Annotated in this window: 156 protein-coding genes, 2 tRNA genes and 2 pseudogenes; 114 read left to right on the top strand and 46 right to left on the bottom strand. The window is 71.9% G+C overall.

Annotated elements, in window-relative coordinates; genetic code table 11:
• Positions 1–690 (top strand): annotated as a pseudogene (locus tag ACZ7RU_RS32440) (hypothetical protein); the annotation flags it as partial.
• A 531-nt stretch (positions 691–1,221) separates the two neighbouring features.
• Positions 1,222–2,112 (top strand): tetratricopeptide repeat protein, encoded by an 891-nt coding sequence (locus ACZ7RU_RS32445; RefSeq protein WP_470344696.1) that lies wholly within the window; start codon positions 1,222–1,224, stop codon positions 2,110–2,112.
• A 103-nt stretch (positions 2,113–2,215) separates the two neighbouring features.
• Here ACZ7RU_RS32445 and ACZ7RU_RS32450 read toward each other — a convergent pair whose 3' ends face one another.
• On the bottom strand, positions 2,216–3,586 hold the full coding sequence (locus ACZ7RU_RS32450; RefSeq protein WP_470344554.1) for a DUF1015 family protein: 1,371 nt from the start codon (positions 3,584–3,586) through the stop codon (positions 2,216–2,218).
• Between the two features lie 92 nt (positions 3,587–3,678).
• Here ACZ7RU_RS32450 and ACZ7RU_RS32455 point away from each other — a divergent pair, with 92 nt between their 5' ends.
• Together ACZ7RU_RS32455 and ACZ7RU_RS32460 are read left to right on the top strand one after the other, a co-directional pair.
• On the top strand, positions 3,679–4,320 hold the full coding sequence (locus tag ACZ7RU_RS32455; RefSeq protein ID WP_470344555.1) for a tetratricopeptide repeat protein: 642 nt from the start codon (positions 3,679–3,681) through the stop codon (positions 4,318–4,320).
• Between the two features lie 132 nt (positions 4,321–4,452).
• Positions 4,453–5,490 carry an HAD-IIA family hydrolase gene (locus ACZ7RU_RS32460; protein WP_470344556.1) on the top strand — a complete coding sequence of 346 codons (1,038 nt, stop codon included), beginning with the start codon at positions 4,453–4,455 and terminating at the stop codon, positions 5,488–5,490.
• Positions 5,491–5,545: 55 nt separating this feature from the next.
• Here ACZ7RU_RS32460 and ACZ7RU_RS32465 read toward each other — a convergent pair whose 3' ends face one another.
• Positions 5,546–5,893, bottom strand: coding sequence for an alkyl sulfatase C-terminal domain-containing protein (locus ACZ7RU_RS32465; protein ID WP_470344557.1), 348 nt, complete (start codon positions 5,891–5,893; stop codon positions 5,546–5,548).
• A gap of 177 nt (positions 5,894–6,070) precedes the next feature.
• On the opposite strand from ACZ7RU_RS32465, the gene ACZ7RU_RS32470 reads away from it, so the two are divergent.
• The 4 genes from ACZ7RU_RS32470 (at position 6,071) to ACZ7RU_RS32485 (ending at position 9,046) form a co-directional block, all read left to right on the top strand.
• Complete coding sequence (locus tag ACZ7RU_RS32470; protein WP_470344558.1) at positions 6,071–6,967, top strand: hypothetical protein; 897 nt, start codon at positions 6,071–6,073, stop codon at positions 6,965–6,967.
• Positions 6,951–7,205 (top strand): hypothetical protein, encoded by a 255-nt coding sequence (locus ACZ7RU_RS32475; RefSeq protein ID WP_470344559.1) that lies wholly within the window; start codon positions 6,951–6,953, stop codon positions 7,203–7,205. Before ACZ7RU_RS32470 ends, ACZ7RU_RS32475 begins: the two co-directional genes overlap by 17 nt.
• Before the next feature lie 36 nt (positions 7,206–7,241).
• Positions 7,242–8,048 carry a TlyA family RNA methyltransferase gene (locus ACZ7RU_RS32480; protein WP_470344697.1) on the top strand — a complete coding sequence of 269 codons (807 nt, stop codon included), beginning with the start codon at positions 7,242–7,244 and terminating at the stop codon, positions 8,046–8,048.
• Between the two features lie 92 nt (positions 8,049–8,140).
• Positions 8,141–9,046: an NAD kinase gene (locus ACZ7RU_RS32485; RefSeq protein WP_470344560.1), complete on the top strand. Its 906-nt coding sequence runs from the start codon at positions 8,141–8,143 to the stop codon at positions 9,044–9,046.
• Positions 9,047–9,073: 27 nt separating this feature from the next.
• Here ACZ7RU_RS32485 and yczR read toward each other — a convergent pair whose 3' ends face one another.
• Complete coding sequence (gene yczR / locus ACZ7RU_RS32490; protein WP_470344561.1) at positions 9,074–10,573, bottom strand: MocR-like transcription factor YczR; 1,500 nt, start codon at positions 10,571–10,573, stop codon at positions 9,074–9,076.
• Positions 10,574–10,702: 129 nt separating this feature from the next.
• On the opposite strand from yczR, the gene yczE reads away from it, so the two are divergent.
• The 3 genes from yczE to ACZ7RU_RS32505 all read left to right on the top strand — a co-directional run bounded on the left by yczE (position 10,703) and on the right by ACZ7RU_RS32505 (position 14,582).
• On the top strand, positions 10,703–11,416 hold the full coding sequence (yczE, locus tag ACZ7RU_RS32495; protein WP_470344562.1) for a membrane protein YczE: 714 nt from the start codon (positions 10,703–10,705) through the stop codon (positions 11,414–11,416).
• A 64-nt stretch (positions 11,417–11,480) separates the two neighbouring features.
• The gene (recN, locus tag ACZ7RU_RS32500) at positions 11,481–13,238 is read left to right on the top strand and encodes a DNA repair protein RecN (protein ID WP_470344563.1); all 1,758 of its coding nucleotides are present in this window, start codon (positions 11,481–11,483) and stop codon (positions 13,236–13,238) included.
• A 165-nt stretch (positions 13,239–13,403) separates the two neighbouring features.
• On the top strand, positions 13,404–14,582 hold the full coding sequence (locus ACZ7RU_RS32505; RefSeq protein ID WP_470344564.1) for a glycosyltransferase family 4 protein: 1,179 nt from the start codon (positions 13,404–13,406) through the stop codon (positions 14,580–14,582).
• 63 nt (positions 14,583–14,645) lie between these two features.
• Here ACZ7RU_RS32505 and ACZ7RU_RS32510 read toward each other — a convergent pair whose 3' ends face one another.
• Positions 14,646–16,640, bottom strand: coding sequence for a glycoside hydrolase family 15 protein (locus ACZ7RU_RS32510; protein WP_470344565.1), 1,995 nt, complete (start codon positions 16,638–16,640; stop codon positions 14,646–14,648).
• 761 nt (positions 16,641–17,401) lie between these two features.
• Between ACZ7RU_RS32510 and ACZ7RU_RS32515 the strand changes: the two genes are divergently transcribed.
• The 10 genes from ACZ7RU_RS32515 to ACZ7RU_RS32560 all read left to right on the top strand — a co-directional run bounded on the left by ACZ7RU_RS32515 (position 17,402) and on the right by ACZ7RU_RS32560 (position 30,592).
• The gene (locus tag ACZ7RU_RS32515; RefSeq protein ID WP_470344566.1) at positions 17,402–19,039 is read left to right on the top strand and encodes a CTP synthase; all 1,638 of its coding nucleotides are present in this window, start codon (positions 17,402–17,404) and stop codon (positions 19,037–19,039) included.
• Positions 19,040–19,147: 108 nt separating this feature from the next.
• Positions 19,148–19,795, top strand: coding sequence for an NUDIX domain-containing protein (locus ACZ7RU_RS32520; RefSeq protein WP_470344567.1), 648 nt, complete (start codon positions 19,148–19,150; stop codon positions 19,793–19,795).
• A 281-nt stretch (positions 19,796–20,076) separates the two neighbouring features.
• Positions 20,077–22,236 carry a tetratricopeptide repeat protein gene (locus ACZ7RU_RS32525; protein ID WP_470344568.1) on the top strand — a complete coding sequence of 720 codons (2,160 nt, stop codon included), beginning with the start codon at positions 20,077–20,079 and terminating at the stop codon, positions 22,234–22,236.
• Between the two features lie 260 nt (positions 22,237–22,496).
• Positions 22,497–23,612, top strand: a complete 1,116-nt coding sequence (gene ald, locus ACZ7RU_RS32530; RefSeq protein WP_470344569.1) for an alanine dehydrogenase — start codon at positions 22,497–22,499, stop codon at positions 23,610–23,612.
• Between the two features lie 425 nt (positions 23,613–24,037).
• A complete protein-coding gene (locus ACZ7RU_RS32535; RefSeq protein ID WP_369808367.1) occupies positions 24,038–25,105 on the top strand; it encodes a ParA family protein in 1,068 nt (355 codons plus the stop codon).
• A gap of 41 nt (positions 25,106–25,146) precedes the next feature.
• Positions 25,147–25,734, top strand: coding sequence for a hypothetical protein (locus ACZ7RU_RS32540; RefSeq protein WP_470344570.1), 588 nt, complete (start codon positions 25,147–25,149; stop codon positions 25,732–25,734).
• Positions 25,735–26,111: 377 nt separating this feature from the next.
• Entirely contained in the window at positions 26,112–26,978 is an 867-nt protein-coding gene (locus ACZ7RU_RS32545) for a segregation and condensation protein A (protein WP_470344571.1), read from the top strand.
• A gap of 308 nt (positions 26,979–27,286) precedes the next feature.
• Positions 27,287–27,880, top strand: a complete 594-nt coding sequence (gene scpB, locus ACZ7RU_RS32550) for an SMC-Scp complex subunit ScpB (RefSeq protein WP_470344698.1) — start codon at positions 27,287–27,289, stop codon at positions 27,878–27,880.
• Positions 27,881–27,942: 62 nt separating this feature from the next.
• A complete protein-coding gene (locus ACZ7RU_RS32555; protein WP_470344572.1) occupies positions 27,943–29,265 on the top strand; it encodes a pseudouridine synthase in 1,323 nt (440 codons plus the stop codon).
• A 319-nt stretch (positions 29,266–29,584) separates the two neighbouring features.
• Positions 29,585–30,592 carry a helix-turn-helix domain-containing protein gene (locus tag ACZ7RU_RS32560; RefSeq protein WP_470344573.1) on the top strand — a complete coding sequence of 336 codons (1,008 nt, stop codon included), beginning with the start codon at positions 29,585–29,587 and terminating at the stop codon, positions 30,590–30,592.
• An 80-nt stretch (positions 30,593–30,672) separates the two neighbouring features.
• Here the strand turns inward: ACZ7RU_RS32560 and ACZ7RU_RS32565 are convergent, their stop codons facing one another.
• From ACZ7RU_RS32565 to ACZ7RU_RS32575, 3 genes are all read right to left on the bottom strand, one after another.
• Complete coding sequence (locus ACZ7RU_RS32565; protein ID WP_470344574.1) at positions 30,673–31,035, bottom strand: DUF952 domain-containing protein; 363 nt, start codon at positions 31,033–31,035, stop codon at positions 30,673–30,675.
• 115 nt (positions 31,036–31,150) lie between these two features.
• Positions 31,151–32,716: a mucoidy inhibitor MuiA family protein gene (locus ACZ7RU_RS32570; RefSeq protein WP_470344575.1), complete on the bottom strand. Its 1,566-nt coding sequence runs from the start codon at positions 32,714–32,716 to the stop codon at positions 31,151–31,153.
• 3 nt (positions 32,717–32,719) lie between these two features.
• On the bottom strand, positions 32,720–34,909 hold the full coding sequence (locus ACZ7RU_RS32575) for a DUF4139 domain-containing protein (RefSeq protein ID WP_470344576.1): 2,190 nt from the start codon (positions 34,907–34,909) through the stop codon (positions 32,720–32,722).
• Positions 34,910–35,191: 282 nt separating this feature from the next.
• Here ACZ7RU_RS32575 and ACZ7RU_RS32580 point away from each other — a divergent pair, with 282 nt between their 5' ends.
• The 3 genes from ACZ7RU_RS32580 (at position 35,192) to der (ending at position 38,848) form a co-directional block, all read left to right on the top strand.
• Positions 35,192–36,277, top strand: a complete 1,086-nt coding sequence (locus ACZ7RU_RS32580) for a prephenate dehydrogenase (protein ID WP_470344577.1) — start codon at positions 35,192–35,194, stop codon at positions 36,275–36,277.
• A gap of 231 nt (positions 36,278–36,508) precedes the next feature.
• On the top strand, positions 36,509–37,222 hold the full coding sequence (cmk, locus tag ACZ7RU_RS32585) for a (d)CMP kinase (protein ID WP_401118832.1): 714 nt from the start codon (positions 36,509–36,511) through the stop codon (positions 37,220–37,222).
• A 171-nt stretch (positions 37,223–37,393) separates the two neighbouring features.
• A complete protein-coding gene (gene der, locus ACZ7RU_RS32590) occupies positions 37,394–38,848 on the top strand; it encodes a ribosome biogenesis GTPase Der (protein WP_470344578.1) in 1,455 nt (484 codons plus the stop codon).
• Positions 38,849–39,002: 154 nt separating this feature from the next.
• On the opposite strand, the gene ACZ7RU_RS32595 is transcribed toward der, so the two are convergent.
• Positions 39,003–39,854: a hypothetical protein gene (locus ACZ7RU_RS32595; protein ID WP_470344579.1), complete on the bottom strand. Its 852-nt coding sequence runs from the start codon at positions 39,852–39,854 to the stop codon at positions 39,003–39,005.
• Between the two features lie 272 nt (positions 39,855–40,126).
• Positions 40,127–41,011 carry a hypothetical protein gene (locus ACZ7RU_RS32600; RefSeq protein WP_470344580.1) on the bottom strand — a complete coding sequence of 295 codons (885 nt, stop codon included), beginning with the start codon at positions 41,009–41,011 and terminating at the stop codon, positions 40,127–40,129.
• 602 nt (positions 41,012–41,613) lie between these two features.
• On the opposite strand from ACZ7RU_RS32600, the gene ACZ7RU_RS32605 reads away from it, so the two are divergent.
• The 8 genes from ACZ7RU_RS32605 to ACZ7RU_RS32640 all read left to right on the top strand — a co-directional run bounded on the left by ACZ7RU_RS32605 (position 41,614) and on the right by ACZ7RU_RS32640 (position 49,755).
• On the top strand, positions 41,614–42,402 hold the full coding sequence (locus tag ACZ7RU_RS32605; RefSeq protein WP_470344581.1) for a transglycosylase family protein: 789 nt from the start codon (positions 41,614–41,616) through the stop codon (positions 42,400–42,402).
• A 393-nt stretch (positions 42,403–42,795) separates the two neighbouring features.
• Positions 42,796–43,155, top strand: coding sequence for a transglycosylase family protein (locus ACZ7RU_RS32610; RefSeq protein ID WP_470344582.1), 360 nt, complete (start codon positions 42,796–42,798; stop codon positions 43,153–43,155).
• Between the two features lie 26 nt (positions 43,156–43,181).
• A complete protein-coding gene (locus ACZ7RU_RS32615; protein ID WP_470344699.1) occupies positions 43,182–43,871 on the top strand; it encodes an alpha-ketoglutarate-dependent dioxygenase AlkB family protein in 690 nt (229 codons plus the stop codon).
• 226 nt (positions 43,872–44,097) lie between these two features.
• Positions 44,098–44,967, top strand: coding sequence for an acyl-CoA thioesterase (locus ACZ7RU_RS32620; RefSeq protein ID WP_470344583.1), 870 nt, complete (start codon positions 44,098–44,100; stop codon positions 44,965–44,967).
• A 193-nt stretch (positions 44,968–45,160) separates the two neighbouring features.
• A complete protein-coding gene (locus ACZ7RU_RS32625) occupies positions 45,161–45,952 on the top strand; it encodes a DUF1684 domain-containing protein (RefSeq protein ID WP_470344584.1) in 792 nt (263 codons plus the stop codon).
• 78 nt (positions 45,953–46,030) lie between these two features.
• On the top strand, positions 46,031–47,404 hold the full coding sequence (locus tag ACZ7RU_RS32630) for an MFS transporter (RefSeq protein ID WP_470344585.1): 1,374 nt from the start codon (positions 46,031–46,033) through the stop codon (positions 47,402–47,404).
• A 136-nt stretch (positions 47,405–47,540) separates the two neighbouring features.
• Positions 47,541–47,614: transfer RNA gene (locus ACZ7RU_RS32635), tRNA-Pro, on the top strand.
• 224 nt (positions 47,615–47,838) lie between these two features.
• Positions 47,839–49,755 carry a hypothetical protein gene (locus ACZ7RU_RS32640; RefSeq protein WP_470344586.1) on the top strand — a complete coding sequence of 639 codons (1,917 nt, stop codon included), beginning with the start codon at positions 47,839–47,841 and terminating at the stop codon, positions 49,753–49,755.
• A gap of 275 nt (positions 49,756–50,030) precedes the next feature.
• On the opposite strand, the gene ACZ7RU_RS32645 is transcribed toward ACZ7RU_RS32640, so the two are convergent.
• The 5 genes from ACZ7RU_RS32645 to ACZ7RU_RS32665 all read right to left on the bottom strand — a co-directional run bounded on the left by ACZ7RU_RS32645 (position 50,031) and on the right by ACZ7RU_RS32665 (position 54,848).
• Positions 50,031–51,392, bottom strand: coding sequence for a restriction endonuclease (locus tag ACZ7RU_RS32645; RefSeq protein ID WP_470344587.1), 1,362 nt, complete (start codon positions 51,390–51,392; stop codon positions 50,031–50,033).
• Positions 51,393–51,719: 327 nt separating this feature from the next.
• The gene (locus tag ACZ7RU_RS32650) at positions 51,720–51,905 is read right to left on the bottom strand and encodes a hypothetical protein (protein WP_470344588.1); all 186 of its coding nucleotides are present in this window, start codon (positions 51,903–51,905) and stop codon (positions 51,720–51,722) included.
• Between the two features lie 94 nt (positions 51,906–51,999).
• Positions 52,000–53,250, bottom strand: a complete 1,251-nt coding sequence (locus ACZ7RU_RS32655) for a tyrosine-type recombinase/integrase (protein ID WP_470344589.1) — start codon at positions 53,248–53,250, stop codon at positions 52,000–52,002.
• Positions 53,251–53,415, bottom strand: coding sequence for a hypothetical protein (locus ACZ7RU_RS32660; RefSeq protein ID WP_470344590.1), 165 nt, complete (start codon positions 53,413–53,415; stop codon positions 53,251–53,253). It lies immediately after the preceding gene.
• A gap of 845 nt (positions 53,416–54,260) precedes the next feature.
• Entirely contained in the window at positions 54,261–54,848 is a 588-nt protein-coding gene (locus ACZ7RU_RS32665; protein ID WP_470344591.1) for a hypothetical protein, read from the bottom strand.
• Positions 54,849–55,099: 251 nt separating this feature from the next.
• On the opposite strand from ACZ7RU_RS32665, the gene ACZ7RU_RS32670 reads away from it, so the two are divergent.
• Together ACZ7RU_RS32670 and ACZ7RU_RS32675 are read left to right on the top strand one after the other, a co-directional pair.
• Positions 55,100–55,993 (top strand): SRA domain-containing endonuclease, encoded by an 894-nt coding sequence (locus tag ACZ7RU_RS32670; RefSeq protein WP_470344592.1) that lies wholly within the window; start codon positions 55,100–55,102, stop codon positions 55,991–55,993.
• Positions 55,994–56,147: 154 nt separating this feature from the next.
• Positions 56,148–56,315, top strand: a complete 168-nt coding sequence (locus tag ACZ7RU_RS32675; RefSeq protein ID WP_470344593.1) for a hypothetical protein — start codon at positions 56,148–56,150, stop codon at positions 56,313–56,315.
• A gap of 74 nt (positions 56,316–56,389) precedes the next feature.
• Here ACZ7RU_RS32675 and ACZ7RU_RS32680 read toward each other — a convergent pair whose 3' ends face one another.
• Positions 56,390–57,712, bottom strand: coding sequence for a M14 family zinc carboxypeptidase (locus tag ACZ7RU_RS32680; protein ID WP_470344594.1), 1,323 nt, complete (start codon positions 57,710–57,712; stop codon positions 56,390–56,392).
• A 314-nt stretch (positions 57,713–58,026) separates the two neighbouring features.
• Here ACZ7RU_RS32680 and ACZ7RU_RS32685 point away from each other — a divergent pair, with 314 nt between their 5' ends.
• Both ACZ7RU_RS32685 and ACZ7RU_RS32690 read left to right on the top strand, forming a co-directional pair.
• A complete protein-coding gene (locus tag ACZ7RU_RS32685) occupies positions 58,027–59,202 on the top strand; it encodes a HesA/MoeB/ThiF family protein (RefSeq protein ID WP_470344700.1) in 1,176 nt (391 codons plus the stop codon).
• A gap of 20 nt (positions 59,203–59,222) precedes the next feature.
• On the top strand, positions 59,223–60,422 hold the full coding sequence (locus tag ACZ7RU_RS32690) for a PqqD family protein (protein WP_470344595.1): 1,200 nt from the start codon (positions 59,223–59,225) through the stop codon (positions 60,420–60,422).
• A 257-nt stretch (positions 60,423–60,679) separates the two neighbouring features.
• Here the strand turns inward: ACZ7RU_RS32690 and ACZ7RU_RS32695 are convergent, their stop codons facing one another.
• The 7 genes from ACZ7RU_RS32695 to ACZ7RU_RS32725 all read right to left on the bottom strand — a co-directional run bounded on the left by ACZ7RU_RS32695 (position 60,680) and on the right by ACZ7RU_RS32725 (position 68,134).
• Positions 60,680–61,825 carry a DegT/DnrJ/EryC1/StrS family aminotransferase gene (locus tag ACZ7RU_RS32695; protein WP_470344596.1) on the bottom strand — a complete coding sequence of 382 codons (1,146 nt, stop codon included), beginning with the start codon at positions 61,823–61,825 and terminating at the stop codon, positions 60,680–60,682.
• Positions 61,822–62,844 (bottom strand): NAD-dependent epimerase/dehydratase family protein, encoded by a 1,023-nt coding sequence (locus ACZ7RU_RS32700; RefSeq protein ID WP_470344701.1) that lies wholly within the window; start codon positions 62,842–62,844, stop codon positions 61,822–61,824. Before ACZ7RU_RS32700 ends, ACZ7RU_RS32695 begins: the two co-directional genes overlap by 4 nt.
• Positions 62,845–62,916: 72 nt before the next feature.
• Positions 62,917–64,254: a hypothetical protein gene (locus tag ACZ7RU_RS32705; RefSeq protein WP_470344597.1), complete on the bottom strand. Its 1,338-nt coding sequence runs from the start codon at positions 64,252–64,254 to the stop codon at positions 62,917–62,919.
• The gene (locus tag ACZ7RU_RS32710) at positions 64,251–64,994 is read right to left on the bottom strand and encodes a hypothetical protein (RefSeq protein WP_470344598.1); all 744 of its coding nucleotides are present in this window, start codon (positions 64,992–64,994) and stop codon (positions 64,251–64,253) included. The genes ACZ7RU_RS32705 and ACZ7RU_RS32710 overlap by 4 nt, the downstream gene beginning before the upstream one ends.
• A 16-nt stretch (positions 64,995–65,010) precedes the next feature.
• Entirely contained in the window at positions 65,011–66,018 is a 1,008-nt protein-coding gene (locus tag ACZ7RU_RS32715) for a Gfo/Idh/MocA family protein (protein WP_470344599.1), read from the bottom strand.
• A gap of 79 nt (positions 66,019–66,097) precedes the next feature.
• Positions 66,098–67,177, bottom strand: coding sequence for an NAD-dependent epimerase/dehydratase family protein (locus tag ACZ7RU_RS32720; RefSeq protein WP_470344600.1), 1,080 nt, complete (start codon positions 67,175–67,177; stop codon positions 66,098–66,100).
• A gap of 33 nt (positions 67,178–67,210) precedes the next feature.
• Positions 67,211–68,134, bottom strand: a complete 924-nt coding sequence (locus tag ACZ7RU_RS32725) for a class I SAM-dependent methyltransferase (protein WP_470344601.1) — start codon at positions 68,132–68,134, stop codon at positions 67,211–67,213.
• Positions 68,135–68,372: 238 nt separating this feature from the next.
• Between ACZ7RU_RS32725 and ACZ7RU_RS32730 the strand changes: the two genes are divergently transcribed.
• Entirely contained in the window at positions 68,373–69,707 is a 1,335-nt protein-coding gene (locus tag ACZ7RU_RS32730; protein WP_470344602.1) for an XRE family transcriptional regulator, read from the top strand.
• 34 nt (positions 69,708–69,741) lie between these two features.
• Here ACZ7RU_RS32730 and ACZ7RU_RS32735 read toward each other — a convergent pair whose 3' ends face one another.
• Positions 69,742–70,629: a glycosyltransferase family 2 protein gene (locus ACZ7RU_RS32735; RefSeq protein ID WP_470344603.1), complete on the bottom strand. Its 888-nt coding sequence runs from the start codon at positions 70,627–70,629 to the stop codon at positions 69,742–69,744.
• A 168-nt stretch (positions 70,630–70,797) separates the two neighbouring features.
• Between ACZ7RU_RS32735 and ACZ7RU_RS32740 the strand changes: the two genes are divergently transcribed.
• Positions 70,798–71,346 (top strand): GIY-YIG nuclease family protein, encoded by a 549-nt coding sequence (locus ACZ7RU_RS32740; protein WP_470344604.1) that lies wholly within the window; start codon positions 70,798–70,800, stop codon positions 71,344–71,346.
• A 78-nt stretch (positions 71,347–71,424) separates the two neighbouring features.
• Positions 71,425–71,688, top strand: a complete 264-nt coding sequence (locus ACZ7RU_RS32745; protein ID WP_470344605.1) for a hypothetical protein — start codon at positions 71,425–71,427, stop codon at positions 71,686–71,688.
• Positions 71,689–71,781: 93 nt separating this feature from the next.
• On the opposite strand, the gene ACZ7RU_RS32750 is transcribed toward ACZ7RU_RS32745, so the two are convergent.
• The gene (locus ACZ7RU_RS32750) at positions 71,782–73,023 is read right to left on the bottom strand and encodes a hypothetical protein (protein WP_470344606.1); all 1,242 of its coding nucleotides are present in this window, start codon (positions 73,021–73,023) and stop codon (positions 71,782–71,784) included.
• Between the two features lie 424 nt (positions 73,024–73,447).
• Complete coding sequence (locus tag ACZ7RU_RS32755; RefSeq protein WP_470344607.1) at positions 73,448–75,460, bottom strand: site-specific integrase; 2,013 nt, start codon at positions 75,458–75,460, stop codon at positions 73,448–73,450.
• 452 nt (positions 75,461–75,912) lie between these two features.
• On the opposite strand from ACZ7RU_RS32755, the gene ACZ7RU_RS32760 reads away from it, so the two are divergent.
• From ACZ7RU_RS32760 to ACZ7RU_RS32775, 4 genes are all read left to right on the top strand, one after another.
• Positions 75,913–76,137 carry a hypothetical protein gene (locus ACZ7RU_RS32760; protein WP_470344608.1) on the top strand — a complete coding sequence of 75 codons (225 nt, stop codon included), beginning with the start codon at positions 75,913–75,915 and terminating at the stop codon, positions 76,135–76,137.
• A 73-nt stretch (positions 76,138–76,210) separates the two neighbouring features.
• Entirely contained in the window at positions 76,211–77,353 is a 1,143-nt protein-coding gene (locus ACZ7RU_RS32765) for a hypothetical protein (RefSeq protein ID WP_470344609.1), read from the top strand.
• Between the two features lie 2 nt (positions 77,354–77,355).
• Complete coding sequence (locus ACZ7RU_RS32770; protein WP_470344702.1) at positions 77,356–77,628, top strand: hypothetical protein; 273 nt, start codon at positions 77,356–77,358, stop codon at positions 77,626–77,628.
• 67 nt (positions 77,629–77,695) lie between these two features.
• Positions 77,696–78,886 (top strand): AAA family ATPase, encoded by a 1,191-nt coding sequence (locus ACZ7RU_RS32775; protein WP_470344610.1) that lies wholly within the window; start codon positions 77,696–77,698, stop codon positions 78,884–78,886.
• Here ACZ7RU_RS32775 and ACZ7RU_RS32780 read toward each other — a convergent pair.
• Entirely contained in the window at positions 78,880–79,353 is a 474-nt protein-coding gene (locus ACZ7RU_RS32780) for a hypothetical protein (protein ID WP_470344611.1), read from the bottom strand. The genes ACZ7RU_RS32775 and ACZ7RU_RS32780 overlap by 7 nt on opposite strands.
• Before the next feature lie 185 nt (positions 79,354–79,538).
• Here ACZ7RU_RS32780 and ACZ7RU_RS32785 point away from each other — a divergent pair, with 185 nt between their 5' ends.
• Positions 79,539–81,248 (top strand): hypothetical protein, encoded by a 1,710-nt coding sequence (locus tag ACZ7RU_RS32785; protein WP_470344612.1) that lies wholly within the window; start codon positions 79,539–79,541, stop codon positions 81,246–81,248.
• Positions 81,249–81,389: 141 nt separating this feature from the next.
• On the opposite strand, the gene ACZ7RU_RS32790 is transcribed toward ACZ7RU_RS32785, so the two are convergent.
• Both ACZ7RU_RS32790 and ACZ7RU_RS32795 read right to left on the bottom strand, forming a co-directional pair.
• Entirely contained in the window at positions 81,390–82,655 is a 1,266-nt protein-coding gene (locus ACZ7RU_RS32790) for a cytochrome P450 family protein (protein ID WP_470344703.1), read from the bottom strand.
• 288 nt (positions 82,656–82,943) lie between these two features.
• Positions 82,944–85,727, bottom strand: a complete 2,784-nt coding sequence (locus tag ACZ7RU_RS32795) for a helix-turn-helix transcriptional regulator (protein WP_470344613.1) — start codon at positions 85,725–85,727, stop codon at positions 82,944–82,946.
• A gap of 615 nt (positions 85,728–86,342) precedes the next feature.
• On the opposite strand from ACZ7RU_RS32795, the gene ACZ7RU_RS32800 reads away from it, so the two are divergent.
• The 8 genes from ACZ7RU_RS32800 (at position 86,343) to ACZ7RU_RS32835 (ending at position 92,937) form a co-directional block, all read left to right on the top strand.
• Positions 86,343–86,711, top strand: a complete 369-nt coding sequence (locus ACZ7RU_RS32800) for a hypothetical protein (RefSeq protein ID WP_470344614.1) — start codon at positions 86,343–86,345, stop codon at positions 86,709–86,711.
• 26 nt (positions 86,712–86,737) lie between these two features.
• A complete protein-coding gene (locus ACZ7RU_RS32805; RefSeq protein WP_470344615.1) occupies positions 86,738–86,956 on the top strand; it encodes a hypothetical protein in 219 nt (72 codons plus the stop codon).
• 7 nt (positions 86,957–86,963) lie between these two features.
• Positions 86,964–89,021 carry a phage portal protein gene (locus ACZ7RU_RS32810; RefSeq protein ID WP_470344616.1) on the top strand — a complete coding sequence of 686 codons (2,058 nt, stop codon included), beginning with the start codon at positions 86,964–86,966 and terminating at the stop codon, positions 89,019–89,021.
• A 59-nt stretch (positions 89,022–89,080) separates the two neighbouring features.
• Positions 89,081–89,326, top strand: a complete 246-nt coding sequence (locus ACZ7RU_RS32815) for a hypothetical protein (protein WP_470344617.1) — start codon at positions 89,081–89,083, stop codon at positions 89,324–89,326.
• 365 nt (positions 89,327–89,691) lie between these two features.
• The gene (locus ACZ7RU_RS32820; protein ID WP_470344618.1) at positions 89,692–90,501 is read left to right on the top strand and encodes a hypothetical protein; all 810 of its coding nucleotides are present in this window, start codon (positions 89,692–89,694) and stop codon (positions 90,499–90,501) included.
• A gap of 80 nt (positions 90,502–90,581) precedes the next feature.
• Positions 90,582–91,619, top strand: a complete 1,038-nt coding sequence (locus ACZ7RU_RS32825; RefSeq protein ID WP_470344619.1) for a hypothetical protein — start codon at positions 90,582–90,584, stop codon at positions 91,617–91,619.
• A gap of 67 nt (positions 91,620–91,686) precedes the next feature.
• Positions 91,687–92,826, top strand: coding sequence for an HK97 family phage prohead protease (locus tag ACZ7RU_RS32830; protein WP_470344620.1), 1,140 nt, complete (start codon positions 91,687–91,689; stop codon positions 92,824–92,826).
• Between the two features lie 34 nt (positions 92,827–92,860).
• Positions 92,861–92,937, top strand: a tRNA-Met gene (locus ACZ7RU_RS32835).
• Positions 92,938–92,994: 57 nt separating this feature from the next.
• On the opposite strand, the gene ACZ7RU_RS32840 is transcribed toward ACZ7RU_RS32835, so the two are convergent.
• Positions 92,995–93,696, bottom strand: coding sequence for a hypothetical protein (locus ACZ7RU_RS32840; protein WP_470344621.1), 702 nt, complete (start codon positions 93,694–93,696; stop codon positions 92,995–92,997).
• A 307-nt stretch (positions 93,697–94,003) separates the two neighbouring features.
• Between ACZ7RU_RS32840 and ACZ7RU_RS32845 the strand changes: the two genes are divergently transcribed.
• Both ACZ7RU_RS32845 and ACZ7RU_RS32850 read left to right on the top strand, forming a co-directional pair.
• Positions 94,004–95,314, top strand: a complete 1,311-nt coding sequence (locus ACZ7RU_RS32845) for a phage major capsid protein (RefSeq protein ID WP_470344622.1) — start codon at positions 94,004–94,006, stop codon at positions 95,312–95,314.
• Entirely contained in the window at positions 95,314–95,754 is a 441-nt protein-coding gene (locus ACZ7RU_RS32850; RefSeq protein WP_470344623.1) for a hypothetical protein, read from the top strand. The genes ACZ7RU_RS32845 and ACZ7RU_RS32850 overlap by 1 nt, the downstream gene beginning before the upstream one ends.
• Before the next feature lie 71 nt (positions 95,755–95,825).
• On the opposite strand, the gene ACZ7RU_RS32855 is transcribed toward ACZ7RU_RS32850, so the two are convergent.
• Together ACZ7RU_RS32855 and ACZ7RU_RS32860 are read right to left on the bottom strand one after the other, a co-directional pair.
• The gene (locus ACZ7RU_RS32855) at positions 95,826–96,560 is read right to left on the bottom strand and encodes a 5-formyltetrahydrofolate cyclo-ligase (RefSeq protein ID WP_470344624.1); all 735 of its coding nucleotides are present in this window, start codon (positions 96,558–96,560) and stop codon (positions 95,826–95,828) included.
• An 11-nt stretch (positions 96,561–96,571) separates the two neighbouring features.
• Positions 96,572–97,717: a helix-turn-helix domain-containing protein gene (locus tag ACZ7RU_RS32860; RefSeq protein WP_470344625.1), complete on the bottom strand. Its 1,146-nt coding sequence runs from the start codon at positions 97,715–97,717 to the stop codon at positions 96,572–96,574.
• Positions 97,718–97,921: 204 nt separating this feature from the next.
• On the opposite strand from ACZ7RU_RS32860, the gene ACZ7RU_RS32865 reads away from it, so the two are divergent.
• The 41 genes from ACZ7RU_RS32865 (at position 97,922) to ACZ7RU_RS33065 (ending at position 134,395) form a co-directional block, all read left to right on the top strand.
• Entirely contained in the window at positions 97,922–98,359 is a 438-nt protein-coding gene (locus ACZ7RU_RS32865) for an ATP-binding protein (RefSeq protein WP_470344626.1), read from the top strand.
• A 334-nt stretch (positions 98,360–98,693) separates the two neighbouring features.
• Positions 98,694–98,837, top strand: a complete 144-nt coding sequence (locus tag ACZ7RU_RS32870) for a hypothetical protein (RefSeq protein WP_470344627.1) — start codon at positions 98,694–98,696, stop codon at positions 98,835–98,837.
• 13 nt (positions 98,838–98,850) lie between these two features.
• Positions 98,851–99,351 carry a hypothetical protein gene (locus ACZ7RU_RS32875; RefSeq protein ID WP_470344628.1) on the top strand — a complete coding sequence of 167 codons (501 nt, stop codon included), beginning with the start codon at positions 98,851–98,853 and terminating at the stop codon, positions 99,349–99,351.
• Between the two features lie 465 nt (positions 99,352–99,816).
• Positions 99,817–101,670: a glycoside hydrolase family 15 protein gene (locus tag ACZ7RU_RS32880; RefSeq protein ID WP_470344629.1), complete on the top strand. Its 1,854-nt coding sequence runs from the start codon at positions 99,817–99,819 to the stop codon at positions 101,668–101,670.
• A 140-nt stretch (positions 101,671–101,810) separates the two neighbouring features.
• Positions 101,811–103,073, top strand: a complete 1,263-nt coding sequence (locus ACZ7RU_RS32885) for a tetratricopeptide repeat protein (RefSeq protein WP_470344630.1) — start codon at positions 101,811–101,813, stop codon at positions 103,071–103,073.
• Positions 103,074–103,266: 193 nt separating this feature from the next.
• On the top strand, positions 103,267–103,851 hold the full coding sequence (locus ACZ7RU_RS32890) for a hypothetical protein (protein ID WP_470344631.1): 585 nt from the start codon (positions 103,267–103,269) through the stop codon (positions 103,849–103,851).
• 125 nt (positions 103,852–103,976) lie between these two features.
• Positions 103,977–104,192: a hypothetical protein gene (locus tag ACZ7RU_RS32895; protein ID WP_470344632.1), complete on the top strand. Its 216-nt coding sequence runs from the start codon at positions 103,977–103,979 to the stop codon at positions 104,190–104,192.
• Complete coding sequence (locus tag ACZ7RU_RS32900; protein WP_470344633.1) at positions 104,192–104,662, top strand: hypothetical protein; 471 nt, start codon at positions 104,192–104,194, stop codon at positions 104,660–104,662. The genes ACZ7RU_RS32895 and ACZ7RU_RS32900 overlap by 1 nt, the downstream gene beginning before the upstream one ends.
• Positions 104,663–104,775: 113 nt before the next feature.
• Complete coding sequence (locus ACZ7RU_RS32905; RefSeq protein WP_401106639.1) at positions 104,776–105,027, top strand: hypothetical protein; 252 nt, start codon at positions 104,776–104,778, stop codon at positions 105,025–105,027.
• Complete coding sequence (locus ACZ7RU_RS32910; RefSeq protein WP_470344634.1) at positions 105,020–105,448, top strand: hypothetical protein; 429 nt, start codon at positions 105,020–105,022, stop codon at positions 105,446–105,448. Before ACZ7RU_RS32905 ends, ACZ7RU_RS32910 begins: the two co-directional genes overlap by 8 nt.
• 115 nt (positions 105,449–105,563) lie before the next feature.
• Positions 105,564–106,133 (top strand): phage tail tube protein, encoded by a 570-nt coding sequence (locus tag ACZ7RU_RS32915; RefSeq protein ID WP_470344635.1) that lies wholly within the window; start codon positions 105,564–105,566, stop codon positions 106,131–106,133.
• A gap of 394 nt (positions 106,134–106,527) precedes the next feature.
• On the top strand, positions 106,528–107,121 hold the full coding sequence (locus ACZ7RU_RS32920) for a hypothetical protein (RefSeq protein ID WP_470344636.1): 594 nt from the start codon (positions 106,528–106,530) through the stop codon (positions 107,119–107,121).
• Positions 107,122–107,126: 5 nt separating this feature from the next.
• A complete protein-coding gene (locus ACZ7RU_RS32925) occupies positions 107,127–107,390 on the top strand; it encodes a hypothetical protein (RefSeq protein ID WP_470344637.1) in 264 nt (87 codons plus the stop codon).
• Entirely contained in the window at positions 107,383–111,021 is a 3,639-nt protein-coding gene (locus tag ACZ7RU_RS32930) for a hypothetical protein (RefSeq protein ID WP_470344638.1), read from the top strand. The genes ACZ7RU_RS32925 and ACZ7RU_RS32930 overlap by 8 nt, the downstream gene beginning before the upstream one ends.
• On the top strand, positions 111,021–111,848 hold the full coding sequence (locus tag ACZ7RU_RS32935; protein WP_470344639.1) for a hypothetical protein: 828 nt from the start codon (positions 111,021–111,023) through the stop codon (positions 111,846–111,848). Before ACZ7RU_RS32930 ends, ACZ7RU_RS32935 begins: the two co-directional genes overlap by 1 nt.
• A 13-nt stretch (positions 111,849–111,861) precedes the next feature.
• Positions 111,862–114,690, top strand: a complete 2,829-nt coding sequence (locus ACZ7RU_RS32940) for a hypothetical protein (protein ID WP_470344640.1) — start codon at positions 111,862–111,864, stop codon at positions 114,688–114,690.
• A 17-nt stretch (positions 114,691–114,707) separates the two neighbouring features.
• Positions 114,708–115,397, top strand: a complete 690-nt coding sequence (locus ACZ7RU_RS32945; RefSeq protein WP_470344641.1) for a hypothetical protein — start codon at positions 114,708–114,710, stop codon at positions 115,395–115,397.
• Positions 115,394–115,765, top strand: coding sequence for a hypothetical protein (locus tag ACZ7RU_RS32950; RefSeq protein WP_470344642.1), 372 nt, complete (start codon positions 115,394–115,396; stop codon positions 115,763–115,765). The genes ACZ7RU_RS32945 and ACZ7RU_RS32950 overlap by 4 nt, the downstream gene beginning before the upstream one ends.
• 696 nt (positions 115,766–116,461) lie before the next feature.
• Positions 116,462–117,697 (top strand): recombinase RecT, encoded by a 1,236-nt coding sequence (locus tag ACZ7RU_RS32955; protein WP_470344643.1) that lies wholly within the window; start codon positions 116,462–116,464, stop codon positions 117,695–117,697.
• Between the two features lie 79 nt (positions 117,698–117,776).
• The gene (locus ACZ7RU_RS32960) at positions 117,777–119,051 is read left to right on the top strand and encodes a hypothetical protein (protein WP_470344644.1); all 1,275 of its coding nucleotides are present in this window, start codon (positions 117,777–117,779) and stop codon (positions 119,049–119,051) included.
• A gap of 444 nt (positions 119,052–119,495) precedes the next feature.
• Complete coding sequence (locus ACZ7RU_RS32965; protein ID WP_470344645.1) at positions 119,496–120,332, top strand: ParB N-terminal domain-containing protein; 837 nt, start codon at positions 119,496–119,498, stop codon at positions 120,330–120,332.
• Entirely contained in the window at positions 120,329–121,228 is a 900-nt protein-coding gene (locus tag ACZ7RU_RS32970) for a hypothetical protein (protein WP_470344646.1), read from the top strand. Before ACZ7RU_RS32965 ends, ACZ7RU_RS32970 begins: the two co-directional genes overlap by 4 nt.
• Entirely contained in the window at positions 121,225–122,160 is a 936-nt protein-coding gene (locus tag ACZ7RU_RS32975; RefSeq protein WP_470344647.1) for a hypothetical protein, read from the top strand. The genes ACZ7RU_RS32970 and ACZ7RU_RS32975 overlap by 4 nt, the downstream gene beginning before the upstream one ends.
• Positions 122,157–122,516: a hypothetical protein gene (locus ACZ7RU_RS32980; protein WP_470344648.1), complete on the top strand. Its 360-nt coding sequence runs from the start codon at positions 122,157–122,159 to the stop codon at positions 122,514–122,516. The genes ACZ7RU_RS32975 and ACZ7RU_RS32980 overlap by 4 nt, the downstream gene beginning before the upstream one ends.
• A complete protein-coding gene (locus ACZ7RU_RS32985) occupies positions 122,513–122,986 on the top strand; it encodes a 6-pyruvoyl trahydropterin synthase family protein (RefSeq protein WP_470344649.1) in 474 nt (157 codons plus the stop codon). Before ACZ7RU_RS32980 ends, ACZ7RU_RS32985 begins: the two co-directional genes overlap by 4 nt.
• A complete protein-coding gene (locus ACZ7RU_RS32990) occupies positions 122,983–123,717 on the top strand; it encodes a 7-carboxy-7-deazaguanine synthase QueE (RefSeq protein ID WP_470344650.1) in 735 nt (244 codons plus the stop codon). Before ACZ7RU_RS32985 ends, ACZ7RU_RS32990 begins: the two co-directional genes overlap by 4 nt.
• Entirely contained in the window at positions 123,714–124,307 is a 594-nt protein-coding gene (gene folE / locus ACZ7RU_RS32995) for a GTP cyclohydrolase I (RefSeq protein WP_470344651.1), read from the top strand. The genes ACZ7RU_RS32990 and folE overlap by 4 nt, the downstream gene beginning before the upstream one ends.
• A gap of 99 nt (positions 124,308–124,406) precedes the next feature.
• Positions 124,407–124,877, top strand: coding sequence for a hypothetical protein (locus tag ACZ7RU_RS33000; protein WP_470344652.1), 471 nt, complete (start codon positions 124,407–124,409; stop codon positions 124,875–124,877).
• 994 nt (positions 124,878–125,871) lie between these two features.
• Complete coding sequence (locus tag ACZ7RU_RS33005; RefSeq protein ID WP_470344653.1) at positions 125,872–126,441, top strand: hypothetical protein; 570 nt, start codon at positions 125,872–125,874, stop codon at positions 126,439–126,441.
• Between the two features lie 177 nt (positions 126,442–126,618).
• Positions 126,619–127,707, top strand: a complete 1,089-nt coding sequence (locus ACZ7RU_RS33010) for an AcrVA2 family anti-CRISPR protein (protein ID WP_470344654.1) — start codon at positions 126,619–126,621, stop codon at positions 127,705–127,707.
• Positions 127,708–127,875: 168 nt separating this feature from the next.
• A complete protein-coding gene (locus ACZ7RU_RS33015) occupies positions 127,876–128,418 on the top strand; it encodes a hypothetical protein (protein ID WP_470344655.1) in 543 nt (180 codons plus the stop codon).
• A 113-nt stretch (positions 128,419–128,531) separates the two neighbouring features.
• Positions 128,532–129,497, top strand: coding sequence for a LysM peptidoglycan-binding domain-containing protein (locus ACZ7RU_RS33020; protein ID WP_470344656.1), 966 nt, complete (start codon positions 128,532–128,534; stop codon positions 129,495–129,497).
• A gap of 152 nt (positions 129,498–129,649) precedes the next feature.
• The gene (locus ACZ7RU_RS33025) at positions 129,650–130,273 is read left to right on the top strand and encodes a hypothetical protein (RefSeq protein WP_470344657.1); all 624 of its coding nucleotides are present in this window, start codon (positions 129,650–129,652) and stop codon (positions 130,271–130,273) included.
• Between the two features lie 64 nt (positions 130,274–130,337).
• Positions 130,338–130,571, top strand: coding sequence for a hypothetical protein (locus ACZ7RU_RS33030; protein ID WP_470344658.1), 234 nt, complete (start codon positions 130,338–130,340; stop codon positions 130,569–130,571).
• 86 nt (positions 130,572–130,657) lie between these two features.
• Positions 130,658–131,014: an HU family DNA-binding protein gene (locus ACZ7RU_RS33035; RefSeq protein WP_470344659.1), complete on the top strand. Its 357-nt coding sequence runs from the start codon at positions 130,658–130,660 to the stop codon at positions 131,012–131,014.
• Entirely contained in the window at positions 131,011–131,469 is a 459-nt protein-coding gene (locus ACZ7RU_RS33040; RefSeq protein ID WP_470344660.1) for a hypothetical protein, read from the top strand. Before ACZ7RU_RS33035 ends, ACZ7RU_RS33040 begins: the two co-directional genes overlap by 4 nt.
• A gap of 600 nt (positions 131,470–132,069) precedes the next feature.
• Positions 132,070–132,354, top strand: a complete 285-nt coding sequence (locus tag ACZ7RU_RS33045; protein ID WP_470344661.1) for a hypothetical protein — start codon at positions 132,070–132,072, stop codon at positions 132,352–132,354.
• An 82-nt stretch (positions 132,355–132,436) separates the two neighbouring features.
• Positions 132,437–133,021: a hypothetical protein gene (locus ACZ7RU_RS33050; RefSeq protein ID WP_470344662.1), complete on the top strand. Its 585-nt coding sequence runs from the start codon at positions 132,437–132,439 to the stop codon at positions 133,019–133,021.
• Between the two features lie 8 nt (positions 133,022–133,029).
• Positions 133,030–133,581, top strand: coding sequence for a hypothetical protein (locus tag ACZ7RU_RS33055; protein WP_470344663.1), 552 nt, complete (start codon positions 133,030–133,032; stop codon positions 133,579–133,581).
• Positions 133,578–133,910: a single-stranded DNA-binding protein gene (locus ACZ7RU_RS33060; RefSeq protein ID WP_470344664.1), complete on the top strand. Its 333-nt coding sequence runs from the start codon at positions 133,578–133,580 to the stop codon at positions 133,908–133,910. The genes ACZ7RU_RS33055 and ACZ7RU_RS33060 overlap by 4 nt, the downstream gene beginning before the upstream one ends.
• Positions 133,911–134,035: 125 nt before the next feature.
• Positions 134,036–134,395 carry a hypothetical protein gene (locus ACZ7RU_RS33065; protein WP_470344665.1) on the top strand — a complete coding sequence of 120 codons (360 nt, stop codon included), beginning with the start codon at positions 134,036–134,038 and terminating at the stop codon, positions 134,393–134,395.
• A gap of 338 nt (positions 134,396–134,733) precedes the next feature.
• Here ACZ7RU_RS33065 and ACZ7RU_RS33070 read toward each other — a convergent pair whose 3' ends face one another.
• From ACZ7RU_RS33070 to ACZ7RU_RS33095, 6 genes and pseudogenes are all read right to left on the bottom strand, one after another.
• A complete protein-coding gene (locus ACZ7RU_RS33070; RefSeq protein WP_470344666.1) occupies positions 134,734–135,432 on the bottom strand; it encodes a phosphatase PAP2 family protein in 699 nt (232 codons plus the stop codon).
• A complete protein-coding gene (locus ACZ7RU_RS33075) occupies positions 135,417–136,034 on the bottom strand; it encodes a phosphatase PAP2 family protein (protein WP_470344667.1) in 618 nt (205 codons plus the stop codon). The genes ACZ7RU_RS33070 and ACZ7RU_RS33075 overlap by 16 nt, the downstream gene beginning before the upstream one ends.
• Positions 136,031–136,678, bottom strand: coding sequence for a DedA family protein (locus tag ACZ7RU_RS33080; protein ID WP_470344668.1), 648 nt, complete (start codon positions 136,676–136,678; stop codon positions 136,031–136,033). Before ACZ7RU_RS33080 ends, ACZ7RU_RS33075 begins: the two co-directional genes overlap by 4 nt.
• A 185-nt stretch (positions 136,679–136,863) precedes the next feature.
• A pseudogene (gene uppP, locus ACZ7RU_RS33085) lies at positions 136,864–137,684 on the bottom strand (undecaprenyl-diphosphatase UppP).
• Between the two features lie 330 nt (positions 137,685–138,014).
• Positions 138,015–138,290: a hypothetical protein gene (locus ACZ7RU_RS33090; protein WP_470344704.1), complete on the bottom strand. Its 276-nt coding sequence runs from the start codon at positions 138,288–138,290 to the stop codon at positions 138,015–138,017.
• On the bottom strand, positions 138,191–138,706 hold the full coding sequence (locus ACZ7RU_RS33095; RefSeq protein ID WP_470344669.1) for a hypothetical protein: 516 nt from the start codon (positions 138,704–138,706) through the stop codon (positions 138,191–138,193). The genes ACZ7RU_RS33090 and ACZ7RU_RS33095 overlap by 100 nt, the downstream gene beginning before the upstream one ends.
• Positions 138,707–138,842: 136 nt before the next feature.
• On the opposite strand from ACZ7RU_RS33095, the gene ACZ7RU_RS33100 reads away from it, so the two are divergent.
• Entirely contained in the window at positions 138,843–139,517 is a 675-nt protein-coding gene (locus tag ACZ7RU_RS33100) for a response regulator transcription factor (RefSeq protein WP_470344670.1), read from the top strand.
• A complete protein-coding gene (locus ACZ7RU_RS33105) occupies positions 139,510–140,991 on the top strand; it encodes a sensor histidine kinase (protein ID WP_470344671.1) in 1,482 nt (493 codons plus the stop codon). Before ACZ7RU_RS33100 ends, ACZ7RU_RS33105 begins: the two co-directional genes overlap by 8 nt.
• A 182-nt stretch (positions 140,992–141,173) precedes the next feature.
• Here the strand turns inward: ACZ7RU_RS33105 and ACZ7RU_RS33110 are convergent, their stop codons facing one another.
• The 5 genes from ACZ7RU_RS33110 to ACZ7RU_RS33130 all read right to left on the bottom strand — a co-directional run bounded on the left by ACZ7RU_RS33110 (position 141,174) and on the right by ACZ7RU_RS33130 (position 144,529).
• Entirely contained in the window at positions 141,174–142,316 is a 1,143-nt protein-coding gene (locus tag ACZ7RU_RS33110; protein ID WP_470344672.1) for an alpha/beta hydrolase, read from the bottom strand.
• A gap of 320 nt (positions 142,317–142,636) precedes the next feature.
• On the bottom strand, positions 142,637–142,852 hold the full coding sequence (locus ACZ7RU_RS33115; protein ID WP_467572095.1) for a transposase family protein: 216 nt from the start codon (positions 142,850–142,852) through the stop codon (positions 142,637–142,639).
• Positions 142,849–143,475, bottom strand: coding sequence for a transposase family protein (locus ACZ7RU_RS33120; protein WP_470344673.1), 627 nt, complete (start codon positions 143,473–143,475; stop codon positions 142,849–142,851). Before ACZ7RU_RS33120 ends, ACZ7RU_RS33115 begins: the two co-directional genes overlap by 4 nt.
• Before the next feature lie 32 nt (positions 143,476–143,507).
• Entirely contained in the window at positions 143,508–143,996 is a 489-nt protein-coding gene (locus ACZ7RU_RS33125; protein ID WP_470344674.1) for a hypothetical protein, read from the bottom strand.
• A 161-nt stretch (positions 143,997–144,157) separates the two neighbouring features.
• A complete protein-coding gene (locus ACZ7RU_RS33130) occupies positions 144,158–144,529 on the bottom strand; it encodes an RICIN domain-containing protein (RefSeq protein ID WP_470344675.1) in 372 nt (123 codons plus the stop codon).
• Between the two features lie 418 nt (positions 144,530–144,947).
• Here ACZ7RU_RS33130 and ACZ7RU_RS33135 point away from each other — a divergent pair, with 418 nt between their 5' ends.
• The 16 genes from ACZ7RU_RS33135 to ACZ7RU_RS33210 all read left to right on the top strand — a co-directional run bounded on the left by ACZ7RU_RS33135 (position 144,948) and on the right by ACZ7RU_RS33210 (position 160,845).
• Positions 144,948–145,985: a DUF932 domain-containing protein gene (locus ACZ7RU_RS33135; RefSeq protein WP_470344676.1), complete on the top strand. Its 1,038-nt coding sequence runs from the start codon at positions 144,948–144,950 to the stop codon at positions 145,983–145,985.
• 107 nt (positions 145,986–146,092) lie between these two features.
• Positions 146,093–147,067, top strand: coding sequence for a DUF4192 family protein (locus ACZ7RU_RS33140; RefSeq protein ID WP_470344677.1), 975 nt, complete (start codon positions 146,093–146,095; stop codon positions 147,065–147,067).
• A 197-nt stretch (positions 147,068–147,264) separates the two neighbouring features.
• Complete coding sequence (locus tag ACZ7RU_RS33145; RefSeq protein ID WP_470344678.1) at positions 147,265–148,311, top strand: DUF4192 domain-containing protein; 1,047 nt, start codon at positions 147,265–147,267, stop codon at positions 148,309–148,311.
• Positions 148,312–148,368: 57 nt separating this feature from the next.
• Entirely contained in the window at positions 148,369–149,487 is a 1,119-nt protein-coding gene (locus tag ACZ7RU_RS33150; RefSeq protein ID WP_470344679.1) for a DUF4192 family protein, read from the top strand.
• A gap of 82 nt (positions 149,488–149,569) precedes the next feature.
• Positions 149,570–149,899, top strand: a complete 330-nt coding sequence (locus ACZ7RU_RS33155) for a hypothetical protein (protein ID WP_470344680.1) — start codon at positions 149,570–149,572, stop codon at positions 149,897–149,899.
• Between the two features lie 114 nt (positions 149,900–150,013).
• A complete protein-coding gene (locus ACZ7RU_RS33160; protein WP_470344681.1) occupies positions 150,014–150,385 on the top strand; it encodes a hypothetical protein in 372 nt (123 codons plus the stop codon).
• 127 nt (positions 150,386–150,512) lie between these two features.
• Entirely contained in the window at positions 150,513–152,168 is a 1,656-nt protein-coding gene (locus tag ACZ7RU_RS33165) for an IS1182 family transposase (RefSeq protein WP_470344682.1), read from the top strand.
• 386 nt (positions 152,169–152,554) lie between these two features.
• Positions 152,555–153,865 carry a helix-turn-helix domain-containing protein gene (locus ACZ7RU_RS33170; RefSeq protein WP_470344683.1) on the top strand — a complete coding sequence of 437 codons (1,311 nt, stop codon included), beginning with the start codon at positions 152,555–152,557 and terminating at the stop codon, positions 153,863–153,865.
• A 103-nt stretch (positions 153,866–153,968) separates the two neighbouring features.
• A complete protein-coding gene (locus ACZ7RU_RS33175) occupies positions 153,969–154,148 on the top strand; it encodes a hypothetical protein (RefSeq protein ID WP_470344684.1) in 180 nt (59 codons plus the stop codon).
• Between the two features lie 95 nt (positions 154,149–154,243).
• Complete coding sequence (locus ACZ7RU_RS33180; RefSeq protein ID WP_470344685.1) at positions 154,244–154,981, top strand: LbetaH domain-containing protein; 738 nt, start codon at positions 154,244–154,246, stop codon at positions 154,979–154,981.
• A 2-nt stretch (positions 154,982–154,983) separates the two neighbouring features.
• Entirely contained in the window at positions 154,984–156,273 is a 1,290-nt protein-coding gene (locus ACZ7RU_RS33185; RefSeq protein ID WP_470344686.1) for a UDP-N-acetylglucosamine 1-carboxyvinyltransferase, read from the top strand.
• 2 nt (positions 156,274–156,275) lie between these two features.
• Positions 156,276–157,319 (top strand): serine hydrolase domain-containing protein, encoded by a 1,044-nt coding sequence (locus tag ACZ7RU_RS33190; protein ID WP_470344687.1) that lies wholly within the window; start codon positions 156,276–156,278, stop codon positions 157,317–157,319.
• A 9-nt stretch (positions 157,320–157,328) separates the two neighbouring features.
• Positions 157,329–158,366: a UDP-N-acetylmuramate dehydrogenase gene (locus ACZ7RU_RS33195; protein WP_470344688.1), complete on the top strand. Its 1,038-nt coding sequence runs from the start codon at positions 157,329–157,331 to the stop codon at positions 158,364–158,366.
• A gap of 169 nt (positions 158,367–158,535) precedes the next feature.
• Positions 158,536–159,105 carry a hypothetical protein gene (locus ACZ7RU_RS33200; protein WP_470344689.1) on the top strand — a complete coding sequence of 190 codons (570 nt, stop codon included), beginning with the start codon at positions 158,536–158,538 and terminating at the stop codon, positions 159,103–159,105.
• Between the two features lie 55 nt (positions 159,106–159,160).
• Complete coding sequence (locus ACZ7RU_RS33205) at positions 159,161–159,934, top strand: hypothetical protein (protein WP_470344690.1); 774 nt, start codon at positions 159,161–159,163, stop codon at positions 159,932–159,934.
• Between the two features lie 93 nt (positions 159,935–160,027).
• A protein-coding gene (locus ACZ7RU_RS33210; protein ID WP_470344691.1) for an IS5 family transposase occupies positions 160,028–160,845 on the top strand; the annotation gives its coding sequence in 2 pieces (ribosomal slippage) (positions 160,028–160,376 and positions 160,376–160,845; 819 coding nt in all).
• Between the two features lie 422 nt (positions 160,846–161,267).
• Here ACZ7RU_RS33210 and ACZ7RU_RS33215 read toward each other — a convergent pair.
• Complete coding sequence (locus ACZ7RU_RS33215; RefSeq protein WP_470344692.1) at positions 161,268–162,299, bottom strand: ribosome-inactivating family protein; 1,032 nt, start codon at positions 162,297–162,299, stop codon at positions 161,268–161,270.
• Between the two features lie 104 nt (positions 162,300–162,403).
• Between ACZ7RU_RS33215 and ACZ7RU_RS33220 the strand changes: the two genes are divergently transcribed.
• Positions 162,404–162,688: a hypothetical protein gene (locus tag ACZ7RU_RS33220; protein ID WP_470344693.1), complete on the top strand. Its 285-nt coding sequence runs from the start codon at positions 162,404–162,406 to the stop codon at positions 162,686–162,688.
• A 29-nt stretch (positions 162,689–162,717) separates the two neighbouring features.
• Here ACZ7RU_RS33220 and ACZ7RU_RS33225 read toward each other — a convergent pair whose 3' ends face one another.
• The 3 genes from ACZ7RU_RS33225 to ACZ7RU_RS33235 all read right to left on the bottom strand — a co-directional run bounded on the left by ACZ7RU_RS33225 (position 162,718) and on the right by ACZ7RU_RS33235 (position 164,808).
• On the bottom strand, positions 162,718–162,957 hold the full coding sequence (locus ACZ7RU_RS33225; protein ID WP_470344694.1) for a hypothetical protein: 240 nt from the start codon (positions 162,955–162,957) through the stop codon (positions 162,718–162,720).
• Positions 162,958–163,576: 619 nt separating this feature from the next.
• Complete coding sequence (locus tag ACZ7RU_RS33230) at positions 163,577–163,933, bottom strand: tyrosine-type recombinase/integrase (RefSeq protein WP_470344705.1); 357 nt, start codon at positions 163,931–163,933, stop codon at positions 163,577–163,579.
• Positions 163,825–164,808, bottom strand: a complete 984-nt coding sequence (locus ACZ7RU_RS33235; RefSeq protein WP_470344695.1) for a tyrosine-type recombinase/integrase — start codon at positions 164,806–164,808, stop codon at positions 163,825–163,827. Before ACZ7RU_RS33235 ends, ACZ7RU_RS33230 begins: the two co-directional genes overlap by 109 nt.
• Between the last annotated feature and the right edge of the window lie 264 nt (positions 164,809–165,072).

Below are 165,072 nucleotides of genomic sequence, written 5' to 3' on the forward strand. Positions count from 1 at the left end.
CGTCGTGACGACCGTCCGTCCGGTGGTTTCAACCGTGACCGCGGCGACCGTCCGGCCGGTGGCGGCTTCCGGCGCGATGACCGTCCCTCCGGTGGTTTCCGTCGTGACGACCGTGACGACCGTCCGCGTCGTGACGACCGTCCGTCCGGTGGCGGCTTCAACCGTGACCGTGACGACCGCGGTGGCGAGCGCGGTGGCTTCCGTCGCGATGACCGTCCGGCCGGCGGTGGTTTCCGTCGTGACGACCGTCCGTCCGGTGGTTTCAACCGTGACCGCGGCGACCGTCCGGCCGGTGGCGGCTTCCGGCGCGATGACCGTCCCTCCGGTGGTGGCTTCCGTCGTGACGACCGCCCGTCGGGCGGCGGCTTCAACCGTGACCGTGACGACCGTGGCGGCGAGCGCGGTGGTTTCCGTCGCGACGACCGTCCGTCTGGTGGCGGCTTCCGTCGTGACGACCGCCCGTCGGGCGGCGGCTTCAACCGTGACCGTGACGACCGTGGCGGTGACCGCGGTGGTTTCCGTCGCGACGACCGTCCGTCCGGTGGTTTCAACCGTGACCGCGGCGACCGTCCGGCCGGTGGCGGTTTCCGTCGTGACGACCGCCCGAGCGGCTTCAACCGCGACCGTGACGACCGTCCGCGTCGTGACGACCGTCCGTCGGGCGGCGGCTTCAACCGTGACCGTGACGACCGCGGTGGCGACCGTGGCGGCTTCCGCCGTGACGACCGTCCGGCCGGCGGTGGTTTCCGCCGCGATGACCGTCCGTCCGGTGGTTTCAACCGTGACCGCGGTGACCGTCCGGCCGGTGGCGGCTTCCGTCGCGACGACCGCCCGAGCGGCTTCAACCGCGACCGTGACGACCGCCCGCGTCGTGACGACCGTCCGTCGGGCGGCGGCTTCAACCGTGACCGTGACGACCGCGGTGGCGACCGTGGCGGCTTCCGCCGTGACGACCGACCGAGCGGCTTCAACCGCGACCGCGGCGACCGCCCGTCGGGCGGCGGCTACGGCCGCGACCGTGACGACCGCGGCGGCGACCGCGGTGGTTTCCGCCGTGACGACCGCCAGGCCGGCGGCTTCCGCCGCGACCGTGATGACCGTGGCGGCGACCGCCGGGACGACCGCGGCCGTCGGGACTACGACGACCGCCGGGGCAACTACGAGCCCGTCAAGCGCCTGCCGATCCCGGAGGACGTCACCGGCTTCGAGCTGGACGCGGACGTGCGCCAGGAGCTCAAGAGCCTGCCCAAGACCCTCGCGGACGACGTCGCCCGCAACCTGGTGATGGTGGCCCGCCTGCTCGACAGCGAGCCGGAGGAGGCCTACCAGTTCTCGCGCGTCGCGCTCCGTCTGGCCTCCCGCGTGGCGGCCGTCCGTGAGGCGGCCGGTTTCGCCTCCTACATGACGCAGCGTTACTCCGAGGCGCTGACCGAGTTCCGCGCCGCCCGTCGGATGACCGGCCGGGCGGACCTGTGGCCGGTGATGGCCGACTGCGAGCGCGGTCTGGGCCGTCCGGAGCGGGCACTGGCGATGGCCGGCGAGCCCGAGGTGAAGCAGCTGGACAAGGCCGGCCAGGTCGAGATGCGTCTGGTCGCGGCCGGTGCCCGCAGCGACATGGAGCAGTACGACGCCGCCGTGGTGACGCTGCAGAGCCCGGAGCTGGCCTCCAGCGCCGTGCAGCCGTGGACCGCGCGCCTGCGCTACGCCTACGCCGAGGCCCTGATCGCGGCCGGTCGCGCCGACGAGGCCCGTGACTGGTTCGCCAAGGCCGCCGAGGCCGACACCGACGGCAGCACCAACGCCTCGGAGCGGCTGGCCGAGATCGACGGCGTGGAGTTCACCGACACGCTCGACCCGGAGCTGGCCGAGGACGAGACCGAGTCGACGGACGCCCCGGCGAAGAAGCGCACCGGCGGCGACAACGCCGACGACCGCGTGATCTTCGAGGACGAGGAGGACGTCGAGGAGTTCTACGACGAGGACGACCTCGAGATCGACGAGGACTTCGACGGCGTCGTCCCCGCGCGCGCCCAGGAGGCCCGGGACACCAAGGCCGAGGACGCCGAGGCCAAGGAGGCGAAGGCCGCCGAGGCCGACGCCGACAAGAGCTGAGCGGTCTCCCGCGCAACGCCGTGAGGCCCCGCCGTTCCCCGAGAAGTCCGGGAACGGCGGGGCCTCACGGCGTTCCGGCCCGTGGTCGGGCCGGGCGGTGGTGTCAGCCCAGCGCGAGGTTGCGCAGCACCAGCCCGGTGGCCGGCTTCGGACCGAAGGAAGTGGACTTGCGCGGCATGGTGACGCCCTGTTCCGCCAGCCGTCGGACCACGGACTCGCGGACCGGGTGCAGCAGGACGGCGGTGCCGCCGGTGCGCGCGGCCTCCTGCTCGGCGGCCACGGCGGTGTGCAGGTAGCCGATGTCGTCCGGGCCGTCGGGGACGTGCCAGGTGTGGTCCAGCAGGGTGGCGTGCAGGACGGTGGCGTCCAGGTGGCGCCACTCCTCGGGGCGGCCGTGCGGCACGGTGGCGTCGAGCAGGGACTCCTCGGGCTCTCCGAGCAGCCAGTAGACGCCGTCGCCGCCGGTCACCACGAAGCCGTTGCCGCCGTGCCGTTTCTGCTCGGCCAGGGCCTGGAGCGCGGCGGACAGCGGCCCGGGGACCTCCTTGACCTTCCACTGGTCGCCGAGCCGCTCCAGCGCCTCGGCCACCGGCAGCCGGTACAGCACGCGGTGGATGGCGCGGACCCGCAGCGGGTAGCGCGCGGTGTCCACCAGGAGCACCATGCCGCGGTCCCAGGGGCTGCGCGGCAGGTGGCGGTGCTCGCGCTGGAGACGCAGGTACATCTCCCAGCGGTGGTGGCCGTCGGCGATCAGCGCCCGGCAGGTGGCGAGGTCGCGGCTGATCTCGGCGATCTCGGCGGGGTCGGTGACCGCCCACAGCCGGTGGTGGGTGCCGTCGCTGGTGGCGGTGGAGAGCAGCGGCTCGCCCCCGACCGCCCGCTCGATCACGTCGGAGGCGCCGCCGTTGCCCCGGTAGGTGAGCAGCAGCGGTTCCAGGTTGGCCCGGGTGGTGCGCATCAGGCCGACCCGGTCGGCGACCGGCCGCGGCATCACGTCCTCGTGCGGGAGCACCACGCCGCCCTCGCGGCCGCTCACCGCGAGCGCCCCGATCAGGCCGCGCTGGAGCAGCTCGGGGGAGTCGGCGGTGGCCGGCACCCGCTGCTCGTAGACGTAGAGCGCGGGCTCCGGGTCGGCGGCCAGGACGCCCTCGCGCTGCCAGGCGGCCAGCAGCCGGGCGGCGTGCCGGTAGCGGGTGTCGCGGTCGGGGCGGTCTCCGGCGTCCTCGGGCTCGGGCCTGGGCAGGATCAGCCGGACCACGTTGTGCGGGTCGCCCGTCTCCAGGTCGAGCCGGCGGCCCGGGTCGACGACGTCGTACGGCGGGGACATCACCGCGGCCAGGGCGCCGACCCGGTCGGGGACGTAGCGCAGGCCGCGGAAGGGGGACAGGGACAGGCCGGCGGTGGCGACGTGCCCGGGATCGCCGGGGCCGCCCTCGGGAGTCTCGACTCCGTCTTCTGCACTGGGTGTGCTCATTCTGGGCATCGTAACCGGGTACGCGTTGTTGAGAGATCGGAATGCCCGTGCCGGATCGTGGGCCGGGTGTGCGACCGAGGGCGAGGTACGGCATGGAGGACGGGCAGGAACGGGCGGAGAACGGCGGCCCGGCCGAGTCGGGCGGGCCCGTCGGCGCCACCCACGGGGACGGCCCGGTCGACGGCGCGCCGGACCGCACCGCGGGTGACGACGGCCCGGCGGCCGGGGTGCCGCGGCAGAGCCGCTCGGGGGAGCCCACCGGGGACGTGTACGACTGGTTCCGCCGGGGCGCCCGGCTGCTGGCCCAGGGGCACCCGGCGGCCGCCGAGCAGCTGCTCAGCCGGGCGGCGGCGGCCGAGCCGCACTCGCGCAGCATCCGGGAGGCGCTGGCGCGCGCCCAGTTCGACGCGGGCGCGTACGCGGCGGCGCTGGAGAACTTCCGGGCCGTGGCGCTCGCCGACCCGGCCGACGACTACGCTCAGTTCGGGTGGGGTGTCGCGGCGGCCCGGCTGGGCGACTTCGAGACCTCCGCCGAACACCTGGCGCTGGCCGTGGCGATGCGGCCGGAGAACGACCACTACCGGCAGGCGCTGCGGCAGACCCGGGCGACCCTGGCGGCCCGCGCCGGGGCGTACGGACCGCTGCTGCCGGGAGCGCCCGGGTACCTGGCACCCTCGGCGGACGACGGCGGCGCCGACGGCGGTGCCGGCAACGGTGCCGACGGCGGGTCCTGACCGGCCGGGACGCCCGGCGGGTGCCCTGACAGGCTCTGGCGGGGGACGTGCCGCACGAGGGCGTGCGGGACGGACGGCCGCGGTGAACGACGGCGCAGTGAACGACGACGCAGTGAATGAGGTAGCGCAGCCATGACCGAGACGGCCAACCCCGTGCGACGGACCGCCCCCGGCGGCAGCGAGCGGCCGCTGACCGACGCCTACGACACGGCGCTGCTGGACCTGGACGGCGTGGTCTACGCGGGCGCCCACGCGATCGAGCACGCGGTGGACGCGCTGGACGCCGCCCGGACGGCCGGGATGCGGCTCGCGTACGTGACCAACAACGCCTCCCGCCCGCCGCGGGTGGTGGCCGAGCACCTGACCGAGCTGGGCGTCCCGGCCGAGCCGACCGACGTGATCAACTCGGCCCAGGCCGCCGCCCGGCTGGTCGCCGAGAAGGTGCCGGCCGGGTCGAAGGTGCTGGTCGTGGGCGGCCTCGGGCTGGAGGAGGCACTGGCCGAGCTGGGCCTGGTCGCGGTCCGCTCGCTGGCCGAGGGGCCGCTCGCGGTGGTCCAGGGCTTCGACCCCTCGGTGGGGTGGGCGGAGCTCGCGGAGGCCTCGTACGCCGTGCAGAGCGGACTGCCGTGGGTGGCGTCCAACCTGGACCTGACGGTGCCGAGGGCCCGCGGCATCGCGCCGGGCAACGGCACCCTGGTGGCGGCGGTGCGGGCGGCGACCGGGGTGGAGCCGGAGGTGGCGGGCAAGCCGCTGCCGCCGATGCACCGGGAGACCGTGCTGCGCACCGGCGCGGAGCGGCCGCTGGTGGTCGGGGACCGGCTGGACACCGACATCGAGGGCGCGTTCAACGGCGGGGTGGACAGTCTGCTGGTGTTCACCGGGGTGACCACCCCGGAGCTGCTGCTGGCGGCCCCGGTCGAGCACCGGCCGACCTATCTGGCGGCGGACCTGCGCGGACTCCTCGTCCCGCACCCGGCGGTGGCGGCCGTGGACGGCGGCTTCGGGTGCGGCGGCTGGGTCGCGGGCGTCGACTCCGGCGCGCTGCGGCTGTCCGGGGCCGGGGACCGCTGGGACGGCCTGCGGGCGCTGTGCGCGGCGGCGTGGACGGTGCTGGACGCGGGGGGTGCGCCGGTGGACGGCCGCAAGGCGCTGGCCGGCCTGGGGTTCTGAGCACCGGTCGACGGCCACCGGGGGCGCCCTCGGCGGTGCGGCCCGGCGGCCGGGGTCAGAGCAGGGTGCGCAGCCGCAGCAGGTCGCGGAAGCCCGCCTCCAGCTTGACCCGGCCGCTCGCCCACGCCGAGGCGAAGTTGAGCCCGCCGCCGACCAGCGCGACCAGGTCGTCGCTGCTCATGGTGAGCCGGATCTCCGCCTTCTCGGCCGGGGCGCCCGGGGACGCCACGACGTCCTGGATCCGGCCGTCGCGCAGCTGCCCGGTGAAGGTCAGGTCGAGGTCGGTGATCCGGCAGCTCAGCGAGCGGTCGAGCGCCGCGGCCTTGCGGACGTCGCCGGTGGACTTCGTCATGTTCCGGCTGAGCTGCTCCAGTGCCTCCTGGCACTCCTCGGCGTTCGCCACGGGGCGGGCTCCCTCCCCCGGTCGCTACGGTGCTGACTGCGGGCCACGGTACCGCAGGAGGGTTTTGGCGGTAGCGTCGTCGGTGGGTGCCCGGAAACGCCCGGGTACCGAGGGCGACGCAGCGACGCGCGTAGGCGATTGGGAGGCACCCGGATGCTGCCGAGGACGGTTCGGGGAGTGGTGGAGACCACCGCCGGGGTGGTGGAGGAGGTCGGCAGGCTGGTCGTCGGGACGGCGAGCTCGATCCTGGAGAAGGCCGGGGTCGACGTCGCCGAGGTCGAGCGCCGGTTGGGCGGTCAGTTCCCGCCGTCGGTGGAGACCCTGCAGACCCTCGCGGGGGAGGCGGTCACCGCCGGGCGTGCCGGGGTGGACCTGGCGGTCGGCGTGGCGCGCAACGAGGCGGAGAAGGTCTTCGAGAAGGTCGGCGACCAGGTGACCAAGGTCGGCGTGGTGCTGGCGTACCTGGAGACCAAGCTGCGCGAGGTCGAGGAGGAGGCCCCGGAGGCCGCGTCCGGGCCGGGGCCGTACGAGCCCGAGGAGCCGGTGCCGGCGCCGCGGGCCGCCGACCTGTTCGGGCGCGGCTGGGAGTTCGAGGAGGAGCGGTCGGCCGCCGGGACGCCGGGCGAGCCGATAGTGGCCGAGCGGGTGGAGGTGGACGAGCCGGTCGAGTTCGATCCGCCGGTTGCGCCCGTCCCTCCGGCGGCCGTGGTCACCCCGGCCCCGCCGGCGGAGCCTGCGGCGAAGGAGGAGCCCGCAGCGCCGGGGAACCACGCCGCAGGGAAGAGCACGGAGGCGAGGAGCACGGCCGGGAAGAGCACGGCCGGGAAGTCCGCGGCCGCGAAGAGGACGGCGAAGAAGCCCGCTGCCGGGAGGACCGCGGCGAAGAAGACGTCGACGGCGAAGAAGCCCGCGGCCGAGAAGTCCGCCGCGAAGAAGACGACCACCGTCAGGAAGACCGCCGGCGCCGCGCAGGCCGAGACCCAGCCGGGGACGCCCGTGAAGCGGGCGGCGACCAGGAAGACCACCGTCCGCAAGGCCACCAGCGCGAAGAAGCCCGATGCCCGCGACGAATGAACCGCCCGAGTCCGCCTGCCCGCCGGAGCCCGTCCGGGACGCCGAGCCGCTGGACGCCGAGTCGCTGGACGCCCAGCCGCTGGGTGTCGAGCCGACCCCCACCGGCCACCCCGGGGTGGACGCCGGCCTGGCCAGGCTGGAGGCTCTGGACGGGGCCCCGGCGGAGGCACACGTCGCGGTGTACGAAGATGTTCACCAGCGGCTCGTCGACACACTGGCCGCGCTCGACCAGGAATGACCCGCAGGATCCGTAGGAGCTGAAACACCAGTGGCAGTGGCACGACGCCGACTCGACGCGGAACTGGTCCGCCGCAAGCTGGCCCGATCGCGTGAGCACGCGTCCGAGCTGATCGCCGCCGGCCGGGTGACCGTCGGCGGCACCACCGCGACCAAGCCGGCCACCCAGGTGGAGACCTCGGCGGCGGTCGTGGTGGCCAAGGACGAGAGCGACCCCGACTACGTCTCGCGCGGCGGCCACAAGCTCGCCGGCGCGTTCGCGGCCTTCGTGCCGCAGGGCCTGGTGGTCGAGGGCCGCCGGGCGCTGGACGCGGGCGCCTCCACCGGCGGGTTCACCGACGTGCTGCTGCGGGCCGGGGCCGCCCACGTGCTGGCGGTGGACGTCGGCTACGGGCAGCTCGCCTGGTCGCTGCAGAGCGACGAGCGGGTCACCGTGATGGACCGCACCAATGTGCGCGAGCTGACGCCGGAGCTGATCGGCGGCACCCGGGTGGACCTGGTGGTGGGCGACCTGTCGTTCATCTCGCTGGGCCTGGTGCTCCCGGCTCTCGCCTCCTGCGCGGCCGAGGACGCGGACCTGGTGCTGATGGTCAAGCCCCAGTTCGAGATCGGCAAGGAGCGCCTGGGCAGCGGCGGGGTGGTGCGCAGCCCGCAGCTGCGCGCCGAGATGGTGCGCCAGGTCGCCGGGCAGGCGTGGGAGCTCGGGCTGGGCGTGCGCGCGGTCACCGCGAGCCCCCTTCCGGGGCCGTCCGGCAACGTCGAGTACTTCCTCTGGTTGCGCCGGGACGCTCCGCGGCTGGACCCCGCGGAGGCGGACCGGGCTGTGGCGGAGGGCCCCCGGTAGGGTGCCTTGCGAGCGTCCGGCCCGTCATGTCGTATGGCGTGGCCGCACCGGGCCAAGGGCGACCCGGCAGGCGTTAGGGAGAGGGCAGCGGCATGAGCGATGAAGCACGTACGGTCTTCCTGATCGCGCACACCGGCCGGGAGGCGGCGCTGCGCAGCGTCGAGGCCCTGGTGCACGGGCTGCTGAAGGCCGGGCTCCGGATCAGACTGCTGGAGGCCGAGGCGGTCGACCTGGACCTGCCGGAGGGCGTCGAGAAGGTGGCCGAGGGCCCCGGGGCGGCGGACGGCTGCGAGTTGATCCTGGTGGCCGGCGGGGACGGGACGCTGCTGCGCGGGGCGGAGCTGGCGCGTTCGCACGGGCTGCCGATGCTCGGGATCAACCTGGGCCGGGTGGGCTTCCTCGCCGAGGCCGAGCGGGACGACCTGGCCGTGGTGGTCGAGCGGGTGGTGGACGCCGACTACGAGGTCGAGGAGCGGATGACGATCGACGTCATCGTCCGCACCAACGGCGACGTGGTGCACGAGGACTGGGCGCTGAACGAGGCCTCGATCGAGAAGGCGTCGCGGGAGCGGATGCTGGAGGTGGTGACCGAGGTGGACGGCCGCCCGGTCTCCAACTTCGGCTGTGACGGCGTGGTGTGCGCGACGCCGACCGGGTCCACCGCGTACGCGTTCTCCGGTGGCGGGCCGGTGGTGTGGCCGGAGGTGGAGGCGCTGCTGATGGTGCCGATCTCCGCGCACGCGCTGTTCGCCCGCCCGCTGGTGACCTCGCCGGAGTCGGTGCTGGCGGTCGAGGTGCAGCCCAAGACCCCGCACGGCGTGCTCTGGTGCGACGGGCGGCGTTCGGTCGAACTGCCCGCCGGGGCACGGGTGGAGGTCCGCCGGGGCCGGACCCCGGTGCGGCTGGCCAGACTGCACCGGGCGCCGTTCACCGACCGGCTGGTCGCCAAGTTCGCGCTGCCGGTGACGGGTTGGCGCGGCCGGGCCGACCACCACTAGCGGGGGCGGAGCGGCGCTGACGATCCGTCAGACCGCCAGCGGCTGGGCCTCGTCGGCAGGTTCGAGCCTGCCGCCGGCCGCCGCCCGGGCGGCCACCGCGGCGAGGCGTTCGACGGCGGCGGGGACGGTCGCGGCGGGCACGGTGAGCGGGATGCGGATGTGGTGCTCGAAGGCGCCGTCCGACCCGAAGCGGTTGCCCGAGGCGATCCGGACCCCGCCGCGCTCCCCGGCCCGGGCCAGCGCGGCGCCGGACAGGCCGCCGGTGGAGACCCACAGCGCGAGTCCGCCGGGCGGCATCGTGAAGGTCCAGTCGGGCAGCCGTTCGGGCAGGGCGGCGGCGAAGGCGTGCGCGCAGGCCCGCAGCCGGGCCAGCTGGTGCTCGCGGACCTCGGGCAGCGGTTCGCCCAGCAGCTCGGCGGCGATCAGCTGGTCCAGCACCGGGGTGCCGACGTCGCTGTGGACCCGCTCGTTGGCCAGTCGGCGCACCAGTGCGGGCGCGGCCCTGACCCAGCCGATCCGCAGGCCGCCCCAGAGCAGCTTGCCCGCCGAGCCGACGGTGACCACCTGGGCGGAGCGGTCCAGGGCCGCCGTCGGGCGCGGCAGCGGCGTGGACGGCGGGACGCCCCAGCCGAGTTCGGCGGTGGTCTCGTCGACCAGCACGACGCTCCCGGCGGCCCGGGCGGCGGCCAGCAGCTCGCGGCGCTGCTCCTCGCCGACCAGCGCGCCGGTCGGGTTGTGGAAGTCCGGGATCACGTAGGCGACCCGCGGCCCGGCGCCGCGCAGCACCCGCCGCCACTCGTCGGGGTCCCAGGCGGGCCGCGGCGTCCAGGCGTACGGCACCGGGACCAGCCGGGCGCCGGTCAGCCGCAGCGCCGACAGGGTGTGGGCGTAGCTGGGCGCCTCCACGGCGACCCGGTCGCCGCGGCCGATCAGCGCCCGCTGGACGAGGTGCAGGCCGCCCATCGCGCCGGTGGTGATCAGGATCTGGTCGGGTGTGGTGGGCAGGCCGCGGTCGGTGAAGCGGCGGGCGACGGCCTCGCGCAGCACTGGGACGCCGGTGGGGTAGTGGCCGTGCCCGGAGGCGTAGTAGGGCAGCTGTTCGACGGCCCGGGCGGCGGCCCGGCCGAACCAGGGCTGGGGGGCGGGCGGGGCGGCGACTCCGAGGTCCAGGATGCGGTCCTGCTCGTCCGGCGGGACGGGGTGCAGGGCCTCGCCGGGCGGCGGGGCACCCTCGGGCAGGGCGGTCCAGCTGCCCGCGCCGCGCCGGCTGTGCAGGTAGCCGTCGCCGCGGAGGGTCTCGTACGCGGTGGCGACGGTGGTGCGGCTCATCGCGAGGGCGGTGGCCAGCTCGCGCTCGGCGGGCAGCCGGGCGCCGACCGGCAGCCGGCCCTCGGTGACCAGCAGCCGGATCTGCCCGGCCAGGGTGCGGTAGGCGGGGCGGCGGGCGGCGGCCGGCTCGGGGAGCCGGGCGGTGGTGAGCAGCCGGGCCAGGGCGGGCGGGGTGACGGTGGTGTGCCAGTCGGCCATGGCGATCAGTCCACTCGCTCGGGATTGGCCCTGGAGCGGGCCGTTTTGGCCTGGCCATCATGGCAGGGCGGCCGTACCGGCCGCCACCGCCGGGCCGACCCGGGGTGCAGCACCACCGCAGGAGCAGCATTGGCCACCCCGACCACCACGGCCCCGACCACCCCCTCCACCCCATCCACGTCCACCCCGCCCGCGACCGCCCTGTCCGCCGCGGCCGTCCGGGTGTTCGGCGACACCCACGCCCTGGGCCGCCGGATCCCCCAGCTGTTCGTCGGCCTCGCCCTGTACGGCGTGAGCATGGCGCTGATGCTCCGGGCCGGCCTCGGCCTCGACCCCTGGGACGTCCTGCACCAGGGCCTGCAACGCACCGTCGGCCTCTCGGTCGGCGCGTGGGTCACCATCTGCGGCGCCCTCGTGCTGCTGCTGTGGATCCCGATGCGCCAGCGCCCGGGCCTGGGCACCGTCGCCAACGTGCTGGTGATCGGCGTGACCATGGACCTCACCCTGCGGGTGGTCGGCGGACCCGGCGCCCTGCCCGCCCGGATCGCCCTGACGGCGGCGGCGATCGCGCTGAACGGCCTGGCCAGCGGCCTCTACATCGGCGCCCGGCTCGGCCCCGGCCCGCGCGACGGCCTGATGACCGGACTGCACCGGCGCACCGGCCGCTCGCTGCGGCTGATCCGCACCGGCATCGAGGTGACGGTCCTCACCGTCGGGCTGCTGCTCGGCGGCACCGCCGGAGTCGGCACCGTCGCGTACGCGCTGGCCATCGGCCCGCTGGTCCAGCTCATCCTGCCCTGGTGCACCGTGCCGACACCCGCGGAGGACTCCCGGAAGGGATGAAATTCGGGGCACGGAGTTGCCGCGCGCCGTTGCCGCTCGTCGCGCGCCGGGGGTGGAACCTCGTATGGTCGTCTCCGTGTTGGACGAGATGCGGATACGGGATCTTGGGGTCATCGACGACGCGGTGGTCGAACTCGCCCCCGGCTTCACCGCCGTGACCGGTGAGACCGGTGCAGGAAAGACCATGGTGGTGACCAGCCTCGGCCTGCTGCTCGGCGGCCGGGCCGACCCGGGCCTGGTGCGCAACGGCACCGGGCGCGCCGTCGTGGAGGGCCGGCTGGAGCTGCCCGCCGACTCCCCGGCGGCGGCCCGCGCGCTCGAGGCCGGGGCCGAACTGGACGACGGCGCGCTGCTGATCAGCCGGACCGTCTCCGCCGAGGGCCGCTCCCGGGCGCACGTCGGCGGCCGGTCCGTCCCGGTGGGGCTGCTCGCCGAACTCGGCGAGGACCTGATCGCCGTGCACGGCCAGACCGACCAGCAGCGCCTGCTGCGCCCGGCCCGCCAGCGCGGCGCCCTGGACCGGTACGCGGGCGCCTCGGTGGCCGAGCCGCTGGCCCGCTACCGGGAGACCTACCGCGCCCTGCGCGAGGTCTCCGCGACGCTGGAGGAGCTGACCACCCGGGCCCGCGAGCGCGCCCAGGAGGCCGACCTGCTGCGGTTCGGCCTGGACGAGGTCGCCGCCGCCGAGCCGGTGGCCGGCGAGGACGTGGAGCTGGCCGCCGAGGCCGAGCGGCTCGGCCACGCCGACGCGCTGTCCTCCGCCGCGACCCTCGCCCACGCCGCCCTGGCCGGCGACCCGGTCGACCCGGAGGCGCTGGACGCGGGCACCCTGCTCGCCCAGTCCCGCCGGGCCCTGGACGCCGTGCGCCACCACGACGAGCGGCTCGCCGCCCTGGCCGACCGCCTCAACGAGGTCGGCTACCTGCTCGCCGACGTGGCCGGCGACCTGGCCGGCTACGCGGACGACCTGGACGCCGACCCGGTGCGCCTGGCCGCCGTCGAGGACCGCCGGGCCGTGCTGGCCCAGCTGCTGCGCAAGTACGGCGGCGAGGAGAACACCCTCGCCGAGGTGGTCGCCTGGGCCGAGGCGGGGGCGGCACGACTCGCCGAGCTGGACGGCGACGACGACCGGATCGACGAACTCGGCGCCCGGGAGACCGAGCTGCGGGCCGAACTGGCCGAGCTGGCCACCGAGGTCTCGCGGGCCCGGCACGCCGCGGCCGGCCGGTTCGCCGAGGCCGTCTCCGCCGAACTCGCCGAACTGGCCATGCCGCACGCCCGGGTGACGTTCTCGATCAGCCAGGTCGACGACCTGGCCGGGATCGAGGTCGGCGGGCGCACCGTCGCCTACGGCCCGCACGGCGTGGACGAGGTCGAGGTGCTGCTCGCCCCGCACCCCGGCGCCCAGCCGCGCCCGATCGCCAAGGGCGCCTCCGGCGGCGAGCTGTCGCGCGTGATGCTCGCCGTCGAGGTGGTCTTCGCGGGCGCCGACCCCGTCCCCACCTACCTGTTCGACGAGGTGGACGCGGGGGTCGGCGGCAAGGCGGCGGTCGAGATCGGCCGCCGGCTGGCCAAACTGGCCGAGTCGGCCCAGGTCGTGGTGGTCACCCACCTTCCGCAGGTGGCCGCGTTCGCCGACCGGCACCTGGTGGTGGAGAAGACCAACGACGGCACCGTGACCCGCAGCGGTGTCAAGGTGCTGAACGACGAGGAGCGGGTGCGCGAACTCTCCCGGATGCTGGCCGGTCTGGAGGACTCCGAGCTGGGCCGTGCCCACGCCGAGGAGCTGCTGGCCGCCGCCCGGGCCCCGCGCCGCCGGTAGTCGGAGCCGGCGGCCCCCTCGGACACCGGCGACGCGCCCCGTGGCGCCGACTGTCCAAGAGGGCCGCCGACCTGGCATGGTGGCGGCTGGACACTGGCTTCCCAGCCCCGAGCGCCGCCCGGCGGGCAATCCTCGCGAAGCGGCGCGCGAACCTGATCGAGTCGGATGCGAGACGACGTGGACCATTCCGCCGCCCGGGCCACCGCGGCCGTCCCCGAACCGGGGCAGCTGCAGGTGGTACTCGTCCTGGCCGCCAGCACCGGCGGCATCGGTGCGCACGTGCGCTCCCTGGCCCAGGGCCTGGTCGCGCACGGAGTGAACGTCACGGTCTGCGCGCCGGCCGGTACCGACGCCCTGTTCGGTTTCTCCCGTACGGGGGCCAGGTTCCACACCGTCGACATCACCGCCACCGCGGGCGCCCGCAGCGACGCCACCGCGATCGGCGAGCTGCGCCGGGCCTTCACCGGCGCCGACGTGGTGCACGCCCACGGGCTGCGCGCCGGGCTGCTCTCCGACCTGGCGCTGCGCACCGCGGGCCGCTTCCCTGGCCTGCGCCCGGAGACCCCGCTGGTGGTCACCTCGCACCACGCGCTGCTGGCCACCGGCATGGAGCGCCGGTTGCAGCGGCTGATGGAGCGCCGGGTGGCGCGCGCGGCCGACCTGGTCCTCGGCGCTTCCTCCGACCTGGTCGCCCGGGCCCGCGAACTGGGCGCCACCGACGCCCGGCTGGGCCCGGTGGCCGCCCCGCCGATGCCCGAGGGCCGGCTCGGCCGCCCCGAGGCACGCGCCGCGCTGCTCGGCGACGGCCCGGACCGCCCGCTGGTGCTGGCGGTCGGCCGGCTCGTCCCGCAGAAGGCCTTCGGGCTGCTGCTGGACGCCACCCGGGAGCTGTCCGCGCTGGACCCGGAGCCGCTCGTCCTGCTCGCCGGGGACGGGCCCGAGGCGGGCGCGCTGCGCGAGCGGGTGGCCGCGGAGAAGCTGCCGGTGCGGCTGCTCGGCCACCGCACCGACGTCCCCGACCTGCTGGCCGCCGCCGACGTGGTGGTGGTCTCCAGCCGCTGGGAGGCCCGCTCGCTGGTGGTGCAGGAGGCGGTGCGGGCCGGCGTGCCGGTGGTCGCCACCGCTGTCGGCGGCATCCCCGAACTGGTCGGCGACGCCGCCGTGCTGGTGCCACCCGGCGATCCGGCGGCGCTCGGCCGCGCGGTGCGCGACCTGCTGGCGGACCCGGCCCGCCGCGAGCGGCTGGTGGCGGCCGGCCGGCAGCAGGCCGAGACCTGGCCGGACGAGGCCGCCACCGTCGCCCAGGTGCTCAGCACCTACGACGAGCTGGTACAGCGCGGGTAGGTACGGCTCGCTGGGGCCTGTCTTCGAACGCCCCGCAGACGCGAGTTCGAAGACAGGCCCCAGCTAGACGGTGGCCCGCTCGACCCGGTCGGCGGCCGGGCCGTCCGGCTGGGCGGACAGGTACGCGGCGCCGCAGGCGGTCAGCCGCAGGGCGGTGTCGATCAGCGGGACGTGGCTGAAGGCCTGCGGGAAGTTGCCGACCTGCCGCTTGAGCCGCGGGTCCCACTCCTCGGCGAGCAGGCCGAGGTCGTTGCGCAGCGAGAGCAGCTTGTCGAACAGCTCGCGGGCCTCCTGCACCCGGCCGATCATGGCGAGGTCGTCGGCCAGCCAGAACGAGCAGGCCAGGAAGGCGCCCTCGTGGCCGGAGAGGCCGTCGACGTTGTTGCCGGACTCGTCGTGGGTCGGGTAGCGCAGCACGAAGCCGTCCTCGGTGGACAGTTCGCGCTGGATCGCCTCGATGGTGCCGATCACCCGCTTGTCGTCCGGCGGCAGGAAGCCGACCTGGGGGATCAGCAGCAGCGAGGCGTCCAGTTCCCGGCCGCCGTAGTACTGGGTGAAGGTGTTGCGCTCCGGGTCGTAGCCCTTCTCGCAGACGTCGGCGTGGATCCGGTCGCGGAACTCGCGCCAGCGCTCCAGATGGCCGCCGGCCGGGGCGTCCTCGGGGGTCTGCTCCAGCAGCTTGATGGTGCGGTCGACGGCGACCCAGGCCATCACCTTGGAGTGGACGAAGTGCCGGCGCGGGCCGCGGACCTCCCAGATGCCCTCGTCCGGCTCCTGCCAGTGCTCCTCCAGGTACTCGATCAGGCGCAGCTGGAGGTGGTGGGCGTGGTCGTTGCGGACCAGGCCGGTCATGTGGGCCAGGTGGAGGGCCTCGACGACCTCGCCGTAGACGTCGAGCTGGAGCTGGCCGGCGGCGCCGTTGCCGACCCGGACGGGCTGGGAGCCCTCGTAGCCGGGCAGCCAGTCCAGCGAGGACTCGGTGAGCTCGCGCTCGCCGGCGATGCCGTACATGATCTGGAGGTTCTCCGGGTCGCCGGCGACCGCGCGCAGCAGCCACTCGCGCCAGGCCTTGGCCTCGTCGCGGTAGCCGGTGCGCAGCAGCGAGGAGAGGGTGATGGCGGCGTCGCGCAGCCAGGTGTAGCGGTAGTCCCAGTTGCGTTCGCCGCCGATGTCCTCGGGCAGCGAGGTGGTGGGGGCGGCGACGATGCCGCCGGTGGGGGCGTAGGTGAGGCCCTTGAGGGTGATCAGCGAGCGGATCACGGCCTCGCGGTAGGGGCCCTGGTAGGTGCACTGGTCGGCCCACTCGTGCCAGAAGTCGGCGGTGGCGTCCAGCATCTCCTCGGCGTCCGGGGGCCGGGGCGGGTCGAGGTGGGAGGCCTGCCAGGTGAGGGCGAAGGCGATCCGCTCGCCGGCGGTGACGGTGAAGTCGGCGTAGGTGGTGAGGTCGCGCCCGTAGGTCTCGGCCTCGCCGTCCAGCCAGACCGAGTCGGGGCCGGCGACGGCGACGGTGCGGTGGCCGCCGTCGGCCTGCTCGACGCGGTGCACCCAGGGCACGATCCGGCCGTAGGAGAAGCGCATCCGCACGGCCGAGCGCATCCGCACGGCGCCGGAGACGCCCTCGACGATCCGGATCATCTGGGGGACGGCGTCCTTTCCGGCCAGCGGGCGCGGCGGCATGAAGTCGATCACCCGGACGGTGCCGCCCCGGGCGTCCCACTCCTGCTCCAGGATCAGCGAGTCGCCCCGGTAGCGGCGGCGGTCCGCCGGCACGGCGGGGGCGGCGGCGGTGGGCGGGGGGACCCGCAGGTCGGTGTCGGTGATGCGGGCCCGGTCGGCGGCCGGGGGCGTGGCGGCGGCCGGGGCGGAGACCTCGGTCGGGCCGACCTCGGCCGGGCCGATCCGCCAGAAGCCGTGTTCATCGGTGCCGAGCAGGCCGGCGAACACGGCCGGCGAGTCGAAGCGGGGAAGGCAGAGCCAGTCCACCGCCCCGTCCCTGCTGACCAGGGCGGCGGTCTGCATGTCCCCGATGAGTGCGTAGTCCTCGATACGGCCGGCCACGTGGATCTCCAGTTCGCAATGTGGTCAGGGCATCGGCGAGCGGAGGGAGCGAGCGGGCTGCGGGGCCGGAGGTCCACCCCGGGACGTCCGGCCTGCCGGGGGTGGTGGCGGGCCTTGCTGGAGTGTCCGCGGGGCTCGGTCGAGCCCCTGGAATGGGTGGGGATGAGCGGAAATACGGGGAGGTCCGGTCGCGCATCGGGGACCGGGAGTCGTCCTGACCCTCCCACGCCCTCCGCGTGCTCGTGCTGTCGGCGATGCGTCCGAGCAGCTTACGACGGACGAAAGGGGCGAAGCACGCGGGCGCAGCCCGGTGTGGCGCCGCAATTCGGCGGAAATGCCGTGCATCGCGAGGGCGCGGCGCAGGATGGTCCGGAAGGATCACCTCCGCCTGGCCCGGCCGGAGGAGCCGCCATGGTCCGGACGGGCACCGCCTTCTGGCCCGGTCCGGCGGGTAGTGCGACCGGTGTGACACGTGCGGCCCGTGATGCGCCGGTGGTGCGCCCCGCGCGCGCTCCCGGCGCGACGCGCGTGGCCCGAACGGCGACCGGGTCGACGCACTGATACCCTGGTATCCCGTGGACCGGCGGGATCAAACGCCCCGGACCAGCCGAACCGACGACCCAACGAGCGCCGCGCACCGAGCCGGCCTCCCGTCGCCCGGCGAACCCCGAGCCTCCCGCCCACGTCTGCTTCGACACGCGACCCACGGGAGCCCCCTCTTGGCACAGCCCCATTCCGGCAAGGCAGCGAACGGCCGCGCCGTGACGACCAAGCACCTCTTCGTCACCGGGGGTGTCGCCTCTTCGCTCGGAAAGGGGCTGACCGCCTCCAGCCTCGGCGCGCTGCTCAAGGCCCGCGGCCTGCGCGTGACGATGCAGAAGCTCGACCCGTACCTCAACGTGGACCCGGGCACCATGAACCCGTTCCAGCACGGTGAGGTGTTCGTCACCGACGACGGCGCCGAGACCGACCTGGACATCGGCCACTACGAGCGGTTCCTGGACACCAACCTGCACGGCTCGGCGAACGTCACCACCGGCCAGGTGTACTCGACCGTCATCGCCAAGGAGCGCCGCGGCGAGTACCTGGGCGACACCGTCCAGGTCATCCCGCACATCACCAACGAGATCAAGTCCCGGATCCGCCGGATGGCGACCGAGGACGTCGACGTGGTGATCACCGAGGTCGGCGGCACCGTCGGCGACATCGAGTCGCTGCCGTTCCTGGAGGCCGTCCGCCAGGTCCGCCACGAGGTCGGCCGGGACAACGTGTTCTTCGTGCACGTCTCCCTGCTGCCGTACATCGGCCCCTCGGGCGAGCTGAAGACCAAGCCGACCCAGCACTCCGTCGCCGCGCTGCGCAACATCGGCATCCAGCCCGACGCCATCGTGCTGCGCGCCGACCGCGAGGTCCCGCAGGCGATCAAGCGCAAGATCTCGCTGATGTGCGACGTGGACGAGGAGGCCGTGGTCGCGGCCATCGACGCCAAGTCGATCTACGACATCCCCAAGGTGCTGCACGGCGAGGGCCTGGACGCCTACGTGGTGCGCCGTCTGGACCTGCCGTTCCGCGACGTGGACTGGACCACCTGGGACGACCTGCTGCGCCGGGTCCACGAGCCGCAGCACATCGTCAAGGTCGCCCTGGTCGGCAAGTACATCGACCTGCCGGACGCCTACCTGTCGGTGACCGAGGCGCTGCGCGCCGGCGGCTTCGCCAACAACGCCCGGGTCGAGATCAAGTGGGTCACCTCGGACGACTGCGAGACGCCCGAGGGCGCCCGCGAGCAGCTCGGCGACGTGGACGCGATCTGCATCCCCGGCGGCTTCGGCGACCGCGGCGTCAACGGCAAGGTCGGCGCGATCACCTTCGCCCGCGAGAACAAGGTCCCGCTGCTGGGACTGTGCCTGGGCCTGCAGTGCGTGGTCATCGAGGCGGCCCGCAACCTGGCCGGCCTGCCGGAGGCGAACTCCACCGAGTTCGACGCCGCCGCCAAGCACCCGGTCATCTCCACCATGGCCGAGCAGCTGGCCATCGTCGACGGCAAGGGCGACCTGGGCGGCACCATGCGCCTGGGCCTGTACCCGGCCAAGCTCGCCGAGGGCTCGATCGTCCGCGAGGTCTACGGCGGCGAGCAGTACGTCGACGAGCGCCACCGCCACCGCTACGAGGTCAACAACGCCTACCGCGCGGACCTGGAGAAGACCGGCCTGGTGTTCTCCGGCCTCTCGCCCAAGGGCGACCTGGTGGAGTACGTCGAGTACCCGCGCGAGGTGCACCCCTACCTGGTGGCCACCCAGGCCCACCCGGAGCTGAAGTCCCGTCCGACCCGCCCGCACCCGCTGTTCGCGGGCCTGGTCAAGGCGGCCATCGAGATCATGACGGCGGACTCCGAGTAGTCCCCGGCCGCCGTAGACAGCGGTCGTTCACCGGACGGCGGCCCCGCGATTCCCGCGGGGCCGCCGTTCGGCGTTAGATTGTGTCGTACTGACGAAAAGGGGAGAGCGATGGACGAGCAGAGCCGCCAGGGGATCGCCGACGTGGCGGAGGAGTGGGAGGTCCGGGCGAGCGGGACGCCGTTCCAGGGCAAGGTCACCGGCGTGCGCAGCGAGGAGGTCCGGATGCCCGACGGCAGCTGGGCCCGCCGCGACTACCAGACCCACCCCGGCTCGGTCTCGGTGCTCGCCCTGGACGACGAGCAGCGGGTGCTGGTGCTGCGCCAGTACCGCCACCCGGTGCGCCAGCGGCTGTGGGAGCTGCCGGCCGGCCTGCTCGACGTGCCCGGCGAGAACCCGTGGCGCGCCGCGCAGCGCGAGCTGTACGAGGAGGCGCACTGCAAGGCCGGTACCTGGCGGATCCTCGCCGACTACTACACCTCCCCAGGCGGCACCGACGAGGCGCTGCGGATGTTCATCGCCACCGACCTGGCGCCGGCCGACGGCGACCGCTACGCGGCCGAGGGCGAGGAGCAGGAGATCGAGGTCGCCTGGGTGCCGGTGCCGGAGCTGATCCGGCTGATCCAGGCCGGGAAGCTGCACAACCCGACCCTGATCACCGGCACCCTCGCCGTGCACGCCGCGCTCACCGGCCCGGACGGGCTGGACGCGCTGCGCCCGGCGGACTCGCCCTGGCCGGCCCGCCCCTTCGAGGGCTGAGCCCGCCCCCTCGGGGAGCGCGCGGCCCCCGCGTTGCCCCTGGCACCCCGGTGTCGCCCGGCGCGTCGAGGCGGGCGTTGAGTCGTTGGGGTGATTTGCCGATTCGTACGACCGGATGTCACCTCGGCTGAGCTGGACGGTCGAACTACGCTTCGCAGACAGGGCGCCCGTACCGGGCCGCCCCCGCTGAGCTCCGGGGGCTGGGCACCGGAAGCCGAGCGTCGGATGCCGAGCGCGGGATGACGTCGGGAGTGGCACGGGTGGCGAGGAAGACGGCGACGATGGATCCCGGCCCCGGCGCGCCCGCCGGGGCCGTTCCCGGCTTGGAGCGGCTGCCGGCCGGGCCTGCGCTGTTCGTCGGGCGGCGCGCCGAACTGGCCGCGCTGCGGGCGGCCGCCGCCCGCCCGGCGAGCGGACGCTGCCCGGTGCTGGTGCTGGCCGGGCGCCCCGGCTCCGGACGGACCACACTGGCCGCCCGCTTCGCCCGTACCGTCGCCGCCGACTTCCCGGACGGCGTGCTGTTCGTCCGGCTGTCCGCCCCGGACGGCGGCCGGGTGCCGCCCGCCCGGGCCGCCCGGCTGCTGCTGGAGCAGCTCGACCCGCAGACCGCCGTGCCGCTGCCCGGGGCGGGCGAGGACGGGCGCGACGAGCCCGGCTGCGTGGCGCTGCGCGAGGCGCTCGCGGGGCTGCGGGTGCTGCTCGTGCTGGACGACGTCCGGGACGCCGGACAGGTGTGGCCGCTGCTGGCCGACGAGCCCGGCTGCCTGGTGCTCGCCACCACGGCCGGGCCGCTCACCGGGATCGAGGACATCGACCCGGTGATCCTCGGCGGGCTGGACCGGCAGGCCTCCGGCGAGCTGCTGGCCGACCTGGTCGGCGGCACCCGGATCTCCTGCGACCCGGTCGGCGGGGCCGACCTGGCCGAGGCCTGTGCCGCCCGGCCGGCCGCGCTGCGGTTGATGGCGGGCTGGCTGCGCGGGAACCCGAAGATCGCGGTCACCGACGCGGCGCGCGAGCTCAACCGGGTGGTGGGGGAGGAGACGGGAGCCACCGGGGCCTCGGCGGAGCCGGCCGCGGCCGCCGCGGTGAAGGAGAAGGAGAAGGACAGGGACAGGGAGAAGGAACGGGCCGGGGCGCCGAAGAAGAAGGAGAAGGAGGGGGAGCGGGCGGCGAAGCCCCCGGGTAACCCTCCCGCCGGGGCCGCTGGCGCTGCCGTCGGGCCGTCGGCGAAGCCGGGGAAGCCGGGCCCGGGGAAGGCGGCGGAGGGCCGCGCCGGTGGGCCCGCCACGGCGGCCGCCGCCGCGGTGACCGGGTCGGCCGGTGATCCCGCGGCCTGGGTGAAGCCCGGCCCCGAGCCGGCCGAGCCGGTACCCGTCCCGGACAACGACCCGCTGCTCGGCGCGTTCACCCTGCTGTACCGCGGGCTGCCGGCCGCCCAGGCGCGGATGCTGCGCACCCTCACCCTGGCCCCGGCGCAGACCGCCGACCCGCGCACCGCCTCCGCCCTGGTCGGCTGCCCGGTGCCGGACGCGGCCGCGACGCTGGCCGCGCTGGCCGAGCGGGAGCTGCTCGGCGAGGAGGCGCCGGCCGCCGACGGGACCCCGCGCTACCGGGTGCCCGGGCGGCTCTACCCCCGGCTGGTCCGGCTGCGCGAGCAGGAGGACCGGCCCGCCGAGACCGAACTCGCCCGGGCCCGGCTGCTGGAACGGCTGGTCCGGCTCACCGAGTCGGCCCGGGCGCTGCTCGACCCGGCGGCCGGCCCCGGCCCGGACCCGCTGCCCGCCCCGCTGCGGCTGCGCTCGGCGGCGCACGCCCGGGAGTGGCTGCTCGGCGAGCGGGAGCTGCTGCTCGGCGCGGTGGCCGACGCGATCGGCCAGGGCGACCTGGACGGCTCGGCCGGGCGGCTGGTCACCGCGCTGCTGCGGACGCTGCCGCTGACCGGCGCCGCCGCCCCCACCGACCTCTACCGGCTGCACGAGCTGGTGCTGACCGTCGCCGAGCGCGGCGCCCGGCCCCGCCGGGCCTCGGCCGCGCTGCTCAACCTGGGCGACCTCCAGGCCTCGGCGGGCCGCTGGGAGCCGGCCGCCGCCCACTACCGGGCCGCCCTGGAGCACGCCCGGAAGGCCGACGACGAACCGCTCTGCGCCCGGGCCCTGGAGAGCGCCGCCAACTGCCACCGGGCGCTCGGCGACGCGGTGCGGGCCGCGGACTGGTACGGGCGGGCGCTCGGTCTGCGGCAGGCGCTCGGGGACCACGCGGCCGAGGCCCGGCTGCTCGCCCGGGTGGCCGAGGCGCACACCGCGCAGCGCCGCTTCGACGAGGCCGACCGGGAGTACCGGGCCGCGCTCGCGGTGCTGCGCCGGCTGGGCGACGAGCGGGGCCGGGAGGCCGTCGCCGTGGCCCTCGCGGACCTGCGGGAACGCGTCGACGCCGGGTGGTGACGGGCGTTTCGGAGGTATTGTCGAAGATGCCCGGTTAAGACGTCTTTGGCGGGTAAGTCGCAGGGGAAGCCTACGAACCTGCCAATGTGTGCGGGAAATTTATTCACTTTGGAAGGCTGACACGCCGACTGGGCTTCATTACACTCGGACTCAGTCGCGCAGCGATCCCCGCCCCGGGCTGCCCGGAGGCTTCCCCACGTGCGCGTCGCCCACCGGTCTTCTCCGGTCGGGACCCCCATGGCAAGAGGACGTGTTCAGTCGTGAAGGTCGGCATCCCCCGCGAGGTCAAGAACCACGAGTACCGCGTGGCCATCACGCCCGCCGGCGTGCATGAGCTGGTCCGCAACGGACACGAGGTCTACATCGAGGACAACGCCGGTCTCGGCTCCTCGATCCCGAACGAGGAGTACGTGGCCGCCGGCGCCACCATCCTCCCCACCGCCGACGAGGTGTGGGCCACCGCCGACCTGCTGCTGAAGGTCAAGGAGCCCATCGCCTCGGAGTACCACCGGCTGCGTAAGGGCCAGACCCTCTTCACGTACCTGCACCTGGCGGCCGACCGGGCCGGCACCGACGCGCTGATCGCCTCGGGCACCACCGCCATCGCGTACGAGACCGTGCAGCTGTCGAACGGCGCGCTGCCGCTGCTCGCCCCGATGTCCGAGGTCGCGGGCCGCCTGGCCCCGCAGGTCGGCTCGTACCACCTGATGCGTCCGGCCGGCGGCCGCGGCACCCTGCCGGGCGGCGTGCCCGGCACCCACCCGGCCAAGGCCGTCGTCATCGGCGGTGGCGTCTCCGGCTGGCACGCGGCCACCATCGCCGTCGGCATGGGTTACGAGGTGACCCTGCTGGACCGCGACATCAACAAGCTGCGCGAGGCCGACCGCATCTTCGGCACCAAGGTCAAGACCATCGTGTCGAACGCCTTCGAGCTGGAGAAGGCCGTCCTGGAGGCCGACCTGGTCGTCGGTGCCGTGCTGATCCCGGGCGCCAAGGCGCCGAAGCTGGTCACCAACGAGCTGGTCTCCCGCATGAAGCCGGGCTCCGTGCTGGTCGACATCGCGATCGACCAGGGCGGCTGCTTCGAGGACTCGCACGCCACCACGCACGACGAGCCGACCTTCAAGGTCCACAACTCGGTCTTCTACTGCGTGGCCAACATGCCGGGCGCCGTCCCGAACACCTCCACCTACGCGCTGACCAACGCCACCATGCCGTACGTGCTGGAGCTGGCCAACCGCGGGTGGAAGGAGGCGCTGCGCCGCGACGCCGCGCTCGCCAAGGGCCTGAACGTGCACGAGGGCCAGATCACCTTCCCGGCCGTGGCCGAGGCCTTCGGCCTGGAGTCGGTCTCCCTGGAGAGCGTGCTCGCCTGAACCCCCTGACCGCCCGGCGGTCGTTCGCCCCCGACCCGATCCCTTCGGGCCGGGGGCTTCGCCGTGCCCGTGATCAGCGGGTCGTCCGGGTAGGTCGCTCTGTCGTCAATGTCCGTCGGTCATGTCACCCGCCCCCGGAAACGTCGGGGCCGGTGACCCTCTCATCCCTTGACAGCAGCCCGCTCGATAGTCGACACATCCTGCCCACTACCGTGGATTGTGTTGCTGCGAACGCCTTGAACGGCCTAGAGTCGCAAACCGTCGGCATGCTGCCACGCTGACGAATCGACATAGAGTCCTGGATGCCCAAGGAGGTAAGACGACTTGTGAATGAGTCGACAATTGCTCCCGGGGGTGGTCAGCCAGGACTGGCGGAACTCACCGCCGGCCAGCCGAGTGAGGAGCCCGGGGCCCGGCAGCCCTCCGTGGGCTCGGCCGAGGTCGGCTCGGTCGCACTCCGTACCTTCGAAGCACGCCAGAACACAGCACAGGTGACCACGGTGACCGATCACGACGCCGACTTGGCGGCCTACGGCCTGGCCTACGGCGAGTTCGCCTACGGCGCCTACGACGACCCGGACGCCGAGTACGAGCCGGACCCGGAGTACGCCGCCACGCTGGCCCCCGACGCCGCGCGCCAGCGCCGCGAGCGGGTCGGCCCGACCGGCCGCCCGCTGCCGTACTTCCCGATCCCCGCGCCGGTGGCCGAGCACGGCCCCGCCCAGATCATCGCCATGTGCAACCAGAAGGGCGGCGTCGGCAAGACCACGTCGACCATCAACCTGGGCGCGGCGCTGGCCGAGTACGGCCGCCGGGTGCTGCTCGTCGACTTCGACCCGCAGGGCGCGCTCTCGGTCGGCCTCGGCGTCAACCCGATGGAGCTCGACGTCACCGTCTACAACCTGCTCATGGAGCGGGGCCTGACGGCCGATGAGGTGCTGCTCAAGACGGCGGTCCCGGGGATGGACCTGCTGCCCTCCAACATCGACCTCTCCGCCGCCGAGGTTCAGCTGGTCAGCGAGGTGGCCCGGGAGTCCGCGCTGGCGCGCGCCCTGAAGCCGCTGCTGCCCGACTACGACTACGTCATCATCGACTGCCAGCCCTCGCTGGGTCTGCTGACGGTCAACGCGCTGACGGCCGCTCACAGCGTGATCGTCCCGCTGGAGTGCGAGTTCTTCGCGCTGCGCGGTGTCGCGCTGCTGACCGAGACCATCGAGAAGGTGTGCGAACGGCTCAACCCCGACCTGCGCCTGGACGGCATCCTGGCCACCATGTACGACTCGCGCACCGTGCACAGCCGCGAGGTGCTGGCGCGCGTCGTCGAGGCGTTCGGCGAGCACGTCTTCCACACCGTCATCGGGCGGACCGTGCGCTTCCCGGAGACCACCGTCGCCGGCGAGCCCATCACGACGTACGCGACCAACTCGGTCGGTGCCGCCGCCTACCGTCAGCTCGCCAGGGAGGTGCTCGACCGGTGCCGCCCCGCCGAGTGAGTCTCCCGGGTGCCGACGAGCTGTTCCGGACCACGGGGGGGATGGCGCTGTCGCCCTCCCTCGCGCCGCGTCCGGCCGCCGAGGCAGCCAGACCGGAGACCGCGCGGACCGTCACCGGCCAACCGGACGGCGCCGAGGCCGCCACGGCCGCCCAGGGAGCCCAGGACGACCGGCAGGTGACGCCGGAGCAGCAGGCGGCCGCCACGGTGCCGGCGCCCGCGCAGCCGCCCGTCCAACGGCCCGGCACGGCCGTCGGGCCCGCACCCGCCGCAGGCGTCGCCGCGGCCGGGAAGACCGTCTCGGGCGGCCGCGGCGCCGGCTCCGCCCCGGCGCCCCGGATGCACCAGGGCGCCGCCGAGGAGCAGCCCGGTGCCGCCGGGCGAGCCCGGCCGCGCGGCCGCGCGCCGCGCCGGCCCAGCGGGCGCGAGCGGCACGACGAGAAGATCACGGTGTACGTGTCCGCCGAGGAGCTCATGGACCTGGAGCACGCCCGGCTGGTGCTGCGCGGCGAGCACGGGCTGGCCGTGGACCGCGGGCGGATCGTCCGGGAGGCCATCGCGGTCGTCCTGGCGGACCTGGAGCAGCGGGGCGAGGCCTCGATCCTGGTCCGGCGGCTGCGCGGCCGGTAGGCGGCGCGGAGGGCGGCCGGCGGTTTCCGCCGGGCGTCGAGGGGGGCCGCCGCCCCGGCGTGGGGAGGCCGCCGGTCGGGCGGCAGGGCGCCGAAGGCGCGACAGGACCCCGGAGGGGCGCCGAGAGGGACCGGGCGGGGCGAGGAGCCCGGGTCGGGCGCCGCAGGGGCGTTCCCGGGCCTGTGGGGCCTGCTGGGGAAGCGGAACCCGGTGACAGGTCCGGTGGGGCCGGATCGACGGGGCGGGCGCGTCTGAGGCCCTGGACGGGATCGTGGATGAGACGGACGCCGGGGACGCCGGTCACGGGTCCGGCGGAGCGGCGTGTCGGGTGGCCCCGGGACGGGGCCGGGGGCGGGGACGGGTGAAGATGGACCGTCATGCCCAGGACCGCCGAACCAGCCGCCACCGCCGAGAGCGCGACCGAGGACGAGTCGCGGGGCGGCTTCCGGGTACGGCTGGACAACTTCGAGGGCCCCTTCGACCTGCTGCTCAGCCTGATCGCCAAGCACAAGCTGGACGTCACCGAGGTGGCGCTGGCCACCGTGACGGACGAGTTCATGGCGTACATCCGGGCGATGGGCCCGGACTGGGACCTGGACGCGACGACCGAGTTCCTGGTCGTGGCCGCCACCCTGCTCGACCTCAAGGCCGCCCGGCTGCTGCCCGTGGCGGAGGTCGAGGACGAGGCGGACCTGGCGCTGCTGGAGGCCCGCGACCTGCTGTTCGCCCGGCTGCTCCAGTACCGGGCGTACAAGCGGGCGGCGGCGCTGTTCGGCGAGCGCTGGGCGGCCGAGCTGCTGCGCCGGCCCCGGACCGCCGCGCTGGAGCCCCGGCACGCGGAGCTGCTGCCCGAGGTGGTCATCACCATCGGGCCGCGGCGGCTCGCCGAACTGGCGGCCAGGGCGATGGCGCCCCGGCCCGCGCCGGTCGTCTACGTGGACCACATCCACACCCCGCCGGTGAGCGTGCGCGAGCAGGCGGGGCTGGTGGTGGGGCTGCTCACCGAGCTGGGCGAGGCCTCGTTCCAGCGGCTGGTCGAGGACGCGCCGGACGACCTGGTGGTGGTCGCCCGCTTCCTGGCGCTGCTGGAGCTGTACCGGGAGCAGGTGCTCGCCTTCGAGCAGCCGGAGGCGCTCGGCGAGCTGCTGGTGCGCTGGGTGGCGGAGGAGGGCCGGGTGGCGGTCGAGGTGACGGACGAGTTCGACCGGCCGGTGGGCGAGGTCGGGGAGGACGGGCGGCGATGAGCGGCGGGAACGAGGGCGGGCGGCCGGTGCGGCGCCCGCTGGGGCTGCCGGGGCGGCCGCGGGCCCAGGAGTGGCTGGAGCCGGCCTTCGAGCTGCTGCCGGACCCGGTGGAGGCCGCGGAGCCGGTGCGGCCGGCAGCGGACGACCCGGCGGCGGAGGCGGCGCGTGTCGTGCACCAGAAGTCGGCCCCGTCGACTTCCGGTGCCTCCGGTGCCTCCGGTGTCCCCGCTGCCGCCGGAGCCGCGGGCGCGTCCGGGGCCGAGGGGGCCGCCGACGCCGGGCTGCGGGCCGAGCTGGAGGCCGTCCTGATGGTCGTCGACGAGCCGGTGGCGGAGGAGCGGCTGGCCGGGGCGCTGGAACGGCCCCGGGCCGAGGTGGCGGCCGCGCTGCGCGAACTGTCCGCCGAGTACACCGCCCAGGGCCGCGGCTTCGACCTGCGGCTGGTCGCGGGCGGCTGGCGGTTCTACAGTCGGGAGAGCCGCTCCGCCGCCGTCGACCGCTTCCTCCTGGACGGCCAGCAGGCCCGGCTCACCCAGGCCGCGCTGGAGACCCTGGCGGTGGTCGCGTACCGGCAGCCGGTGTCCAGATCGCGGGTTTCCGCCGTCCGTGGTGTGAACTGTGACGGCGTGATGCGTACCCTGGTACAGCGAGGACTGGTGGAAGAGGCCGGATCCGAGCCCGAAACAGGTGCGATCCTGTATCGGACGACGAACTACTTCCTGGAACGGATGGGGCTCCGCGGCCTGGACGAGCTGCCGGAACTCGCTCCCTTCCTGCCCGAGGTCGACGACGTGGAAGCGGAGTCCCTGGAGGGCACGATGATCGCGGAGGCGGTCGCCGCCGCTGCCGGGCAGGCCGCGGACGGCAGTGGCGAGGCCGGTCGGGCCGGGCCCGATCGGTAGGGGGCGGTGAGGTCGGCCGAAACGACCGCACATCCCAGACGGAACGACGTACGGACACTTTGATGCGTAGCAGTGGCAACGGCAGGAACAGCAGCGGCGGCGGGAGCGGTCGAGGCGGACAGGGCGGGGGCCGGGGCGGCGGCTCCTTCGGCGGCGGCAGCGGCGGCGGTGGCCGTGGCGGCTCGGGTTCGGGCGGGGGTTCGTACGGCGGTGGCCGTGGCGGCTCGGGTTCGGGCGGGGGTTCGTACGGCGGTGGCCGTGGCGGCTCGGGTTCGGGCGGTGGCTCGTACCGCGGTGGCCGCGGCGGCTCGGGTTCGGCTTCGGGCTCGCGCGGCGGCTCGTACGGTCGTGACGACCGGCGCGAGGGCCGCCGGGACGACCGGCGTGACGACCGCCGCTACCCGGACCGCCCGCTGCGGCCCGAGGAGCGCAGGTACGACCGTCCCGAGTTCGGCGGCGGCCCCAACGCCACCCCGGCCCGCGGCGGCTTCGCCGGCCGGCGACCCGGCCCGGCCCCGCGCCCGCGCCGTGAGGGCCAGGGCGCCCCGGGCGACCCGCGCCGCCAGCCGCAGCGCTCCCGCGAGCTCCAGGCCAAGATCGAGGACGCCGTCCTCGCCCGGCACGACAAGCCGGCCGTCAAGCTGCCCAAGACCTTCGGCGAGCCCGAGGGCGAGCGCCTCCAGAAGGTGCTGGCCCGGGCCGGCATCGGCAGCCGCCGCGCCTGCGAGGAGCTGATCGAGCAGGGCCGGGTCGAGGTCAACGGCAAGCGCGTCACCGAGCAGGGCAAGCGGGTCGACCCGGAGAAGGACGAGATCAAGGTGGACGGCCTGACCGTCGCCACCCAGTCCTACCTGTTCTTCGCGCTGAACAAGCCGGCCGGCGTGGTCTCCACCATGGAGGACCCGGACGGCCGCCAGTGCCTGGGCGACTACGTGACCAACCGGGAGACCCGGCTGTTCCACGTCGGCCGCCTGGACACCGAGACCGAGGGCATCATCCTGCTCACCAACCACGGCGAGCTGGCCCACCGCCTCACCCACCCGCGGTACGGCGTGACCAAGACCTACCTGGCCGCGATCCAGGGCCCCATCCCGCGCGACCTGGGCAAGCAGCTGGCCAAGGGCATCGAGCTGGAGGACGGCTACGCCCGCGCCGACAGCTTCAAGGTCATCTCCAACGTCGGCAAGAACTACCTGGTCGAGGTGACCCTGCACGAGGGCCGCAAGCACATCGTCCGCCGGATGCTGGCCGAGGCCGGCTTCCCGGTCGAGAAGCTGGTGCGCACCCACTTCGGCCCGATCGCCCTGGGTGACCAGAAGTCGGGCTGGCTGCGCCGCCTGACCAACCCGGAGGTCGGCCAGCTGATGCGCGAGGTCGGTCTCTAGGGTCTGTCGTCGACGGGCCCCGGGCCCGTCCGCTCCGCCGGAGCCCCCGGTCGCACCCGCTGCGGCCGGGGGCTCCGGCGTTCCCCGGCGGTGTGAACGTCCGCACACGGGTGTCCACGTTTCGGACGGGTCGTGTGAGCCGGGACGCAACCGCTGGTCACGGCCTTGTCAGCGTCATGATCCGTGGCCGAGGATGGCCACCGGAGCGCCCCCCCGCCGCGTGGCGGGACTGCGCCAGCACGGTGCGTGCCGGCCGGGGTGGGTACGGGCCGCCGGGAACGGGCCGGCGGAGAACGGGCGAGCAGGGGGAGAGGGCGTCGTGTCCGATGCAGCACTGGGGCGGGTCGGCGGACAGGCCCTCGGCGCACTGGGACTGGCGGAGCCGGACGGGCAGGTCTACGCGGCGCTGGTGGCCAGCCCGCAGTCCACGGCGGAGGAACTGGCGGAGAGCTGCGGGCTGACGTTCCAGCAGAGCGTGCGCGCCCTGGACCGGCTGGCGCAGCAGGGCATGGCCACTCGGGCGCCGGTGGACCGGCACCGCTACCTGCCGGTGCCCCCGGACGTCGCGATCGGCACCCTGATCGGCCACCGGGAGTCGGAACTGCGCTACGCCCGGGCCGAGATGCACCGGCTGATGGACGCCTTCCGGGAGGCGTCGCGGTACACCGACCCGGCGCACTCGGTGGAGGTGCTGACCGGCGGCGAGGCGATCGCCCAGCGGCTGGAGCACATCACCGAGACCAGCCGGTACCAGGTGCGCGGCTTCGACCGCCCGCCGTACATCCAGGACCCGGGGGCGCCGATGCCCCTACAGCGGCGGCGGCTGCGCGAGGGGGTGAAGTTCCGGACGGTCTACGACCGGGAGGCGGTGGCCTGGCCGGGGCGGCTGGAGAAGAACATCCTGGTCGGCGTCGCGGACGGCGAGGAGGCGAGGGTCCGGCCGACCCTTCCGATGAAGATGATCATCTCGGACGACCGGATGGCGATCATCCCGATCAGCGTCGGCGACAGCGTGCTGGACGCCGCGTACGTGATCCACCCCTCGGCGCTGCTCCAGGCACTGGACACGCTGTTCGAGGCGGAGTGGGAACGGGCCGTCCGCCTGCAGGCGGCGGTCGGCGCCGAGGACGCCGGGGCGGAGCCGGAGGCCGACCACCGCAAGCTGCTGGGCCTGCTGGCGGCCGGGCTCACCGACGAGTCGATCGCCCGCTCGCTCGGCTGGAGCGCCCGGACCACCCAGCGCCGGCTCCAGAGCCTGATGCGCTCGCTGGGCGCCACCACCCGCTTCCAGGCCGGGATGGCGGCCCGGGAACGGGGCTGGCTGTAGGGCCGGTCGGCCGGCCCGGACGCGGAACGACCGGCAGGGCGGGCCCGGGGAGGTGACCTCGCCCGGGCCCGTCCGCGCCGTCAGCTCCAGGGGCTGAGCGAGGCCCAGCGGCCGTCCGGCCCGCGCTCGACCTTCTCCAGGCCGACCACGGCGGTGCGGTTCAGCCGCCCGTAGATGTGCGGGAACAGCACGCCGGGGGTGGCCCCGGGCGGCGGGGCGCCGTTCGGGGCCTCCCACTTCACCATCGGCTCCACCAGCGACTCCTCGATCAGCAGCACCATCAGCGGGTCGGGGGTGTCGGCGAAGAAGGCGTTGGCCACCGCCAGCGCCGTCGGCTCGTCCGCCGAGCAGTGGATGAACCCGTCGGTGAGCAGCGACGCGGTGGCGTACGGGCGGCCCGGGTCGGTCAGCCAGTCGTCCAGGGGAGCAAGATGGAGGATCATGCTTCCTTTTCTACCCGTTGTCTCCGGTTTGGACCTGAGCGGCCGTCATCGGCACGGCGGTGTCCGCCGCCGGTCCGCCCCCGCCGGTCCGCCCCCGCCGGTCCGTCCTCGCCGGTCAGAGCCCGGCCACCTTGGCGGAGGCGGACACCTCGTACACCAGGGTGAGGGTGCGCCGGGCGCCGGGGGCGAGCGGGACGTCCCAGCGGACGATGCCCTCGGCGTCGAAGGAGTCCGGTGCCGGGGAGCACTCCTCCTTGCGCAGCCGCACCTCGACCGCCGACACCTCGGAGACCGGCACCCGCTCGCGTACGGTCACGATCCGCTCGTCGTGCTCCTCCGGGCCGGAGAAGCGGGACAGGTGCAGCCGGACCGTCCGGGTGGTGGTCCGGCGGCCGGTGAGGCCGGCGGTGGCCTGGCGCTCCTCGACCTCCCGGACCACCCGGTAGCCGTCCGAGCTGCCGAAGGACAGTTCGGCCTCGGCGCCGGCGGCGGTGAAGCGCAGCTCGCCGCGGCCGGTGAAGCCGCTGCCGCGCACCAGCTCGACCGGGCCGGCCAGCAGCGGGTGCCCGGCCGCGTTGCGGAACCGGACCACCTGGGTGACCAGCGGGGACAGCTCCGGGGCGCAGGCGTACTCGCCGGCCGCCGGGACGGTGAAGGCCCCCAGCGGCACCCGGTGCGCGCGGCCGTCGGAGGGCACGGTCGCGGGGGCGGGGGCGGGCAGCACCCGGACCTCGCCGCCGTCGTCCACGCCCGGCACCCCGGAGGACGGGCCCAGGGTGGCGACCGCCTCCTCGCGCAGCTCGACCTCGACCGTGCGGCGCTCCTCCTCGGTGCGCTCGCGCAGCACCAGGACGTCCTCGGCGACCGCGGGCGGCGCGGTGGCGAGGGCGGAGCGGGCGGTGGAGAAGGTGAGCCGGGCGTTCGTCCAGTCCTCGCCGGTGCGCTGCCAGACCACCGCCTCCGACTCCAGGCGCAGCTCGCCGCCGTCCAGGACCGCCCGGTAGGAGGGGCGCCACAGCGCGCAGGGCACCAGGTGGGAGACGGTCAGCTCGGCCGGGCCGGGGCGCGCCGCCTCGACGGTGAGCTCCAGGTGGGCGGTCAGCTCGGCCGGGTCCTCCTCGGCCTCGTCCAGCGCGATCAGGGCCTGCGAGCGCTGCTGCTCCAGGCGGCGCAGCCGGGAGTGGGTGGCGCGCAGCTCCTCGCCGTAGCGCTCGCGCTCGGCGTCCACCCGGCCGAGCTCCCGCGCCCAGCGGTTGGGTTCGAGCTCGCCGAGGCCGGCGCCCTCGCCGATCTCGCGCAGCAGGTCGGCGGAGAGCTGGGCGAGCAGGGCCAGCCGGGCCTCCAGCCGGGCCCGGGTCCGGTCGGCCAGCCGGGTCTCGGCGTCCAGCCGGTGCAGCCGGTGGCGCAGCTCGGAGTCCTCCGGGCCGGGCGGCAGCGGGGCGCGCGGGGCCCAGCCGCGCACCAGCCGGGCGTCCAGTACGCGGACGCCGTCGGTGGCGGACTCGGCGCGCAGGGTGCGGTCGACGGCGAGGGCGGTGAGCGGGCCGAGGCGCAGCCGCTGCACGCCCGCGGCGAGTCCGACCGTCGTGCCGCGCTCGACCTGGCCACGGTCCTCCAGGCAGGTCACGGCGGTGACGGGGAGGGGGGCGGTGACGGGGTGGGGAAGGGTCTCGACGGTCATCGCTCAGTTCCTCCGGTTTCCGCCGACGATGGCCTTTCCGGCCGGGATCTTGATCAGGTAGCCGCCGTCCAGCTCGGCGCGTCCGCCCGGGGGGAGGTCGACCCGCCAGAGCCGGGTGCTGGGCGGGCAGTCCGGCGTGGAGACGGTCGGGGCGTGCCAGTCGGCCCGCTCCTCGATCCGGATCTCGGCGTCGGAGGTGACCGGCACCCGCTCGCGGACCTCCACGGTGACGGCGCGTCCGAGCCGGTTGGCCAGCTGGACGTGCACCCGGTGGTCGAGGACGGTGCTGTTGCCCTTCAGCATGCCGGTGGCGGCCTCGTGCAACTCGGTGCGGCGCGCCACCTCGACGCTCTCGGCGACGCCGATGCCCAGCCGCCGGGTGCCGCCGGGCGCCAGGGTGGGCAGGGCGGCGGTGAGCAGGAACTCGTCGTCCACGGTGACCTCCACCGGGCCGGCCAGGACGGCCCGGTCGGTGCGGTTGGCGAGCACCAGGGTCGCGTACACCTTCTCCTCGACGGCGGGGACGGTGACGTACTCGGGGCTGACGGCGAGCGGGATCTCGTCGACGGTGACGGTGTGCCAGGTGCCGTCGGACGGGATGTCGGCGGGGGCGGCGGCGTCGAAGCGGTGGTCGAAGGAGCCGGCCGACTCGCGGGGCGGGACGGCGTGGCGGGGCAGGGTGAGGGCGCGGAGCTGCGCGGCGCCGCTGCCGCCGGGCGGCGGCCAGGCCTGCTCGGTCCGCTCGGGGCGGGGGTGCAGGGTGCCGCGGCGGGCGGCGGGCTCCTCGGGGCCGGCCAGGACCAGGTCGGGGTAGTCGAGCAGGGTGGCGTCCGGGACGACGCCGGGTGGTGGCGGGGGCGGGGCGGCGTGGCCGACGCGTCGGCGGGCCTCCGCGGGCGGGAGGCCGCCCGGGGCCTGCGGCAGCGGTGGCGCCGCGGCGGCGACCGGCGCCGGCGGCGGGCCGCCGTAGCCGGCGAAGCCGCCCGGGGCGCCCGGGGGTGGCGGCATCGGCTGGTCGGCGTTGAGCAGGCCGCCGCCGTACCCGGCGGGGGCGATCCGCTCGTCGGCCGCGAAGGCCTCGGCCCGGGGGCCGCCCGGGCGGGCGCCGCCGAGGTGGGCGGAGCGGGCGGCGGCGGGCGCCGGGGCGGAGGCCGCGGCCGGGTGGTACGGGGCGTGGTGGGGGTGGCGGCGCGGGGCGGGGCGGTCGGCGTCGGCCGCGTCGTAGCCGGTGAAGAGGTCGTTCAGGCCGGCCGGGGGCTCGCGCCAGCCGGAGGGCGGCGGGGCGGGCTGGCTGCGGCCGATCCGCAGCGAGGTGAGCCGGGGCAGGTCGGTGCGGCGGTCGAGGTCGGCGGTGGACAGGGCGAGGCGCACGCCCGTCCAGTCCTCACCGGTGCGCTGGGCGACGGCGGCGCGCAGGACCAGGTGGGCGGTGTCGGCGCCGGTCCGGTAGGACAGCCGGTAGGCGGGCACCCAGCGGGCGGCGGGGACGCCGTACTCCAGCTCCAGTTCCAGCGCGGGGGCTGGGGCGGGGTGGGCAGCGCCTTCGGCGGTGTCCGTGGTGGTCAGGGTGAGCAGGACGGTGGTGCTGGTCCCGACCGGCTCGGCCCGGTCGGCGGTGGACGCCCGCTCCAGCCGGTCGGCGGCCAGGTCGCGCTCGTGGTCGGCGAGTTCGAGCTCCTGGGTGAGCGCCTCGGCGCGCTCCTGGAGCCGGGCCAGCCGCTCGTCGACGAAGTCGGCGAGCTCCAGCCAGGCGTCGGCGGGTGTCCGGCGCAGCGGCTCGTCTCGGCGGCGCTGCGGCGGTACGGCGCGCAGCGCGGCGGTCTCGGCGATCGCGGCCAGGACCAGCCGTTGCCGCTCGGCGAGTGCGCTGCGGTGCTCGTTGGCCTCGTCCAACGCCCGTTGGAGCTCCGGGAGTTCGTCCGCTTCGCGGAGTTCGGCGAGCAGCTCCAGCCGGGCCTCGGTGACCGCGGTGCCGGCCGGTCCGGAGAGCACCCGGGCGCGCAGCGAGCGGCCGTCCAGGGCGGCGGGCAGGCCGGTCAGCCGCAGCCGTCCGCCGGGCGGGACCGGGACGGTGGCGCGCCGGCGGCACACCGCGCCCTCGGCGTACACCACGACGGAGTCCAGGACCGACGGGTGGGCCGGTACGGCCGGCGGTTTCGACTGCCCGCTCCGGCCGCTGTGCTGATCGTCCATGCGCAACCCCTTCGTTCGCGTGTCGCCCCCGCGCCTTCCCCCGGGCGGCCAGTCTGCCCGGCTTCGGGGCGGGCGTCGCAGGTTTTCCGGGTGCGGCGTGTGCACTGGGTGGGACGGGGACGGGCCGGTGGCGGTTGCCCGAGCCGGAAGCTGCCGGGCCGCCGTACCGGTTGCCGGGTGGAGGATGGGGACTTCGGCGGGGCGGATGGGGGAGGATGGGGCGCGGGTGCTCCCGGACGGTCCCGGCACCTTCGAGAATCGTGATGAGGAGAGCGACCCGCCATGCGCACTGCCGTCGTCGTCGGCACCGGACTGATCGGCACCTCCGCCGCGCTCGCGCTCACCGCCCGCGGGCTGACGGTCCATCTGGAGGACGCCGACCCGGACGCGGCCCGCACGGCCGAGTCGCTCGGCGCGGGCACCACCGACCCGGCCGACGGCCCGGTGGACCTGGCGATCATCGCCGTGCCGCCCGCGCTGGTCGGCAAGGTGCTGGCCGACTGCCAGCGCCGCAACCTGGCGCACTGGTACACCGACGTCGCCAGCGTGAAGGCGGGCCCGGGCAGCGAGGTCGCCGAGCTCGGCTGCGACACCGTCCACTACATCGGTAGTCACCCGATGGCCGGCCGCGAGCGCTCCGGCCCGCTGGCCGCCCGCGCCGACATCTTCGAGGGCCGCCCCTGGGTGCTCACCCCGACCGCCGACACCGACACCGAGACGCTCAACGCCGCGCTGGAGCTGGTCGCGCTCTGCGGCGCGGTGCCGATCGTGATGGACGCCGCCGAGCACGACCGGGCCGTCGCCCTGGTCTCGCACGCCCCGCAGCTGGTCTCCTCGCTGGTCGCGGCCCGGCTGGAGAACGCCGACGAGACCGCCATAAGGCTCTCCGGCCAGGGCGTGCGCGACGTCACCAGGATCGCCGCCTCCAACCCCGGCATGTGGGTCGACATCCTCTCCGCCAACGCGGGCGCGGTCGCCGACGTCCTGGAGGGCGTCGCCCGCGACCTCGGTGAGACGGTCACCGCGCTGCGGGCCATGGAGGCCGCCGAGGAGGACGAGCGCCAGGCGGGCGCGGCCGGGATCGAGGCGGTCATGCGGCGCGGCAACACCGGCCAGGCCCGCATCCCCGGCAAGCACGGCGCGCCGCCCACCCGGTACGAGACCGTGGCGGTCGTGCTCGGTGACCAGCCGGGCGAGCTGGGCCGGCTGTTCGGGGAGGTCGGCGACGCCGGGGTCAACATCGAGGACGTCGCCATCGAGCACTCGACCGGGCAGCAGGTCGGCTTCGTCCAGCTGTCGGTGGCGCCGACGGCGGTGAAGCGGCTGACGAAGGCGCTGCGGGCGAGCGGCTGGAGCGTCCGGGACTGAGGCTCCGGGGGGTGTCGGGCCGCGCCGTCGGGCCGGGGTGGTCGGGCCGGGGTGGTCGGGCGGTGCCGGTTGGTCGGACGGTCGCCCAGGGTCGACTAGTCTGGGTCGGTTGATCGGCCCGGACGGCTGCGGAGTCCGTCACAGCGGCGGTCCATTAACCTTGAGGGAGACAATCCCCGGCCGTCCGCCTGCCCAGGCTCCGGCTCCCGTGTTCAGAGAGAGGTTCGCCCCGTGGATACTGCCGACCGAGCGCACGCCCCGGTCGTCGTCGCCATCGACGGACCCTCCGGCTCCGGCAAGTCGACCGTCTCGCGGGCGGTCGCGGCCCGGCTGGGCCTGAGCTTCCTGGACACCGGCGCCATGTACCGGGCGATGACCTGGTGGATGCTGGCCAACGAGGTCGACGTCGAGGACGCGGAGGCGGTGGCCGTCGCGTGCGGCAAGCCGGTGATCGTCTCGGGCACCGACGCCGACGGCCCCACCATCACGGTGGACGGCCAGGACGTGTCCGGCCCGATCCGCGGCCCCGAGGTGACCGCCAAGGTCAGCGCCGTGTCCGCGGTGCCGGCCGTACGGTCCCGGCTGGTGGAGCTCCAGCGCGGCTGCGCCGAGGTCGCCGAGCGCGGCATCGTCGCCGAGGGCCGGGACATGGGCAGCGTGGTGTTCCCGGACGCCACCGTCAAGGTCTTCCTGACCGCCTCCGAGGAGGCCCGGGCCACCCGCCGGGCCGCCGAGCTGCGAGCCAAGGGCGTGGACGAGGCGACCATCACCGCGATGGCCGCCGACCTCGCCCGCCGGGACGCCGCCGACTCCTCCCGGAAGACGGCGCCGCTGACCCAGGCCGCGGACGCGGTCCTGGTGGACACCAGCGACCTCACCCTGGAGCAGGTGATCGACCGGATCGCCGGGCTGGTGGAGGAGCGGGCCGGACTGTCCGCGGTCTGACCGGCTGCCGTCGGTCCGACCAGGGCCGGTCCGAACCCCTTCGGGCCGACCCACGAGTGAACCGCGGGCCGTCGAGGTGCCGCGGAGACAACCATCGCGCTGCCCCGAGCGGGGCAGGTACGCACGGCACGCCCCTGGGAAGGGCCGGGCCGGGAAACGGAACAGACGAACATGACCGCAGAGCACGCCGCCACCGGCCCCGGTGAGCTGGACGCCGCCGACTACGCCGAGTTCATGGCGCTCGCCGCCGAGGAGGGCTTCGACCTCGACGGCTTCGACGCCGTGGACGGTGCCGAGCACGTCCGACTGCCGGTGCTGGCCGTGGTCGGCCGCCCCAACGTCGGCAAGTCCACTCTGGTGAACCGCATCATCGGCCGCCGCGAGGCCGTCGTCGAGGACAAGCCGGGCGTCACCCGCGACCGGGTCACCTACGAGGCCAGCTGGAACGGCCGCCGCTTCAAGGTGGTCGACACCGGCGGCTGGGAGATCGACGTCCTCGGCATCGACGCCATGGTGGCCGCCCAGGCCGAGCTCGGCATCGAGCAGGCCGACGCGGTGCTGTTCGTGGTGGACGCCACCGTCGGCGCCACCGACACCGACGAGGCCCTGATCAAGCTCATCCGCCGGGCGGGCAAGCCGACCGTCCTGTGCGCCAACAAGGTCGACGGCCCCTCCACCGAGGCCGAGGCCGCCTACCTGTGGTCGCTCGGCCTCGGCGAGCCGTTCCCGGTCTCCGCCCTGCACGGCCGTGGCTCGGGCGACCTGCTGGACGCCGTCATGGACGCGCTGCCCGAGGCCCCGCCGCAGACCTTCGGCGACGCCGCCCCCGGCGGCCCGCGCCGCATCGCGCTGATCGGCCGCCCCAACGTCGGCAAGTCCAGCCTCCTGAACAAGGTCGCCGGCGAGGAGCGCGTCGTCGTCAACGAGCTGGCCGGCACCACCCGCGACCCGGTCGACGAGATGATCGAACTCGGCGGCAAGACCTGGAAGTTCGTGGACACCGCCGGCATCCGCCGCCGGGTCCACCTGACCGCCGGCGCCGACTTCTACGCCTCGCTGCGCACCTCCTCCGCGCTGGAGAAGGCCGAGGTCGCAGTCGTCCTGATCGACGCCAGCGAGACCCTCGCCGAGCAGGACACCCGGATCATCTCGATGGCCGTCGAGGCCGGGCGCGCCGTCGTCATCGCCTACAACAAGTGGGACCAGCTCGACGAGGAGCGCCGCTACTACCTGGAGCGCGAGATCGAGCGCGACCTCGTCCAGGTGCAGTGGGCCCCGCGGGTCAACGTGTCGGCCAAGACCGGCCGGCACATGGAGAAGCTCGTCCCGGCGATCGAGACCGCGCTGGAGGGCTGGGAGACCCGCATCACGACCGCGCGCCTGAACGCCTTCCTCGGCGAGCTGGTCGCCGCCCACCCGCACCCGATCCGCGGCGGCAAGCAGCCGCGCATCCTGTTCGGCACCCAGGCGGGCATCCGTCCGCCGCGCTTCGTGCTGTTCGCCTCGGGCTTCCTGGAGGCCGGCTACCGGCGCTTCATCGAGCGCCGGCTGCGTGAGGAGTTCGGGTTCGTGGGGACGCCGATCTCGATCTCGGTGCGGGTGCGGGAGAAGCGCAAGAGGAAGTAGTAGGGGAGAGGGGAACGGTCGGTCCGCGGCCGGTCCCCTGACCGACGGCCGGAGGGCCTCGCCACGGTGGTGGCGGGGCCCTCCGGCGTGTTCGGGGATGCGGTGGGGTGGGCCGGGTGCGGCCGGGATCCCTGTGCGGGGCACGGGCCGGGCGTCAGCGGAGGTCGACGGCGGGGCCCGGGGGCAGGGAGAGCATCTGGCGGTGGCGGCCGCCGGAGGGCCGGGTGGGGACGAGCCCGGTGACCGTACCCGTCACCGGGGCGGGCGCGGGCGGCGCCGGGGGCACGGGCGCGGGGACCGGCATCGGGTGCGGGGCCGCGCCCAGGTAGCCGGCCGCGACCCAGCCCTGGCCGTTGGTGAACTGGGCTGCGGGGGCGGCTGGTTGGTCCTGGGCGGGGACCGCGGTGGCGCGGCCGGGGTCGTCGCCGGCGGGGGTGGTGGAGGCGGCGGGCTCGGGGTGGCCGACGGAGTGGCCGTGGTGGTGGCCGGTGGTGTGGGTTCCGGCGCGGGGGGCGGCGTGGCTGCCGGTGTGACCGGCGAGGAGGCTGTCGGTGGTCTGACTGCCGGTGTGGGTGTGGGTGTGGGCGTTGGCGGGGGTACCGGTGTGGCCGCCGGTGTGGCCGTGTTGTTGGGCGGCGGCGTGGCCGTGCTGGTGGCCGCCGGTGGGGCCCGAACCGTGGTGCTGGTGGCTCGGCATGAACTGGGGGAGGCCCGGCGCCTGCCCCGCGAGGGTGTGGAAGGCCTGCTGCTGGGGCGGGTGCGGGCGCTGCTCGCCGACCGTCGGGTAGCCGTCGCGGACCGCGAAGCCGGTGAACTTCAGGTCCTCCTCGCCCGAGCGGTCGCCGGGCAGGGCACGGAAGAGGCGCCGGTACTCGGAGTACAGCTCGTCGTAGATCGGCGTGGCGGAGTGCGGGTGCTCGGCGTCGTACGACGGGCGCATGCCCGGGATCGAGCGCGAGGCGGTGGCGGACCGGCCGGGGGACGCGGAGACGTCGTAGCTGTACACGTAGGGGCCAACGAGTGAGAGGGGCGGGGGATGCGGGGCGCGGGAGCGTGGGCGCTTCCACACGCCGGAGCACGGGACGGGCGGGCGCGCCGGGTGGAGAGCGGGCACGCCGGGGCCCGGCGAGGTTCGGCGCGGGTGCCGTGGCGGGTGCCGTGCGGGTCGCGGTAGGGCGGGGCGGGGCGGGTCGCGGGGGTGGTACGCGTTCGCCGGAAGACGGCCACGGGGGTGGTGGCCGCCTTCCGGCGGGTCGGGGCACGGAAACGCGGGGTGGATCAGGTGCCGGCGAGCGGGAGGGAGGCGGCCACCACCTGGCCCAGCGCCACCGCCCGCTCCAGCGCCTGGCGCAGCAGGTCCTCGCGGGGCTGGCGGCCGACCATGCCGGCCGGGACGGCGTACATCGTCACCTCGGACAGCTGGCTCGCGGCCATCCGCCAGGCGTCGGTGACCTGGAGCGGCTGGTGCGCCTGCCACCAGCCGGTGCTGCCGCCGGCCGCGGCGGGCTGGAGGATCGCGTGCAGCTTGCCCATCGCGACCAGGACCGACCAGCCGGGCAGCTGCTCCGGGGTCTCGTCCAGGTCGGTGACGGGCTGGAAGCCGGCGTCCTGGAGCAGGTCCAGGAACTCGTCCTCTCCCGAGGTGCTGCCGGGGCGGCCGACCGGCCCGGTCGGCTCGACCACCAGCGAGGCGTGGCCGACCTTGCCGTGCAGCACCAGCCCGCAGGTGATGCCGAGGATGGCGGCCTGGCCGGGGGCGGTCGGCTGGGTCGGGGCGGGGCCGACGGGCGCGGCCGGGGTCGGCACGGGGGCGCTCGGTGCGACGGCGGGGCCACCGGGGAAGCCGGGGCCACCGGGGACGCCGGAGGCGGCGAGGTCCGGGCCGCCGCCCGGCTGGGACTGGCTGATGCTGCGGACGGCGCCGACCAGCTGCTCCTCGGCGACCGGTACGACCTGGGAGGGGATGCAGCGGGCGTGCGCGAAGGCGAGGACGGCGGTCTCCTCGCCGACGAAGAGCACGGTGCTGGTGGGCTCCACGTGCGTGTCGCCGGGGGTCCGGCAGGAGGTGCACTCGTAGCTGTCGGGAGCGCGGTCGCCGCCTAGCAGGCGGTCGGCCTCGTCGTCGCCGATCTCGGACCGGACCTCGTCGCTGACGTCGAGCATGCGCGGCACAGGGTCTCCTCGGATGGGGTGTGGATGGCGGTTCGCGGGCGGACACGGGGAGGTCGCCATGCCCAACGGACCCTTGTGTCAGGCGTCACGGGTGCCCGTCGAGGCTGACGGGAATTGCCTCGGATCCGACCGCGTGGCGTGTTCTCGTGGTCGCAATCTGTCGATGTCGGGGCCGGGACTGCCGGAATCAAAGAGTGAGGTGAGTCACGGGACCCGGATGTTTGATCTAGGAAACAACGGCTAAAGCGGACATTTCGGGCACAATTCCCTGGTCATTACCGCCGGTAACCCTTGGCTGAGCTGGGCGGACCGTTGAAGTTTTGGCTTCTCCGTCGCCCGGCTCGTAGCTTCTTGGTCGGCGCAACGAGCGCCACCCGGGTTCACCCCCGACGCACAGCCCCCCGGTCCGCCGGGCGCGGCAGGTGCCCGCCGAGACGATCGCTCGAACAGATCGTCGGCGAGTGGCTGGGTGACCGGGGCGGCAGCGGCACGTCCGATACGTGCACGGCCGTCCGACGGACGCGGCAAGCGAACGCGGCCCCTCACGGGGTCTGGTTCCGCATGCCCGCCCCGGGGCTGTCGAGAGGAACCTCATGACCTTCCGTAACGAGACCGCCGCTGCCACCACCTCCACCGCCACCAAGCGCAACCGCGTTCGGATGGCCGTCGTGGCGGGCGCCGCTGTCGCGGCCCTGCCGGTGGCCGGCCTCGTCACGGCCACCTCGGCCTCCGCCGCCTCCGTCGCCACCTGGGACGCCGTCGCCCAGTGCGAGAGCGGTGGCAACTGGGCCATCAACACCGGCAACGGTTTCTACGGCGGTCTGCAGTTCACCTCCAGCACCTGGGCCGCCTTCGGTGGCACCGCCTACGCCTCGCAGGCCAACCTGGCCACCAAGGCGCAGCAGATCGCCGTCGCCGAGAAGGTCCTCGCCTCGCAGGGCCCGGGCGCCTGGCCCGTCTGCTCCGTCAAGGCCGGCCTGACCAAGGGCGGCACCCCGGCCGCCGTCGACACCTCGGCGGGCTCGACCGCCGCCAAGCCGGCGCAGGCCCCGAAGCCCGCCGCCAAGCCGGCCGAGGCCCCGAAGGCCGCCCCCAAGGCCCAGACCGCGCCGAAGAACGACGCCGTCGCGCCGAAGGCCGCCGCCCCCAAGGCCGACGCCCCGAAGTCCGCGCCGAAGGCCGACCAGGGCGCCAAGTCCTGGAACCGCTCGAACGACGCCAAGCCGGCCGCCAAGGGCAGCTACACCGTCAAGACCGGTGACACCCTGAGCTCCATCGCCGCCGCGCAGGGCCTGGACTGGCACGACCTGTACCAGAACAACGCCAAGGTCATCGGTGGCAACCCGGACCTGATCCTCCCGGGCCAGACCCTCAGCATCTGAGGTCTCCCGGGGCACCTGGGCCCTGCTGCGTAGCCGGCATCGGCTGCGCGGGCTCCAGCGGCACGTCGGTGCTGCCTGCTCGGGCGGCGACGGGCTGACGTAGCGATGTGCCCGGCTTTCACGGCCGCTTCTCCGCCGCGCGGGTTCCTTCCGCCGGTCGGGGGAGCGGCCGTCGGCGTTGCCTGGCGTTGCGGGGCGTTGCCCGGCTCGCGTTGCGCGGTGGCTCGCGTCGGTGGCGGTGCGTGCGGTGTTCACGTCGCTTGCGGTGTTCACGGCGTCTCGTGGCGTTCGGCCGAGTGCGCGGGCGGCGGGCGGGTGGCGCGCCTATGGTCGGCTGCCATGCCACATTCGTGCGATGAACGCATAGGTCTGGGTCGGGTCGTGGTGGTGGGCGTGGGCGCCGCCGTGGCGGTGCTGCTGGCCGTCCCGTCGGGCGGGGCACGGGCCGGGGCGGCCGTCCGGGTCGCCGACCTGGTGTGGGACGAGCTCGCCGACTGCGAGAGTGGCGGTGACTGGCGGGCGGACACCGGCAACGGCTTCTACGGCGGCCTGCAGATCCGGCCGTCCACCTGGGCGGAGGCCGGCGGTCCGCGCTTCGCCGACCGGCCGGACCACGCGAGCCGACGCGAGCAGACGACCGTCGGCGAGGAGATCGTCCGCCGTCAGGGGTGGGAGGCCTGGCCGTCCTGCGCCCGGGAGTTGGGGCTGCTCGGCGGTGCTCCCGCGGCCGGCGCCGGGGCTGGGCCCGGGTAGCCGCGGTGCGGGAGGATGGTGGGGTGATCCAGGACGAGCTGTTCAGCGACCCGGGCGGGTCCGCGGGCGCGCGCGAGCGCTCCGAGCCGGCCCCCGGCGCCGTCCTGCTCCCCGGCTGGCTGGACCTCGACGCGCAGCGCCGCCTGGTCGCCGCCTCCCGGGAGTGGGCCCGCCCGCCGGCCGGTCTGCACACCGTGCGGATGCCCACTGGCGGGATGATGTCCGTCCGGATGGTGAGCCTCGGCCTGCACTGGTACCCGTACGGGTACCGGCGGGTCGCCGAGGACGGCGCGCCCGTCAAGCCGTTCCCGCCGCTGCTCGGGGACCTGGCGCGCAGGGCCGTCGCCGAGGCGTACGGGGACGCGCTGGGGGAGGTCGCGGGCGCGGCGTCGTACGAGCCGGACATCGCGATCGTCAACCACTACGCCCACGGCGCGAGGATGGGCCTCCACCAGGACCGCGACGAGCGGGCGGACGCGCCGGTGGTCTCGCTCTCGCTGGGCGACGGCTGCGTCTTCCGGCTGGGGAACACCGAGACCAGGACCCGGCCGTGGACCGACCTGGAACTGCGCAGCGGGGACCTGCTGGTGTTCGGCGGCCTGGCCCGGTTCGCGTACCACGGGGTGGTGCGGACGCTGCCGGGGACGGCCGATCCGGCGCTGGGGCTGGTCGGGCGGCTCAACATCACGGTGCGGGAGTCGGGGCTGGGGGAGTAGTAGGGGAGGGTGGGATTGCTCGTGGGTGCTTGCCTTCTCGTCCCCCCGTCCCCCCGTCGACTCGTCCGCTCCTCCGCTCGTCCACTGGCGCCCTCGTCTCCCCGTCCACTCGTCTACTCGTTCGAGTGAACTGGAGGCTTCGGACCGATGCGCGGGAATGACCCGGGTCGCCGGAGAATTCGAGTGAGCTGGAGAATTCGTTCGGAGTCCGAGAGGAAGCGTGCGCATGGGAACCCCCGTCGACGACCTTGTCGACCTGCTCGACCTTGAGCAGATCGAACTCAACATCTTCCGGGGGCGCAGCCCCGAGGAAGCGCTGCAACGGACGTTCGGCGGTCAGGTCGCCGGGCAGGCGCTGGTCGCGGCGGGGCGCACGGTGGACGACGAGCGCCCGGTCCACTCGCTGCACGCCTACTTCCTGCGCCCCGGGGTCCCCGGCGTGCCGATCGTCTACCAGGTCGACCGGATCCGCGACGGCCGCTCCTTCACCACCCGCCGGGTGCTCGGCATCCAGGGCGGGCGGTCGATCTTCGCCCTCACCGCGGACTTCCACAGACCCGAGGAGGGCGGCATCGAGCACCAGTACCCGATGCCGCACGTCGCCGCCCCCGAGGACCTGCCCAGCGCCCTGGACGAGGTCGGCTCCCGGCTCGGCGAACTGCCCCCGTTCATCAGCCGCCGCCAGCCCTTCGACATCCGCTACGTCGACCGGCTGCGCTGGACGGAGGAGGAACTGGAGGGCGTCGAGGCGCGCAGCGGCGTCTGGCTGCGCACCAACGGCCCGCTGCCGGACGACCCGCTGATCCACGTCTGCGCCCTCACCTACGCCAGCGACATGACGCTGCTGGACGCCGTCCGCGCCCCGGTCGAGCCGCTGTGGGGCGAGCGGAACTTCGACATGGCCTCGCTCGACCACGCGATGTGGTTCCACCAGCCGTTCCGGGCGGACGACTGGCTGCTGTACCAGCAGGAGTCCCCGATCGCGCACGGCGCCCGCGGCCTGGCACGCGGGCAGATCTTCGACCGGCACGGCCGGCTGGTCGTGTCCGTCGTGCAGGAGGGGCTGTTCCGGCCGCTGAAGCGCCGCGACGGGTAGGTGGTCGTGTGGCCGGCGGTGTGCCTAGGCGTTGCCTCGTGTTGTGCCCCGTGTCGGCGCGCCGCAGCCGTGTTGCGGTTTCGGTGGCTCCGGGTCGACGGGAATGATCCGTCCGCATGGACGGCGTTGTGGATGACCGAGACGGGCGGCCCGAACCGCGGGCCGTCCGCGGACCGACCGGGAGGGTGAACCGATGACGGCGACGGCCGCGGAGGACTGGAAGCACTGGAGCGACGGCCGGGCGGCGACGGTGAGCGCGCCGCACGGCCAGCTCGCACTCACCGGCACGCACTGGCTGGAGCCGGAGCCCGCCGAGATCCCGGGCCTGCCCGGGCGCTGGTGGGCCGACGCCGAGGGCGTCCGGGTCCGGGCGGAGACGTCCGACGGCATCACGGTCGACGGCGCCGACGCCCCGGTGGACGGCGAGGCGCTGCTCCGCCCGGACAGCGACCCGGCCGCCGACACCGCCACCCTGGGCGCCCTGCTGCTCGTCCCGATCGAGCGCGAGGGCGAGCTGGCCCTGCGGGTCTTCGACCCGGCCTCGCCGCGCCGGGCCGCGTTCGCGGGCATCTCCGCCTACCCGTACGCGCCCGAGTGGGCCGTGTCCGCCGTCTTCACCCCGTTCGAGGACGGCGACGCGCGGTCGGTCGTGGTCCCGAACGCCGACGGCCGGGAGCGCCCGCTGGCCGTCTCCGGGCAGATCGCCTTCACCGTGGCGGGCGAGCACCGGACCCTGACCGTCAGCCGGTCGGGCCGACGGCTCAGCGGCGTGATCGCGGACGCGACCAGCGGCATCGACACCTACCGCTTCCGCTTCATCACCCTGCCGGAGCCGGACGCCGACGGCCGCACCGTCCTCGACCTCAACCGGGCCTACCTGCCGCCGTGCGCCTTCTCGGACCACTTCATCTGCCCGTTCCCGCCGCCGGGCAACCGACTGGACTTCGCGGTGGAGGCGGGGGAGAAGCAGGTGCTGAGCCGGTAACGGGCGGTGGGGGGGCGGGTCTGTCGGGGCGGGCCCCGGTGCGGGTCCGCCCCGGGGTGGAGCGGAGCATGGGGGGCTATGTCGAACCATCAACATTCCACTCCGTCCCCCTCATCCGCCCCGTTCGGCTCCGCCCCCTCGTCCTCCGCACCCGCCGCCTCCGCTGAACCCGATCCCGGGCCAGGGGGCGGACCGGGGCCGGAGGCGGCCGCCGACTCACCCTGGTACCGGCGGGCCTTCGCCGACCTCAGCCCGCTGCGCGACCACGCCGACTACCGCCGGGTCTGGGCCGGGCAGGCCGTCTCCTCCATAGGCCAGCAGATGACGGCCGTCGCCGTATCCGTCCAGGTCTACGACCTGACCGGCTCCGCCTTCGCGACCGGCCTGGTCGGCATCTTCTCGCTCGTCCCGCTGGTCGCCTTCGGCCTCTACGGCGGGGCGATCGCCGACACCGTCGACCGGCGCCGACTGGGCCTCATCGGCTCGGCCGGTCTGGCGGCCGTCTCCGCCGTCCTGGCCGCCCAGGCGCTGGCCGGCCTCGGCCTGGTCGCCGTCCTGTACGCCGCCGTCGCCGTCCAGGCCGCCTTCTTCGCGATCAGCTCGCCCGCCCGCTCGGCGATGATCCCCCGCCTGGTGCCCAGCCACCAGCTCCCGGCCGCGAACGCGCTGAACACCGTCAGCATGAACCTCGGCCTCACCGTCGGCCCGATGCTCGGAGGCGTCCTCATCGGCACCTACGGCGCCCAGGCCGCCTACCTGATCGACACCGTCGCCTTCACCGGCACCCTCTACGCGATGTGGCGCCTGCCCGCCATGCGGCCGCTCGGCGACCGCAAGGGCCGCGCCTCCGTCCTCGACGGCCTCCGCTTCCTGCGCGAGCAGCCCAACCTGCGCACCAGCTTCCTCGCCGACCTGGCCGCCATGGTCTTCGGCATGCCGCGCGCCCTCTTCCCGGCCATCGCCGTCACCTTCTACGGCGGCGACGCCGGCACCGTCGGCCTGCTGGTCTCCGCCCCCGCCGTCGGCGCCCTGATCGGCGCGCTCTTCTCCGGCTGGGTCGGCCGCGTGCACCGCCAGGGCGTCGCCGTCCTCGCCGCCGTCGCCGCCTGGGGCCTGGCCATCGCGGCCTTCGGCGCCCTCCACAACCTCTGGCTCGGCCTCCTGCTGCTCGCGGTCGCGGGCTGCGCCGACACCGTCAGCATGATCTTCCGCAACACGATGATGCAGGTCGCGGCCCCTGACGAGATGCGCGGGCGCCTCCAGGGCATCTTCATCGTGGTCGTGGCCGGCGGCCCCCGACTCGGCGACTTCGAGTCCGGCACCGTCGCCGCCCTCACCAACCCCGCCACCTCCGTGATCACCGGCGGCCTCGCCTGCGTCGCCGCCGTCCTCCTCCTCGCCGCCCGCCGCCCCGCCTTCCTCACCTACGACGCCCGCCACCCCACCCCCTGACCCCACCCACCCCCGAACCTGGCAGCGAGCACCCCCCGACGTGCTGTATTGTTTTCCACGTCGCCGGGACAACCGGCGACAAGGTCGAGAAGCCCACAGCAGAGCCCCCCAGGCCCCGCTGCAGGCACCGAGACCACGGGACGTGGCGCAGCTTGGTAGCGCACTTGACTGGGGGTCAAGGGGTCGCAGGTTCAAATCCTGTCGTCCCGACAGTATGTCGGAAGGCCGTTGGCCGGGAGAAATCCCAGGTCAGCGGCCTTTTCCATTGGCGAGTCGTTGGTACCTGCGCTCTCTGTGCCAGGCCTCAGGTGATCTTGCCAGGGACCAGCAGGGGACCACGCTGTTGTGCGAGGGCGGACCAGCGCTGGGTCGGGGAAGACGAGGAGGGCGGAGCCTCGTTGGAGAAACGGCAGCACGAAGGTGGGCTGAAGATGATGACCGATTACAACGTCAGCGACCATTGGTCCGCTGGCGATCCGGACTGGCTGAAGTCCCTCGTCTCGTCGCTCGACCGTCGCCACGGCGTCAGCACCGTTCTGCCGCTCACCGTGATCGTAGAGGAGGTCTTGGAGTGGCTTGAGCTTGCCAGTGGTGTCGATGCTTGGAAGAAAGCCGCCAATCGAACGTCGCTGCGCCGGGACCTCGATGAGTCCGTTGATGCGCTCGGCGCCTCTCTCCGAGCACACATCACTGCGTCGTTCGCACAGTTCCAAGCCGCTTTCTCGCAGCTCGACCGTAGCCCCGCAGCGGTTTTGACGCAGGCACCGGGGACCCGCACCGACGCCGTCTGGACCGACGTCGCCACGGCCGCGAAGTGTCTCCTGGAAGTGCTCGACACGGACGAAGCAGTTCGCGCCAGCTGGGATGACCTCGTGGCTGCGGCTCAGGACCGCACGCTGGAAGGTCGAGAGTACCGCCCCATCGCTGAACTGCTCTTCGACCAGTTGGGCAGGCGCGGCCTCAGCGCAGAGACGACCTTCCGTGACCTTGTCTCGGTGGTCGCGTTCGGCCGTGAGCCCGAAGACATTCCCATCGGTTCGACGAACGTACTGCTGGAGAAGCGGATTGCGAGCGCCCGAACCTATGTCAGTGCTCCGGTGGAAGCCGAGGCGATCGTGGTGTGGCTTGGCTACCAGGGCCGGGCTTTCCCGCGTCTCTCCGTCGGGGGTGTGTCCTTCGTGGATGCCCATTGGGCGGTGCCCAATGCCGAGCCCGAGGGGCAGGACTTCGAGCACAAGGCAGAGCTCTGGGAAATAGTACGGCGTGGGGGCCACTTCAAGGTCGCAAAGATGGTCGACGAGAAGTCTGATGTGGACTTCCTGGTTCGCGTTGACCTTGGCAGAACCACGGCGGCCGGCGCGTTGGACCGTGCTGTTCGCATCGTGAACACCATCCTCAACGTCTCGATTCACAACTCTGGCGGGATCCGCCCACACCTCGTTCAGCACGGGCTCCTGCGCTCCGGTCAGGTCGGCTCATTTGGCTTCCAGGTATCGTCGCGCGAGACGGGCTTCCCTGATGATCACTACGGTGCAGACATCACCGGACGAGCGATCGAGGAACACGGCCCGCGCATCGCCTTGGCTTTGGCCCGTGAGGAGCTTCCCCGATTTCTCGCGGCCGCACTCGAAGTGCAGACCGCAGCCGACCATCCGTTCAGTCGCGACATGATGATGCGCAAGCCTTCCGAGTCAGACATCAGCAGCGTGGTCCCTCTCGCGGATCGTGTGGTGCAACACGTGGCGGCGCACGCAGCACTCGCTCCGAACGAGTTGTTCGACCTCCTTGGCGAGCGCTGGCCGCATGCTCGGTGGCTTGCCGATGTGCGGCGAGCCGTTCATATGTGTTTGGTTGGCGGTGGAGATCGGAACGAACTGCGCCACGAGCTGACCTGTGAGTGGCTTGCGAGCAACCCGTTGCGCCCGTGGATACTGTTCGTCACCGATCGTTCTGACGATCTACTCTCGGTCTGCCGTATTGAGTCCGAGCGCGCCTGGATCAGGCGGATGTTTGAGAGTGTGAGCGACCACGCTAAGTACGTTGCCCTAATTGAGTATTACACCGCCGAAGGTTCTGTGTTGGAGGCCAGGCGTCGCCGGGTCCGGAATGCCCTGGCGCACGGCAATCCCGCGAGCTTCCCGATTGTGGAGTCCGTGCGCGAGTACGCCGATTTTCTGAGTGGTAGCGCCCTCAGCCTGGGCCTCGAGTCCTACGTCGAGGACATAGAGCCTGCCGCCGCGCTCGCGAAGCGGACTGATGAGTTCACCGGGATGCAGGCGGGTCGGGACGCTGCCAGCTACTGGCGCGCTCGAAACACTGCCAGCACTGCGTCGAGTGTGTCCTTGTCGTAGGAGTGGGCTTCGGCGCACCGAGGCTACCCGGCTGGTTGAAGCAGGCGTACTGCGGTATGTGTTCAGGATGTACTCGGACACGCGTCCACCAAGCCCTGCAGCCACCATCTTTCTGGTGACCGGTATTTGGCCTCGGCCGCTCAGCAGGCCGAGGTCTTCCTCGACTGAACAGCCTGTTGGGGGCAACGAGGATCGATTGGCAGGCTCATTGGTCCGGCCGAGGGTGGCGGATGGGGCTGCCACCGGGGTTGCCCCGGAGAGGTCCGTATCCGATTTCACGCGAGGTCGTCCGCCCGCCAGCCCGGGGGGACCTTGGGCAGTCCGACCAGGGCGTCGATGCTCAGGTGTTCGGCGAGCAGGGATTTGAGGTTGCGGCCGTCGATGAGGCGGAGGCGGCCGTTGCGGTGGGCGAAGTCGTAGCTGTCCTTGCCGAACCACGAGGTGGTGACGACGATGCCGTAGCCGGCGTCCTTGTCGTGCATGACGCCGGACATGGCGCGGACGGTGTTCACCGGGACCACGTTCTTGGAGCGTTTGGCCTGGATGGCGAAGATGGTGGATCCGGTCGGGTCGGTCAGTGTCGCGACGGCGTCCACACCGTCGTCGCGGGAGCCCTGGGTGCGCCAGGTCTCGTAGCCCATGGCTTCGAAGAGTTCGCGCACCAGGCGTTCGAAGTCGTAGGGGTTCATCTGGAGCAGGTCGGGCCGGCTGTCCAGGGTGGCGACCACGGCGGTGTCGGTGGTGATGCGGTAGCGGGACAGGTCGGCCTCGACGACGGGTGTGACCGGTTCCAGGTCGTGGGGGTGCTTGGAGACGGTGGCGCCGAGGCGGTGGAGGCACTGCTGCGGGTCGAGCCTGGGCTCGTCCAGGATCAGTTCGGCGAAGTCCTTGCGCTCGGCGACGACGCTGACGACGCAGGCCCTGACGGTCTGGCCGGTCGCCCGGTCGGTGGTGTTGACGCGGCCGTTGAGGATGACGGTCTCCACGAACGAGGCCGGGGTGGCGGAGAACGCCTCGTCCAGCGCACGGAGGGCCAGGCGGGCCACGAGCTGGGCGTAGGCCTTGTGGATCTCGGCTTGCTTGGCGGGTTGGGGGATGACCTGGGCGCGCTGTGCGATGTAGTGGTAGGAGGCCACCGCGGGGACGATCTCGTGGTTGGGCAGCTCGACGTCGATCAGGAGCTGCTGGGCCTCGGGGACGTAGACCGCCTGGGCCGCGGTCCGGCAGCCCCGGGGGACAGGGGAGCGCTGGAGCAGGTCTTCGATCCGCTCGGCGACGCCCTGAGGACCGTCGTGGGCGAACGCTTCTTCGACGTGCGGGTGCCACGCCTCCAGGCCTTCGGGGCGAAGTAGCAGGACTGATTCCAGTTCCTCGCGGCGCCGGTTGCACTCGGCGGTGCCTTCCTCGGCCTGGGCTTTGAGCCGGGTCGTCTCGGCTTGCCGGGCTTGCCGTTGGGCTTCTTTCTCGGCCAGGGCGTCCGCGCGCTTCTTCGCCTCCTCCTCGCGGCGCCGAGCCGTCAGGCGCTTGGCCAACTCGGCTTCCACGCGGGCGGCTTCCTTGGCGCGGGCGGCCTCTTCGCGCTGGAGGTGCTTCTCGCCGGCGGCCAGGAGCCGGGCGTGTTCGACGGCGGGGTCCACCTTCCGCTTCCTGGGACGGGGTTGAGCCGGCGGGGCGGCAGCGCGGCCGGTCGCCTGTTGGGTCCCGCCCTGCGCTTGCGCGGCTCGCGCCTGCTGCTTCAAGCGGTACGCCTCGGCAAGGATCTCCGCCACCGTCTCTCGGCGTGCCACCCGGTCCACCCCCTGGTCCACGACAGCGCGGCCCCACGCGGGGCCGCGCTGCCTGCGCGATATGCCAGCAGCACTACCCGGCTGGGGCCGCCGAGAATCCGCGGCTCCGAGCCGAGTAGGGGAGCGGAAGCCGGTACGGGGGCACAACCTGCCGCCGCGGCTGGGGAGATGAAGTGATCACTCACGCGGGAGCGGAGAAGGGCCTGCGTCGTACATCTCGACCGGGCGGTTGCACAGGTCGCGTACGTCCTCCAGCGGCGCGGCGATTCCAGATGCCTGGAGGATGCCGTGGATGTTGCGCGCGGTCTGCTCGCGGAGCAGCAACCGGACCCAGGGCGGCGCATCTTCTTCATCGTCTGCCACAGGCGACTTCTACAGCACGGTGGTTGACGATGACGAGCCCGCCGTTGCGGGCAACGTGCCAGTGGGGGTCTCCGGCGGATGCCCGGTGGGGCTGCTACTGGACGAGGCGCAGATGGCGCACTGTCGCCTCGGCCGGTGCCGGCGTCGGCGACGAGGTGTGCCGGTCGGCCGACAGGTGCCTGCTGAGGGTCTGGCTGGCCTTTGCGATGGAGCTCTTGTCCGGGTGGAGGTATCGCTGGGTGGTGGTGATGTGGCCGTGTCCGGCGATCTTCTGGAGGACGTGGATGGGGACGCCGGCGTCGGCGAGCCAGGTGAGGCCGGTGTGCCGGAGGTCGTGTCGGCGGAGGTACTCGTAGCCGAGGCTGACGACGACTTCGTCCCAGTGGGTTGCGTCGCGCAGGATGGCGGTGGTGACGCGGCCGCCGCGTGGTCCGGTGAAGAGGCGAGCCATGGGGTCGTTGCCGACGACGTTCATGCGCCAGTTCACGAGGTCGCGGATCTCTTCGATGATGGGGACGGTGCGGCGCCGTTTGCCCTTGGTGCCTTTGTCGATGAGGCCGCCGGGGCCGGTGGTGGTCTGGCGGCACAGGTCCCAGGTCCAGTCGAAGCGGTTGATGTCCTTGACGCGGACGCCGGAGACTTCGCCGATACGGGCGGCGGTGCAGGCGGCGAAGCGGACGATATCGCCCCAGCCGCGGTAGTGGTTGTGGGAGCGTTCGACGAGGGCATTGGCGAGGTCGTCGAGGGCGTCCCAGTCGGCGAGGGCGAGGGAGCGGGGGTCGTCGAGTTCGTCCTCGGCTTTCTTGTAGAGGCGTTGCCAGCCGCTCGTGCGTGAGGGATTAAAGTCGATGAGGCCGTCGCGGACGGCTTGCTCCATGATGCGTACGAGTGGGGCGAGGCTGTTCTTGACGGAGGAGATGCTGAGTCCGTCGGCGATCCAGGAGTGGAGGGCCCGGTCGGTGATGCCGTTGGTGATGCTGGTGACGGGTATGTGGCCGAGGACCGGGGTGACGCGCAGCTTCCAGCCGGCGGTGTAGGGGTCGAGGGTGGTGGTCTCCAGGCCGCGCATCGCCAGGTCCCAGTTCTCGTCGCCGTACTCGGCGAGGGTCATGGTGAGGGTCTTGGGGGTGATGCCGCGTGCTGCGGCCCGCTGCATGCGGGCGATCCAGGCCTCGGCTTCCTCCTCTGTGGGGACGGAGGAGGAAGCCGACTTGCGGCCGCCGCCGTTGGGGTCGGTCCAGCGCACGCGGGCGCGGTAGCGGAACTGCGGGCGGCGGTCCGGGCGGTGCTCGATGTCGTCGGTGAGGTCGACACCCATGGGGATGAGCGGGGTGTGGTCGGGCATTCAGGCTGCCTCGGATGGGTCGGTGCGCTTCTGGGCGAGCCACAGCTGGGTGTCGGGAATGCTGTACAGGTAGAGCCGGGGCGCGATCTGGACGAAGGGCGGGCCCTGCGGGGGAGTGGCGGAGCGCCAGCGCCGCAGGGTCGAGGGGTCGACCTTCAACAGCAAGGCGAGTTCCTCGGTCGAGTACCAGCCGCTGTGCAGGAGGTCGAACTCCGGCGCCGGATTGACCTCGTGAGCGGGACCGGCAGGGGTCTGGGTCGGAACCGAAAGCCGGCCTGTGGCGGGAACGTGGGGTCGGACGTGCATGGTCTCCCTCTGATGGGGTGGTGGAGCCGCTCGGGCTCGGCCGGGCACGCCCACAGTCACCTGTCCGCCTGGACGGGCGGAACAGGGTTTGGCGTGCTGAACGGGGCAGACCGTACGCACGGGTCGTTCTTCGACGCGCGTCGAGCCCCGGTGGGCATGCCGGGTGGAAGGCGCCCTGATGTCTGCGACTGCTGACGAGGGCCTGCTGCCGCGGGGAGTTCGTGCAGGTCGCCAGGGGAGGAGGGGCAGTTCTCGGCGCCGGCGTCGGTGCACGCTGGAAATGGCGTCCTTGCCCGGTGGGTCGCGGCCGGAGCGCCGCGCGATGGCCCGGAGTACCCTGAAAGTGACGGCAGACGAGGGACGGCAGCTACGGTCTGTTACGAACGTAAGGAGTCCAGGGCCGTCGGTCCCCTACTTCGCGCCGACGCTAACTCAAGAGCTGCGGACTTTTAATCCGTAGGTTCAGGGTTCGAGCCCCTGGTGGCCCACGAACGAGAGAGCCAGGTCAGACACCAACTGACCTGGCTCTTTTCACATTTGACGCTTCCTCGCGCCCCGCATCGGCGTCCCGTTCGGCCTTCAATTTGCCCGCTTTGTCCTCCTGCGGGGATGAAGCGGGGATAGCGCCCCCAGAGCGCCCCCGACTGGCCCCTCTCCACCCACGTCCGGGGCAATCCAGCAAGATCCACCTCCGGACCGACTCCTCACCCCTCGTGTGCATCTGCGATGGGGACGGCCGGACGCACTCCCCGCCCGTCATGAACCAACCAGGCGACCTGCTTGTCCTCTCCCCAGCGGCAGTAGGCGATCCACGGCATCGTCGGAGCCGGCCTCCGGACGGCAGTTATCAGTCCGGACCGCCACGCGCCGCCAGCCCTGATCCAGGCCAACTGCCAACGCTCCCGATCACCCGGATCGGCGCCTGGGGGCGGTGCGAGTTCGCGGGGCACGGATGCAGCATCGCGCCACCGGCCGAAGAGCGGTGCGCCCGTCGGCGCCGCTTCGCCGGGGTTCGGCAGCGGGCGGATAGTCGCATCCGAGTACACAAACCAGCCCCATCCGTGGTCGGGGTCGGGGCTCCACATCACGTGGACCACCCACAGAGGACTCCCTGGGGGTCGCCGCCAGACGGTCAGCATGGCCGGCTGCCAACGCCCGTCCCGCCGGATCTCGATCATCCGCCATCGCCTGTGGTCACGGCTGGCCCCCGGCAGCGTCATCAGGGCGGTGGAGGCGATCTCGGCGTCGCGCTGCTCCCCATCGGGTACGGCGGGCGTGTCGTTCGGTGCCATAGGCCCATTATTCGATCGCACGTTCGAGTGACCAACTGTCACAGGCTTGGGCGGTCGGGCATTCGATAACGAAATGGTCTCTCTCTTCGGGTGGATGGCCGGGGGTTGTCCGGATGGCTGGCGTGAAGCAGCAGGTCAGTGGCACTGTGGCTCGCCCGCTAGCTCCTGGGTGGTGGCAAAGCGTGGCCATATACCGTCACGCTTCTGTGCCGTGCTAGTCTCGACATGTCGCCGAGGGTGGGAGGAGTGAGATGAGTCGACGACCCAAGCCAGGCGAGGTGCTGCCTCGACCCGAGCTGCATGAGCTGTACGGGGGCAACCGGCAGAGCGGCATCGCGATCTCTGGACGGGCGGGCATGATCCACCTGTTCTCCGACCCGATCGCGGCTGAGAAGTACGGGCTGATCGACGGGTTCGATGAGGACGGGACCTACCTCTATACCGGAGCCGGGCAGAAGGGCGACCAGGCACTTACCCAGGGCAACAAGGCGCTCCTGACGCACAGGGACGCCGGCCGTGACGTGTACGTGTGGCAGAGAGTGGACCGGGCGGCCTGGCGCTGCCTCGGCCAGTTCGAAGTCGACCAGGAGCAGCCCTACATCTCCGAGGACGCCATCGACGTCGATGGCGATCTCCGCACGGTGATCGTCTTCCGCCTCCGGCCGGTGGGTAACCGGGGAGCCGCCACCCCTGTGGCGACCGCGCTCACGGGCCTGGAGGACAGCATCGCGGAAGAAATCGCGGTGATCGGAAGCCGGAGTCTCAGCCAGCGAGTGGTCCAGGCGAACCGGGACTCCGAAGCTGGCCTTTCCCGTCGATACCGTGCGTACCTTGAGCGCCTCGGTCACGAGGTCGTGCGATACCAGATTCGGCCGCCGGGTGAAGTGCGGCCGTTCACCATCGACCTCTACGACCGAACCGACAACGTACTGCTCGAGTGCAAGACGAGTCCGACGCGGCAAGCCGTGCGGCTGGCGATTGGCCAGCTCCTCGACTTCCGGCGGTTCCTCTCGCCCACGCCGAGACTCGCCGTCCTCACCAGTTCCAAGCCCCGCCAGGACCTCATCGACCTGTGTAGCTCGATGATGATCGAGGTCATCTGGCCGGGTGAGGACGGAACAACCTTCACTTCAAGCTTCGACTGAGGTCGGGGCGCTGGCCGTGCCTGGCCGAGCCCCGACCCCGTCGTAGAACGTCGCCCGCAGAGTTCATCAGGCGCTGCGGGCGATGACTGTCCTGCCCTCTCGTGAACAGGAGCCCTTCCAATATGGCTGAACCCCGGACCAGCAGAACAACGTCGTGCCGGCCGCAGCGGCCGGACGGCCCGACAGCCCGGTGCGCGCCGGCGTGTACGGCGCCGCGCTGGCGGCTGGCGTACTTCTCGTGATCGTCGGCCACGCCACACCGGTCGAGGCGAGTGGGTTCGTCACCCCGTTCCTCGTGTTCTTCGAACGCCGGCGCATGTGAGCCGAAGGCCGGGGCGGCCCCAGCAGGGCAGCCCCGGCCCCGCCGGTCATCGTCCCCGGAGGCAGCAGCGGCCGTCATACGTCGCGCAGGCCGAGCTCCACAGCCGCGAGGACAGTGTTCGCCTGGTGGGCCGCCTGGTGGGCCACCGGGATCCACACGGGCCGGAAACGCTGCTCGTACTCGCCGGTCCACTCCCGCAGCAGGGCATTGAATCGTCCGGCGACCAACGCGGTGCGCGGGTTGTCCGGGCCGAGGGCACGGTGCAGCAATGCGGCGGCGCGTACGGGTAGGCGGTGGGCCCAGAGTTCGATGCCTTCGAGGCGGGCGGGGGTCATGAGACCGGACTGGAGAAGGCGTTGGCCGCCTGTCTGCGGGTCCCACTGGTCAGCGAGCTGGCGCAGGGCGGTCAGGGGGGTCTGGGCGGCGCGCAGCAAGGGGCTGTCGGTGAGGTGGGGTTTGGCGGTGTGGAGGAGTTCGGTGATCTGGCGGCCGTGGTCGCGGAGTCGGTCGGCGCAGGCGGTGAGGTGGGTGTGGGCGTCGGGGGCTGTGAGAGTGGAGTCCGGGCGGCTGGCCCAGACGGGGACCTCGATGATGAGAGTGTCGCCGCCGTGGCGCTGCGGGGTGAACCAGGGGGTGGCGCGGACGCCCGTCTCAGTTGCGTCCGGTGTGCTGGGAGTGGCCAGCATGCCGGTGGTGCTTTCCTGGCGGTCGATGTCGCCGGGGTCCATGACGAACACGCCCGGGCCAGGTTCCGGAAGCCAGAAGGTGTCGAAGCTGCCGGAGTCGAGGGGGATGCCGAGGTTGTTGGCGGACTTGGCGAAGGGGCCGGCGAGGCCGGGTAGGTCGCGGGTGGCCTGGACGAAGGTGCCGCCGACGTCGGTGGAGTGGAGGGTGAACTGTAGGCGTGGGCGCAGTTCGTCAATCAGGTTCAGGAGGATGCGGCTCTCGGGCAGGTCGATGCCGACGGCCGGGGCCCATTCGGGCTGTTCCTCGGCAGCGGGGCGGAAGAACGTCGCGAAGTACTCGGGCAGGGTCCGGGCGTGGCGGCTGTCCTCGGCGACGTGTGCGCCGTCGGGGTCGAGGCAGAGCAGAAAGTTCCAGGTGACCGTCGGGAGGGCCGGCTGGGCGAGGGCTCGGTGGGCCAGTTCGAGGACGCTCGCGCGGGCGGAGAACTCGTCGGCGTGGGCGCCGGCGACGACCAGCACCTGGTCGTCATCGTGGCCGATGGTCAGGAGCAGCAGCGGGCGGCCGGCGCGGGAAGTGCCGAGGGTGCGCACGCGGCACAAACCGGGATGGCGGGCGGCGAGGCGATGCGCGGCGTCAGCGAGTTCGTCCAGCGCGGGGTAGCGGTCGTGGAGTACCGCGGTGCCCGCAGTAGTCGACGTGTCGGTGAACATGGTGGTCCTCCCCGGTGTGCGCCTGTCCTGGTCTTGTCCATGCGAAGGGGCGGCCGTCGGCGTGTGCCGATGGCCGCCCCGGGGCGCGGGTCGGGCGTGCTAGCTACGCCCGACCCGGCCTGTCGGTCAGCCCCCGCTGGGGCCGCTGACCGCGGTGGTCTTCTTCTTCTCGAGCGGCTTGATCGTGATCTGGTTCATGCCGTCCCCCAATCTCGGTTGAGAAAGATCAGCCGTAGGCGCACGGTTGACTGTACGTCAGTAGGCCATGTTGGTTGTTTTGCGTCAAGCGGTTTCAGGGGGAGGAGCGGTTGCTCATGTTGGTGCGTCCGCGGGTCAAACCTGAGCATTCCGGCTACCGGGCCAAGGACGGGACGGTGCGTCTGGGTAGCGTCGTCTACGGCATCGGGGTGGAGATCGAGGACCCCGACGGGTGGGTCTGGACGCTGGTGGATGCCATGGACGGCACTCGGACGGTTCCCGAACTCGCGGAGCTGGTCTGCGGCGCCCACCCGCAGGTCAGCGTGGCCGATGCTGCCGGAGCGGTCGCGGCGCTGTACGAGGCTGGCCACCTGGAGGACGCCGACGCCCCCGTGCCTGACCTCACGGCGCGCGAGCAGGAGCGGTACAGCCGCGGCGTGCCGCTGCTGCGCTGGCTGGACCGCACGCCAAGGCGCAGCGCCTGGCATATGCAGGAGGATCTGCGTCGATCCCGGGTTCTGCTGGTGGGGCTGGGTGGGACCGGCGGCTACGCGGCACAGGCCCTGGTCGCCTCCGGGGTTGGGCATCTGCACTGCGTCGACCCCGACACCGTCGGCCTGTCGAACCTGAACCGGCAGCCGCTGTACAGGGAGAGAGACATCGGCCGATCCAAGGCCGAGGCGGCCGAGGAGGATCTGCGGGCGCTGAACTCCGACGTCGAGGTCACCTGCGAGCGCCGCCTGGTGGAAGGGCCCGGTGATGTCGCGGACCTGCTTGGCTCCGGCGCCGAGCCGTACGACCTGCTGCTGATGTGCGCCGACGAGCCGCCCGAGGTTCGGCGGTGGACCAACCAGGCCTGCCTGGAGTCGGGCACGCGATGGGTCGACGGTGGCTACCGCGGCCCGGTGACCACCGCCGGGGTATACGTGCCCGGGACCGGGGGCTGCTGGGAGTGCGTGCGCACCAGCGAGATCAACCGCCGCGACCTCGGGCTCGCCCCCGGCCAGGACCCCGCCGTCGCCTCACCGCGCAGGCCCTGGAACCCGGTGACGGCCGTCACCGCCGGCATGTCCGGCCTGCTGGTCGCCCACGCCGCGATCACCCTGCTCACCGGAGCACCGCCGCTCGAACCCGGCGTCATGTTCGGGATCAACCTCGGCGCCCTGGATGACCCGGTCCTGCTGCGCTCCCCGCGCCTGCCCGACTGCCCGGCCTGCGGCACCGGCGCGGGCCCAGCGGTCGATGCTGGCGCAATCGCCAGGCAGCGGCCGGACGACCGGACGACCGGATGAGCGCCTCACCAGCGCTCCCGGTGATCACCGGCGCCAGCCGTGTGATCTTGCATCAGCTGCGTACACGTCCCACGGGCGACTCGGTGATCGTCGGACGCCTCGAGACCGGCGAGGTCGTTGAACTGCCCCCCTCCGGAGCGAGGGTCATTGAGCACCTCGGCCGGGGCCTCACCGTGGCGGAGACGGCCAGGCTCATCGCTGCCGAGACGGGCGAGGACGTCGACGTCGCCTCCTTCGTCACGGCCTTGACCCAGTTCGGCTTCGTCGCCCGAGTCGACGGCAGCGAGGTGCCGGGGCCCATCCCCCGACGTCCGGCGCTGCCCTGGATCACCCCGCGCCGCGCCGCGTGGTCGCTCAACCCGTTCCTGCCCTGGGCCGTCGTCGCCATCGCCGGGACCGCGGCCGTCACGATGACTGTCGACCCCTCGCTGGCGCCCGGCTATCAGAGCCTCTTCTGGAGTCGGTACGGCAGCCTCGTGCTGCTCGCAGTATTCGGCGTCGGCTGGCCCCTGGTCTTCCTACACGAACTCGCCCACCTCGTCACTGCCCGCGCCACTGGCGTTCCCGCCTACCTCGAGCTCGGCACCCGCTTGCAGTTCCTCGTCGCCCAGACCGATATGAGCGGTATCGAACTCGCCCCACGCCGCCACCGCCTCACCGCCTACCTGTCCGGTATGGCCGTCAACCTCATCGCCGCCTGCCTCGCCATTCTCACTGCCGCCACTTTCGAACAAGCCTCTGCCTGGCGCCAGGCACTTCAAGCCCTGGCGCTTCTCGCGCTGATCCCGCTCGCCTGGCAGTTCCTGATCAACATGCGCACCGACCTCTACTACGTCCTCCAGGACCTCACCGGCTCCGCGGACCTGTATGCCGACGGCGTCTCCTACACCCGACACCTCACCCATCGGGTGCTGCACCCGCGCCAGGACCCACCGCCCACCGACCCCACCCTGGACCTGCCGCCAGGCCAACGCCGCGCTGCCCACCTCTACAGCGCCGTCCTTGTGACGGGAACGACGCTGTGCCTCGCCGCACTGATCTTCATCACCGCACCCGCCGACCTGACCCTGCTGATCCATGCCGTCCGACAACTCGGCCCCGATCACGGCACCCTCGAACGTCTGGACGGCGCGACCGTGGTTCTCCTGCTGGGCGGCTCGCAGGCACTGTGGGCCCGGACCAAGTGGCGGCAGTGGCGCCGCAGGACTACGAGAACTTGAGGCGGAACGAGCCTGCGCCCGTACGCCGCGGACCTTGTTCGCGGCGATGAAATGGTGGGTGGCCGCGGGAAAGGCAGCGCGTCCATAATCCCCGGGGTACCGGTGGCGCGGGAAGGAGCGCGGGTGCTGCCCTTCCGGTGCTTTGGGCAGCAGCGCGGGAGCCACGGGTCCGGCTCTTCCTGACGCGGTCCAGCTGCGCTACCGCCGCAGCCGAGGCCAGCCGCCGATCTCCTGACGGCTGGCCCCGGTCGGGGCGGTCAGGACCAGAGGGCGTGCAGGGCGTCGATGACGCGCTGCACGTCATGGGCGGTCATCGCCGGGTAGCAGGGAAGGGACAGCTGCCGGGCCGCGGTGTGCTCGGTGATCGGCAGGTGGTGCGGGGTGTGCCGATAGGTGGCCAGGCGGTGGACGGGCTGGAAGTGCACGCTGGTGCCGATCCCGGCCTCTCGCAGCGCGGTGGCCACCCGGTCGCGGTCGCGGCCGGGGACGGGGCCGATCAGCACCGGGTAGAGGAACCGGCCATGCTCCACGCCGTCCAGCACGGTCGGCAGCGTCAGGCCCGGCAGCCCTGCCAGGGCCTTGTCGTAGGCGGCGGCGATGGCGGTGCGGGCGGCGGTGAAGTCGGGCAGCTTCTCCCACTGCTTCAGGCCGATCGCGGCGGTGATGTCCGGCATCGTGTACTTCAGGCCGGGCTCGGTGACCTCGTAGTCGGCGGTGCTGCGTGTGCCGTGGCGCTGCCACACCGAGGAGTCGATGCCGTGGCGGCCCAGCAGCCGGGCCCGCTGTACGAGGTCAGCGCGGCCGACGAGCATGCCGCCCTCGCCGGTGGTGATGACCTTGTTCGCGTAGAAGGAGAACACGGCGAGGTCTCCGACCGACCCGGCACGCTGGCCGTCGCGCCAGGCGTGAAGGGCGTGGGCGGCGTCCTCGATGAGCAGCAGGCCGTGGTCGTCTGCGAGCTTGCGGAACGCCGCCAGGTCGCAGGGCTGGCCGCCGTAGTGCATGACGACGATCGCCCGGGTGCGGGCGGTGATCGCCTCGGCGGCGGCCTGCGGGTCGAGGTTGAGAGTCGCGGGATCGATCTCGGCGAAGACCGGGGTGCCGCCGCTCTGGAGGATCGCGTTCGGGGCGGCGCAGAAGGTGAAGCTCGGCGTGATCACCTCGTCGTCGGGGCGCAGCCCGGCCGCCAGGAGCGCCAGGTGCAGTGCGGCGGTGCAGGAGGACACCGCGAACGCGTCCTGCTGTCCCAGCGCGTCGCGTACCGCCTGCTCGAACGCGGCCGCGTTCGGGCCGGCGGTCAGCCACCCGGAACGCAGCACCCCGAGTACGGCGGCTTCCTCCTCCTTGCCGATCGAGGGCCGGTTCCATGGCAGGAACGGTGCCTTCGCGGCCGGGGCGCTCACCGCGTGCCCCAGGCGGCCCGGTAGCCGGCCCAGTGCTGCTCGCAGTCCTCTCCGTCCCGCCGCCGGACCTTCCCGGCGGCGACGGCGGCGACCAGGCCCTTGTGGTTGTCGTACTGGTCCTGGGTCGGATTGCCGACGACGCCGGCCAGCACCAGGTCGGCGACCTCCCGGGCCCCATCCTTCAACGGCGTCGGGCAGGCGCCGGGCAGGACCTTCTGCAGCTGGGCGAAGGACACCCGGTAGTCGCGGGCGTCGGCCTCGTCGCGTTCCGGGCCGCGGTCGATCACCGCGCCGGGCACCACGCTCGCCACGGCCTCGGCGATGTCGGCGATGGTGTGGTTCTCGGCGTCACTGCCGACGTTCAGCGCGCCGGTGATGCGCTGCTCCACGACGCCGGCGAGCACCCGGGCGACGTCGCGGACGTGGACGAGGGGGCGGCGCTGCCCGCCGCCGTTGAGGGGGATGCGGCCGGTGGCGGCGGCGGTGGCCGCCATCTTGTTGACCACGGAGTCCAGGCGCTGGCGCGGCGAGGATCCGTGCACGGTCGCCAGCCGGAGGCTGGTCAGCGCGGCGTGCTGGCCCAGCATGCGGAGCAGGTGCTGCTCGGCGAGGACCTTGGTGCGGGCGTAGATGCCGAGCGGATTGGGGGTGGTGTCCTCGTCCACCGTGCCCTCGTGCATCCCGTACACGCTGCACGAGGAGAAGAACACGAAGTGGCCGGTGCCGGCCCGGCGGGCGGCGTCGGCGGCGATCAGCGGCGAGGCGTAGTTCAGCTCGACCGCGAGCCGCTCGTCGACCTGGCTCGCGGGTTCGCCGACCACGCCGCCCAGGTGCACCACCGCGTCCGCGCCGTCGGCGGCGGCGAGGAGCGCCTGCGGGTCGCGTAGGTCGGCGCGGACGAAGTCAGCTGCAGCGGGCAGGAGGCGGGCCGGGTCGTCGCTGGGGCGGTAGATCAGTCCGTCCACCACGGTGACGTGATGGCCGAGGTCGATGAGGTGGCGGGTGGCGGCGGTGCCGATCTAGCCGGCGCCGCCGAGCAGCACGATGCGCATGGGGATGGGTCCTTGATTCGTGGGCGGTCGTGGGAGGAGTCAGTGGGCGGGCTGGAGTGCCGGGTGAGTGGTGTGCGGGGTGAAGGCGGCCTTGCCAAGCGCCGTGCTCTGTAGGTCGGCCAGGCGCGGGTGGAGGGCGGCGGCGATCTGGTCCTGGGGGTGGAGCAAGCCGCGCTCGCAGGTTCGGGCAGTCCAGAGGGTGACGGGGGCGGGGGTGGCGAGGTTGACGCCGATCTCGCCCTTGGGCAGGAAGCCGTTGTACGGGGCGGTGATGCGGCGGCTGTTCCAGTAGGCGTAGACGCCGTGGGCCTTGGCCTGCTCGATTAGGGAGAACAGCTGCGGGTAGCGGGGGTGGGCGCGCAGTTCGCGGAACAGGAGCTGGCCCAGCAACCGGGGGGCGGCTTCGGCGAGGTCATCGAAGTCGGCGCCGTGGAAGGTAGCGGTGCGCACGTCCTGGCCAGCGTCCAGGGCGGTGGTGGCGAAAAGGTGGGCGAGGCGGCGGCGCACGTACGCCGGGGCGGCCTCGGCCAGGCCGGGTTCGATCGCACCGATCAGCTCGGCCAGTCGCTGGTGGCCGGGCCGGAACAGCGCCAGGTCGAACAGCCGGTCCATGGTGGGGACGGCGTTGAACGCCAGGCGCTTGTACAGACGGTTGTTCATCTCCCCCAGCTCCGCGCAGGCCCGGCTCTCGGGCGAGGCGGAGTGGAGCATCAGGTACTCCGACAGCACCTCGAAGTACAGGTAGCCGAGGAACGGGAAGCCGGTGATGGCGTGGGAGAGGCGGTCGAGGAACTCGGCCCCGTCGGTGGTGGTGCCGGAGGCGTTGGCGAGCAGCAGGTTGAGGAAGTCGGCGCTGTCGCGCACGCGTCGTACGGCGGCGGCGCGCAGCCGCTCGTCCTCGGCCGCGGTCAGTGCGTACTGGTGCTCGCGGTAGGTGTCCAGGTGGATGCCGCCCAAGCGCAGGTAGTCGACGCCCTCGGGCGGGGCGGGCGCGGCCGGGGTGATCTCGATGACGACCACGTCGCGGTGGCCCTTGGTCTCCATGAGGTAGGAGCCGAGGTTGTGTGGGCGCAGTCCGGCGGCGGTGGGGGTCAGCGGCGCGCAGTACAGGGCGCCGACCAGACAGCCGCCAGCGCCGAGGACCTGCCCGCTGGAGCGGATGGCGTCCAGCGCGGCGGTGGTGTGCATCAGGTACAGCGGGCCCCCGCTGGCCAGGGCGTGGAGCTGGGCGTTGCCGCGGCCCATCAGCGCGCCGTTGGGCGTGCCGTGGTGCAGGTGGTGCTGCCAGTCGGCGTCGGTGTCGGCCAGCCCGGCGGGGGCGGGCCGCTGCCGGTAGGCGGTGTGGTCGGTGTGGGCGTACTCCCATTCGGGGTTCACTGCTGCTCCCGGGTCGGGCGGTCGAGGGCGTGGTGCAGGGCGTCGCTGTGGCTGGCGCCGTCCAGGCGGGCGTGCTCGCTGTCCAGCACGAGCCGGAAGGCGAGGGCGTGCGCCGCCTTGGGCAGCGGGGTGCGCACGCGGGCGGGGTCGGGCCACCAGCGCAGGGCGGGCAGGCGGTAGCGGTCCAGGGCGTCGGCGGCGGCCAGGAGGTCGGTCACCGTCCGGGCGCGGGGGTCGGCGCAGCGGCGGTGCGGCGGCGTAGCACTGGCGGGCAGGTCGTGCAGGGCGATGGCGGTGGTGGCCGCTGCGAGGAGCTGCTCGGTGAGGTCGGGTAGGCGGAAGAAGGTGGTGACGGCGCCGTGCTGCTCGCTCAGCCATCGGGCCGCGCGCTCGCCGTGGCCGGCGTCGGTGCGGTCGTCCAGCCTTCGGCAGTCGTGGACGGCCGCCGCCACCGCCAGGGCCAGGGTGGCTTCGGCGTCCAGGTGGTGCCGGGCGGCGAGGACCTGGGCGAGAACCGAGACGCGGGCGTTGTGCCGCATCCCGTGCAGGCCGTCGGCCAGCGTCGGGTCGGCGAACCAGTCCTCGGCGGGCACCACGACGTGCAGCCCCGGCGGGAGGGCGCTGGCCGGGCCGGACGCGATCGGTGGGCGGTGGGAGGCGATCCACTCCAGGGTGGCCCGGTCCATCACCTGGTGGTCGGGCAGGCGCCGCTGGTCGGCGAGCTCGTGCAGGGCGGGCATCGGCGGGGTCTGGTGCTCAGGCGGCGGCGAGCGAGCGGGCGGCGACCGGCGTCGTACGACCGGTGGCGGCGGCCGCGAGGACCGCTTCGGCGGCGGCGACCGCGGCCGCGCCGTCGGCCAGGGTGACCAGGCCGCCGTCGCCGTGGCCGAGCAGCACATCGCGCAGTAGCGCGTGTTGGACGGTGAACGGCGCGGGCCGCTCGGCCACGGGCAGTGCGATCGACGGCCCGCTACTCACACCCCGGAAGCCGCCCTGCCCGTCGACGGGGGCGCTGTTGGCGTGCAGGCTCAGCGTGCCGGCGATCGCGTCCGAGATCAGCAGGCCTGCCTCGGTGCGCACCTGCACAATGCGGGCCTTGTACGGGCTGATCCAGTCGGCGTGGACGCTCAGCAGCGGGCCGCCGCCCAGGCGGGCGGTGACGGTGACGAGGTCCTCGTGCGGACCGGCGACGCGCACGGTGTCGGCGCTCACCGACTCGATGGGCGCTTCGGCCAGCCACGCGCCGAGGTCGAGGTCGTGTACGGCCAGGTCGAGGGTCACCCCGACATCGCGGATCCGCCCCGAGTAGGGGCCCTGGCGGCGGGCGTCGATGTGCCACAGCGCGCCGAACTCCCCGGCGTGGAGCAGGCGGGCGAGTTCCGCCACGGGGGCAGTGTGGCGTTCGGTGTGGCCGACGGCGGCGGGGACGCCGACGGCGTGGAACGCGTCCTCGATGCGCCGGGCGGCGGCCGCGGTGGACGCGAGGGGCTTCTCCACGAGCGCGGGGATGCCGGCGGCGGCGAGTTGGAGCGCGAGGTGTTCGTGGGCGGCAGTCGGCGCGGCGACGACGCAGTAGTCGAGGTCCATGAGCAGCAGGTCCCGAAGGTGGGGGACAGTGCAGTGCCCGGGGAACCGGGCGCGGCGACGCGGGTCCGGGTCGGCCAGGGCGACGAGGTCGACGCTTTCCAGCGCGTCCAGAGTGCGGGCGTGGACGCCTCCCGCCCATCCAAGGCCGACGACTGCGGCCCTCAACTTCCTTGCCATGGTGGTTCCTTCCAGGAGGTAGGAGGTACTGGGCATCGCCGGTCGGGTCCCCGTGGGCCGACCCGACCGGCGATGGGGATCAGGAACGGACGGGGGCCGCGCCCGACCAGGCGGCCAGGCGGCTCTCGGCGGTTTCGGCGCGCATCCACTCGGGCACGGCCTGGGGGTTGGCGTCGACCCACTCGACGTAGCGGGTGATGCCGTCGGCGACGGTCACCGCAGGCGCCCAGTCCAGCGCGGCGTGCATGAGAGCGGTGTCGGCCCGCCCGCCCCGCGGGTCGCCGGCGGCGGGCGGCGCGATGCGGATCTGCGTGCCGGGGAAGTGCGCGATCACGTGGTCGGCGACGTCGCGCACAGAGGTCTGCACGCCCGTGCCCAGGTTGAGCGCGCGCCCGGCCGCGCCCGGGGCGGTCAGGGCCCGCGTGATCGCCTCGGCCGCGTCGTCGCGGTACAGGAAGTCACGCACCTGCACGCCGCCGCCGTTGAGCAGCAGCTCCTGGCCCAGCACGGCGTACATCGCGAACTGCGCGACCACCCAGGACGCGGCCCCGGGCTTGGGCACCTGGCCGGGCCCATAGACGGAGAACGGGCGCAGCACGGTGAAGTCGCGGCTGGCGGCTTGCAGCAGCTGGCGGGTGTGCTGCTCGGCCCAGGACTTGGCGCTGGCGTACGGGTTGAGTGGCTGGTGGGGCTGGGTCTCGGTGAACACACGCGGGCGTGTCGAGCCGACGTCCTCGCCGCCGTGGCCGTAGACCTGAGCGGTGGACAGCAGCACGAGGCGGCGCACGCCGGGGGTGTCGGCGACGGCACGCACCACGGTGTCGGTGCCAGCCATATTGGAGCGGAACGCGGTCTTCGGGTCGGCAAGGCAGCCCTGGACGGTGGAGTGCGCGGCGGCGTGGACGACGTAATCGGCGTCCGCGACGAGGTGGCGTACGAGGGTCTCGTCGCCGACGTCGCCGAGGACCAGGTGCGGGTCGCTGCGGCCGGTGCCCAGGAGGGCGAAGACGGCGGGGTCGTAGGCGGACAGGTCGTCGAGCAGGACGGGGCGGGCCCCGGCGCGCAGCAGGGTGTCACGGACGGCGGTGCCGATGAAGCCGGCGCCGCCGGTGACCAAGACGCGCGCACCGGCCAGCGGGCTAGGGACAGGGTGGGCCATGGGACCCTCCTTCGGGATCGGGGGGACGGGTGGTCAGGAGCAGATGAAGGTGCCGGAGAGCTTCGTGACGGCGAAGTAGCCGCGGGCGTCGATCGCGTCGGCGACGGCCGCCGCCACGTGCTCCTCCAGAGCGGTGAGCAAGGCGGGCGAGGCGGGGTCCGGGCCTGCGGAGGCGGAGCAGTGGTAGGAGGCGCGGTAGAAGGCCAGAAACGGCGCGACGTCGGCGAACTGCAACTGGTCCTGCCACTCCAGGAGTCGGATCTGCTCGAAGTGCCCGACCAGGTGCCGACGGCCGTTGGTCAGGGAGATCCGGGCCTTGGACGACGCCTTGGCCAGGTGGTCGGGGCCGTCCAGGGTCCGTAGGGCGTGCAGGTGAACGTCGTACATCTCGACCATCGAGTCGGGCCGGTCGGTGGTGAGCAAGAACCGGCCACCCGGGCGCAGGACCCGCCGAACTTCGGCGAAGCACCGCTCCAGGTCGGCGACGTAGTGCGCGGTGTAGACGCACATGACGCGGTCGAAGGTGTCGTCTGCGAGAGCGTCGAGGCGGTCGGCGGTGCCCTCGATCCACTCGCACGGCGTTGCCACCCCCGCCAGGCGGTGCCGGGCGGCGGCGAGCATCGCCGGGGAGATGTCCAGGCCTGTGAGATGGCCGGCCGCCAGGTGCGGGCGCAGGCGCTCCAGCACGAAGGCGTTACCGCAGCCCAGGTCCAGCAACTCCTCGGTGCCGCGCAGGGCGAGGGCCTCCAGCAGGTGGTCGTGCAGGGCCTTCGGGTTGGTGCGGAACCGGTCGTGGATGCTCTGCTTGACCTCCAAGGCGTCGGCGTCGCGGAAGTAGGTCGCGCGGGCGTCCTCCGCCGTCAGAACAGCGTGCTCCTCGGGAATCACCTTGTCGGCCAGTTGCTCCAGATACGCGGTGGCGAAGGTCTGCGCTCCGGTGACGGCACTCGTCAACATGCGCTCCGATCAGGGGGATTCGGACCGGTGCTGAGATCAGTGCCACCGGAACCGTCCCGGCGTTCAGCCGGGAGCCCTACGATGCGTCCCCGCCATGAGTCGCCGGAAGCACCCAGGACGGTGCTGCGCCGGTGCGCCGACGAGCAGCACCGGAGCAACACCCGAAGGGGTGTCGGGCATACGGCGGGAGCCAGTAGCGTCGGGCGGATCGCTGTCACGCGCCCAAGGGAGGGACAGGTTGGCTGCGGAGCCGCAGGACCATCCGCTGATCCGTGTACGCATGGCCAGGAACCTTGAACGATCTGCCTTCGCGCGGAAGTTGTGCGATCGAAGCGCCGAACTGGGCACGCCTCTAGGAACGGGCCGGGACGGCGTCTTACGCTGGGAGAAAGGCCGTACCCCCGACAACCTCACCCAGTTCGTCATCGCCGACCTGATCGGCGTCGACAGCGTCCTGGTCGAATCCCACCCGTGGCCCCAGTGGCTTCAGTACGACCCGCTTCAGCAGCCGAACGAGCACCCGTGGACGGGCCCCGGCACCGTGGGCGCCCTCAGAGAAGTGATCGGAAGTCCCATGGACCGTCGGACGTTCTTCCTCGGCTCGACCGCGATGACCGCCGCCCTGCTCTCATGGCTCACCGCCGACCCGGTGGCGGCTGCGCAGCTCACGACGGGCCGGCGCATCGGAGAAGGCGCCGTCACAACAATCGAGCGTCGGGTGCGGGAACTGCGGCTGGCCGACGACGAGGACGGCGGCGGCACGCTGATCCGGGACACGGCCGCGGCGCTGGAAGCCGTCACCGAACTGCTGACCAACCGCAGTTACACGCTCGCCCACCAGAGTCGGCTGTACGCGGCCGGCGCGGACCTCGCCCGGATGCGGGCCTGGGCCGCATTCGATGTCAACGGCCGGTGCGACGACGTGGCGTTCAAGGCCGCCCTACAGGCCGCGCATGCCGCGGACGACCCGGCGCTGGGCGCCCACATCCTCACCTTCTGGGCCGCGGCCGCGTACAACTGCGGACGTCCCGTCGAAGCGGAGGCACTGGCCTGCACCGCGGTGGCCGCTGTACGGGGCAAGGCCACACCACGCGTGGAGGCACTGGTTCTCGCACGACGGGCACGAGCGCGCTCCCACTTGCGTAATGAAGGCTGCTGGAGCGACCTCGAGGCGTCCCGGGCCAAGCTCGATGCTGCCGAGCGAGACCGGACGTACGAGCCGGACTGGGCGTACTGGTTCGACGGTTCCGAGTACGCCGGCAGCCTCGCCTCCACCCAGCTCGCCATGGGCCGAGCCGACCAGGCGGAGAAGGCGTTCGCGCTCAGCGCCCGTGAGGCCGCAGGCACAGTACGGACCCAGGCGATCTACCTCGTCCGGGCAGCTGATGCACAGCTCCAGCAAGGCCACGTCGAAGGTGCCTGCGCCACCGCGCACCATGCGCTCGACATCACTGCCGAGATCAGCTCCCAGCGCACCACCGGCCCCCTGCGGGACCTGGCCTCCGCCCTGGCCTCCTACTCCCATGTGCCCGAGGCCGCAGAGGTGCGAGAGCGAATCTCCGCCACCATCTGATGCCCCGCAGGCAGGGAGCGCTGAAGGCCGTCGGTCAGATGATCGGCGGCCGGCCGGCGCGGGTGAGCCTCCACACGGTGCGCCAGCTCATCGGGCGCCGCTCGCCATGCCCGCCGCGCAGCCCCTCCGTGAGGCCCTTGAACCACACCCCGAGCTGCCCCGTCGATCGGAAGCGGTAGGCGCTGATCAGCGTCCACGCCGCCAGGTACACCGGGACGAGCACCAGTGGCAGACGCCGGTAGGCCACCCACACCCTGTTGCGCGCGACCATGCGGTAGAACGGGCCGTGCCGGGCCGGATTGGTCGCCGGGTGATGCACCTCGACATCGGCTGCGTACCAACCGATCTTTCCGAGGTCCCACAGGCGCCACGACAGGTCGATGCCTTCGTGGAAAAGGAAATAGTGCCCGGGCCAGCCGCCAACAGCGTCGAAGTCCGCGCGACGGATGAGCACGATGCCCTCGGCCATCACCGTCACCACGCCCGGGCGCCGGGCATCGGAGGACTTCAACCGCGGCACCCACCGCCCCAACGTCTCCCCCGTGGTGGGATCCGCGATGCGGGGCTGGACGTACGCCGCCTCGGGATGCCGGTCGAACTCGGCCACCAGGCGTGCAACGGTGTCGGTCTCCGGCAGGATCGCGTCGTTGTCGAAGAACAGCAGAAACTCTCCGGCGTCCGGGCCGATCAGTGCCCGTGCCCCGACGTTTCGCCCCTCGGGAATCCCGGTGTTCTTCGGCAGGGCTACGGAGACCACCCCGGGCGGTACGTAGTCCGGCTCGACGCCGTTGCCCACGATCACCGTCCGCAGGCTGACCCCCTTCTGGGCGAGCACCGACGCCATTGCGTCACGGAATTCGGCGTGTCGGTCGTTCATCGTGAGGACGACGACATCGACAGCCCGTTCCGTGTCCTCGCCCATGAACTTCCGCCTCCCAAGCTGGCCTATCCGTACGAGCTCACCATAAGGGTTGTCCTGGAAACGATGGCTGCTGCCCGCCTCCTCGCCCGCATCGGAACCGCCCGGGCTGAATGTGGGGAACGACCAGACCAGATTGGCTAGTTGTGGAATCCTTCTGAGATGGCGCCCTTGTCCGAGTCCCAGTACGCCGCCCGGCTCGCGCAGCGGGAGATTGATCCCGAGATGTTGTTGGACCACCTCGGTGAGGACCAACTCCGCGAGGTGCTACTGGGCAGGCTCCGCACCGATGGAACGGACCGAGCGTCCGAGGAAGTCGTCGCCCTGGTGTGGTTCGCGGAGTGGCGTGCGTTGCGGGGACTTGGGGCCGGTGCGGAACAGCCCCGGCTTCCCGGCCGGGACCAGCTCTACCTGCTGTCGTTCGTCGGCCCGACCAACTCGTACGTGAAGGTCGGACGTACCACCCGCTTCGGTGCGGGGCGGCTACGTGAGCTTCGGTCCGGAGCGGAGAGGGGCGGGTACGTGCTGTTCGATGCCTGGGTGTCCGAGCCGGTTACCGACGCGCACCCCTGGGAGCAGGTGGTGCTCGGAGAGCTTCGGCGCAGGCACCCGGGCGAGCGCAGGAGCGAGTACTTCTACGGGCTCGACTACGGCGAAGCGTGCAGCGTCGTGGATCAGCAGCGGATTCGGGTCGCACCTTGCTCAGCCGGACTCGAGTAGGCCGATAGGCACGGTGGAGACGGAGTCGAACGGCGCACCCGGGATGTGCTGGTGGACCGGGTGCCGCATCCTCGGGGCATGGCCTCGATCGTCGTCCTCTACGAGTTGGACCCCGCGGATGGGCTGGCGCCCGACGATGGCGAACCGGTCGTCGTGGCGGTGCACGCCGCAGGTGCCGACCCCGACGTGCCGCAAGATCCGCTGCCCGGGACCCTGTGCGGGCTCGACAGCACGGAGATGGAGCACTCCCACTACCAGGGCGGCTACGGCCAGCCGTGGTATCCGCCCGCGCTGGCCGAGCTGCGGTGCCGGGAGTGCGAACGGGCGCTGCGGGCGTTGTGAACGCCGCCCGGCCCGGCACGGACCCCACGCAGACTGAGCCGGCAGGTTTCACCGCGGTGGCCGACGCGCTCTTCTCCCGGCCGCCGACCGAGTTCACCAAGGCCCGCGACGAGGCCGCCGCCCGCGCCCGGGCGGCGGGTGAGCGGGCGCTCGCGGCCCGACCTCGCTCGGTCCGGCCGACCGAGTTTCGACGGCGGCCAGCCGGAGAAGGAACGGCGGCGCGAGACGGTGCAGTGTCTCGTGTCCGTCCGCGTCCGTCGTGGCGAGCACCTTGTTGATCGCGTCGAAGGAGAAAACCAGCTCCAGTGCGGTCAGTGCCTGTTGGCCGGGGGTGGGGGAGGGCTCGGCCAGTCCCTTGATCAGGTACATCCTGCCGATGCCGAAGAGCTGGCCGAAGACCCACTCGAGGCACGCGTCGCCTCCCGGGGGCTCGGACGACAGCTCGGTCTCGACGGCCTGGCACAGTGCCTCGGCCCAGCCAGCCATTTCCCCGGCGGTGGCCCAGCCGGCCCGTAGCCGCTCCAGCGGGGCTTCCCGGGCCACCGAGAGGAAGTGATTCACGACGCTCTCGGACGGCAGCCCCGGCAGTTGGTGGGGCGGCGTGTGCCGGATGGCGATAAGAGGATCGAGCGGGTCGGTCTCCAGCAGGTGGGCGGTGTACTGCGGAACCTCTCGGCCTGCCTGAGCACGGGCGATCCGCGCGACCACCTCCGGGGCGATCCCGTCGGCCCCGCCGACGGCCGCCGCCAGACCGTGGAACAGTACACCCGTGTTGTCCAAGGGCTCGATGTCGGCGCGGTCCGGGTCAAACCCGGCGGCGAACTTCCACAGCTCGGCGACCGCGGGCAGCTGCCGCAGCTGCTTGTCGATCGCCCTGATCCGGCGGTTCACCCCGGTCAGCCGACGTGCGCCCTGCTGCGCGATCTCGTCGGCCCGGTCGCTCACCCACTCCTGGACGTCACCAGTTGCGGGCACTGGGCCGAGCTGGTCGGTCATGCGTTCCGCGAGCCGGACGACCTGCCGGGTGAAGGCTTCACGGACGGTCTCCTCCGGGACGGGTAGCTCGGCGCCGAACGCGCCCAGCGCCAGGTAGAAGGGATCGGCGCCGGGCCGGCTGTGCTGGCCGAGCCACACCACGAGATCGACGACCGCGGGGTTGGTTGTGGAGGTGCTTCCGCCGACGGGGCGGCCCGGGCGGGAGCGGGGGTTGGCTGGCAGCAGGGGCCATGGACGAGCGCGCCAGCGCTCCAGCTGGCGGCCGGACACCTTCGTACCGCAGTCGGCGACGAGCTGGAGCAGCAGCTGGTCGGCCGCGCTGGGTGGAGTTCTCACCATGAGCTCACGCTACTGGCCGGGGAGTTGGCGTGCCGCGCTGACGTGGTGCGTGCTTAACCGGCAGACCTAGAGGTACCGAGGCGGACGTAGAACCCCCCGAGGTCTACCGGAAACCGCGGGTGGGGCACCTGGTCTGCTGGGTGCAGCGGCCCGCACAGGGCGGCCCGCGACCTCGAACAAGACGAAGCAAGGAGGCTCGATGGTGGGCAAGTTGAAGGCACCCATCCAAACCCCGGTGGCTGGCGAAAGCCGTCGCAGAACGGTAGTCAGGCGCAGCCTGCGGCGGTTCTGCTGGGGCGTGCTGGGCGGTTCCGGCCATGCACTGGGCAGCACCGTCGTCGTGTGGCTGGCATGGTGGGTGCGCACCAGGTAACGGGGCCGGAGCGGAGGCCGCTCCGGCCCCGCGGGGTCGGGCCAAGGGTCGTCACGTCGAGACGGTCTCACCCGGGGGCTGACCGTCGTTGGCACCGGGGGAACTGGTGGTGAGGAGCTGCGCGGCCTGCTCCAGGGCTTGGTCGAACGCGCCCTTCACTGCCGCCGCGTCGGTGCCGCGGGCCACGACTTCGATGGTGCCGCGCAGGCCGTGACGCAGCTGCACCGAGCTGACGGCGGCCTGGTCGGTGTACAGGTCGCGCTCGAACTCGAAGCAGGGCTGTTCGGCAAGCGGCAGTTCGTAGATCACCGTGCCGGAGCGCCGGTCGATGCCGGTCACGGCGGAGTGCAGCTGCTGGTGCCGGGGCTGCCGCTCCCACAGCACCCCGCGGCCGGTCCAGCGGGTGCGCTTCGTCGGTATGGTCGCGGGGCGTTCCCTCAGCCCGGGGTAGCCGTGGGCCAGGAGTTCGTTCCACAGGTCCACGAGGGCGTGGGCGTCCTCGGCGTTGGTCATGGCGACCTCGATCCCGCCGAGCACCAGCAGGTACACCAGTGGGGCGCTGGTGTTGCTGCGGGACTTCACCGGGACGAGCGCGGCGGCCTTCTCGGCGTTCTCGCGGTCGAGGGACGGCAGTACGGAGGTGTAGGTGTCGGCGGTCAGCACGAACGTGGCGTGGCCGAGTACCTCCTGCACGACTTTGAGGTCGGCGCCCGCGCCGAGCAGCAGGGTGGCCGCGAGGTGCCGCAGGTCGTGCAGGCGTACGGGCGGCAGGCCCAGCTTGTTGCACAGCAGCTCGAACCTGTCGGTGAGGTAGTCCGGGTTGATCTCGGTGCCGTCCTCGCGGACGAACACCTTGTCGGTGATGGGCCACGGCCGTCCGGCTTCGGCCGCGTCGTGGCGCGCCTCAGCCATCCGGTCGCGGTGGTCCCGAAGTTCCTGGAGCGTGTGGCTGTCGAGGGCGAGCGTGCGTTCGCTGTCGGCCTTCGGCTTCTTCCCGAGGGGCTTGCCCTTCACGGTGACCACCTGCCAGTCGACGGTGATGACCGCGGCCTGGAGGTTGGCCTTCGGCCATTCGAAGCCGGCGCCTTCGCCACGGCGCAGCCCCCGGAAGATCGCCAGGTGCCAGAACGCGCGCAGCCAGTCCCTCTCGATGCCGTCGAGGAACTGGCCGGCCTGCTCCGGGGTCCACACCATCACCTTCGACGGCTTCTCGCCGGTGCGCCGCCACTCGTCGACGCGCTCCGGCGTCCACAGCAGTGCCTTCGGCCGCTTGCCGGAGGGCAGGTCGACCAGGCTCGCCCAGTTCCGGCTGACCTGGCCTTTCTTGACCGCCGCCGTGAGGGCGGAGCGCAGGGTGGCGCGGATGCGCTGCATGGTCGCCGGGGCGACGATGCGCATCTGAGGGTGGGGCTCGCGCTTGGGGATCTCGGGCGCGGGCACCGGCGGCGGTGGTGCGTTCCTCTTCGGCCGGCCCGGCTTGCGCCCGTAGAGGACCTTCCACTCGGCGTAATCGGCTCGGGCCTTGGCGATCAGCGCCAGCTCGTACGCGACGACGATGTTGCGGGCCTCGATCGCGTCGAACATGTCGGTGATCGGCTCTGCGGTCAGGTCCTCCAGCTTGATGTGGCCGAGTGCGGGGATCAGGTAGATCCGGATGTGGCTCTCGTACGAGCTGACGGTTGTCGGTTCCAGGGTCTTGCGTTGCTCCAGCCACTTGAGCAAGTACTGGGCGACGGTCGTGCGGTGGTCGATCACCTCGCCGCGGTCCACCTTGCCGATCGCCTTCTTCAGGGCGGCGACGGCGGCGTCCTTGTCCGGGTAGCCGCCCCTGCGGTCCCGCCCGGGCTTGCCGTCGGGACCGGGCTTCAGCCTGAGGTAGTACCACCACGTGCCATGAGCCTTTTTCCCTTTCAACTTCGGGCACTTGGCGCCGAGTTCTCGCATCTTCGGCTTGCCCTTGGCGTCCAGCACGGGCTGCCTGTTCTCGTCCAGGACGGGCTCGCGGCAGGTGCAGCGGCGATACACCGACCCGGGACTGTCGTTCTTCGACTCGCGCTCGCTCATCTCTCTCAATCAGCGCTCAGCGCCCGGTGGTTGGGGCGGCGGTCAGGTCGTCCCCACAGTCACCAGCCCGCGCCTGCCGGGGCACAGGTCGGTTCGGTCGTGGCGGAGTTGGCCGTGACCGTACGGTGCTGAGCACGACTGGGTCGCGCCGAGCTGGACGGGATCGTTCGCGCGCTCGCCGACGTGGACGGCTCTGGACGGAGAAAGACACATGGGTGGGCGGCGCGTCATCGCGCCGGGACCGCTCCCCAGCGTTCGCGCGCTCCCCGACGGGCCTGTCCGCGAGGAGCCGCAGTTCACGGCAAGGCTGCCATTCGCGGCGTGCATTCATTCTGACCTGCACGAACGTGGCCCTTGGTGTACTGGCGCGGCCGGTGCCACACGCACGGGGACAGGCTGAGCCGACTGTGGACGGCGGGACGGTAGACCCGGCCCCGGGCCAGGGTGCGGGCATGACGACAAGCCCCGTTCCCGCCCTCCCCGACCCGCAGGTCCAGCCGACGATGACCGTCCCCGAGGCTGGCCGGCTCTTCGGCCTCGAGCGCGCCGCCAGCTACAACGCCGCCCGGCGCGGTGACATCCCGACGATCACCGTCGGCCGTCGCGTGCTCGTGCCGACGGCGAAGCTGCGCGTCCTCCTGGGCCTCGAAGCTCAGGTCACCGACACGGCGGCCTGAGCGCCGCCACCTCTCTCCGATCGTCATGCCGGCCTGCGGACCCGGCACCCCACCTTGGTAGGAGACCACCGGCATGCCCTGGTTCGCCGTCGGCGACAACACGGACGACCACCCCAAGATCCTCGCGGCAGGCAACGCGGCCGTCGGCCTGTGGGTGCGCTGCGGTGCCTACGCGAGCGCCCACCTGACCGACGGGGTGATCCCGGCGGCGGTCGCCGCGAAGAACGGCACCGTCACGCAGATCAACAAGCTCGTCGCTTCCGGACTATGGCACGAGGCCGGTCACGCGTGCACGCGCTGCCCCCAGCCCCGGCGCGGCGACTACGTGATGCACGGCTACATGGACGCCAACCCGAGCCGACGCCAGGTCCAGGAACGGCGTCGGCGCGCGGCCGAGAAGAAGCGCCAGCAGCGCAACCCGCCGCCGGACGGCGACGATTCCGCCGATCAGCGGGGAACAAAATGTGCCCCAGCCGGCGGCGAATGCGCAGGCCAGCCGCCCGCGTCCCCCGGGGACCGTCCTCGTCCTCGCGCGCACCCGGCCCCTCCCAGCCCCTCCCGCAGGGAGGGGGCTGGTGTGGGTGAGGAGGGCACAGGTGGATGGGGGCCGGCGCGCCGGCACCCCCTGCCCGACGGCTTCGCACCGGACCCGTCGGCGCTGGCGTGGGCGGCGGTCGAAGGCCATCTGGACCGCCTTGGCGGCCCGGCCGGGCTCGCCGCCGTGACGGCGGTGTTCACCGACTGGCACCGAGGCCGTGCCACCCTCGCTACGGACTGGCAGGCGCTGTGGCGCAAGTGGGTGCGCGAACAACGGGAACAACCCGGGCACAGCGGGTCCGGCCGCCACGCCAAGCGCGGACACCGTGCTGCGCCACGGCGAGGACCGGCCTACGCGGCGCACGTGAGCGTGGCGGCCCGGCTTGCCTCGATCGAGACCGAGATCGCCCGCGACCAGGAACCCGGTGCCGTCGACAGGCCGTTGACGCTGCTGCCCGCGCGGCCCGACGACGGGGCCCGCCCCGGTGGCGCGGCACCGATGCCCGGGCAGCGGCCGCTGATGGCCGCGCTTCCTGGGGGTCGCACACAGGCCCCCGACCCGCTGGAGGTGCTGGAGGCGATCGCCGAGCACGGCCAGGCCCACGCCGTCGCCCTCTTCGGCTGGCGGCCCGTGGCGGCGCTTCTTGTCGGCGTCACCGCAGCCGCCGGAGAGGCGTGAGCATGCTGCCGAAGCGAGGCCTCGCCCGGTGTCGGCTGTGCGGAACGGCAGTCCACTGGACCATCACCGCCGCCGGCGCGCGCCTGGCTGTGGACGCGGCCCCGTGCGCGCTCGGCAACACCGCGGTGTTCCGCGACGGCACAGGCACCATCCGCTCGCGTCGACCGAACGCGGAGTTGCCGCTGCTGTCGTACGAGCGGCTGCACCTGCCGCACGCGGCCACATGCCTCGCGCGGTCCTCGGAGGGCAACGCTTTGCGGCGTCGCGTGTCTTGAGGAGTGGGGGCAACTCGGGCTGCCAACTAGCCGGTTGGTTGAGGTCGGATCAACGAAGGAAGGGCGCGTGCAGGAGTACGAGGCGGTGTTGGCGGCGCTGCGCCGGTGGGGGAACGTCTGGCCGACCGAGGGCGGCTGGTTGGCGCGCTGCCCCGCGCACGATGACCGGCAGGGGACGCTGCTGGTGCTCGCCGCCGGGGACGGTCGTGTGGAGCTGGACTGCCTGGCGGATGGATGCGAGACGCAGGACATCGCGGCGGCGCTTCGGCTGAGCCCGGAGTGTGTGGTCGTCGCGCCGCCGGCCTTCGAGGACGGTCCCGGCTGGATCTGGCCCGGGTACGTGCCAGCGTTGGGGGTGAGCCTGATCGACGGCGAGGACGGCGTAAACGCGTTGGCGGTGGCCCTGGACATCGCGGCCCGCTCGGCGGCCGGCGGGGCTTTGCCGGACGGGCAGCAGCCCGGATCGGCACGTCGCGTGCTGGTGCTCGCATCTCCGCAAACGGTCGAGCACGCCGCGGAACTGCTGGCGGCGTGCGGCCCGGGCAGCGAGGATGTGGAGGTTGCGGCGGTGCTCGGCGGTCGGGGCGGCCAGCGGGGGCTGCGCCTGCCCGCGGACGCCGACCGCCTGGAGCAGCTGCTGCGCGAGCGCCGCCCTGACCTCGTGGTGTTGGACTTGATGACGATCTGCCCGTACCGAGTCCCCGTCGAGATGGCGCTGCGGGTGCTCGCCGACGTAGTGCAGCGCGTCGGCACGGCTGTCCTGGCGGTGCGGGAGGCCTCCAAGCGGGCCGGCTGGTCGTCGTCGCGCAGAGCGGTGGAGGCTTCGCAGTCCCGGCTGACGGTGGCGGTGCACATGGTGGTCCACGGGGAGGGCGGGGCGATGGCCCTGGTGCCGGTGTCCACGAGCTCGTGGGCGGTCATGGGCGGTTTGGAGTTCCACCAGGCCGAGGGGTTCAGGCCTGTGGTGTGGAGCCGCTTCGCGCGGGGCCGCGACGAGGCGATGAGCGGCGCGGACCTGCGGCGGCGGCGCCCGGCTAGTACCAGTGCCCGCAGGTTCCTGAGCAGCATCTTGACGGCGGGACCGGCGCCGGCCCGGGAAGTGCTGGCGGCGGCGACCGCCGTCGGGCTCGCTCCGCGTACGGTGCAGCGGGCGCGGCGCCAGCTGGGAGTGGTGGCGGTGAAGACGGCGACCGGCTGGGTGTTGTCCATGCCGGTCCGGGGCCCCTCGAGTGGAGGAGCCCCGGGATCAGGTCAGTGACTCGACTGAGGGCTGCGCGGGCTGCTCTGGGCCGGGGAGGGGGCCGAGGTCGGGAGCAGGGTGCTGGTTGCGGGCGGGGCCGGGGAGGGGGCCGTCGGGGCGGTCACGATCTGCGTGCTGGTGATCGTTACGGTGACGGTCGGGGCGGGCTCAGTGATTGTGGCCGCCGGGACGGTGACGGTGACCGTGGCGGGCGGCTCGGGCAGGGTGATGGCGGCCGGGCTCGGGGCGTCGGCGGGCACGGGGCAGATGGCGGCCGGGGAAAGGGAAACGTCTGGGGCCGCAGTGGGGGCTGTCGGGGCGGTGGAGGTCAGGGCCTGGGCCTGGGCGGGGCTGACCGTCACGGCCACCGGGTTGGCCGGGGCGGCGGTGGGTCGGATGCTGATGACCATGCCCGTGGTGAAGGCGGTGGTGAGGGCGAGGGTGACTGCCGCGTGTCGGGCGGTGACTCGGCTGGTCAGGGCCATGGTTGGTCTCCTTGAGGTTCGGGCCAGGGGTTCGCGGTCCCCGGCTGGCGGAACCAGCCTCGCAAATAAGTTGACTTAGGTCTATAAAGATGGCCATGGGATATTCGTGATGGCGTCCTCAGCGCGACGCTCCGCTGCAAGTCAGGCACCGTGACCAGCCGACCAGCGTGAACAAGGGGGAGAGCGTGACCAAGCCACTGCCCGCGATGCCCGCGTCCCGCTCCGGCAGGCTCGGCCGCCGCCTCTATGCGGAACTCGCCGACGCGCCCCCCGCCGTCCGCCGGCGCTTCTACCAGACCCTCGACGCTGCCGACTGGCAGCAGGTCCTCGCCGCAGCCGACACCGACGCAGGCACCCCCTACGCCCTATGGGCCGACGACCCGGTCGGATTCGTGGAGGACGTCCTCGGCGAATCCCAGTGGAGCCGCCAACGGGACATCCTCGAGGCCCTCGTCGACAACCGCCGCGTCGCGGTGCCCTCGTGCTTCGGATCCGGCAAGACCCACATCGCCGCCCGTGCCGCCGTCTGGTCCGCCGTCGTCCACCCGCCCGGCACCGCCCTCACGGTCACCACCGCCACCCGCGCCCGCCAGGTCCAGCGCCAGATGTGGCCGCACATCCGCCAGATCGTCGCCCGCGCCGGTCTTCCCGGCGACGTCGGCGTCGCCCAGTGGAAGATGCCCGACCGCCACGGCTCGGACACCGTCATCGCCTACGGCTTCAGCGCCCCGCCGCACGACGAATCCGCCGTCCAGGGCATCCACGCGCCCCGCCTGATGGTCATCGTGGACGAGGCCGGCGGCATCGGCCGGATCATCGGCGCCGCGATGCGCGGCCTGCTCACCGGCGAACACACCCGCGCCCTGCTGATCGGCAACCCCGCTACCGACGACGAGGGCAGCTGGTTCGAACAGACCTGCGCCGACCCCGCAGTTCTCGTCCTCCCGATCAGCGTCTACGACACCCCGCTTCTATCCGGGGAACGCACCCGGCGGTGCCGCGCCTGCCCTGCTCACGCCCCTGCCCACCTACTCGCCACTCATCTTGTGGACCCGCAGTGGGTGGAAGAGGCCATCCGCGACCACGGCGAGGACGCACCGTTCGTCCAGGCGAAGGTGCACGCCAGATTTCCCCGCGGAGGCCAGGCCCGCGCGATCCCCTCCTCCTGGGTCGAGCGCGCCATCGACAGCCCCGAACCGGACGGCCCCGACTACGTCGCGCTCAACGCCCTCGGCCTGGACAGCGAAACCAGCGCCTACCGGGTCCGGCGCGGTGCCTGGGTCAGACTGGGCGTGGACGTCGCCGCCGACGGGGGCGACGAGTTCGCGATCGCCCGCTCCGTCGGCGACCTGGTCGAGCTGCGCCACGCCACCGCCGGCCACGAGAACGCGGACGCCGTGGTCGTCGCCGGAGTGGTGCTGCGGGAGATCAAGGCCGCCCAACTGCTCGCCGCCACGATCGGAAGCACCGCCGACGTGAGAGTCAAGATCGACGGTGTCGGCATCGGCTGGGGCGTCGCCGGCCTGCTGGAGGCCTGGCGACGCGAAGGCCTCCACCACGCCGAGATCGTCACCGTGCTCGCCAGCGAGGGCACCGGCCGAGACGACGAGGCCGCGACGCTGCGCCCCTCCACCAAGAGGGATGAGATGTGGCTCGCGATGAGAGCTCTCCTCTCCCCGCACGGGCAGGGCACGGTACGGCTACGCGTCGACCGCCGAACCCAGGCCCAGCTGTCCACCCCGAAGCTGGAGACCAACTCGGGCGGGCGCACCATCATCGAGTCCAAGAAGTCGATGAGAAGGCGCGGCATCAGCTCGCCCGACCGTGCGGAGGCGGTCCTGCTCGCCCCCTACGAGCCGCACACCGGTCGGCGACGGGTCCGTGTGATCGCCTGACCGCGACCAGCAACGAGCCGCCCCCCCCGAGGAGCATGCACCCTTGTGTTCTGGCAACGCCGGTGCTGGCCGCCGTCGACCCAGCGCCTCGACCGGTTGACGGTCCAGGGACACGCTCCCCGGGCCCGGCCGGAAATTGAGTCATTTGACGGTGGCGGACCTGGCCAGAGACGGCCCGCGCCTGACGACGGCCGCTAGCGCGGGCGCGATTCGCCCGCGCAAGCGAGTGCGGTAGCGGACTGGGAGAGACAGCACCCCGCGGATGATGCCTGAGCCGATCCAGGAGAGGGATTCAAGCGGGACTGCGGGTTCGAACTCCGGTAGGCGCGAGAGGAGAACACGCAGGGCGATGGTCGTCTCCAGCCGGGCGAGCGGGGCGCCGAGACAGTGGTGGATGCCGTGGCCGAAGGCGAGGTGGCGGGCGTCCGGCCGGGCCACGTCGAGAGACGCCGAGGCGGGGCAACCAGCCATGGGGGCGTCGTGGCCAGCCGAACCGAGGGCGACGGCGAGCACGGCGCCCCGGGGGATCACCACGTCGCCCAGCTTCACATCCTGGGCCGCGTAGCGGTTCGTGGAGCGTTCCACGGACGTGTCGTACCGCAGAAACTCCTCCACCGCGCCGGGCAGCAGCTCCGGCCGGTCACGCAGCAGCTGCAGCTGGTCGGGGTGCCTGAGCAGAGCCATTTCGGCATTGCCGAGCAGGTTGACGGTGCTCTCGTGGCCCGCAACGATCAGCATCAGGGCGGTGCCGACCAGTTCCTCCTCGGAGAGCTCGCCGGCTTCCTGGTCACGGACGCTGACCAGGGCAGATAGCAGGTCGTCCTTGGGACAGCGGCGCTTGTCCGTGACCAGGTTGGCGAGCAGGCTGTGCAAGGCGGCCAGTGAGGAGCGGTGCTCGGGCGAGGTCGGCCGCAGGGCCTGTGCCGACCAGCGGCGGAAGTCCTGATGGTGTTCCGTCGGGACGCCAAGGAGTTCGGCTATGACGGTCGCGGGCAGCGGGGCGTTGAAGGCCTCCACGAGGTCTACCTCGCCCGAGCCGGGCATAGCGTCGATCAACTCGTGGGCGATCTGCTCGATTCGGGGTGCCAGTTCCGCCGTTCGACGTGGAGTGAAGGCTGCCGCGGCGAGACGGCGTAGCCGGGTGTGCTCGGGCGGGTCAGCCTCCAGCATCTGCGCGCCGAGGCCGACGGAGGGCTTGTGGAGCACGAAGCCGACGGCGTCGAGCACCTCTGCAGCGGGCGTGGCGTCCTTGAGCAGCGAGGGGTGGGTCAGCGCCTCGCGGGCGAGGTCGTAGCCGACGACAATCCACCCCTCCAGACCGGGCTGTAACTCGGCTCGGTGGATGGGGCCGAGTTCCCGTAGGCGGGCATAGCGGGCGGGGGCGTCGGCCTTGAAGGCGGCGTCCATGACCACGGGAGCAGCGCAGGAAGGCACGTCGTGAGGGTTAATGATGCGTCTCCTGATGACGGTGTGAAGGCGCCGGCGCTGCCCGCCGCAGGGCGTCGGCACGTCAGGTCCATGGGTTAGGCGGGCTGCTCAACTCTTTCGCCTGCCAACGGACTTCCACATCCGTCATCTGACGGTAGAAGCCCGGGCTGCACGTGGCGCCGCGCATCGGCCGTGTACGGCGTTCATGAAGAGTTCCGGGAAGGCCCGGGTAGCGGCCGGCTGAGGCTGGTGCTGTCGTGGAGAGGGTCACGCGTCGGGGGCGGCGGGCAGTCGGTCAAGGGCATCGCGCAAGGCGGCGCGGGAGGTGATGCCGAGCTTGGGAAAGACGCGGTAGAGGTGGGAGCTGACGGTGCGCGGCGACAGGTGGGTTTGGGCGCCGATCTCCTTGTTGGACAGTCCGCTCGCCGCGAGATCGGCGATCCGGCGCTCCTGGCGGGTCAGGGCTTCGAAGTGCGGCGCGGCGTCGAGCGGGGATGGGTGGGTGGTGAGCAGTTCGGTGCGGGCGCGTGCGGCCCAGGTGGAGGCACCGATGCGTTCGAACACCTCGACGGCGCCGGCCAGCACCGGTTGCGCCGTCCTCGGGCCCTTGGTGCGGTGCAGGTGCACACCGTGGGCGAGACGGATGCGGGCGAGCTCGAAGGGGAAGGTGTCCGCTTCCGGAAGGCCCTCAGCCCGGCGGTACCACCTCGTGGCGTGCGCTGGGTCGGTGGCGGTCATGGCCAGCGCACCGTAGGTAACCAGGGCGAGGCGGGGCGAGATCTCGGGCAAGCCGGCCTCTTCGGCAGCCAAGGCGTGCTGTCGTGCCTGGGAGACGCGGCCGGTATGCAGGGCTGCCTCGACCAGGTCAAGCAGGGTACGGGAAGCCTGATGGGCGTAGGGGGTGAAGGTACCGGGTTCGGTGATGCCGACGGCGTACTGGTAGGCGGTCTCGTAGTCTCCCTCGGCTAGGGCGGCGGCGGTACCGACGGCATCGGTGATCTGGGTGAGGAAGCCGATTCCTCGGGGCCGCGCCCAGGCGTCGACGGTGGTCTGGCAGTCTCGCGCGAGATCACCGCTGCCGCGCACCGCCGCCAGCAGCCCGAGGTACGCGCGGGCCTGGTGGGCGAACAGCGGGTGGTGGTGCGTCGTCGCCAGCTCCAGACAGCGCTTCCCGGTCCGCTCCGCGTCATCCCACTCTCCGACGGCCAGCTGGTCGAGCATGACCAAGTGCAGCATCGTCAGGCCGACTACGGCGGCCCCGGTCGCCATCTCGCGGTCGACGGTGCGCCGCAGGTGCGGCCGGAACAGGACGAGCGCGTCGACGTGGTACGCGGAGACAGCCAGCCGAGTGAGTTCCCACGGCTCCAGCATGCGCAGCCCGCCGAACGCTTTCTCGAGCCGCTCCCGCGCTCCGGAACCCCGACGAACCACATCGCCCCACGTGTCCTCGTAGAGGCGCGCTAGCGGTGGCACCAAGTCGCCTAAGGAAGCGAGCAGCTCATGGGTGTCCGCCCACGCGGACTCGTCTGCCCCGTACTGGTCGACGGCCAGCAGCAGAGTGACGAGCCGGGCGACCACCTCGGCCGGCGCACCCTCACTGCTGTCGCGGATGGCTTCTATCGCGCCGACCACCTGGCTGCGCGCGAAGCGTACGTTCCCGTCCTCGTAGAACGCGGTGTACGCCGATGCGAGAACGGCGGCGGCAGACTCGCCCGCGACACAGTCTGTGTCGGCTAGGGCAAGCTGCTGCGCACGCTCCAGCAGACCGGCGTGACCAGCGATGAAGGCTGCTGCGCCCAGTCGGCGGGAGCGTTCGGTGTGGGTCTCGCTCAGTTCTGCAGCCCGGGTCAGCCAGGCGACGGCGGCCACCGCTCCGCCATGTCGGATGACGGACTCCGCAGCGTTCTCCATGGCGGCCGCGGCCTCCTCGTCGGGGCCAGACACCGAGGCGGCCAGGTGCAGGGCATGCCGTTGCGGGTCCTCGTGATGCACACGAGCGAGAAGCGCGTGCGCCGAGCGCCGCTCCTCGGGCGCGGCGCTCTGGACGACCGTCGAGCGCACCAGTGGATGCCGGAAGACGAACTCGCCGCTGAACGGGTCGACCTCCAGCAGTCCGTTGTCGACGGCAGCCATGGCGTTCGTCATGCGGTAGCGCGGGCGCAGGCGGCGGCCGGCAGTCGCGCTCGCTGCGACGCCGTCCAGTGCCCCACGCAGCAACTCGACGCGGACCGTGTCGTCGAGCGCCTTCAGCCGGACGTCGTACACCTGCTGAAGTCGACGCGGCACAGGAACACCCAGGTAGCCGGGCACGTCCGGGCCACCCGTGACCGGGTCTTCGCGAAGTACCTGGGGCGCGCTCAGCATGTGCGGCGGCAGTTCCCTCAGGGCCAGAGGGTTGCCCTGGGCCTCGTCCAGGACGATTCGGCGCAGGTCGGCTTCCAGACCGGGGTAGTGCAGTTCCAAGAGTTCCTCGGAGGCCTGCGCCGACAGCGTGGTGACCGTCAGCGGGGGAAGCGCGGCGGTGTCGAAGCCGCAGGACACATCGGAGCGCACCCCCACAAGGAGTTTCACCAAGCTGCCGGTAAGCCGCCGTCCCACGAAGCCGAATACCTCGATGCTGGGGGTGTCGAGCCAATGCCCGTCGTCCAGGACCAGCAGCAGGGGACGGTCCGGCACGGCGAGGGAGAGCAGGTCAAGGACGGCGATGCCGAGCGTCATGACCGACGGAGGTGTTCCGTCGCCCCGGCCGAACACGGCGTCCAGCGCCCGCGAGCGGCCCTCGTCCAGCCTGCCGATGTCGGAGAGCAAAGGGTGGAGGCACTGATGAAGGCCGGCGAACGGCAGCTCCCACTCGGCCTCCGCCCCGTACGCCCGGACCACCCGGTGATTCCGGGCGACAGCGATCTCGGCGGCGTAATCCAGCAGGACGCTCTTGCCGACCCCCGTGTCACCGCGTAGAACAAGCGCGCGGCCCCCGTCGGCCGTCACGAACTCGGACAGCTCCTGCTGCTCACGATCGCGGCCGATCATCCTGTAGCTGATCGATTCCACCGCGCCCCCACTCACCCTTCCCAGGCCACCCAGGCCCAACATCCCCTGCGGCCCGTACGCGGGACCGACTACGTCGCGGCAGGACGTGCCACAGCAGCCACCCGGAAGGCCGCGTCGCCCATCACCGCCCAGCCGTGACCGGCGCTCCCCATACCTGCCACGACGCAAGAGACTAGATGCCGTATGGCAGTTCGTCACCTGACAACCGTGACTGCCCTCTCCGGTGGCCACCCTGCGGGCGGTGCAGCCGCAGGAGAACGGGGTGCCCACAGGCCGGGCAGGCGCCTGCTGGCCGACGGGCAGCAGACGGTCGTATCCGAGCTCCAGTGCGCGGCAGCATCGACCAGCTTCTTGACTCAAATTCGCTGACTTGGGTCATGTGACTGAAGCTCCGGTTCGTGCCGATGCGGCACAGTCAACTCCTCGGCTCGTACGTGCGGCCCGGATCGGAACACCTGGCGTGCCGCCACCCATCCGACCAACGCACAAGGGGAGCGGGCCTGACGAGGACGACGAGGGCCGCCTGTACTGCGGGGCTCGCGTAGAACCGGACGAACAATCGCTGCTGCCACTGGCGCCCACCCACTGGGCATCCGCTGGCGAGGGGAGTGCAGCTTGACCACCGACCGCACCACGACCGACGACGCCAACACCGACATCCACGAATGGGTGATCGCCGCGTACGTTCCCGTGGACACGCAAGGTGCCGCCTACGCGCGCCGCCGCGGTGTCTACCGCGTCCCGGCCACCACCAAGATCCGGTCGGCAGATGTAATGTGCATCCGCTGCCGCCGGCCCTATGACGAGGTCTACCAAGCGCCGTGCGCAGGCTCCGACCCGATGCTGCACGGCGGACCGATCGGGACCCGCAAGCGCAGGCCCGCGCCCGAGTACCGCCACCAGGTCGACGCGGCCGAGAACTTCCGCAAGCCCGATCCAGGAGACCCGGGAACTCGGGCCGGGAAGAGGCCGCCAGGACGCTAGACACCGAAGTGCCTAGCCTGCGTGCCGTGACGATACCCAGCAGGCACCAGCCCCACCTGAACGACGACGTCGCACACCTGACCGCACGCCAGGTGCGCGACGTCGTCGCCGTCGTCCTGCTCGTACTCGGCGCCCTCGGCCTCAACGCGGCCGCCTACGCCACCGACCCGCGCCTCGGCCTCGCCTGCACAAGCCTCTCGGTGCTCGGCAGCGCCGCCGCCCTCGGCCAGACCGACGAGGAGTAGGAGCCCCATGCCACGCCGCTGGTTCCCCACCCTGCGCCGCCCCGCCCCGGCCGCGAAGTCCCTCCCGGACTTCTCCCCGGGCTGGACCCCTGTAGGCGTCGATCGGGCCCGCCCATGGTCCGTCGAACGAGCCGTGCGCGACGGCATGGAACGAGCGGTGTGGATCTACAAGGCCGTCGATACGATCTCCAACCACGCTGCGGACAGGTTGCTGCGGGTCCGCCCACGCAGCGGCACCTCCGACGAGCAGCTGCCTCCCCACGACACACACCCGCTCTACCGCGCGATGAACATCAGGGCCAACCCTGCCGAGGGCGCGTTCACCTTCAAGAAGCGCATCAGCATGCAGTTGATGTTGTCGAAGCGAGGAGTCTTCCTCGAGCCGACATTCTCGCGAGGCGGTGACCTGTTGCGGATCGACCTGTTGCCACCGGGCCGCACCCGGCCGGTGCCGTCCACCAGCAGCGACCTCATCTCCCACTTCGAGACCGTCACCATCACCGGCGAACTGCGCCGCCTCGACGTGGAACGGGTGCGGTGGATCAGGAACCCCCACCCGCTCGACCCCTACTCCGGCATCACCCCGCTGGAGGCCGCCGGCCTGTCCGCCGACCTCGACTTCTTCACCCGCCACTACAACCTGTCGTTCGTCAACAACGACGCCAGGCCCGGCGGCGTGATCGGCATCGACGGCGACATGGACGATGACGAACTTCGCCTGCTGCGCGCCAGGTTCGGCACTGGGCCGTCTGCTGCCGGCTCCTGGACGGTGCTCAACGGCGGCAACGTCACCGTCATGGACACCTCCGTGACGCCCCGGGACATGGCCTACGAGACCGTCGCCGCCCTGTCCAAAGTCGAGCTACTTGCCGCGTTCGGCGTCCCGGAGTCCCAGCTGGGCAACGCGAGCGGCCGCACGTTCGACAACGCCCGCGCCGAGAAGACGATGTTCTGGGAGATCACGATGCCGCCGCACCTGCGCCTGCTCGCCGACGCCTTCCAGGACGATGTCGAAGAGGGCGACGAGGTCTACTTCGACACCTCCGACATCGACGTGCTGCGCGAGCCCCGCAGCAAGCGTCTGGCCGAAGCCCGCGAGGAAGTCGCCGCCGGCGTCCGCTCGATCAGCTCCTACGCCGAACTCGCTGGATACGCCGACGAGATCGAGGAGACCCCCGAGACCCGGGCCCTGTGGCTGGCCTCCGGCCGCACCGCCCTACCCAGCCGCACCGCAGACGCCCCAGCCCTCGGCACCCCGGCACCGCCCCCGGCGCCGAACCCAGGAAAGGCCCTGACGTCCACCTTCGACCTCGTCTTGGACGAAACCGCGGCCGACGCCCTCCGCGAGCGTCTGGACGACGCCCTCCAGACGCTCACCACCCGCTGGACGGAACGCACCGTCGCCCGACTCAACTCGCCCCGGTACCGCAAGGGAACCCGGCACTGGGACGACCGCGGCCACACCGTCGCCGGCACCGCCGTCAAGGACCTGCCCGTCGACCTGGTGATCGACGTCGCCACCTGGCAGCGAGAGGCCGCTCAGGCACTCCGGCCTCTCATCGAGCAGGCCGCCGCCAAGGCCGCGACCGAGATGCACGACGCCCTCGGCTCGACCGGCACCGCAACCGTCTCCGTCTGGCCCGTGACTGCCCCGCTGCTCACCACCTGGCTCGCCAAGCAGGCCGAAGCCCTCTCCGATGATGTCGTTGGTGCCGATCGCGAGGGCAAGAGCCTGACGGGCATCGCCGACGCAACCCGCGACTGGGGCCGTTCTTTCGCGAACCGGGCGAGCGTCAAAGCGGGCCACCTCGCCACCGCCGCCGTCGAGAGCGCCCGCGACCAGGCGGCCGCCGCCAGCGCCCGCACTGGCCTTGTCCGCCGCTGGGTCGCCCGCGATGACGGTGGCGCCAGGCCCGACCACGACGCGGCCGACGGCCAGACCCAGTCCTACGGCCAGCCGTTCATCATCGGCGAGGACGTGCTGCGTCACCCGGGCGACCCGACCGCCCGACCCGTGCAGCCCGTCAACTGCCGTTGCCGCCTCGCCTGGCAACTCGAGCGCTGACCCACCACCGGCCGGCGAAGCGCGGGCACCCCGCCCGTACCCCCGTGTGAGGATGAAGCATGACCACCGGAACACCACCCAGCGACCGGCAACAACTCAACGAGGACTGGCTGCGCAGCAGGCGCTGGGACGTCCGCTACGCGAACGGCGAACCCGTCACCACGCTCGACGGGCTCTCCCAGGTGCTCCGCGTCGACAGGCAGGAGGCCGCCCGCCGGGTGCTGGCTCAGCCGTTCGGCAATGCCGCCCCGCAGCAACTGCGGGACGAAGCCGAGCAGGAGAATGGCGGCAGCGCGAGGGTGTGATCGTCGGCCAGCACCATACGGGGTTGAGGAGAACAGCACCCGGCATGCGTTGCTCCTCAGGCCCGCCGCCGGGCCGCAGCGACGCTAAGGCGCGCCGCTGACAGGGTGCGCTGCATCAAGCTGCCCCACCACCGGAGGACCGCGTGGGCCACCCGACCCGAACCGTCCGACTTGTTCACCTGCGCCTGCGCGCGAAGCACAAGCCGTTCCAGGAACACCTGCACCCACGAGACGGCCGAGGCCGGTTCGCGCACGGCCCCGGCGCGGGACTCCTCCCGCAGCTGGAGCGCATCCGAGCGGCCGCGAGCCGGCCGTCCAGGGCCCCACGTTCCGAACCCCGCTTCGATGAGGAGCAGCACGGCCTGGTGTTCCGCGACGGGCAGAGCGAGCGCGTCGCCAAGGCGTACAAGGTGAACGTGGTGGAAGGGCTCCTACGCGACCTGCGCGACATGCCGGACGAGACCCTGCTGCTGGACTCCGACCGGGCCTGGCTCGACAAGGTGCGCACGGGCGAGGCGCACGCGTACGAGGACCTCGCGACCGGCATCGCCAACTCCGTCCTGCCGGGCACCTCCCCGGCAGACCCGTCCTGGACGCACGTCGATGCCGACCGGGCACGCGAACTCCTGCGGCGCGACGCCGTCAACCAGGTGGTTGCCACTTGGGCGATGACGTCCAACGACGAAGACGCCGGAGCCCTCGCCCTCCAGGAGACCGCACGGGACGCCTTCGGGCTGCACCCGGCCGCCGACTGGCCCAGCACCGACCAGATCGCGCGGGAGATCGCGGAACAGCAGGCCGCCTTCGGTACCGGCTACGCGGCGATGCTGGCGGCGATGTGGGAGCGCACCCAGACCCACCTGGCCGAAGCCCAGCTCGGCTCCCTGACCGTGTGGCGCGGGGTGGCCACCCCCGACGGTCGGCCACCCGCGGACTGGACGGCCGACAGCAGCACTGTCTCCGATCCGCTGCTGCGCCCGCTCTCCGCGTTCTCCCTTGACCCGGAGGTAGCCCACGGGTTCGCCGCGTACGAGGGATCTGGCTTCGTCATGAGCGCGGTCGTGCCCGCAGAACGGGTGCTCGCGACGCCGGCCACGGGCCTCGGCTGCCTGGACGAGTCGGAGGTGGTCATCCTGGCTGGCCCTGGCACCTGGCACTGGCAGACCGCGGAGTAGTCCCGCACGGCTCGGCGCGACACCATCCTCAGCCGGGTGCCACGCTGCCGCCGTCCTGATCCTCGGCAGAAGGCGGTGCGGTGCACGACTTCCTCACCGTTACCCTGCGGCTACGCCGCAAGGACCGGCTCTGGGATGAGGCCCGGCATGCGCGCGACCATCAGGGCCGTTTCGCCCACCACCCGGGTGCCAGCCGAGTTGGCCTGCCGGGCACCCTCGCGGACGATCATGCGGCAAGCCAGGCGGACTTGCTCGGCAAGCGGCAGAGGTCCGCCAGCAAGGTTAAGGCCGCCATGTGTGACTCGCTTGCCAGGCGGATGGACGGTGTCTCTGACGAGGAACTGCTGTCTGACCGCCAGCGCGACCGCCTCACCCGGGTCCGCACCGGACAGCTTGCCGCGTATCGCCCGGAGGCCGGCGCCAACGGCTACGCCGACTACGTCGAGCAAGCGGACCTCGACAGTGGCGCTCGCCGTGAGCCCTGGGGCTACGCGAGGATGAACGCCGAGGAGTATCGGGACTTCGCGCGGGCTGAGGCCGTCTCCCACCTCGTAGCCGGCTGGGCGGCGACCTCCAACGACCACGACGCGGACGCCCTCGCTCTCCAGGAGACCGCCCGCCGGACGTTCCACCTGACCGACACCATGGTGTGGGAACACGGCGATGCCGACCTCGAGGCCGAAACCGCGCAGGCCTTGGCCGACAATGCGCCTCTGCTGCGCGCCTTCCTGACCGCCATGTGGGAGGCAACCCAGGAGCACTTCGCCGACCTCGGCGTCACCCACGTCACCGTGCACCGCGGCTTCACCGGCGGCTACGACGACACCCACGTCAGCGAGATCGACGGCCGGGGCACGGTCACGGACCTGCCACTGCGCCCGCTGTCATCCTTCACCACGGAAGAACATGTCGCCGCCGACTTCGCCACGCACGGCGGCGAGGTCCATGTCGGCTACACGATCAGCGGCGACGTGCCGGTCACCCGCATCCTGGCCGTGCCGGGAACGGGCATCGGCTGCCTGGACGAGTCCGAGATCGTCATCCTCGCAGGCCCCGGTGATTGGCACGTCCAGCAGGTGTATGCCGAACACGAGGACGACGGCTGGTACGACGAGTAGAACGAGACCCAAGCCCGCCGTCCGCCTACCGTTGCCGCCACCAACCCAGCGAACCGGGAGCGAGACGGTGGCACCGACCCCCAGCAGCACGCTGGACCACAAGCAGGCGATGCTCGGCGTGCTGGAGACCGACGACCAGGGCACCTTCACCACGCTCGTATCGATCACCGGGCTGCGCGACCACGACGGCGACGTGATCGAACCCGGCGCCTACGCCCGCACCCTCGCGGAGATCACGCCGAAGGGTGTCTGGTCGCACGACTGGAACGTGTGGACAGCCCGCACCGAGCACACCGAGGAGCTGCTGCCCGGCGACCCCCGGCTGCCCGCCACCCTGCCGAACGACCAGCCCTGGCCCGCCGAGGCCGGCGCGCTCCTCGTCAAGGGCCGCTGCAACCTGGCCACCCAGGCCGGGAAGGACATGTACGCCAACCTGCTGTTCTTCGGCGACCAGGTGCAGTGGTCGATCGGCTACCAGGTCCGAACGGCCAAACGTGCCAAAGGCATTCGCCGCATCACCGACCTCGACCTGTACGAGTACAGCCCGGTCCTTTTCGGCGCGAACCCCTACACCTCGACCCTTGACCTCAAGCAGCACACCCGCGGGGTCTTGGGCGACACCCAGGTGGAACTGGCACCGCTGGCCGGCACGCTGGAGGAGCGGATCGACGCCATTGCCTCCGCCGTCGGCCACCGCCTGCGTCCCAGCGAGGACGACCGCTTCGAGCACGGCATGGTGCAGGTCATCGGTACCTACCCGGACCGGGTCATCGCGACAGTCTGGAGGTACACCGAGGACGGCTTCACCTCGACCAGCTGGGAGGTCCCGTACACACTTTCCGGGGACGGCGTCCCCTCCGTCGGTCAGCCCAGCCGCGTGCGCCTGGTCCTCGATGTCGAGGGCACCAGCCCCGACGCGGCGCTGGCCGCCCTCGCACCCGACGTCGAACGGGTCGCCTCCCAGATGAAGACCTTGGCAGACCTCCAGAGCAAGGCGGGACGCGTCCTGTCCGGAGAGAACGCCGACCGCCTGGCCTCCGCCGTACAGCACCTGGTCGCCGTGCTCACCGCCGCCGGCATCGACTGGCAGTCGCCCGAGCCTCCGACTGACGAGAGAAAGACCCAGGCCACAGCGACGCTCCAGCCCGGGGAGCTCAGCAGTGCCCTCGCCCTGTTCGCCGACGCCCGGGCCGAACCGAGTTTGTGATCACCGACTGGTGCCGTACAGTCGGGACCACCGACGCGGGGTGGAGCAGCTCGGTAGCTCGCTGGGCTCATAACCCAGAGGTCGCAGGTTCAAATCCTGTCCCCGCTACCACGAACGCTGAAGGGGCGGACACAGACATGTGCCCGCCCCTTCAGCGTTCCTCGACTTCTACAGGCGCCGATTCCGGTTCGCCAGCACACCGGTTGACCTGTTGATCGTGGGATTCCATCCGGTTCCGGACGCGGCGCCGGAGATTGCCGATGGCGAGACGCCGAGCCGCTCGGCCAGGTTGGTCGGCGAGTAGTTGCCGCGCCCGAGTTCCTGGCCCCGGTAGGCGTCGCGGGTGATCGTTCCCAGATCGGCCGTGGCCCACGTCGCCAGTACCCGGTAGCCCTCCCGTACCCAGAACTGCGTCTCGATCGCCCGGATCGCCGACGGCAGGCTGGTGTCGTGCACGGCCGACCACGCGGCCGGGGTGATTAGGTGACCGGCGACGCACACCTCCGCGTCCTGCACGCCAAGGTGCGGCTGGACGGCGGGGGGCAGTGCCGTGTGCGCCAGCGCGGTCATCCAGCCCTCCGAGGCCTTGACCAGGCATCCCCAGGGCCCGCGGGTCCGGGTCAACGGCCACAGCCGCCACGCCGCGTACCGGCACAGCCACTCCTTCGTCTGCTCGAAGCTGTCCGACGGCCCGTACAGCTCGACCGAGGAGGAGGAACGGATCCGCAGGGCCCATCCGGAGGAGGTCCGAACGACGTGGAACTCCGTCCCGTCGACGGTCAGGGCCAGCTCCGCCTCGCGGTCAAGGTCGGACGGCGGGCACGAGGCGGCATCCATGAGCGGCAGTTGGGGCTTGGGGAAGGGGTACACGCATGTCTCCAACGCACTGGCCGGCGGTAGCCGGATGTCCGGCGCCCTGCCGGACACCACCACACTCACCCCCGTGGCGTAGGCATGGGAACATCCAAATCATCTGGCAGAAAGGCGACTTGAAAGAGAGCGGCCCGGTGTTCAATCCTGCCGGACACGCGCCTCGGCGCTCGACGCGACACTAACGATCAGCTCTTCCTACGGTGTGCCGATCGCCGTGCCGACCCGGTGCTGACCGGTCGCACGGCTGGACCCCATCCGTCCCGCGCTGGCGGGGTGGCCCGGCAACATTCCAAGGAGCCACACCGTGCCCACCGACAAGTCCCGGCTCAAAGAGCTCAACAACGCGCTGCGCTCCAAGGCCGCCGAACTGGACGGCATCAGCCAGTCGTTCACCATCGAGGACGGCGGAGTCACCGTCTCGGCGGAGAAGGCGGCCGCCTTCCGCAAGACCCTGGCCGAGGCGCAGGAGATCAAGCGGCTGATCACCGACCTCGAGGGCGCGTCGGCCATCGAGGCCTTCCTCAACGAGCCCACCACAGTGCCCGTCGCGCCGCACGACGCAGCTCTCGCGGCCCGGCTCGGCAACCAGGCCAAGACACTCGGCCAGCGATTCCTGGACAGCGACGAGTTCAAGGCCCTGGGCGCCGCCGGCTTCCGCGGCTCATTCGACCAGATGGTGACCATCGACGGCACCGCCCTGGACCAGTTCGGCCGCAAGGATGTGTTCAGCCGCTCCGCTGGCACCGCCCCCGTCCTCGGCTTCGGCACCGCCGAGCACCTGGACCTCGTGTCCCGCGCTGTGCGACCCGGCCGCATCCGGGACCTGTTCCCGTCCCAGACCACCACCGCGAACCTGCTCTACGGGGTGCGCGTCACCGGCTTCACCAACGCGGCGGCGATCGTGCCCGAGCGGGCGATGGAGGTGCCGCCCGGCGGCGGCGCGGCCGTCGAGGTGTACGCGCGAGCCCCGCAGTCCGAGCTGACGTTCAAGACCGTCACCTACCCGGTCGCCGAGATCGCGACCACGATCCCCGTCCACAAGAACACCTTGGCCGACGAGCCGCGGCTGCGCGACATCATCGACACCGAACTCGTCGACGGCGTCAAGATGACCGAGGACAACGAGATCCTCTACGGCGTCGGCGGCGACGAGAAGATCACCGGCATCGTCAACACTCAGGGCGTGCAGACCTACGCCCAGGCTGACACCGACAAGCAGTCCGCCGCGATCCGCCGCGCCGCGACCCGCGCCTTCCTCGCCTACTTTCCGCCGAGCGGAATCGTGCTCCACCCGTTCGACTTCGAGGACCTGGAACTGGAGACTGACGGCCAGGGGGCATACCGGGTCGCCGTCAACGTCGCCATCGGCGCGCAGAAGGTCGTCTGGCGGCTGTCCGTCGTGGACTCCATGGCGATCAACCAGGGCAAGTTCCTCATCGGCGCCTTCGGCCTCGGCGCGCGCCTGTACGACCGGGAGCAGGTCTCCGTCCAGGTCAGCACCGAGAACCGCGACAACTTCGAACGGGGCGTCGTCACCATGCGTGGCTCCGAGCGCATCGGCCTCGAGGTCCCGCGCCCCGAGTCCTTCGTCTACGGCACCTTCAAGGCGCGCTGATGGCAGCCCGCAAGCCCACCCCGAAGTCGGCTGCCGCCCCCGCGGCGGAGACCGCCGCCGACGCGGACGGCGCGGATCTGGAGACCCCGCCCGCCGAACTGTCGGCCGCCGCGCCGCTCGACCCGCCGCCCGGCCCGACGGCCCAGCCGGAGCCGCACCGGACGGAGCCGACAACGCCGGGCATCACCGCCCATCAACCCCTGGCCACCGGTCACATCGATCTGGTGGGCGAGGACGGCGCCCCGCTGCCCCACGACCTCGGGGAGCTGTTCGACCTCACCCACCCCGAGCAAACCGTCGTCGTCCCCCGGCTGCGGATCTACCAGACCCGGATCTACCCCCGCACCAACCGGGCGGTCACGCAGCTGCTCTACGTGCCGACCCAGTCGATCCCGCGCGACGAGTTCGAGCGTCTTCGGCTAGCACTCGGCTGGGAGTAGTCCCCTAGAGCCGAACGGAGCCCGTCACCTTCGGGGGACGGGCTCCCGGCGCATGACCGGCCCGGCTCCGATCACTCGGCCGTCCGGCCGTGATGAAGCCGCCGGTCCACAAGGGCAGGAATCGACGCGATCTTCGCCTCGGTGAGGTGGTCCCACAGGATGCCGGCCGGGCGAGGGCGAGGCGGGCACGTGATGACCTCGGTAGGTGTGATCACCAGGTCCACGTAGACGTCGTGCTCCGTCGTCGGGACACGGTCCACCACTTGCAGCTGGTGGACCGTTGTTGCGATGACGGTGTCCGGCCCTACCAGCCCGGCCTCCGCGAGCAGTGCGTACTCCAGGTCCGAGTAGCCGGCCCCCTTGCCGATCCGGGCTCCGGAGCGATCGGCTGCGACGCTCCCGAGAACGATCAGGTCGACGGGCCGCATCCCGTCCACGTCGATCGTTGGTGCGACGGTCGCCGCCGTGCGACGGTCCGCCGCCGCCTCGGCGGGACTGGGCAGCTCAGCCGGGTCTAGGACGAAGAACGGGTGTGAAAGGGCGAGCCGGGGGACCGCCATGTAGACCAGGCGTCCCTCCCGCAGGGCTATCGCCCGAACCGGTTCCTGCGCCGTGTCGGGCACGGCCTTGACCACCGACGCGGTTCGCCACTGTGGGAGCTGGGCGAGTAGTTCTGCGGCATCGCGGGAGCCGTGGAAGTCCGGAATGCCGCCATGAGCGGTGCCACGGGCGGCCCCTGCGGCATCCAGTGCATCCCACACGCGCTCGCGTACCGAAGTCTTCTCCGCCTCGATGTTGTTGGGCATGGGCCCTCCTTCTACGGCGCAGCCATCAAGTCGACCAACCTGTCCTGCACATCCTGCACCTGCCGGACTGTGCGCCACGGTCTGAGCTCCTTGACGGCGGTGACGACCACCCCGATTCCGCCGCCGCTCATGGTAGTTGCGAGGTCGTCGATGGCCTGGTTGATGGCGAAGACGGCTCCGTCGACTTGGCCCTGCCCGATGGCGGCCCGGGCCAGGTTGCCCAGGACGATCGGCCGGCTCTTCGGGCCGATCGAGATGGAGCGGGCTGCGGCTTCCAGGTTCCTCTGCGCGGCGCGGTGCTGCCCGAGTTCGAGGTAGCACGACCCGGCGAGTCGCTCGACCTGCTCGACGGCGCCGAGGTCGCTGGCGATGTCCGTGGCGTCCGCCGATTCGAGGGTGCTGATCGCCTCGCCGAGTGCCTGGTCGCACTCGCGCCCCTGGCGAAGCATGGCGTGGGCCTCGCCGGTGTGGAGCAGCGCGAGACCAGCCAGAGCCGGGCTGATGGGAGCCGCCGCAGCAGCGGCTTCTCGGGCGAGAGCCAGTCCCGCGGCGGCATCGCGGGTTCCGTACAGCTCGACGTAGCTCGCTCGCAGCAGGGCGTGACCCTGTACGGAGGGATCGCGCAGCTTCTCGCCGATCCGGGCGGCTTGGTCGTAGTACGTGCGGGCTGCTGCTGACGCCCGGCGCTGGCTTGCGTCCCAGACGATCTTCCCTACCAGGATGGCGGCGTCGGCCTGCAAGGCGAGCAGGTCTCGCTTGAGCCTTCCGGGCTGGGACTGCTGAGTGAGTTGCTTGAGGTGCGCGAGCTGATCGCTCCCCTCCGCGAGCAACTCGGCACCGGGAACCAGGTCGTAGCGCGCCGACAAGCCGAGATGCGCCTCCCGTAGCTCCAGGACCGTGGTGAGATCGGCGATCGCCGGTGCGCTTGGCAGCTGACTGTTGTCGCCGTCCGCGATCGGGCCGTCGAAGAGCGCACTCAAGTCGGCCACCTGGACCTTGAGCACCCTCGCGAGCGCCGGGTACCTCCACGGCCGCGGCTTGTCCTGGCCGCGCTCCCACCTGCGCACGGTGGAGAGGCTCACGTTCAAGAGTTCGGCCAGCCGCTCCTGCGTGAGGCCGGCAGCCCTGCGCCATCGGACAAGCTGTCGTCGCTCCATAAGTCCCCTGCAGATCCATGCCGAGTAACAGTGCAGGCCACGGGCCGCTTTGAACCCTAAGCGACTCATTTTCGCACCAAAACCGGCCTGGTGATCAGAAGTTGAGGGTGATTACGTAAGACGCGCGTCGGGCGTTCCGTGCCTTCTGCACGAAGGCCGTTGGCCCACGACCCGCAGCCTCTTCGCCCGGTGGGAGCGATGCACATGGTGGCCGTCGAGCAGGTGAGGTCCGTCCGCCACTGGGAGGGCGTCTTCCCGGCGGATACGGACGTGGTCCCCGTGGCGCGCCACAACGTGAGGTCGGAGCTGAGGAAGTGGGGATGGAACGTGGACGGCGGCCGAGCCGGCGATCTGCTGCTCATCTTCACGGAGTTGGTCACGAACGCCATCCGGCACGGCAGCAGCCAGGGCGATGTCGTCGTGGTGCGGCTGGACGAGCGCGGCGATGTCTGCCGGGTCGAGGTCGAGGATTCCCGGCCCGACCGGCTGCTCCCCGAGGACTTCGCCGCCTGCGGAGAAAACGGCCGCGGACTGATCCTTGTCAACGGCCTGGCGCTCGCCATGGGAGTGGCGACGGCGGCCACAACCAAGAGGGTATGGGCGAGCGTTCTCGCCGACGACGAGGCGGGAGCCACACGGTGAAACTCAGCAAACTCGCCCAGATATTCGCGCGGCGGCCCGCGACCGGTCGCCGACGGAGACCCGCACCGACGCATTCGGGCGCGGCACCGCAGCGCCGCCGAGCGGCCGGTCAGAACGTGTTCCTCCGGGACCGTCCCTGGACGGCGCCGCCGTTCTGGTGCACCGTCACCGCCTACTACCAGTACGGACAGCCGATGAAACTGTGGAGCGGAGGTGCGGACAGCCCCCGCTTGGCCGTCAGGCGATGCGCGCTCGCGTTCAAGCACTCGCTGTCGACCTCGACCTCTCCGAGGGCGAGGAGCAACGTCTCTGGCTGGACACTCCGGCTGCCGAGGTGCGGGCAACCGAAGACCTGGCTAGGGGCCGCTCCCATGCCATCGCGATCACCCACCACAAGGTCGTCTACATCATCAACGCCACCCCGTCCTCTCACGCCGAGACCGGGACTGCGACTCACGACCTGTTCTGCTCGGCCTGACGGGAACGACGACATGACCTACACGAGACTCAGCCACCCCCGACGGAGCCCGAACTTCAACAGCGGCGCGACCTGGCTCGCCTCCGCGAACCGAGAACCCGAAGCAGCCATCGAGCGATGGCGGGCGGGACAGCTCGCCGACATCGAGACCGGCCAACTCGTCAACGTCGTGCGGGTCACTGGCGTGGACCGTGGTGTGGCCGCGCTCAAGGACCTGTGGCAGGCCGACGTACCGGTCGGCCCGGTCCTGCACAACCGCGCCGACAGCTGCATCGAGTTCCTGGTCTCGACCCGGGCGAGCGCAGGGTGGGACATGCCGTACACGCATCTGATCGGCTGCTCCGCAGACGAAGCCCAGCCCCGCACGGTCCCCATGCCGGCCCCCGGCATGCAGCGGGTTTCGGGGAGGATCTGGCTCGTCCTCCCGGACGGTGAACGACGACCGACCGACCTCGAAGACCTGGCGGTGGCCTTGCGGCGCGCCGACGCCCGCCTGCGCCAGGGCACCTCCTGAACTCCCGCTCCGGCCCCGGGCTACAGCCGGAGCGGGTACCTGGTCGGCCGTGTCGTACCCCGGCGAACGGCCTGGCCAGATGGGATCGGTAACAGTCGATCCCACGCCGACCGTCCCCAGGCGCGGGCGCGCGCAAGGTGGTGCTGCTGCGCCCCCTGGGGACGGTCAGCACCAAGCCACGTCCACTTGCGACCAGTACGGCCGAGACATCTCTCAGCGCTGCAGCTGATCGTCGCCGGACCTCTACCGCCACTGGCCGGCCTGGACGCGAAACCGTTCTCGGTCTGTGACCGGACGAACACCCACTCCAGAAGGCCCGCACAACGCCTGCTGCAGACCGCCGCGGCCCGCGCCCCGGCGACGACACCGCGCTCACACACGTCGTACCGCACATACCACCCATGGCGGCCGTCCGGGTCAGGGCCGCACTCCCACCAACTCGTCATCTCACCAAGGAGGTACACCATGCCCGATCCATTGATCGAGGCCCACGCGTTCCTCAGCAACACACGGACCGCCGCACTCAGCCGATCTGACGGCACGATGACGTGGCTGTGCCTGCCGAACTTCGACTCCGGTGCAGTCTTCGCGAGCCTCCTCGACACTCCCTCGGCCGGGTTCTGGCGAGTTGGCCCGGCGACCTACACCGCCACGCCGACCGAGAGCCAGCGGCGCTACATCGGCGACACCCTCGCTGTCGAACAGGTCTGGGACACCGGCAGCGGCATGCTGGAGGTGATCGACTTCCTGCCCGGGGCGGACGCCACCGGGTACGCGCCGCCGATGCTCATGCGCATCGCCACCTGCCGCAACGGCACGGTGCGCCTGGCGTCCGAGTTCCGGCCCCGCCCCGGCTACAGCTCCCTCACCCCCGACCTGCGGTACGTCGGCCCCGGCACCCCCCGGCTGCGCGTGACCGCCGGCAGCGACACGTACTGGCTGGACGGCCCCCGCCACAGCGTCAACCTTGGCGGAACCGCCACTTGCGACATCCCGCTGAAGGCCGGGCAGAGCATCGTGATGGCCCTGACATGGACCCGCACCGGCAGTCCGGCACCCGATCCGATGACGGACACTACGGCGCTGGAGACGACGATCAGGTGGTGGACACAGTGGGCGTCCGCATGCGCCTACGAAGGTCCGTACCGGGAGGCCGTCCTCCGGTCGGCGCTCACTCTCCGGGGCCTGTGCGATGTCGGCGGAGCCGCAGTCGCGGCCCCGACAACATCGCTTCCCGCCCCCATCGGAGGTGTGCGTAACTGGGACTACCGCTACACCTGGCCGCGCGACACCGCGTGGATGATGCAGTCCCTCCTGTCACTGGGCTACACCGAAGAGGCCACCACCTACCGGGACTGGCTGACGACCCACATCGACCCGGCCGCTCTGCAGCCCCTGTACAGCCTGGTCGGCGGTGCGGTGCCGGCCGAGGAGCCCCAGCTCCACCTGCGGGGCTACCGCAGCTCCAATCCGGTCCGGGTCGGCAACGCCGCCGCGGAACAGCACCAGCTGGACGTCTACGGCGAACTCGCGGACCTGCTCGCGCAGATGGACGACGCCGGTATCCCGCCCTGCCCCGACGCCGACCGGCTGCTCCTCGGCCTCGCGCTCAAGGCCGAGGAACTGTGGGAGCAGCCCGACGACGGGATGTGGGAGAGCAGGGGCACGCCGCGCCGCTACGTCTCCTCACTGGTGTGGGCATGGGTGGCCCTGGACCGGGCGGTGCGCGTGCTCGGACGCCGTGACACGGCCGACCGGGAGACCCTGAGGCGGCTGGCGGCGACCGCCGAGACCATGCATGCCGAGGTGTGCGCCCGGGGATTCGATGCGGACCGCAACACCTTCACCCAGTACCTCGACGGCCGGGACCTGGACGCCTCACTGCTGCACATCTCCCGCCTCGGCTTCCTGCCGCCGGACGACAAGCGGGTGATCGGCACCGTCGAAGCGGTCGAGCGGGAACTCGGCGTGGGGGGCGGCATGCTGCTGCGCTACCCGACCCACTCCGACGCGGCCGACAACGTCGACGGGCTGTCCGGCCACGAGGGAGCGTTCCTCGCCACCGCGTTCTGGATGGTCGAAGCCCTCGCGCTGATCGGCAGGAGCACCGACGCCAGGAAATTGTTCGACCGCCTCCTAGAGGCACGCAGCGACCTCGGCCTCCTCGCCGAGCAGTACGACCCCGGCGAGGGCATCCAACTCGGCAACTACCCGCAGGGGCTCTCGCACGACGGCCTGATCCGGGCCGCCCTGGCCATCGCCGCCACGGACACCGTCCCCGCGGTCGGGGGCGAGCTGGTGCTGATAGCGGAGGAATAGCGGCGCAGCGCCGCCCACCGCCACCACCCGCGCGGTGCGGGCCCCCGGGCCCGCCGCCCCGCAGCAGCCGCACACCGCCGTCCGCGACCAATCCCGGCCGCAGCACCAACCCGATCCCACCCGTACGAGGAACGCCGCTCATGACGATCACCGACACCATCGACCGCCTGCCCCCGGACGAGCGGCGACTACTCGCCCAGATCGCCGACCTTCCGGCACCGGACCTGGACGTCTATGCCGTTGCCGCCTCCACTGACACACCCACCAGCCAGATCCGGAAGCGGCTCGGAGAACTCACGGCCAAGAACCTGCTGGAGCACGCTGGCGACGTCGCCACCCGCGGCCCGGTGTACACGATCCGGCCGGAGGTGGCCGACCGGGCCCTGACGCTCGCCGACGGGCCGGGCGCCCGTACGGGTGTACTCCAGCGGTACCTGACCTACCTGACCACTACCGCCTACGACGCCGCCCGGGTCCTCACCCCCCACCACCGGGTGCTGGGACAAGCCAGCCGGCCCGAGCCCGCTGAGCCCGTCCGGTTCTCCATCAACCACGTGGCGCTCTCCTGGCTGGAATCGATGGCTGACGCGCTGCTCCCGGCGATCACCGCCGCCACCAAGCACGGCGACTACCAGGCCGCGACCTGCGTACCCCACGCGGCCTGGCCGCTGTTCCTCTACACCCGCCGCTACCAGCTGTGGATTCCCGTCCACCGTCAGGGCCTGGCCGCCGCTGAGCGCTGGGGCGACACCGTGGCCATCCGCGAGATGCTGGCTGCGCTCGCCGCCGGCCTGCGCGGCACCCGCGACTTCGACGAGGCGATCTCCTGCCTCCAACGCATGCGAATCCTCGCGGAGGGAGACCTCGGGGCAACCGCGCAGGCCAACCTCGGCATCGGAGCGTGCCTGCACGCCGACGCCCGCTACGTGGAGGCCATGCCCCAGCTGATCGCTGCCGCTACCCGCTACGCGCGGCTCGGCCACGCGCGCAGCCAGGCTCTCGCCTTGATCCTCATCGGATCGGCGCACGCCCGGCAGGGCAACCCCGCCGCTGGCGTGCCGGCACTCCAAGAGGCCTGCACACTGCTCTCCGGCCTGACCGACCCGGACCCGCTCAACCTCTCACGAGCGCTCGCCTACCTCGGGGAAGCCCACTCGCTCGCGGGCACCCACGACCTGGCGGCCAGCGCGCTCGTAAAGGCCCTGGAGCAGTTCCGCTTCCTCTCCGCTCCCCACTGGACCGCGCACACCATGGAGTTCCTGGGCCAGGCCGCCCTGCGCGCAGACCAACGCCACGCAGCCATGGACTGGTACTCCACCAGCCTCGCCCAGTACACCGAACTCGGCAGCAGCCACGACACCGATCGCCTCCAGCGTCGCATCAGGTCGGTGACCCGCCGGTGAGCAGCCGACGGTAACGGCCGTGGCGCTCCTCAGGCCCTGAGCCTCACCGATGAAGCGTGAAGTTCCACCCTGCGCTTGCGCCCGGGCCTCCTGCGCGGCCCGCAGCTGGCCCGGGACGACACAAGAAAGGGCGCCCATCTACCGTCCCTCCTCGCCACCCAGCAGCGCGAGGAGGACGACGGTGGAGTTCATCGTGACAGCCGAGGATGTCGCCCGCCGTCTCGGCTACCCCACGCCGCTCGGCGACTTGGTGCGGCAGCGCATCGAGGTCGCCATCGAGGACGCCCAGGAGACCCTGACCGCGCACCTAGGCCGGCTGCTGCTGCCCGCTCAGTACACAGAGAGCGGTGTCCACGCAGGGGCAGACGGCTGGGTGCTCAGCCACGGCCCCCTCATCGCGGTGATCTCCGCCGTCCTGGACACGGGCACCACGTCGGGCCCCCTCGGTCTTCCGACATACACCGTCACCTACACCGCCGGCATCGACGCCCGCACTGACCCGCAGACTGCCCCGCTGCGCCTGTGGGTCCGCGCGACTGCCTGCCACCACCCGCTGCTGGCCGACGCACCCGCGCGCCAGCGCCGGGTCGCCTCCGCCTCCGTGGAGGGCCAGTCGGTCACCTACGACACCGCGGCTGAGCCGCCGGTGGTGCTGGCACCGCCGGACCTTGCCACGACCGACCGGTGGCGGCTTCGCGGCCGCAGGATTTACCAGGCCCCGACCCGACCGAATCCGCCCGGCCTCACCGTCGGGTCCTACGGTTCGGGTGGGCTGTGATGGCCGTCCTGCTTGCCGACAGACAGCTCGGCGTCCGTACCCGGGGCACGCCCCTCTTGGATGCGCACGGCGCGGAGGTGACCGGGCCGCTCGGCCCGCTGCGGGGACCGTGGCCAGGCCGCGCCGTGCCGCAGACCGACGGCACGTGGCACCTGGCTCTGGACGGGAAGGCCGGCCTCCTGCTGGTCGGCGACGTCGTGGTGGAGCCGTCCACCGGCACCGAGTGGACCGTCCTCGCTGCCGACTGGTTGGCGAACACCGACGACCCGTCACTGACCTACGTGCGGATCCAGGCGCGCGCCCGTATCTCGGACGGCACCCGACCGGAAGGACACCCGTGATGGCACACCTCGAGCTGCCCTCGGACATTGCCCGCCGCCTGGCGCCCCTCATGCTGCACCGCACCCAGCGTCTGGCCGAGGAAGTCGAGGAGGAAGCCCGGCGGCGAGCCCCGGCGGCCAAGACCTGGCACACCCAGGAAGACGGCCAAGCACGGCCCAGCCACCAGGCCGCTGACGGCCAGACCGTACCGGCGCCGATTCCCTTCTCTGTTGGGAATACCACGCTCGCCGGGCCTCGGGACGCTGATGGCCCGACCGAGGAGACGACGGGATGCCGGTGCACGGTCACCGAGGATCCGGAAGCTGTCGCTGCGACGATCTTGGCGGGCAAGGCCGCCATCAACGGCGAGCGTGTCCGTGCCACGGTCACCTGCGACTTCCCGCGAGCCGCCGAAGCCGAGTTCGCGCATGGCGACGGCACGCACTTCATGAGCGGCGCCGCCTCCCAGGTCGCCGCCCGGCACCGCTGACCGGCACTGCGGGCCACCGCGACTGCCTCTGGAGGGTCCGGCGGGGCGGACGGTACAGGCCAGGCCCTGCTTTCCTTCGCCCGGTCACCCCGCCACCGTCCGAAGGAGCCGACATGGCCCAGCCTGACCGCGTCCGGATCGTCCTCGCCCACCACCTCACGCGCGAGGACAAGGACCTGCTGCCCGGCGACGAGATCGAAGTGCCGTACCACGAGGCCCGGCAGCTGATCAGCGCCGGATACGTCGCCAACGTGGACCCGGCCGATACGGACGCGGTGGCCAACGCCCTCGCGCCCGTGGTCGAGCCCAAGCCGGCCGTCGCCCGGCCGCCGGCGAACAAGGCAGCAGGGCAGGCAAGTGAGTGACCTGGCCTCCCTCGACGCCGAGGAGCTGGCCGTCGCCTGGCTGTCGGGGCACGCCGAGCTGACGAAGGTGCTCGGCGGCCCAGGCCGGGCCGGGGCCCGCAACGCCCCGCCCTACCCCCGGATCCGCATCACCCAGGTTCCCGGCGGCTCCGCGCCGGGCTGGCGTTGGATCGCCACCGTCCACCTCCAGGTCGAAGCGCTCGGCGACCTGGACCGGTCGACTCCCCGGCCCGTACTGCGTCGGGCGTTCGCCACCGCGGTCAAGGCTCTGCACGAGCTGGCCGAGCAGGGCGCCGCTCCGGGCCGGCCGGTGGTGACCGCGGTACGGGCGCTGTCGGCGGGCGGGTGGCTGCCGGAACCGACCGGCCAGGCCCGCTACGTCGGCGTGGTCGCCCTGACCGCACACCCGCTGGCCGCCTGAAGCGCATTGCGCGAGTTGTGCGACACCCTCACGCGCGGCGACGGCGCGACGCTACTGCTCGCAGCGGCCTACGGTCCGGCACGTCCCTGGCTGTCCGTGTTGAGGAGGATCGGCTGTGCCTGCGGAGAGCATGTTCGTTGCCCAGATGGCCCGCCTGTACCTGGCCGCGCCGGGTACGGCCGCGCCCACGGACCCGGTGACGGCGATGCCGTCCGGGTGGAAGGAGGCCGGGCTGTTCAAACCGGGCAGCCTGGAGTGGAACACCGATCCGAAGTTCGAAGATCTCAAATCCCATCAGCTGCGGTACGCGGCCCGCACCATTCAGACCGAGGACGCCGCGACCATCAAGGTCGAGCTTCAGGAGTGGAACGCGGGCAACATCATCGCGGTGTACGGCGGTGGCGAGGTCACGAGCGTCACCCAGAACGGCAAGACCTTCTACCGGTTCAACCCGCCGAAGGTGGGCGGGCGCAAGCAGTTCGCGGCGGTGGTCGAGCTGGTCGATGGCGTGAAGCACTACCGGCGGATCGTGCCGCTGTGCGAGCAGGTCGCGTCGGTGGCCCAGAAGTACCCCAACGACGCAGAAAGCACACTGCCGCTGGAGCTGAAGGTGATCGGAGGCGAGGCCGGCGACCCGTGGTACGACCTGACCGACGACCCCGGCTTCGCCCCGGCAGCAGCCTGAACTACCCGTGGTGGTAGCGGTGTTTGGGCTGTGCCCATTCGCTGCCCCTGCGCCTACTGTGGATCACGTCGGGCAGCCCACCCCCCTGGGGCCAGCCCGGCCCCGCGATGCCCCGGCCACCCCCGGCCGGGGCATCGTCATGCTCACATTGGGGGCGGTGGAGCCGCACGCAGGCGAATCGGTGGGCCCTGGACGACAGGTGTCGGTGGGCCCTCGAAGCCAGGCAGCGGGAGGTCATCGAAGACGGAGGTGGACTCGTCACCTGGCCGATTCACCGCCAGTGTTGGCCAGGTGGACTTGGTGTTGGCGGCTGCGTGGCGGCCCGGCGCGACGCTAGCTGTCTTCGGCTCCTACGGTCTGCGGCGTTCCGTTGCCGACAGACCGAGGAGCCGACGTGGTCGGTATTGACCTAGACGCCGCTCGTGACCGCCGTCTGGCCGCCGCTGCCGAGAAGGCGGTTCTCACCAAGGCCGAATACACCGTCGGGGAGGAGCCGGTCATCCTGGGCGGGACCACGGTGGCCACCCTCCCGGCCGAGCTGCCGTTGGAGGTGTGGCAGCCCCTGGTCGGCATTCCGTACCTGCCGCTGCTGCTTCGCTCGCTGGTGGAGGCCGCCCAGGCCCAGGGCGAGAAGCAGACGCAGGCCGCCGGCCTGATCGTGGACGTACTCGGTTCGGAGCCGAGCCTGCCGTCCGATCTGCTGGCCGCTGCCGCCGAGATGGGCCGACGCCTGCTGGGCGGTGACGGCTACGAGCAGCTGATGGCTCAGCAGCCCAGCCACTCCGACATCTTGGAGTTGGTCCGCTACGCCTGGACCAAGTACTTCTCGGGAGGTGGGGGCCTGGGGGAACTCATCGGGCCGTCTGCGTCGCCTTCGAGCGCTGGGACGACCTCGAAGCCGACTTCCAGCGGTACTACCATCTCGACGCCCGCGGTGTCTGGCGACGGCCCGGTGACCCTGGATTCCTCGGCACCCGGCGCCTCCTGACCTTGATGCGCGGGCTGCCTGCCGAGGCCCTGCTGCGGCGAGATGGGGCGGAGATCGGCGCTGACCGCTGGGGTCTGACGCAGGAACTGCTGGCGCAGCTGGTCGAGCTGGTATCGGTGGTGGCGGCGGAGCATCGCCTGCGGCGGCCGGTCGAGCTGCCGCGTCCGGCCCACCTGAGCGCTGGCCGCGAGTACGACCGGGACGTGCAGGGCATGGCCCGCGCGGTCGCCGTGCTGCGCCGCAGCGGGAAGGCGGCCGGCCGTGGCTGAGGAGATCGACTCCGGCCGTCTCGTTGTTGAGGTCGTCGCCGACTCGTCGGGGTTCGCGGCGAATGCCCGAGCGCGCGTCGATGCGGCAGTGCGCAACCTGCGGGCCAAGGTCCGGTTGGACCCGGACGCCTCCGGGCTGCGCGAGCGCGTCGAAGCTGCTGCGCAGGCCGCCCGCGCCCGGGTCAAGGTCGCGGTCGACTTCGACGCTTCTGGTCTGCGTCAGCGCGTCCGGGCTGCTGTCGAAGCGGCCGCGGCCAGCGTGAAGGTCGACCTCGACGTCGAGACGGCCGGGCTGCGCTCCCGCGTCGAGGAAGCGCTGGCCGGCCTGTCGGTGCGCGTGAGGGTCGACGTCGACACCGCCGCCGCGACCAGCCGCCTCGTGGCCTTCCGCACCCTCGCATCCCGGCCGGTCGACGTCCCGATTAACGCTCGCGGCTCCGCTGGCGGTGGCAGCGGGGGGCTGGCCCAAGCGGCACAGGGCCTCGGCTCCACCGTCGCCGGGCTGGTCCGCTTGCCTGCGATGGCCTCCGGGGCGCTCGCCCTCGGCCAGGCCCTCACCCAGGTCGCCGCCGGGCTGTTCGCGATGGGTGCGGCCGCCGCGCCCGCGGTCGGTCTGCTCGGTGCCCTTCCTGGCGCGGCGACCGCCGCGGTGCAGGGCGCTGGCACCCTGCTGGCCGCGTTCAGCGGCATTGGTGCCGCGGTCAAGGCACTCGGCCAGGCGGACAAGCAGTCTGCCGGGGCCTCGTCCGCTTCCGCGCAGGCCCGGCAAGCCGCCGCCGATCGGGTGGCGGACGCGCAGCGCCGTCTCGGCGCCGCCCAGCGCGACAGCGACGAGCAGGCGCTTCGCGGCGCCGAACAGGTCGCGCAGTCCCGGCGCCGTCTGGCCGATGTCCAAGAGCAGGCGGCGGCATCGGTTGCCGCCGCCGACCGACAGCTGGCGGCGGCGGAACTCACGGTCACTCGCGCCCACCAGGCCGCCGCGCAGGCGCAGCAGGCACTGAACGACGCCCGGCAGGCCGCGCAGCGCACCCTGGAGGACCTGAACCGCGACGCAGCCCGCGGGCCCCTGGAGGAGCAGAAGGCGCTGCTCTCCCTAGAGCAGGCCCGCGCCCGGCTCAACCAGGTCAACGTCTCTCCGTTCTCGTCGGAGACGGACCGGCGTGAAGCCCAGATCTCCTACCAGGAGGCGGTCAACCAGCTCGAGGACGTTCGTACCCGCAACCGGCGGCTCGCCGAGGATGTCAAGAAGGTCAACCAGCAGGGTGTCGAGGGCAGTGACCAGGTCACCTCCGCGAAGGAACAGCTCGCCCGCGCCCAGGAGGCCGAGCAGGATGCGGTCCGAGGCGTCCAGGACGCCGAGCAGCAGTCCGCCCGCGCCCGCGTTCAGGCGGTGCGCGAGGTCCAGGATGCGCACGCCGACCTCGACAAGTCCGTCCGCGAAGCGCAGGGCCAGCAGCTGCGTTCCGCCGAGCAGGTAGCGGACGCCCAGCGGGATGTCGCCCGCGCGGTGCGGGACCAGTCCCAGGCGCTGAACACTGCTGCCGGGGCCGCCAGCGCCGCCGAGCAGGCACTCGCCGCACTCTCCCCGGCGGGACGGCGCTTCGCCCAGTTCATCTCCGGCACGGTGCAGCCGGCTCTCCGCGGGCTGCGGGACACCGCGCAGGCATCCCTGCTGCCTCCGCTGGAGACTGCGATCAGCCGCGGCCTCGCCCTGCTACCGATCTTCAACCGGGCGATCGGTGACACCGGTCAGGTACTCGGGCAGGCCGCCCTGCGAGGCGCGGAGATGGCCACCTCCGGACCGTGGCGGGCGGACCTGGCGCAGGTCGCCTCGACCAACACGCGGGTCATCGGCTCGCTGGCGAACGCCGGGCTGAGCGCGGCCGACGGGCTGCGCAACATCACGGTTGCCGCCGCACCGTTGCTGGAACGCCTCGCCCGTGCCGTTGAACGCGGTCTCGCGCTGGCCGCCGCGTTCATCCAGGCCCGCCGCGACGGCGGTCAGCTCAGCGCGTTCTTCCAACGTGCCGGGGACACCGGCGCGCAGCTGTGGGGAATCCTGCGGGACATCGCCCTTGGCGTCTTCAACATCGGGCGCGCCGCCGCCCCCGCCGGACAGCAGCTCCTCACCTCGCTGTCTGCCGCAGCAAAGTCGTTCCGCACGCTCACCGGAGAGGGTGAAACCCAGGCCAAGCTCGCCGGGTACTTCGCCAACACCGTCCCCGTGCTGCAGGAAGTCGGACGGCTGGTGGCGGCCCTCGGCATCGCCTGGTTCAACTTCACCAACAACCCGGCATTGGCGCCGCTGATCGCCCGGCTGCGCACCGAGGTGCTGCCTGCCGTCATGCAGCTGGCCGGATCGCTCGGCAACGGCCAGCTGTGGGAGCAGCTCCTCGGGCTGCTCTCCTCCATCGTGGGCATCGCCGCCCAGCTCGGCGGCCTCGGCAACACCCTGTCCGGGTTCCTGTTCGTCATCCAGGCCGTCGCCTCTGCCGTGCAGCTGCTGCTGTCGATCCCCGGCATGGGCGCCTTCGTGTCGGCGCTGCTGACGATCGCCGGCGTCGCGGGCGGGGTCATGGCCGTGGGCAACGCGATCGGCGCTGTTCGCGGCGCGCTGACCCTGCTGTCCGCCAACCCGATCATGCTGATCGTTGCTGCGGCCGCCGCCCTGGTGCTGGCGTTCACCACCGCCTACCAGAAGTCCGAGTGGTTCCGCAGTGCCGTCAACGGAGCGATCAGCGGCCTCGCCGACGGCGTGCGCTTCGCGCTCGACAGCATGGTGTCCTTCGCGGCCTGGTCGTGGGGCAAGCTCACCGGGATCTTCGCCCCACCGATCCGCTTCCTGGTCAACACCGTCTACGACGGCGGGATCAGGCGGGCCTGGAACTGGATCGCCGACAGCTTCGGGCTCGGCAAGCTGCCGTCGTTCACCGTCGGGTTCGCCCGAGGCGGTGTCGTGCCCGGCTACGCGCCCGGCCGTGACACAGTGCCCGCCATGCTCTCTCCCGGGGAGGGCGTACTGGTGCCGCAGGCCGTACGCCAGCTCGGCGGAGAAGGGGGCATCACCGCCCTCAACGACGCCGCCCGCGCCGGGCGCCTCGCAGACGCCGGCGCGCCCGTGCAGGGCTTCTTCCTCGGCGGCCTCGTAGACGGCGCTTTCGACAAGCTGCGCGGCTGGGCCGCCGGAGCCCTGGGCAAGGCTCTCAATCCCGTGCGGTCCTGGTTCAACTGGATGCCTGATAACGCGTGGGGCGGCATGCTGCGCGGCATGGTCAACCGGGCCGTCGACGGTGTGCTGGCCTTCGTGCGCGGCTACGCCACCGGGGGAGTGGTGCCCGGCTACGCGCCCGGCCAGGACAGCGCCCTGGCCCGGCTCAGCCCCGGCGAAGGTGTCCTGACGCCGCAGGCCGTGAGAGGACTCGGCGGCGGCGCGGCCGTCAGCGCGATCAACGCCGCCCGCGGCCAGCTCGCCACCGACGGCGGCCAGGGCCAGCGCATTGGCACCGTCATCTCACCCGGAGCGATCGTGCAGTACATCACCAACCCGCAGCCCGAGACGCCGGGGGAGACCGTCAACAACCGGCTGCGCGCGCTCGCGAGCTTCGGCCTGTTCGACAAGGAGAGCGCCTGATGGCCCGCGAGCGCTGGCTGGTGGACGGCTACGACCTCACCGACGGCCTGGTGCGCGACATCGAGTACCGGGCCGGGCTGATCGGCACCCCCGCGGTCGTCGGAGCGAACGCCACCGTCCCGAACCGCATCGGGGAGCTGTGGCGGCCCAAGCACCACGGCCCCGGCAAGTTCACTCTCACCGTGTGGCTGGCGCCCACCAAGGGCGGGTGGCAGGACGTCGAAGCGGCGTGGGAAGACTTGCTGCGCGCCGTCGCCCGCCCGCACCGGCTGCTCACCTTCGAACGGCACACTGCCGCCGGCCAGGTGCGTCGCTGCGAAGGCGAAGTGCTGTCCGCGCTCACCCCGACGCCGCTGGGCCAGAGCGGCATGCGCATCAGCCTGGAGGTCAACGTGCCCGCCGGATACTGGGTGTCCGCCGACACCAGCACCCAGGCGACCGCCCCCGGCACGCCCGTGCCCCAAGACCTCCCACTGACCGCGTTCTCCGACGCCACCGCGCCGATGGAGCAGCTCGCCTACCTGCTCACCGGCCCGATCACCGCCCCGACCGTCACCGACACCACCGACGGGACTGGTGGCGACGCCTTCACCTACGCCGGGCAGATCGGCGCCGGGCAGAGCCTCACCGTGGACGCCGCCACCTGGCAGCTGACCGGCAGTGGAGGCTTCGTCCCCGACCCGGGGCGCCTGACCAACACCGGGGCGGCCTTCCTGCGCCTGGCCGCCGGCCGCCCCGGCAAGCCGCCAAGCGTGCGCCTGACCGGAACCAACACCGGGCCCACCACCCAGCTCGCCGTCACCGGCCGCCGCGCCTACCTGACCTGACCGGAGAACCACCGTGGCCGTCCACCTGCGCGTCTCCAGCCCGAGCGGCAGCCTGCTCGGGCTGCTGCCCTACCCCGCCGACCTCAAGACGCAGGCCGAGCACAACGGCCCCGGCGCGCTGACCTTCACCTACCCGCGCAACGCCCCGGGCGCCGGCCTGCTGTCCGGGGACGACCCGCGGATCTCCCTCGTCATCGACGGCGTCGAGCAGCCCGAGCGGTACCTGCTGGAGGACGACGGCGACGACCCGGCCGACGACGTGGGTGCGGCTCGGCCGGTCCAGGTCGGCTGCCGGGGCGCCCTTGCCCTGCTGGAGCGCGCCGTGATCTACCCGGTCGGCCACACGCCGGGCCAGGCCGTGCAGGGGCTGGACGCGCACTTCCCGTTCGTCAACGCCACCCCCGGGGCCGTCCTCGCCACCCTGCTCCAGCGCGCCCAGGCCCGCGGCGCCCTGCCCGAGATCAGCTGGGACTTCACCTCCGCCGCCGACAGCGCCGGCCGCTCCTGGCCCACGACGTACACCGTCCAGTACGACGCCGGCGGTGACCTGCTTAAGACCGTTGCCTCGATCACCGGCGCGGGGTGGGCCGACGTGCGGATGGAGGGCTACCGCCTGCGCGCCTACGTGCCCGAAACCGTGTGTGCCACCGACCACCCCGGCATCGTCCTGTACCTGGGCCGGGACGTGCTGAAGGGCCCCCGGCAGCGCTCCCGCCGCTTGGTGCGCTCCCACCTGCTCGCTGCCGGCGACGCCGGCAACCTGGCCGAGGTCGTGGACTCCACCGCCGCGGCCCGCTACGGCCGCCGTGAGGCCTTCGACGGCCGCGGGGGCATCACCGATGCCGCCACCCTGGCCGAACTCGCCCGTGTCACCCTCGGCGGCATGGTGGCCGCTGCCGAGGGCTTCACCATCGAACTCGACCCGACCGCCACCCAGCACCGACCCGGCATCGACTACCGGCCCGGGGACTACATCCGCTACGACCAGCGGCGCACCAGCCCGACAGAGCTGGAGCCCCTGCGGGTGCGCACCATCGCCACCACGTACGACGACTCCGGCCAGCCCAGTAGCAGCCTCGAGCTCAACGACGTCTTCGTGGAGCAGCGCATCCAGGTGCAGCGGCAGCTGGACGCCCTCACCAACGGCTCCGCGACCGCGTCCCGCACGCCGCTGCCGCCGCTTGGCGACCGCAACGACACCATCGCCCCGAAACAGCCGGACGCGGTGCTGCTCGGCTCCTGGGCCTACCTGGACCGGGACGGGCAGCAGCACGCCGCGCTGGCCGTCTCCTGGCCCGCAGTGACACAGAACGCCGACGGCACCGCGTACGACGACGCCGGAGCGTACCTCGTCTCCTACCTGCTGCCCGGCCTACGCACCGCGGAACAGGACCCCCAGTGGTCTCCGGAGCAGACCGTCCACGGCACCATCGCCCACTACGACCAGCTCCCGGCCGGGCAGCGCGTTCAGGCCCGAGTGCGCACCGTGGATGCCTCCGGGAACTCCTCTGCCTGGCAGCTGTCCGAGGAGACGCTCCTCGCGAGCGACACGACGCCGCCACCCGTGCCGTCGAAGCCGGTAGTCACCTCGCTGATCGGCGCACTCCGGGCGGTGTGGGATGGGCGCGGGGCACAGGGGGAGGAAATGCCCGCCGACTTCGCCGAGTTGGAGGTGCACGCGTCCACAGCAGCCGGATTTACTCCCAGCGCGGCGACGATCGTCGATCGGCTCGCAGGAGCGGCGGCCTCCCCGATCACCGGCCTGTCCTACGGCACCACCTACTACGTCAAGTTCGTGGCCCGCGACCGGGCGGGCAACGCCTCCCAACCGTCCGGTGAGACCTCCGCTGCCCCAACCCTCGTCATCCGCTCCGACCTCGCTGACAAGATCGTCGGCACAGCCCAGCTCGCCGACGCGACGATCATCGGCGCGAAGATCGCCCTCGCCACCATCGAGGACGCGAACATCGGCACGGTGTCCGCCAGCAAGCTGACCGTCGGCAAGCTCACCGCCGACATCACGGTCTCCGCACGCATCAAGACCTCCGACACCGGCGCGCGAGTCGAGATCAACTCCGGCGGCATCGAGGCGTGGAACGCCAACGGCGTGAAGACCGTCGCCGTCTCGGCCTCCACAGGCGACGTGCAGATCATCGGCGGCCTCTCCAGCGGAACCACCGGGCAGCGCATCGAGATCAATCCGACCGCCGGCTTGCCGGAGATCCGCTTCTTCCCCACGAGCGGCAACAACTATGCCTTCATCAACGCGGTCGGCGGGAACAACGGCGCGGCATACATCGGGCTGAACAGCGGCAGCTTCCAGCACAACGGGCAGAGCACGGCCTACCGGCTCTACCTGACCGAGTACAGCTCCGCGCTGGAGACCATCCGCACCGACACCCAGAAGCCGTGGGGCGGCACCGTCCGCATGAACGCGGGCGAGGGCGCCGCACTCGCTTACACCGTCGAGGACACGCTCCACGGCTACGTCATCGCCTCGCAGACAGGCGCCCAGTTCGGCCGACGCAACGAGGACGGCAGCGACAGCGAACTGTGGCTCGCAAGCTCAGCACTGCAGTACAACGGCACCTTCCCAAACTACTGGTACAGCGATCCGGGAGGCGGCCTGTTCACCGGCACGGTGGGGATGACCAACTGGACGGCCATGTCGCTCGTTTACGGACCGACGATGAAGTCGCCGATGGTGCCGATCGTCACCCTGCGGGACTGGCAGGCGATCCGAGCGTGGCAGGTCACCGCATCCAGCCTCACCGGCTTCACCACCACCCTCGCCGCCGCCAGTACCGACGGCTCCGTCGGCTTCTGGTGCTACCGCATCTGACAGGAACGGAGATCACCATGCCCGAGCAGTACCGGGTACTCGACGTGGCCCGAATCAACGTCGGACCGACGCAGTGCTGGGCCGTGCGCCAGCAACGGCCCGACGGAGAGCACCACATCACCTGCTTCCCAGCCTCCTCGCTGGAGTGGCGGGCCGCCGAGTACGACATCGACCACACCACCCCGGCCGGCATCGACCAGATACTCGACATACTGCTCCACGAGCCGTTCGTCCCGGACCCGCTCGAGAACCGTGACACCGACCCGGCCGCCGCGAAGGGCCTCACCGCCCCCGCCACCCAAGCGGTGCACGGTCTCACCGCGGGGGACACCGTGCCCATCACCTTGCACAACGCGCCCGACCGGGCCACCGCCCGTCAGGCACACCTCGAACGGATCGCCCACATCAAGCGAACCCGCGTCGCCGTCACCGCCGGCCCCACCCCGGGAAAGCTCCGCGGGGCGCCAGCGCGGCCCGCACCGGACCCCCTCGATGAGATCCGCCGCAACCACGGCATCACGTCCCACGGCGTAGCGGCCAAGGTCGAACTCGTGGAACAGGCCCGGCAGCAGCTCGCCCGGCCGCAGCCGTCCTCCGGCAGCACCACCGCGCGCTCCGCCCCGGAGGCCTTCACCACGTCCGTGTGGGACACAGCCGTGCCCCGACGTGACGAAGCGCAGCAGCGCGACGGAGACGACACGGCGTGATCGACCACCCCACTCCCGAACAGCTCGACCGCCTGCTCAGCACCGCCGACCGCCGCCGACTCACTCCCGCCGAAGCCGCCCTCCTCCGAATGGGCATCCAACACCTGCAGAAGGCGGCCGCCCGTCCCCCGCAACCGAAACCCGAAGGGCAACCGATCATGGAACACAACGTCGCGCCCATCACTGTGGACGCCGAGCCGTACATCGCCCGGCTGCGCACCCAGATGGCCGAGGCCTGGGGCCAGGTGCAGGCGCAACTCGCCCTCGCACACGAGGAGATCGCGGTGCGCGCCGCTCGAGAGGCCGACCAGGCCCGGCGGATCGCCGAACTCGAAGCCGCCATCGCTGAACTCCAACCCAGCGCCTAGACGCGACCGTAGACGCCGTCGCGCCCTACCGTCCCCTGCTGTGAACCGGGACCCGGACGACCAGCAGCCTCCCGCTGGCCGACGACACCGACGGAGGACCAGATGGAACGAGATCACCGGCTGGAAGACGATCCGGGACCTGATGCTGTTCCTGCTCGGAGCGGTCGTGATCGTGAGGGAGACGTGGACCCCGCCGGTCGACCCGAGCGTGGTCATCACCGGCTTGACCCTTGCGGGGCTGCCAGCCGCGCTGTCAAGGGACGAACGGCCACCACGCGAGTAGCCCCCCGAGCCAGGCTACTGGCCCGGTACCGGTTCACCACCGGCTACCTGGCCGCTGCCGGCGCCGCGATCGCCGCTACCTGGCCGCACTGAATCACCCGCCTCGGCCCCGGCCCTGTGTCTGCGGCCAGCGCTACCCTAGAGTGATGATGTGGCCGCCGGGCTGACCGGCCGCGTGCTCTGGCAACAAGCCCCTCGGGGCTGTCTCCTATCAAGGGGAGCGCGCGGACCCGGGCGGCTTCGCAACCCGCGGGCCCGGCGGCCACACTTCCTAATCTCCTGTATCACCAGCCGACTTGGCCACGTGGTGGGGTGTTCCCACGTAGGCCCGGCTGGCGGGAGGGTGGAGGCAGGCAGCCACGCCGGGGCCTGCGAACCCCGGTGCCGCCACGGAGACAAGGAAGGCACCCTGAGGTGACAGCACCCACCCAGCAAGCACCCCCTGCGACCGACCCGGTCACCCCGCTGACGGACAACCGCGCGGAGATGGCCATCGAGACGGCCGACCAGGTCCTGGAGATCACCGGCGCGCAGCGGTTCTGGACGAAGGCGCAGCGAGCGGCCCTCGCCACCATCGGCCTCGCCCAAGCCCCGACGCACGACCTCGTTGCGTTCTTCCACATCTGCAAGTCGACCGGCCTGGACCCGTTCCGCCGCGAGATCTACTACATCCAGCGCAAGCGTAGGGTGCAGGGCCAAGAGGAGCTGTACTACACCGCGCAGACCGGCATCGACGGGTTCCGGCACATCGGGCAGCGCACCGGCCGGTTCATCCGGCGAGTCGGCCCGTTCTGGACCGGACCCGAAGACGACCCGACATGGTGGGTACCGGGCGAGGACGGCATCAACCGCCGCCGATGGGTCGACGTGTGGCTCCACGACCACCCGCCCGCCGCCGCGATGTGCCGCATCGAGCACCGCAGCATCGCCGGAGACGAGACGGTCACCCAAGCCGTCGCCCTCTTCTCCGAGTTCGCCGTCGGCAAGGACGAGTGGCAGGACGACCCGCGCACAGGCCGAGGGGTCCGAACGGGACGGCGCGTCCTGACCGGCCTGTGGCCGACCATGGGCGCCCACATGATCGGCAAGGTGGCCGAAGCCCAGGCCTGGCGCATCGCCTTCCCCCGCGAGCTGGTGAACATCTACGAGCACACCGAGATGGAACAGGCCGACGCCGCTCAGCGCGAACTGGAGCGCGAGGCAGCAACAGCGCGCCGACGCGAGGCCCGATCCCAGGAACAGCCCGGTTCCGTCATCTCCGGCACGGTGATCAGCACCTCCGCCGCCGAGACGGCCGACGGAGCCGCCGAGCAGGGCGCACCCGAGAGGGAGCCGGGCGACACCCGGGAGGAACCGGCGGCCGAAGCCCCCACCGCCGACGAGCTGCGTGAGGAACTGCGCGCCTACGCCTCCGCGATGGGCAGCACCGTCGCCAAGATCACCTCCCGGTGGCGGAAGGCGACGGGGACTGGCCTCGAGGAGGCAACCGGCGGGCAGCTTGCCGTCCTGCTCGGTGAGCTGCGCCCCTACGTCGTGTCCGCGCTGGGGTCCCACCCCGAGGCGGCCGAGCACGTCGATGCCGGCGGCCTCCTGGTCCGGCTCAACCCCGATACCACCGTGTGGAGCAGAGAGGACGCCCGGGAGGGCTAACCGGCTCCGCCTGCCCACTTCCTCCGCAGGGCCGCGCCACGGCGGGGCGGCCCTGCGGCCTGCCCCACACGGACACCACATGCAGCCTCTCATCGAGCAAGCTCGCCAGCTCGCCCGCGCCCGTCTCATCGGGCCCAGCCCCCTGCCATGCCGCTGCGGCGCGCCCCGTCACGCACACCGCGGACAGAAGCGTTCCGGCGGCCACCCCTCCACCAACTGCGCCCGGTACCGCCGCGACCCGGCCGACGTGCTCCTCGAACGGGCCCAGGCAGCGGGCCACGCCCGGCTCGGCGACGACCTCGCGGCGTCCGAGCGCACCGGCCGCCGCCGACGCTCCCGCCGCCCCAAACAGCCCGGCCAGTGGTCGATCGGTGCCTCCGACACCAGCTCCTGCCGCCGCGCGATCTGGTACCGGGAAAACCCCCCGCCCGGCTACGTCCCGGCCCCTGTGGACCGGCGCGCGGCCCGGGCCGGAACCCTGATCCACGACTCGGTGTCGCGCCGCCGGCGCGCCCTGTACCCCTGGCGCCTGTACGAGCAGACCGTCACCCTGCCCGGCCTGGACCGGCCAAGCCGCTACGACGAGTACGACCCCGTGACCGGCGTGCTGTACGACTACAAGACCGCCGGGGACTGGAAATGGTCGCTGGTCGGGGAGAACGGCCCACCGGAGACCGAGTGGGAGCAGGGCCAGCTCTACGCGCTGGCGCTCCACCTGGAGGGCCAGCACGTGGTGGAGGTGCGGATCGTCTACTTCGAGCGCAAGAGCGGTGAGGACGAGGAGTTCACCCGCCCGTTCGACGAGCAGGCCGCCCGGCGGGCCCTCGGCCGGTTGACCGCCATCGCCACGGCCCTCGACCTGGGCACTGCCCTGCCCCGGGACCGGTCCGGGCCGAGCACCGATGTGATCTGCCGACGGTACTGCCCGGCCCGCACCCACTGCTGGAACATGCTTGAAGCCGAGGCCTCCGGCCGCTCGCCCGAGTCGTACACCCTCGTCACCGACAAGGCCGACATCGAATGGGCCCTGGGCGAGTACGACCGACACCGTGCCGCGAAGTCCGCCGCCGAGAAGGCGCAGAACGTCGCCAAGGCGCTGCTCGCCGGGGTCCCGCCCGACACCTACGGCGAGTACGAGTACGTGCGCACCGCCGGGCGGCTCAAGGACCCTGAGCCCGACCATCAAGGACGCGTCAGGCAGCTCGAGGCGTTCTGGGACCTCCCGCCGAACGAGCGGCCAGCACTGCAGGACCTCGACTACCCGACCAAGCGGTCCCGCACGCCCGGCAGCACCCAGGTCCGCCGGGTGCGCGCCGCCAAGCGCGGAGCCCCGCCGGTACGCGGAAGCCGGTAAGGACGCCAAACGCGGCGCGCATCGCTTCCCCTGGCCAGGAGCTCCGTGCCTACGCCTGGCCAGTCCCACCCCGGACGTCGAAACGGCCCCGTTGTCTGTCGGCTGACCTAACGTCCGCGCATCGCAAGCCCGTTGAGAGGAACACCGTGACCAGCCCGTACGACCCCGCGCCCGTTGTGCCTCGCTCGCCCTGGTTCACCGAGCGGCCGCCCGCTCTCCGACCCGCCGCACACCTCGTGCCGGTGCAGCCCGCCGAAGGCCTCGGCGCACCGATCTACGAGCAGATGGTCGCCGAGTACGGAGATCCGTTCGGCCCACTCGGCCCGATACGTGCCCGGTACCTGCATCGTTCGCTTGCCCGACCGACCGGAGACTGAACCCCGGGCCCAATACCGGAAGTTGTCGACGCGACCTAACCCGGGCAGCCGCCTAGATTCCCCGCTCATGGCAGCCCCCCGCTACATCGACTACACGCCGCTGGACGAGATCCGGCCCGCCGCTCGTAACCCGAAGGGCCACGACGACGACGGGCTGGATCGCTCCGTCGAGCAGTTCGACTTCACCGAGCCCGGTCTGCTGGACGAGCGCACCGGGCGCCTGGTGGCCGGCCACGGCCGCTACGAAACCCTGGCGCGGCGCCGCGACGCGGGCAAGGCCGCCCCGGAAGGCGTCGTCGTCACCGCCGACGGCACATGGACCGTTCCCGTCGTACGCGGCTGGGCATCGCGCGACGATGCTCACGCCGAGGCCTATCTGATCGCCTCCAACCACTTGACCACCGTCGGTGGCTGGGATGGCGAGGGTCTGGCCGCGATGCTGTCCGGCCTGGAGCAGGTGGACCCGGTGCTGTTCGCCGCCACTGGTTTCGACCATGCCCAGATCGACGCCATGCTCGAGGACGTCGCCGTGGGCGGCCTGGCGGGCGACACGGACGACGACGTCGCCGCCGAGCCCGAGCAGCCCACCCGCGGCGACCTTCTGGCCCTGGCCGGTGTCACCGTCGGCGAGCCCGAGCACCAGGTCGAGACCGGGCAGGTGTGGGAGCTCGGCGACCACCGCCTCGTCGTCGCCGAGGTCTTCGACGGCTGGCCGCAGTGGACCCCGCTGCTCATCGAGGGCAGCCTCTTCCTGCCCTACCCCACCCCGCTCGCCCCGTACGCGGACCGGGCCGTCGGCCGGCGCTTGGTGATGGTGCAGCCCGAGCGCTACCTGGCCGGTCACCTCCTAGACAAGTGGGAGCGCATCAGCGGCGAGGCGCCCACGCTCCTGGACGAGTCGTGACGGCGGTCATGCCGACCGGCGGTGGCACCTTCGACCGCGACGAGAGACCCCTCTACTTCACCGCAGGCGGCGGGGAGTTCAATGCAGGCCCGCATGTGCTGACGGCCGTCAACGAGCTGATGGGCCATGCCGAGGAGAAGCGTCTGCGTGACCTGCTGGATGCCGGATGCCGGGTGCTGCTGGACAGCGGCATCTTCTGGCTCACCAACCGGCACAGCAGGGCCCACGGCGTCTCCATGGACGAGGCCCTGGCGCTCGCCCCTGAGCAGATCGACGGGTTCGAGGAACTGCGGGAGCGGTACATCCACCTGGCCCGCACGTACGGCGACTGGCTGTGGGGCTACATCGAGCTGGACCAAGGCGGCCTGGAGCACAAGCGCGCGCAGCGCGCGGCCCTTCACGACGTCGGCCTGTCGCCGATCCCGGTGTACCACCCGCTGGTGGACGGCTGGGACTACTTCGACGAGCTAGCCGAGCGGTATGACCGGATCTGCGTGGGCAACATCGTCCAGGCTTCGGCTCCGGTGCGGCTTCGGCTGCTGCACACGATCTGGGAGCGCCGCCAGAGGTACCCGCACCTGTGGATCCACGCGCTCGGCCTGACCGCCAACGAGTGGTGCCTGCCGCTGGCCCCGGACTCCTGCGACTCCTCGTCCTGGCTGGCGCCGCTGCGCTGGAACCACCAACGGATCGAGACCGCGATGCTGCGCCGCGTCGGCAACCTGCCCGCAGGCTTCCGCTACGCCCCCGGGGAGAGCGCCTCCTACCAGGCTGCCGCTCGGCTGTGCGCGGACGCCGCGACGGCGCTGGGCACCTGCTGGAGACACGCCGCCCATCGCATTGAGGAGCTGACCGGTGCCCCCGGCGGCACGGTGCTGGAAGGGGCGCAGCGATGAGCCCGATCCACCAGGAAGCCGCGGTGAAGCGCACCGGCGGCGGCGCGTTCGACCCGGCCGACCGGCACCTGTACTTCGCGGCCGGGGACTCCGAGCACTACCCGCACTACGCGCTGCTTGCCACGAACGACCTGCTGACCGCCAGCCACGAACGCCGGCTCGTCGCTCTGCTGGACGCCGGGCACCGCGTCCTGCTCGACTCGGGGATCTTCTGGCTGACCAACCAGTACAAGCGAGCCCACGGCGTCTCCATGGACGAGGCCCTGGCACTCGCCCCGGAGCAGATCGACGGCTTCGATGACCTGTACGCCAGGTACGTCGAACTGGTGCAGCGCCACGGTGACCGGCTGTGGGGCTACATCGAGCTGGACCAGGGCGGCCGGGACAACAAAATCCGCACCCGCGCCCGCCTCGAGGGCGAAGGCCTCTCGCCGATCCCCGTCTACCACCCGCTCGTGGACGGCTGGGACTACTTCGACGAGCTCGCGCAGCAGTACGACCGGATCTGTTTCGGCAACGTCGTTCAGGCCCCGGCGCCTGTCCGGCTGCGGCTGCTGCACACCCTGTGGGAACGGCACCGGCAGTATCCGGACCTGTGGGTGCATGTCCTCGGCCTGACGGTCAACGAGTGGTGCCTGGCCGTTCCCCCGGACTCCTGCGACTCGTCCACCTGGATCGGACCTCTGCGCTGGCCAAAGGTCCGCATCGACTCCGCGCTGCTCCGCCGGGTCGGCGAACTCGGCCGGGGCTTCGCTTACGACCTCGACCAGCCCGCTCACCCCACCCGCGGCCGCACCGCCTGCTGCCTGATGTGCGCGCAGACCGTCGACGCCACCACGAGCGTGTGGCGGCTCGCCCGCACCACCCGCGACGAGCTGCTCGGCCAGCCGTCCTACCCGCCACTCACCGAAACGGAGGCACGATCCTCGTGAAGCCAACTGCCACTGTCTGGGCCAAAGTCGAGCTGCCGGGGTTCCATCACTGGCCCGCCGCGCCTGCCCACCGCTCCTACCTGCGGGCTCGGCACCGCCACTCGTTCCACATCACGGTCGCGGTCGCCGTCGCCCATGACGACCGCGACATCGAGTTCCACGACCTGGGCGACCTGATCCGCGGCTGGTGGGGCCCGGGAGCCCGAGAGTGTGGCCCGGCCTCGTGCGAGACCCTGGCACGCACCCTCGCCGAGCACCTGAGCAGCGTCGACCTGCGAGTGGCGATGGTCGCGGTGTCCGAGGACGGCGAGGCCGGCGCGGTCGTGCACCTGGCGGACACGGGGGAGCAGCAGTGAGCCACGCGATCACCGTCCGCCACAACTTCGAGACAGCGCACCGGCTGCCGCACCTCGCCGGGAAGTGCGAGAACCTGCACGGGCACTCCTGGCTGGTCGAGGTCACTGTGACCGCTCCGGTACTGGCGGCCGGCACCGTCGTGGAGTTCGGCACGTTCAAGCGAGCCCTGCGAGAGTGGATCGACACCTTCCTCGACCACGGCACCATGCTCGGTGCCAACGACCCGCTGGCCCCGGTCCTGGCTGGGCAGGGCAGCAAGCTGTACCGCTTCGGTGCCGAGGACCCGACCGAGCAGGAGCAGCACGCCGCCGACCTCGGCTGGCCGAGCGTGGAGGCCGTCGCCGACCTGTTGGCCCGCGTCGCTACGCAGGCCCTGCACACCCTGCCCCGCGCCGCAGGCGCATACGTTTCCCACGTCGGCGTGTCCGAGACCGCCGTCAACGCCGCCTCCTGGACGGCAGCCCCGTGAGCGCCCTCGTCGTCCCGGACGCCGGCCTGCCGGTCGTTGAGAAGTTTGGGCCCACCATCCAGGGAGAAGGGCCGACGGCCGGCCAGCGGGCCCTGTTCCTGCGCCTGGGCGGCTGCAACCTCAGCTGCACATGGTGCGACACCCCATACTCCTGGGACGGCAAGCGGTACGACCTGCGCCAGGAGATCCGCCGCGTCCCAGTGGTCGAACTCGCGGAGTGGGCTGCCGCGCACCCGCACGCGATCGTCGTCATCACCGGCGGCGAACCGCTGCTGCACCAGCGCACCGACGCCTGGCGTTCGCTGATGGCCGTGCTGCGGTACACCACCCGCCGCGTGGAGATCGAGACGAACGGCACCCTGGAGCCGAAGCCCGTCAGTCTCGGCGTGCCGAGGCTGGCCTTCAACGTCAGCCCGAAGCTGGCGAACTCCGGCATGCCGGAGGAGCGGCGAATCAAGCCGGACGCCCTGCAGGTCTTCGCCGACCTCGCCCACCGCAGCCGCGCCCGCTTCAAATTCGTCGCCGCAGCCCCGGACGACCTCGAGGAGATCGGCGGCCTGGTCGATCGCTTCCGCATCCCCCCGCACGCGACCTGGGTGATGCCCGAGGGGACCACCACCGAGCGCACCCTCGACGTCGCCCGCGCCCTGGCCGACGACGTGATCGCGCGCGACTGGAACCTGACGATGCGGCAGCACGTGCTGCTGTGGCCTGGAGAACGCAACCGATGACCACTCCCGCTCACACCGCCGACCTGGACGGCGCGGCCGAGCACGCCGCCGGCCTACTCGCCGCCCTCGGGATCCCCTGCGACACCGAGGCCACCTCGGCCACTCCCCGGCGCATGGCCAAGGCCCTCGCCGAGCTGACCGCCGGCGTTCGCCTCAACCCGGCCCGGCACCTGGCCGTCACCTTCCCGCCGGAGGGAGAACGGGCAGGGCTGATCGCCGCCGTCGACGTGCCCTTCGACGCGCTCTGCGAGCACCACGTGCTGCCCTTCCACGGCCGGGCGACCGTCGCCTACTTGCCGACTCCTGGCGCCCGCATCGTGGGCCTGTCCAAGCTCGCCCGCCTCGTTCAGGAGTTCGCGGCCCGGCCGCAGATCCAGGAACGGCTGGGTCAGCAGGTTGTGGACGCCCTCGGCGCGCACCTCGACATCCAGGGCGCGGCCTGCCTGATCCGCTCCCAGCACGCCTGCATGACCGCACGCGGCGCCCGCGCGCACGGCGCCGCGATGGTGACAAGCCACCTGACGGGGGCGCTGCACGCCGACCTGGCACGCCGCGCCGAGGTGCTCGCCCTTGTTCCTCCACCAACCTGACGTAGCAGGGGAGTTGTGCCCAACCGGGCCGTTCGACGGGAGGATGGCAGGGCCAGGCCGGGACCGCGAATCCCGGCCGCCCACCTCAAGGAGACGACGATGATGCTCAGGCTTCCGCTCGACCTGCCCGCCACCGCACTGCGGGTCGGCGACCTCCGAGCGTTCCTGGGAGTGATGCCCGATGACCTGCTGGTCATCGCCGACTGCCCCGGGCCGGAGGGCTCCGGCCGCACCCCGCTCGGATGGCCGGTGAAGGCGCCGGTGCGCGACGAGTCCGGCCGCCGCGTGCCCGTGATCGCGCTGCCGCAGGTGGGCGCGGACGACGAACACGCCATGACGGTGTCGAACCTCTACAGCCTCCTCGCGGCCCTGCCCGCGAACGCCCCCGTCGTCACGGTCTGGGAGACCGAGGACGGCCCCCGCCAGACGACGATCGGCACCCCCCAGTTCGGCGACCTCGTCAACGAGGACTCCGGGCTGACGATCCGGGCGGCCGTACTGCCCGCCGTCCTCAGCGGCGCGACCGGCACGGCGTACGACGAGATCGCCTACAACCTCGGCTGGGAGTAGCGCAGACGCCTGAGGTGGGTACCCCGTGAATCTACGGAGTGCCCACCCCAGGCTCGACGTCGACCTACCCAGGTGAGTAGGGGCTCGGCGGCGTCGGCAGGCTGCCACAGCCGGAGTCTGGCCGCTGCCTTGCTAACGGCGGCGGAGCAGCGACCATACGAACGGGCCGGTGAGTCCGGTGAGCGCTGAGGTGGCCGTCGGCCACCCGACCTGGTTGTGCAGGCTCGCGGTGGTCAGAGCGCCGTGGCCACAGACCGCGAGGTCCCGCCAGGTCACCGGCCGATCCGCCATGGACGGCGGAGGCAAGGATCCCTTGGGCTGAGCCATCATGGGTATCGTTCCATTCCTGTTAAACGCGTGCGGAAAAGAGGAATGAGCGGGTCTCCCAGGTTAGAGGGGGTCCGCATCTGCGCAGCGATCCTAGGACTTGGCTGGCGCCTTGCCAAACTCTTGAAATGTTAGTACGAATCGTCCTCAGGTGGCGGGTTCATAGATTTAGGTCATCGAAAATAGGGCCCGTGATCTCCAGCCTCAGGTCGACAGCGTCCCATGTCAGAGCCCCTCTCTCGGCTTAGATCCGGGCCCGTTATTACGGGACCCGAGGGCTTCGAGCCTTCCTCTGCGGCGCGGCTACGGCCGGTGGGGTGCTTCCTCTCCGAGTGTCGGATTGACCCGAAAGAGCTAATGGACGCGCACCCCGGAAGGGGTGCGCAAAGGCTCTATGCAGATCCCGTGGAGTGTGGTCCGGGCCGTCCCGGAAGGAAAGTCGTGGTTTAATTGTCTCACCGGTCTCACATTTCCCGGAATTAGAAGTCTCCGCCGGGTTCAAAACTTGAGAGTATTAGTCATGCGAAACTCGGGCTAATTGCTAGCTGGTCTCCATGCCCTGGCGCTCTGGGGAAGCCGTTGACCTGGGCCTCCGCGTACCGTCAGCCATGTGAACAGCCGCCGCGGTCGCCGTCCAGCGCTCGATCCAGAGGTCGAGAAGCGCTTGTTGGACGCTGTGCGGGCGGGTGTGCCGGTGAGCGACGCGGCGCCGATGGCCGGTATTCATCCGAGCACCGTGTACCGGTGGCTGGAGCGCGGGGAGCAGGAGCAGCAGCGGCGGGAGGCAGGGGGCCTGCGGGTCCGGGCGGGCGAGCAGCCGTTCTGCGAGTTCCGCGACAGGTTCATGCGCGCGCGTAGCGAGGGTAAGGCGCAGCTGGTGCTGCTCGTGCGGAAGGCGGCGACGGGCGGCCATGTGGTGCGGGAGCGCACCCGGACGGTGCGCGACCCGGAGACTGGCGAGCGGGTCGTGCAGGTTGAGCGGGATTTCGCGCAGCCGGACTGGAGGGCGGCCCAGTTCCTCCTCGCGTGCCTGGCGCCGGAGACGTTCGGCCGGGCGGCGCAGGCCCGGATCGAGCTGGCGCCGGCGGGCGGTGAGCTGTCGGCGGCCTCGGTGGACCAGGGGGCCGGAGTCGAGCGGCTGGCGGCGCGGCTGGCCAAGATCCGGGAGGACTTCGCGGCGGAGCTGGAGGAGGACGCGGTGGTCGACGCGGAGCTGGTGGACGGCCCGGAGGGCTGATGCGGCGGCCCGACGTCCTGATGAACCGGCCAGATTCGGCACCGATTGGCCGAGGTGTCCGGAGCGGTCATGGCCTGCCAACTCCCTTGTGAGGTACGGGCATTGTCCCCTTTCTGGCCCTTGGCGAGTGTGGGTGCAGTTGGGTCGAAGGGGCCCAGAGGGGACAGGGGTACCTACATGGCGAGCAAGGACGTTGAGCTCGGTCGCGCGACGGCAGTGGTGGCCGAGCGGGTCGTCGCAGAGCTTGCGGCGGCCAACCGCATGCTCAACAGCGTTGGTCTCGGCCAGCTGCCGGACTACGCGATCAACGGCGGCATCGTGCTGAGCGCCGTTCCGCAGGAGGTGCTGAGCCTGTACGAGGTGCGGCAGTCGACCACCCTGGCCGCGCTGTGGCGGCTGTGGGCGCGGGGCAAGAACGTCGCTGCGATGCACCCCAACATGGCCGAGGAGCTGGCGACGTACCGTCTCGGCACACTGCCGGGCGAGCTGTTCCGCCACCTGGGCCGGATCCCGAACATCATGGTCGTCTTCGCCGAGCCGCCTGCGATACAGGTCAGCGTTGGCGGAACCGGCCCAGGGCGACTGTTGGCGATCTTCTTCTGTGGCCGTACCGGCCCGGACAAGTTGTTGTGCCTCACCAGCGACGACCGCATGGATGAGGTCGCCATGACCGTGATCTGCGAGCCGCTGGCCGAGGACGGCACTCCATTGCCTCCCCCGCCCGGTGGGGTCACTCCGGTGCTGGAGTTCTGTCACCTGTCGATCCCTGCCAGGGCAGGCGACAGGGTTACTGCCAAGGACCTGGCGTCGAGGCTCGCGCGAAAGGCCGGTCGGAGTGAACCGACGGCGGCAGAGCAGGCGCTGGCGACGCGGGCGTTGCAGGTCGCTGTCTACCTGTGCTCGTCGAAGGCGGACATCGTCGTTCCGCCGGTGTCGCGAGGCAAGAGCGCCAAACCCGGCAAGCAGCGGCGGTGGAACAAGCCGGACAGCTTCCTGCGTCTGGGCTGGCGGCTCGGACCGCGTCTCAAGGCGGCGCGGGCGCGAGCCGAGGAGTTGCGACGCAGCGCCCAGAAGGCTGGTGGCAACGGCATGGCGGGGGGCTGGAGGCAGTACACCCACCTGCGGGCCGGACATCTGAGGACCGTCTGGTACGGCCCGGGCAAGACGCTGTCGGACTCGCGGCTGATCGAGCCGTACTGGGTGTCGGAGGACCTGCTCAATGCGGATGGGGAAGCACCCGAAGGCATCATTCGGCCTGTGAGGTAAGGGTGTTGTCCGCGTCGGCGGCGGTGGGGAGGGTGGAGAAGCCCGATCTAAGGGCCCCTCTCCTGCTCCCTGTGGGGGTGCGCGGTTCCGGGGCCATCCGCGGTCCCGGAACCGGTCCGGGCCCGGCGCACCTGTCGCCCCGCCGCGAACGGGGCCCTGGAGGACACGATGCCCAACCCTGCCCTGCCTGACCTGCCGCCCGGCCTCGCGGAGCGACCGCGCGACCCGCGGCGAGGCCTGCCTGTCCCTGTCGTCAACGAGCGCCCTGATGGCAGCCCGGACTTCATCGTCATCAACGGCGAGAAGGCCATGGAGCTGGCCTGGCTCTACCGGTGCTCGCTGTGCGGGCGACCGCTGGAGGGCCCGGCTGCGTTCCTCGGGGGCCCGGCGTCGGCGAAGAGCGGCCACTACTCCGACCCGCCGATGCACGAGGCCTGCGCGGAAGCCGCGCTCACGCTCTGCCCGTACATCGCGCGGCCCCGCGCCCGCCGGGCGAGCGAGTGGCGGGTCCCGGACGGTGTGACCGTGGCGGTCGGATTCACGCTGGAGCGGCCCGAGGGATGGGTGATGATCATCGCGTCCAGCTACCTCACGGGGGCCATACCGGCCGAGGGAGGCGGCGTAGCCCCGCTGTTCGTCGTCGTTGGGCGGCAGCGAGAGCGCCGATTCGTCTACACCGACGGGGTGTTGACCGAGCAGAGCTCGAACTGACGGCGCGACCTTAACGATGGGTCCGGCCTAGCGTCCCGGCACACCAACCACCCGACCAGGGAGGAACCCGTGCCGACCACTACCCGGGCCGACCGTGGGCGGGAGGCGAGTCGATGAAGCTCGTCTCCCGCTCGGAGTGGGGCGCCGCCGCGCCCACCGGCTCCTACACCCGGATCAGCTCTACCAGGGGCGTCAAGATCCACTATGAGGGCTCGGCGGTCCCGGGCGCTCTGCTGGGCGACCACGGCCGGTGCGCCGGCCACGTGCGCGAGATCCAGCGCTCCCACATCAACGATCCGAACGAGGACTGGATCGACATCGCCTACTCGTTCATGGTGTGCCCGCACGGGTACGTGTTCGAGGGGCGCGGTCTCGGCCACAGGAACGGGGCGAACGGCAACCCGGCACTGAACGGCGCGCACTACGCGGTCTGTGCCGTGCTGGGCACCTCGGGAATCACCTCGCCGACCGACGCGATGCTCGACGGCCTGGTGGACGCCATCGAGTACTGCCGGGCGCAGGGCGGCGCCGGCGGCGAGATCCGCGGACACTGCGACGGCTACGCGACGTCGTGTCCGGGGGACCAGCTGTACTCCTGGGTGCAGCGCGGCGCCCCTCGGCCCGGGGGCGGAGGTGGCGGCGGGACGCCCGCGCCCGAGCCGTCGGGCGACAGCGCCGGCGTCTACAGCGTGCAGCCGGGCGACACTCTGAGCGCGATCGCGGGCCGGTTCGAGACCAGCGTGGCGCAGCTGGTGGCGATCAACGGCATCGCCAACCCGGATCAGATCACAGTTCAGCAGCAGCTCCAGATCCCGGCCCCGACGTTCCCGGGGCGCGAGCACTTCGTGCTGGGCGCGCACAGCCCCTACGCCAAGCAGCTGCAGACGTGGCTCCAGGCGGGCGACTGGGGGCCGCCTTACCGGGTCGGGCCCAGTGAGGACATGGAGCAGCTGGACCTCCAGAAGGTCGCGGCCCTCCAGGAGCACTACATCGGCGACCTCGGGCCGGCGGACGGCCTGGCCGGGCCGTTGACGTGGCTGTACGCCTATCAGACGGCTCACGGGCTGCGTGCCCGGTAGCGCACAACTCGGGTTCGGGGCGGGCGCTTTGCGTGCCTGCCCCGAACCAAAAGTTACCACGGTGATCTTATTTGACTTGGGTCTCTTTTGTGCGAGGCTGGTCCTGCCAGCCGGGGACCGCGAACCCCCGGCCCGACGAAGGAGATAGCCCGATGACCGAAGCCACCCCGGCGGACGCCCCCGCCGACACCCCCGCCGAGGGCGGAGCCCGCCGCCCCCGCCGAACGGTGACCCTGCGCCTCGACCTGCGGACCCTTGCGGCCCTGGGTCTGGCCGGAGCCGGGTTCATCACCGGCACGCTGGTGATGAGCCGCCCGGCGGCCGCCCCGGCGCCCGGTGCCCAGCCCGCCCAGACCCCGGTCGTGCCGAGCCTGACGGCAGCTCCGGTGCAGTTGGGCACCGAGGCCCCGACGCCCCCTGCCCAGCCGACGCTGACCCCGGCCTCGGCCGTGGCCCTCGTGGGCGCCCCGGACGCCTCCGCTCCGGCCGTCTCCGGCCTGAGCCCGGCCCCGGTCCCGCCGGTCCCGCCGGTGCAGAACGGCGAGCAGAACGGCCCGACCTCGGCTCCCGTCCCGACCGTGACGGTCACCGTGACCCATGTGCAGACGGCCCCGACCGTCGTGGCGGCGCCGTCCCCGACCGGTGGCCCGGGCATGTGCGTCCCGCCCGCGTCCCCGACCGGGGAAGTCGGCCCGACTCCGGGGCCCGTTCCGACGGTGACCGCCACCCCGACCAGCGCGCCGGTCACCCCCGCCCGGCCGACCCCCAGTCGCTGACCCCGCGCCTGACCGGCCCCGCCCCGGCGGGGCCGGTCAGGCCGCCCCTCGAAAGGAAACCGCCATGCGCGGCACCGCATTGCTCGTCGGCTCCCTCCTTGCCGGACTGGTGCTCGGAAGCATCAGCGGCGCCTCCATGGCCCGCAGTGCCGAGGGCCCCGCCCCGGCTGCGACCGTCACCACCACCCAGCCCGCCGACCCCGGCTGCGCCATCCCGGCCGCCCCGGCCAAGCCCAGCGCGGGCCCGCCGCAGTCCTCCCCAGGCCCGTCTCCGGCTCCTGTGCCGCGCCCGGCGTAGGAGCCCCGCGAACGCCGGGCCGGGCGACGTGACCACAGACCGTTGCCCGGCCCGGAACCACCACCGAATCCACCGCAGGAGTAACCGTGACCGTCAACAAGCGCGTCCTGATCGACCGCATCGCGCCCACGCTCGGGGGTCGGCGACCCGCCGCCCGCGCCGTCGAGGCGATCCTCGACGCCATCGTGCGGGCCGTTGTCGACGGCGAGCAGGTGTCCGTCACCGGCTTCGGCACCTTCCAGGCCGTCGAGATCGGGAGCCGGACCGCCCGGAACCCGAAGACCGGCACCGTGGTGCAGGTGCCGGCGCGTCGAGTCCCCCGTTTCCGTCCCCACGCGCGTTTCCGCGACTTCGCCGACGGCCGCCGTGGCGTGCCGCAGGACGGCATCGCGATCCGCAAGGACCCGAAGGGCACCCACACCTCGATTCGCGGTGCGGCATGAGCGGCCTCGCGGCGCGGCTGGCGGCACTGTTCGCCCAGTTCCAGCCCGAGCCGCCCACCCCGTACGTGCTGCAGCGCGACATCGACGTCTCCGGCGTCTCCGGCACGGGCGTGGTCGCGGAGGGCTGTATCTTCTCGGCGGCCGCCGGCTCCACGGGGGCCACACGCTGGCGCGGCGAGCGGGGATCGACCGTCGCCTGGGACCGCGCCTCCGACATCGAGTCGATCCACGGCCACGGCGGTGCGACCCGCGTTGTCTTGCTGCCTGTGCCCGCCATGCTCGCCGCGCTCACCTCCATCGCCGAACTCGGGCCACAGCGGGGGAGTGACGAGTGGGGACGCGGCTGGAACGAGGCGCTGCGCACGGTCCACGGCCTGGTCGAGCGAGCCATGGCGCCCCACCTGCCCGACGGTCGGGAGTCGCAGCGCAACGTAAAATCGAACTCAGGGATTTAAAGTTGACCTAAGTCTTCTTTGGTTGGAGGCTGGTCATGCCAGCTGGGAGTGCGAAACCCAGCTCCGCGTAGAGGAGTTGCGATGACGGTCGTCAACCATGGAGCGGTCCTGAGGGGCCTTCGGTCGATGGGGGGTGGGGGCACCATCTCCGGCCGGCGCCAGGTGTAGCGAAGGGGGTCGGTGATCGTCATCGCTTCCCTCGAGCCGAGCCGGTTCTCCGACGAGTGGGAGGGGGTGCGCATCCGCATCGTCGGCCGGACGGGCGGTGAACTCGACAGTAACGTCTTCCTGTTCTCCGAGCATGGCGTCCTGCCAGCGGGGGGGGGGGGGGCAACGGGCGGATCACCGCCTCCAATGCCGCCGACGTTGAGGGGCTGGACCCCCTTCGCACCGTTCGGCTGGCCCGGGCGGTCGCGGAGTACGTCGGCGCCTTCCAGTAGTGGCTCGGCGGTGGGCCCGCCCGGTCGGGGCGGGCCCACCGTGCTGCAGGGGGCAGGTAGATCCACTTAAGTCTGGTTTATTGATCCAGGTCTATTTCTGATGGAGGCTGGTACTGCCAGCCGGGGACCGCGAACCCCCGGCCCGACCCAGGAGAGACCGATGGCTTTCAGCAACGGGATCCACCCGCCCCTGACCGACGGGACGACCGTGGAGTACCTCGGAGACGCGGAGCACCTGCACCACCGGATGCTCACCACCCGCCGAGGCACGAGCACCTGCGACACGTACACCGACGAGACCGGCGCGCAGCAGCACCTGTACGACCTGCTCGACGGCGACGAACTGGTGCTGAGCCACGTGCACCCGAAGGACCTCATGGACTGGACCCCGCCGACGGACGAGAACGGGCAGCCGCTCAACCCCTTCTCCCCGGACCGCGGCTAGCCCGAGTGGCCCGGCGGCAGGTCGTACCTGCCGCCGGGCCCCGCAGCCGGCCTTCCGACCGCCACCGGACCAGGAAGCAACCATGGAACCGATCAAGGTCATCTACCACGGCAGCAAGACCGAGCTTCACGGCCGCACCTTCACGCTCACCGACAACGAAGACTGCGCCGGCCACCCCGGCGGCCCCTACAGCGAACTCGAGCCGTGCATCGTCCTCGTCGCCTACGACGGCACCGGCCTCCAACACGTACGCCCGGGCAGCTTCACCGTCCTCGCCCCCGACGGCGACCCGCTTCACCGCGACGCCCAGGACGGCGACTGGACGCGGCTTCCCGGCCGCCGCGACGTCCGTTTCGCCTACGCCGAGCCCGGCATCAGCCCGTGGACGGTGTGGATCCACTACTACGCGTTCACGGGCCGCTGGATGATCCTGTCCGAACGCGTGCGCCGCGACGACCACACCGCCAAGCGCTCCCGCTACAGCTCCCCGCGCGACATCCTCGCCTGGCGTATCCGCGTCGCCCTGGACGACCTTGCCGCCGACCGCAACCACGCCATCACCGATGCCTACGAACGCTGCGCCGACCGCCTCGAGCGGCGCATGCAGGCACTCGAACTCGGCACGCCCGCTCCACCGCCCGCCGACCACCCTGCTGCAACCCGATGAGAGGACCCATGCGCGTCTTCACCAGCACCACCTACCCGGACGACGGCCAGGCCGTCACCCCAGTGAGCATCGCCCTCCTGCGCGAGGACGGCGTCTCCTACTACGCCATCGACGGCTCGATCGGGCGCGTCCGCTTCGACCCCACCCAGATGATCGGGCCCGGTCTCGCCCACCTGCCCTGGTACGACGGCTGCCTCGACCGCCGCGACCCGGATGTGCGCAGCCGCGACCGGCTCGCCTGCGAACTCCAGTGGTTCCTCAAGAACACCCCCAGCCCCGAGCTGTGGTCGTGGTGCGGGGATAGCGACTACCTGCTCCTCGCGCGGATGTGCCGCCGGTTCGGCGCGCTGCCCCGCGACGTGCCGGACTGGGTCGGCAGCCTGCGCCAGGAGGCCCACCGCCTTGCCCTCCCCCTCTCGGACCTGCCTCGATGGCCGCAGCACAGGGACCACCCGATGGAGACCGCCCGCCACTTCCAGCGCATCGCCCGCTGCCTGGACGCCGCAGCCGCCACCGACCCCCGCGAGCTGGACGCCGCACGCCGGGGCGGTGCCTGGTGAACGTCTCCAACCACGCCACCTTGATCGGCAGCCTGCTGCGCAACCCGGAGTTCTACGAGGCGCCGGGCACGCTCGCCCGGGCGAAGTTCACCCTGCTACAGCGCCCGCAGCTCGCCGAGCCAGGTCGGCCACGTGACCCGCAGGCCAGACAGCTGACCGTGCGCTGCGTCGTCTGGCGGGACCTGGCACACAGGGTCGCCGAAACCTTGCAGGCGAACGACAGGGTGATCGTGGTCGGGCAACTCACCCAGCGCGTGCACCAGCCGCCCGGCGAGAGCGCCCGACTGCTGGTCGAGCTGACCGTCGAGGCGATCGGCGCCCTGCTGTAGAACCCGTGCCTGCGCCCTGCCTCGCAGGGCGCAGGCACGCCGCGCTGTTCGCCAGCCCCCGCCGCCCCCTGGTACACATAGACGACCCCGGCCTGGGCCGGACCGCAGGACGAAGGAGAGCACCGATGAGCGGCAAGGAGCCAGCCGCGCCGCCGAAGCGCAGCAAGACCCGTCGTACCGCGGCGAGCCCTGGCGAGCGACTCGCCGCCGCCGCCCAGGAGCTCCAAGCCGCGCTGGCGGCCGTCGAGGAAGCTGGCCTCGAGCCGATGGACCTCCTCGACCAGTTGCGTGAGCCGCTCGCGGCGGTCGACGACACCGCCACCAAGATGCGCGCGATGCGCCTCGAGGGCGTTCTCGCCGCGTACCCCGACCGGGCCGTGCCGGTCTACCGCATCTCAGAGACCTCGGGACTGGCCCCCGCCCTCGTCACCCGGTACGCCAAGCAAGCCGGGCTGGAACCGCGCAACCGTCGCGCGGGCAGCTAGCCGCCGGCCGCCAGCGTCCGTACCGCGGGCAGCGCCGCTAGTGGCTGGCCAGCGCCCCGGCGCACGCTCGCGCGTCCCCACTTCGAACAACGAAGTGGGGGCCGCTTGGGATCTTGCCGCGGCGCGCGGAGTTCGAGCTGTATCCCCAAAGCCGCAGCGCTATCAGAAGCGATCTTCTACCACGGAGCGTGAGTGTTCCGCTGTCTCGGCGACAGCCCCAGCGGTTTGTGTGTCGAGGCCTGCTTTGAAGTGCGCGCCCAAGACCGGCCAAGCAGGATGATCAGCACATCCTCTACACCTGCTCCCGTCCTGGCGCACATAAGGCGTGCCCAATGTGTCTACCGTGCTGTCGTTGGCCGGTCTACCGTCGCTTTCTCGGGCGTCGGACGGCCCGGCGACCGCAGGAGCGCGGCGCCGAGGAGCAGCCAGGCGGTGGCGAGGAGCCAGCCGCCGAGGACGTCCAGCGGCCAGTGCACGCCGAGGTAGACGCGGGTGGCACCGATGACGCCGGCGAAGGCCAGAGCGAGCGTGATGGCGGCCCGGCGTGCGCCGGGGTGGGTGCGGACGACGACGAGGCAGAGCAGGCCGGCGCAGACGGTGGCGGTGAAGGCGTGACCGGAGGGGAAGGCGAATCCGGAGGGGGTGAACGCCCAGTCCGAGGCGGGCGGCCGGGGTCGTCCGAAGCCGTGCATCAGGCCTTGGCGCAGTAGTTGGCCGACGATCAGCCACAGCGCGGGGGCAAGCAGGAGCGCGGCGGCCGCCCGGCCGGAGTGACGGGGCAGGTAGGCGCGGACGAGGACGACGCCGGCAGCGAGAGCGACCAGGTAGGGGAAGGCACCGGTGCCCAGCGCGGTGATGGCGCTGGCGAGGGTGACGGCGGCGGGAGGCCGGTGGGCGACTGCCCAGTCGACGGCCGCCTGCTCGAACCCCAGGGGTGCCCATCCGTTCGAGTCGAGGGCCACGGCGATGATGGCGAACGCCACGGCACAGATCGTGATCCAGGGCACCGCCTGCCGCGGGGTCATGCGGTCAGCCATCTGCGCATTCTCCCCTCGCGGACCCGGTCGACCAGGGGTGTGGCGCCGTCGGCGAGCAGGCCCAGGCCGTAACCGGCAGCGGTGCCGACAGCGGCGCCGAGGGCAACGTCGTGCGGGTAGTGGACACCGACGAGCACCCGCGAGATGCCCATCGCGACTGCCAGCAGCAGCGCGAGCATGCCGAGGCGGCGATCGACCTGCCACAGCACGGCTGCGGCGGCGAAGACGATCACGGTGTGGTTGCTGGGCAGCGACCAGTCCCCGGTGGCGGGGCAGGCTTCGAGGGTGCGTCCGGCGTCCAGGACCTGGCACGGGCGGGGCTCGCGCAGGACGGACTTGAGGAGCGTGTCGGCGGCGAAGGCGAGGACGACCACCAGCGGTGCGGCCAGCGCCCGGGCCAGCGTTGCGCTGTCTGCGCGGCGGGCGCGCCACCAGGCGAGGAGCATCAGCACGGCGACCAGGGCCAGGCCGTAGGCGGAGAACGCCGCGACAGCGTGTTGCAGCGGCCCGGGCAGGTGCTGGGCCCACTGGTCGATGCGCAGGTACAGGCCGTCGTCGATTCCGCGGCCGTCGAGGGCGAGCGTGCTCGCCGGGCCGGTCATCGGGCCCTGGCCTGACGGCGGGAGCGCAGAACCTCCAGGACCAGAGGCAGCAGCGACACCACGACCACGACGGCGACGATCGGCAGCAGGTAGTGGTCGACGTTGGGGATCGAGGAGCCCAGCGCGTAGCCGGCCATCACCAGGCCGACCGTCCACAGCAGGCCGCCGACGACCTGCCACAGGGTGAAGGTGCGGGCGTTGACGCCGAGCGCGCCGGCCAGCGGGTTGAGGACGGTGCGCACGACGGGGACGAAGCGGGCGAGGACGACGGCCTTGCCGTGGCCGTAGCGGGTGAGGATCTCTTCAGCGCGTACCGCGCCGTCGTGCAGGTGCTTGCTGCGGGAGCGGGCGAGCAGGGCGCGGCCGCCGCGGCGGCCGATCAGGTAGCCGACCTGGGCGCCGGCGAGGGCGCCGACCGCAGCGGCGACCAGGACCTGGCCGAGGTTCAGGTGGGGGCCGCTGTGCGCGCCGGTCGTGCAGAGCAGGCCCGCGGTGAACAGCAGCGAGTCGCCGGGGAGGAAGAAGCCGACGAGCAGGCCGGTCTCCGCGAACATGATCACGGCGATGCCCAGCGCGCCGAACGCGGCCAGCAGTGAGCCCGCGTCCAGCGGGTTGACGGCCAGCAGGGCCGAGGAGGTCAGCATCGTGGCGCCTTTCCGAGTGGGGCTGCCGGCCGACGCGCCCGGCCCGATCGCGGGAGGTCCCTCCCCGCGGTGGCCGGTGTCGTGTCCGGACAGTCATGTCCAGCATGACCGAGCGGCGCTGAAGGGTTCCTGAAGACCTGAAGGTGTCTTCAGGAACCGCTCGCGCGGGCCCGCCCGGAGGAGTCTCAGTGGATCGTGCCGGCGTTCGGACCCAGGACACCTGCGGTGACCAGGCCGATGATCAGGATGTGGTAGATCACGAACGGCAGGAAGCTGTGGTGCGATATGTACGTCAGGCGGTCGCCGCGTAGCCCACCGCGAAGGCGATCAGCGTGGCCAGGGCGGTCGGACCCCGGGCCGGTCGGGCCCTCACCGATCTTGGACAGTTCCAGGGCGCCGGACGCCAGCACGGCGGGGATGGCGAGCAGGAAGGAGTAGCGGGCGGCGCCCTCGCGGCTGTGACCGAGGAACAGGCCCGCGCTGATCGTGCCGCCGGAGCGGGACACGCCGGGGATCAGCGCCAGTGACTGGGCCGCACCGTAGATCAGTGCGTGCGGGAAGGTCAGCTGGTCGACCGTGCGGGCGTTTCGGATCGCGCGGGTGCGGTCGGCCGCCGCCAGGATCGGGCCGAAGACGATCAGCGTGGTGCCGATGATGCGCAGGTCGCGCAGCTGGGTCTCGATCGTGGCTGGAACAGCTTGCCGAGGACCGCGATCGGCAGGGTGCCGACGATCACGAACCAGCCCATCCGAGCGTGCGGGTCGCTGCGCAGCGCGGGCTTGAACAGGGAGCGGGCCCAGGTGGAGACCATCGCGGCGATGTCCTTGCGAAGTAGATCAGGACCACGGACTCGGTGCCGAGTTGGGTGACTGCGGTGAACGCGGCACCGGGGCCGTCCCAGCCGAGCATTTGCGGAGAAGACCCGCAGGTGGGCGCTGGAGGAGACCGGCAGAAACTCGCTGAGTCCTTGGATCAGGTCGAGTACGGCCGCGTGGAACCAGCTGATCACCGGACGCCTGCCAGGCAGGTCTGCTGGGCGTTTCGCATCGTCTCTTCCCGTTCCGGTCGTGGGAGGGACCGGGCTGCCGCCTCCGCCGGGCGGGGATTGGGCACCACGGCCCGGGGTGGCGGCCCTCGGACGGACGGCACCCGCACCGGTGGAAGCGCTTACCTGTTTCGCGCTCCAGTGCCAACGGGCAACGCGGTCATCATGGCGGAGCCGGGCTGACCGTTTCCTGAGGACCCAGGCCGAGGCGGTGATGGCGGCGTAAAGCCGGTCGGGCGGGCGCTCCGGGGGAAGCTCCCCGCCCGACCGGGGCTGGGTGGGCGCGGACGGTCAGGCGTCCGCGCGGGCCGGGCGGCGGGACCCGACGGTTAGCCGTAGGACGGCGGCGGCGATGATCACGGCCAGGACCAGGCTGACTGGACCGGTGCCCAGGTCAAGGCCTCCGCGCGGCCGGCTGACACCGGCCCAGTCGGCGAAGCAGGCGCCGAGCGGGCGGGTGAGGGGGGTCAGCCACCGATGACGGTGTTGGAGGTGATCGCGAAGGAGGCACCGTCGACGGTGACCGCGTGCCGGACGCCGTCCGGACCGAGGACCACGGCCTGCCAGGCCCGACCGCCGCCGGTGACGGACACCGGGTGCAGTGACTCGACCCTGCCGCCGGGCACGGCGGAGGAGGCCTTGACCACGGCGTCCGCGGCGTCCAGCGACGGCAGCGGCGCAGGCACCTGGGCCGCGCCCGCGTCGCCCTGGAAGACCTGCTGCTCGCTATCGTGCCCGTCCGCACGGTCCGCACGGGTGTGATCGTGGCCGCGGCCGTCGGTGTGAGCGATGGCCCGGTCGTCCCTCTCCTCGAAGCCGTGGTGCGCGGCGACCGCGACCGCGCCGCCGGCTATCAGGACCACCGCCGCGGCCGCGCTGGCCCACCGGCCGCCGCGACCGGGCCACCACCGCCGCGCTGGCTTCTGCTTCTCGTGCGGTTCCTGGAACTCATGCCCGCCCGCGGACTCGTCCACCGTGCTCACCCCGGCTCCCAGAACGCCTCCGGGCCCCATGCCCGGTCGGTCGATGGGCCCAGCATGGCGAGTGAGCGCTGAAGGATTGCTGAAGACCTGAAGACGCCTTCAGTTACTGCGCCTGGCGACCTGCCACCCTGGGGGTATGCGCGTACTGGTGGTGGAGGATGAACAGCGGCTGGCGTTGGCGATCAAGCACGGCCTGGAGGTCGAGGGATTCAGCGTCGACATCGTCCACGACGGCCTGTCCGGCCTGGCCCGGGCCACCGACCACGCCTACGATGTGATCATCCTCGACATCATGCTGCCCGGCCTGAACGGCTACCGGGTGTGCTCGCGGCTGCGGGCCGCCGGAAGCGTCGCCGGCATCCTGATGCTCACCGCCAAGGACGGCGAGTGGGACGAGGCCGAAGCCCTCGACACCGGCGCCGACGACTACCTGTCCAAGCCGTTCTCCTTCGTCGTCCTCATCGCCCGTCTCAAGGCCCTCGCCCGCCGGATCGGCTCCCGCGCCCCGCAGCGCACCGTCCTCGGCGACCTGGTCGTCGACTCCGCCGCCCGCACCTGCACCCGTGCCGGCACTCCGATCGCGCTCACCCCTCGCGAGTTCGCGCTCCTGGACCACCTCGCCCGCCGGGCCGGCGTAGCCGTCTCCAAGCGCGACCTCCTGGAGGAGGTCTGGGACTCCGCCGACAGCGACCCCAACACCGTCGAGGTCCACATCAGCGCGCTGCGCCGCAAGATCGACGCCCCGTTCGGCCGCAGTGCCGTCCAGACGGTGCGCGGCTCCGGCTACCGGCTGGCGGCCGACGGTGGTTGACCGGACCAGCGGGCCTTTCCTCTCCGTCCGCCGCCGCGCCGCCGTCGCCATTCGGCGACTCACGGCCAGGCCCCGCATCGCGGCGCTGATCGCCCGTCTGGCACCCCGGTCCGTCCGCACCCGCACCACACTCGCGGCCTGCGCGGGCGTGGCGGCGGTGCTGCTGGTCGCCTCGGCGGCCGTGCTGCTCCTCCTGCGGGCCAACCTGGTACGCAGTGTCGAGGCCGGTGGCCGCGAGCAGGCCCAGGTGGTGGCCCGGCTCGCCGCCGGCAACCGTCTGCCGAACCCGATTCCGCTCGACCACGGCACCGACTTCGTCCAGGTCACCGACGCCGACAACGCCGTCGTGGCATCCAGCCAGAACCTGGCGGGTCGACCCGCGCTCACCCCGACCGGCGGCATGGACGGGCACGACACCTTCGACCTCGCCGCGCTCGGCGACGAACACCACCAGCGTGTCACCACCCTCACCGCCGACACTCCCGCCGGACAGGTCACCGTGCGTGTCGGAGCATCCCTGCACACCGCCGACACTGCCGAGGACCTCACCACCGCCGCCCTCGCCGCGCTCAGCGGCCTGCTCGTCGCGACCGTCGGCGTCGTCACCTGGAAGGCCACCGGTCGCGCCCTGCGACCGGTCGAGGTGATCCGCTCCGAGGTCGCCGCTATCGGCGACCGCGACCTCGACCGGCGGGTGCCCGAACCTGGCAGCGACGACGAGATCGCCCGACTCGCCCACACCATGAACGCCATGCTCGACCGCTTGGAGGCGGCCGGGGTCCGCCAGCGCCGCTTCATCGCCGACGCCTCCCACGAACTGCGCAGCCCGCTCGCCGTCCTGCGCACCCAGCTGGAGGTCGCCCACACCCACCCCGACCCCGCCGTCCGCGCCGCCATGGTCGCCGGGGCCCTCCAGGACACCGACCGGCTCCAGTCCCTCGCCACCGACCTCCTCCTGCTGGCCCGCCTCGACGCCACCGGCCATGACGGCCCCACCGAGCAGGTCGACCTCGCCGACCTGGTCCGCACCACGGTCGAGGGACGCGGCCCCCAGCCGCACGACCTCACCCTCGACCTCACCGACGGTCTCACCACCACCGGCAACCCGATGTGGCTCGGCCGCCTGCTCACCAACCTCCTCGACAACGCCCAGCGCCACGCCCGCACCGCGATCGCCGTCCGCCTCGCCTACGAGCCCGCGGCCGGGCGTGCGGTCATCGACGTCACCAACGACGGGCCGGCGATCGACACCGCCGACCGCGAGAAAGTCTTCGAACGCTTCACCCGGCTCGACGACGCCCGCAGCCGCGACGACGGCGGCACCGGCCTCGGCCTGTCCATCGCCCGCGACATCGCCACCCTCCACGGCGGCACCCTCACCCTCGCGGACGCTACCGAAGGCTGCACCTTCCGCACCCGCCTCCCCGCCCGCCCGACCGGGTCGAGCCGGCCAGCGGCGGATGACCGGCCCTGACCGGCAGACCTGCCCCTGAGGACGTCCTCCATCCGCCGGAGCCACGTACACCACGCCGCACCGGGGACGGACGGAACCCCGGTGCCCGGCCGGCGATGGCCGACCGCGTTCGACGCCGGTGCCCCTGGTGGCCGGCTCCACCCCGGGCGGCCGCCGGCTGTGACGCCTGGCCTGGCAGGCGCCTAACGCGAGGGAGAAAGGGGTGCGGCCGAGGGCGAAGCGCCCGGCCGTGCGGGGGCGGAGAGGTGGGTACTGAGCCAGCTGAGGGACGGGGGCAGCAGACGGATCCAGGTGGTGAAGTTGTGTCCCCCGGTGTCGACGGTCGCCTGGGTGACGGTCATCGGCGGGCGTGCGGCGGCGGCGAACGCCCGCGAGTCGGCGTAGGTGCTGCCGTCCTCCTTACTGTCTGCGAGCAGGACAGGTACCGGGGGTGCGGGCAGGTGTGCGAGTCTCCAGTTGAGGTCGGCCTGGTCGCGGCGCTGCTGGCTGCCCGCGAACAGGTCACCGGTGGTGAGGTCCTCGGCCGCTTTGAAGTAGCCGGACAGCGACACGGCGGCGGCGAACACGTCGGGGTGCTCCATGGCGAGCTTGAGCGCGCAGTACCCGCCGGTGGAGTCACCCATCACCCCGAGGCTGCCGCCACCGGTGAGGATCCGGTAGGACGCTCTGAGGTCCCGCGGCACGTCCGTGGTGAAGTACGTCTGGGCCTGCGGGCCTCCGGGGATGTCCTCGCACTCGCTGTCCTGGGGCATCGAAGGCGACGGCCGCATCAGCACCTGGATGGTGGGCTGCATGACGCCGCTCCTGATCAGCTGGAGCTCGGTCGCCGGGTAGCGGAGCTTGGTGATCAGGTTCTTCGCATCGCCGGGGAATCCCGTCATGACGACGACCGCGGGGAAGTGCTGGTCCTTGAACGGCTCCTGGAAGTACTGCGGCGGAAGGTAGACGTAGCCGTCGGTGGACAGCCCGGTGGAGCCGCCCGGGATCCGCACCCGGTCGAGCCTGCCGACCTGTGCCGGGTCCTGGCCCAGGCTGCCGGTCGCGGGCGCCTGCTCGCGCCCGAGCAGCTGCACGCCGGCCGCCCCCGTACCGGCCGCGGTGCCGGGGGACGGGCCGGTGCCCTGGATGGTCGCCGACCCGCTGTTGTGGCCCAGGAGGTCGCCCCAGCTGCTGTAGAACACGAAGTAGTCGTTGGCCAGCAGTCCGAGCGTGCACAGCAGCAGGACTTGGGTGGACACGATGGTGGCGAGCCGGCCGAACATCGCGGGCCAGCTGCGGTACGCCAGCCGCGGCCAGATCCACAGCGTTCCGAGTACCGACAGCATCGCCAGCACGGTGCACAGTGCCAGAAGCTTGTGACTGGTCAGTCCCACAGGTCGCGTCACCACCGTTCGGGGCCCCTCCTCCAGTCTGCCCACCGACGTCGGCTCCCTCCATCGGATACCTTCCTTGACCTGGCGCCGTCGCTCGGCGGCGGTGCGCGCTCCGGGTAGCGGCGGGGTTGGCCGGCGGCCGTCCGGGCCGTTACGGACACCGACACACTGAGTGGTGTGCATCGTGAAGTGGCAGGTCACGGGCCTGGTGTGCGTCGGTGTCGGGGTGCTCACGCTGGTTGCGGGCGGATGACTTCGGTGAAGATCGTCGGTCAGCGGGCGACTTCCCGGTTCGTCAGGACCAGCAGGGCCCGCACCAGCGCGGTCGCCCACTTCGGGTCGGTGCGGACCTTGCCGAGCACGCGCCAGTTCTTCAGGTGCGCGAAGCCGTGCTCGACCGGGGCCCGGACCGCGGCCAGCGCCTTGTTGGACAGCTTCTGCCCCCGGGTAAGGGGCCGGTTGCGGGCCGCCTTGTAGCCGGTGATCACCGCCGGGTCAGCATCGGGGCCGCTGTCGTCGAGGCCGACGAAGCCCAGGTGGCGATCGCGCCGAGGCCGGCCGCGCGCAGATGGGCGGTCAGTTTGTCGTGGCGGCACGCGGTGATCTCCGAGGTGCGTCCGGGGCGGACCGCGCTCACCCAGACCAGGCGGCCCTTGTCGTCGGTGAGCGCGATCACGAGCAGGCCGTGGCATTTGTGCTTGCCGGAGTAGTTCTTCCGGTTCTCGGTCCCAGTGCGGCGGCGGGTGCGTATCAGAGAACCGTCCAGCAGGACCACCCCGCCACCCGATCGGGCGATCTTCTTGAGTGCGCGGTCCAGACGCGGGGCGCGGGCGGCCAGCAGGCCGACGACCTCACGCACCCACCGGGTCACGGTGGTGCGGTGCACCCCGTTCCCGCCGGCCAGGTCGCCGGGCCGCTGGTCACAGCGCAGCACCGCCAGCACGATGCCGGCGATCCTCCCTGCCGACAGGGCCCGCCACCGCGATCCGATCTTCTTGCAGTAGCCGCGTACCAGGTCGGCGAGCCAGTTCAAGGTGGCACTCGACAGCGGCAGGCGGGCGGTGTAGACAAGACCGTCGGGGCCCTCGACGAGCCCGTTGTTTTTCTTCACACCAAACTCAACTGCCGCCGGAGGCCCTCCGGTTACGCCCCTGCGGCGTGCAGGGGCGGGACGGCTACAGCCGTGCGGTGAACTTCCCGTCGCCGCGTTTGTGCAGCCAGCCGCGGTCCGCGAGCTTGACCAGTTTCGCCCCGCAGCGGCTCCAGCTTCCCGCGCACCTCCACCTGAAGGCCCAGCTCTTCGCCCACCGTCCTGACCTGCACCGGACCGCCGGCGGCTCGCACGATCGCCAGGATCCGGCGGTAGTCGTCGGGCAGCGCGGTCTCGTCAACGCTGTCGCCGCGGTGCGGGACCAGCAGCATCGCACGCCCGCCGACCTGCGCTGACGCCGGTGCGACAGCAGCCCGTTCCCCAGCTGTCCGCTCGCTCATCCGCGTCAGGACCCGCTCGGCGACTGCGAGTTCGTCCCGCTCGGCATTCACCCCGTCCAACTGCTTGACCAGGTGTTCTTCCAGCTCGTCCAATTCCGCGCGGCGCGCGGCGATCCGTTCCAGTACCTCGGGGTCCACCATGCCCGGGAGCGTAGGAGCATCGCGGGCTGGAACGGGCCAGAACCCACGAAGACCTCCCTGCCCGACGATCTACACGGCAGACTGCCCCGCGTGACCAGCACGAGCACCCCGACACCGACGCACACCAGGCCCGTGACCTGCCACTTCACGATGCACACCACTCACTGCTGGACGCGGGCGCCGTTACCGGTCTGGGAGTTCTCCACCTCCAGGCACTTCCCGCTGTTGGAGTTCCTGATGTACTCGTAGTCGCCGTGCCATTCGCCGTACCAGCGGGATCCTGCCTGGCCGACACAGTCCCACTGCTGGACGGTGGCACCGTTGCCCGTCTGGGAGTTCTCCACCTCCAGGCACTTGCCGTTGAAGGTGTGGATCAGCCAGTTGCCCGCGAGGCTCTGCGCCTCGGGGGCGGCGGCCGGGCTCGTGCGGATGGCCGGGCGCGTGCCGACCGCGGCGGCGGGGCCGGCGGCCAGTGGTGCGGCCAGCAGCACCAGCGCACCGCTCAGGAGGGCGGCCGCGTTTCTTGGGATCATGGAAATCTCCTCGGTTGGCATCCATGGGTGGGTGGATGCCGACTCCCTTCCCTCGTGTGGCATCCGACACGCTGAACTGCGCTTCGCTGAGGGGAAGTTGGTCGATCCTGACCGAATTTGCAGCCGCCCCCCACGTACGGATGGGGCCGCCGTTGTTAGGCGTTGCCGCCGGGTCCGCTGTGGCCTGGTCCTCGGCCTGTGGGCTGGATCCGGGACGCGCCCTGGCCGCCTTCCGGTCGGCGGGCGCCGTGATCTCAGCGCGCTGTTCGGTTGGGGCGGAAGTGTCTGAAGTTCGCGCCTCGAAGGGTGTGCCCAAGGGCGCCCGTCTGACAATAGACTGGGGTCAAGAAAGCAGACGGAAGTCAGCTTCGTTGCCCGCCCGGACCGCGAATCCGGGCAGACCTCACAGGAGACACCCATGCGCGACAGCGACGTCATCACCGGCCGGGCCGACCTCGGCGCCATCGACAACACCACCGGCGAGGCGGCCTTCTACTCCCACCGCCAGCCCGCCTGGCACGGACTCGGCACCGTCACCGAGGAGGCCAAGACCAGCGAGGAGGTGCTGCACCTCGCCAAGCTGGACTGGGAGGTCGAGAAGCTCCCGATCCTGCCGATGAACAAGGGCAAGCTCGGCAAGCGCATCCCCAACCGCTTCGCCACCGTCCGTACCGACACCGGCGACTGGGTCGGCGGCCTGGTCGGAAACACCTGGACCCCGATCCAGAACCGCGACGCCTTCACCTTCCTGGACGAGCTGGTCGGCGGCGGCCACGTCACCTACGAGACCGCCGGTGCCCTCGACGGAGGCCGGGTCGTCTTCATGTCCACCAAGTCCCCGAGCATCACCCTGGACCCCGAGGGTGCGGCCGACCGCATCGACCTGTACACCCTGTTCGCCAACTCGCACGACGGCCGCTCCGCCGCCGTCGCCGTCGAGACCCCGGTCCGGGCGGTGTGCACCAACACCCTCGACCTCGCCGTCAACGAGGCCCAGCGCGTTTGGAAGGTCCGCCACACCGCGACCGCCCTTAGTGACCTCGAGGAGGCCCGGCGCACCCTCGGCTTCACCGAGCGCTACGCCGCAGCCCTGGAAGCCGAGGCCACCACCCTGTACCAGCAGGCGATGACCAACCAGGAGTTCGACAAGCTGATCACGCGGTTGTTCGGGGCCCCGAGCAAGGACTCGCGCAAGCACATCGTCGCCGCCTTCGAGGAGCGCCGGGACCGGCTGCACCACCTGTTCGCCGAGGCCGACACCCAGGACAACATCCGGGGCACCCGCTGGGCCGCACTCCAGGCGGTCATCGAGTTCGAGGACTACTTCCGGACCGTCCGGTCCCCCGAGGACCTCACCGAGCAGGAGCACCGCGCCAACCTCGCGATGACCACCCTGCTGCACGACCAGAAGAACCCGACCAAGGACGCGGCGAAGGCCCTGCTCCTCGCGGCGTGACCCGGCGGCCGGGGGCCTGCGGGCCCCCGGCCGACCGTTAGCCGCTCCACGTCACTCCGGTCGCGCCCCCGACGGCGCGACCCCGCCACCTGGAACGAGGAATCGCCATGTCCGACAACAGCCCCCACATCCTCGCGATGGCCGAGCTGGCCGACTTCACTGCTTGTGCGCTCGGCCGCGAACCGGCCGGCGAGATCGTCCTCGCCGAGTTCGGCGAGCCCCTGCGCCTGCTCTGCGCGGACATCCCCGAGGACCCGAACCGCCTGTCGTCCTTCGCCCGGGCCTTCATCGGCGACGTCAGCGAGTTGCCCGCCACCAGCGCAGGGCAGCGCAGCGTCGCTGTGCTCATCTATGCCCGCGCCGGCCACAGGGCCGAGGACGTCGACCTGTACGCCGCTGTCTGGCACCACCTCGCCGTCGCGTGCGCGCGGCATGGCCTGACCGTCATCGAAAGCCAGTTCATCACCCCCACCCATTGGCGGCCCCTGCCCGTTCAGCTGTCCGCTGCCTTCAACCCCCGCGCTGCCATGCCGCCGACGGGCGACCGGCACGCCGCGGACGACGATGAGGAGGACGGGGGCATGGTGGCCGAGATCCAGCGAGCATTCGCGCAGGAGCTGGAAGTCGGCCGCGAGGTCACCAAGCAGAACCTCATGTCGCTGCTCGATGCCATGCTGACCGGCCGCCGCGGCATCGAGGAGCTGACCGCCGCACAGGCGGCGCAGCTGCTCCTTGCGGTCCAGAACGAGGACTTCCTGAACATGGCCTCGGCCTACTGCGAGCCCGCCGAAGTGAAGCGGGCAGTGGAGATCTGGTCGCGCGTCGCGGCCCTGGGTGTCGGCCCATACCGCCATCTGGCCGCCGCGCCGCTCACCCTGCTGGGCATCGCGCTACTGCTCGACGGGAATGCGCAGGAGGCCGGAGGTGCGTTCCTCTTCGCGCTGGATGCCAAGCCCGGGGGTGACCAGGCGCAGGCGCTGCTGGAGTTGTTGTCCCTGGATGAGCGCGACCAGCTGGCTGGCGTGCAGGGGACCGTCGCGGCGGAGCTGCGGGCAGCCCTGAGCCGGCGGCGCGAGCAGTAGTCGGAGGTCGTGGTGTTGCCCGGGCGGCCGCCGCTGGCGCGGCCGCCCGGTCGTCCCCGCCAGGGCCGAGATCTTGAGCAGTTGGGGTGTGCCCAACGAGCCCGCCTTGCAAATAGACTTCAGTCAAGAAAGGGGACGTAAGTCCTCTTAAGTTGCCGGTCCGGACCGCGAATCCGGACCACCCCTGATGGGAACCCATGACCGACAACCCGCTCCTGCTGAACGGCTCCGAGGCCCTGGTTCACCAGCTGCCGTTCCTCTTCGACTACCACCCCGAGAACAGTGTCGTTCTCATCGGCATCACCCCCGCCGGTGAACTGCTCGGGTCCGTCCGAACCGACCTGCCCGCCGACCCTGCTCTCTGGCCGGATGTGGCCGAAGAACTGATCACCTACCAGCGCGGCGATGCCGCGAGGTTCAGGTTCCCCACCCACCAGATCGTCGCCTACATCTGCCCCGATCCCGACGACCCCGACTACGGGCCGCAGTCCCGCCTCACCCACCAGCCGCTCGCCGACAGCATTCGCGACGCCTGCCGTCGCCAGGATCTGGTTCTTCGCGAAGCCCTCTACGTGACCCGGGCCCGCTACTGGTCGATGCTGAGGCCCGGCCCCGCCGACGGTCACGCCCTCCCCGAGCCGCCCGCAGGACTCGACCCGGCGGGCCTGCCCCGCAGCAGCGATGTTCTGAAGTCCCTCGCCCCCGCCACCGGCGCACGCGCCGCCGCCATGACCGCGACCCTCGACGCCGTCCTGCGCACCATGCACGCCGACATCCTTTCCGGCGGACACCAGAGCGTCGTGGACGACGCGATCGACCTGATGACGACCACCATCGCCGAACTCGTCACCGGCGCCCGCCAGGCCGAGGACACCCCTGACGACCTCACGGCCCGGCTCCTGCTCGCCCTCCAGTACGAGGACGTGCGCAACATCGGGCTCCTGCACTGCGAGGACCACGAGCTGACGGCCGCGAACGAGCTGTGGCTTGCCCTCGCCCGCCACTGTCCCGCCGCGTACGCAGACCAGGCCGCCGTGCCGCTGGCCCTCCACGCGTTCACGGCGTGGGCGCTCGGCGACGAGGCTAGGTCCCGCCTCGCCCTCCAGGCCGCCGACAGGTGCATCCCGGACCAGGAGCTGACCAACTTCCTCCTCCACATGCTCAACAGCGGCGCGAGCTTCACCTACCTGCGCGAGCACCTGCGCAAGCACCGCGTTGCCCGGAGCTGCCGCACCACGGGCTGAGCGACCCGTCCTGGCAGGGGCCGTACGCCGAGCGGCCCCTGCCCACCCCTACCGACCATGAGCGGAGAGATCCTCTTGGACATCAACATGGTGCCCACCTTCGACGTCCTCAGCCCCGCCCAGGCCGTCGAAGCACTGCCCTACCTCCTGAGCTACCAGCCCGACGGCCCCGACGGCATGGTGTTCATCCTCGCCCACGACACCTTGCGCAACCGCCCGCTCTTCTGCCAGAAGTTCGACCTGCCCGGCGACAAGGACAACCCGAACGAGGCCGCGCACCACATGATGCACAACACGCTGCACCGCATGGAGGAGTTCGCGACCGGCCCGACCAACGTCCTGCTGTACCTGTGCGCGAGCCGGCAGGACGCGAGGGATGGCCACGCCGCGATGACCCGGCACCGGGCGCTGGCGGACGCGCTCCTGCTGTCCGCCGAGGCCCATGGCATCGACACCCTCGCTGCCATGTTCGTCACCCCCACCCACTGGTGGGCATACCACCACGCCAACCCCAACTACCAGCATGAGGGCATGCCCGTGGACGGCCCGGACAACCCGGGCGTGGTCACCATGAACGCCCGCGCCGTCGGCATCCCTACACCGCCCAGCGAAGCCGAGATTGTCGCCGTCTTCGAACCCATCACGGGAAAGGAAGTGGAAGTCCAGCGCGCCGCGATCCAGCGCGCCGTCGCCGATCGGGCCGCCCGGGTGCAGGCCAGCAGCTTCGGCGCCGAGACCGAACGGCTCACGGTGATCCTCGACAGGCTGCTGCTCGGCGGGGGAGACGGCATCCCCCTGGAGAGCCTCACCCCGGGCCAGACGGCCGAGCTGATCGTCGGACTGCGGCACCGGCCCCTGCGGGACATCGCGATCGGATACATCGAACCGGACGAACTCCCGCGCGCCCGCGAGCTGTGGGCGCTGCTGGCCCGCCGGTGTGCCAGCGCCACCACAACGTTCGTCGCCGCACCCCTGGCCCTGGCCGCGTTCACCGCCGCCGTCGCGGGAGAGGTCCCGGCCGCTCTCATCGCCCTTCAACGGGCACAGACCGCCGACCCGCGCTACCTTCTGGTCCGGCTCCTGATGGAGACGATCGCGATGACGGGCTCGGTGGACGCACTCGTCGACGGGATCCGGCAGGAACGCGCCGAGCGCCGTCGCGGCCGCGACAGTTGACCGCCCGGCCGGGGTGGGCGCCGCGCGCCCACCCCGACCCCGACCCGCACATAGCGCTTCAGGCCAACAGCAGGGGGACACCGTGAACCAGAACCGACCGCAACGCCAGCTCGATGACGACCCGACGCCCGCTGTCGCCGACCCCGCCACCGGGGAGGTGCGGGTCCTCGCCCGACTGTGCGACACCTGCATCTACCGGCCGGGCAACCTGATGCACCTCGCGCCCGGCCGCGTACGGCAACTCGCTGCCGAGGCCCTCGCCGCCGACGGACACATCGTCTGCCACTCGACCCTGCCCTCCCTCGCCCCGTCCGTGACCGAGGGCGCGATCTGCCGCGGCTTCGCCAACGCCCACGGCAACGCCATCTTGACGCTGTTGGCGAATCCAGCGGGGAAGATCGCGCGGGCGTGAGCTTGTCCTACGTCCGGCCTCGAACAGTCGGGCCGGATGGCCGCCGGTTACCAAGAACTGCTGTTCCGTCGGCCAGCCCAACGCGGTGGACGGCTCTTCCGGCATCATCAGTACATGGAACGAGTTGTCGATCTTGATACGGCCGTCCTTGAGGTTGAACGGCGGAGGGATCGTTGGGAGGATGCCGGGCTCACAGTGGAACCGGTTACGTGGCGCGATGAGGCACAGGAATGGCCACAGCAGCTGGAGCTGGACCGGACCGTAGTCGTGGATCCCGACTCCTTCGGAGTCGTCCTGACCGGCCTGGGCGGCGAACTGTCCGTGGTGCTGTTCCGAGGCGGCTGGGCCGACGTGGATTACTTCGCCGGGATCGACGATTCAGGCGCCCTGCCCACGCCCGCCATCGGCTCAGCAGCGGCCTTCGGCGACCAGCTGGACTTCTACGTGGCCAGGGTCTTCGGATCTCTCGCTGGTGCGGCTGGGTGAGCATCTGATGGTGTGACGGTGAAGCGAACGGCTGCCGGTCCTCCTCCCCGTGGTCCGTGGCAGGATCGCGGTTCTTGATCTCCGAGGGTTTCTCGGAGCGGGGTGGGGATGTCTGGGGAGGATGTCGATGTCACTGCGGACGCGCGCGTCGCAGGGGGTCCCGGAAGAGACCGCGCGGGTGGCGCGCGCGGCGTTTCCGAAGGGCAGCATGCCGATCCGGATCCGGGAAGCGTTGGGGCCGCTCTTTGCTGACGAGGGCTTCGCCGCGTTGTTCCCGAGGCGAGGGCGCCCAGCTCTGTCGCCTGCTGTGCTGGCGCTGGCCTGCGTCTTCCAGTTCGCTGAAGGACTGTCGGACCGCGAAGCCGCCCAGGCGGTGCGCGCGCGGATCGACTGGAAGTTCGGGCTGGGGCTGGAGCTGACCGATCCCGGCTTCGACCACTCGGTCCTCAGCGAGTTCCGTGACCGGCTGATCGCCGGCGGCGCCGAGAACCAGATCCTGGACACCCTGCTTGAGGCCGCGGCCAAGGCCAGCCTGCTGCGCGCACGCGGCCGACAGCGCACCGACTCCACGCACATCCTGTCGGCCGCGCGGGACCTGAACCGGCTGGAGCTGGCTGGCGAGACCCTGCGCGCGGCCCTGAACGCCCTGGCCGCGGCTGCACCAGACTGGCTCGCGAAGCACGCGGACGAGGAGCTCTTCGAGCGCTACCGGCGCCGCATCGAGGACTACTGGTTGCTCCGGACGACCAAGGACCGCATCGCCCTCGGGCACCAGACCGGCCTGGACGGCATGCGCCTGCTGGAGTCCGTGTTCTCCGCCGACGCCGAGCCGTGGCTGCGCATGGTGCCCGCCGTCGAGGTACTGCGCCGGGTCTGGATCCAGGAGTTCCAGGTCGAGGAGGGCGAGGTGCGCTGGCGCGCGCCGGGCAATCTGCCCCCGGGCGCGAAGCGGCTGGCCACCCCGTACGACGTCGAGGCCCGCAGCGCGTCCAAGCGGGAGACGGAGTGGCAGGGCTGGAAGGTGCACCTGACCGAGACCTGCGATCCGGACCGGCCCAACCTGATCACCCACGTGCTGACCACGGACGCCACCGTCCCCGACGTCCACGCCACCGCGAAGGTCCACCAGGACCTGGCCGCCAAGGAGCGCCTGCCCGGCGAGCACTTCGTCGACTCCGGCTACACCGGGGCCCAGAACCTGTTCGCCGCCAAGCGCGACCACGAGGTCGACCTGGTCGGGCCAGTCCAGAAGACCGCGGCCTGGCAGGGCAAAGATGGTGGCGGCTTCGCCCAGGAGGACTTCGCCATCGACTGGGACAACAAGCAGGTCACCTGTCCCGTGGGGAAGACTAGCCGGAGCTGGAACGAGTCGTCCCCGACGCCCACCGGCGTCCCGACGGTCCGCGTCTGGTTCTCCATCACCGACTGCGAACCCTGCCCGTCACGCTCCCAGTGCACCCGCGGCACCGGCCGGATCGGACGGCGCATGACCTTCCACCACCGCGGCGAACTCGAGGCCTTGCGCAAGGCCCGAGCCGACCAGCAGACCGACGAATGGCGCCAGCGCTACCACGCGCGCGCCGGCATCGAAGGGACGATCGCCCAGGCGGTCCACGGGCGGGACATGCGCCGCGCGCGCTACCACGGCCTTGCCAAGACGCACCTGCAGCACCAGCTGACCGCTGCCGCGATCAACCTCGCGCGCGTCGACGCCTGGCTGGCCGAGATCCCGCGCGCGAAGACGCGCGCCTCGCACCTGCGGCGGCTCGAGCTGGTCGCCTGACGCGCGCCGCGACAGAAGCCAGCGCGCGCGGTCCCCACCGGTGGATTCGCCAACAGCGTCAACGCCATCTTCGCGCTGCGCGTGGGCGCCGCCTTCGGCCGCATCGTTGAGGTGCCACCGCCGGCCAAGCGAGCGTGAGCTGAGTAGCAACTTCCTTCAAGCCAGGTGCTTTTGGTGTCTGGGCCGCAGGGCTGTTCAGCGGCAATGAGGCGGTCGGCGGGGCAGGCCAAGGTCGCCGCCCGGGAGCTACTCGAAAGCCCGCGTGCACCGGCGGCCGCCCCAGAGGGTGCTCCGGGAGTCCGATCTCCCAAGAGCGAGTACAGGCAGCGCATTACTCGATACCGTGGCGTTCCGTAGCGGAACGGATACTGAATCCGGGGGCCAGTGTGAAGGCCAGCATCACGTTCGGGAAGTTCATCGCGCTGCGCCGTACGGCGAAGGGTTGGACACAACTGCGCCTGGCCCACGAGCTCAATCGCAGCGAGGACTGGATGTCCCAAGTCGAACGGGACTTGCAGCAGGTGAAGGACCTGACCCTGCTGCGGCGCCTCGCCGAGGTGCTGGACGCCGACCTCGGCGAGCTGATGGCCGCCCCGCAGCCTGCCGCCGATCGGCCGAGATCGCGCGCCCGGAAGTCCGCCTCGGCTACGCTGACGAACACCCGCACTGTCAAGGAGGACGATGTGCGACGCCGCCCGTTCCTGACCATGGCGGCTGCCGCCCTCGTCGCCCCCGCCGCAGCCCCCCAGGCCGCCCGCGCCGAGGAAGGTGGCCCACTGGCTGGGCTGGAGGACCTGCTCCTCTACGGGACGGACCGGGTGCCGGCGGCGCGCAGTGAGCCGACCCGACAGTCGGTGACCGCATCGGTGGAGACGTCGCGTCAGGAGTTCCGATCGGCCCAGTACACGGCGCTCGCCCGGGCCCTGCCCGGCCGCATCGCCGCCGCCGAGGTCGTCGGAACCGCGGAGGAGCGCGCCCGCAACGTCGCCCAGCTGTACAACCTCGCCACCAGGTTGTGCATCAAGATCGGTACCAACAACCACGTCGCTGTCACCGCCGACCGAGCGCTGATCGCTGCCCGCCTGTCCGGCGACCCGCTGGTCATCGCCGAGGCGCAGCGCATGGTCTCCAGCTCCTGGCGCCGCCAGGGGAGCCTGGCCCGCGCGACCGACATCGTGGTGGTCGCCGCTGAAGACCTGCTCAGCGCGTCCCTGCCGCAGGCTGCACGCCTGGCCACGCGGGCCGAGCTGTACGCCACCGCCGCGTACACCGCGGCGAAGCTGGGCGACCGCGCCTACGCGCAGGCTCTGATCCAGGAGGCCGCCGACAGCGCGGCCGCAGCCAGCCGCGCATCCGGGCAGACGGACGGCGTGCGGGGTGTCGCCCTGCACGAGGTGTCCGTGCACTACGAGCTCGGCGACGCCGGCCGCGCGATCGAACTGGCCCGCACGATCAACCCGGCCGAGTTGCCGACCGCCGAGCGGCAGGCCAGGTTCTGGACGGACGTCGCCCGCGCCTTTGCCCAGTGGGGCAAGCCAGGGCCGTGCTACCAGGCCTTGCTCGCTGCCGAGGAGGCGGCCCCGCAGGAGGTCCGCCGCGGTGCCGTGCGCGACCTTGCCACCGACCTGCTGCGGCACGACCGCAAGCTCCCGGGGGTGCGCGATCTGGCGGTGCGCGCGGGCGTCCGACTCGTCTGACCGTAGCCGTACTACGGCCCGTAGCCCGACTACGGATCCGGCCTTTCACCCGGCGGTTCACTGGGGAACGTCCACCCCTCCCCCCGCTGCCGGAGGCCTTCCCATGCCAACGCCCAGCACCTCCCCGCCGCCCGCCAGTCGGCGGCACGCCGCCGCCCCGGACCGCGACCGGCTCGGCGCCTTCCTCACCGCCTCCTGGGCTGCCCTGCACCTGCCCGTGCTCGCCCTGCTCGGCCTGGCGGTCCACAACCACCCCGCCGAGGCCAGCCCCGGCTGGCGGTGACCGTGCCCGACCTGCATGCCTTCTGAGGCCCCGGGGGCCGTCGTGACGGCCCCACCCCCTGTCTTCCACTCGCTCGCCCGAGAGGAGATCCAGCCATGCACCGGCTGACCGACGCGCCCGCCCTGCACTCCGAGCTGGAGCACATCGACTACCGCACCACCCCCGAGTACTACGTCGACACCGAACACGTCACCGACCCGGTCGTGCTGGAGCTGCTGAACTGCTGCCCGACCGTCTTCGGTATTAAGAAGGCCATCACCGACCTGCTGGCCGGCAACCTGGACATCCCGCTGCCGGAGGCGACCGGGACCATCGAGCCCGGCGCCACCGTTCGGGGCCACGTGATCGTGGCGCCCGGGGCCGTCATCTCCGAAGGCGCGTTCGTAACCGGCCCGGTCCTGATTTGCCCCGGTGCCCGGGTCGAGGCCGGCGCCCGGGTGCGCGACAACACCGTCGTCGGCCCCGGCTGCCGCATCGGCTTCGGCGCCGAGGTCACCCGCTCCCTGCTGACCGGTGGCGTCTTCATGAAGCACACCAGCTTCGTCGGGGACTCCGTGCTCGGCCTCGGCGTCAACATAGGCGCGTTCGTGTCCACCACCGGCCGGGTCACCTCCGGACCGGTCACCGAACCGGCCACCGAAGAGGTCTGCGCCCACCTCGACGGCCGCCGCGTCGCCACCGGCCAGACCAAGTTCGGCGCGGTGATCGGCGACGGCGTGATCGTCCCCGCAGGCACCGTCCTCCAGCCCGCCACCCTCATCGGCGCGCACACCCTGCTCTACCCGAAGGCCCAGGTCGGGGGGTTCTTCCCGGCCGGAAGCCAGGGACGGTGACCATGACCACCGCGATGACCGACAAGCATGCCGTACGCATCACCGGAGGCCGCCGCCTGGCCGGCACCGTCCCCGTGCAGGGCAGCAAGAACATCGCCCTGCACCTGTACGCCGCCGCGATCCTCGTCGACGAACCGCTGACCCTCCTCGGCGCCCCCGCGATCCTCGACACCGGCGTGGTCGCCGAGATCCTGCACCGCACCGGAATCCCTGCCACCGCCCACGACGACTTCCACACTCGCCCGGCCGACTCCTACGTCCCCGCCATCCCGGACGACCTCGGCCGCCGCATCCGCACCACCGCTGTGATGGGCGGCGCCCTGCTGGCCCGCGCCGGCAAGGTCACCTTCCCCACCCCCGGCGGGGACGCCTTCTGCGCCCGCCACATCGACCGGCACCTGGCCGCGATGGAGGCCGCCGGGGCCGAAGTCGAAGTGAGCCGGGGCCGGGTGCGGGCCCGGTTCACCGGCAAGCGGCTGCCGTTCGTCACCGACGCCGAAACCCGCTCGTGGGGACCGAGCCTGGGCGCGACGGTCACCGCGATGCTGCTGGCCGCCCGAACCCCGGGCACCTCCACGATCCTCAACCCCAGCATCGAGCCCGAGGTCACCCACACCGCTGCCCTGCTCTCGCAGGCCGGCGTCGGCATCGAGTGGCGGGGCAGGAAGGCCCTGAACGTCACCGGCACCGACCGCATCCGGGGCGGGGTGTTCACCGTACCGCCGGACCGACTGGAGGCCGCCACCCTCGCGCTGGCCGCCGCCGTCACCGGCGGCACCGTCCACCTGGACGGCTTCCCGCCGGCCGCGTTCCCGGACGGGCTGGTGTCGGTGTTCGCCGACGCCGGAATCCAGCTCGACCCGCTGGACGGCGGAACGGCCGTCAGCACCCCGGCCGGGCCGAGGCCGGTGCAGATGGCCACCGGCCCGCACCCCGGCTTTCCCACCGACGTGCAGCCGCAGCTGACCGCCTTCCTCACCCAGGCCGAGGGCACCTCCCGCACCGACGAGCGGATCTACACCCAGCGCGACACTCACCTGCCGGCCCTGGCCGCGTTCGGCGCCGCCGTCAACGCGACCGGCTCGGTGATCACCGTCCGGGGCCGGTCCGCCCTCACCGGCGCCGACGTGGCCGGGGAGGACATCCGGGCGGTAACCGCGCTCGTCATCGCCGCCCTGGCCGCCGAGGGCACCTCTACGATCCGAGGGATGTATCACCTGCGGCGCGGATACGGCAGCCTGCTGCCGAAGTTGGCCGCGCTCGGTGCCGACCTGACGACCACCCAGGAGTAGCCGTGACCGCCACCGTGCCGTGGAACCCGAACGCGCTCGCCGACCTGCGCGAGTGCCTGGACCTGATGACCGCTGACGGCACCGTGCCCGGCGGCGTCATCGCCCACGGCATGGTCGGCGGTGCGCCCGGCTTCCTGGCCTCCGGCGTCGTCGCCCGCGAGTGCGGCGACGCCCGGCCGGGGCCGGACACGGTGTACGACGTGGCCTCGCTGACCAAGGTGCTGGCCACCTGGCCGCTGGTCGGCACCTCCCTCATGGACGGCTTCACGCTGGACACCCCGGTGCGCGAACTGCTGGCGGGCATCCCGGCGGAGGCGCCTGGCGGCCGGGTGACGGTTCGGCAGGTCCTGGCCCACACCTCCGGCCTGCGGGCCGACACCCGCCTCGACCGGTACCGGGGCCGCACCGAGCCGCTGGCCGAGCTGATCTGCGGCGAGGAGCTGATCGCCGAACCCGGGGCCGGGCACCGCTACATCAACCGCGGCTTCATCCTCCTCGGCCTGGCTCTGGCCCACTACCGCTGCCAGCGCCTGGACGAGCTGGCGGCCGAGCTCTGGCAGGACCTCGGCATGACCGACACGACGTACGGGCCGGTGCCCCGCTCGGCCCAGGTCGCCCCGACCGAGCAGCGGTTGACCGGCGGTCCCCGGCTGTGGGGGATGCCGCACGACGACAACGCCGCGCTGCTCGGTGGGGTCGCCGGCCACGCCGGGGTGTTCACCACCCCGGCCGACCTCGCTGCCTTCGCCACCCACCTGCTGTCCTCGCACGCCACCGACGGGCCCCTGGGCCGCTGGCTCGCCCACAGCATGCAGCCGCAGGCCCAGATCGAGCCCGGCCTCGACCGCGGCCTGGCCTGGATCCTCGCCGACGACGGCCGGGTGGCCTACCACCACGGCTTCACCGGCACCAGCCTCTATCTCGCCCCCACCACCGGCCGCTACCTGGCCATCTGCATCAACGCCGTCTACCACCACCAGGACAACCGCACCCGTCTCGCCCCGCTGCGGGCCCTCGCCCTCAAGGCGATTACCGACGAACCCTAGGAGGGCGCTGTGCCCCATCCCACGCTCGCGGCCCTGACCACCCTGCGGCTCGGAGGCCCGGCCAGGGACGTCCTGCACGTCGCCGACCCCGACGACTGGTTCGAACTGGTCCGTACGATCGGCGACCGGCAGGAAGAGACACCCCTGACCCTCGGCCACGGCAGCAACGTCATCGCCTCCGATGCCGGGCACGAGGGCACCGTGGCCGTGATGAATACCCGGGGCATCGCCGTGAAGCGGGTGGACGACGACACGGTGGCCGCGACCGTCCAAGCGGGCCACCCGCTCGCCGACCTCGTCGAGTGGGCCGCCGCAGAGCAGCTGGCCGGGGTCGAGTGCCTGGCCGGTATACCTGGCACTGTCGGCGCCGCCCCCGTCCAGAACGCCGGAGCGTACGGCCAGCAGATCGCCGACACCCTCGACCACCTCACCGCCTGGGACTGGGGCATGGGCCGACTGCGGACCCTGCCCGCCCAAGCATGCCGCCTCCGCCACCGCGACAGCCGCTTCAAGAACGCCCCCAGCCAGTGGACCATCCTCACCACGACGTTCCACCTCACCCGCTCACCGGCCGCCCCCATCACGTACCAGCCGCTCGCCGACGAACTCGGCGTCCACGTCGGCGCCCGCCCGCCCGTCGCCGAGGTGACCGCCGCAGTCCTCACCAACCGCCACCGCCGCGGGCTCCTCCTCGACGCCCACGGCCCCGACGCCCGCCAAGCCGGATCGGTCTTCCTCAACCCGCCCGTCACCGCCGCCCAGGCCGTCCGCTGGTCGGCGGCCGGGTGCCCGGTCCACACCGACAGCGACGGGCAGCTGCGGGCCAGCGCCGGCTGGCTACTCGAACTCATCGGCTGCCACCCCGGCCACCGGATCGCCGACGGAATCCACTGCTCGGACCAGCGCACCCTGACCATCACCGCCCGCGGCGAGACCACAGCCGCTGCCTTCGCCCACACCCTCTCCGACCTGGCCGCACGCGTCGACGCCGCCACCGGGATCCGCCTGCGTCTCGAACCCGTCCGCGTCGGCCAGTGGCCCGACTGAACCGGACCACGGCGAATCGGGCCCAGTGCGGCGACCCAACAAGCCTGCTCGGTACTGGAGTTGGTGTGCCCATCAGGTAGGCAATTGGAGAGGTTGGGGGTGGTGGGATGCGGAGCACCCCACCACCCCCAACCCGTCGCAGGGCCGCCCTGCTCGACCGAAGGCCGCCATGACCACACCGCCACCCCCGAAACCCGCCACCCCCGAAGCCCTCACCGCCGCCCGAGACCGCCACCGCAAAGCCGCCGCCGACACCAAACTCGGCGCCACCGCCCGCCGCTACCACCAGCACGCCGCCTGCGGCTTCGACTGGGCACTCCAAACCCTCGGAACCCGGATGGCCAACCACCACCTCGGCTACGCCTACGCCTACGCCGAGCAGGCCGCCCACCACGCCCCCGCCACGACCCGCTGGACCCTCGTCCTGCCCGGCCCTTTCTGCAACTGGCTGACCGAGAACGAACTGCTACCCCACGACTTCACCGGCGATGAACCCACAGACCGGCTGTTGCTCGCCTACCGCGCCGGCACCTCGCACCGCATCGACTCCTCCAGCTGGAACCTGACGATCCCGGCCCACGACCCCATGGCGATGCACGAGATCACCCGCCTCGCCGAACGCTTCGTCCAGCCCAACTCGGACGACAACCCCCGCACACCTACGCAGATCCGCGCCGCAATCGCACTCACCGAACGGATAGAAACCCTCGCCAACCGCATGCTGCACGCGACCAACTGACCCCGGCCGGGCCGCGCACCGGCCCGGCCCCGCCACAACCTCACCCAGGACCACCATGCCGAACCACCGACCGATCCTCGCGCCAACCGGGCCCGCCCCCTACCGGCGCGCAGACCCGACCCGCGCCTTCCAGGACGCGCAGCTCCGCGAGGCCGAAGCCGAGGCAGCTCTCGCCGCCACCGCCCTCGAACTCCTCGCCGCCCACGTCCGCACCCGTGCCCCCGAGACCGCCGCCATCGAGCTCAGGACCACCCTCGCCTGCGACCGCATTCACGCCCTGTGGGCGAACCCCCGCGACCACTGGAACCCGACCCGACTGCTGCTCTGGCGCCGCGCCCCCGCGCTGTCCTCCGAACCGACCTGGCTGAAGAAGGCGGAACGCCTGGTGCCCACCGTGCTTCTCGGGGCGCACCTTCCCCTGATCGAGCTGGCTGGCCACCACCGCCTGCTCAGCCTGCCAGCCCCGGACGTGGCCGCCGCCCTCGCCTCCCGCATCCGCCGAGCCTTCCCGCAGGCGACCGCGCTCCTGCTCAGCCTCGACACACGGCCGCGCGTCATCACCGTCCAGGTGACGAACATCGTCGGCCCCGACGGCACCTCCCTGCACGCCACCCCCAATGACCACGTCTGGGCGGCTCAGCCCGCCCAGACGTGGTGGCGGCTCAACAAGGGACCCGTCGTCCGAGCGGTCCGCCACCTGTGGGCCCACCCCGGCCACCGGGCCCGCCACTTCCAGGAGCAGGGCCACCACTCCCTGATGTGGAACCAGGGCCTTCAGGCGCTCGTTCTACCCCCCACTCTGGCCCTGGCCGGGCCCACGGACTCCTGACACCCTGGCGGGCCCGTAGAAGCCCCCTACAGGCCCGCCAAGGCGGAGAAACTTAGACCGTGTCCTACGTGGTGATGGTTCGTTGGTTGTGGCATGGGGCGGGGTACGTGGAGTTGGATTGTTTCGGATGGGTTGTGGGAGATCGCGAAGCCGCTGATTCCGCCTGACCGGGTGCGGCCGCAGGGTGGTGGGACGCAGAACACGCCTGATGAGACGCTGTTCGCGGCGATCGTCTACGTGCTGGTCAGCGGGTGCGCATGGCGTGCGCTGCCGCCCTGTTTCGGGGTCTCCAAGTCCACCGTCCACCGCCGGTTCCTGATCTGGTCGCGGGCCGGGGTGTGGGGTCGGCTGCACGACGAGGTCCTGCACCGCCTCGACGACGCCGGCCTGCTGGACGTCTCCCGTGTGGTCCTCGACTCCGCCCACGTACGGGCCAAAAAAGGGGCGAACTCACAGGTCCGAGCCCCGTGGACCGGGGCAAGCCGGGTTCCAAGATGCACATCCTGTCGGACGCTGGCGGACTGCCCCTGGTCGTCGACGTCACCGCGGCCAACACCCACGACAGCAAAGCCCTGAAGCCCGTCGTGGAGGCCCACCTTGCGCGACGGGCCCAGAACCCGGACCGCTGGCGCAAGCCCGGACGCCTCCACGCAGACAAGGCCTTCGACGTGCCCCACCTGCGGAAATGGCTGCGCGGCAAGCGCATCGGCGTCCGCATCGCCCGTAAAGGCATCGAGTCCAGCGAGCGTCTCGGGCGCCGAAGGTGGGTCATCGAGCGGACGATGTCGTGGCTGACCGGCTACCGCCGACTCAGCCCCCGCTACGAACGCGATCCCGGCAACTACCTGGCATTTCTCCGCCTCGCGGCCGTCCTGTGCTGCTACAAACGTCTCGTCCGCCTCACCACGTAGGACACGGTCTAAATTTGACTCCGGCCGCAGTTCCATGAAATCCCAGGTCAGCGGCATGCAAGCAGGATTGTTTCCCTGCGGGAGAACCTGTAGGTGGTCCTCAATTCGATCGAAGATGTGCTATTCCCCGGAATCGGGGTTGAACTGGAGCGGTCGGCTCGTGGCCAGTTGGCCTCCGCTGAACTGCGGGGTTTCCTATCGGCGCGGTGGCTGAGGGGCAAGGACTTCCGCATTTGGCGGCCAAATCCGAGTGTACTGGCTCCGCGCGGACTGGCCGGTGCTGCCGAAGCTGGCCTTCGCCAGGTCCCGATCGCGGACCATGTCCTGACGAGAGTGGCCGCACCGCGACGGTTGCGTCGCGGTGCGGCTGTTCATCGCGGTGCGGCTGTTCATCGCGGTGACGGGCGGGGCAGCCGTAACGGTCAGACCGAGCCCGCCGACATCAAGAATCCGATCCGGTCCAGCAACTCATGCGGATTGCGGTAGTCGGTGTTGTCGAGTCGGAAAGTGGCCAGGTTGGTCGAGTTGTTCCATCCGGCGTGGACCCAACTGGACATTTGAGTCCACGAGTTTTCCAGCTGCAGGGAAAAGGGGTCCAAGAAGTCGTTGTTGTTGGTCCTGATGTTCCTCAGAACCTGGTTGAAGATGTACTGGAACCGTGCCGCCTCCATGGTCGCCTGGATCAGGATGATGAGGCTGCCGCGGAAACCCGTCTGCTGGGTGGCCGTCATATGGGGGTTGTACCGCTGCACGGCGCGGATCGAGTTGCCAATGCTCGCAGGCCCCATGCCGAGGAGACCCCTCATGTTGCTGCCGAGTGCCATGTAGCTGGAGCCGAACCCAAGGTTGTTCACATTGGATACGCCGCGGCCGGCCGCGGTCTCCATCCACTGGAGCTGCTGCCACATGTCGCTGAAGCCGAGAACCCCGGCGACCGAGCCCGAATCCGGGCTCGGCGTCCAGAACCCCATGACGTAGCCGTCATTGGTACGGACAAAGAGTGAGGCGTAGGCGGCGTTGTTGCCTACCATTCTGATTTCGAGCAGGTGATTCTGTGTGGTCTCGGTGACCCCGAGGGTCCAGGCGCTGCCGTCGGCGTAGGGGTGGCCTATCACAGCGCGAATCTGATTGATCAGACCTGCGTACTTGTTCGCGGCGTCGATGGCGTCGCCGTTGAGGAGAGAGTCCACATTCCAGTTGATCACGGTGTAGACCTGCCTACCGGTGTCGGCCTGCGCCGGAGTGGCGCAGAGGAACGACAACAGCGAGAGCAGCAAGGCAACCGCCCGAAAACCGATTTTACGCATGGAATTCCTTTCCTGGCTGAGATCCCTTGCCCAGATCGGGGCGGCGAACGGTAGTCGGCCGATCCGGCCCGACCAGACGGCAGTCCGGCACATGACAGAACGGGTCGGGAACAGCGCACGGTTCACCACCGAGAAGCCATCTGCCAAGATCTCTTGTCCAGCCATTGCCGTGGCGACCCAACGGGCACGACTTTAGTAGCGTACGAGAGGTTCCTTCAGCGCCATACCGGCAGTTCAGCAAGGAGGCGTCCGTGCCCAACGAGCGCGAGGTCAACCACATCGTCCGCACCGCGTGGAGCGCAGAGCGGGTTGCCGACCACGGCCTGGGAGTTCTGCGTCAGACGGTGCTCGATGAACTGATCCGCGGAGCACATTGCAGCCTCAACGGCACCGGGGACGTCCGCATCACCATCGAGACCGACGAGTGGGGCACCGTGGGGCGCGGACACGCGCGGTGCAGCGACCCGCTGTGCGTCGACCTCATGACAGCGCACCGCGGCGGCCCCTCCGATGAGCCGAAGCCTCCCATGAGGTGAATGATCCCCGAACCACCGCACCGAGGACCTCAGCTCGCCGGGCAGACCAGGTCACCGGCCGGTGGAAGCACCTGCTCCTGAAGGCCGGCGTGAACCGCGCCGGGGACGAAGAGAGCGTCCTCGGAGCGGGCCGCCACCGCCTCCTCAAGTACCTGCTCGGCCTGGAGGAGCTGGGCGTACTGCCCTACGGCCGCGCTGCGGCGTACCTCGGTCTGCCCGGCGCCGATCTCGGCATGCTGCCGTCGCGGTGGGGCGACGACGTGATCCATGCCATCGGAGACCAGCTCCACGGTGGGGGTACCGCCGTGCGGTCGAGGAGAAGTAGGCGGGGGGTGCGCATGGGAGTGTTGCGTACCCAGAAGGTGGCCCGGCGGGGGGCGAGATCAGGTAGCTTGGTTCCTGGCTCGCCGAGGGGGATGAAATCCTCGCCCCTCGTGTTGGAAGATCCGAAGCCGTCGAGTTTCCGGTCCGGCATCGGCCCTGGGCACCGCCAGTGGGCGTGGTTCGTCCGCTCCGCCAGGTGGCCACCGCGGGGACGGTGCGGGGATAGAGCGGGGATGAAGCGGGGACGGAACCGCCCGATCCGAGGGCGGACCAGAGTAGACTGGTGTGGACGGCAGATGAGCCGCAACACTGTGTGACCTGCGGAAACGTGGACGAACGTGGACGCGGATGTAACTAGGGGTACTACTTCAACTCAAGAGCTGGCGGACTTTTAATCCGTAGGCCTGCCGATTTCGTTCGGGGCCCGATTTTCGGTCCGCCACCCTCTATGACCTGGCCTTTCTGCTGTCTGTGCGGGAATGGCTGGAAGGTCTGTCTGTCGTCGATGGGTCGCGCGTGGGGCGCGTGTGGGGTGTCCAAGTCGGGTGACGGACAGTCAAAGAGTCACGCTGAGCTACGTATTCCTAAGTCCGACGAGACTCTCGGGCGGGCCGTTACGCGCCGCCTGCGAGGTGTGGGCTGATATCGGATGCCCCGGGAGAGCTTTCGGGCCGCATCGATGACCACACGGGCCGTTGCCTCGGCGCTGAGATGGGCCGTCTCGGGAAGCACCGACGTGTACGTGTCGGCGGTCGTCATGATCGTAAAGTGCCCCAACTGAGCTTGGACGACCTTGAGATCGGATCCGCCGGTCAAGGCGAGACTTGCCGCACCGTGACGCAGGTCGTGGAGCCGGACTGGCGGCAGACCACTTCTGCGCACCATGTTCTGGAAGACATGGCCGATGTAGTCCGGGCGCAGCGGACGTCCGTAGGCATCGGTGAATATGAAATCGGACTCATTCCAGTCAGTTCCCGCTGCTGTAGTTGCCGGGTGACCGTGAGTGTGCGGCCCGAGGCGTCGAAGTCCGACCAGCGGAGCCCTGCGCCTTCCCCGCGGCGAAGACCGCGCAGGGCGTACAGGTGGTACAGGGCGTACAGCCGGTGGTCACTCGCGAACGCGAGGAACGTGGCGGTCTGCACGGGCGTCCACACGGCAACAGGCGGGCGCTCGCCCGTCCGCCTCCACTCCGCGACCCGGTTGTCCGTCCAGACCACCGGGTGTGGCCGAGGTGCCCGTGGCAGATCGAGATGGCGGGCAGGGTTGGTGGTCAGCAGGCCGCTGCGCACCGCGAGGTTCAGGGCGGCACGCAGTGTCGCCTGGACACGGTGCAGCGTGCCGGCGCTGACCCGTCGGCCCGTGCCCTGATGCCGACGAACGATGGTGCTGAAAGCCTGCTGGACGGTGTCGTTGGTCAGCTCGCACAGCAGCTCGCGGCCGAGCAGTGGCACGAGGTACTGCTCCAAGTGCTGTCGGTAGCCGCGGGCGGTCGATGGTCGCAGGTGCGGCTCGACGATGACGTACCAGCGCTGCAGCCATTGCCCGGTTGCGAGGAGCCCGCCCTCGCGGATGCGATCGTGGTCTTGCAGTCGCCTGAGTGCCAGTTCGGCGTCAGCCCGTGTGCGGTAGCCGCCTCGACGCAGCCGTGACCGGCAATCGTCGACGGCTGCTTGCCTTGGCATCGCGAGATACCAGGAGCCGTGGCCGCGACGATGAAGGTCCGGACACAGGCTTCCGAGTTGCCGGCCGGTCTGGAGGTCCCGGCAGCCACCGCTTGTAGATCGTTCCGGTGCCACGCATGGCGTTCTCCTTCCGGGGTGGCGGGCGGACCTACGGCCAGTCTGGACCTGTAGGGCCGCGGAATGCGCCTTGCCAGGACCTTCATGTGGGGATCGCGGCGTGGCGCGTGAAGTCAACGGGTTCGAGTGAGGGCTCGGGCGGTGAAGGCGGTGATGGAATCCCGCCCTAGGTCCTGTGTGAGGTTGTGATCAATCTTGGGGTTCTGCCCTCTTCTGAGGGCAGAACCCAGTAGGACTGTGGCCGTGACACGTAGGCAACTC

Source organism: Kitasatospora sp. NPDC114501, assembly GCF_055633695.1.

What these genes read in the sequence shown, in the direction of transcription:
- ACZ7RU_RS32450 (WP_470344554.1), bottom strand. Translation starts at nt 3,586, where the DNA reads ATGAGCACACCCAGTGCAGAAGACGGAGTCGAGACTCCCGAGGGCGGC.
- ACZ7RU_RS32455 (WP_470344555.1), top strand. Translation starts at nt 3,679, where the DNA reads ATGGAGGACGGGCAGGAACGGGCGGAGAACGGCGGCCCGGCCGAGTCG.
- ACZ7RU_RS32460 (WP_470344556.1), top strand. Translation starts at nt 4,453, where the DNA reads ATGACCGAGACGGCCAACCCCGTGCGACGGACCGCCCCCGGCGGCAGC.
- ACZ7RU_RS32475 (WP_470344559.1), top strand. Translation starts at nt 6,951, where the DNA reads ATGCCCGCGACGAATGAACCGCCCGAGTCCGCCTGCCCGCCGGAGCCC.
- ACZ7RU_RS32485 (WP_470344560.1), top strand. Translation starts at nt 8,141, where the DNA reads ATGAGCGATGAAGCACGTACGGTCTTCCTGATCGCGCACACCGGCCGG.
- yczR (WP_470344561.1), bottom strand. Translation starts at nt 10,573, where the DNA reads ATGGCCGACTGGCACACCACCGTCACCCCGCCCGCCCTGGCCCGGCTG.
- recN (WP_470344563.1), top strand. Translation starts at nt 11,481, where the DNA reads ATGGTCGTCTCCGTGTTGGACGAGATGCGGATACGGGATCTTGGGGTC.
- ACZ7RU_RS32505 (WP_470344564.1), top strand. Translation starts at nt 13,404, where the DNA reads ATGCGAGACGACGTGGACCATTCCGCCGCCCGGGCCACCGCGGCCGTC.
- ACZ7RU_RS32520 (WP_470344567.1), top strand. Translation starts at nt 19,148, where the DNA reads ATGGACGAGCAGAGCCGCCAGGGGATCGCCGACGTGGCGGAGGAGTGG.
- ACZ7RU_RS32525 (WP_470344568.1), top strand. Translation starts at nt 20,077, where the DNA reads ATGGATCCCGGCCCCGGCGCGCCCGCCGGGGCCGTTCCCGGCTTGGAG.
- ACZ7RU_RS32540 (WP_470344570.1), top strand. Translation starts at nt 25,147, where the DNA reads ATGGCGCTGTCGCCCTCCCTCGCGCCGCGTCCGGCCGCCGAGGCAGCC.
- ACZ7RU_RS32545 (WP_470344571.1), top strand. Translation starts at nt 26,112, where the DNA reads ATGCCCAGGACCGCCGAACCAGCCGCCACCGCCGAGAGCGCGACCGAG.
- scpB (WP_470344698.1), top strand. Translation starts at nt 27,287, where the DNA reads ATGGTCGTCGACGAGCCGGTGGCGGAGGAGCGGCTGGCCGGGGCGCTG.
- ACZ7RU_RS32555 (WP_470344572.1), top strand. Translation starts at nt 27,943, where the DNA reads ATGCGTAGCAGTGGCAACGGCAGGAACAGCAGCGGCGGCGGGAGCGGT.
- ACZ7RU_RS32565 (WP_470344574.1), bottom strand. Translation starts at nt 31,035, where the DNA reads ATGATCCTCCATCTTGCTCCCCTGGACGACTGGCTGACCGACCCGGGC.
- ACZ7RU_RS32570 (WP_470344575.1), bottom strand. Translation starts at nt 32,716, where the DNA reads ATGACCGTCGAGACCCTTCCCCACCCCGTCACCGCCCCCCTCCCCGTC.
- ACZ7RU_RS32575 (WP_470344576.1), bottom strand. Translation starts at nt 34,909, where the DNA reads ATGGACGATCAGCACAGCGGCCGGAGCGGGCAGTCGAAACCGCCGGCC.
- ACZ7RU_RS32580 (WP_470344577.1), top strand. Translation starts at nt 35,192, where the DNA reads ATGCGCACTGCCGTCGTCGTCGGCACCGGACTGATCGGCACCTCCGCC.
- der (WP_470344578.1), top strand. Translation starts at nt 37,394, where the DNA reads ATGACCGCAGAGCACGCCGCCACCGGCCCCGGTGAGCTGGACGCCGCC.
- ACZ7RU_RS32600 (WP_470344580.1), bottom strand. Translation starts at nt 41,011, where the DNA reads ATGCTCGACGTCAGCGACGAGGTCCGGTCCGAGATCGGCGACGACGAG.
- ACZ7RU_RS32605 (WP_470344581.1), top strand. Translation starts at nt 41,614, where the DNA reads ATGACCTTCCGTAACGAGACCGCCGCTGCCACCACCTCCACCGCCACC.
- ACZ7RU_RS32620 (WP_470344583.1), top strand. Translation starts at nt 44,098, where the DNA reads ATGGGAACCCCCGTCGACGACCTTGTCGACCTGCTCGACCTTGAGCAG.
- ACZ7RU_RS32625 (WP_470344584.1), top strand. Translation starts at nt 45,161, where the DNA reads ATGACGGCGACGGCCGCGGAGGACTGGAAGCACTGGAGCGACGGCCGG.
- ACZ7RU_RS32630 (WP_470344585.1), top strand. Translation starts at nt 46,031, where the DNA reads ATGTCGAACCATCAACATTCCACTCCGTCCCCCTCATCCGCCCCGTTC.
- ACZ7RU_RS32640 (WP_470344586.1), top strand. Translation starts at nt 47,839, where the DNA reads ATGACCGATTACAACGTCAGCGACCATTGGTCCGCTGGCGATCCGGAC.
- ACZ7RU_RS32655 (WP_470344589.1), bottom strand. Translation starts at nt 53,250, where the DNA reads ATGCCCGACCACACCCCGCTCATCCCCATGGGTGTCGACCTCACCGAC.
- ACZ7RU_RS32665 (WP_470344591.1), bottom strand. Translation starts at nt 54,848, where the DNA reads ATGGCACCGAACGACACGCCCGCCGTACCCGATGGGGAGCAGCGCGAC.
- ACZ7RU_RS32670 (WP_470344592.1), top strand. Translation starts at nt 55,100, where the DNA reads ATGAGTCGACGACCCAAGCCAGGCGAGGTGCTGCCTCGACCCGAGCTG.
- ACZ7RU_RS32680 (WP_470344594.1), bottom strand. Translation starts at nt 57,712, where the DNA reads ATGTTCACCGACACGTCGACTACTGCGGGCACCGCGGTACTCCACGAC.
- ACZ7RU_RS32685 (WP_470344700.1), top strand. Translation starts at nt 58,027, where the DNA reads ATGTTGGTGCGTCCGCGGGTCAAACCTGAGCATTCCGGCTACCGGGCC.
- ACZ7RU_RS32710 (WP_470344598.1), bottom strand. Translation starts at nt 64,994, where the DNA reads ATGCCCGCCCTGCACGAGCTCGCCGACCAGCGGCGCCTGCCCGACCAC.
- ACZ7RU_RS32715 (WP_470344599.1), bottom strand. Translation starts at nt 66,018, where the DNA reads ATGGCAAGGAAGTTGAGGGCCGCAGTCGTCGGCCTTGGATGGGCGGGA.
- ACZ7RU_RS32720 (WP_470344600.1), bottom strand. Translation starts at nt 67,177, where the DNA reads ATGGCCCACCCTGTCCCTAGCCCGCTGGCCGGTGCGCGCGTCTTGGTC.
- ACZ7RU_RS32725 (WP_470344601.1), bottom strand. Translation starts at nt 68,134, where the DNA reads ATGTTGACGAGTGCCGTCACCGGAGCGCAGACCTTCGCCACCGCGTAT.
- ACZ7RU_RS32735 (WP_470344603.1), bottom strand. Translation starts at nt 70,629, where the DNA reads ATGGGCGAGGACACGGAACGGGCTGTCGATGTCGTCGTCCTCACGATG.
- ACZ7RU_RS32745 (WP_470344605.1), top strand. Translation starts at nt 71,425, where the DNA reads ATGGCCTCGATCGTCGTCCTCTACGAGTTGGACCCCGCGGATGGGCTG.
- ACZ7RU_RS32750 (WP_470344606.1), bottom strand. Translation starts at nt 73,023, where the DNA reads ATGGTGAGAACTCCACCCAGCGCGGCCGACCAGCTGCTGCTCCAGCTC.
- ACZ7RU_RS32755 (WP_470344607.1), bottom strand. Translation starts at nt 75,460, where the DNA reads ATGAGCGAGCGCGAGTCGAAGAACGACAGTCCCGGGTCGGTGTATCGC.
- ACZ7RU_RS32760 (WP_470344608.1), top strand. Translation starts at nt 75,913, where the DNA reads ATGACGACAAGCCCCGTTCCCGCCCTCCCCGACCCGCAGGTCCAGCCG.
- ACZ7RU_RS32765 (WP_470344609.1), top strand. Translation starts at nt 76,211, where the DNA reads ATGCCCTGGTTCGCCGTCGGCGACAACACGGACGACCACCCCAAGATC.
- ACZ7RU_RS32770 (WP_470344702.1), top strand. Translation starts at nt 77,356, where the DNA reads ATGCTGCCGAAGCGAGGCCTCGCCCGGTGTCGGCTGTGCGGAACGGCA.
- ACZ7RU_RS32780 (WP_470344611.1), bottom strand. Translation starts at nt 79,353, where the DNA reads ATGGCCCTGACCAGCCGAGTCACCGCCCGACACGCGGCAGTCACCCTC.
- ACZ7RU_RS32790 (WP_470344703.1), bottom strand. Translation starts at nt 82,655, where the DNA reads ATGGACGCCGCCTTCAAGGCCGACGCCCCCGCCCGCTATGCCCGCCTA.
- ACZ7RU_RS32810 (WP_470344616.1), top strand. Translation starts at nt 86,964, where the DNA reads ATGCCACGCCGCTGGTTCCCCACCCTGCGCCGCCCCGCCCCGGCCGCG.
- ACZ7RU_RS32815 (WP_470344617.1), top strand. Translation starts at nt 89,081, where the DNA reads ATGACCACCGGAACACCACCCAGCGACCGGCAACAACTCAACGAGGAC.
- ACZ7RU_RS32850 (WP_470344623.1), top strand. Translation starts at nt 95,314, where the DNA reads ATGGCAGCCCGCAAGCCCACCCCGAAGTCGGCTGCCGCCCCCGCGGCG.
- ACZ7RU_RS32855 (WP_470344624.1), bottom strand. Translation starts at nt 96,560, where the DNA reads ATGCCCAACAACATCGAGGCGGAGAAGACTTCGGTACGCGAGCGCGTG.
- ACZ7RU_RS32860 (WP_470344625.1), bottom strand. Translation starts at nt 97,717, where the DNA reads ATGGAGCGACGACAGCTTGTCCGATGGCGCAGGGCTGCCGGCCTCACG.
- ACZ7RU_RS32865 (WP_470344626.1), top strand. Translation starts at nt 97,922, where the DNA reads ATGGTGGCCGTCGAGCAGGTGAGGTCCGTCCGCCACTGGGAGGGCGTC.
- ACZ7RU_RS32875 (WP_470344628.1), top strand. Translation starts at nt 98,851, where the DNA reads ATGACCTACACGAGACTCAGCCACCCCCGACGGAGCCCGAACTTCAAC.
- ACZ7RU_RS32880 (WP_470344629.1), top strand. Translation starts at nt 99,817, where the DNA reads ATGCCCGATCCATTGATCGAGGCCCACGCGTTCCTCAGCAACACACGG.
- ACZ7RU_RS32885 (WP_470344630.1), top strand. Translation starts at nt 101,811, where the DNA reads ATGACGATCACCGACACCATCGACCGCCTGCCCCCGGACGAGCGGCGA.
- ACZ7RU_RS32900 (WP_470344633.1), top strand. Translation starts at nt 104,192, where the DNA reads ATGGCACACCTCGAGCTGCCCTCGGACATTGCCCGCCGCCTGGCGCCC.
- ACZ7RU_RS32905 (WP_401106639.1), top strand. Translation starts at nt 104,776, where the DNA reads ATGGCCCAGCCTGACCGCGTCCGGATCGTCCTCGCCCACCACCTCACG.
- ACZ7RU_RS32925 (WP_470344637.1), top strand. Translation starts at nt 107,127, where the DNA reads ATGCGCGGGCTGCCTGCCGAGGCCCTGCTGCGGCGAGATGGGGCGGAG.
- ACZ7RU_RS32935 (WP_470344639.1), top strand. Translation starts at nt 111,021, where the DNA reads ATGGCCCGCGAGCGCTGGCTGGTGGACGGCTACGACCTCACCGACGGC.
- ACZ7RU_RS32945 (WP_470344641.1), top strand. Translation starts at nt 114,708, where the DNA reads ATGCCCGAGCAGTACCGGGTACTCGACGTGGCCCGAATCAACGTCGGA.
- ACZ7RU_RS32960 (WP_470344644.1), top strand. Translation starts at nt 117,777, where the DNA reads ATGCAGCCTCTCATCGAGCAAGCTCGCCAGCTCGCCCGCGCCCGTCTC.
- ACZ7RU_RS32965 (WP_470344645.1), top strand. Translation starts at nt 119,496, where the DNA reads ATGGCAGCCCCCCGCTACATCGACTACACGCCGCTGGACGAGATCCGG.
- ACZ7RU_RS32975 (WP_470344647.1), top strand. Translation starts at nt 121,225, where the DNA reads ATGAGCCCGATCCACCAGGAAGCCGCGGTGAAGCGCACCGGCGGCGGC.
- folE (WP_470344651.1), top strand. Translation starts at nt 123,714, where the DNA reads ATGACCACTCCCGCTCACACCGCCGACCTGGACGGCGCGGCCGAGCAC.
- ACZ7RU_RS33000 (WP_470344652.1), top strand. Translation starts at nt 124,407, where the DNA reads ATGATGCTCAGGCTTCCGCTCGACCTGCCCGCCACCGCACTGCGGGTC.
- ACZ7RU_RS33010 (WP_470344654.1), top strand. Translation starts at nt 126,619, where the DNA reads ATGGCGAGCAAGGACGTTGAGCTCGGTCGCGCGACGGCAGTGGTGGCC.
- ACZ7RU_RS33015 (WP_470344655.1), top strand. Translation starts at nt 127,876, where the DNA reads ATGCCCAACCCTGCCCTGCCTGACCTGCCGCCCGGCCTCGCGGAGCGA.
- ACZ7RU_RS33020 (WP_470344656.1), top strand. Translation starts at nt 128,532, where the DNA reads ATGAAGCTCGTCTCCCGCTCGGAGTGGGGCGCCGCCGCGCCCACCGGC.
- ACZ7RU_RS33025 (WP_470344657.1), top strand. Translation starts at nt 129,650, where the DNA reads ATGACCGAAGCCACCCCGGCGGACGCCCCCGCCGACACCCCCGCCGAG.
- ACZ7RU_RS33030 (WP_470344658.1), top strand. Translation starts at nt 130,338, where the DNA reads ATGCGCGGCACCGCATTGCTCGTCGGCTCCCTCCTTGCCGGACTGGTG.
- ACZ7RU_RS33040 (WP_470344660.1), top strand. Translation starts at nt 131,011, where the DNA reads ATGAGCGGCCTCGCGGCGCGGCTGGCGGCACTGTTCGCCCAGTTCCAG.
- ACZ7RU_RS33045 (WP_470344661.1), top strand. Translation starts at nt 132,070, where the DNA reads ATGGCTTTCAGCAACGGGATCCACCCGCCCCTGACCGACGGGACGACC.
- ACZ7RU_RS33050 (WP_470344662.1), top strand. Translation starts at nt 132,437, where the DNA reads ATGGAACCGATCAAGGTCATCTACCACGGCAGCAAGACCGAGCTTCAC.
- ACZ7RU_RS33055 (WP_470344663.1), top strand. Translation starts at nt 133,030, where the DNA reads ATGCGCGTCTTCACCAGCACCACCTACCCGGACGACGGCCAGGCCGTC.
- ACZ7RU_RS33065 (WP_470344665.1), top strand. Translation starts at nt 134,036, where the DNA reads ATGAGCGGCAAGGAGCCAGCCGCGCCGCCGAAGCGCAGCAAGACCCGT.
- ACZ7RU_RS33070 (WP_470344666.1), bottom strand. Translation starts at nt 135,432, where the DNA reads ATGGCTGACCGCATGACCCCGCGGCAGGCGGTGCCCTGGATCACGATC.
- ACZ7RU_RS33075 (WP_470344667.1), bottom strand. Translation starts at nt 136,034, where the DNA reads ATGACCGGCCCGGCGAGCACGCTCGCCCTCGACGGCCGCGGAATCGAC.
- ACZ7RU_RS33080 (WP_470344668.1), bottom strand. Translation starts at nt 136,678, where the DNA reads ATGCTGACCTCCTCGGCCCTGCTGGCCGTCAACCCGCTGGACGCGGGC.
- ACZ7RU_RS33100 (WP_470344670.1), top strand. Translation starts at nt 138,843, where the DNA reads ATGCGCGTACTGGTGGTGGAGGATGAACAGCGGCTGGCGTTGGCGATC.
- ACZ7RU_RS33110 (WP_470344672.1), bottom strand. Translation starts at nt 142,316, where the DNA reads ATGCTGTCGGTACTCGGAACGCTGTGGATCTGGCCGCGGCTGGCGTAC.
- ACZ7RU_RS33125 (WP_470344674.1), bottom strand. Translation starts at nt 143,996, where the DNA reads ATGGTGGACCCCGAGGTACTGGAACGGATCGCCGCGCGCCGCGCGGAA.
- ACZ7RU_RS33130 (WP_470344675.1), bottom strand. Translation starts at nt 144,529, where the DNA reads ATGATCCCAAGAAACGCGGCCGCCCTCCTGAGCGGTGCGCTGGTGCTG.
- ACZ7RU_RS33135 (WP_470344676.1), top strand. Translation starts at nt 144,948, where the DNA reads ATGCGCGACAGCGACGTCATCACCGGCCGGGCCGACCTCGGCGCCATC.
- ACZ7RU_RS33140 (WP_470344677.1), top strand. Translation starts at nt 146,093, where the DNA reads ATGTCCGACAACAGCCCCCACATCCTCGCGATGGCCGAGCTGGCCGAC.
- ACZ7RU_RS33145 (WP_470344678.1), top strand. Translation starts at nt 147,265, where the DNA reads ATGACCGACAACCCGCTCCTGCTGAACGGCTCCGAGGCCCTGGTTCAC.
- ACZ7RU_RS33150 (WP_470344679.1), top strand. Translation starts at nt 148,369, where the DNA reads ATGAGCGGAGAGATCCTCTTGGACATCAACATGGTGCCCACCTTCGAC.
- ACZ7RU_RS33160 (WP_470344681.1), top strand. Translation starts at nt 150,014, where the DNA reads ATGGAACGAGTTGTCGATCTTGATACGGCCGTCCTTGAGGTTGAACGG.
- ACZ7RU_RS33165 (WP_470344682.1), top strand. Translation starts at nt 150,513, where the DNA reads ATGTCACTGCGGACGCGCGCGTCGCAGGGGGTCCCGGAAGAGACCGCG.
- ACZ7RU_RS33175 (WP_470344684.1), top strand. Translation starts at nt 153,969, where the DNA reads ATGCCAACGCCCAGCACCTCCCCGCCGCCCGCCAGTCGGCGGCACGCC.
- ACZ7RU_RS33180 (WP_470344685.1), top strand. Translation starts at nt 154,244, where the DNA reads ATGCACCGGCTGACCGACGCGCCCGCCCTGCACTCCGAGCTGGAGCAC.
- ACZ7RU_RS33185 (WP_470344686.1), top strand. Translation starts at nt 154,984, where the DNA reads ATGACCACCGCGATGACCGACAAGCATGCCGTACGCATCACCGGAGGC.
- ACZ7RU_RS33200 (WP_470344689.1), top strand. Translation starts at nt 158,536, where the DNA reads ATGACCACACCGCCACCCCCGAAACCCGCCACCCCCGAAGCCCTCACC.
- ACZ7RU_RS33205 (WP_470344690.1), top strand. Translation starts at nt 159,161, where the DNA reads ATGCCGAACCACCGACCGATCCTCGCGCCAACCGGGCCCGCCCCCTAC.
- ACZ7RU_RS33225 (WP_470344694.1), bottom strand. Translation starts at nt 162,957, where the DNA reads ATGGATCACGTCGTCGCCCCACCGCGACGGCAGCATGCCGAGATCGGC.